We start from the raw sequence: 228,254 nt of genomic DNA, 5'->3' as shown, positions 1-228,254 counted from the left end.
ACAATCCATACTTCAATAACCTTTTAACCCACTTGATCGTCTGCTTACGCGAATTCCTGGACATTCAAACCTCCCGCTCTAACTGCGGAACGGTTGGTATGTCGCTATGCCCGGATATCGCGCTTGCAAAAATCTCAAAATACTGGCTCACGCCCGACTCCACACTGAACCGACCTGCCGTCAACTTCGCGGCGCTGGCAAGACCATCGAACTCACCTGCCGACTTCAAAACCTTGCTTACACTTCTGGCAATTCCTTGATGGTCGAAGAAATCCACCAATATGCCATTAGCCCCCTCGACAATGACTTCCCTGACCGGAGCCGTATCCGACGCAACAACCACACAACCGGACGCCATCGCCTCCAGTAACGACCACGACAAGACAAACGGATACGTCAAATAGACATGAACTTTCGAACACTGCAGAACCGCTCGATAAGTCTGGTAGGGAAGTTTCCCTGTGAAATGCACGCTGGAGTGATCGAAACTGACCTCCGCCTCCATCCTGCTGCGCCAATCCGGATACCCGACCGGCTTACTCCCATAACTGACACCATCACCGCCAACCACGATGATCTGCGCATCGGGGCACTCGGCCTGAATAAGCGGAATAGCTCGCATGAAACTGTGAAAGCCGCGATAAGGCTCAAGGTTTCTGGCGACATAGGTAACGATCGGCTGTCCGGCTTTGAGCTCGATTCCATTGGGCAATCTGACTGCCCCGACTTTCGCCACGTCAGAACTTTGAATCACACCTTCGTGAATGACCCGAATCGCCGACCGGTAAGCGGCCGGAAACAGGCTGCGCTGCCACTGGGTCGGCGCGATTGCGATATCGCAGTGTTCAAGATTCAACAGATGCAGCGAGTTGAGCACTCGCAGCCGTGACGACTCCCTTGCGGCTCGGCGGAATTCGGGGTCGAACCCGCAATCGGCGCCCTGCGCTCGATAGTAATACTCGCAATAGTGAATCAGCGGCGTATCGGCATAGACGTCCTTGGCAAACAGCGTCTCTCCCCATCCGGGATGGGCAAGAATCACGTTTGGCTGATAGCCCGAACGTTTCAGCCTGCCCAGAATTTCAAAAACCTTCTGCCCGTCGATCACCGCTTGTTCGTAGCGGATCAGATACGGGTGAATATTGCCGGGCGCTCGGCTGGTCGCTCGATATCGATGGGTGTTCACACCGGCGACGCCCGGTGCCGTGTCCCGGCCTATCGCCACAACCTCATCACCGCGCTCCAGCGCTGCCAGCACCACATGACGGAACTGACCGGGAAAATTTTGATGAATAACCAGAAGCTTCATAGCGCTAAACGTCCATTTTTCGCCGCTATCGAGCTGAGGATTGCTCGCCTCGTTCGGCATCCACGAACGCTAACAAACACCACGAAATGAAACTGTAGGACGCTTCCGGGATTGCCTTGGGAGATGGCCCACGGAACGCTTTTTCGCCGGGCAAAAAAAAGCGGCGCTTGATGCGCCGCTTGTTCATTGCAGTGATTTACCAGCGGTTGCCACGGCCGTTGTAGTCACGCCGACCGCTGTGGCGATCATAGTTGCCGCGACCCCGGTGGTCATTGTCCCAACCGCCGCGACGGTGGCCGTCCCAGCGTCCGCGATCGTTGCCGTGCCAGCGACGGCTTTCGTAATAACGCGGGGCCGGTTGATAGTGCCTGGGTGCCTGGTAATAACGCGGTTGCTGGTAGTACCGCGGCGCTGGCTGGTAGTAGCGCGGCTGAGTGTAATAAGTGCCGCCGCTGCGGTAATAGGAGCCGCCACCGCTGTAATAGGCCGGTGCGGGTGATGTGTAGACCTCTGACCTGTAGTAGCTGTCTCCATAGGAATAAGGAACGCATCCGCCAAGGGAAAAAAGCATCACGGCAAGCAGTACGATTCGGCGATACATGGCGGCCTCCTGGACCGCGGGTTGGCCACACCAGCGACGCTGGAGGGCGACCGTCAGCAATTGCGTGACTGTCGAAGAATCAGACAGCGGTTTCAGAATCTGGTGCGTTCCTGCAACAAGTTGAAACAAGTGATTATGAAATCTTGTTTATCCGCAAAATCAGCAACCCGTGAAGCGTAAACGCGCTGCATGACGGTGCAACCACGCACCACCACGATGCGCTATCGCTGGCCCCGCTCACCTCGGCAATCCAGCAGATCCCCGCCGCAGAGGCCTCGGCGCGACTTGGCACGCCTCTCGCTTTAGCAAACCCGTGCAGGAGTCATCACAGGTTCGCGGCACCACAATTTGCAATGGCTGACTAGGGTTCCGGCTCGCAAGCGCGAGTGGCTGGTCCGAGAGTTGGCGACCTCCAGTTGAGGTTACACGGCGGGACAAAAGCCCGGGAGACAAGCCACCGTTCGCGGTGCCGCGTTGCCTTCCTGTCCGCCCTCGATCAACTGGAGAACCCGCAATGATCCGACTACGTTTCCCCGCCCTGCTCGCCGCCGCTTTCGCCGCGCTCATCAGCACGCAATCTTCCGCCGCCCAGAAAGACCACTTCAGCGTGTGCTGGACGATCTACGCCGGCTGGATGCCATGGGAATACGCCGGCAGCCAGGGCATCGTCGACAAATGGGCGAAGAAATATGGGATCAAGATCGACGTCGTGCAGCTCAACGACTACGTCGAATCAATCAACCAGTACACCGCCGGCCAGTTCGACGGCTGCACCATGACCAACATGGATGCGCTGACCATTCCGGCTGCCGGCGGCGTTGACAGTACCGCGTTGATCGTCAGCGATTTCTCCAATGGCAACGACGGCATCGTGCTCAAAGGCGAAGGTAAAAAAGTCGCCGATCTGAAAGGCATGGACGTCAATCTGGTCGAGCTGTCGGTCTCCCATTACCTGCTGGCCCGCGCGCTGGACTCGGTGGACCTGACCGAGAAAGACCTGAAGGTGGTCAACACCTCCGACGCCGACATTGCCGCCGCGTTCAACACCGACGACGTCAACGCCGTGACCACCTGGAACCCGATGCTCTCGGATATCAAGGCCAAACCCGGCGTCACCGAAGTGTTCAATTCCAGCCAGATCCCCGGCGAGATCATGGACATGATGGTGGTCAACAGCGCCACCCTCAAAGACAACCCTGCCCTGGGCAAAGCGCTGACTGGCGCGTGGTTCGAAGTGGTCGCTTTGATGAACGCAAAAAATGCCGCGAGCAAAGCTGCGCTGGAACACATGGCCAAGGCCTCGGGTACCGATCTCGCCGGCTTCCAGGCGCAACTGGACACCACAAAACTGTTCGCCACGCCGAGCGAAGCGCTGAGTTTCGCCACCAGCAAACAACTGCCGGACACCATGCGCAAGGTCGCCGAATTCTCCTTTGAGCACGGCCTGCTCGGCGAAGGCGCGAAGGACCCGAGCGCGGTGGGCATGTCCTTCGCCAACGGCGTGACCAGCGGCGACACCGCCAATCTCAAGCTGCGTTTCGATCCGACCTACGTGCAGATGGCCGCCGACGCCAAGCTGTAAGCCACGGAGGATTTGGCCATGCGCCTGATCAATCGCCACCCCGATCGTCCGAGTCGCCTGTTGCTGGTGATCCTGCCGTTCGCGCTAGTGCTGTTCGCCTACTTCACAGGCTCGGCCGAGCGCCTGGCGGACAATCCCAACGACAAACTGCTGCCCAGCGCCGTGCAGATGAGTGACGCGGTAAAACGCCTGGCCTTCAACGCCGACAGCCGCACCGGTGAATACCTGTTGTGGCAAGACACTGCGTCGAGTCTGCGGCGCTTGGCCATCGGCCTCGGCATCGCGGCGCTGGCGGGTCTTTGCCTCGGTATTGCGGCGGGCACCCTGCCGCTGTTCGGCGCGCCGTTGTCGCCGTTGCTGACGGTGCTGTCGATGGTGCCACCGCTGGCGATCCTGCCGATTCTGTTCATCGTCTTCGGCCTGGGCGAGTTGTCGAAAGTCATGCTGATCGTGATTGGCATCACCCCGGCGCTGGCCCGGGATCTGGAACAGCGTGCCCGCGACATTCCGGTCGAACTGCTGATCAAGGCGCAGACCCTCGGCGCCTCGACCTGGACGCTGATGCTGCGCGTGGTCTTGCCGCAGCTGTTGCCGCGCTTGCTGATCTCGCTGCGCTTGATGCTAGGTTCGGCGTGGCTGTTCCTGATTGCCGCCGAAGCGATCGCCTCCACCGATGGCCTCGGCTATCGGATCTTTCTGGTGCGGCGCTACCTCGCCATGGACGTGATCCTGCCCTACGTGGTGTGGATCACCCTGCTCGCCTGGCTGATGGACTGGGGCTTGAAACAGCTGACCCAGCGCGCTTTCCCTTGGTACGAGGGGGCGGCGAAATGAGCTTCATCACAGTAAAAAACGTCTGGCAGCAGTACGCCGATCAAGTGGTTCTGGAAGGCTTGAACCTGAGCGTCAACGAAGGCGAGTTCTGCACCTTGGTCGGCGCCTCCGGTTGCGGCAAATCGACCTTCCTGCGCCTGCTGCTCGGCCAGGAAAGCGCCAGTCGCGGGGAGATTCTGCTCGACGGTCAAGCGCTCGCCAGCGAGCCGGATGCCAGCCGTGGCGTGGTCTTTCAACGCTACTCGGTGTTCCCGCACCTGAGCGTGCTCGACAACGTCGCCGTCGGTCTCGAACTGCCGCGCGCGCCCTTGCTTGGCCGGCTGTTCGGCAACGCCAAACGCGAGGCGCGCGAGCAGGCTGCAGCCCTGCTGACAAAAGTCGGCCTCGGCCATGCGCTGGACAAGTACCCGGCACAGCTGTCCGGCGGCATGCAGCAACGCTTGGCCATCGCTCAGGCGCTGATCATGAAGCCGCGCGTGTTGCTGCTCGACGAGCCCTTCGGCGCGCTTGATCCGGGCATTCGCAAAGACATGCACGCGCTGCTGCTGGAGCTGTGGCGCGAGACGCAACTGACGGTGTTCATGGTCACCCACGACCTGTCCGAGGGTTTCAGCCTCGGCACGCGCCTGCTGGTGTTCGACAAGGTGCGCCTCGACCCGCACGCCCCCGGCGCCTATGGCGCCCGCATCACTTACGACATTCCGTTGAACAGCGACCGCCGCGCCCAGCGCGCCGCCGTCGAGGCCCTGCCGCTGCCGCTGGCGGGCACCCTTCGCACTGCTTGAGAGGACTGCTCCAATGACTGATTCAATCCAACTCTTCCCACCCTTCGCTGAAGAACTGCTGCCGGGCGGCGGCCACCGTTCGTTCGTGCTCAAGCGCGGCCAATTGCTGCGCCTGACCGACCTGCGCGGCGGCGCCAATGTCAGCCTGACCTTGCTCAATGCCCATGAAAAAACCGAGCGATTGAACCTGCCCGACAGCCTCAAATGCCAACACACCGCCAAGCTCACTGCCGGCCACTGCCTGTACTCGGACATGGGCCGCGTACTCGCCGCGATCACCGCCGACACCTGCGGTTGGAGCGACAGCCTCGGCGGTGTGCTGTGCGCACAGGAAGTCGCCGAAAAATACGGCCAGGGCCGCTATCAGGAACTGCGCAACGGCTTCTTTCGCAATGGCACCGACAACCTGCTGGTGGAACTCGGCAAGTGGGGCCTGGGCCTGTCCGACCTGCTGATGACCCTCAATCTCTTCAGCCGCGTGAACGTCGATGAGGCCGGGCGTTTCCACTTCGTCGAGGGCAATTCGAAGGCCGGTGACTACATCGAGCTATACGCGCCGATGGACACCCTGGTGGTGCTCACCGCCCTGCAACATCCGATGGACCCGTCACCCGAATACGCTCCGAAACCCTTGAAGCTGAGCTGGATGAACGCCGACGCCAGCGTCGCCGAACACTGCCGTACTTCGCGCCCGGAAAACGAGCGCGGCTTTATCAACACCGACCGTTTGTTCGCCTGAGGATCGCAGCCATGTCACTCGCAATCGCCACTTCGCACAAGCAAGCCGACAGCGCGATCTACCGCGCGACCATTCCCGCCGGCGAGCCCTGGCTGATGGAAGTCAAGGCCGGGCAGACCCTGCGCATCCTCGATCTGGAAGGCAATCAGGCCGTCGACACTTTGTTTTACAGCCTCGCCAACCCCAAGGAACGCTACGACGTGCAACGCACCTTGCGCCGGCAGAACAGCGTCTACCTGAGCACCGGCAGCGTGCTGTATTCCAACCTCGGCCAGCCGATGCTGACCATCGTTGCCGACACCTGCGGGCGCCACGACACCCTCGGCGGCGCCTGTGCGCAAGAGAGCAACACCGTGCGCTACGCCCTGGAAAAACGCTACATGCACAGCTGCCGCGACAACTACCTGCGCGCCAGCGCCCACGACGGCCGATTGAGCAAGAGCGACATCGGGCCGAACATCAATTTCTTCATGAACGTGCCAGTGACGGCGGATGGCGGACTGACGTTCGAGGACGGTATTTCCGCGCCAGGCAAGTACGTTGATTTGCGCGCGGAGATGGACGTCATCGTGCTGATTTCCAACTGCCCGCAGCTGAACAATCCATGCAATGCCTACAACCCGACCCCGGCGGAGTTGCTGGTATGGAACTGACCATCAGCCGTTTACGCCGTTGGCTTTTTGCACTGTGCCAGGCGCGTTCCGGGCAGTGCCTGAAACGTTCAAGGCACTGATAGTCCTGTGGGAGCTGGCTTGCCAGCGATTGCGGTGTTTCAGTCACCAACAATGTTGGATGTGCCGACCTCATCGCTGGCAAGCCGGCTCCCACAGGAGTTTGCGGTGAGTTTGAGTGAAGTGTGTTTTTTCCATCCGGGACGGCCCGGATGTCTGCCGAAAAACAGCGGGACGGCCCGCTCCCCCTTCAGGGGTTATGCCATGTTCGAAAAAATCCTCATCGCCAACCGTGGCGCGATTGCCTGTCGCATCCTGCGCACGATCAACGTGCTGAAGGCCCAAGGCGTCGCCGTGTATTCAGAAGCCGATGCTGCCAGCCTGCACATCTCCCAAGCCGCCGAGGCGTACAGCCTCGGCGAAGGCGCGGCGTCGGCGACGTATCTGGCCGTCGATAAAATCCTCGCTATCGCCAAACAAAGCGGCGCCACGGCGATTCATCCCGGCTACGGATTTCTCTCGGAAAACGCAGCGTTCGCCGAAGCCTGCGAAGCGCAGGGCATCGCCTTCATCGGGCCGACGCCGGAGCAATTGCGGGTGTTTGGTCTCAAGCACACTGCTCGCGCGTTGGCCAGACAGCACGGCGTACCCATGCTCGAAGGCACCGACCTGCTCGACAGCCTCGATTGCGCGCTGAGTGCCGCCGAACAGGTCGGCTACCCGGTGATGCTAAAAAGCACCGCTGGCGGCGGTGGCATCGGCATGCGCGTATGCCGCAGCGCGAGCGAATTGAGCGAGTCGTTCGAAGCGGTGAAACGCCTCGGTCAGAACAACTTCAGCGACGCTGGGGTGTTCATCGAGAAGTACATCGAACGCGCGCGGCATCTGGAAGTGCAGGTGTTCGGCGACGGCTGCGGTGAAGTCATCGCTCTCGGCGTGCGCGACTGCTCGGTGCAGCGGCGCAACCAGAAAGTTCTCGAAGAAACCCCGGCGCCGAACCTGCCCGAAGGCATGGCCGATGAGCTGTGCGCGGCAGCGATCAAACTGGCGCAAGCGGTGAATTATCGCAGCGCTGGCACCGTCGAATTCGTCTTCGACAGCGAGGCCCAGCGCTTCTATTTTCTCGAAGTGAACACGCGCTTGCAGGTCGAGCACGGCGTCACCGAACAGGTGTGGGACGTGGATCTGGTGCGCTGGATGATCGAGCTGGCCGCCGGTGATCTGCCGCCGCTGAACGAGTTGTATCAAGGCCTGGAACCGCAGGGCCATGCGATTCAGGCACGTCTGTACGCGGAAGATCCGGGGCGTGATTTCCAGCCGAGCCCGGGCCTGCTGACCGCTGTGCAATTTCCGCCAGCCAACGGCGTTGAGTTGCGCATCGACACCTGGGTCGAAGCCGGTGTGGAAATCCCGCCGTATTTCGACCCGATGATTGCCAAGCTCATCGCTTGGGAGCCGAGCCGCGAACAGGCTCGCGCCGAACTCCATCAGGCACTGGGCGATAGCCTGCTGTATGGCGTGGAAACCAACCGCGATTACCTGCGCCAGATTCTGCTGGATGCTCCATTCGCCAGCGGCCAGCCGTGGACCCGTTGCCTGGAAAATATGCTCTATCACGCCAACACCTTCGAAGTGCTCAGCGCCGGCACGCAAACCAGCGTGCAGGACTATCCCGGCCGCCTCGGCTATTGGGCCGTCGGCGTGCCTCCGTCGGGGCCGATGGACAGCCGAGCGCTGCGCCTGGGCAATCGTCTGCTCGGCAATGAACAAGGCGCCGCCGCACTGGAAATCACCATGAGCGGGCCGATCCTGCGTTTCAATTGTGACGCGGTAGTCGCGGTGACCGGCGCGCCGATTACCTTGAGCCTTGACGCTGAACCGGTGCCGATGAACACCGCGCTGCTGATCCCGGCCGGCGCGACATTGCAGCTGGGCAGCATCAGCGGCGCCGGCGCGCGCAGCTATCTGTGCCTGCGCGGCGGCGTGCAAGTGCCGGATTATCTGGGCAGCAAAAGTACCTTCACTCTCGGCCAGTTCGGCGGGCATGGCGGTCGCGCGATGAGGGCCGGTGATGTGTTGCATGTGCCGGCATTGACCGAGCGCAGCGTCGGCCAGCAACTGGCCGAACAGCACATCACCGCGCTGCCGAGCGTGCGCCAGATCCGGGTGATCTACGGTCCGCACGGCGCACCGGAATACTTCAGCGAAAACTACATCGCCACGTTCTTCGCGACCCAGTGGGAAGTGCATTTCAACTCCAGCCGCACCGGCGTGCGCCTGATCGGACCGAAACCCGAGTGGGTGCGAGAGGATGGCGGTGAAGCGGGTCTGCACCCGTCGAACATCCATGACAATCCGTATGCGATTGGTGCGGTGGACTTCACTGGCGACATGCCGGTAATTCTCGGCCCGGATGGCCCGAGCCTGGGTGGGTTTGTCTGCCCGGTGACGGTGATCGAGGCGGATCTGTGGCAGCTGGGGCAGCTCAAGGCCGGCGATAAAATTCAGTTCATTCCCGTCTCTCTGGCTGACGCCCGCGATCTCGCCCTGAAATGGGATGCCCCCTGTGGGAGCGAGCCTGCTCGCGAAAGCGTCGCCCCAGACAAATCGATATTGACTGACACGGCCTCTTCGCGAGCAGGCTCGCTCCCACAGGGTTTGGTGTCGCCTGTGGTGTTGGCGTTGGGCCAAGACGATCAGCGACTTGTTGCACGGGTTTCTGGCGACACTCATTTACTGCTGGAAATCGGCGCGCCGGAGCTTGATCTGGTCCTGCGCTTTCGCGCCCACGCGCTGATGCAGGCGCTGGAAAGCCAAGCCCTGCATGGGGTGATCGACCTCACCCCGGGCATTCGCTCGCTGCAAGTGCACTACCAGCCCGAGCAACTGCCGCTGGCCGATCTGCTGGGCATCATCGCCGGCGAATGGGACGCGGTGTGCGCCGCCAAGGACTTGCAAGTGCCGTCGCGCATCGTGCACTTGCCGCTGTCGTGGGACGACCCGGCCTGTCAGTTGGCGATCGAGAAATACATGACCACCGTGCGCAAGGACGCACCGTGGTGCCCGAGCAATCTGGAGTTCATCCGGCGCATCAACGACCTGCCGAATCTCGACGAAGTGCAGCGCACGGTGTTCGATGCGAGCTATCTGGTGATGGGCCTTGGCGATGTTTACCTCGGCGCGCCGGTGGCCACGCCGCTCGACCCGCGTCATCGTCTGGTGACCACCAAGTACAACCCGGCACGCACCTGGACCGCCGAGAATTCGGTCGGCATCGGCGGCGCCTACATGTGCGTGTACGGCATGGAAGGCCCGGGCGGTTATCAGTTTGTCGGGCGCACCCTGCAGATGTGGAATCGCTATCGCGAAGTCGCCGCGTTCGACGGCAAACCGTGGCTGCTGCGCTTCTTCGATCAGATCCGCTTCTACCCGGTCAGCGCCGAAGAACTGCTGCGCATTCGCCGCGATTTCCCGTTGGGGCGCTTCGATCTGAACATCGAACACAGCCAGCTCAACCTCGCCGACTATCAGGCATTTCTCAGTCAGCAAGCCGAGGGCATCAGCGCTTTTCGTGCGCAGCAACAGGGCGCGTTCAAGGCTGAACGCGAGCGCTGGATCGCCAGTGGCCAAGCGCATTTCGACAGCGAAGAAGCCGTGCCTGACGCCAGCGAAGAAGCACCGCTGCAAAGCGGTGAACACAGCGTCGACAGCCACATCGCCGGCAATCTCTGGCAGGTGCAGGTCGAGACCGGCCAGCGCGTGGCGGCGGGCGATGTGCTGGTGATTCTCGAGTCGATGAAGATGGAAATCCCTGTGCTCGCGCCGCTGGCCGGTGTCGTGCGAGAGATCCGCGTGCAACCCGGTTCGGCGGTGCGCGCCGGACAACGGGTGGTGGTGCTGGAACTCGACTGAAGCCATTTTTTATAAGGATCAACCGATGAATCTGCAACTCGATGCACTGCGCCAGGCCTACCGCAATGGCGACACCACACCGCGCCAGCTGCTGCTGCAACTGCGCGAAAAAGCCGCTGCGCTGAATCCCGACTATCACCTGTTCATTCACTTGCTCAGCGTCGATGAACTGGAGCCGTACCTCGCCGCCCTCGACGGTCGTGACCTCGACAGTCTGCCGCTGTATGGCGTGCCATTCGCGATCAAGGACAACATCGATCTGGCCGGCATTCCCACCACAGCCGCATGCCCGGCGTTCGCCTATGTGCCGCAGCAGTCGGCGACCATCGTCGAGCAACTGTTGGCGCTGGGCGCGATCCCGCTGGGCAAGACCAATCTCGATCAGTTCGCCACCGGCCTCAATGGCAGCCGCTCGCCTTATGGTGCGTGCCCGAACAGCGTTTTGTCCGAATATCCGTCTGGCGGCTCCAGCGCCGGCTCGTCACTGGCGGTAGCGCTGGGCGTGGCCAGTTTTGCCTTGGGCACTGACACCGCCGGTTCCGGGCGAGTGCCGGCGGCGCTGAACAATCTGGTGGGATTGAAGGCGAGCAAAGGCCTGATTTCCACCGCTGGCGTGCTGCCGGCGTGCCGCACGCTGGACTGCGTAACCACCTTCACCGCGACCGCCCGTGAGGCCAGTCAGTTGCTGGCGTTGACGGCAAAATACGATCCTCGCGATGAGTACAGTCGAGGCAACCCGGCATGGAATGACGGCTCGGCATTTGGCGCGCCACGGCCGTTTCGCTTCGGCGTGCCACGGGCGCAGGACCTTGAATTTTTCGGCTGCAACGAGGGGCCACAGTTGTTCGCAGCGGCCATCGAACGGCTCAAGGCCTTGGGTGGCGAAGCCGTCGAGCTGGACCTGTCGCCATTTCTCGAAGCAGCGCGTCTGCTCTACGACGGGCCGTGGGTCGCCGAGCGTTACAGCGTCGCCGGTGAGCTGATGGAGCAGAATCCCGAAGCGGTGCTGCCAGTGATCCGAGCGGTGCTGGCCAAGGCTCCGGCAGTGACCGGCGTGCAGACCTTCCGCGCACAATATCGATTGCAGGCGCTGAAGGCCCTCTGCGACGAGGCCCTGGAAAATCTCGACTGCGTGCTGACGCCAACCATCGGTCGTCCAGTGACCCTGGCCGAGCTTGCGGCCGAGCCGGTGCTGCGCAATTCCGAACTCGGTTATTACACCAACTTCATGAACCTGCTCGACTACTCCGCCGTCGCCGTGCCGACCGCGTTCATGGGCAATGGTTTGCCGTGGGGCGTGACGTTGTTCGGGCGGGTATTTACCGATCAGTATCTGTTGAGCGTGGCCGATGCCTTGCAGCGCCAGCAGGACAGTGCCCTGCCAGCTCCGGTGAACGCTGCGCGCAACGACCGCGCTCGATTGGTGGTGTGTGGCGCGCATCTGCAAGGGCTGGCGTTGAACTGGCAACTGACTCAGCGTGGCGGGCGCTTGCTGGAAACCACGTTCAGTTCGCCGGACTATCGACTGCACGCCCTCGCCGGCGGCCCGCCATTTCGCCCGGGCATGGTACGGGTCAAGGACGGCGGCGTGGCGATTGCCGTGGAGGTCTGGGAGTTGCCGAGCAGCGAGCTGGGCTCGTTTCTCACCGGAATTCCGGCGCCGCTGGGACTGGGCAAGGTGCAACTGGCGGATGGGCGCTGGGAGAGCGGGTTTATCTGCGAGCCGTATGGCCTGGAGGGTGCGGTGGATATCAGTCATTTGGGGGGATGGCGGGCATACCTCAAAACCCTGGCCTGAATCTGTCGCCCTGCTCGCGAATGCGGTATGTCATTCAACATGGATGTGGCTGACCCACCGCTTTCGCGAGCAGGCTCGCTCCCACAGGTTCTGGCGCACCACCCCCGAATAAAGGAACGACCATTCACGCCGCACAGGGAGCAGTTATTTGCGCGCAGTGCCACTAGAATGCATCCCATCGGGCCACTGCCAACGGATCTGCCATGCCGCTTCGTTCTCCCTTGTACTCGCAACGTTCACTGGTGCTCACCCTCGTCGCCCTGCTCGGCGCCGGGTTTCTCGCCACCTCGCTGTTGAGCTATTTCGCGTCCCGCGAGTCGATCCGCGACAACATCGTCAACACTGAACTGCCACTGACCTCCGACACGGTCTATTCGGAAATCCAGAAAGATCTGGTCCGGCCGATCCTGATTTCCTCGATGATGTCCCGTGACACGTTCATGCGCGACTGGGTGGTCAACGGCGAGCAGAATCCCGAGCAGATGACCCGCTATCTCGACGAGGTCATGACCCATTACGGCGCCTACACGGCGTTCTTCGTTTCCAATGCCACGCTCACCTACTACCACGCCAAAGGCGTGCTCAAACAGGTCAAAGTCGATGAGCCGCGCGACACCTGGTACTTCCGCGTGCGCGACATGCAGGACCCGTACGAGATCAACGTCGACCCGGATCTGGCCAACAAGGACAACCTGACGTTCTTCATCAACTACAAGGTCTACGACTACCACAACCGCTTCATCGGTGCGGCGGGCGTGGGCCTGACCGTGGACGCGGTGATCAAGCTGATCGACAAGTATCAACAGCGCTATCAACGCAGCGTGTACTTCGTCGACACCTTCGGCCGCCTCGTATTGACCGGCGCAGAAGGTGGTCCGGAAGGCGCGCACATCGGCCAGAGTCTTGGCGAACTGGAGAGCATGAAAAGTCTGGTCAGCCAGTTGCCCAAGCCGCACAGCGGCAGCTACGAATACTCCACCCACGGCCAGGGGCATTTTCTCAACGTGCGGTTTATTCCCGAGTTGAACTGGTACCTGTTCGTCGATAAACGCGAAGACGGCGCGCTGAGCGAGATCCGCCAGTCGCTGTATCTCAATCTGCTGATCTGCCTGCTGGTGACGTTGATCGTGCTGGCGCTGCTCAATCGGGTCATCAAGCGCTTCCAGGCGAAGATCCAGGCGCACGCCACCCTCGACAGTCTCACCGAACTGCCGAATCGACGCGGCTTCGACATCCTCGCTGCGCAAGCGCTGCACGAGGCCCAACGGGAAACCAAGCCGCTGACCGCGTTGCTGCTCGACCTCGACCACTTCAAAGCCTTGAACGACACCTACGGGCACATGGCTGGCGACCAGGTATTGATCGGTTTCGCCCGCGACCTGCAAAGTTGCCTGCGCCACGCCGACATCGTCTGCCGCTGGGGCGGTGAAGAGTTCATCGTTCTGTTGAAAGACACCGACGGTGAGACCGGGCAGAAAATCGCAGAAAAAATCCGTCAACACGTCGAACAACACGAATATGCCTACGATGGCCACAGCCTGCATCTGACCGTGAGCATCGGCGCCACCACCGTGCAACGCGATGACACCTTGCACACTCTGCTGTCGCGGGCCGATCATGCGATGTACCGCGCCAAGCAAACCGGGCGCAACCGCACCTGCATGGAAATGCCGCACTCGACCTATGCCTGATAACGACGTCAAACCCGACCACTGCCCGGCCTGCGGTGCGCGCAACGATTGCAGCCTCGCCGACCCGCGCACCGCCGACCGCGAATGCTGGTGCTATGGCGTAACCATCGACCCGGCGGTGCTCGAAGCGCTGCCGGCCGCGCTGCGCAATCAAGCCTGCCTGTGCCCGCGCTGCGCCCAGGTCGAAGCGCAGTTGCAAGCAGGCCGGCTGCCGATCCCGTAAGATGCGCGGCCCTTTGTCCGTTGAATCCTGACCATGCGCGTCGACCGCTTCCTCAGCAATCTGCCCTGCTACAACCGTCAGCAGGTTCGCCTGTTGCTGGTGGAAAAGCGCGTGCGGATTGACGGAAAAGTCGTCAGCGACCCGCACAGTGACGTACTGGAATTCAGCCGGGTCGAAGTTGACGATGAGGTGCTGCAAAGCGGTAAACCGGCGCGCTATTTCATGCTGCACAAACCGCCGGGTTGCGTCAGCGCCACCCGCGATCCGCAGCATGCGACCGTGCTCGACCTGCTTGATGAACCGCACAAGGACGATCTGCACATCGCCGGGCGTCTGGATTTCAACACCACCGGGCTGATGCTGATCACCAATGACGGCACCTGGTCGCGACGCCTGACGCAGCCGCAAACCAAACTGGCGAAGGTCTATTACGTCGAAACCGAACAGGACATCGACCCGAGCTACGCGCTGAAATTTGCCGAGGGCATCTACTTCGCTTTCGAAGATCTGACTACGCAACCGGCGCAGCTTGAGCTGCTCGGCCCACGCTCGGCACGGCTGAGCATCGTTGAAGGCCGCTACCATCAGGTCAAGCGCATGTTTGGGTTCTTCAACAACAAAGTCCTGCGCCTGCACCGCGAATCCATGGGCAAACTGACCCTCGATCACGCGCTAAAACCGGGCGAGTACCGCGCTTTGCGCACCGAAGAGATTCATTTGTTCTAAGCCGGCGACCGCTCAGCCGAAGTTGTCGAACAATTCGCCGACGGCACTTGCGTGATCCTGAGTCCCCTGCTTGAATCAGGACGTCGGCCGAAATGTGACCGATGAGTCACCACATACTTCCAAGAAACTTTTTGTCGGTCGTCTGCCCTCAAGGGCTGCGCCTCAGCCGGCAATCTGCCCGCCAATAACAACACCCGTCGACCTGCCGTACCGGATCGACATGGGCCAGCAAATTTCAGGCGTATGCCTACCTGTCACAAAGCTCGTGCAATCTCGATTGCGCGCATACCCGCTTGCTTGCCAGGAGTCTTATGACATGAGGCCAGAAATCGCTGTGCTGGATATACAGGGTCAGTATCGGGTTTACACGGAGTTCTATCGCGCAGACGCCGCAGAAAAGACCATCATTCTGGTCAACGGCTCGATGGCCACGACTGCGTCGTTTGCACAGACCGTGAAAAACCTGCACCCGCAATTCAACGTGGTCTGCTACGACCAGCCCTACGCGGGTCGGTCAAAAGCCCACAACCGGCATGAGAAACATCTGACGAAGGAAGTCGAAGGGCAGATTCTGCTGGAGCTGATCGATCACTTCGCCGCCGAACACGTGCTGTCGTTCTCCTGGGGCGGCGCCGCCACTCTGGTCGCCCTCGCCCAGCAACCGCGGCGCATCGAAAAAGCCGTGATCAGCTCGTTCTCCCCGGTGATCAATGCGCACATGCTCGATTACCTCGAGCGCGGCGTCGACTACCTCGGCAGCCGCGACGGCGACCGGGTCGGCCATCTGGTCAACAACACGATTGGCAAACACCTGCCGTCGCTGTTCAAGCGCTTCAACTATCGCCACGTCAGCAGCCTCGCCGAGCATGAATACGGACAGATGCATTTTCATATCAACGACGTGCTGCACAGCGACCGGCAGTGCTATCTGAATGCGGCGAAAAAGATCAACGTGCCGGTGCTGTTCCTGAATGGCGAATGGGACGAATACACCGCCGCCGAGGATGCGCGACTGTTCGGCAACCACGTCGCCCACAGCAGCTTCACCACCCTGCAAGCCACCGGACACTTTCTCGACATGGAGCACAAGGCCGCCTGCCGCGACAGCCAGAACGCCCTGCTCGGCTTTCTGAAACCTGCGCCGCAAGCCAGCCGAACGCGCTACTCGTTTGTGCAGGATCACCATGCCCTGGCCATTTGAAACAGCGTCATCGCGGGCAAGGCTGCAAGCTTGAAGTGCCTGTTGCACCGGCGCAGCCCTTGCTCGCGATCGACCGATTTCTGCGCGGCAAAGCACTCGCAGAGAAAAGAAAACTTCAAATCCGTGGCCGAGTCTGGTACAAAGTCAGCCGCTCTGAGCGGGTATAGTTTAGTGGTAGAACGAAAGCTTCCCAAGCTTTAGATGAGGGTTCGATTCCCTCTACCCGCTCCACCGAATATTGATCTCGCGTTGTGTTGTCCGACGAGGGATGCAGGAATAGAAAAAACCGGCCTTGATGGCCGGTTTTTTTGTGTCTGGAAGTTGAAGCGTGTTGGCGGTGAAGACTTCCAGAAGATCGCTGAGCCCTTCCTCCCCGGATTACTTCTCGAAATCCAGATGCAGCCTCGCCAGTACATTGAAGATCGGCTCCCCGGCTTTGTGCGGGACATTCAATCGAGTGAATACTTTCCTCCAGTTGGCGAGCGCAGCGAGAGTCTGCTCGATATATTCCTCGGCCTTGAGGTATTTGTATTCCTTGCAGATCTCCATGATTCGCTTGCGAGTAGGCGTGCCGGGAGTGCGGCCACCGAAGTCAGCGGCCCGCGACTTTGATCAGCTCACCAACCTTGGCGCCCTCTTTCAAAACATTCAGCGCTTCTGTGTGTTTGAAAGGCTTGATCATCAGCGCATCCCTCTCTTGCGCCTGGCATTCTTCAGCTCATCCAGCGAGCTCGGCTGCTCTGGTTTGAACAGCTTGGTCACAGCGTTGAGTTCATCAAGCGCAGTGGCTATCAGGATCAAAGCCTCCAACGTCACGAGCCCGGTCGCTTCGAATCGCTTGATGGTGGATTCGGAAACCCCCGCCTTTTCTGCGAGCGTCTTGCGGGAAAGGTTTTTGGAGAGCCGCAGGATTTTGGCGTTTTCTCCGACATTTCTAGCGATCTCAGCCGGCGAGTGAAGCAAATACATGAATGACATGGCAAACCCTTCAAGGCTTAATTGGTCTTTATGGAGCCATTGTGGATCGTTATGCTGAATTACGGATCTTTTATGAACCATTGCAAGAAAATTCGTATGACCCATACATGCTTTGCAATTCAATGTTGAACGCCCGTTCACAAAGCACATTCAAGATTGCCCCTCCACTCAGTAACGACTAGTATCTCCCGTATCGGGAGGAGGCATGGATGCGGATAATTGCAAGAGCGACGCTAAGACAATTTTGGGAAAGCACACCAGCTCATGCTGATGCTCAGACACCTCTCGTTGAATGGTACCGCCATATCGAAAAGGCGATTTATCGAACTCCGCAAGAGGTTAAAGCTGAGCTGCGAACGGCTAGTGTCCTCAAGGGAGCCAGGGTGGTATTCAATATCGGCGGGAATAAATATCGAGTGATTCTGGCGATCGACTACCGACGGCAACTTGGTTTTATCCGCTTCGTTGGGACCCATGCTCAATACGACCAGATCAACGCGGAGACCGTTTAATGAACATCAAACCCATTCGTAGCCCGGAAGACCTGACCGCAGCATTGCTGCGCATGGAACAGCTGTGGGGTGCAGAAATCGACTCGCCAGAGGGCGATGAGTTGGAAATTCTCGCTCTGCTGATAGAAAAGTATGAGGAGCAGAATTTTCCGATGCCACCCTCTGATCCCATTGAAGCCATCAAATTTCGTATGGATCAGCAAGGCTTGACGCCGCGGGATCTCGAGCCCTTTATTGGCACCAGTGGGCGTGTTTCGGAAGTATTGAACCGCAAGCGCAAGCTGAGTCTGGCAATGATCAAACGTCTGCACGATGGCTTGCGTATTCCTTATGAATGCCTGCTCGCCAGTGTCTGAAGAAAACTATCGCATGCAAAACCGGTCGCAACGACCGGTTTTTTTTTGCCCGGAAATCAGCGCCGGCTAACCGACCGGCACCACATGATCCAGCACCTGATTCACCGCCAGCTCGCCCAGCATGACGACCTGGGCGATGCCGAGCAGGGTTTTGCGCTGGCTGCCGTCGAGCATGGCGGCAAAGCTGCCGAACATTGGCCCCTTCTTGACGAGCCAACAGCACGAATTCTGAACGAAGCTGCACAGTGGACACCTCTTGCCAAGACACAGGCCATCTCCTTCGCGATGAGCAATGTGTCTATTAAAATTCGTCCACCATGTCTCCGAACACCTGTCCACCATGTCTCCGGTACATACACTCCCGAGGGAGTGGGGACCGATCGGGTTGTTCTTGCGAGTTACGCTGACCTGAACCAATGCGTCGAACTCACGATAAAAAACGAGCTAGACGAATGAACATTTTCAGCGGGTTGCAACAATGAACAATCGTGGAAACGGCAACAGCACCGAGCCGTCAGCCAAGGCCGGATAAGCCTTGGCAACCTCCGCCAGATACCGCTGCAGATACTGCGCCCGCTCCTCCTCGGTCAATGGGCTCAGGAATGGAATCAACCCGCTACCCTTGAACCACTCCACCACCCCCGCCGCCCCGTCCCGAAGTTGGTGGTGATAGGTGGTGCGCCACACATCGACCCGCGCGCAGTGCGGCCGCAGCATTGAAAAATACTCACTGGCACTGGCCATGTCGGTACGCTGCCCGGCAGCGTCTGCGAGCTTGCTCGCCCACGGCCCGTTGGCGGCGACTTCACGCATCAAGCGGTGGGACGGTTCGTTGAGGTTGTCCGGCATCTGGATCGCCAGGCTGCCACCATCTGAAAGCTTGCTCGCCAGGGCTGGCAGCAACGAAGCGTGATCAGGCACCCATTGCAGCACCGCATTGGCGAAGATCACATCGAACGGACCCTCGTCAGCCCATTTGTCGACCTCGGCCACCTGAAACTGCACGTCAGGCAAGCGCTTGCGCGCGGCGGCAATCATGTCCGCCGAACTGTCGAGGCCACTTACGCTCGCCTCGGGAAAACGCTGCACCAGCAACTCGGTGGAATTGCCCGGTCCGCAACCAATGTCCACCACCGCCCGGGCCTGCGCCGTGGGTATCGCCGCCAACAGATCACGGGCCGGGCGGGTGCGTTCATCTTCGAAAGCGACGTATTGCTTGGCAGACCAACTCATTGCGTTCTCCTGTCGGGGCGTGGCTTGAAACCGGGAAGTGCAGCTGCGCATACCATACAGCGATAAGGCCGATGAGCTCGCCTCGCCTCCGGCGTCCCGCCCGGTTATTTGTAATTAGAATTTTCAGCACAACACCGATGTCTGAATTTCAAGCTTCCAAAACAAGGACTTCCATCATGAAATTCGCAAAGATTGCCCAGAAACTTGCCCTGTGGGCCGGTAGCCCGAAAACGTTCATGGGGGCGTTGATTCTGATTGGGTTGTGGGGGTTGAGCGGGCCGATTTTTGGTTACAACGACACGTGGCAGCTGATCATCAATACCTCGACGACGATCATCACGTTCCTGATGGTGTTCCTGATTCAGAACACGCAGAACCGCGATACCGACATTTTGCATTTGAAACTCGATGAGCTGCTGCGGGTGAACAAGGAAGCGCAAAACGCGATGCTCGGGCTGGAAGCGCTGGACTTGAAGCAACTTGAAGCGCTGCGCCGGCATTACCGCGCGTTGGGTGAAAATCAGGTGTTTGATCTTGAGGGGCTGGGCGACAAGAGCAAGCCAAAGCAGGATTTGAATGAGTGCTGAGTAAGTAAACACACACTGTGGGACCGAGCCTGCTCGCGAAGACGGGGGGTCAGTCAAAACATCATTGACTGACACACCGCTTTCGCGAGCAGGCTCGCTCCCACATGGGAAGCATCGCATTTCAACTGAAGGTTTCGCTCGCGCTGCAGCAATAAGGCGTCGTTAGCGACTGGCCTGCAACGCTCGAGCTTTCTCCAGATGGCTTTGCAGTTTCGGCAAGGTCTCATCGGCAAACGCTTTGATTTCCGGCACGTCGGTGGTCTGCGCCTGTTGCTCGATCTGGGTGATGGCCTCTTCGGTCGCCTTGACCTGACTGGCAGCGTAGGCCTGATCGAATGTGGTGCCGTCCTTCACTTCCGGCATCAGCTCTTTGGCCTTGTCGGCGAGTTCTTCGCGGGGGGCAACCGGCAGGTCGAGTTTCTTGGCGATCTTCGCCAGATGCTGGTTGGCTGTAGTGCGGTCGTTGATCACAACGATGGTGTAATCCTTGACCTCTTTCGATTCGGTCTTGCCGTGGGCCAGACGACTTGCTTCGATGTCGGCCATGCCTTTGGCAGAGGCATCGTTGATGAATTCGGCAGGCGACTGGGCGAACGCACTGCTGGCGCACAGGCCCAGCAGGGTTGCAAAACTGACGTTACGTAAACGGGTGGCCATCCGGCACATGGTCGCGCCCTCCTTTGTTGAAAATTCAAACGGGCCGTGATTCGCCCGCTGCTCAAATGTCGCGGCGGAGAATTGTCCGCCTCAGTTAGGAATGCTTTAGCGGTCAAAGGTTTAGAAAATCTGCCTGAACCGCGACGAACGGCGCGCTCGCTTCAGCTGCCCAAGGCCCGATGATTCAGGCGTTTGGCCGCATACATGGCTTGATCGGCATGCCGGAACAGTTGCTGTTCTTCTTCGCCGTGTTCAGGAAAGCGCGCCACGCCGATGCTCGATTCGATCCACAAGTCATGCCCGTCGAGGCGCATGGGCTGCGCCAGCACCTGCCGGATTTTTCCGGCGACATTGTCGGGATCGCCGGCGGCATGCACGCTGTGCAGCAGCACGACGAATTCATCGCCACCGATACGCGCCACCGTATCGGTTTCACGCACGCAGCCTTTCAGCCGGTTGGCCACGGTTTGCAGGAGCATGTCACCGACGGCATGGCCATGGGTGTCGTTGACCTGTTTGAAGCGATCCAGATCGACATACAGCAGCGCCATGCGTCCGTGCCCGGTTCGCGCATGGGCCAGCGCAGCCTTGAGCCGATCACGCAGCAGTTCGCGATTGGGCAGTTGCGTCAGTTGATCGTATTGCGCCATGCGCTTGAGCCGCGCGTGCAGTTGCTGGCGCTCGATGGCCGTGGCGACTTGTGCACAGACATATTGCAGCAGTTCCTTGTCCTGCTCGGTGTAGCGTTCGCCGCCAGCGAGGCTTTTGACGATCAAGGCGCCGATGGTGCCGTTTTTTGAGTTCAGTGGTACGCCGAGCCAGCAAGGCGCGTTTTGTTCCGCCACCAGCTCAGCAAAATCGGGCGTGGCATCGGCGCTGTCCGGGGTCAGCAACATTGGCTGGCCGCTGCGGATCACTTGCGCGCAGAGCCGTCCGATGACGGTGCCGGGCTGCTCGGGCTGCAATTCGTGATCGTCGACGTGATAGGGAAAATTCAGCTGCGCGCAGTGTTCGTCGTACAGCGCCACGGAAAAATTCAGCGCCGGCAGCCACTCGCCAATCAGCAGATGGATGCGTTTGAACAGCGCCAGCAAATCTTCCGCCGCGTGCGCCGCTTCGGAAATCGCGTACAACGCCGCTTGCCGCGACTCGGCCTGCTTGCGCTCGGTGATATCGCGGGCGACGGCGATGCGCAGTTGATCGACTTCCGACCAGCGCGCCGACCAGGAAATGTGCGCGACGCTGCCGTCCTTGCGCAGATAGCGGTTCTCGAAATTGTGCTTCGGGTCGCCGCCCATGATTTCGCCAGCGGCCGCAAGGGTGCGCTGGCGATCGGCCGGGTGCACCAGCTCGATCATCGAGCGGCCGATCAGTTCGTCAGGCGTGTAGCCGAAAATCCGCTCGCAGGCAGCGCTGACAAAAACGAAACGGCCCTGTTTGTCGACCGCGCAAACGGCGTCCAGCAACAGGTCAATGTAGCTCGCCAGCGGCGCAGGGTTTGGGCTTGCCATGGTTCTAACGATTGTCCGCACAGTGCAGCGATTTCAATCATCCATGATCGTGATTGCGCATCCCTGCCCATTCCATCAAGTCTTGTTCGGCAGCAGGCCCGGCAGCGCGTGCATCAACGCATTGATGGCGAAGCCGATAAACATCACGCCACATAAACGGGTGATGAGCAGTTCATGACGCTGATACACCGTGCGCACCCGCTGCGCGCCGACCACGCCGATGAGGATAGCGTAAGCCAGCGCACCGCCGATAAAGCTCAGGGTGATCAGCGCCGGCAGCATCGACCAGTTGAGCAGTTCGGCGCGGCTCGACAGCAGCGCCGTAAAGGTCGCCACCGCCACCGGGTAGGCCTTGGGATTGGTCAGGCCGAAGACGATGCCGTGCCAGAACGGCTGCCGCGCCGCCCCTTGCGCCTCGTCGCCGCTACGGCGTTGGGCACGCACCGCACGCCAGCCGAGCCAGAACAGGTACAACGCGCTGAGCACGCCGAGCACATCGAACGCAGTGCTGCCGATCTCGCGGGCGCCGACGATTGCCACCAGTGCGGTGCTGCACCAGATCACATCGCCGAGCAGATGCCCACACAGAAACCCCGCCCCGGCGCGCCGCCCATGGGCCGCGCCAATGCCGAACACCGCCAGCACGCCCGGCCCGGGCGTGATCCCGTAGATGAAACCCGAAGCCAGAACGGCCAACAGCAATGATGGAGTCATGAGAAACCTGCAAGCGCCAGAACACGTGGCGCAGAGTCTATATCACCGCGATTGAAGCGGATCAGGGTTCGTCGCAGAAACGCATGCCGGGGTACGGTTTATGCCGACACGTAGCCAGCCGCGATTGCAAATCGCCGACGTGGACTTCCAGCTTGTGCCCGTCGGGATCGAGGAAGTAGAACGACGCGCCTTCAATAGCCTCTCAGATTTTCGGGAACGAAATATTGCTGTCCGTCATAGCGCAACGTGGTCAGCACCGGTTTTTCGTGGGTGGTCTTCGATTCGCAGGTGTCGGGTGGTCCCTCACCGATCCGGCCCGTGGTGACTGAGCGGACAATGATATCGGCGTAACCATGGGAACTGGTTTTGCCCATCTCAAGCGTACGCACCGTCTCCGAGCGCTCTCCGGCGCAATTGCCATCCCATTCGCCACTGAAGCTGTAGACGACCAAGCGATCCAGCACCGGGCGCACCTCGTCGCCCTCTTTCACGTAGAGCGACAGCAGGGTTTCATCCAGCGGATTGACGCGCGACGAGCCTTTGAAATGGGCGCGGACGCCGAATGCACGAAGGTCGGGCGTGAGTTTATAGCGCGCCGTGTCGAGTTCCAGACTCTCCAGCGCGATGGCATCGGAGAGAAACACCGACGGCTGATGATAGGTCGCCAGCGGTTTGGGGCTGCCAGCGGTAGTGACGGCCAGGTCCAGATCGTACGAGCCCACGCTGCCGTCATGGCCATAGACCGGATCGGGCACGAACGTCGATAGCGCGGTGATGGTCATCTGCGGATAAGCCGGCCAGTCCTTGCACAGCGAGAAATCCGCTTCCGCGCTGACCGCCGGCGGCGTGCAATCGGCCCACGCCTGCCCAGCCATGAACCACCCGCAGAGCGCTACTGCGCTGATCCAAATGGACTTCATTGTCAATTTCCGCTCCTTGATGACATTTGCAGCCGTGCACTATCCCTTTCTGCATCGGAGATTCCACAAATCTGGCCAGCGAATCTTCTCATGTGTCTGAAGTCGGAATTCGCGAGCAGGCTCGCTCGCACAGGAAAGCGCATTCCAAAGTGGGAGCGAGCCTGCTCGCAAAGGCGTCATCACAGACGCCGCGAGTCTCAGAACCTATCCAGCGTGCGCAACTTCTGCGGCAAGCCGGGGTGCTGCTGCCCGTGAGGTACTTGATGCGCCCCGCCCAAAATCTGGCTGACGATCCCGCCGAACTGGACAGGGTTCATCCGAGCGGGCAGGCCAGCCCGGTTCCACCTCTGGCTGCTCAATGGCCGATGCGGTCTCGCCGTGTTGTGACAGGCGCAGTCAGCAAGCGAACCAGCTGCGCGCTGTCGTCCTTGCGACCCAACACCAGGATTGAAGAGCCTTGCAGGCAGGCATCAATGGCTGACCATGAAATGTCTCTCGCGCCCTCGACATCAAACGAATCATCCACTGCGCCATCGACCAGAAAGCCTGCCGTCAACAAGACTCGTTCGCTGCCCGAGGTCTGTCCGACCGCCACAATCCGTTTACCGGCGATATCATCCAGCGCAAACCCTGCTTGCCAACCTCTCAGATCCCGTTCCTGCGCCGTCGGGGTGAGGACAGGATTGTTGAACGCGTCATCCATTTGGCCGGTGTAGGTAATACCACTGATGAACCCGTGTTGCAGTTTCTTGCCTTGCGTTGACTCGACCGCCGAACCGAGCAGAAGCAGGCGCTGCGCCGTTTGCACCGCGATGTCCGTCACGCTGCTTTCGAGCGGCTGGCCATCGCGCTGAATGTTCAACAGCAGTACGCCCTTGTCGCCGAACGCTTGTGCAACTTTCCCGCTGTGGTCGAACGCCATGACCAATCCCTGATTGGTTACTTCCGTTTTGCCATGCAGCAGAATCATCCCGTCGTCGAGCTGGATGATCCCGGACAACGAAATGGCCACCCCTGGCAGCGACAGGGGCAGCCAACCGTTGCTGGCGAAGGATAAATCGTCCGAGCCATCGAGATGGAACCGCGTCAACAAGCCACTGCCCTTTTGCGCGGTCACGAACAGCAGCCGGTCCGGCTGCGCAAGCTGCGGATCGGATTTGGCCAGCAGCAGTTGCCCATGCGTGGCCCCAAAGAGTGCCGGAATCCGCATGGGCACAATCCGGTAGCCATTCCTGTCGCCGCCGAACTCGATGTCCGGCGATCCGTCGGGCAGAAACCGGGCGATGACTTGCTGGTATTCAAGAGTCTGGTCTTTGACGACGCCAATCACACCGCACATCCAGATCCGTCCGAGCGCATCAACGATCAATGGCCCGCCTTGCGTGAGCGAGCCTGTGCCGAACTGGCCGCTGATATATCCGCCGGTGCCGAAAGCCGGATCCGGATTGCCATCGGCATCCAGGCGCGCAAGGCCGTAGTACGAATGGCCCGATTGCTCGACGGTAGCGCTGACCATGATCTGTCCCGAAGGCGTGATCGCCACGCCTTTGGCAATGGTCTTGCCCGCTCCGGGGAATTTCAGCGCTCGCAGACCAAAGAGCGCATCCAGCTCCCCGGCTGACTGCGCGTTTGAGGACAATGGCGCGATAGATTCCGGCATGTTCGCATTCTCCTATGGGATCGACATCGATCCCCTCGTAGCGTGCATTCGACCCGAAGCCGCCACGCCGGACAACTGACAGAAATGACAGTTTTTTAGACGAAAACGAAATTACCTTGCCTGCAAAAAAGACTGAATGACTGGTAGTTCTTACAGGTTCCAATTCAGGCCAACCATGCCAACCTCAGCGTTCAGATCAGCTATGGACGAGAAGCATGATGAGCACTCGCGACGAGCACATGTCACAACCTGCCCCGGCGCCGACCATTACCTATCCCGAGGAGGCCAGCACGACGGGACCTGCGACATTGTTGCTCGGCAGCGGCATACCCAATGCTCTTGTGCAGGTCTGGAACATTGAAAACACCCATTCGCTTGGCGAAGGGCTGGTCAGCGCAAATGGACGATGGGCGTTCAGCATCACCGCCGTTCAGGCCCAGGGCCAGCAGAAGATTCACGCCCACCAGACGTATGCAGGCATCACGTCCGAATGGAGCGAGGAGCGCGGATATGAGGTGCGACTGCGGCCCGAGATCGACGTCCCGGTCGTTGTCGAACCGATTGAGGGCGCGCAGGTCGATACGCCTCTGATCTTTTCAGGAGATGTCACGCGAGCCGAGGGTTTCGTCAGTATTTTCGATCTGGACACTGGCCTGGAGATTGCCAGAGCAGCGGTCGAAAGCGACCGGAAATGGCAAACCCCGGCTGCACACTCATTGGCGGTCGGGCAGTACCGTATCTGCGCTGTCCACAACATCGCCGGTCAAGTTTCAGATTGGGGCCGTGTGCGGACTTTTGCCGTGGTCGCAGAAGCAAGCGAAGGACTGTTCGACTTCGCTCGCCTGCGCGCCTTCATTCAAAACGCATTGCGGAAAATCTCTTCGATCTGGCGCTGATCCGCCGCCCTCGGATTGGTCAGTCCACAGGCGTCCTTCAAGGCGTTGGTGGCGAGCACCGGGATGTCGCTGAGTTTCGCGCCCAGCTCACGCAGTCCGCCGGGAATCTCGACGTCCTTGGCAAGGTTGCGAATGGCATTGATCGCCGCCTGTGCGCCCTCCTCCGCGCTGAAACCACGAATATCCGCGCCCATGGCGTGGGCGACATCCCTGAGTCGGTCAGCACAGACCTGCGCATTGAAACTCTGCACATGCGGCAACAGCACGGCATTGCAGACGCCGTGGGGCAAGTCGTAGTAGCCGCCGAGCTGATGCGCCATGGCATGGACAAATCCGAGCGAGGCGTTGTTGAACGCCATGCCGGCGAGGAACTGCGCGTAAGCCATGTTCTCCCGCGCCGCCAGGTCGCTGCCGTCGCGCACGGCCAGACGCAGGTTGCTGCTGATCAGGCTCATGGCCTTCAAAGCGCAGGCGTCGGTGATCGGGTTGGCGGCAGTCGAGACGTAGGCTTCGATAGCGTGGGTCAGCGCGTCCATGCCGGTGGCGGCGGTGAGGCCTTTGGGCATCGCGACCATCAACTCCGGGTCGTTGACCGACAGCAGTGGCGTGACGTTGCGGTCGACGATGGCCATTTTCACGTGGCGCGATTCGTCGGTGATGATGCAGAAGCGGGTCATTTCGCTGGCAGTGCCGGCGGTGGTGTTGATGGCGATCAGCGGCAATTGCGGCTTGCTCGAGCGGTCGACGCCTTCGTAATCGCCGATCTGCCCGCCATTGGTTGCGCACAGGGCGATTCCCTTGGCGCAATCGTGTGGCGAGCCGCCACCCAGCGACACGACGAAATCGCAACGGCTTTCCTTCAGCAGCCCCAACCCGGATTCGACATTGGCCGTGGTCGGGTTCGGTCTGGCGCCATCGAAGATCACCGAATCGATGTCCTGCATCGCCAGTTTCTCGGCGATCATTGCGGGCACGCCAGCCTTGGCCAGCCCGGCGTCGGTGACAATCAGCGCCTTGCGAAAACCATAATTGCGAATCGCGACCATGGCTTCGTCGAGGCAGCCGCTGCCCATGATGTTGACCGCCGGAATGAAGAAGGTGCTGCTCATCGTGTGTCTCCTGACTGAAGCCGGATCGACTGCCTCGATTCGGCGGGTGCGCACAGAATCGACCGATCGGTCACGAGCGATGTTGATCTGGCTCAATGTCCGCTCGTGATAAAGTCGCCGTCCATCTGCCCTTTGTTTTGAGATCGCCCACGCAATGACCGATTTTCTCGATGTCGACGCCACCCTCGAAGACTGGAACGCCCTGCGCGCCTCGAACGATTTTCAGGGTTTGCTGGTGGGCAATGGCGCCAGCCGTGCGGTATGGGATGACTTCGGCTACGACTCGCTGTTCGAAAACGCCCGTACGGTCGAAGAGAAACCGCTGAGCCCATCGGAACTGGCGGTGTTCGACGCGCTGCAAACCCGCAGCTTCGAGCAAGTGCTGGGCGCCCTGAAAACCACCAGCCGGGTCAACAAGGCCCTGGCGGTCAGCTCGGCGGCGCCGCGCAATCGCTATTACGCAATCAAGGAAGCGCTGATCAACACCGTGCACGCGGTGCACATCCCGTGGCGGCTTGTGCAGCCTTCGACACTGACGGTGCTCAATGCAGAACTGGCGCGCTATCGCACGGTGTTCACCACCAACTACGACCTGCTCAATTACTGGGCGCTGCAACACCCTGGCGAGGCCATCGACGACCTGTTCAACGGCGCGGACGCGAGTTTCGATCTGAGCCAGAGCGCCACCGACAAACCGCGTCTGCTGTACCTGCACGGTGGTCTGCATCTGGTGCGCAATCAGGATGGCACCGCACGCAAACTGACCTCGACCGAGGGCACCCTGCTCGGCAGTTTCGCCATCAACAATACGATCAAGACGCTGGACGACGTGCCGCTGTTCGTCACCGAAGGGCCGAGCACTGACAAGCTCAAGACCATTCGCAGCTCGGATTATCTGTCGTTCTGCTACGAGCAGTTACTGGCTCATGGCGACAGCCTGTGTATCTTCGGCCACGCGCTGGGCGAGCCGGATGCGCATCTGGTGCGCGCGTTGCGCCTGGCCCGACCGAAATGCGTGGCGATCTCGATCTACCCGCGCAGTGCCGCGTTCATCCAGCATCAGAAGCGTCACTACGCCAAGGTGTTTGAAGGTACCGGGGTTGAGTTGCGGTTCTTTGATGCCAAGAGCCATGCGTTGGGTGATCCGAAATTGTCGGTACCGGTTGAGGTTTGATATTGGCCGGGCTGACGCCTTCGCGAGCAAGCTCACACAGAGTTTTATGGCGAACCAACAATCTTCTTTCAATCCCAAATCCCTGTGGGAGCTGGCTTGCCAGCGATAGCGGTGAATCAGTCGGCATTAATGTTGCAGATGCCGTCGCCATCGCTGGCAAGCCAGCTCCCACATTTGAATGCATTCCACCTGTGGAATGTATTGGCCTCAGAGCACCGGCAGGGTCTTGTCCTTGATGGTTTTCGTCGGGCCGTTGGCCTTCACGCTGGCGATGCCCTTGTCGCACGCGCCATCCGATGAATACGACTCGCTGCTGCCGATGATCTGGTGATTGGCCGCCTTCAGGTTGAAGTACGGGTGGCCGTCCTTGGTCGATTTTTTCTCGTAACGCTCGTCCAGCGGGCTGTTGGCCTGCACCGAGGCGATGCCGCCGTCGGCACCGGCGCGGGTGCTGTAGAGTTCGCTGGTCAGAATCGTTTCGGCGTTCGCCGCTTTCAACACGAACCTGAATTGGCCATTGCTGCTTTTGCTCACTTCGTACCATCCGGACATGTCTGTTTCTCCTGGGGGCGATTGAGAGATTTCGCGCTTCAGAGTAAAGACCAGCAGCCGCGGTCTGTCGCCTGCCTCGACTACAAGGTGATTTTCGTACCCAGCAGACCGAGGAAACCGGCCAGCCATTTAGGATGCGCCGGCCACGCCGGAGCGCTGGCCAGATTGCCCTGAACATGGCCATCGGTCACCGGAATGTCGATGTAGGTGCCACCGGCCAGACGTACTTCCGGGGCGCAGGCCGGATACGCGCTGCACTCACGCCCCTCGAGCACACCCGCCGCCGCGAGCAGTTGCGCGCCATGGCACACCGCTGCGATGGGCTTGCCGGCGTTGTCGAAGGCGCGCACCAGTTCGAGGACTTTTTCGTTCAGCCGCAGGTACTCCGGCGCACGACCGCCGGGAATCAGCAGCGCGTCGTAATCGGCTTCGCGGGCCTTGGCGAAATCGAAATTGAGGGCGAACAGGTGACCGGGTTTTTCGCTGTAGGTCTGATCACCTTCAAAATCATGAATCGCCGTGCGCACGGTGCTGCCGGCGGACTTGTCCGGGCACACGGCGTGGACCGTGTGGCCGACCATCTGCAGGGCCTGGAACGGCACCATCACTTCGTAATCTTCGACGTAATCGCCGACCAGCATCAGGATCTTTTTCGCGGCCATGGGAAAACTCCTCGGGGAAAGGTCTGGGAGTATTCAAGGTAGACCCAAATTGAGCTGCAAGCGGCAAGCGGCAAGCGGCAAGAAAAAGCAGGATCACCCAAATCAGGCACACCAGCGTCATGCTTCAACTTGCAGCTTGCAGCTTGCAGCTTGCCGCTTGAAGCTTGCAGCTGCCTGTTAAGGCATATAACCGTCAGCGCGCAGCAGTGTTTCCAGGCAGTGTTCGCTGATGTGGTAGAACGCCTTGAGCTCTGCGATCTTCGCCAACAACTGCGTCGGATCGACCGGTTCGGCGCGTTTCACCGCGAGAATCATCTTGTTCTTGTTGGTGTGTTCCAGCGAGATGAACTCGAACACCTTGGTCTCGTAACCACAGGCTTCGAGGAACAACGCGCGCAAGCTGTCGGTGACCATTTCCGCCTGCTGGCCGAGGTGCAAGCCGTATTGCAGCATCGGCTTGAGCAGCGCCGGGCTCTGGATCTGCAGGCGGATCTGTTTGTGGCAGCACGGCGAGCACATGATGATCGACGCACCCGAACGGATGCCGGTGTGGATCGCGTAATCGGTGGCGATGTCGCAGGCATGCAGGGCGATCATCACGTCCAGCTCACTCGGCGCCACCGTGCGCACGTCACCGCATTTGAACACCAGCCCCGGATGCTCGAGCTTGGCCGCTGCGGCGTTACACAGGTTGACCATTTCTTCGCGCAGCTCGACGCCGGTGACTTCGCCCTCGGCCTTCAGCGTGTTGCGCAGGTAGTCGTGAATGGCGAACGTCAGGTAGCCCTTGCCCGAACCGAAATCGGCGACCCGCACCGGTTTGTCCAGCGCCAGCGGCGACGAGGTCAGGGCATGGCTGAACACTTCGATGAACTTGTTGATCTGCTTCCACTTGCGCGACATCGCCGGGATCAGCTCGTGTTGCGCATTGGTCACGCCCAGGTCTTTAAGGAAGGGGCGGCTCAGTTCAAGGAAACGATTTTTCTCGCGGTTGTGCTCGGCCGAAGGCGCTTCACGCAATTGCTGAGGTTTGCTCTTGAACAGCGAACTCTTGCCCTTTTTGCTGTATTCCAGCTGCGCTTCGTCGGTCAGCGCCAGTAAATGCGCATTTTTGAACGAGGTCGGCAGCAGCCCGGCGATCAGCGCCACGCCTTCGCTCAGCGGCAGGTTCTTGGTGATGTCGCGGGTCTTGTAGCGATAAACGAAAGACAGACACGGCTGCGCCTTGACCGTTACCGGTTTGATGATGACCCGTTGCAGATCCGCCTCTTCACCGACGTATTTGGCCAACACCAATTTGATAAAACCGCTGTCGTCGAGGCTGGCTCGCAGCAGCTCGATGAACTGGGCGTGGTGATCGGCGGCCGGTTTGGCGGACGGCGCGGAAGAAGCGGAAACGGACATGGACAAGCGGCCTCGGACGGGCGGAATCGGGAATGGCGGGTATTTTAGGGGGGATGAGGGTTGGGGACACCCTCTTATTTACCCAACGGCAAAATCCATGACACCGACTTTTGTGGCGAGGGGATTTATCCCCGATGGCGCGCGAAGCGGCCCTCTGTGTTCGGCCTTTCAAATCATGTGCGCAGGTTTTGCGACTGCTACGCAGCCGATCGGGGATAAATCCCCTCGCCACAGAGGCCAAATATGCGGGACGGCTTCAGCCCAACACCACCAACCGATTCGGCAACTCGTTCCGCACCTGCGTCACCGGCACGTGCACCTTCAACAACTCGCCACACGCCTCCACGCACGTGACAAACCCTTCCAGCGTGCGGCCCTGGCGGACCTGTTCGGTGAACGCTGCGACAATCGCGTCCCAGTTGCTGTTATCCAGCCGTCTGGAAATCCCCTCGTCCACCAGAATCTCCACATAGCGCTCAGCCTCGCAGACAAAAATCAGCATGCCGGTGCTGCCCACGGTGTGGTGCAGGTTCTGTTCGAGAAACTGCCGGCGCGCCAGGTTGGAGGCGCGCCAGTGGCGCACGCGACGCGGCACCAGATGAGTGGTGATTTTCGGCAGACGGAACAACAGGCACAGGACGATGAACATGCCCCATTGCACCAGCAGCAGACTGCGCAGGGTCAGCCAGCCGGTGAGGTAGTGGACGATACCCGGCAACACCAGGGCCAGCAGACTGGCCCAGAGCAGCGGGATGTAAGCGTAATCGTCGGCACGGGCAGCGAGCACCGTGACCAGTTCGGCGTCGGTGTCGTGTTCGACCCGGGCGATGGCCTCGGCGACTTTACGTTGTTCGTGTTCAGTCAGTAATGCCATGTCGAAAAGTGCCTGCTCATTATTCTTTTGATCTCACCAGCCGCCGGACGAACCGCCGCCGCCGAAACTGCCCCCGCCACCGCTGAAGCCGCCACCGCCACCGCCGCCGAATCCGCCGCCACCGCCAAAGCCGCCCCCTCCTCCGGAGCCACCCCGGCCGGCAGGCAGGATACCGAGCATCTGGCAGACAAACACCGTCACGATGAACAACATCACCAGAAACATGAACAGCGCCGGGTGCCGCGAGATGAAATCATCCGCCGGGTCGCCGCTGGATTCGTACACGGTCGACGGTTCGTCCAGCGGATTGCCACCGAGCACCACCAGCATCGCCGCAACGCCATCGCTGATGCCTTTGCTGAAATTGCCGGCCTTGAACGCCGGCGTGATGACCTGATGAATGATCACCGACGACTGCGCATCGGTCAGGCGATCCTCCAGGCCATAGCCGACCTCGATGCGCAGTTTGCGCTCGTCACGCGCGACGATCAGCAAGGCACCGTTGTTCTTGTCCTTCTGACCGATGCCCCAGTGCCGACCGAGCTGAACGCCGAAATCCTCGATGGTGGTGCCCTGCAGATCCGGCAGCGTGACCACCACCAATTGCTCGCCGGTGGCCTGTTCGTGCGCCTGCAATTGCTGGCTCAGTTGAGCGCGAATCGATGGCTCGAGCATTTGCGCCTGATCGACCACGCGCCCGCTCAGCGGCGGAAACGTCAATTCGGCCCGGGCGCTGACGGCGAACAGCCACAGCATCAGCACCAGGCTTAGTTTCAACACACGCATGGACGACCTCGAATCAGAATTTCACTTCCGGGGCCTTCTCCGCGCCGGGCGTGGTGGCTTCGAAGGTTTCGCGCATCGGCAGATCGCTGTACATCACGCTGTGCCACAGGCGACCGGGAAAGGTGCGGATCTCGGTGTTGTACTTCTGCACCGCCAGGATGAAATCGCGACGCGCCACGGCAATGCGGTTTTCCGTGCCTTCGAGTTGCGATTGCAGGGCGAGGAAGTTCTGGTTGGCCTTCAGATCCGGATAGCGCTCGGAGACCACCATCAAACGGCTCAATGCGCCGGTCAGTTGATCCTGTGCCTGCTGGAACTGCTTGAGCTTCTCGGGATTGTCGAGGGTGCTGGCATCGACCTGAATCGAGGTGGCCTTGGCTCGCGCTTCAATCACTGCGGTCAGGGTTTCCTGTTCGTGGGCCGCGTAGCCCTTCACGGTTTCCACCAGATTGGGGATCAGGTCGGCACGGCGCTGGTACTGGTTCTGCACCTGGCCCCAGGCGGCTTTGGCCTGTTCGTCGAGCGTCGGGATATTGTTGATGCCGCACGCGGTCAACAGCGTGGCGAACACCAGCAACGTGGCGATCTGTAACCGTGAACGTGAGGTTGAGCTGATATTCATTGCAGTGATGCTCCATGACACATTTGATTTAAAAACCGAGCGCTGGGCATTCCCGGCCAGCGGTTGGGGCATAATCGGCGCCGCCACTGGCATGCGACGGGTTAATCGGCTAAAAAGTGCCCTTCGCGTTCACGTTGCCGCTGTCGGCTGCGGTTTTCCGGCTCAGGATTTTGCGCCGGCACCCGAACAACAATAGTCGCTCCCTACATTTTGGCTGGCCGGTGTTGCATCACCGTTTGGGCTCTAGAGAAAAAATTCATGAAGAAGCTGTGTTTGCTGGGTCTGTTCGTCAGCCTGGCCAGTCATCAGGTACTGGCCGCCACGACCCCGGTACCTTTGGAAAACAAGGACGCTTTCATCAGCAACCTGATGAAACAAATGACCCTCGACGAGAAGATCGGCCAGTTGCGCCTGATCAGCATCGGCCCGGAAATGCCCCGCGAGCTGATCCGCAAGGAAATTGCCGGCGGCAACATCGGCGGCACGTTCAACTCGATCACCCGCGCGGAAAACCGTCCGATGCAGGACGCGGCCATGCGCAGTCGCCTGAAGATTCCGATGTTTTTCGCGTACGACGTGATCCACGGTCACCGTACGATTTTCCCGATTCCGCTGGCCCTCGCGTCGAGCTGGGACATGGACGCCATCGGCCAGTCCGGTCGCGTTGCGGCTAAAGAAGCCGCCGCCGACAGCCTCGACATCACCTTCGCGCCGATGGTGGATATCTCCCGCGATCCACGCTGGGGCCGCAGCTCCGAAGGTTTCGGCGAAGACACCTACCTGACCTCGCGCATCGCCAAAGTCATGGTCAAGGCCTATCAGGGCGAGACCCCAAGCGCCGCCGACAGCATCATGGCCAGCGTCAAGCACTTCGCCCTGTACGGCGCGGTCGAGGGCGGCCGCGACTACAACACCGTCGACATGAGCCCGGTGAAGATGTACCAGGATTACCTGCCGCCGTACCGCGCCGCGATCGATGCCGGAGCCGGTGGTGTGATGGTGGCGTTGAACTCGATCAACGGCATTCCGGCCACGGCCAACACCTGGCTGATGAACGACCTGCTGCGCGAGGACTGGGGCTTCAAAGGCCTGGCGGTCAGCGATCATGGCGCGATCTTCGAACTGATCAAGCACGGCGTCGCTCGCGACGGTCGCGAAGCGGCGAAGCTGGCGATCAAGGCCGGCATCGACATGAGCATGAACGACACCCTCTACGGCAAAGAACTGCCGGGGCTGCTCAAGTCCGGCGAGATCGAACAGAAAGACATCGATAACGCCGTGCGCGAAGTGCTCGCGGCCAAGTACGACATGGGCCTGTTCAAGGACCCGTACCTGCGCATCGGCAAGGCCGAGGATGACCCGGCCGATACCTACGCCGAGAGTCGCCTGCACCGCGCCGAGGCCCGCGAAGTCGCGCGGCGCAGTCTGGTGCTGCTGAAGAACCAGAACGAAACCCTGCCGCTGAAGAAAGACGCGAAAATCGCGCTGGTCGGTCCATTGGCAAAAGCCCCGATCGACATGATGGGCAGCTGGGCCGCCGCCGGGCGCCCGGCGCAATCGGTTACTTTGTTCGATGGCATGAGTTCAGTGATCGGCGACAAAGCCAACCTGATCTACGCCCGTGGCGCCAACATCACGGGCGACAAGAAGGTCCTCGATTACCTGAACTTCCTCAACTTCGATGCCCCGGAAGTGGTCGATGACCCGCGCCCGGCCAACGTGCTGATCGACGAAGCGGTGAAAGCGGCGAAGGATGCTGACGTGATCGTCGCCGCTGTCGGCGAGTCCCGTGGCATGTCCCACGAATCCTCAAGCCGCACTGACCTGAACATCCCGGAAACCCAGCGCGAATTGATCCGTGCGCTGAAAGCCACCGGCAAGCCGTTGGTGCTGGTGTTGATGAACGGCCGCCCGCTGACGATTCTCGAAGAAAACCAGTCGGCCGATGCGATTCTGGAAACCTGGTTCAGCGGCACCGAGGGCGGCAACGCCATCGCCGACGTGCTGTTCGGCGACTACAACCCGTCGGGCAAACTGCCGGTGACCTTCCCGCGTTCCGTGGGCCAGATCCCGACCTACTACAACCACCTGAGCATCGGCCGGCCGTTCACGCCGGGCAAACCGGGCAACTACACCTCGCAGTATTTCGATGACACCACCGGCCCGCTGTTTCCGTTCGGTTATGGCTTGAGCTACACCACCTTCGCCCTGAGCGATATGGCGCTGTCATCGACCACCCTGAACGCCAGCGGCAAGCTCGACGCCAGCGTCATGGTCAAGAACACCGGCAAGCGTGACGGCGAAACCGTGGTGCAGTTGTACATCCAGGACGTCACCGGTTCGATGATCCGCCCGGTGAAAGAACTGAAGAACTTCCAGAAGATCATGCTTAAGGCCGGCGAACAGAAGGTCGTGCACTTCACCATCACCGAGGAAGACCTGAAATTCTACAACGCCCAGCTCAAATACGCAGCCGAGCCTGGCAAGTTCAACGTGCAGATCGGCCTGGATTCGCAGGCGGTGACGCAGCAGAGCTTTGAATTGCTGTAATTTTTTCAGGTAACACATAAACCTGTGGGAGCTGGCTTGCCAGCGATGGCGGCCTGACAGTCAACTGGTATGTTGAATGTGATGGCCTCATCGCTGGCAAGCCAGCTCCCACAGTGGTTTTGGGTGTCCCCGCTATCCGCGACGGTCGAGAATATTCACCACCAACCGATCCACCCAGCCCCACACCCGCTGCTTGACCCGCCGCCACAACGGTCGGCGCTGCCATTCCTCCAGGCTCACCAGCTGACTCAAGCCGAAGTCCTTCACAAAGCTCGCCTCCACTGCTGCCGTCAACGCCGGGTCCAGCGCTTCCAGATTCGCCTCCAGATTGAAACGCAGATTCCAGTGATCGAAGTTGCACGAACCGATGCTTACCCATTCGTCGACGAGAACCATTTTCAGGTGCAGGAAGCACGGCTGGTATTCGAAGATCTGCACGCCGGCCTTGAGCAGGCGCGGGTAATAGCGGTGCCCGGCGTAGCGCACTGAAGGGTGATCGGTGCGCGGCCCGGTCAGCAGCAAGCGCACATCGACGCCGCGCGCGGCAGCCTTGCGCAGGGAGCGGCGGATTTTCCAAGTCGGCAGGAAGTACGGCGTGGCCATCCAGATGCGTTTTTGCCCGCTGTTCAACGCACGGAACAACGACTGCAAAATGTCGCGATGTTGACGGGCATCGGCATACGCCACGCGGCCCATGCCTTCGCCCTTGTCCGGCACACGCGGCAGGCGCGGCAAGCCGAAATGCGCGGCCGGGCGCCAGGCGCGGCGGTAGCGGTTGGCGATCCACTGGCGATCAAACAGCAATTGCCAATCGATCACCAATGAGCCGCTGATCTCGACCATCACCTCGTGCCACTCGCTGACATCATGGCCCGGCGTCCAGAATTCATCGGTCACGCCGGTGCCGCCGACCACTGCCAGGCATTGGTCGACCAGCAGCAATTTACGGTGGTCGCGATAGAAGTTGCCGACCCAGCGCCGCCAGCTCAGGCGATTGTAAAAACGCAGTTCGACCCCGGCCTGGGTCAGGCGCTGACGCAGATGCAGCGTGAACGCGAGGCTGCCGTAATCATCGAACAAGCAACGCACGCGCACGCCGCGCTCGGCCGCCGCGACCAGCGCCTGGACGATGGCTTCGGCGCAGGCGCCGGCCTCGACCAGATACAGCTCCAGTTCGATCTGCTCTGTAGCTCCAGCGATATGCTCGAGCATGCGCGGAAAGAACTGCGGGCCGTCGATCAACAGTTCGAAACGGTTGCCGTCACGCCAGGGGAACACCGCACCGCGCATGTCAGCGCGCCGTGAAAATCAGCACCGCACCCACCGGCACCGACAGACTGATGGCCGACAGATCGGCGAGTTTGCGCAGGCTTTCCAGACCCGGCGCCAGATCGAAATCCTCAGCGTTGATCACCAGCGGCTCCAGCGTGACCACCTGAAAACGACGATCATCCAGACGCGTGGCGAGCAACTCGGCCGGGTATTCGTGCTGCTTGCCGTGCAGGCTGACGGTCAGCGGCAGGCGCAACTCCAGCTGCGCGCCGGAGGCCAGATCGTTGATCGGGCGCAGGTCGATCTGGGTAGTGATGGTGGCTGCGGGAAACTGCTCGATCTGGAACAGCTCCTTGCGCATGCGCTCATCGCGCAGCGGAATGCCGCTGTTGATCGATTCGAGCTCGACTTCGACCTCGGCTCGACCGTTGGGGTCGACCTTGCCGTGCAGCACCAGAAAACGCTGCACTTCCGACACGCTGGCATTTTTGGTGCTGACGAACGACAGCCGCGACGACTCGCCGTCCAGGTACCAATTGGCCTGGGCCGGCAGTGCAGCGGCGGTCAACAGCAGACTGGCGAAGGTTGTATAGAGGGAGCGGTTGAACATTGAACACTCGTGGGGGCGATAAACCTGCACGAACCTTAACCGCCCGCCAAGTTATTGCAAACTGAAGATCACCACAGATGCATGCACTGATGAGACCCATGTGGGAGCTGGCTTGCCAGCGATAGCGTCGTCACAGGCAAGATTTTCGCTGGCTGACCCACTGCAATCGCTGGCAAGCCAGCTCCCACATGATCTCCATTCACAACGGAATCGAGTGTAGTCAGGGATTCAGGCGGCAGCCCTGGCGTTCGCTCAGCCACTGCGCGCTGTTGCTGCGGCCCATGCCGCTGACGGTGATGGTTTTGCTCGAAGCGTCATCGGTAAAACGGCTGGTTGGCAGCCATTGCTTCACATAGCCACGGCAATACCCAGCATCGTTGTTCATCACATAACGACACGAGCAATATTCCTTGGCGGTGTAGGCGCTGATGATGTCCGGGAAAGCCCAGAAATTTTCCCGTTCATACCAACCCCAACCGAGCAGCACGACCAACAGCAACAATAGAAACCTCCTCATGGCCGCACCGCCTGCAACACGCGTTTGAGCAATTCGTTGTGCTGGTAGCTGCCATCGCGGTCATCGCCGTAACGCACGATCACCAGCTTCTGGCTGGGCATCACATACAGCGCCTGGCCCCAGTGGCCGAGGGCGGCGAAGGTGTCGGGTGGGGCGTCGGGCCATGGTGATTTGGCGCCGTCGACACGACGATTGAGCCACCAGTGGCCGCCGGGTACGGCTTCGTCCTGATGCGCCTTGTAGCCGGCAAACGGTGTGAGGTTGAACGCGAGCCAATCCTCGGGCAGCAACTGCCGATCGTTCCAGCGCCCGCCCCGCGCCATCAATAGACCGACCCGCGCCAGATCCCGCGCGGTGAGATAGGCGTAGGACGAGGCGACAAAGGTACCGCCGGCATCGCTTTCCCACACGGCGTGGCGAATGCCCAACGGCTCGAACAATGCTGTCCACGGATAATCGGCATAACGCTCTGGACCGACCATGGTTTTCAGGGCGGCGGCGAGCAGATTGCTGTCACCGCTGGAATAACGGAAAGCCTGACCCGGTGCGGCGTAGGCGTCGTGGCCCGCCGTGAACGCGGCCATGTCGCGATGGCCGCGGGTGTAGAGCATCGCCACCACCGAAGATTTCAGCGGCGCGTATTCGTAGTCTTCCTGCCAATCCAGACCGGAGGCCCAGTTCAGCAGATGGCCGAGGGTGATCGCCGGGTGTTTTTCCAGCGCTGGGTAGAACTTCAGCGCTGGATCGTCGAGCTTGAACCGGCCTTCGCCATAGGCCACGCCGAGGACAGCGGCCAGCAGGCTTTTGCTGATCGACCAGGTCAGATGCGGTGTTTGTGCAGTGGTCGGAGCGGCGTAGCGTTCGTAAATGATCTGGCCGTCGCGGATGATCAGCAAGGCGTCGGTGCGGATGCCTTCGCGGGTGGCGTCGTTGCGGGGCGAGAAGGCGTAGTTTTCCAGCGCCTCGACGGCCGGGCCGGTGATCTGCGGGGCGATGGGCCATTGCTCGCCGGGCCATTGTTCGGCGCGGACGGTGAGACTGATCAGCAGCAGGAACAGGGACAGGCCTTTGAACATGGTGGGCGCTCTGGGAATGAACCTGTCGAGACTAGTCGGGGTTTATGACAAATTTTAGATGTTGGTCGTCCATGAAATTGCCATCGCTGGCAAGCCAGCTCCCACAGGGGTCCCAAGTGAACACACATTTCATGAACACCTTTGAAACCTGTGGGAGCGGGCTTGCCCGCGATGAGGCCAGTCAGGCCAACGCAAGAGCCTTGGCCAAGCGCTTGGCCCGGGCCCCTGCAGCCAATTGCATCACGCCTTGATCACGCTGCCACATCGCCGCCCACGCAGGATCACCCTGCACCAACGCCTGATCTACCTCGGTCTTGAGTGATTCAAACTGCGCAAACAATCCGCCCAGCACTACATGCCCGGGCGGATTGTTCGGCGCTTGCCGGCTGGCCTCGGCGCACCCGGCCAGCAGCGCCAGCAAACGCAATTGCAGGGCCTGCGGCCAGTCGCTGTCTTGGCCGACGCCGTACAACCACGCGGTGATGGCGCTGAGCACGTAGACATCTTCAAGACTGCGAAACGGTTTGACGTAGGCGTCCCAGCCGTCGCCGGCCAGCAGTTCGCACAGGGCGCCGTCCAGATGCAGGCGGCCGTGGCTGATGTCCGGCATCAACGGCAACGCAGGCAGTTTTTCCACCTTCACGCCGGGCTCGCCGGGATACACCACCGCCAGACTCAGGCGCGGTGTTTCGCCCGGCTCCTCACTGCGCGCAGCCACCAATAACCAGTCGGCGGCGTCGCCGGCGGTGACGAAATCCTTGTGCCCGCTCAGGCGCAAATCTTTCAGCCGCGTTTGCATATCGGCCGGACGCAGGCTGCGTTGTTCGGTCGCGCACAAGGCGCCAAGGCTCAGCGGCGCGCTCGGCCACAACATGCGCAGCGCTGCCTGATAACCGACCAGAAACGCCAGCCCCGGCGTCGCCATTCGCCGCCCTCCGGCCACCGCCAATTCGAACGGCGTGACGTTGCCCAGCGCCTGCAACAACGTTGCAAAGCCCTCGGCCAGATCAGCAGCGGCGGGCAAGCGTTCACGGCGGTGCAACAGATCTGTCCAGGGCATGGGCGCCTCCTTGTGGGCTGTCATATAAGCATCACCGAACGTTCATGGCGATGACACCGGGGCTACATAGCCTGACTTTGCACAACACGGCTGCATAAAGAAAGTCGATCGGCTGCAACCCACGACGGGTTAAAGGCCCGTACGGAGATTCACATGACGCAAATCGCCCGCATCAGCGACACCGGCAATGAACGCCGCCTGCAAGCCGAACGCCTGATCGGCGCCGAAGCCTTGCAGCAAGCCCAGGCCCTGCGCTTCGCCGTCTTCAGTGGCGAATTCAACGCCAAACTGAAAGGCGCGGAACTGGGTCTGGACATGGATGATTATGATGTTCACTGCAGCCACATCGGCGTGCGTGATCTGAACACCGGGCGCCTGGTGGCGACCACGCGTCTGCTCGATCACACCGCCGCCAGCAGCCTCGGCAAGTTCTACAGTGAAGAGGAATTCAGCCTGCATGGCCTGGCGCATCTGCAAGGCCCGATCCTGGAAATCGGCCGCACCTGCGTCGATCCGGCGTACCGCAACGGCGGCACCATCGCCGTGCTCTGGGGCGAATTGGCCGAAGTGCTCAATCAGGGCGGCTACAGCTACCTGATGGGTTGCGCGAGCATTCCGATGCAGGACGGCGGCATTCAGGCCCACGCGATCATGCAACGTCTGCGCGAGCGTTATCTGTGCACCGAACACTTGCGCGCCGAGCCGAAAAATCCGCTGCCGACGCTGGATATTCCGTCCAACGTCATCGCCGAAATGCCGCCGCTGCTCAAGGCCTACATGCGCCTCGGGGCGAAGATCTGCGGCGAGCCGTGCTGGGACGAAGACTTCCAGGTGGCCGACGTGTTCATCCTGCTCAAGCGCGACGAACTTTGCCCGCGCTACGCCAAGCACTTCAAGGCGGCCGTGTAATGAGCCGGTTGCGGGTGTACGCGCGAATCGCGCGAGTGCTGCTGGTGGTGACGCTGGGGCTAACCATGGCCAGCGTCTTCGGCGTGTTCGAACGCATCGGTCTGGCCCACTCGATGGAGCGGCGCCAGCGCTGGTCGCGTTTTTTCATGGCGCGTTTGAGCAATGCCCTGCCCTTTCGCGTGAGCGTGCATGGTGAGCTGCCAAAACAGCCAATGCTGTGGGTCAGCAATCACGTGTCGTGGACCGACATTCCGCTGCTGGGCATGCTCACGCCGCTGTCGTTTCTGTCCAAGGCCGAAGTGCGCACCTGGCCGGTGGCCGGCTGGCTCGCGGCCAAGGCCGGCAGCCTGTTCATCCGCCGTGGGTCGGGCGACAGCCAGTTGATCCGCAGGCAAATGACCCGCCATCTGCAAACCGAACATGCACTGCTGATGTTCCCCGAAGGCACCACCACCGATGGCCGTTCGCTGCGCACCTTTCATGGTCGCCTGCTGTCGGCGGCGATCGATTCCGAGGTGATGCTGCAACCGGTGGCTATTCGTTATCTGCGTGACGGCGAAATCGATACGCTGGCGCCGTTCATTGGCGACGATGATTTGCTCTCGCACTTGATGCGCCTGTTCAGCCACGACTGCGGCGATGTCGAGGTGCATCTGCTCAAGCCAATAGAGTGTCAGGGCCGCGAGCGTGCGGCGCTGGCGTTCGAAGCGCAGCAGGCGGTGCAGAAGGTGTTGTTTGGATCGATTCCGGAAACCCGACAATCGCCAATGCGCCCGGCAATCGCTGCCTGAAACACAAATCCCCAAATCACCTTGGTCCCCTGTGGGAGCGGGCTTGCCCGCGAAAGCGGTTGATCAATCAACATCAAAGTTGAATGTGCCGACGCTATCGCTGGCAAGCCAGCTCCCACAGGGATTCAGGTTATATGTGATTGCACTGCAAAATCCTGCAATTGCGGATAGAACAGGCTGAAGTCTTCACTCAGCGGCTCATACAACCGCCGCAACTCCGCCATTGCCCCCGCCAATTCCTCAGGTCTGCTCAACCGTCGCGAGATCCCGCGCAACACTTGCTCCAGCACCTCAAATTCGCGATACGAGCCCAGCCAGTCGTTGGCGACCATGTGCGGGGCGATCTTCGCCAGCCGTTCCGGCAATTGCCGTTCGCGGGACAGCACGTGATAGACGTCTGCGGTGAACTGCTCCAGCGGTCGGTCGGCATACAGCGTCCAGTCCCGCGCCAGGCAATGGTCGAAAAACACATCGAGGACGATTCCGGCATAACGCCGCCGCGTTTCGTTGAAGCGGCCCAGAGCGATGTCGACCAGTGGATGCCGATCGGTGAACACGTCGATGCGCCGATGCAGCGCAATCGCCGCCTCCACTTCCGGGTCGAACTGGCCTTGCAGCCGACCTTTGACGAAGTCGCCATACAGGCTGCCAAGTAACTGACCGGGGCGCTGGCCGCCGAGATGCAAATGCGCGAGATAGTTCATGGGCGCAGCTTAGCACTGCGCTCGCTGCTCCAGCACCCTCGTATCGTTATAACCCGATATAGCGATTTATGCGTTCGTCAGACCGAATTCATATTGGTATATCGCGATCCAACGATTTAAAGTTCGCTCCATCGCGATATATCGCTACTGCCACCACGAGCCCAAGCCATGAACCTCGACCTCGACGAAATAATAAAAGCCCTGGCGCACCCAGTACGGCGAGACATCCTCAACTGGCTGAAAGACCCGAAAGGCGAATTCCCCGAGCAGTTGCACAACCACGAATACGGTATTTGCGCCGGGCAGATCGATCAGCGTTGCGGCCTGTCGCAATCGACCGTGTCGGCACACCTGGCAACGTTGCAACGGGCCGGGCTGATCAGCAGCCAGAAGGCCGGGCAGTGGCATTTTTTCAAACGTAACGAGGACGTCATCCAGGCGTTTCTCAGCACCCTCAGTAAAGAGCTCTGACCCTTAACGTCAGCCAGCCGACAAGGAAACCTGCATGCCCCTTTCGCTTCTCATCCTCGCCCTGAGCGCCTTCGCCATCGGCACCACCGAGTTCGTCATCATGGGCCTGCTGCCCGACGTGGCGGCGGACCTCGGTGTGTCGATTCCCGGCGCCGGCTGGCTGGTCACCGGTTACGCCCTGGGCGTGGCCATCGGTGCACCGTTCATGGCGCTGGCCACCGCCAGGCTGCCGCGCAAGGCAGCGCTGGTGGCGTTGATGGGCATCTTCATTGTCGGCAACCTGCTCTGCGCCATCGCCAGCGACTACAACGTGCTGATGTTTGCCCGGGTAGTCACCGCGCTTTGCCACGGTGCGTTCTTCGGCATCGGCTCGGTGGTGGCGGCCAATCTGGTCGCGCCCAACAAACGTGCCTCGGCAGTAGCCTTGATGTTCACCGGCCTGACCCTGGCCAACGTGCTCGGCGTACCACTGGGCACCGCATTGGGTCAGGAAGCCGGCTGGCGTTCGACCTTCTGGGCGGTGACCGTCATTGGTGTGATCGCGCTGATCGGCCTGATCCGCTTCCTGCCGGCCAAGCGTGACGAAGAAAAACTCGACATGCGCGCCGAACTGGCCGCCCTCAAAGGCGCCGGCATCTGGCTGTCGCTGAGCATGACCGCGCTGTTCGCCGCCTCGGTCTTCACCCTGTTCACCTACGTCGCCCCACTGCTCGGTGAAGTCACCGGTGTGTCGCCGCGTGGCGTGACCTGGACGCTGATGCTCATCGGTCTGGGCCTGACCGTCGGCAACATCATCGGCGGCAAACTCGCCGACAAAGGCATGGCCGCCACGCTGATCGGCGTGTTCATCGCCATGGCCGTGGTGTCCACGGTGCTGAGCTGGACCAGCGTTGCGCTGATCCCGACTGAAATCACCCTGTTCCTCTGGGCCACCGCGTGTTTCGCCGCTGTGCCGGCGCTGCAGGTCAACGTGGTGACCTTCGGCAAGGCTGCGCCGAACCTGGTTTCGACCCTGAACATCGGCGCCTTCAACGTCGGCAACGCCCTCGGCGCCTGGGTCGGCGGCAGCGTCATCGCCCACGGCTACGGCCTGACCAGCGTGCCACTGGCCGCCGCCGCGCTGGCCGTACTTGCTCTGCTGGTGACCCTGATTACCTTCCGCCAGAACGGCAATGCCGAGCTGGCGCCTGCTTCCAACTGATCAACTTCCTTATTAAAAGAGGCTTTTAGACATGGCGACTATTTTTGACCCGATCAAACTCGGCGACATCGAGCTGAACAACCGCATCATCATGGCCCCGCTGACCCGCTGCCGCGCCGACGAAGGTCGTGTGCCGAACGCGCTGATGGCCGAATACTACGTACAACGCGCCTCGGCCGGCCTGATCCTCAGCGAAGCCACTTCGGTAACGCCGATGGGCGTCGGCTATCCGGACACCCCGGGCATCTGGTCCAACGATCAAGTGCGTGGCTGGGCCAACGTGACCAAGGCGATTCACGGCGCCGGCGGCAAGATCTTCCTGCAACTGTGGCACGTTGGCCGCATTTCCCACCCTTCGTACCTGAACGGTGAAGCACCGGTCGCGCCAAGCGCCATCCAGCCAAAGGGTCACGTCAGCCTGGTTCGCCCGCTGGCCGACTACCCAACCCCGCGCGCTCTGGAAACCGCTGAAATCGCCGACATCGTCGACGCCTACCGCACTGGTGCCGAGAACGCCAAGGCCGCCGGTTTCGACGGCGTGGAAATCCACGGCGCCAACGGCTACCTGCTCGACCAGTTCCTGCAAAGCAGCACCAACCAGCGCACCGACCAGTACGGCGGCTCGCTGGAAAACCGTGCGCGCCTGCTCCTGGAAGTGACCGACGCCGCGATCGAAGTCTGGGGCGCTGGTCGCGTTGGTGTGCACCTGGCACCGCGTGCCGATTCCCATGACATGGGCGATGACAACCTTGCCGAGACCTTCACCTACGTCGCCCGTGAACTGGGCAAGCGTGGCATCGCGTTCATCTGCTCGCGCGAAAAAGAAGGCGCCGACAGCCTCGGCCCGCAACTGAAAGAAGCCTTCGGTGGCCCGTACATCGCCAACGAGAAATTCACCAAGGAAAGCGCCAACGAATGGCTGGCCAGCGGTAAGGCAGACGCCGTAGCGTTCGGCGTGCCGTTCATTGCCAACCCGGATCTGCCGGCACGTTTGCAGGCTGATGCGCCGCTGAACGAGCCACATCCGGAGACGTTCTACGGTAAGGGTCCGGTCGGCTACATCGACTATCCGACCTTGTAATCACGCTGTAGCGCAGAAATGAAAAAGCCCCTGACTTGTGAGAGTCAGGGGCTTTTTGCTATTGGCGCAGGACGAGCGCAAGCAAACACCGTTTAACAACAGCGACACAATTTCCCTACAAAATCTGCGACTCGCTACGATTAAACTCCCCGCCGCGATCATCAGCCATGGCGGCTGATTGACATCCTGCAGGGCCATTGCGCATTTTGTTTCATTTGCGCAGGCTCGGGCTCAGGCGCAGCATGTCCAGCCCGGTGTCGACCCAGCGTTCAGCCTCGGCGTGCAGTTCGAAGCTGTCCGGGGCCAGCAGCCAGCCGTACAGCAGGCCGTCGATGTAGGCATGAATGCTGATCGCCGCGCGGGCAGTGTCGAGATCTTCCGGCAACTGGCCGCGATTCACCGCATTACGCAGGGTCAGGCCGATGCGCAGATTGCAATCGAGACTGGCCGTCCGGCGCTGCTGGCGCAGATCGCACATTTCATCGGTGAACTCGCACTTATGAAACAGAATTTCGTTGATGCGCCGGGTTTTCGGGTCCAGTGCAACTTGATGAAACAAATGAATCAGCAACTGCCGCATGCAGCCCAGCGGGTCCGGTTCGTCTTCGCTTTCGCTGGCCTTGGCCAGTTCATCCAGCGGTTCGTGCAGGCTGTCAAGCATGGCCTGGACCAGGTCGGCCTTGTTGCTGAAATGCCAGTAGATGGCGCCACGCGTCACGCCGGCGAGGGTCGCGATGTCCGCCAGGGTGGTGCGGGCAACCCCCCTTTCATAGAAGGCTTTCTCGGCCGCTTCCAGGATCTGGCTGCGGGTTTCCTGAGCTTCCTCTTTGGTACGACGGACCATGGCAGTAAAACCTCAAACAGGATGTTTCAGGGATGGCTGAATATCCGCTGAATAAAGAGGGGGCGATCTCTCGTGAATCGACTCCCCGGCCTACAATTTCAAACCTTGCGACGACTTTTGTATCAGGGTGGGTACGCGGCGCAGGTGTTTACAAACAACCATGAACGTAAGTATATTACTTAGCAAGCTACTTATCCACCCGGTGCCCGATTTTTACTCTTTCACACTTCTTGTGCGCTTCTTGCGCGCCTGACCCGAGGATCTTCATGCAATTCAAGCCAGCTGTTACCGCTCTGGTCACTGCCGTCGCCCTGGCATCGCTGCTCAGCGGATGTAAAAAGGAAGAAGCGGCCCCTGCCGCTCCGCCCCCTCAGGTCGGCGTCGTCACCCTGCAACCACAAGCCTTTACCCTGACCTCGGAACTTCCGGGCCGCACCAGTGCGTTCCGCATCGCGGAAGTTCGCCCGCAGGTCAACGGCATCATTCTCAAGCGCCTGTTCAAGGAAGGCGCCGACGTCAAAGCCGGTCAGCAGCTTTATCAGATCGATCCGTCGGTCTATGAAGCTACGCTGAAAAGTGCCGAAGCCAACCTGCGTTCGACCAAGTCGATCTCCGACCGCTACAAGCAACTGGTCGATGAGCAAGCCGTAAGCCGTCAGGAATACGACACCGCATTGGCCAACCGCCTGCAATCGGAAGCGTCGCTTCAGACTGCGCAGATCAACGTGCGTTACACCAAGGTCTATGCGCCGATCTCCGGCCGTATCGGCCGTTCTTCGGTGACCGAAGGCGCACTGGTCAGCAATGGCCAGGCCGATGCAATGGCAGTGATTCAGCAGCTCGATCCGATCTACGTCGACGTCACCCAGTCGTCGGTGGAACTGCTGGAACTGCGCCGCGAACTGGAAAGCGGCCGTTTGCAGAAGGCTGGCGACAACGCCGCTGCGGTCAAGCTGACCCTGGAAGACGGCAGCCAGTACAAGCTCGACGGCAAGCTGGAATTCTCCGAAGTCTCGGTTGACCAGACCACCGGCTCGGTGACCCTGCGCGCGGTGTTCCCCAACCCCGATCACACCCTGCTGCCAGGCATGTTCGTTCACGCCCAGCTGCAAGCCGGCGTTAACAGCGCAGCGATCCTCGCGCCCCAACAAGGCGTGACCCGCGACCTCAAAGGCACCCCGACCGCACTGGTCGTCGGCGCCGACAACAAGGTCGAACTGCGTCAGCTCAAGGCCAGCCGCACCGTCGGCAGCCAGTGGTTGATCGAAGACGGCCTGAAAGCCGGCGATCGTCTGATCACCGAAGGGCTGCAGTACGTCAAACCGGGCGTCGAGGTCAAAGCGACCGAGGCGACTAACGTCGGCACCAAGAACCCGGCCCCCGCACAGGCAGCTGACAAAGCCGCCGGCGGCAAAGGGGAGTAACCCATGTCAAAATTCTTCATCGACCGTCCGATTTTCGCCTGGGTAATCGCCCTGGTGATCATGCTGGTCGGGGCACTTTCGATCCTGAAATTGCCGATCAACCAATACCCGAGCATCGCGCCACCGGCCATTGCGATCCAGGTGACCTACCCGGGTGCGTCCGCACAAACCGTGCAGGACACCGTGGTGCAGGTCATCGAGCAACAGCTCAACGGTATCGACAACCTGCGTTATGTGTCGTCGGAAAGTAACTCCGACGGCAGCATGACCATCACCGCGACCTTCGAGCAAGGCACCAACTCCGACACCGCGCAGGTCCAGGTCCAGAACAAGCTGAACCTGGCCACCCCGCTGCTGCCGCAGGAAGTGCAGCAACAGGGTATCCGCGTGACCAAGGCAGTGAAGAACTTCCTGCTGGTGATCGGCGTGGTGTCGCGTGACGGCAGCATGACCAAGGACGACCTGTCCAACTACATCGTGTCGAACATGCAGGACCCGATCTCGCGGACCGCCGGTGTCGGTGACTTCCAGGTCTTCGGTGCGCAGTACGCGATGCGTATCTGGCTCGACCCGGCCAAGTTGAACAACTTCAACCTGACCCCGGTCGACGTGAAGAATGCGATTGCCGCGCAGAACGTCCAGGTGTCGTCCGGTCAGCTCGGTGGCTTGCCTGCCGTGCAGGGCCAGCAACTGAACGCGACGATCATCGGCAAGACCCGTCTGCAGACTGCTGAGCAGTTCAAGGAAATCCTGCTCAAGGTCAACAAGGACGGTTCGCAGGTTCGCCTCAAAGACGTGGCTGAAGTCGGCCTCGGCGGTGAGAACTACGCGATCAGTGCCCAGTTCAACGGCAGCCCGGCTTCCGGTCTGGCGGTGAAACTGGCCAACGGCGCCAACGCCCTCGATACCGCCAAAGCGCTGCGCAACACCATCGACAGCCTCAAGCCGTTCTTCCCGCAAGGCATGGAAGTGGTGTTCCCGTATGACACCACCCCGGTGGTGACCGAGTCGATCAAAGGCGTGGTGCACACCCTGGTCGAAGCGATCGCGCTGGTGTTCCTGGTGATGTTCCTGTTCCTGCAGAACTTCCGCGCCACCGTCATCACCACGATGACCGTGCCAGTGGTACTGCTCGGTACGTTCGGCATCCTCGCCGCCGCCGGTTTCAGCATCAACACCCTGACCATGTTCGGCATGGTGCTGGCCATCGGTCTGCTGGTGGACGACGCCATCGTCGTGGTGGAAAACGTCGAGCGGGTGATGAGCGAAGAAGGCTTGTCACCGAAGGAAGCGACGAAGAAGTCCATGGGCCAGATCCAGGGCGCACTGGTCGGTATCGCCCTCGTGCTCTCGGCGGTACTGCTGCCGATGGCATTCTTCAGCGGCTCCACCGGTGTGATCTACAAGCAGTTCTCGATCACCATCGTGTCGGCGATGGCCCTGTCGGTACTGGTTGCCCTGATCTTCACCCCGGCGCTGTGCGCAACCATGCTCAAGCCGATTCCGAAAGGCGAGCACGGTACCCCGAAGAAAGGTTTCTTCGGCTGGTTCAACCGTAACTTCGACCGTGGCGTACGCAGCTACGAGCGTGGCGTCGGCAACATGCTGACCCGCAAGGCGCCGTATCTGCTGGCGTATCTGCTGATCGTCGTGGGCATGATCTGGCTGTTCACCCGCATCCCGACCGCGTTCCTCCCGGAAGAAGACCAGGGCGTTCTTTTCGCCCAGGTGCAGACCCCGGCCGGTTCCAGTGCCCAGCGCACGCAGGTGGTGGTGGATGAAATGCGTGAGTATCTGCTGCGTCCGAACAAGGACGGCGGTGAAGCGGACGCGGTTGCTTCGGTGTTTACCGTGACCGGCTTCAACTTCGCCGGCCGTGGCCAGAGCTCGGGTATGGCGTTCATCATGCTCAAGCCGTGGGGCGAACGTAACGCCGACAACAGCGTGTTCAACCTCGCTGCGCGTGCCCAGCAACACTTCTTCAGCTTCCGCGACGCGATGGTGTTTGCCTTCGCCCCGCCAGCGGTTCTGGAATTGGGTAACGCCACCGGTTTCGACGTATTCCTGCAAGACCGCGCCGGTATTGGTCACGAAAAACTGATGGAAGCGCGCAACCAGTTCCTCGGCATGGCGGCGCAAAGCAAGGTGCTGACCCAGGTGCGTCCGAACGGCCTGAACGATGAGCCGCAGTTCCAGCTGGAGATCGATGACGAGAAGGCCAGTGCCCTCGGCATCACCATCAGCGACATCAACAACACCCTGTCGATCGCGCTGGGCAGTAGCTACGTCAACGACTTCATCGACCGTGGTCGGGTGAAGAAAGTCTACGTGCAGGGCCAGCCGGACTCGCGCATGAGCCCCGAAGACCTGAAGAAGTGGTACGTGCGCAACGCCGAAGGCACCATGGTTCCGTTCTCGGCGTTCGCCAAGGGCGAGTGGGTCTACGGTTCGCCGAAACTGGCGCGCTACAACGGTGTGGAAGCGGTCGAAGTCCTCGGGGCTCCGGCGCCGGGCTACTCCACCGGTGAAGCGATGGCTGAAGTCGAAGCGATTGCCAAGAAGCTGCCGGCCGGTGTCGGTATCTCCTGGACCGGTCTGTCATACGAGGAGCGTCTGTCCGGCTCGCAAGCGCCAGCGCTGTACGCCCTGTCGCTGCTGATGGTGTTCCTGTGTCTGGCGGCGCTGTATGAAAGCTGGTCGATTCCGATCGCGGTCATGCTCGTGGTACCGCTGGGGATCATCGGCGCACTGATGGCCACCAGCCTGCGCGGTCTGTCCAACGACGTGTACTTCCAGGTGGGGTTGTTGACGACCATCGGTCTGGCGGCTAAAAACGCCATTCTGATCGTCGAATTCGCCAAGGAACTGCATGAACAGGGACGCAGCCTGCGTGAAGCGGCAATCGAAGCCTGCCGCATGCGTCTGCGCCCGATCATCATGACCTCGCTGGCCTTCGTTCTCGGTGTTGTGCCGCTGGCGATTTCCACCGGCGCCGGTTCAGGCAGTCAGCACGCGATCGGTACCGGCGTGATTGGCGGTATGCTCACGGCCACGATCCTGGCGATCTTCTGGGTCCCACTGTTCTTCGTTACTGTGTCGTCCATCGGTCAGCGCAAAAAGACCGACGTGGATGAGACTACTGAAACTCCTAAAGAGGCTGGCCAATGAGCAAGTCGCTACTCTCCATCGCAGTCGCCGCCTTCGTGCTGAGCGGTTGCTCGCTGATACCTGACTATCAGCAGCCTGAGGCTCCGGTCGCAGGCCAGTACCCGCAGGGGCCGGCATATTCGCCGGCCCAGGCTCCGGCGCAAGCCGCTGCCGAACAGGGCTGGAAGCAGTTTTTCCATGACCCTGCACTGCAACAGCTGATCCAGGTCGCCCTGGAAAACAACCGCGACCTGCGTGTCGCGGCGCTGAACATCGACGCTTACGCGGCGCAGTACCGCATCCAGCGCGCCGACCTGTTCCCGGCAGTGTCGGCCAATGCCGCCGGCAGCCGCCAGCGTCTGCCGGCCCGTGCCTCGCAGACCGGCGAGTCGATGATCAGCAGCTCCTACTCGGCTACCGTCGGCGTCAGCGCCTACGAACTCGACCTGTTCGGTCGGGTGCGCAGCCTGAGCGAGCAAGCGTTGCAACAGTACTTCGCCACAGAAGAAGCGCGCCGTAGCACCCAGATCAGTCTGGTCGCCAACGTCGCCAATGCCTACCTGACCTGGCAGGCGGACAAAGAACTGCTCAAGCTGACGCAGGACACCCTCGGTGCCTTCGAAGAAAGCTACAAGCTGACCAGCCGCAGCAACGAAGTCGGTGTGGCTTCGGCGCTGGATCTGGCGCAGTCGCGCACTTCCGTGGAAAACGCCCGGGCGCAACTGGCGCGTTATACCCGCCAGGTCGCGCAGGACGAAAACAGCCTGACCCTGCTGCTCGGCACCGGTATTCCGGCCAATCTGCAAGCCGCCAAACCGCTGTCTGATGATCTGCTCAGCGACGTACCGGCCGGTCTGCCTTCGGACCTGCTGCAACGTCGTCCGGACATCCTCCAGGCCGAGTACAACCTGAAGGCGGCCAACGCCAACATCGGCGCGGCGCGTGCAGCGTTCTTCCCGAGCATCAGTCTGACCGCCAACGCGGGCAGCCTGAGCCCGGATCTGTCCGGTCTGTTCAAGGGTGGTTCGGGGACGTGGCTGTTCCAGCCGCAGATCAACCTGCCGATCTTCAACGCCGGCAGCCTGCGCGCCAGCCTCGACTACGCCAAGATCCAGAAGGACATTGGCGTGGCGAACTACGAGAAGTCCATCCAGACCGCCTTCCAGGAAGTCGCCGACGGCCTCGCCGCCCGCCAGACCTACACCGAGCAGCTGCAAGCGCAGCGTGACTTCGTTCAGGCCAACCAGGATTACTACCGCCTGGCCGAACGTCGCTACCGCATCGGCGTCGACAGCAACCTGACCTTCCTCGATGCCCAGCGTCAGTTGTTCAGCGCGCAACAATCGTTGATCACCGACCGCCTCGCGCAGCTGACCAGTGCGGTCAACCTGTACAAGGCACTGGGCGGTGGCTGGAATGCGCAGACCGCGCAGAACGAAGCGCTGAAAGAAGAAGCGCCGAAGATGAAGCTGTTCTGATCATCATCGAGTGAAACGAGAAGCCCACCGACTGGTGGGCTTTTTGTTGCCTGCCATAAAACTGCGTTGTCTTGTCAGGCCTCATCGCTGGCAAGCCAGCTCCCACAATGTTCTGTGGTGTACCCAAATTTGTGAGCGATGCAAAAATCTGTGGGAGCTGGCTTGCCAGCGATGAGGCCCTCACATTCACCCAATAACCGGCTGAATCTTGCGTTCGATAACCGCCCAAAACCCGCTTTCAGCAATTGAACCCGAGCATACAGGCCCTTCACCATTCGCCTCAGAAAACCAATAACAACAAGGTTCGACACCATGCTCCAGCGCCCTGCCCCGCCTGGCTGACCGCCACCGCTGCATCTCAGACCTGCATCAAGTTGCCTGCGCCGCACCCGCCGCGACAGCGCCGCCGTTCGCCCTAAAAAAACAAGAGAGACCCAAGTCCATGACAGTTTTCCCTGTGCCCCACACATTGCCCGCTGTGATCGCCCTGGCCATCGCCGGTCTGGCCCTGCCAGCCAGCGCCGAAGAAGGCGGCTTCGTTGAAGGCGCCAAGGTCAACCTCAACCTGCGCAACTTCTACATCAACCGCAACTTCACCAACCCGACCAAGGCCCAAGGCAAAGCTGAAGAGTGGACGCAGAGTTTCATCCTCGACGCCAGATCCGGCTTTACCCAAGGCACCGTCGGTTTCGGCATGGACGTACTCGGGCTGTATTCGGTCAAGCTCGATGGCGGTAAAGGCACCGGCGGCACACAGTTGTTGCCGCTGGACCATGACGGGCGCCCGGCGGATAACTTCGGCCGCACCAACGTCGCGTTCAAGGCCAAGCTTTCGCAGACCGAAGTCAAGGTCGGCGAGTGGATGCCGGTGCTGCCGATCCTGCGTTCGGACGACGGTCGTTCGCTGCCGCAGACCTTCCGTGGCGGCCAGATCACCTCCAAGGAAATCGCCGGCCTGACCCTCTATGGCGGCCAGTTCCGCGCCAACAGCCCGCGCGACGACAGCAGCATGAGCGACATGTCGATGACCGGCAAAGCCGCGTTCACCTCTGATCGTTTCAACTTCCAAGGCGGCGAATACCTGTTCAACGACAAGCGCACGCAGATCGGCTTATGGAACGCGCAGCTCAAGGACATCTATAGCCAGCAGCACCTCAACGTGCTGCACAGCCAGCCGCTCGGCGACTGGACGCTGGGCGCCAACCTCGGCTTTTTCTATGGCAAGGAAGATGGCAGCGCGCGTGCCGGCGACCTGGACAACAAGACCTGGTACGGCATGTTTTCGGCCAAGTACGGCGGCAACACGTTCTACCTCGGCTTGCAGAAATTGACCGGCGACAGCGCGTGGATGCGGGTCAACGGCACCAGTGGCGGGACGCTGGCTAACGACAGCTACAACGCCAGTTATGACAACGCTCAGGAACGCTCCTGGCAGTTGCGCCACGACTACAACTTCGCCGCCATGGGCATCCCCGGCCTGACCCTGATGAACCGCTACATCAGCGGCGACAACGTGCACACCGGGACGATCACCGACGGCAAGGAATGGGGCCGCGAATCGGAACTGGGCTACACGGTGCAGAGCGGCACGTTGAAGGATTTGAACATCAGATGGCGCAACTCGACCATGCGCCGCGACTTCAGCAACAACGAGTTCGACGAGAACCGATTGATCGTCAGCTACCCGATCAGCCTGCTGTAACCAAGCATGCTCCCACAGGGAAATGCATTCCAATGTGGGAGCGAGCCTGCTCGCGAAGGCGTCAGTGGCAACAACCTCACTCGCGGGATTCAACCCCGAGTTCATCCCACACCGATTCGGCCAGATGAAACGTCGCGTTCGCCGCCGGGATGCCGCAGTAGATTGCGCTCTGCATGATCACTTCCTTGATCTCGCCACGGCTGACGCCGTTGTTGGCTGCCGCGCGCAGGTGCAGTTTCAGTTCGCCCTCGCGGTTCATGCCGATCAGCATGGCGATAGTGATCAGGCTGCGGGTATGGCGTGGCAGGCCCGGGCGGGTCCAGATGTCGCCCCAGGCGTGGCGGGTGATCATCTCCTGAAATTCGGAGTTGAACTCGGTCAGGGTGGTCAGGCTGCGATCAACGTGGGCATCGCCCAGCACCGCGCGGCGGACTTGCATGCCTTCGTCGTAACGTTGTTTCTCGTCCACAAATTCTTCCTCACTGAGCCTGCAAAAACGCCAGCACACGGTCGCTGAAATCGGCGCCGGCCTGCACGTTGGACAAATGCGCCGCATCAAACTCGGCGTACTCGGCACCGCGCACATGGTCGCGAATGAAATGCCCGCCGGACGGCGGCGTCACCGCATCTTCGCTGCCGGCAATCACCAGCAACGGCACGTTGATCGAAGCCAGTTGTTCACGGAAATCGGCGTCGCGCACGGCCGCGCAGTTGGCCGCATAACCTTGTGGATTGGTTGCGGCAAGCATGTCGGTAATCTTCTTCGCCGCCTCGGGATGCGCTGCGGAAAAGTCCGGGGTGAACCAGCGCGCAATCGAGGCATCACGCAGCGCGACCATCGCCGCCGGGCCGTCGCGCAGTACGGTTTCGATGCGCGGATTCCATACCGACGGATCGCCGATTTTCGCCGCCGTGTTGCACACGATCAGTTTGTGCAGACGATGGCCGGCATTGATCCCCAGCCACTGACCGATCAGCCCGCCCATCGACAACCCGCAGAAATGCGCGCGCTCGATATGCAGCGCATCGAGCAGACCGAGCACGTCGCGACCGAGTTGTTCGATGCTGTACGGCCCTTCGGTGACCAGCGATTGCCCATGGCCGCGCGTGTCGAAACGCAGCACGCGGAAATGCTCGGCGAACGCCGGCATCTGCGCGTCCCACATGTGCAGGTCGGTGCCCAGCGAGTTGGACAGCACCAGCACCGGCGCAGCGGCCGGGCCTTCTATTTGATAATGCAGTTCGCCATCGGCGAGTTGAACGAAAGCCACAGCCCTCTCCTTCAGACAGTCAAAGCGTTGTGTTCGGCCACCGCGCGCTCGACCCAGGCTTGCGCCTGGCCAAGGTAATGCGCGGGGTTCAGAAGATCATCGAGTTCAGCGCCACTGAGTTCGGCGGTGACTTGCGGCTCGTCAGCCAGCACCGCACGCAAATGGCGTTGCTCGGCCACGGCGCGTTTGCAGCATTGTTCGAGCAAGTGATGCGCGGTGTCGCGGCCGACGCGTTGGGCGAGGACGATGCTCACCGCTTCGGCCAGCACCAGGCCTTGGGTCAATTCGAGGTTGCGGGCCATGCGCGCCGCGTCGACTTCCAGACCGTCGGCCAGCAAGCGCGCCTGTTGCAGCGAACCGGACACCAGGCAGCAGATTTCCGGCAGGGTTTCCCATTCGGCATGCCACAAACCGAGGCTGCGTTCGTGCTCCTGCGGCATCGCGCTGAACAGCGTCGACACCAGCCCCGGCACTCGCGTGGCCGCGCCGATCAGCACCGCCGCGCCGACCGGATTGCGTTTGTGCGGCATGGTCGACGAACCGCCCTTGCCCGGTGCCGCAGGCTCAAAAACCTCCGCTGCTTCGGTCTGCATCAACAGGCTGATGTCGCGGCCGAATTTGCCGAGGCTGCCGGCGATCAGGCCAAGCACCGCGCCGAACTCGACGATGCGGTCACGCTGGGTGTGCCACGGTTGCTCGGGCAGCGTCAGTTGCAGCTCTTCGGCCAAGGCCTCAGCGATCGGCAACGCCTGTGCCCCCAGCGCCGCGAGCGTGCCGGAGGCGCCACCGAATTGCAGCACCAGCAGACGCGGTTTCAGTTGTTGCAGACGCTGACGGCTGCGCGTCACAGCGCCCAGCCATCCGGCGATTTTCATCCCGAGGGTCACTGGCGTCGCGTGTTGCAGCCAGGTGCGACCGGCCAGTGGCGTGGTGGCGAAACGTTGTGCCTGAACGGCGAGCGAGTCGGCCAGTTGTGCCAGTTGGTTTTCGATCAGCACCAGCGCCTGGCGTAATTGCAGGACTAGCCCGGAATCCATCACGTCCTGACTGGTCGCGCCCAGATGGACATAGCGCTCGGCTTCGGCATCGCTCGAAGCGATCTGCTTGCCCAAGGCCTTGACCAGTGGAATCGCCGAATTGCCGGCCGTGGCAATCGCCTCGCCCAGCGCCGCGAAGTCATACAGGCCCGAGTCGCACGCTGCGGCAATCGGTGCCACGGCCGATGAAGGAATCAGCCCGACCCGCGCCTCGGCCCGGGCCAGCGCCGCTTCGAAATCAAGCATCGCCTGCACCCGGCCCTGATCGCAGAACACTTCGCGCATATCGCGGGCGGTGAAGTAGGCATCGAACAATTGATTGCCCGGTCGCTGAGTCATAAACAGTCCTTGCCGGCGCGGGCCTCGCAGCCCGCGCACATGGGTTTACAGATCGTGGTGCAGATACTTCGCCTGTTTGGGCAAACGCAGGCTGAACAGGAAAGCCACCGCCATCATCGCCGTAACGTACCAGTAGAAGGCGTTTTCCATCCCGCCGGCCTTGAGGCTCAGGGCAACGAACTCTGCCGAACCACCGAAGATTGCATTGGCCACCGCGTAAGCCAGGCCGACACCGAGGGCGCGCACTTCCGGCGGGAACATCTCGGCTTTTACCAGACCGCTGATCGAGGTGTAGAAGCTCACAATCGCCAGCGCCAGGGTGATCAGTACGAAGGCGAGGAACGGGCTGCTGATGCTTTTCAGGCTGAGCAGAATCGGCACAGTGAACAGCGTGCCGAGGGCGCCGAACCAGAGCATCGAGTTCCGTCGGCCGATCTTGTCGGCGAGCATGCCGAACAACGGCTGCATGCACATATACAGGAACAGCGCGCCGGTCATGATGTAGCTGGCGGTCTTGGCGTGCATCCCGGCGGTGTTCACCAGGTATTTCTGCATGTAGGTGGTGAAGGTGTAGAAAATCAGCGAGCCGCCAGCGGTGTAGCCGAGCACGGTGATGAACGCCGCTTTGTGATCGCGAAACAGTGCAGTGATGCTGCCGGCGTCTTTGTGCGCACGGGTTTCCTTATTGGTGGTTTCCTTCAGCGAACGACGCAGGAACAGCGAAATCAGCGCCGCCACCGCACCGACCACGAACGGGATCCGCCAGCCGTAGGCACGCAGGTCTTCTTCAGTGAGGAACTGTTGCAGCACCACCACCAGCGACACCGCCAGCAGTTGTCCGCCGATCAGGGTCACGTACTGGAACGAGGCGAAGAATCCGCGCTGGCCCTTGAGCGCGACTTCGCTCATGTAAGTCGCGGTGGTGCCGTACTCGCCGCCGACCGACAGACCTTGCAGCAAACGCGCGAACAGCAACAGCACCGGTGCCCAGACGCCGATGTCCTTGTAGGTCGGCAAGCAGGCAATCAGCAGCGAGCCGAAGCACATCATCAGAATCGAGATGAGCATCGAGTTTTTGCGCCCGTGCTTGTCAGCGACCCGGCCGAAAATCCAGCCACCAATCGGCCGCATCAGGAAGCCGGCAGCGAACACGCCAGCGGTGTTGACCAGTTGCACGGTGGGGTTATCGGAGGGGAAAAACGCCGGGGCGAAATAGATCGCACAGAAGGCATAGACGTAGAAGTCAAACCATTCGACGAGGTTGCCGGAGGAAGCGCCGACAATGGCGAAGATGCGCTTGCTGCGCTCTTCGCCGGTGTAGTGGGAGGTGGTGGTTGTCATTGTTTTTGCACTCGATAGGGACAGTCAAAGTCTAGACACACTTTGCAACAGTCCCGTTCCACATCGGATCATCACCCACGTCTGGATCAGCCATTGTGGCGAGGGGATTTATCCCCGCTCGAGTGCGAAGCACTCGCAAATCAGATACACGCGGTTCATCTGAATACCGCGCCGACTGGTTTTTGGGGCTGCTTCGCAGCCCAGCGGGGATAAATCCCCTCACCACAGGGACTCTGTCCTGCAGAGGATTTGGGGTGTTCTCTCAATAATCGAAAAACACCGTCTCGGCATCGGTGCCCTGCAGAACCACATTCCACTGGTACACACCCGACGCATCGGCCTTGGCCAGCAACGTCTGGCGACGCTCCGCCGGCACACATTCGAGCAACGGGTCAGCCACGTTCGCCGGTTCACCTTCAAAATAAATCCGCGTCAGCAAGTGCTTGACCAGACCACGGGCAAACACCAGCACCACTAGATGCGGCGCCTGGGTCGAGCCTTTCAACCCCGGCACGGTGCCCGGTTTGATCGTGGTGAAACGGAAGCGCCCTTCGGCATCCACCGGTACCCGGCCAAAGCCTTCGAAATTCGGATCGAGCGGTTTGTCCTGCTGATCTTCCGGGTGGTCGTACTTGCCGGCGGCATTGGCCTGCCAGACTTCAAGCATGGCATCGTTGACGACATCGCCGTTGCCGTCGACCACCTGGCCGGTGATCGCCACGCGCTCGCCGAGGGTCAGCTCGTTGGCCAGGGTTTCGCGGTTCAGCCAGGTCAGGCCGATGTGGTAATACGGCCCGACGGTGTGGGACGTGGTCGCATAGAGCGTCATCTTATTTCTCCATCGGCGTGGCTTCACGGCCGCGCAGCACGATGTCCCAGCGGTAACCGAGGGCGTAGGACGGAATGGTTTTTTCCAGATCGAAAGCAGCGATCAGGCGTTCCTTGGCCGAAGTGTCCGGCACGCAGTTGTAGATCGGGTCATACGCCAGCAGCGGGTCGCCGGGGAAGTACATCTGCGTGACCAGACGCGTAAGGATGCTCGGCCCGAACAGGGAAAAGTGGATGTGCGCCGGGCGCCAGGCGTTGTGGTGGTTGCCCCACGGATAGGCGCCGGGCTTGATGGTCTGGAACTGGTACCAGCCATCGGCATCGGTGACGGTGCGGCCGGTGCCGGTGAAGTTCGGGTCCAGCGGCGCGTCGTGCAGGTCGCGGGCATGGTTGTAGCGGCCGGCGGCATTGGCCTGCCAGATCTCCACCAGAATCCCCGGCACCGGCAGGCCGTCTTCGTCGAGCACACGGCCGTGAATGATGATGCGCTCGCCCAGCGGCTCGCCGTCGTGCTGCGCGGTCAGGTCATTGTCCTTCTCGGCAACATGCTCGGCACCGATGGTCGGCCCGGTGATTTCCGACAGCGAGTGCGGCAGGTGCACCAACGGCTTGGACGGCGAGCGCAGGTTGGTGGATTGATACGTCGGGTGCAGGTAGTCAGGCTGTGTGCCTGCCTGTGGGCGACGGTAACCAGGCTTGTCAGTCATTTCGCTTTCCTCAGTTCTTGTAAGTGCCGCAGCGCGTCAGACACGTTCGATGGCCAGGGCCAGACCCTGGCCAACACCGACGCACATGGTCGCCAGACCTTTCTTGCCGCCAGTCTTTTCCAGATGATGCAGGGCGGTCAGCACCAGCCGCGCACCGCTCATGCCCAACGGGTGACCGAGGGCAATCGCGCCGCCATTCGGGTTGACCTGCGGCGCATCGTCGGCCAGACCCAACTCGCGCAATACCGCGAGGCCCTGGCTGGCAAACGCTTCGTTGAGCTCGATCACGTCGAAATCGCTGACCGCGACGCCGAGGCGCTCGGTCAGTTTGCGCACCGCCGGCACCGGGCCAATGCCCATCACCCGTGGTGCAACACCGGCGCTGGCCATGCCGAGCACTTTTGCGCGAGCAGTCAGGCCGTGTTTTTTCACCGCTTCGGCTGACGCCAGAATCAGCGCAGCAGCACCATCATTGACCCCGGAGGCATTGCCGGCGGTGACGGTTTTGTCCGCGCCGTTGACCGGTTTCAACTTGGTCAACGCTTCAATCGTGGTATCGGCGCGCGGATGTTCGTCCTCGCTGACCACGGTTTCGCCCTTTTTGTGGGCGATCCGTACTTCAACAATTTCTTCGGCGAAGTAACCGGCGGCCTGCGCGGCGGCGGTACGTTGCTGACTGCGCAAGGCAAAGGCGTCCTGATCTTCGCGCGAAACCTTGTAGTCGTCGGCGACGTTGTCAGCGGTTTGCGGCATGGCATCGACGCCGTACTGCGCCTTCATCAGCGGGTTGATGAAACGCCAGCCGATGGTGGTGTCTTCCAGTTTCATGTTGCGCGAGAACGCCGCGTCGGCCTTGCCCATCACGAACGGCGCGCGGGACATCGACTCGACGCCGCCGGCAATCGCCAGCTCCATTTCGCCGCTGGCGATCGCACGGAATGCAGTACCGATCGCGTCCATGCCCGAAGCGCAGAGACGATTGAGCGTAACGCCGGGCACGCTGTCCGGCAGACCGGCGAGCAGCAATGCCATGCGCGCAACGTTGCGGTTGTCCTCGCCGGCCTGGTTGGCGCAGCCGAGGAACACCTCATCGACGGCGTTCCAGTCCACCGATGGATTGCGCTCCATCAGGGCCTTGATCGGCACGGCGGCGAGGTCATCGGCGCGCACGGCGGACAATGCGCCACCGAAGCGGCCAATGGGGGTGCGAATCGCGTCGCAGATATACACGTCACGCATCATGCTTCTCCCGGCGCCTGACCGTGGGCGGCAGCGGTGCGCGCTTCAAGATCACGCAGTGCGGTCAACTCGACTTCGGTCGGCTCAGCGGTGGTTTCAACGGAGTCGGCAAAACGAATCGCCCAACCGGTGGCGGCGACCACTTGCTCGCGGCTCACGCCCGGATGCAGCGCGGTGACCACGAATTCGTGGGTGCCCTCCTCCGGTTCCATGATGCACAGGTCGGTGATGATGCCCACCGGCCCGGCGCCCGGCAGGCCCAGACGTTTACGCGAATCGCCACCTTCGCCGTGACCGACCGAGGTGATGAAGTCGAGCTTGTCGACAAACGACCGCGCCGACTGTTTGAGGATGATCAACACGCTTTTCGCCGAACCGGCAATCTCCGGCGCGCCACCGGCACCCGGCAGACGCACTTTTGGCGCGTGGTAGTCGCCGACCACGGTGGTGTTGATGTTGCCGAAACGGTCGACCTGCGCGGCGCCGAGAAAACCGACGTCGATGCGCCCGCCCTGCAGCCAGTAGCGAAAAATCTCACCGGTCGGCACCACGGTGTCGGCGGTCTCGGCCAGCTCACCGTCACCGATGGACAAAGGCAGTACGCTCGGCTTGGCGCCAATCGGGCCGGATTCGTAGATCAGCACCACGTCCGGCGATGAAGTCAAGCGCGCGAGGTTGGCGGCTTTCGATGGCAGGCCGATGCCGACGAAGCATACCGAGCCGTTCTTCAGGCGCCGGGCCGCCGCGACGGTCATCATTTCATTGGTGGTGTAAGTCATTACTTGGCCTCCGAAGCAGCGGCCAATTTGGCCTGGAATTCGCTGAAGTCAGCGCAGCCATGGATGTATTCGTTGATCCACGCGGTAAACGTCTCACGGTCACGAGCGATCGGGTCCCACGCCTGATAGAAACGATTGTCACGCTCGGTGTAACCGTGGGCGTAGGACGGATGCGCGCCACCCGGCACATGGCAGACCGCACTCAAGGCCCAGGTCGGCAGTACGCAAGCGTTCATCGGTGCGTTGAGGTCGTCGACGATTTCTTCCACGGTGACGATGCAACGCTTGGCCGCCAGCGCGGCTTCTTTCTGCACACCGAGAATGCCCCAGAGCAACACGTTGCCCTTGCGGTCGGCTTTTTGCGCATGAATCACGGTGACGTCCGGGCGTACCGATGGCACTGCCGCCAGCACTTCGCCGGTGAACGGGCAGGTCACGGTTTTGATCAGCGGATTGACCTTCGGCAGGTCGGAGCCGGCGTAGGCACGCAGGACCGCGAACGGCAGGCCGGACGCGCCGGCAACGTAGGCGTTGGCTAGGTCGGCGTGGCTGTGCTCTTCGATTTCCAGCGCGTGCGGCCACTGCTTTTCGACCGCGTCACGCAGGCGGTGCAGCGAGCCCACACCCGGGTTGCCGCCCCAGGAGAAAATCAGTTTGCGCGCGCAACCGGCGCCGATCAGTTGGTCGTAGATCAGGTCAGGCGTCATCCGCACCAGCGTCAGATCTTTCTTGCCTTGACGAATGATTTCATGACCCGCTGCCGTAGGGATCAGGTGAGTGAAGCCTTCGAGGGCGACGGTATCGCCGTCGTTGACGAATTGCTTCACCGCGTCGTGCAGCGAAAGGATCTCAGCCATGGAGCGGGCTCCTGTTCTTGTAAGGAATCGCCAGTGATAAAAAGGCGCGAGGTTCAGCGCCGGAGTCACTGAAGATTAAGCTCGGGAAATTCGCCAAACAATCCGATAATCGACTGAGTGTTCGTTTATCGAACGGATTGTTGTTCAGCTAACAATCAGATCAAAAGCTTCGCGAGCAGGCTCGCTCCCACCTTGGAATGCATTCCAGAATGTGGGAGCGAGCCTGCTCGCGAAGGGGCCAGCCTGTTCAATAACGATCTGCGCCCGACTCAGGTCGCATCCGCATGACTGACCATGCCTTTGATCAACACCGCCGCCGTCGCCAAACCGGCCGGAATCACCAGTGCGGTCAGCACTTGCTCGAAATTCCAGCCCAGGCCAAGCAAGGTTGCGCCCATCCACGCGCCGAGGATCGCGCCAAAGCGGCCGATGCCGAGCATCCACGACACCCCGGTCGCACGGCCCTGGGTCGGGTAGAAGCGCGCGGCCAATGACGGCATCGCCGATTGCGCGCCGTTAACGCACATGCCCGCCACCAGTACCAGCGTCGCCAGCAAGGTGATGTTGCCCAGGCTCTGCCCCACGGCGTAGGCAAACACCCCGGCCAGCAGGTAGAAAATGCCGATGACCTTGTGCGGATTGAAGCGGTCCATCGCCCAGCCCACCCCGACCGCGCTCAACACGCCGCCAAACTGGAACAACGCACCGATGAACGCAGCCTGTTCCATGCTCGCGCCGCTGTCGCGCATCAGCGTCGGCAGCCAACTGGTCAGCAGGTACACAATCACCAGGCCCATGAAATAGGTCAGCCACAACAGCAGCGTGCCGGTGCTGTAAGTACCGGAGAAAATCACCGCAAAGACATTGCGCGCCTTGACGGTTTTCTGTTCCGGCACGCTGAAGCTCGCAGCCTGGGCGACGGTAACCGGATCTATCGGTGCCAGGGTCTTGCGTACTTTGTCGGTGCCACGGTTGCGCACCACCAGGTAGCGCGCCGATTCCGGCAGCCAGAACACCAATACCACGGCGAGGATCAGCGGCAGGATCCCGCCGATCATCAGCAGCGCGTGCCAGCCGAATGCCGGGATCAGTTTTGCCGAGATGAAACCGCCGCCGGCCATGCCGAGGTTGAAGCCGCAGAACATGCTGGTCACCAGCAGAGACTTCTTGCGCTCCGGGGTGTATTCCGAGAGCAGGGTCGTCGCGTTGGGCATGCCCGCGCCGAGACCGAGGCCGGTGAGGAAGCGCAACACCAGCAGTTGCTCGACGTTAGTGCTGTAGGCCGAGGCCAGGCTGAAGCCGCCGAACAGAATCACCGCGCCGACGAGTACGACTTTGCGCCCGAAGCGGTCAGCCAGAGGGCCGGAGCCGAGTGCACCGAAGACCATGCCGATCAGCGCGGCACTCATCACCGGGCCGAGGCTCGCGCGGTCGATACCCCAGTCTTGCGACAGCGCCGGGGCGATGAAGCCCATGGCGGCGGTGTCGAGGCCGTCGAGAAATACGATCAGGAAACACAGGATTACCACTCGCCACTGATAGCGCGAGATCGGTTGGGCGTTGATGAAGGTCTGCACATCGAGGCAGTTACCCACAGCGGACTGAGGCTGGTTCATTATTTTTATTCCACGCAAAAAACGCAGTCGAACGGCGGCCGGCCAAAGGAAGGCACGGTCACAAGAATAGAAGGTTGTAATCAGGCGTTGCGGTGAACCCGGCAACAACGGGTGGGATACAGACAGTCGGGGAGCGAGCGCATGGTGAGTTGCCTCTTGTCATTATTATGGGGTCGACAGTCCGGCGAGCTCATTCACATCAGCGCCGGATGACGCTGCCGCGACATTAATGATCCGAGGGTTTTAGCGTCAATTCGATAAACGCAACACTGTGCGTTTATCGAACAGCTTCCTCAGGCGAACAACTGCGCACTGAGGTCGCGACTGGCGCTGAGCAGGCCGGGCAAGAAGCGCTGCTCCAGTTCCGCGCGGCTGACTCGCCCGGCGTGGGTGCTGACATTCAGCGCGGCGACCACTTGCCCCGAGGCGTCGTACACCGGCACGGCGATCGAGCGCAGGCCCTGTTCCAGTTCCTGATCGACAATGCACCAGCCCTGCTGCCGCACCTGCTGCAAACATTCGAGCAAAGCGTCGGAGGTATGGATGGTGCGGCTGGTCTTGGCCACCAGTTCGGCGTGGTCGAGGTATTCGCCCAGGGAAGTGTCATCCAGTGCCGCTAGCAGAATCCGCCCCATCGACGTGCAATACGCCGGCAACCGCCCACCGACGGAAAGGTCGACCGAGATCAATCGCTGAGTGGTCGCCGAACGAGCGATATAGAGAATGTCATCGCCCTCCAGTGTCGCCATGTTGCAGGCTTCGTGCAGTTGCTCGCTCATACGGTCGAGATACGGTTGGGCGGAGACGGCCAGGGGTGTCGAGGACAGATAGGCATGGCCGAGGGTCAGCACTTTCGGCAGCAGCGAATAGGTGCGCCCGTCGGTGGTGGCGTAGCCGAGCTTGATCAGCGTGTGCAGGCAACGGCGCACGGCGGCGCGGGGGATTTCCGTGCGGTGGCTGATCTGCGCGATGGTCAGGTGGCGTTTGCGTTCCTGAAACGCCTGCACCACGGCCAGACCACGGGCCAGGGACGTCATGAAATCCGGATCACCGGTCAGCGCCTGAATGCGCTTGGCCGGCGAGGCGACGATGGGCGGCGCCACCGACGTGAAGGAGTTGCGCATTTGATCGTTCATTTCTTGTCCTTGTCCGGCACGCATCGATGCCTAGTCAAACGGCTCACCGCGCGATGCACAAGCACCGGGGCGCCAACATTGGGCGATTATCGAACCGCAGACCGATAATCGCAATCCAGTGCCCCGCCCTCCTCTTCATCTTCGAGGCAGCATTAGCGATTCTGCTCGCAACTTAGTTGTTCCAGTTAATGGCGCCAAAAACAGAACGCCGGTTCTATAACGCTGTCTTTACACTTAACTAGCGGCAAAAGTTGCCAGCAACAAAACCATCACACATTCAGAACCGTTTTTAACTTGGCAAAGATAGTCATTCCCGAATCGGCCGCTATAATGCACCCTAGTCGCGGCGCTTTAATCAAAAGCCCGCGACTTGCTGAAACGAGGTCCTTCGTCTCAGCTCCGGCCAGCGCCCGGCGCCCATCACACATGCAACGCCAGCGCTCGCTGAAACAGGAAACTGATGCTGCGTCAGTTTTTATCTGGTGCCGTAGCCGCCTGTAACACGGAAGTCTTGATCGCCTCTGCAATGTCTCCGCGCCTGATCGGGCTGTGGATGACTGGCGGGCTCGCTCAATTGACTCGTTGCAGTGTGTTTCACCGGATATTCAATTCAACTCATACAGGTAGCACCGTGACGAAAGACGAACTGCGCGCGGAACTAGAGCGCCAGGAACAACGTTACAAGGAAGTTTACGGCGGGGAAGTCACCACCTACGCCGCTCAGCCGGAACCGGAACGCAAGGCATGGCGCAAGCGCCCTACTGTCCAGGATCAGGTGTTCAAGCAGGAAATCGAAAAGATCGAAAAGGAACTCAAAGCCGAAGAGCCATGAGCCATGGCGGTTGAGCATTCGAAAGTCGGCGTCCGCCTGAGCCACAGCGCGGTGGAAGACGACACCTCGCGCGCCCGCTATCTGCGGGCAGCGGCTGCATCGCTGTTCTGGGGCTTATGAACGAGCGTCCCACAGGTTTCAGAGATATTTCAGACAAGCGTTTGAGCCTTTGCGATGTCTGAAAAAACGGCTCGAAAATATAGTTTATTCAATAAAATCAAGTAGTTGAAAAACCCTGCGTGCTGCTTGGTTTTCACGCCCTGCAACAAATTAAATCGAAGAAGGGTGTGACCAGTGAGCAGACGGGGCATCGATTTCCTGTCTTTTCTGGCATAATCGCGCCCCCTTACGACCGGGTCAGAAAACCTTCATGATCGATTTATTCAGCGGACTGGATGCTTGGGTGCTTGTGAGCCTCTTGCTCGCCCTGACGTTTGTCCTCGCCTTCGAGTTCATCAATGGATTTCATGACACCGCTAACGCGGTAGCCACTGTTATCTACACCAAAGCCATGCCGCCACACCTGGCGGTGTTCTTTTCCGGTGTGTTCAATTTCCTCGGCGTGCTGCTGGGCGGCGTGGGTGTGGCGTATGCCATCGTCCACTTGCTGCCGGTTGAACTGCTGATCAATGTGAACACCGGCCATGGCCTGGCGATGGTGTTCTCGTTGCTCGCCGCGGCAATCGCCTGGAATTTGGGCACCTGGTACTTCGGTATCCCGGCTTCCAGCTCGCACACCCTGATCGGCTCGATCCTCGGCGTCGGCCTGGCCAACGCGCTGATCAACGACATTCCGTTGAGAGATGGCGTGAACTGGCAGAAAGCGATCGACATCGGCGCCTCGCTGGTGTTCTCGCCGATGGCCGGCTTCCTCATCGCCGCGCTGGTGCTGATCGGCCTGAAATGGTGGCGCCCGCTGTCGAAGATGCACAAGACGCCGGAACAGCGTCGCAAGATCGACGACAAAAAGCACCCGCCGTTCTGGAACCGTCTGGTCCTGGTGATCTCGGCCATGGCCGTGAGCTTCGTGCACGGTTCCAACGACGGCCAGAAAGGCATCGGCCTGATCATGCTGGTGCTGATCGGTATCGTCCCGGCGCAGTTCGTACTCGACCTGAACAGCACCACCTACCAGATCGAACGCACCCGCGACGCGACCCTGCACCTGAGCCAGTTCTACCAGCGCAACGCCGATTCGCTGGGTGAGTTCCTGGCCCTGGGCAAGAGCGTGGAAGGCGACCTGCCGGAGAAATTCCGCTGCAACCCGCAGCAGACCGAACCGACCATCACCGCCCTGCTGCATACCCTCAAAGGTGTAGCGGACTACCATTCGCTGTCGTCGGACAGCCGCATCGAAGTGCGTCGCTACCTGCTCTGCCTGGACGACACGGCGAAGAAAGTCGGCAAGCTGCCTGGCCTCGAAGCCCGTGAAAAGGCTGACCTCGACAAGCTGCGCAAAGACCTGACCACCACCACTGAATACGCGCCGTTCTGGGTGATTCTGGCGGTCGCCCTGGCACTGGGCCTGGGCACCATGGTCGGCTGGAAGCGCGTAGTGCTGACCATTGGCGAGAAGATCGGCAAGCAGGGCATGACCTATTCCCAGGGCATGTCGGCGCAGATCACCACCGCCAGTCTGATCGGCATGGCCAACATCTTCAGCCTGCCAGTGTCGACCACTCATGTGTTGTCTTCGGGTGTGGCCGGGACCATGGTTGCCAACAAGAGCGGCCTGCAGGGTGGCACGGTGAAGACTATTCTGCTGGCCTGGGTACTGACCTTGCCAGCGACCGTGGCGCTGTCGGCCGGGTTGTTCTGGTTGGCTTCGAAGGCTTTGGGTAGTTGATCTTTAGCTGCTTTTGAAGGAGGCGCGATTCTTTGGAATCGCGCCTTTTTTGTTTTTTGGATTGGGGGCATATCCGTTGCTGCGGGTGCTGCCGCTGGCGGTTTCGCTCTTACAGCGAGTCACCTTTTTCAGACGCCAAAAAGGTAACCCAAAAGGCTTTGCCCCGGCGTACGGCCCGCTCGCTGGGGCTCGGGGTACCTTCGTTACGGGACCGATCCGGGCGCAGCGGCTCCGGTTGGCTTCGCTGCACCTACACTCGCTGTGTACGACTGCGTCGTACGGTCGCTGCGCTCCCACCCCCGGATCGATCCCGTAACGAAGCCTGCCGAAGGGGCAAAAGATCAAACGCCAGAGCAAAAGCAGAAGCAGAAGCCAGATCAAAAGATCGCTGCCTTCGGCAGCTCCACAGTTGGATCACGTGAATTCGATAGGAATTGGTTGCCTCGCAGATCGCCATCGCGAGCAGGCTCGCTCCTACAATTGGATTGGGTACACCCTCAAAAAACAGGTCGGCTTTAAGGCCGCCTTCGCGAGCAGGCTCGCTCCCACATAAAAGCAAAGCAGCGCAGCTGCCCGCGGCGAAGCCGCCCCACTCAACAATGAGCGCAAGCTCGAGTGCTTTTGATCTTGATCCACCGGCGACGTCGGAAGGCTGAGCGGAGGGATTGATCCGGGCGTGGGAGCGCAGCGACCGTCTGGCGCAGCCAGACACAGCGGAAGGAGGTGCAGCGAAGCAAACCGGAGCCGCTGCGCCCGGATCAGTCCCGGAGCGAAGGAACCCGAGCCTGCGAGGGCCGAACGTAGGAGCAAGCCTTTTGGGTTACCTTTTTGGCGTTTGAAAAAGGTGACTCGCCGTAAGGGCGAAACCGCCAGCCGCCACACCCGAAGCAACGGATATTCACCCAAAACCCCAACAGCCTGGTCGGCCCAAAGGCCGCCAAGGCCGCCAAGGCACAAAAAAAAGGGGCAACCGAAGTCGCCCCAAAATGCCTTGCGTGCCCATCAAATCCAGAAGAACTCACTTGCGCCGCTTATGCGCATCCTTCCAGATAAATAATCCAAACCCTGCAAAAAACAGCACCATGAGCCCCACCGTGAGAACCCCGGCAAACACCACGTTATCGAAAAACATGACTGACCTCCCGGCCCTGCTTTGCTTTGCTTTGCTTTGCTTTGCTTTGCTGCGATGGACTCAAATTAACAAACACACAGGCGCACATATTGACCAGGATCAATATCCGCAACGAAGGGAAATAAAGGAGGGGAAATAACTGATCTGCATCAACCAATGCAGCGGGAGATCAACGCTTTTTCGGCTTGTTCTTCGACTTTTTCTTGGCTTTTCCCAACGGCATCGCCTGCTCGAAAGCCTGGCGCACTTCGTTCAGGCGCTTCTCGTTGAGGTCATGCACACGCTTGGCGCGTTCAGTGCTGAGGTCGATCAGTTTGTCGTCTTGGCTCATGGCGTCCGGCACATCGCAGAAGAGATCACAGCTGCCGTCACCGACAGGATTGCGCCAATCATGCCGCTTGGCGCAGGCGCTGACCAGTCACTGCTCAAATCTCGATATCGACCCACAAGCCCTGACGCGGCTGATCGTCTATCAACGGCACCACCGGCACAGTGTTGTCGGCGTTCAACTCGGTACCCGGCACGGCCAGATGCTCTTCAGGATCTTCATCCGCCTCGCGGCGTCGGCGGTCACGTTCCTGTTGACGACGCTGTTCTTCGCGCGCCAGCAGACGATCCTCTTCCGGATCACGCTTCTGCAGATCGATCGTGCTTTCGTTGGAGCTTTCCTGCACCGGCACCACCGGCGGGATGTCCGGCCGCTGGCGGATCGGATCCTGCTGGGAAGTGATCGGCACGGCGCTCAAGGGGAGCATCGGTGGCAACATATAAAGGTCTCCTGTCTGCAGGCTATCGGCTGGGGTGCAGGCGCCTTGAGCCGCCTGTCGCAAACTTGTGACCCGGTAGACATTGACTGGTGCCCTGCCGCTTGAAAAAAGCGACACATGACGCCTCGGCTTCAGCTTGCAGCTCGAAGCTAAAAGCTTGCCGCTGCTCCTATTCCTTTGGCCCTCAGGGTCGCATTCCGTTAAGATAGCCCGCTTTTTCAAGGTGGGAGTCAGGCAGCATGGCGCAGCAGTATCAACCGGGGCAACGCTGGATCAGTGACAGCGAAGCAGAGCTTGGTTTAGGCACCGTTCTGGCACAGGACGGCCGCTTGTTGACCGTGCTTTACCCGGCCACTGGCGAAACCCGCCAGTACGCGCTTCGGAATGCGCCCCTGACCCGCGTGCGGTTCTCGCCGGGCGACTCCATCACCCATTTCGAAGGCTGGAAGATGACCGTGCAGCAGGTCGACGACGTCGACGGGCTGATGGTCTATCACGGCCTCAACGGGCAGAACGAGGTCGTCACGCTGCCGGAAACCCAGCTGTCGAACTTCATTCAGTTCCGTCTGGCCAGCGACCGCCTGTTCGCCGGGCAGATCGACCCGCTGTCGTGGTTCTCACTGCGCTACAACACCCTTGAACACACCAGCCGTCAGTTGCAGTCCTCGCTGTGGGGTCTGGGCGGCGTGCGTGCGCAACCGATCGCGCACCAGTTGCACATCGCCCGCGAAGTCGCCGACCGCATCGCCCCGCGCGTACTGCTGGCGGACGAAGTAGGTCTGGGTAAAACCATCGAAGCCGGTCTGGTCATCCATCGCCAACTGCTTTCGGGCCGCGCCAACCGCGTGCTGATCCTGGTCCCGGAAAACCTCCAGCATCAGTGGCTGGTGGAGATGCGCCGCCGCTTCAATCTGCAGGTCGCGCTGTTCGACGAAGAACGCTTTATCGAAAGCGATGCCACCAACCCGTTCGAAGACACGCAACTGGCGCTGGTCGCGCTGGAGTGGCTGGTCGACGACGAGAAGGCGCAGGACGCCTTGTTCGCTGCCGGTTGGGACCTGATGGTGGTGGACGAAGCGCATCACCTGGTGTGGCATGAAGACAAGGCCAGCGCGGAATATTCGCTGGTCGAGCAACTGGCCGAAGTGATTCCCGGCGTGCTGCTGCTCACCGCCACCCCGGAACAACTCGGTCAGGACAGCCACTTCGCCCGTCTGCGCTTGCTCGACCCGAACCGTTTCCACGACCTGGCCGCGTTCCGCGCCGAGAGCGACAACTATCGCCCGGTCGCCGAAGCGGTGCAGGAACTGCTCGACAAGGGCCGTCTCTCCGCCGAAGCGCACAAGACCATTCACGGTTTCCTCGGCAACGAAGGTGAAGCCCTGCTCACCGCCGTCAACGATGGCGATACTGAAGCCAGCGCCCGCCTCGTCCGTGAGCTGCTCGATCGCCACGGCACCGGCCGCGTGCTGTTCCGTAATACCCGCGCCGCCGTGCAGGGTTTCCCGGAGCGCAAACTGCATCCGTATCCGCTGCCGTGCCCCGACGAATACCTCGAACTGCCGCTGGGCGAACACGCCGAGCTGTACCCGGAAGTCAGCTTCCAGGCGCAGCCGGAAGCCAGTGAAGAAGAGCGCTGGTGGAAATTCGACCCGCGCGTGGAGTGGCTGATCGATCAGCTGAAAATGCTCAAGCGCACCAAAGTGCTGGTGATCTGCGCCCACGCCGAAACCGCGATGGACCTGGAAGACGCGTTGCGCGTGCGTTCCGGCATCCCGGCCACGGTGTTCCACGAAGGCATGAACATCCTCGAGCGTGATCGCGCCGCCGCCTACTTCGCCGACGAAGAATTCGGCGCGCAGGTGCTGATCTGCTCGGAAATCGGCAGTGAAGGTCGTAACTTCCAGTTCGCTCACCATCTGGTGCTGTTCGATCTGCCGTCGCACCCGGACCTGCTCGAGCAGCGCATCGGCCGTCTCGACCGGATCGGCCAGAAGCACATCATCGAACTGCACGTGCCGTACCTGGAAACCAGCCCGCAAGAGCGCCTGTTCCAGTGGTACCACGAGGCGCTCAACGCCTTCCTCAACACCTGCCCGACCGGCAACGCCTTGCAGCATCAGTTCGGCCCACGCCTGCTGCCGCTGCTCGAAGAAGCCGATGACGGCGAGTGGCAAGCGCTGATCGACGAAGCACGCGCCGAGCGTGAACGTCTCGAAGCCGAGCTGCACACCGGCCGCGACCGTCTGCTGGAACTCAACTCCGGTGGCGCTGGCGAAGGTGAAGCGCTGGTCGAGGCGATTCTCGAGCAGGACGATCAGTTCGCCCTGCCGATCTACATGGAAACCCTGTTCGACGCCTTCGGCATCGACAGCGAAGACCACTCGGAAAACGCCCTGATCCTCAAGCCGAGCGAGAAGATGCTCGACGCCAGTTTCCCGCTGGGCGACGACGAAGGCGTGACCATCACTTACGACCGCAACCAGGCGCTGTCGCGCGAAGACATGCAGTTCATCACCTGGGAACACCCAATGGTGCAGGGCGGCATGGATCTGGTGCTGTCCGGTTCGATGGGCAACACCGCCGTCGCGCTGATCAAGAACAAGGCGCTGAAGCCGGGCACCGTGTTGCTCGAATTGCTGTACGTCAGCGAAGTGGTCGCACCGCGCTCGCTGCAACTGGGTCGCTACCTGCCACCGGCGGCGCTGCGTTGCCTGCTCGATGCCAATGGCAATGACCTGTCGCCACGGGTGTCGTTCGAAACCCTCAACGATCAGCTGGAAAGCGTGCCCCGCGCCAGTGCCAACAAGTTCATCCAGGCTCAACGCGATCAGTTGACACCACGGATCAATGCCGGCGAAGAAAAGATCGCCCCGCGTCACGCCGAGCGTGTGGCTGAAGCGCGCCGTCGTCTGGCCGCCGACACTGACGAAGAACTGGCGCGCCTGACCGCGTTGCAAGCGGTCAACCCGACCGTGCGTGACAGCGAACTGGAGGCGTTGCGCACTCAGCGTGAGCAAGGTCTGGCGATGCTCGACAAAGCGGCGTTGCGCCTGGAAGCGATTCGGGTGCTGGTAGCGGGTTAATCGCCCCGCTCCACCGCTGAAAACCAAGAGGCCCGCAGTGATGCGGGCCGATCGTTCCCACGCTCTGCGTGGGAATGCAGCCCGGGACGCTCCGCGTCCCTACCAAAGCTGGAACGCAGAGCGTCCCTTGAGGCATTCCCACGCAGAGCGTGGGAACGATCATGTGGGAGCGAGCCTGCTCGCGAAAACGGTCAGGCAGTCGCCGGAGAAATTTCAGGCTCAACTACCGCCACCAACCCCTCCTTCATCCGCTGCGCATCGCGGACAAAACACCGCGATGCCAGAAACAGAAAGACCATGGTCAGGAACAGCGCCACCGGGATCAGGTACATCGCGTCATGCAGGCCGACAGCCTTGAACGCTTCGGTCATCTGCTCAGCCCCCGCCGCCAGCATTGCCGTATGCGCGAAGTGATCCGACAGACCACCCACGACCACTGGCCCCAACCCGCCGCCGAGCAGATACAGACCGGCAAAGAACAATGCCATCGCCGTGGCCCGCAGGCGCGGTTCGACGACGTCCTGAATCGCCGTGTACACGCAGGTATAGAAGTTGTAAGCGAACAGCCAGCCGACGCTGAACACCGCGACGAAGACGCCAATCTCGATGCGCCCGGCATGCAGCGCCCAGGCTGTGCACAACGTTGAAATGATCAGGCTGAACGCGGCAAACAGCAGCCGCCCACTGGCGAAGCGCTGGTGGATCTTGTCGGCGATCCAGCCGCCGAGGGTCAGCCCGACCAATCCCGTCACGCCAACGATGACACCGGTGGCCACCGCCGCCTCCTGCAACGGCATGAGGAAATAGCGTTGCAGCATCGGCACCAGAAACGAGTTGCAGGCATAGGTCGCGAAGTTGAAGCACAGCCCGGCCATCACCAGCCACAGGAAGGTCGGCACGGCGAGGACGCGGCGGATCGGTTTGTCGACTTTCTCTTGCGAGACCTGCACGGTTTCAGCCGCGCCGCGTTTTGGCTCTTTGATGAAGAACATGAACACCGCGAGGATCAGCCCCGGCACGGCAGCGATGAAGAACGGCGCGCGCCAGCTGTCGAAGGCCTTGACCATCGCGCCGATGGTGAAGAACGCCAGCAGCAGCCCCAGCGGCAGGCCAAGCATGAAAATACCCATCGCCCGCGCGCGACGGTGCGCCGGAAACAGATCGCCGATCAGCGAGTTGGCCGCTGGTGCGTAACTGGCTTCGCCGATGCCGATGCCCATGCGCACGATCAAAAAGCTCCAGAAACTGCCGACCATACCGTTGACCGCAGTCAGCGCACTCCAGGTCGCCAGGCCCCAGCCCATCAGTTTGCTGCGTGAACCGGTGTCGGCCATGCGCCCGAGTGGCAGGCCGGCAATGGCGTAAACGATGGTGAACGCGGTGCCGATGATGCCCAGCTGAAAGTCGCTGAGGTGCCATTCCATGCGGATCGGTTCGATGATGATCGCCGGGATGGTGCGATCGAAGAAATTGAACAGGTTGGCGAGGAACAGCAGGAACAGAATGCGCCAGGCATTCGCCGCTTGGGTCGAGTTCTGCATGGGTCCGTCTCTTTATTGTTATGAGGGCTTCACTGCCAGCGCGTCGAGCCCGGAACCTGCAATCTAGTCAGCCGCACGGGGGCTGTCTGTCATCATTCGTCAGCCTGATATCGACCCATCGCACTGTAACGAAACGTAAGCCCTTGATAAGTCTGGGATCCCCCGCCATACGGGGCTTTCGCGGCAAAATCCGGCGACAAAAAAATAGTTTCGCGCCCCCCTTCCCAACGCCATGGCAAAGTCTAGAATGGCCGCCGGATCCGTCCGGATCTTCCGATCAATCCCTTTGATACCCCCGCCCATGTCCGAAGCCAGTCCGTGTCTGAATTGCGGTGCCTGCTGTTCCCATTTTCGCGTGTCTTTTTTCTGGGGTGAGTGCTCATCCTCTGGCGGGACGGTGCCCGATGAACTGGTCGCGCAGATCACCCCGAGCCGGGTGGCAATGATCGGCACCGATCGCAAACCGGCGCGTTGCATGTCCCTGGCGGGTGAGGTCGGCAGTGCCGTGGCCTGCACGATCTATGACAAGCGCTCGAGTACGTGTCGTGAGTTCGAGGCGTCGTGGGAGAACGGCGAACACAACCCGGACTGCGACAAGGCCCGCGCTGCCCACGGCCTGCCCCCCTTGCCGCCACACTGGAATGATCTGCCGCTGGAGCGCATTGCCTGAGCCTTAGCGCAAATCGCTATGAGGCTAATGGCAAAATCATTACCACCAATATGCCACTACGGCTTGCAGCCGGAAAACCGCCTCTATACTGCTTTCATTCGCCTGCGTTGATTGACGCAAGGGCCAGATGAATCCGAGACGGGGCATGCTATGGAGTGGCTTGGTTTGCAGTTTGTTGCCGAGCTGCCGGCGAGCGGGCAGATTCTCCTCGATTGCAGCCACAACCCTTTGTTGGTGATGGTGGCCTATCTGGTCGCCTGCGCGGCGAGCTTCGCCACCCTGGACATGGCAGAGCGCCTGGTGCATGCCGAAGATCCGGGGTCGCGGCGAATCTGGCGCTGGATCGGCGCGACCTGCCTGGCCGGCGGCATCTGGGCCATGCACTTCATCGGCATGCTGGCCTTCCAGACCCCCATCGATATTCAGTACGACCTCGGCATCACCCTCTTGTCGTTGCTGATCGCCCTGCTCGCCTCGTGGCTGGCCATGCATACCCTCAGTGAGGTGCAGCCGAGCGCGTTGCATTGCCTCAAGACCGCATGTGTCATCGGTTTGGGCATCGCGGGCATGCATTACGTCGGCATGGCAGCGATGAAGTCGAGCGCCACCGCCTACTATCAGCCAGGGCTGTTCGCGCTGTCGGTGCTGATTGCCATCGGCGCCAGTTTCACTGCGCTGTGGGTAGCCCGCTATTTGAGCGAAGGCAGCGGCGTCGCGCATCAATTGCTCAAGTACAGCGCGGCGCTGATTCTCGGCGCCGGCATCATCAGCATGCACTTCACCGGCATGGCTGCGCTGGATCTGGTGCTTCCCGAAGGTGCCCTGGCAGCGAGCGGCAGTGAAACCGGGCATTTGCAACTGGGCCTGACCGTGGCGCTGATCATCCTGTTGATCCTCGGCAGTGCGATCAGCGCCGCCCTCGCCGACAAAAAGCTGCAGAACAAGGAAAACGACCTGCGCCGGGTCAACGCCTTGCTCAGCCAACTCGATCAGGCGCGCATGTCTTTGCAGCAAGCGGCCAATTACGACGCGCTGACCAACCTGATCAACCGCCGTGGTTTCAACCAGATGTTCGCCGAAAAACTCAGCCAGAAAACCAGCGAGGGCGGCATGCTCGCGGTGATGTTTCTCGACATCGACCACTTCAAGCGCATCAACGACAGCCTCGGCCATGACGCCGGTGACGCGCTGCTCAAAGTCATCGCCCAGCACATCAAGAGCTCGGTGCGCAGCCACGAAGACGTGGTCGCGCGATTCGGCGGCGACGAGTTCTGCATCCTCATCAGCCTGCGTGACCGCGAAGAGGCGCGTGGTATGGCGCAGCGCATCATGCACAAGATGAAAGAGCCGGTCGAACTGGCCGGCCGGCGCATGGTGATGACCACCAGCATCGGCATCAGCCTGTTCCCAGAAGACGGCACCACTTGCGAAGAGCTGCTCAAGCACGCCGACCTGGCCTTGTACCAATCCAAGGGCGCCGGGCGCAACGGTCTGCACTTCTTCAATTCCAGCCTGAAGACCCGCGCCAGTTTCGAGCTGCAACTGGAAGAGGAACTGCGCAGTGCGCTACGGCAAGACAACGCGCTGATGCTCTACTACCAGCCGATCTTCGAACTGAAAACCGGACGCGTGACCAAGCTCGAAGCGCTGATTCGCTGGCAGCATCCGGTTCACGGTTTGCTCACGCCGGATCGCTTCATCGGTATCGCCGAGAACAACGGTTTGATTGCCGAACTGGACAACTGGGTGCTGCGCCGCGCCTGCAAGGATCTTGGCGAGCTGTCGCGGCACGGGTGTGCGGAATTGAAAATCGCCTGGAACTGCTCGCCGCTGAATCTGGCGCGCGAAGAGCTTGCCGAGGAGATTGAGCACGCCTTGCACACGGCGGGCGTTGCCCCGGAACGCCTGGAACTGGAGGTCACCGAAAACGCCTTGATGGGCAATATCGCCGACACTCTGGTGCTCCTGCGGCAGATCCGCGCCCTCGGTGTGTCGCTGTCGATCGATGATTTCGGCACCGGCTATTCGTCGCTGGCCTACCTCAAGCGCCTGCCGCTGAACACCCTGAAGATCGACCGCTCGTTCATCCTCGACATCCCCACCGCCACGGCGGACATGGAGATCGTCCAGGCGATCATCGTCATGGCTCACACCCTGCATCTGCAGGTGGTCACCGAGGGCGTCGAGAGCCTGGAGCAATACGAGTTTCTCGAGCGTTCGGGCTGCGACTTCATTCAGGGTTATCTGCTCAGCCGCCCGGTGCCGCTGGACGAATTACGCGCGGTGCTCGATGAAATCAACCAGCGCAAACCCGTGCTCGGGGTCAATCCGTTGAGTCTGGCGCGCGATACATTTGCACCAGCGTCGCTGGATCCTTCGCTAAAAAGCCTTGCGCCCCATGCAGGCGCATCAATTGTGCGGCCAATCCGCTGATTGGCGTTGCCGAGCCCTGCTCGCGGGAAAATTTCACCGCTGTGTCGAGATCCTTGAGCAGCGTGCGCACGTGCCACTTGATCGGTTCGAAACGGCTCTCGGCCATTTGCGGGGCAAGGATCTGCAACGGCTTGGAATCTGCAAAACCACCGGCCAACGCCTCGGCGATCAGACTGGCATCGACCCCGGCCTGCTCGGCCAATGCCACCACTTCGGCAATCACCAGCGCATTGCAGGCGACGATCATCTGGTTGCAGGCCTTGGTCACCTGGCCGGCACCGATGCCGCCCATGTGCGTGACGCGCTGACCGAGGCTGAGCAGCACCGGGCGCACGCGCTCAAGATCTGCCGCTGCACCACCGACCATGATCGCCAGACTGCCGGCTTCGGCGCCGGCCACACCGCCGGACACCGGGGAGTCAAGCCAACCCATGCCGCTTTTCTCGGCCAGCGCTGCGGCCATCTCGCGAGTCGCGGTCGGTTCAAGACTGGAGAAATCCACCAAAAGCTGGCCGTTTTTCGCACCTTCGGCAACGCCGCCAGCGCCAAACACCACCTCACGCACCACGGCAGTGTCGGCCAGGCACAGCATGACGATGTCGGCGTGTGCGCACAGGTTAGCCGGGCTCGATACCTGTCGGGCGCCGGCCGCAACCAGCGGTGCACACTTGTCCGGGTTGCGGTTCCACACCGTCAGCGGGTAACCCGCGGCCAGCAGACGCCGGCACATCGGCAGGCCCATCAGGCCGATTCCGGCAAACCCCAACGAAGGTAGCGTTGACATCATTTCGCCTCTTTTCGATTAAAGATCACCGAATCATGGCCGATTCATCAACGATCAGGAAAGGATTCCGCCCGGCGATCAGACCAGCCAGCACTACGACGCCCGGGCCGTATTCGCGCACACAAGACGCGAGATCTTATTCCGTGAGGTTCGCCGGCACTGTTCGGCGGGCCAACCCAGTCCAGGTAAATGGCGCACCATGACCTCTAAAAACAACCCCGCCAGTGCAACAGCCGATCTGACCCTGAGTCCCGCCGCGAACAGCGCGTCATTATCCAGGCCGACGCCGCCTTCGCGCCCGCTGTCGACCCAGCAATACCTGTACTTCACCGAAACCAACACCGACCGCATCCTCGATAACCTCGACGGCCTGCGCGATTCGGTGTTCCCGCGCCCGGCGCATCAGGAAGGCGACAACGAGCAGCACAACGACCAGGAATTCCCCTCGGTGTGCCTGATCGGCCTCGGTCGCTGCGGCTCCAACATCGCCCTCGACGTGGCGGAGCTGGTGTACAACGCGCGCAAGTTCTACCTCAACGAATTCAACAACGAAGACCGCCCGACCGACCGGCGTCTGGCCGACAAGGGCTACAGCCCGGCGCAGTGGATCAAGAACAATCTGCGCATCGGCACCAGCAAATCGACCAAACCGGTGTTTCTGGTCGAACCGCTGGTGATGCTTGGCGACCTCGACAAGGACATCGCCGGGCGCATCCGTTTCTCACGCAAGGGCGAGAAAAGCGGCTTCCTGCGCGACTACAGCAAAATGAAGATCATGGACTTGTCCGAAGTCCACGCCGGTGGCGCCGGTAACGCGCCGATCCTCGGCCAGTACCTGGCGAAGATCATCCTCAACAAGGACACCCAGCGCTTCTCCAGCCCCGACTGGAAAATGATCCACTCGTACCTGATCGACAGCTGCGGGATCAAGGCCAACCAGTCGCGCCTGTATTTCTCGATCTTCAGTGCCGGCGGCGGTACCGGTTCGGGCATGGCCTCGGAGTTCGGTCTGGCGCAGCAGCACTCGTACATGAACAAGACCTTCGACACCAAGCCGATGGACGAGCATGACGGCAAGAGCGGTCATTCGTTTGTCTTCGAGCCGATCTTTACCAGCGGCATCTGCGTGCTGCCGAACATTTCCGACCACCGCAGCGAAATGTCCGAAGCGCTGCACATCAACGCCGGGCGCTTGCTGTGCAAATACCTGTCGGAGGAGTGGGATTTCTCCTACAACTTCGCCAACGAAGACAGCAGCGAAGCCAGCGTCATGGGGCGTATCCGCCCATGGAACGCGATGATGCTGATCTCCAACGACATCATGCGTTACGCCGAAGAGAGCGATGACGGCAATATCCAGAACATTGATGTCAATGCCATGGAGAAGCACGCCAACCAGTACATCTCGCAACAGATCTTCAACATTCTGACGGCGCAGGCAGTCACCACCGACTACGACCAGAACTACTTCCGCCGCGCCGGCATCGACATCGGCGAAACCATCCGCCTGGACGCCAACGACCTGTTCATGAGTCTGGCCGGGCCGGTGGCGATTGCCTACGCCGAATCGGTAGTCCCGGAAACCCCACCGCCGAGCAGCGACAAGTTCAAGGTCTTCGATAAAGAGCCGCAGCGCCTGAACATCGACGACCTGTTCTTCCGTTCGATCGACCTGCCGCACTTCAACAAGGTCACTCAGGCCATCGAAGGCATCAGCCTGCTGCCGATCGAATCCAAGCGTTATCGCGCTTCGCTTGAGCAGTACAAGAATTCCGGCTACGACGCCGCCGCGCTGCACGACCTGCACTTCTTCAAGAATTGCTCGTCGGTGGTCTCGATCGTCTCGCTGCCGAAAGATTACAAGCTGTCGTACATGGACCTGAACCGGTTGAAGACCCACCTCAACAGCCTGTTCCCCAACACCACACTCAAGCGCTACGCGCTGGTGATCGGCGCTTCGGCCAACCTGTCGCTGACCACCCTGATCGCCAAGAGCCCGTGCCTGTCGGACGACTTCCTCACGCTGATCGTGGCGTTCATCAAGCGCTGCTTCGCGAAGAATCCGTACCGTTTCGACGAGACGCTGGATAACTCGATTCTCGACTTCATCATTCAGGAAGACTTCGACGAAGAGCGGATCGACGACCTGCTCAACGAATTCGAAAACCCGGCGAAGATCCTTGATACCAACTGGTACGCGATCAAACCGATGTACGAGAAAAAGTATCGCGAGCTGATCAACGATAAAGACAAGTTCGTCTCGATCAATGACATCCGCCTGTCGCGTGATTGCGTGAAGAAGTCGATCAAGTACCTGCGCGAGATCTACCGCCACCGGATTGGCAAGACCAAGGTGATTTCGCTGAATAACCATACCGGGAAGACTTACTCGGTCTGATCAAAACCGAGTCGCCGCCATCGCTGGCAAGCCAGCTCCCACAGATTTGTGGTGCGCACAATATTTGTGTTCACCCGGACACTGTGGGAGCTGGCTTGCCAGCGATGGGCCTTCAAATTCACTAAAGATTTCAACCTTTCCAATATCCAGAAACAATTAAGCGACCCTCAGGCCGCTCAATAAACTGTTCCCGTTACGTTTACGTCACCGTGAGGCGTGGCATTTCTCCACGGCAAGGTGCCATCACGCTACTCCGCTACACACTTGCGGTGCGGCAATCGAGGCACCAAAGGGGTGCAGGCAATTAAACGGCCGCCCTTTCCTGGATCAGAATCCACGGCGAAACCACTACGGCCCAAAGCTGCGGATCACGTTCGAAAATATCCAGTGCCCGCGTTTCAGACAGCTTGGCGACCTTGTCGTCGGCCAGCCAGGCCGCGACTTTCTCGCCCTCATCCGAGGCCACGGCCTCGGCGGCGGCGATCAAATCCAGGTCAGGGTCGACCCACAATAGGGCACCCTTGGCGAAGAACGGCTCCAGCTCTTTCCAGGTAATAGATGCCGTTTCACCAAGCAGCTTGGCATAGAGGGTGCTAGGTTCTTGATTCATGGGAGCTGTCCGGAAAAGAAATCGACGCGAATGATAACGTCGGTGGTCCGTCAGAAAAACCCGGTTGCAAATCGCTGCACCGAACGAAAAGAGCAGGAACGCCAGGGAATGCTGCCTTTTGGGATATATGCCCCCGATTGCCCCGCCGCAATTCTGTCTCTTTCATTCAAAAATGCGACACCCCCAAGTTTTGCCCCGTGGCGCCCGCTTCCCAGTTGATCAAGCGGCGCTCTACACTGTACCGGTACAGTTGCCGGGGCATTTTCCGGAGGGTATCGCAAAGATATCTGACCCGGTTCTGCTGCTACGGCGCCAGAACTCTAAAAAATACAACAGTAAGAGTGGAGCACTATGACTAAGGCTACTAAGCAGATTTCCAAACTGTTTGCCGCTATGGTTCTGGCCGGGGTTGCCAGCCATTCGTTCGCAGCTGACACCATCAAAATCGGTATCGCCGGTCCTAAAACCGGTCCAGTAGCCCAGTACGGCGACATGCAGTTCAGTGGCGCGAAAATGGCCATCGAGCAGATCAACGCCAAGGGCGGCGTCGACGGCAAGAAACTCGAAGCCGTTGAATACGACGATGCCTGCGATCCGAAACAAGCGGTAGCGGTAGCGAACAAGGTCGTCAACGACGGCGTCAAGTTCGTGGTCGGTCACCTGTGCTCCAGCTCCACTCAGCCAGCTTCGGACATCTACGAAGACGAAGGCGTGATCATGATCACCCCGGCTGCCACCAGCCCGGACATCACCGCCCGTGGCTACAAAATGATCTTCCGCACCATCGGTCTCGACAGCGCCCAAGGCCCTGCCGCCGGCAACTACATCGCCGATCACGTGAAACCGAAAGTGGTTGGCGTGCTGCACGACAAACAGCAGTACGGCGAAGGCATCGCCACCGCGGTGAAATCGACCCTTGAGAAGAAAGGCACCAAGGTTGCCGTCTTCGAAGGCGTCAACGCTGGCGACAAGGACTTCTCCGCAATCATCGCCAAGCTCAAGCAAGCCGGCGTCGACTTCGTCTACTACGGCGGCTACCACCCGGAGCTGGGCCTGATTCTGCGTCAGGCTCAGGAAAAAGGCCTGAAAGCCCGCTTCATGGGTCCGGAAGGCGTGGGTAACGACTCGATCACCCAGATCGCCAAGGACGCGTCCGAAGGCCTGCTGGTGACCCTGCCGAAATCCTTCGACCAGGATCCGGCCAACGTTGCTCTGGCTGACGCGTTCAAGGCCAAGAAGGAAGATCCGAGCGGTCCGTTCGTGTTCCCGTCCTACTCGGCGGTGACCGTGATTGCCGAAGGCATCAAGGCGGCCAAGTCCGAAGACGCGACCAAAGTGGCTGAAGCCATCCACGCCGGTTCGTTCAAGACCCCGACCGGCGACCTGAGCTTCGACGACAAGGGCGACCTGAAGGACTTCAAATTTGTCGTGTACGAGTGGCACAACGGCAAACCTAAAACCGAAGTTTCGCCTCAGTAAGGCCTTGCCCGACTGACTGCCAATAAAGCCCACGGCGTGCCGTGGGCTTTGTTTTGCGAATGTATGGGCCGCGCTGGCGTGATCCGCCAGTCGACCCACCTGAAAATCTCAAAACCGTCATCAGCGGTTCGCTGGCAAAACCCGGATTCGAAGTGGATAGAGATCCACGGGGCCGGGCGGGAAAATGACTCCACCAGTGAAATGCGTACAGGTTTTTAGGAGCGCTGTAATGCCTGACCTCTATCACTTCTTCCAACAGCTGGTTAACGGCCTCAACGTTGGCAGCATGTATGCCTTGATCGCCATCGGCTACACGATGGTCTACGGCATCATTGGAATGATCAACTTCGCCCACGGCGAGGTATACATGATCGGTTCCTACGTGGCCTTCATCGCCATCGCCGGGCTGACCATGATGGGACTCGACAGTGTCCCGCTGTTGATGACTGCGGCGTTCATCGCCAGCATCGTCGTCACCAGTTCCTACGGTTACAGCATCGAACGGATCGCCTACCGCCCCCTGCGCGGCAGCAACCGTCTGATCCCGCTGATTTCTGCCATCGGTATGTCGATCTTCCTGCAGAACACCGTTCTGCTGGCGCAAGACTCCAAGGACAAAGCTATCCCCAACCTGATCCCGGGCAACTTCGCCTTCGGTCCGGGTGGCGCACAAGAAGTGCTGATTTCCTACATGCAGATCGTGGTGTTCGTGGTGACCCTGATCGCCATGCTCGGCCTGACCCTGTTCATCTCCCGTTCCCGCTTGGGCCGCGCCTGCCGCGCCTGTGCCGAGGACATCAAGATGGCCAACCTGCTCGGCATCAACACCAACAACATCATCGCCCTGACCTTCGTCATCGGTGCTGCGCTGGCGGCGGTCGCTGCGGTGCTGCTGAGCATGCAATACGGCGTGATCAACCCCAACGCCGGTTTCCTCGTCGGCCTCAAGGCCTTCACCGCTGCGGTACTGGGCGGCATCGGCAGCATCCCCGGGGCCATGCTCGGCGGCTTGGTGCTCGGTGTAGCGGAAGCGTTCGGTGCCGATATCTTCGGCGACCAGTACAAGGACGTCGTTGCGTTCGGCCTGCTGGTTCTGGTGCTGTTGTTCCGTCCGACCGGCATTCTGGGCCGTCCGGAGGTTGAGAAAGTATGACTAGGAATCTTAAACAGGCACTGTTCAGTGCCTTGCTGGTGTGGGCGGTGGCCTACCCGGTACTGGGTCTGAAACTGACCATCGTCGGCATCAATCTGGAAGTGCACAACACCAGCCCTGCGGTACTCGCAACCATCGCGATCTGCTCGGTGCTGATGTTCCTGCGCGTGCTGTTCAACCAGCAGATCAGCAAGGCCTGGCGCTCCTCGCCGGGCATGCCACTGATCCCGGCCAAGGCCAGCAACTTCCTGACCCTGCCAACCACCCAGCGCTATTTCATCATTGCGCTGATTCTGATCGCCCTGGTCTGGCCGTTCTTCGGCTCCCGTGGCGCGGTGGATATCGCAACGCTGATCCTGATCTACGTGATGCTCGGCCTGGGCCTGAACATCGTCGTCGGTCTGGCCGGTCTGCTTGACCTGGGCTACGTCGGTTTCTACGCCGTCGGCGCCTACAGCTACGCGCTGCTGTCGCATTACTACGGCTTGAGCTTCTGGATCTGCCTGCCGATTGCCGGCCTGATGGCGGCGACGTTCGGCTTCCTGCTGGGCTTCCCGGTGTTGCGTCTGCGCGGCGACTATCTGGCGATCGTGACCTTGGGTTTCGGCGAGATCATCCGTCTGTTCCTGCGTAACCTGACCGACATCACCGGTGGCCCGAACGGCATCAGCAACATCGAAAAACCGACGTTCTTCGGCCTGACCTTCGAGCGCAAAGCCGCCGAAGGCCTGCAGACGTTCCACGAGTATTTCGGCCTGCAATACAACTCGATCAACAAGGTGATCTTCCTTTACCTGGTTGCGCTGTTGCTCGCACTGGCTGCGCTGTTCGTGATCAACCGTCTGCTGCGCATGCCGATCGGCCGTGCGTGGGAAGCGCTGCGTGAAGACGAAATCGCCTGCCGCGCGTTGGGCCTGAACCCGACCGTGATCAAGCTCTCCGCGTTCACCCTAGGTGCTGCGTTCGCCGGTTTCGCCGGCAGCTTCTTCGCTGCGCGTCAGGGTCTGGTGACGCCCGAGTCGTTCACCTTCATCGAGTCGGCGATCATCCTCGCCATCGTCGTATTGGGCGGCATGGGCTCGCAACTGGGCGTGATTCTGGCGGCGATCGTGATGATCCTGTTGCCGGAAATGATGCGTGAGTTCAGCGAGTACCGCATGTTGATGTTCGGTGCGCTGATGGTGCTGATGATGATCTGGCGTCCACAAGGTCTGCTGCCGATGCAACGCCCACACATGGAGTTGCGCAAATGAGCCGCGAGATCCTTAAAGTCGAAAATCTGAGCATGCGCTTCGGCGGCTTGCTCGCGGTCAACGGCGTGGCGCTGACCGTCAAGGAAAAGCAGGTGGTTGCACTGATCGGCCCGAACGGCGCCGGCAAGACCACCGTGTTCAACTGCCTGACCGGCTTCTATCAGCCTACCGGCGGCAGCATCCTGCTCGACGGCGAGCCGATCCAAGGCCTGCCGGGCCACAAAATCGCCCTCAAAGGCGTGGTGCGGACCTTCCAGAACGTGCGTTTGTTCAAGGACATGACTGCGGTCGAAAACCTGTTGATCGCCCAGCACCGTCATCTGAACACCAACTTCCTGTCCGGCCTGTTCAAGACCCCGGCGTTCCGCAAAAGCGAGCGCGAGGCGATGGAATTTGCCGAATACTGGCTGGAAAAGGTCAACCTCAAAGAGTTCGCCAACCGCACCGCCGGCACCCTCGCCTACGGCCAGCAACGGCGTCTGGAAATCGCCCGCTGCATGATGACCCGCCCGCGGATCCTTATGCTCGACGAACCGGCCGCCGGCCTGAACCCGAAGGAAACCGAAGACCTCAAGGCGCTGATCGGTGTGTTGCGCGAAGAGCACAACGTCACCGTGCTGCTGATCGAACACGACATGAAACTGGTCATGAGCATTTCCGACCACATCGTCGTGATCAACCAGGGCACGCCGCTGGCCGACGGCACGCCGGAACAGATCCGCGACAATCCTGAAGTGATCAAAGCCTACCTGGGGGAAGCGTAAATGCTGCAGTTCGAAAACGTTTCCACCTTCTACGGCAAGATCCAGGCCCTGCACAGCGTCAACGTCGAAGTCCGTCAGGGCGAGATCGTGACGCTGATCGGCGCCAACGGTGCCGGCAAATCCACGCTGCTGATGACGCTGTGCGGTTCGCCGCAGGCGCACAGCGGCAGCATCCGTTACATGGGTGAGGAACTGGTCGGCCAGGACTCGTCGCAGATCATGCGCAAGAGCATCGCCGTGGTCCCGGAAGGGCGTCGGGTGTTTGCCCGTCTGACCGTGGAAGAAAACCTGTCGATGGGCGGATTTTTCACCGACAAGGGCGACTATGAGGAACAGATGGACAAGGTTCTCGGACTTTTCCCTCGCCTGAAAGAACGCTTCAACCAGCGCGGCGGCACCATGTCCGGCGGCGAACAGCAAATGCTCGCCATCGGCCGTGCGCTGATGAGCAAGCCCAAGCTGCTGCTGCTCGACGAGCCATCGCTGGGTCTGGCGCCGATCATCATCCAGCAGATCTTCGACATCATCGAACAGCTGCGCAAGGACGGTGTGACGGTGTTCCTGGTCGAGCAGAACGCCAACCAGGCGCTGAAAATCGCTGACCGCGCCTACGTTCTGGAGAACGGCCGCGTGGTCATGCAAGGCACCGGTGAAGCGCTGCTGACCGATCCGAAAGTACGCGAGGCGTACCTCGGCGGTTGAGTGTTATCGCTGCACAAAAAAACGGCCTTCGGGCCGTTTTTTCATGCCCACCAAAAATCCCCTGTAGGAGTGAGCCTGCTCGCGATAGCGGTGTATCAGTTAGAACAGTAGTGACTGACAAACCGCTATCGCGAGCAGGCTCACTCCTACAGGGGGACGAGGCAGTTCGAAGATTTTCATAAAAAATTCAGTCTCGCCTGTAACGCATCCCCCCACCCGTTCTCTAGAGGGACAAGCAAGCGCAAACCGCTTGCAGAAACCCTGATAAAAAACTGGAGAAACATCATGACTGCGACTACCCGTACCCTGTCCGCTACCGCCCTGGTACTGGCCCTCGGTTCCGCTCTGAGCATCGCCACTGTCTCCACCGCCCAGGCCGCCGATGCCAACATGGAAAAATGCTTCGGCGTGGCCATGAAGGGCAAGAACGATTGCGCCGCAGGTGCCGGGACTACCTGCGCCGGCACGGCGAAAATGGACTATCAGGCCAACGCCTGGAAGCTCGTTCCGAAAGGCACCTGCGCCACCACCGAAAGCAAAACCTCGCCGACCGGTTTCGGTCAGCTCGAAGCCTTCAAAGCCAAGTCCTGATCCACGGCCTGCCTGAGTGACGCCCATGTTCAGTCATCACGAACCGTCCCTGCCGCGCACTCAGGCAGCTCGCACCGAGCTCCCTGCCCGCGCCGGGCTGGGGCTCAAGACCGGGCACTTCCTTGATGTGCTCGGCTCCGTACCGGACCTCGGTTTCTTCGAGGTCCACGCCGAAAACTACATGGTGGCCGGCGGCCCGTTTCATCATTTTCTCGGTCTGATTCGCGAACAGTACCCGCTGTCATTGCACGGCGTGGGGCTGTCGATCGGTGGCGAAGGCGCGCTGGACAGCCAGCACCTCAAACGCCTCGCCGAGCTGATCGAGCGCTATCAACCGCAAGCCTTTTCCGAACATCTGGCGTGGTCGAGCCACGGCCCGGTGTTCCTCAATGACCTGCTGCCACTGGCTTACGACACGCCGACGCTGAACCGCGTCTGTGCGCACATCGACCAGGTGCAGAACACTCTGAAACGACCGATGCTGTTGGAGAACCCGGCGACCTATCTGGGATTTGAGCACTCGACGATCGATGAGGCCGAGTTCATCGCCGAAGTAATCCGCCGCAGCGGCTGCGGCTTGTTGCTCGACGTCAACAATGTCTACGTGTCGTGCATCAATCATCAGCGCGATCCTTTGGCCTATCTCGATGCGTTACCGCTGCACGCGGTCGGCGAGATTCATCTGGCCGGCTTCGCTGAAGATTGCGACAACCTTGGCGACCGCTTGCTGATCGACGACCATGGCGCACCAATCGATCAGGCAGTCTGGGATCTGTACCGACGCGTGCTGCAACGGACTGGCCCGATTGCGACGCTGATCGAACGCGATAATCAGGTGCCGGCCTTCGACGTCTTGCTCGCCGAAGCGCAGCAAGCCGAGACGCTGTTGCGCCGCGCGGAGCGTGCGGCATGAGCACGCAAGCGGATTTCGCCGCCGCCCTGCTCAATGCGCAACTGCCGTATCCCAAGGGCCTGTGCAGCCGCAACGGCGCCGATCCGTCGCGGCGTTTCGCGGTCTATCGCAACAACGTGCAAAGCTCGCTGATCAATGCCCTGGCCGACAGCTATCCGGTGGTGCTGCAATTGGTCGGCGAGGAATTCTTCCGCGCCATGGCGGCGATTTTCGTCCAGAGTCAGCCGCCACACAGTCCGTTGATGAGCCGCTATGGCGAGCACTTCGCCGACTTCATCGCAGAGTTTGAACCCATCGCCGGCGTGCCTTATGTGGCTGATGTCGCGCGACTCGAGCATTTGCGCACTGTTGCCTACCACGCCGCCGATGCGCAGCCGATCCGGCCTGAACAAGTCAGTGCCGCGCTGGCCGATCCGCAGTCGCTGAGTGAACTGTGTTTCGAACTGCATCCCTCGCTGCACCTGCTCGACTCAGCCTACGCGGTTGTCGCGATCTGGGCCGCGCACCAGCAGGAGCCAAGTCTCGCGGGCATTGGCCTCCATCAAGGCCAGCATGCCCTGGTGCTGCGCAATGGTCTCGACGTTGAGGTGTTTGCGCTTGAACCAGGTGCGAGCGTGTTCATTGGTCATCTGCTTCAGGGCTCGCCGTTGCTCGCGGCGGCAGAAAACAGCCCGCCGTTCGATCTCGCGCAAACCCTCGCCTTACTGATTGCGCATAACGCGATCACCCAGCTGAATTACAAGGAGTTGCCATGAACGCTTTGGTCTTGCGCGTCATTGCGCTGTTGGAAAAAATTCCGCACAGCCTGATTGCCTTCATCGCGCGTTTTTCCATTGCCGCGGTGTTTTGGAAATCCGGGCAAACCAAGGTCGAAGGACTGGCCGTCGATTTGATTGACGGCACTTTTGAACTGGGCTGGCCACGTTTGGCCGACTCGACGATTCCGCTGTTTCAAAGCGAGTACAACCTGCCGCTGCTGTCGCCGGAAATTGCCGCGCATCTGGCAGCGTTTGCCGAGCATGTGTTTCCGCTGCTGATCCTGCTCGGCTTCGCCACACGGTTTTCGGCGCTGGCATTGCTCGGCATGACGTTGACTATCCAACTGTTTGTCTACCCGGATGCCTACCCCACCCACGGCACCTGGGCGGCGGTGTTGCTGTACCTCATGGCGACCGGGCCGGGCAAATTGTCGATCGATCAGCTGATTGCCCGCCGTTTCGCAAAGTAAGATCCCCCCTGTAGGAGCGAGCCTGCTCGCGAAAGCGGTGTGTCATTCAACATCGGTATCGACTGAACTGACGCATTCGCGAGCAGGCTCGCTCCCACAGGGAAATCACATCAGCGCTGGAGTCGATCCAGCGCCTCGCCACTGCGTTTGAACCAGCCCATCAGATAATCCGCCAACACCTGCGTGCGCTTGGGCAATCCACCCTGATACGGGTGCACCAGATACATCGGCATGCGTCGCGTCTGGTAATCGCGCAGCAACCAGCGCAAGCGGCCGTCCGCCAGTTCCGTTTGCAGCAAATACGACGGCAAACGGGCGATGCCGGCGCCGGACAGCGCTGCTTTCTTCAACAGGCTGTAGTGATTGCTGGCAAACGGACCCGAAACCCGCACCCGCAACAACTCGTGCTGCTGGTGATACAGCCATTCTTCGCGCCCGCTGTAATGGCTGTTGAGCAGGCAACGATGCTCGGCCAAGGTATGCGGCGTCGCCGGCTCGCCAAAGCGCTCGAGGTAGGCCGGGCTGGCGCAGGTCATTTCGTGCCACGCCAACAGCGGCCTGGCCACCAGCCGATCGTCATTGGCCACTTCGGCGCGAATCGCCAGATCAAAGCCATCGCGCGACAGATCGCGATAACTGTTGTTCAGCTCCAGCTCGATCTGCACCTCCGGGTATTGCCCGGAAAACTCCAGCAGCAAGCCATCGAAGAAAGTCTCGCCGAGCGACACCGGAACCGTCATGCGCACGGGGCCGGCCATGTCGTCCTTCAACCGCGCCAAAGCCTGCCGTGCGCGTTCGACCTGGACCACCAGCGCCTGGGCCTGCGGCAGCAGCGCCGCCCCCGCCGCCGTCAGACTCAAGCGCCGGGTGGTGCGTTGCAGCAATACCACACCGAACTGCGCTTCGAGCTGGCTGATGCGCTTGGACAACTGGCCTTTGCTGCAGCCCAACTGCTGCGCCGCAAGGGTGAAACTGCCGGCCTCGATCAGCACAGCGAACGCGGCGAGATCATCCATTTCGCTCATGGATTGTTTCCAATTGAAAACCAAAGGTTGCCTATTAGTGCGCTTATCCGCTGAAAAAACCACCCTAGACTGAAACCTCATTCACACACATGGGGTACAGCGATGAAAATTCTGTTGATAGGCGCCGGGGGCACCATCGGTTCGGCGGTGGACAAAGAATTGTCGCAACGCCACGAGGTCATTCGTATCGGCCGCAACAGCGGTGACTTGCAAGTGGATATCAGCGACAGCGCCTCGATCCGCAAGCTGTTCGAACAGACCGGCAAGTTCGATGCGCTGATCTGCGCGGCGGGCAACGTGACGTTTGCAGCGCTGGACGACATGACTGAGGACAGCTTCGCCCTCGGCCTGAAAGACAAGCTGATGGGCCAGGTCAACCTGCTGCTGATCGGCCGCGAGTTCGCCAATGATGGCGCTTCGTTCACGTTTACCACCGGCGTGCTCAGCCACGACCCGATTCGCAGCGGTGCCTCGGCAGCGCTGGTCAACGGCGCCATCGACAGCTTCGTCCGCGCCGCCGCCATCGAACTGCCGCGTGGCCTGCGGGTGAACTCGGTGAGCCCGACCGTACTGACCGAAGCCCTGGGCAAATACGCGCCCTACTTCCGTGGCTTCAAGCCGGTTCCTGCCGCGGAAGTGGCATTGGCCTACGCGAAAAGTGTCGAAGGCCTGCAAACCGGTCAGACGTTTCACGTGGGTTAAGGCCCTTGTGATGAGCGGTCAGGCTGCGTAACGTGGCAGCACTTGTCTGGAGAGCCAAAGATGCGTGTTGCCCGTTCGTTCGTCCTCGTTGCCCTGCTGCCGATGTTTGCCGCCTGCCAGTTGTTCGACGGCCAGCGTGAAAGTGTGTCCCATGCCGGACACACGCGCATGCAGGGGCAACTGACCGCCGCCGACGGCAAACTGGTATTCCAGCCGTGCCAGGATCAGCGGCAACTGGTGGTCAACGACATCGGCGGCACCAGCGTCCTGCAAGAGGCCGCTACACTCGCCGACGAACAGGGCAAGCTGTTTGCCGATGTGCGCGGCAAGGTCTCCGGCGACCGTCTCGACCTCGGCCAGTTGTATCGCGTCGAGCGCTCGGGCACGGCCTGCGACGATCCGAATTTCAAACTGCTGATCCTGCGCGCCGCCGGCCATGGCCCGGAGTGGAACGTCAAGGTCAGCGGCAAAGGCATGGTCATCGAGCGCGACGGCCAGGCTCCACTGGCGGTGCCGTATGTGGAAGAGCAACTGGGCGACGGCCGCTTCAATCTCAGCAGCGAAGCCAACAACCAGCGCATCGAATTGTGGGTCGCGCCACAGCGCTGCGTCGACAGCAGCACCGGCAGCGTGCAGCACATGAGCGCCGAGTTGCGCATCGACGGTCAGGTGCAGCGCGGCTGCGGCTATTTCGGCGGCGCACGCAACGACTGATCGTTTTTCCCCCACGGATCCGCTCGCGGCGGCTTATAATCGCCGCCTTCAAACGCCCTGGCGCAGTTGTGCGCCCCGCGAATCCGGATCCCCGCCATGTTACGAATCACTGAACTCAAGCTGCCAATCGACCATCCCGAAGAAGACCTGCGCGCCGCCATCGTGCAGCGTCTGGGCATCGCCAGCGATGATCTGCTCGATTTCACCTTGTTCAAGCGCAGCTATGACGCGCGCAAAAAGTCCTCCGAACTGTGCTTCATCTACACCATCGACCTCAACGTACGCGACGAGGCCAGAGTGTTGGGCAAGTTCGCCGACGACCGTAACGTCAACGTGGCGCCGGATGTCAGCTACAAATTTGTCGGCCAGGCACCGAGCGATCTCGGCCAGCGGCCGATCGTCGTCGGTTTCGGCCCGTGCGGCATCTTCGCCGGCCTGCTGCTGGCGCAGATGGGCTTCAAACCGATCATTCTCGAACGCGGCACCGAAGTCCGTCAGCGCACCAAGGACACCTGGGGCCTGTGGCGCAAAAGCGTGCTCAATCCCGAGTCCAACGTACAGTTTGGCGAAGGCGGCGCGGGCACGTTCTCCGACGGCAAGCTGTACAGCCAGATCAAGGACCCGAAATTCCTCGGCCGCAAAGTCCTGCACGAGTTCGTCAAGGCCGGCGCACCGGAAGAAATCCTCTACGTCAGCAAGCCGCACATCGGTACGTTCCGCCTGACCGGTATGGTCGAAAACATGCGCGAGCAGATCCGCGAACTGGGCGGTGAAGTGCGCTTCCAGGAACGCGTCAGCGACGTGCTGATCGAAGACGGCCAACTGGTCGGCGTGCAACTGGCCAGCGGCGAAACCCTGCATTCGAAACATGTGGTTCTGGCCCTCGGTCACAGCGCCCGCGACACCTTCCGCATGCTCCACAGTCGTGGTGTGTTCATGGAAGCCAAGCCATTCTCGGTGGGTTTCCGCATCGAACATCCGCAGTCGCTGATCGACCGCGCGCGCCTGGGCAAATACGCCGGCCACCCGAAACTTGGCGCGGCCGATTACAAACTGGTGCACCACGCCAAGAACGGGCGTTCGGTCTACAGCTTCTGCATGTGCCCGGGCGGCACAGTGGTCGCTGCGACGTCCGAGCCCAATCGCGTGGTCACCAATGGCATGAGCCAGTACTCGCGTAACGAGCGCAATGCCAACTCCGGCATCGTTGTTGGCATCACCCCGGAAGTCGATTATCCGGGCGGCCCGCTCGCCGGTATCGAGTTGCAGGAGCGCCTGGAATCCCACGCGTTCATTCTGGGCGGCAGCGACTACAAGGCCCCGGCGCAACTGGTTGGCGACTTTATCAACGACATTCCATCGACCGAGCTGGGCGAAGTCGAGCCGTCGTACAAGCCGGGGGTGGCCTTGGGCGATCTGGCGCTGGCGCTGCCGGACTTTGCCATTGAGGCGATCCGTGAAGCCTTGCCGGCGTTCGAGAAGCAGATTCGCGGTTATTCGCTGCACGACGCCGTGCTGACCGGCATCGAGACCCGCACTTCATCGCCGCTGCGCATCACCCGCAACGAGTCGCTGCAGAGCATGAACGTCAAAGGCCTGTTCCCGGCCGGTGAAGGCGCGGGCTATGCCGGCGGAATTCTCTCGGCGGGTGTTGACGGGATTCGCATTGCCGAGGCAGTGGCTCGCGATATCCTCGGTCTGGAAGCCTGATCAGCATCAGCTGACCCAACACAAAACCCTGTGGGAGCGAGCCTGCTCGCGAAAGCTGTATTTCAATCGACGATGATGTTGAATGAAAAATGCCTTCGCGAGCAGGCTCGCTCCCACATTGGTTTTTGCGTTTCTTCAGATGTTGGCGCGCAGCACCGAGGTCGGCAGCGCCTCTCCGCGCTCGGCACTTGCCGCCACCGCTGCAATCAAATCACCCAGTTCATAACCCTGCGCATTCAGCCATTGCTGATCGTAATACGTATCGGCATAACGCTCGCCGCCATCGCACAGGATCGCCACGATCGACCCCGACTGCCCCGCCGCTTTCATCTGCTGCGCCGCCATCAGCGCACCGATCAGATTGGTCCCGCTCGATCCACCGACATGCCGCCCCAAACGCTGCGCCAGGTAATGCATGGCCGCCAGCGACAGGGCGTCCGGCACCTTGACCATCGCATCGATCACCTTGGGCAGGAACGACGCTTCCACCCTAGGTCGACCAATGCCTTCTATGCGCGAGCCGCAGTCCAGGCGCAGGCTGGCATCTCCGGTCTGGTAAAAATCGAAGAACACCGAACGCTCGGCATCGGCACACAACACGCGGGTGCAGTGCTGGCGATAGCGCACGTAGCGACCGAGGGTCGCGGTGGTGCCGCCGGTGCCGGGGCTGGAAATCAGCCACGTCGGTTCAGGGTGTTTTTCGTAGCGCATCTGCTGGAAGATCGACTCGGCGATGTTGTTGTTCGCTCGCCAGTCGGTGGCGCGTTCGGCGTAGGTGAACTGATCGATGAAGTGACCGCCATGCTCGCGGGCCAGGCGCTCGGATTCGGCGTAGATCTGCGTCGGATCCTGCACCAGATGACTCTGCCCGCCGTAAAAAGCAATCTGAGCAATCTTCTCTTTCGAGGTGGTCGCCGGCATTACTGCGATAAACGGCAAACCGAGCATGCGCGCGAAATACGCTTCGGAGATCGCCGTCGAGCCGCTGGATGCTTCGATCACCGGCGCGCCGGGTTTCAGCCAGCCGTTACACAGCGCGTAAAGGAACAGCGAACGGGCCAGGCGATGCTTGAGGCTGCCGGTGGGGTGGCTGGATTCGTCCTTGAAATACAAATCGATGCCGGCAAAACCGGGCAGCGGCAAAGGAATCAGGTGGGTGTCGGCGCTGCGCTGGAAGTCCGCCTCGATGATGCGGATGGCTTCGCGTGCCCACTGTCGGTTGTCGCTCATGGTCTCGGTTCTCATTGAATCAGCGAGGAGATCGGTCTCCTGGAAAAGGTCTGCCGCAAGCTTAGGAAAAATCCCGCAGACGGCAAAGATACAGCTGAGTCTCAATGTGTCGGGCAACTGCTAGGCTCAGTGCTGCCCGAGCGAGACAGTCTGTAACGACATATAACAAAAAAGAATATAACTTTTGTTTTAACAACTAACGGTACGGGTTAGGGTGTTTCACCTTTTTCTTGATTCGATGGAGAGCGACCTTGCCTCTGCGTAGCACTTTCACGCGTTTCTTTCAGTTGGAAGCCGCCAGCGGTCTGCTATTGATCGCCGCAGCCGTTCTCGCGCTGATCATCAACAACTCACCGCTGTCGTGGCTGTACACCGGCCTGCTCGACACCCCGGTGGTGGCGCAGATCGGCGCGTTGAAAATCGCCAAACCCCTGCTGCTGTGGATCAACGACGGCCTGATGGCGATGTTCTTCCTGCTGATCGGTCTGGAAGTGAAACGCGAAGTGCTCGACGGCCAATTGTCCAAGCCTTCGCAGATCGTCCTGCCCGGCGCAGCGGCGATCGGCGGCATGCTGGTGCCGGCGCTGATCTACTGGTTCCTCAACCGCGACAACCCCGCGGCCCTGAGTGGCTGGGCCATTCCTACCGCCACCGATATCGCCTTCGCCCTCGGCGTACTGGCCCTGCTCGGCAAACGCGTGCCGGTGTCGCTGAAACTGTTCCTGATGACCCTGGCGATCATCGATGACCTCGGCGCTATCGTCATCATCGCAATCTTCTATTCCGGCGAACTCTCGACCCTGTCCCTCGGCCTGGCGGCTGCGTGCATTGCCGCGCTGGTGGCGATGAACCGACTCGGCGTGGTCAAGCTCGGGCCGTACATGATCATCGGCCTGATCCTCTGGGTCTGCGTGCTCAAGAGCGGTGTCCACGCGACACTTGCCGGTGTGACTCTGGCGTTCTGCATTCCCCTGCGCACGAAAAACGCCGAGTCGTCGCCGCTACTGACTCTCGAACACGCGCTGCACCCCTGGGTCGCCTACGGCATCCTGCCGCTGTTCGCCTTCGCCAACGCTGGCCTGTCACTGAGCGGCGTCACCGTCGAAAGCTTCACCCACGACGTACCGATGGGCATCGCCATCGGCCTGCTGCTGGGCAAGACCATCGGCGTGTTCGGCCTGACCTGGCTGGCGGTCAAGATCGGCATCGCCGCCCTGCCCCAAGGCGCCAACTGGGGCCAAGTCCTCGGCGTGGCAATCCTCTGCGGCATCGGCTTCACCATGAGCCTGTTCGTCGGCTCGCTGGCCTTCGAACCCGGCGTGAGTGATTACGCCGGTATGGATCGCATGGGCATCCTCACCGGCTCGATTCTCGCGGCGGTGATTGGCTATGCGGTGACGGCGGCGGCGAGTCGCAGGGGTACGATACAAGCTTCCTGAAGTTTGTTCCGGCGAATGGCACAGCCCTTCAACAGACGAGGGGCTTGGCTGTAAACCTTGCAAATGTGCTATATCTTGCGCAAGAAACAGCCATCTACTCTTTACACCCTTTTGGAGTCATTCATGTCGCGCAAAGCCGAAAAACGCCCAATGACTGATGATCAGATTGCTGTTCAGGAGTCACGAATTCCTGACATCGCTTTAAAGGCCTTCAGCAATGCCTACAAAATGGCGCTCGCAAACGGCGCAGCGGTGCTTGTCGCTAAAGATGGTCAACTGCTTGAAGTGACCGAGAAGACTTCCATCGTTTTGCGGTCGATTGGCGCCTACGGCAATCTGAAAAGCGGAACGCGTCTGCACATCAATAAATCTTCAAAACAGGTTACTTCTTGAGCACACCGAGAATACGGATATTTGCGGGACCGAACGGATCCGGGAAAAGCACATTCAATCGACTTGTCCCTGCGCACCTGCTGGGCAACTACATAAATCCTGACGACATCGAACGCTCAATCAAAGATACCGGTTACTTTGATTTCGGTTCTTATCGCATCGAAGCACATAAGGCGGAGCTTTTCGACTTTCTCCGTGCTCACCCCTGCTGAAAAAATCGCCTTGTTCGCAGGCAAAGCTTGATGACCTCGCAATTGATGGAATCCGGCTCAACTTTTCGAATACTGAAATCGACTCGTACGTTGCGTCGGCACTCTGCGACTTCATCCGTAGATCGTTGATAAAAGAGCGCATCAGCTTTACGTTCGAAACCGTCATGTCCTCCGCGGACAAAGTCAGCCTCCTCGCTGAAGCGAGTAAATCCGGCTATAGGGTCTACGTCTATTACGTGGCGACAGCGGATCCGCAGATAAATATTGCGAGAGTTGCATACCGCGTTTCCCGAGGCGGGCATAACGTTCCTGCTGAAAAAATTGAAGCTCGATACTGGCGATCTCTGGAGCTTTTATCCGAAGCTATTCTGGCCTCCAATCGGGCGTATATTTTCGATAACTCTGATGAAGGCAGTGAAGACCTGACGCAGATAGCTGAAATTACGGATGGAGAACTGATCGAAATCAAATCAGACACTCAACCGCCGTGGTCCAAGCAGTTCGTGCTGGATAAATTGTTTAGATTCATTTCGAAATTCACATTGCCAATTGGTAACGATGAGTTTGCGTAGCAGACTGCTCCACGTCTCTGCGGCAGACCTCGTTCAAGTCGAACAATCCCCACGTCATTAGCGACCCGTCCTACAGCCACACTTTCCCCGCCTCGATAACGTCGTGCAGCCCCTTATCGAGGGGCTGTCGATGATGAACGAAGGGACGATCAGTGGCGCGGAACAAGGACATTCCCCGGGTGCAAAACCTACCGGAGGGCGACGGACATCACGTTACCTGGCGGTATATGACGGCCGCAGAACTGGCCGAGCGCGAAGCCGGGCAAAACACTTACGACGCGATGCTGGCGCGGCAGGAGGCGTTCGAGCGCAGCCGTGAAGTGGCTGCGAAAAAACCTGAAGCCGTGCGTGCTGGCTGTGTATTCGCCAAGTCCTGCAAGTTGCCGGATGCGATTATCGATTACAGCAATCCTTCCGGCATGGTGCCGACCGACAGCCTGAAGGATTACGGCGAGCTGATCCTGCTCGGCGCTCGCGAAGCCGACGCAAGCGGCGGCATTCCTCTCAAGAAAATCAGCGCCAACACCATCCCGGTCGGGTTCGGCAGTCTGGCCCTGGCAGGCTCGGCTTTTGAAGTGCTACCGGCGCTCGCCTCCCCTGCGGCGGCGGCGTCTTTGGTGGGGCTGGTTGCGCTTTTGATGCCAACCAGCCTGGGCGACAGCGCGCTCTACACCGATGAGCAACTGAGCACACTCAAACAAGCCCGAACCCGCGCGCGCCTGCGCGTCGAGCAACAGGCCGATGGCAGCCTCAAGGGATACGGCTTTTACACCGGCAAGAACCGCGATTGGGAAATGGTCAATGTCGTACAGTTCATTGCACGGGGCGACCGGTTCGTTGCCGATCTGGGTGAAGGCATCGAACTGCTCTGGACCCCGGCGGTGGATGGCTCGGACATCCTAGGCATTCCAGCACTGGAGGCCGCCCCGCAGGCACCGCATATCTGGGTGTATCCACCGACGAAAGCGGCGGACGGAATTCTGGTGAATCCGGTTTATCCGCCGGAGTACAAAGACTTTATTTTGGTGTATCCGGCAGATTCGGGCGTCAGGCCGGCCTATGTTGTGCTCAGCCGTGCTCGCGACCAAGCTTATTACGGCCATCCGAAAACGCTGCCCGCATTCCCTGATGCAGTCAAAGTGAAATCGAAGTCGTCAGTGCAAGGTGGTGGAAAGCAGCGAGCACGTTGGGTAGACCGCAAAGGTCGAATTTACGAGTGGGATTACAAAAGCAACGCCGTCGAAAAATACGACAAATTAGGAACGACTCATTTAGGCGAGTTCAATCACTTGACGGGTGAACAAACGGGACCAGCGGATCCAAAACGAAAAACTTCTAGAAATTAAGGATTGAAACATGCGCTTTCTTTCGATTACCGGATTCTTCCCTGACGAAGTCCAAGATGACTCCTTGCAATTCGAGCTGGATATCACAGGCAGCGAGATGAATGAAAAAGTGGCCCAGCTCATTGAATCCAAGCCCTTGGATGAGGTGGAACCCGGCGAGCTGTTGTTGACTCAGGATCAGGTAACCGCATTGGAAACCCTGCTCAACGTCAGTTTTCCAAAGGGCCTCGAATACTTCATGGGCACCTGCGCCACATACTGAATGAGCAATTCACAAACAAAGAAAAACCCCGACCAGTCACCTGATCGGGGTTTTCTTTTACCCAGCTTCCCGCTTAGTGCGAAACGCGGCTGGTTCCGCCAACGGTGGAGATCCGTACCCGCTCGCCAACGCGGAATACTTCATTCTCCTGAACCTGCTGCACATAGGCGCGCATGCTGCCGTCGTCTTCGCGGACAGTGATTTCCACGCCTTGGGTGCGGGTCAGGCCTTCTTCGGTGGCCGAGCCAAGCAGGCCGCCGGCCACTGCGCCGATGACCGCAGCAACGATGCTGCCCTTGCCGCCGCCGATAGCACTGCCGCCGACGCCGCCGACCACTGCGCCTGCTGCGCCGCCGATCGGGGTCTTGGTGCCTTCGATTTTTACCGGGCGCAGGGATTCGATGGTGCCCATGCGAATCGTCTGCACACGACGCGCTTCGTCGCGGGAGTAGGAGTCGCCGGTGAGGCTCGATTGGCAGCCGGTCAGCAACATCGCCATCGTCGAAAAGGAAGCAACCAGCAGAACAGACTTACGCATAGCATCAACTCCAAAAGAACATGTGTTCATTAAACCCCGTGGCCTGGCGCCTGTCACGACACCATCCGGATAAAATTGGCTTCCATTCAGGCCTGGTACAGATGCCCGCGAGCGTCCACTCAAGGTAGCGTCAAATCAGCGATCCTGCGCCATCCGCGTTTATCTCGCTCGGTAGACTGCTCAGGGTGCCAGTCGTTCCAGAATCCACTCGGTGCCCTGGAGGCGGTAGTTGAGGCGATCGTGCAGGCGGCTCGGCCTGCCCTGCCAGAACTCGATGCGCTCGGGCAACAAGCGGTAACCGCCCCAGTGTTCCGGGCAATGCGGCTGGCTGTCGCTGAAGCGTTGCTCGGTGGCCTTGAGCAAATCCTCCAGTTCGCCACGACCGTTGATGACCCGGCTCTGCGGCGAGGCCCAGGCGCCGAGGCGGCTACCCAGCGGACGCACCTGATAATACGCGTCGGACTCTTGCGGCGTGACCTTGACCACCCGCCCTTCGATGCGCACCTGGCGCTCCAGGGTTGGCCAGAAGAAGGTCATGGCGGCAAACGGGTTGGCCGCCAGATGCTGGCCCTTGGCGCTGTCGTAGTTGGTGAAGAAGGTGAAGCCCTGCTCGTCCAGGCCCTTGAGCAACAGAATGCGGCAATGCGGACGACCGTCGGCATCGACCGTGGCCAGGGTCATGGCATTGGCTTCCACCGGCGCCTGCTCGGTTTTCACCGCATCGGCGAACCACTGGTGAAACAGCGCAAACGGCTCGGCCGGGGCTTGCGCCTCGGTCAAACCGTCACGGGTGTAGTCGCGACGCATATCGGCCAGAGCCTGGGTCATGGCGGATTCCTTTTCGTTAGCGGATCACTTCTTGGCGGCGTCGGCTGCGGCGACTTTCTTGTCGGTCGCGGCGGCTTTGGCTGGTGCAGTTTTTTTCGCTGGAGCCTTGGCCGGGGCCTTCTTCGCAGGAGCCTTGGCGGCGGTTTTCTTGGCTGGCGCCTTTTTCGCCGCCGGCACAGCGGCTTTTTTCGCGGCAGGCGCCGGGGTAACCGGTTTGGCCACTGGCTTGACGTCTTGCGCAGCAACCATCGTCACCGGCTTCGGCGCAGGCATGTTGTATTTGCTCAGCAGCGCAACCATGGTGTTTTGCGGAGTCACCAGCAGCTCGACACGACGGTTCAAGGCGCGGCCTTCAACGCTGTCGTTGGCCGCACGCGGCGCTTCGGAACCCATGCCGCGCAGCATCAGGCGATCACGTTGCAAGCCGCTGAGGCGGAAGATCGCCGCCACCGATTGCGCGCGTTCCTGGCTCAGCTTGACGTTGGCCGGCGCGGCACCGCTGGTGTCACTGTGACCGAGCACCAGCACTGCGGTTTTCGGATCGGCTTCAAGGATTTTCGCCACGCGAGTGAACGGGCCAAGCGTGACCGGCAGCAGCATCGCCGGGCGGTCCGGGTTGAACGAGCCTTCGACCGGCGCCGTCACCACCAGTACGTTGTCGCGACGCTCGAGTTGCAGATTGCTGTCCTTCACCGCTTCACGCAGACGCGGCTCGTAGTCGTCGAGCCAGGCCTGAGTCACCTTCGGATCCGGCATCGGCACGGCTTTGGCGGTTGGCTGGTCCTTGCCGCCGAACGGCCACCACCATTTGCCATTGGACTGCGCCTCGGCTTTGGCCACCTCGACCGGTTTGGCTTCAGGTTTGACCTCGGCTTTCAGATCAGCCTTAACCGCTTCATCGCTGGAACCGAACGGCCAGTACCACGGGTTGCTGCTTTCGGCCTTGGCCACTGGCGCAGTCGCCGCAGGTTTCAAAGGAGCCGGAGCCGGGGCCGAATCTTTGGCCGCGACTTTGTCGGAAGAACCGAATGGCCACCAACTGCCGCCATCTGCATCGTTTTTCGGAGTCTGTGCGCAACCGGTGATCGCTACACACAGGGCCAGGGCGAGGGTCTTTTTAGATGACATTGAAAATCCACAAAATGAAGTAATGAAAAATCAGAGCACTTTCGCCCGGATAAACAGCCGTTTTGAAACGAAAATCCCTTCGAGGTTCCGACCCTGGAACCTCTGTTGAAGCTTTACAGACAAGTGGCAAGCACCCGCGCCAGCTTTTGTGCACGCGGATCCATCAAAACGTAAGGCCCCAAGGTATTTGTCACGAAACCGAAAGCCACATCGTGCTCCGGATCAGCAAAACCGATCGAGCCGCCTGCTCCCGGATGGCCGAACGCGCGTGGGCCGAGGCCGTAGGTAGCGTTGGGCACGTCCGGTTGATCGAGCATGCAGCCGAGGCCGAAACGGGTGCGCGTGAGCAAGGTCTTGTCATCGCCAAGGCTGTGCTCGCGGGTCAGCTCTTCGAGCATCTCGCTCTCGAGCAGGCTGCCGTCGAGCAGGCCGGCATAGAACCCGGCGAGGCTGCGCGCATTGCCGTGGCCGTTGGCCGCAGGCTGCTGCATGCGGCGCCATTCCGGCTTGTTGGTGCTGGTCAGCACTGACGGCGGATTGGTGAAGGCGCGGGTGGTCATGGCAGTCGGTTCGCGCATGGTCACTTGCAGCAGGCGCTGCGCCGCAGCGTCGCCGGCGTTGCCCTTGCCACGGGCGATGTGCGCCACGCGATGAAACTCTTCGTCGGCCAGGCCCACATGGAAATCCAGGCCCAACGGTTTTGCGACCCGAGCGACGATCGACTCGCCCGGCCCACGCCCGTCAGCGCGGCGCAGCAATTCGCCGACCAGCCAACCGTAGGTAATCGCGGCGTAACCGTGACCGGTGCCCGGAGTCCACCATGGCGCTTCGGCGGCGAGGGCGTCGACCATGGTTTGCCAGTCGTAAAGGGCTTCAGGCGCGAGTAGTTCGCGCAGCGCCGGCAAGCCGGCCTGATGGCAGAGCAATTGGCGCAGGGTGACGGATTCTTTGCCGGCGGCGGCGAATTCCGGCCAGTAGCGTGCAACCGGGGCGTCGAGTTGCAACTTGCCTTCAGCCACCAGTTGCAGCGCGGTAACGGCGGTGAAGGTCTTGGTGCAGGAGAACAGGTTGGCGATGGTGTCGCTGTGCCAAGCCTCGGCGCCGTCCTTGTCGGCGGTACCGGACCAGAGGTCGAGGACGGTTTCTCCACCGACCTTGATGCACAGGGCTGCGCCGCGTTCCTGGGGATCGTCGAACAGTGCGGCGAAAGCCTCGCGCACCGCTTCGAATTGAAGCTCGTAATGTCCCTGAATCTGCACCCGCAACTCCCCCGCGAAAACGCTCTACAAAGTGGCCCGCATTGTTCCAGCCCTTGAGGGATTTGGGAACAGGCGCGGGCCAGACGGTTGATCCGCAATTTGTGGCGATCCCTTCGCGAGCAGGCTCGCTCCCACAGGGGATCTCCTCTGCTGTTGATATCCAGTGTGGGAGCGAGCCTGCTCGCGAAGAACGATAACGCGGTCTGAAACCTAGTGACCATTCCCCGAATGCCCACCCGCCTGTGCAGCCCCCGGCGCTTTGCCAGCCTCGGCCTTGCGCCCGCCTTCCACTTCCGCCGCCGGGGTTTTCTGCGCCTCCTTGCCCAACTGCTCCAGCGCCTGCAGATTGCTTTTACGCACCGCCTCGACAAAACCCTGATACGGCAGATCGGTCACCCCGACCAGACCGAAATGGCCGTTCTCGCCGTCGAGCAAGCGCCCGGTCACCGGTTGGTCGAGATACTGGAACCAGTGCACGCCGACAATCGACGGTTCGCTCAGTGCCTGTTTGAGGAAGTTGGCATAGGCCGGGCCGCGATCTTCCTCCTTGACCAGCTGCGTCACGCCGCCCCAGAACGGGCCTCGGTCAGCCGAGCCGAAGTTGAATTCAGTGATCAGCACCGGTTTGTCCAGCGCTGCCAGCGCGGCGAAGTCGTAACCGTCCTGCGGCTTGAGCGTGTACATGTTGAAACTCAACACATCGCAGTACTGCGCGCAGGAGGCCACGGCTTCAGGCGTACTGGTGGCGAAACGACCGCCCAGGAGCATCTGGTTCGGCGCGTGCCACTTCAGCGAATCGGAAATGGTCTTGAAATAGGTATCGGCGAAGACCTTCTGGAAGTATTTGAAATCCGCTTCGATCTCCGGATGCTCCGGGTTCGGCAGAGGCGGCACGAAGCCAGGGTCTTCCATCAATTCCCACGCCGGCAACTCGATGCCCCAGGCCTTGGACAGTCCGGCCTGATTGCGGTACTTGTCGCGCAATTGCTTGAGAAAGGCGCGTTTGGCCGGCACGTCGGTGGTCATTTTCAACGTGCCGTAGGCCAGCGCGTAGCGAGCCTTCGGATCGTCGCCAGGGCCAGCCCAAGCCAGTTCGTTGTCGGCGTAATAACCGATCAGCCACGGATCGTCACGGTGATCGCGCGCGGCAATCGCCACGGCGCGCTCGGTGGCCATGGCGAAACGCGGATCGAACGGATCCGGCATGCCGCCCCACCAATCGCTGCCCGTGCTGATGCTGGTGTAATCGCCGACGATCGACAGCGGCAAGGTGTACGGCACGCGCTCAGCATCCGCCAGCGATGGCGCGCTCCAGTTGCCCACCGTGTTGAAGCCCCAGGCTTGCAGCCGATCGAGGGTATGCCGGGTCCAGCGTTCTTCATCGATTGTCGATGTGCACGGAGTGGTTTCCTCGCTGGACGCTTGCACCGCGTCAGTCTGCGCCGCTTCGGCAATACCCGATTTTGGCTCGGCAGGCACCGCTGCAGTCTCAGCAGCCTGCACCGAGTTGGCCTCAGCCGCGCCCGCCTTTGCCGCTTCGGCAATCCCGGCCTTGTTGTCGCTGTCGGCCTTGCACGGTTCACCGTACAGGCGTTGCAGGTTGGCGCCATAGAAGTCGTACCAGCGGCCGTTGCCGTAGCCACGGCCCTGATCGGCACCGTTGCCGCCACGGTTGTCGCCCTCGCCGAAATGCGCGGCCAGCGGGTCGTCGTTCTTCGGCAACGATTCAAACATGGATTCACGGCCGGCGACGTAGGTCTGGTTGACCTGCGCGCTGACGGTGTTGACGCCCAACGAATAGAACGGGTGGCCTTCGGGGGTCACCAGATACCAGCGGCCATCACGTTTTTCCGTGCGGAAGAAGCCGCTGGCCTTGAACGCCGGGCCTTTGTTCCAGCCGCCGAACTTGTCCAGCGAAGCCTTTTCACGCTCGGCCAGCCACGTATTCAGCTGTTGCTGCTCTTTGCTGGCGGCGCTTTTCAGTTGTTCGTCGCTGCTGACTTTTTCCGGCCACTTGCTGCGGGTCGACTGCCCGTAAGCATCGACCAGATTGCCGTACACCGCGCGCGTCACCGATTCGCCGTCCTGCACGCCGAAACGCTCGAGCAACAGGCTCTGCGCAACTTTCGGCTGATCCAGCGACAGACTCACTGAAACCACCTGACTGCGATCGATCTCGCCGGTGCTGCTGGCCAGCAGAATGCGTTGGCCATCGACGGTCATCGGCATCGGTGGCCCGGCTTTCATGCCCTGGCTCAGTGGCGTCGAAGCCACCAGCGGCACCAGCAAGGTCTGCGCGGGGCCGGCCGGCAGATCGACGCGGCTGACCAGAGTGCGGCCATCGTTGCTCTGGATCTGCACATAGACTGTGACCGCCCAATTCATCGCACTTTGCAGACGCAGGGTCATCATGTCGGACTGCGACCAGTCCCAGGCACCGGTTTGGGGTGTCAGGCGCAAGGTCGGGCGGGCGACCGGGTTGAACGTCACCCGGCGCAGCACTTCACCTTCCGCGGTCTGTTCGGCATTGGCCTGTGGCAGGTCGGCGTTTTCCGTGGCGACCTTGACCACGTCGGCCGGGCGCACGAAGTTGAACAGCGTCTGCTGACCGGCAGGGGCCGCCAGCAACGGCGCGGCAAAGATCAAGGCGAAAACAGCGGGCAACGAACGGCGGATCATAAGAACGGAGTTCTCCCTAACGACCAGTCAAGGCCAGTGGAAAAGCGGTGGCAGAGAGATAGACAACGCGGCGGGCCAATCGGCCCACCCGTGTCTCAGGATATTTCACGACGGAAAGGAGGCAACGCATTGAGGATCGCCTTGCCGTAGCGCTGGGTGACCAGACGCCGGTCGAGCAAGGTGATGGTGCCGCGGTCTTCTTCGGTGCGCAGCAGACGCCCGCAGGCCTGAACCAGTTTCAGCGAGGCATCGGGCACTGAGATTTCCATGAACGGATTGCCGCCACGCGCCTCGATCCACTCCGACAACGCGGCTTCGACCGGATCATCGGGCACCGAGAATGGAATCTTGGCGATCACCACGTGCTCGCAGTAGGCACCCGGCAAATCGACACCCTCGGCGAAACTGGCCAGCCCGAACAGAACGCTGGAATCACCGCCATCGACCCGCGCCTTGTGCTTGTTCAGGGTTTCCTGTTTCGACAGGTTGCCCTGAATGAACACTTGCTTGCGCCAGTCGCGGTCGAGACCGTCGAATACGTCCTGCATTTGCTTGCGCGAGGAGAACAGCACCAGCGTGCCGCGCGAACCTTCGACCAGATCCGGCAGTTCGCGAATGATCGCCGCCGTGTGGGCAGCAGCATCGCGCGGGTCGGCCTTCAGATCCGGCACGCGCAGCACGCCGGCATCGGCGTGATGGAACGGGCTCGGCACCACCGCTGTGACAGCTTTTTTCGGCAGACCGGCGCGCATGCGGAAACGGTCGAAAGTGCCCAGCGCCGTCAGCGTCGCCGACGTCACCAGGCAACCGTAAGCGACGTTCCACAAACTGCGACGCAAGGTTTCTGCTGCCAGAATCGGGCTGGCGTTGACCTCGATATCGAACAGCGACCCGCTTTCGGCCAGGGTCAGCCAGCGCGCCATGGGCGGGCTGTCTTCCGGGTCTTCGGCGGTGAACGCGGTCCACAATTCCCAGTTGCCGGAAGCGCGGGACAACAGGCTGCCGAACAGCGGATACCACTCTTCGGCCTGATTGCTGGCGATGCCGATATTGACCTCGCCATCCATGCCTTCCTTGAGCAGGTCGGTCAGGCGTTGAAACAGGTCGTTAAGTCGCGAATAGCCTTTTTTCAGCTCGATGCCCATCTCGCGCATGTCCTCGGGAATCACCCCGCCGACAAAGCGATGACGCGGGCGCTCGCGGCCTTCGACGTCTTCGCCGGGTTTGAAATCGGCGATCTGCTCGCAGGCGGTGAACATGAACTGCTGCTGGGTCTTGATCTCCCGCGCCAGCTCGGGCACCTGCTCGATCAGCTTGCCGAGATCACCCGGCAGCGGATGCTGCGCGAGCAGTTTGGTCAGGTTCTTCGCGGTGGTCTCCAGCCAGTCGGCAGTGGAGCGCAAGCGCGTGTAATGGGCGAAGTGGCCGATGGCCTTGTCCGGCAGGTGGTGACCTTCGTCGAACACGTAAATGGTGTCGCGCGGATCCGGCAGCACGGCGCCGCCGCCCAGCGCCAGGTCAGCCAGGACCATGTCGTGGTTGGTAACGATCACGTCAACCTTGCCCATGCCTTCGCGGGCCTTGTAGAAGGCACACTGGCCGAAGTTCGGGCAATGACGGTTGGTGCACTGGCTGTGATCGGTGGTCAGGCGCGCCCAGTCGGCGTCTTCCAGCGCGTTAGGCCAACTGTCGCGGTCGCCGTCCCATTTATTGCCGGCGAGCTTTTCGATCATGCTGGTGAACAGCTTCTGACTGGCCTCGTCGACTTCGATCTTGAAGCCTTCTTCTTCGAACAGCTGCGCGGTGGCGGTTTGTGCGTGGCCTTCCTGCAGCAGCATGTCGAGTTTGGACAGGCACATGTAGCGACCACGGCCCTTGGCCAGGGCAAAACTGAAATTCAACCCGCTGTTGCGCATCAGGTCGGGCAAATCCTTGTAGACGATCTGCTCTTGCAGGGCGACGGTCGCGGTGGCAATGACCAGACGCTTGCCGGCCAGTTTCGCCGTGGGGATCGCCGCCAGGCTGTAGGCCACGGTCTTGCCGGTACCGGTGCCGGCTTCCACCGCGACAATCGCGGGGTCGCCACTGCGCCGGCCCTCGTCGTCGGTGTCGATATCTCCGAGGACTTTGGCGATTTCAGCGATCATCAGGCGCTGGCCGTAACGCGGCTTGAGGCTCTTGGCCTCTAGAAAACGCGAATAGGCGCCCTGGATCGTGGTTTTGAGTTCAGTGCTGATCATTGAGTGTCGGGCGCTGGAAACGCTGGATAAATTTTCAGTAGTTTGGTTCGGCGGCTATCATACCTGCCTAATCGATCCTGCGCAGAACGGAGTGCCCGAATGACACCTTTTAGCCTCGTTTACCCCCTGCATGTCCTCGCCGCTCTGGTGTGGGTCGGCGGTATGTTTTTCGCCTGGATGGTCTTGCGCCCTGCGGCTGTGAAGGCTCTGGACGGCCCCGCTCGCCTGACACTGTGGGTGGAAGTGTTTCAAGGTTTTTTCCGTTGGGTCTGGGTCGCGGTGATCCTGTTGCCGATCAGCGGCGTGGGCATGTTGCATCTACAGCAGGTCGGCTTCGAGACCGCGCCGAAGTATGTGCAGGTGATGATCGGCTTGTACGTGGTGATGACGGCGCTGTTCATCCGCATTCAAGGGCTGATGCTGCCGGAGTTGCGCAAGGCGGTTGAGGCGAAGGATTGGCCGGCGGGTGCGGCGGTGCTGGGGCGGATTCGCCGGGTGGTGGGGCTCAATCTGCTTGTCGGGTTGGTGCTGGTGGCTGTGGCAGCGGCTCGGCCGTGATCGTTCCCACGCTCTGCGTGGGAATGCCGCAAGGGACGCTCTGCGTCCAGTGACGCGGAGCGTCACGGGCTGTATTCCCACGCAGAGCGTGGGAACAATCAGCGGGTTGGCCGTTAGAGGCGTTGCACGGTAACCGAACCCGCCGCCCCCACCGACCCAGGCTGGCCATCCGCGCCGGCCTTGCCGTTCTTGCCGCCGTCAGCGCGGTACACCAGGCAGCCCTTGGACTTGCCACCCTTGCCCGCCTTGCCGCCAACACCCGCCGGGCCACCGGCACCGCCAGTCACGTTGACCTTGATCAGCTCGGCCGGGAAATCCCGTGGTACGGCGAGTCGCACCAGCGCACCCGGCGCGCCTGGCTGGCCATCGCTGCCGTCACTGCCATCGGCGCCGTGGCCGGCCGATCCATAGGTGCAGCCCGGATCTTCACCGTTGCCGCCGTCGAGGCCGACGAAACCCGGCGCGCCCCTGCCGCCACGGGCATCGACCGTCAGTTGCGGCGCGCTCAGGGCCTGGAATTGCAGATTCAGATTGCGCCCGGCCCGGGCCGCTTTTTCATAAGTGCCGGGGGCGCCGCGCGCGGTGATCTGGCTGCCCTCGCTCAACTCAGCGCGCTTGACCTTCACTTCCAGCGCTTGTTCAGCCGGAACGATAGCAATACGTGCTTCGTGGCCCAGACGCAGTTCATCAATGTTCAATTCAGTCACGTTGGACGGGATCAGCAAGGTGCCGTAATCGGCGACTTCCAGTTTCTCCAGTTGCAGCGTGCTGGTGGTGTTGGGCAAGCGCATCAAAGAATTGCTTTGCACGTTGACCACTTGGGCGCAGGCCAGTGGACTGATGAATGCAGCGAGCAGGCAGAGTTTACGCATGGGAAGAAGCCTCCGGAGCGGCCGGGGCCGGGATGGTTTGCAGGTGGAAAACGCCGAACAACAGGATGCGGCCACGGTCACGCCAAGGGTGCGGACGGCCCTTGAGGCTGCGGTTGCACAGCAGCACTTCGAGTAGATGAATCAGCAACAACAGAGCGCCGGCCAGATTGACCAGCAGATGCAGCGGATGAACAAACGGCACCAGTTGATTGGCCAGTACCACGCAGCAGAACAGCAGGGTCAGCAAACGCCCCAGCCCCCAGAACACCTTCATACGCTCCCCCGTGTTGCGAATTATTCTTTGCACGCACAGTACCGGCTTCTGCGGGGGATAAGCCAGAGGGAAAAATGAAATTTGTGCAAACGCTGATGAAATGGCTGCCGGGGCGACGATCTCGACCCGGCAGCTCTAGCCTGCGCACTACAGACGCTTTCTATCGATTGATGTGCAACTCGACCCGGCGATTGTCCGCGCGGCCTTCATCGGTGGCGTTATCGGCGACCGGCTCACTCTCGCCACGGCCCTCGCTGGTGAGCTTGTTCGGCGCCAGGCCCTGACTGAGCAAGTACGCTGCAACACTGCTCGCGCGCCGTTCCGACAAGGCCTGGTTATAGGCATCGGAGCCTTTGCTGTCGGTGTGCCCGATGACCTTGATGCTGACCACATCGGCATTGCGCAGCTTGTCCATCAAGGTATCGAGCTGGGCTTTGGCCGCCGGGGTCAGATCGGACTTGTCGAAATCGAACAGCACGTTGCCGGCATCGCTCAAGGTGATCACTTCGGTTTGCGGCGCCGGTTCGACCGGTTTGACTGCCACCGGATATTGCGGCAACGGGCAGCCACGGTGATCGACTTCGGTATTTTCCGGTGTGTCCGGGCAGCGGTCGCGGCGGTCAAAGACGCCGTCGCTGTCTTCGTCGCCATCCTGGGCGTAACAGATCAGCCCGCCGGTGACGATACCCAATGCCGCGCCGCCGCCGGCCCAGCCGGCGCTTTCAATGGCGCCAAGACCGCCGCCGACCAGACCGCCAAGCAGGCTGCAGATCGGCCACGTACGTTGATTGAGGGGGGCGGTGCCATCGCTGTGAGTGGCACAACCGGTGAGCAAGCTGCCTAGCAGCAGCACCGGCAAGACGGACCTTGAGAAAAGACGCATTTGTGAACGCTCCTGTGTACCGGCCCATACCGGTTACACAGGAGTAAAGACCCGCATCCGCGACTGCACAAGCCGCGGATGCGAGAGGGGCTAGCGGACGATTTTGATTTCGGTGCGACGGTTCTGTGCACGACCATCAGCCGACTTGTTGTCAGCCACAGGCTGGCTTTCACCAAGGCCCGACACCGAAACGAAGCTGGCACGTGGCACGCCCTGCTGGATCAGGTATTCCACCACCGAGTGCGCACGACGATCCGACAGTTTCTTGTTGTAGGCATCGCTGCCGACACTGTCGGTGTGACCGGTCACGGTCAGTTGCGCGGTAGAGGATTCCTGTTTCAGGCGATCGGCGACCTTGTCCAGCACTTGCTTGTCAGGGCCGGTCAGCGTGGCTTTGTCGAACTCGAAATGCACATCACGAATGACGATGGTTTCTTCCTTGACCACAACCGCTTCTTCAACCACTGGCGCAGGCGTCGGTGGCGGGCAACCGTCAGCATCGACCTGCACGCCTTTTGGCGTGCCCGGGCACTTGTCGCGACTGTCCGGCACGCCATCGCCGTCTTCATCGCCATCACCATGCACCCAGCAGTAAGCCGCTGCCGTACCGCCGACCAGCAGCGCACCGTAGCCAGCCCACGATGCGCTTTCCGTCGCACCGAGCCCGGCGCCGACCACACCACCGACCGCCGCACAGGTCGGCCAGTCGGTTTTCTGCAAACCTGCACAACCAGTCAACACACTGGTTAGCAGAACCAAGGGTAATGCTGTCCGAACTATGCTCATCTAGTTTTCTCCTGAGGGATCGGCTTAAAACCGATTCAGGGAGTAAAGACCGGAGTTTTAATCTCCGCCAGCAATAGGCCACCGCTGTTTGCGACCGTGTTCACAGGGGTTTGCCACTTTCAGCGGAAACCGCCGCTACCGGGTGCTTTGCCGACGCAGTCTGGCAGGCTAGTCTTGGCGGTCTGACTGAGGAGCTTCGATGAACGCCGCCATTTCTTCGCGCACGCCACAACAGGCGCTGGCCGCTTTGCTGGATCGCTACGCCCCGGCCCGTCTGCTGCTGATCGGCGCCAGCGAGTTTCCCGCCTTGAGCGCATTCAAGGACGCGCACCCCGACACCGTGGTCGCCCATGCCGCACCCGGCGCACTGCCGGCTGAGCTGGCCGCGCAACGCTTCGATCTGGCGCTGGTAGTCGATTGCCTGGAACATTTGCCCAAGCGCGACGGCCTGAATCTGTTGGGCGGCATCCGCAATCTCAACGCCAGTCGCATCGCGGTGCTGGCGGATCTGGCGGCCAGTGGCTGGCAGGAAACCGATTTCTATTCGCTGGCCCTGCAGGCCAGCGAGCGTTTCCAGCGCGACGAGCAGGTGCTGACCCTGTTCACCTACGATCTGCTTGACTACAAACAAGTCCCCGACTGGCTCAATTCACGCTTCTGGGCCAATCCGGAAAACTTCGGGAAATACTGGTGGTAATGCAATGAGTACAGCCATTTGCCCTTGCGGCAGCGGCAATCTGCTGGATGCCTGCTGCGGCCCTTATCATGACGGCCACCCGGCGCCGTGTGCCGAAGCCTTGATGCGTTCGCGCTACAGCGCTTATGTGCTGGGGCTGATCGACTATCTGGTGGCGACCACCCTGCCCGCGCAACAGACGGGGCTGAACCGACAATCGATCAGCGACTGGAGTGCGCAAAGCACCTGGCTCGGCCTTGAGGTGGAAAGCTCGGAGGTGTTCGGCGGCCAGCCGGAACACGCTTTTGTGACCTTCACCGCGCGCTGGCATGACAGCCAGGGCGAGCACAGCCATCGCGAGCGCTCATCCTTTGTACAAAACGCCGGGCGCTGGTACTTCATCGATCCCACGGTGCAGATGAAGCTGGGGCGCAATGACGGCTGCCCGTGTGGCAGCGGCCAGAAGTTCAAGAAGTGTTGTTCGGGTTATTTCGGCGCTTGAGCTGAAGATCAAAAGATCGTCCGATCGCGGCCCGAGCCTTCGGCCGCTCCTACACGGGATTAGCCGAAGGCTGAAATCTTTTAAGGTCTAGACTGGGCACAAAGGGAGTCAATTTCATGCTCGGTCGTCGGCGCACATTACATTTCCTGCTGTTGATGCTGATCGTAAACCTCGGCGGCTGTGCCTCGTGGTTCAGCAATGACAGCGTCGAGCCTGCCGTGCATCTGGTGAAAGTCGAGGTGGTGCGGGCCAAGCTGCTTGAGCAGAAATTCATCCTGCACTTTCGCGTCGACAATCCCAACGACAGCGATCTGACCGTGCGCGGCCTCGAATACCAGATTCACCTGGCGGACATGCTGCTCACCGAGGGCGAGCATGAGCACTGGTTTACCGTCGGGCCAAAGCGCAGCGCTTACTTCAAAGTGCCGATCCGCACCAACCTGTGGCCGAAGGTCAAACACGTGGTGAAACTGCTGAAAAATCCGAACCAGCAGATTCCCTATCGATTGCAGGGGGAAATGGAAACCGGTTTATTCATCGCCCACTACGTGCACCTTGAGCGCAATGGCGTGATAATCCCCGCCGATCTAACTCCGGAGTGACCTCGATGACCCAGCAACCCCATGTCCATGGCCCTGACTGCAACCACGATCATGACCACCATCACGATCACGACCATGGCCATGTCCACGGCCCGAACTGCGGCCACGCCCACCAGGAACCGGTGCGCAACGCCCTGAAAGACGTCGGCCGCAACGACCCTTGCCCATGCGGCAACGGCAAGAAATTCAAGAAGTGCCACGGCGCTTGATGGTTCGGGCGGACATCGTCTTCGCCTGACACACCGCTTTCGCGAGCAGGCTCGCTCCCACAGTTGATCTGCACTCAACACATTTTTGTGAACCTGCGCAGCCCTGTGGGAGCTGGCTTGCCAGCGATAGGGCGGCACATCCCTGCATTGATGTCGCCTGATTCACCGCAATCGCTGGCAAGCCAGCTCCCACAGGTCTATCAGTTGACTGTCAGAATCAGGGCAGCACTGACCACCGTCGCATACTCCCCATGCAGATTGCCCAGCGACATCCCGTGCACCTCTTCAGCGGTACGCGGTGTGCCGAAATAATCGGCCTTGTCGAAGGTAAAACATGCATCCTCTGCCACCCATGTGTCGAAACCCAGATTACCCGCCGTGCGCGCCGTTGATTCCACCGAGTTGTTTGTTGCCACGCCGACAATGAGCACCTGACCAATCCCCGCCTCGCGCAACTGCCGTTCCAGCCCCGTCGCACAGAACGCATCGGGCACCTGTTTCTGGATCAGCCATTCCCCGCCCTGAGGGACAAAACGCTCTTGAAACTCGACTCCGTCCTGCTCCGGCCAGAACACCGAATCAGGTGAGCGCGACAAGTGCTGCACGTGGATCACCGGGCGCCCGCGCAGGCGCCACAGCGCCAGTAGCTCAAGCATTCTTTCCTCGGCCTGAGGATTATTCCGCCGCCCCAGACGCGGATGCAGAATGCCTTTCTGCTGGTCGATGATGATCAGCGCAGCGTTACTCTGAAGCTCCATAGCGATCTTTCTCCTGACAGGTCTGGGGACTCATTCCGTAGTTCAACATCAGCGCTTTCCCACAAGCAACTGTCACGCCTCTGACCGATCAGCCGACAACTGCATAAATAACCACTCGCCCCGCTTGCGCGGCCCTCGCGCCGTCACTAACGTAGCGGCTTTATTGCGCCCCCAGCCTTATACCCCCGCAGGAGCTTCGTCATGGCCTCGCCAGCCCTTTCACATTTTCTTCCCCGGTTCGGCGTTGCCGCAGCAGTGGCCGGTGTCCTCGGCCTGTCCGGTTGCCAGACCTGGAACGCCCAGGACAGCCTGCCACCGACCTCCGGCGTGCAACCGCTCAAGGGCCTGGCGCAGAACGTTTCGGTGCGGCGCAATGCGATGGGCATGCCGCTGATCGAAAGCAACAGCTTCCATGACGCGCTGTTCAGTCTCGGTTACGTCCACGCCAGCGACCGCATCAACCAGATGGTCACCCTGCGCCTGTTGGCTCAGGGCCGGTTGGCGGAAATGTCCGGCGCGTCGATGCTCGATGCCGACCGCTACATGCGCGCGGTCAATCTGAAGAAGAGCGCCGGCGAGCTGTACAAGGCCTCGTCGCCACGGCTCAAGCGCTTCTTCGAGGTGTATGCACGGGGCGTCAACGCCTACCTGTTCCGCTACGCCGACAAGTTGCCGGGCGACCTCGCCGCCAGCGGTTACAAGCCCGAATACTGGAAACCGGAAGATTCGGCGCTGATTTTTGCCCTGCTGAATTTCAGCCAGTCGGCCAACCTGCCGGAGGAAATCCAGTCGCTGGTGCTCGCGCAAACCGTGACCACTGACAAACTCGCCTGGCTGAGCCCGTCGGCGCCTGATGAAAACCTGCCAGTGGCTGAAGCCGACAAACTGCAAGGCCTCAAGCTCAACGGGCAGATTCCGGGGCTGACGGAACTGAGCAGCGCCAGCCAGCAACTCTCGGCGCTGAACCTGCTCGCCACGCCGACTGCGAACAATTGGGCGATTGCCCCGCAACGCAGCCGCAGCGGCAAGAGCCTGCTGGCCAGCGATGCGCACGGGCCGATGGCCGCGCCGTCGCTGTGGAGTTTCGTGCAGATCCGTGCGCCGAAATATCAGGCCGCCGGCGTCACGGTTGCCGGTCTGCCGATGGTGCTCGGTGGGTTCAACGGCAAAGTGGCGTGGAGCATGACCAGCGTGCTCGGCGATAACCAGGATCTGTTCCTCGAGAAAATCCGCCGTCAGGGCAGCAGCCTCACTTATGAAGTCAACGGCAAATGGCAGCCGCTGGGCGTGCGCAACGAAACCTACTTCGTCAAAGGCCAGCGGCCGATTCGCGAAGCCGTCTACGAAACCCGCCACGGCGCGCTGCTCAACAGTGCCCAGGCAGCGGCGCAGGGCAGCGGTTTCGGTCTCGCCTTGCAGACGCCAAGCTTCACCGACGACAAAACCCTGGATGCCTTCTTCGACCTGACCCGCGCGCAAAACGTCGAGCGCGCCTCGGACGCCAGCCGCGAAATCCGCGCCATCACCCTGAATCTGGTCTTTGCCGACGCAAGCAATATCGGCTGGCAAGTCACCGGGCGCTTCCCCAACCGTCGCGAAGGTGAAGGCCTGCTGCCCTCGCCGGGTTGGGACGGTCGCTACGACTGGGACGGTTACGCCGACCCGATGCTGCACCCCTATGATCAGGACCCGGCACAAGGCTGGCTCGGCACCGCCAACCAGCGCGTCATCCCCGACGGCTACGGCATGCAGTTGTCGAAATCCTGGGCGGCACCGGAGCGCGGCGAACGCCTGGCGGAAATGGCCGGCAGCGGCAAGCACGACAGCCGCAGCGTGATCGCCATGCAGTACGACCAGACCACCACCTTCGCCGCCAAGCTGAAAAAAGTCTTCGAAGCGCCGGGCATGAAGCAACCGCTGAAACAGGCGATCGACGCCCTGCCGGACGCCGAACGCAGCAAGGCGCGCGAAGCCTTCACGCGCTTGATGGCGTTCGATGGCAAGCTGAGCCCGACCTCGGCGGATGCCGCGATTTATGAACTGTTTCTGCAGGAAAGCATGAAGCAGATCTTCCTCGACGAACTGGGTCCTGAATCGAGCCCGGCGTGGAAGGCCTTTGTCGACAATGGCGATCTGTCCTACGCGGCTCAGGCCGATCATCTCTTGGGGCGTGAGGACAGTCCGTTCTGGGATGACCTGCGCACGTCGCAGAAGGAAGACAAAGCCGTGATTCTCGCCCGTAGCCTCGCTGCGGCGATTACTGCCGGTGACAGCCAGTTGGGCGGCGATCATCGCGCCTGGCAGTGGGGCAAACTGCACAGCTACGCGTGGAAAAACAGCAACGGCCAGACCGTGCGCGGACCACTGGCAGCCGGTGGCGATCACACCACGCTGAACAACTCGGCGTTTGCCTGGGGCCAAGACTTCGTCACCGCGCGTGCGCCGTCGATGCGTTTTATCGTCGACTTCGGCCAGAGCGAGCCGCTGATGGCGCAGAACGGTACGGGGCAGTCGGGCAATCCACTGAGTCCGAATTACCTGAACGGGATCGATGCGTGGCTGAAAGGTCAGTACATCGGCCTGTCGATGCAGCCGCAGAACTTTGATCGGGTGTATGGCAAGGCGCGCTTGACCCTCACCCCCGGCAAGTAAACGCAGTTCCCTCTGTGGGAGCGAGCCTGCTCGCGAAGACGGAGGCACAGTCAGAATTGATGTGCCTGGTAACCGCTTTCGCGAGCAGGCTCGCTCGCACATTGGCTTTGCATCGCCCTTAAAAGCCGATCGAACTTCCAGCCTCACGCCTGCCTCATAGCTAACAAGCCCCCCATTCCGGTCACGACATGGATCTTGTTATTGCCCGACCTGAAGGTCTCTACTGCCCCGCCGGAGATTTCTATATCGATCCGTGGCGGCCGGTCGAGCGTTCGGTGATCACCCATGCCCATGGCGATCACGCGCGCACCGGTAATCAGCACTACCTGTCGAGCAGCGCCAGCGCCGGGATTCTGCGCGCGCGTCTGGGTCAGGATATCCAGTTGCAAACCCTTGATTACGGCCAACGCCTGACCCACCACGGCGTGACCTTGAGTTTTCACCCCGCCGGGCATGTCCTCGGTTCAGCGCAAGTGCGCCTGGAATACGGCGGCGAAGTCTGGGTCGCGTCGGGCGATTACAAGGTCGAGCCGGATGGGACGTGCGCCCCATTCGAACCGGTGCGCTGCCACACCTTCATCACCGAATCGACCTTCGGCCTGCCGATCTACCGCTGGCAGCCGCAGGTGCAGATCTTCGCCGAGATCAATCAGTGGTGGGCGGCCAATATCGCCGCCGGCAAGGCCAGCGTGCTGTTCTGCTACTCCTTCGGCAAGGCCCAACGCATCCTCCACGGTATCGACGAAACCCTCGGGCCGATCCTCAGCCACGGCGCGGTCGAACCGTTGAACCGTGTGTACCGCGATGCCGGCGTGTACCTGCCGCCGACGATCTATGCGGGCGACGTGAAAAAAAGCGACCCGATCATGCGCCAGGCGTTGGTCATTGCCCCGCCGTCGGCGGGCGGCAGCACGTGGATGCGCCGTTTTGGCGACTTCAGCGATGCCTTCGCCAGCGGCTGGATGCGCCTGCGCGGGACCCGGCGGCGGCGCGGCGTCGATCGCGGTTTCGTCCTTTCCGATCACGCCGACTGGCCAGGTCTGTTGTGGGCGATCAACCAGACCGGCGCGGAACGGGTGATGGTCACCCACGGCTCGATCGGCGTGCTCGTGCGCCATTTGCGCGAACAGGGCCTGGATGCACAAGGCTTCACCACCGAATACGGCGATGACGAAGACGACAACATCGCCACCGAACCCACCGTTGCCGAGACGTCCCCATGAAAGCCTTCGCCGAGTTATATGCCGAACTCGACGCCACCACGTCGAGCAACGCCAAGCTGGCGGCGATGCAGGTGTACTTCGCACAGGCCGCGCCAGCAGATGCCGCATGGGCGGTGTATTTCCTTTCCGGCGGGCGGCCGCGACAACTGGTACCGGTGCGCATCCTCCGAGAGCTCGCGGTGGAAGTTTCGGGGCTGGAGCCATGGCTGTTCGAAGAAAGCTACCAAGCCGTCGGCGATCTGGCCGAGACCATTTCTCTGGTGCTGCCGGAAAATTCCCACAGCTCCGAGGCCGGTCTAGCCGAATGGATTGAACACAGACTCCTGCCACTGCGCGGCGAAACGCCGGAGTATCTGGCGCGGCAACTGCCGATGTTGTGGGCACAACTGGATCGGCCGAGCCTGATGCTGTGCATCAAGCTGATCACCGGCAGTTTCCGCGTTGGCGTGTCGAAGCTGCTGGTCACCCGCGCCCTCGCCTCGATGGCGGGACTGGACAGCAAACGCGTGGCCCAGCGTCTGGTCGGGTACACCGATCTGTCGCACCGGCCCAACGCCGCGAGTTATTTGAAACTCATCGCCCCGGAATCCGCCGACGAACACGCCCAGCGCGGCGGTCAGCCCTACCCGTTCTTTCTTGCCCACGCCTTGTCGCAACCGGTCGAGGAATTCGAAGCCCTGCTCGGCCCCGCCAGCGACTGGCAGGTGGAATGGAAGTGGGATGGTATTCGCGCGCAAGTGGTCAAGCGCGACGGCAAGCTGTGGGTGTGGTCGCGCGGCGAGGAACTGGTGACCGAGCGCTTCCCGGAATTCGATGTGCTCGTGCACGGCTTGCCCGACGGCACGGTGATCGACGGCGAAATCGTCGTGTGGAAGAGCACCCATCCGACCACCGAAGATGCCTTCGATCCGCAATCCGATGAGCCGCCGGCCGTGCAACCGTTCGCCCTGCTGCAGCAACGCATCGGTCGCAAGACGCTCGACAAGAAAATTCTCGAAGAAGTGCCGGTGGTAGTGCTGGCCTACGACCTGCTGGAGTGGCAGGGCGAAGACTGGCGCAACCAGCCGCAGGTCAAGCGCCGTGCGCAACTCGAGGAAGTCATCGCGCGCTGCAACAGCCCGGTACTGCTGCCCTCCCCTGTATTGACCGGCGAGGACTGGTTCGACCTTGGCCGCCAGCGCGAAGCGTCACGCAAACTCGGCGTCGAAGGCATGATGCTCAAGGCCCGCGATTCGCTGTATGGCGTCGGCCGGACCAAGGACATGGGCGTGTGGTGGAAGTGGAAGGTCGACCCGTTCAGCGTCGACGCGGTACTGATTTATGCCCAGCGTGGACACGGCCGTCGCGCCAGTCTGTACAGCGATTACACCTTCGCCGTGTGGGACGGTCCGCCGGAATCCAGCCAGCGCTCGCTGGTGCCGTTTGCCAAGGCGTATTCGGGGCTGACCGATGAAGAGATGCGTCAGGTCGACAACATCGTGCGCAAGACTACCGTGGAGAAATTCGGCCCGGTCAGCAGCGTGAAACCGAGTCTGGTGTTCGAACTCGGCTTCGAAGGCATCGCCCTGTCGCGCCGGCACAAGAGCGGCATCGCCGTACGCTTCCCGCGAATGCTGCGCTGGCGCAAGGACAAGACCGTCGAAGAAGCCGACAGCCTCGCGACTCTGCAAGACTTGTTGGCCTGATTCATTCTCGACACATCGCAGACCCTGTGGCGAGGGGATTTATCCCCGATCGGCTGCGCAGCGGCCCCCAGCAATTTCCCCCTGAAATCGTGCACTCAGTTTTTTGCGCCTGCTGCGCAGCCGATCGGGGATAAATCCCCTCGCCACAGTTTCAACTGCTCTGAGCTACGCGCTTGAACCGAAACAGTGCATGCAAACAGCAATGCCCGTTTCCGGGCATTCAACTACCCTTGCCTCTCTGCACTCGACCTTTTAAAACACCTGTTCGGCACTCTGGTTCGGAAATTGCTACTTTCTATAGGTCGTAAGCGTTGCAGTAACAATAATTCTGCGCCACAAGCGCTCATATTGGTTCTTAGGGATTGAATAATGAAAAAAGCATTGCTGACCCTTTCTGCACTGGCGTTGTGCATGGCCGCCGGCTCCGCGCTGGCCAAGGAATACAAAGAGCTGCGCTTTGGCGTTGACCCTTCGTACGCACCGTTCGAGTCGAAAGCGGCCGATGGCAGCCTGGTCGGGTTCGATATCGATCTGGGCAACGCGATCTGCGCCGAACTGAAGGTCAAGTGCAAATGGGTCGAAAGCGATTTCGACGGCATGATTCCGGGCCTCAAGGCCAACAAGTTCGATGGCGTGATCTCGTCGATGACCGTGACTCCGGCGCGCGAGAAGGTCATCGACTTCTCCAGCGAACTGTTTTCCGGCCCGACCGCTTACGTGTTCAAGAAGGGCTCCGGTCTGAGCGCAGACGTCGCGTCGCTGAAGGGCAAGACTGTTGGCTATGAGCAGGGCACCATTCAGGAAGCCTATGCCAAAGCCGTGCTGGACAAGGCCGGTGTGAAAACCCAGGCCTATCAGAACCAGGATCAGGTGTATTCCGACCTGACCTCCGGCCGCCTCGACGCAGCCATCCAGGACATGCTGCAAGCCGAACTGGGCTTCCTCAAGTCGCCGAAAGGCGAAGGTTACGAAGTCAGCCAGCCGGTCGACAGCGAATTGCTGCCGTCGAAAACCGCTATCGGTATCAAGAAAGGTAACACTGAGCTGAAAGCACTTTTGGATAAAGGTATCAAAGCGTTACACGACGATGGCAAATACGCCGAGATTCAAAAGAAACACTTTGGCGACCTGAATCTGTACAGCGGCAAATAATGCTCCGGCGCCCATCCCCGATGGGCGCCTTTTCCATCCGCTCAGGTTGCTGATTTATGTTTGAAACCCTCCTGCAAAATCTGGGGCTTGCCTCGTTCAGTCTGCAGGGCTTCGGCCCGTTGCTGCTGCAAGGCACCTGGATGACCATCAAATTATCGGCAATGTCGCTGCTGGTGGCCGTGTTGCTCGGCCTGCTCGGCGCCAGTGCCAAACTGTCGAAAGTCAAACTGGTGCGCCTGCCCGCGCAGCTCTACACCACGCTGATTCGCGGCGTGCCGGATCTGGTGCTGATGCTGTTGATCTTCTACAGCCTGCAAACCTGGTTGACGTCGCTGACCGACTACATGGAATGGGAATACATCGAAATCGACCCGTTCAGCGCCGGCGTACTGACGCTGGGCTTCATTTATGGCGCGTATTTCACCGAGACCTTCCGTGGCGCCATCCTCGCGGTGCCGCGTGGTCAGGTCGAAGCCGCCACCGCGTATGGCCTCAAACGTGGCCAGCGTTTTCGCTTCGTGGTGTTTCCGCAAATGATGCGCTTCGCCCTCCCAGGCATCGGCAACAACTGGATGGTCATGCTCAAGGCCACCGCCCTGGTGTCGATCATTGGCCTCGCCGATCTGGTCAAGGCAGCGCAGGACGCCGGTAAAAGCACCTATCAACTGTTCTACTTTCTGGTCCTCGCCGCCTTGATTTATCTGCTGATCACCAGTGCTTCGAACTTCATCCTGCGCTGGCTCGAACGCCGCTACGCCGCCGGTGCCCGGGAGGCCGTACGATGATCGAACTTCTCCAGGAATATTGGCGCGCCTTCCTTTATACCGACGGCCAGAACATCACCGGGCTGGCGATGACGATGTGGCTGCTGACCGCGTCGATCTGCATCGGCTTCGTCGTCTCGATTCCGCTGTCGATTGCCCGCGTTTCGCCGCATTTCTATATTCGCTGGCCGGTGCAGTTCTACACCTACCTGTTCCGTGGCACGCCGCTGTATATCCAGCTGCTGATCTGCTACACCGGCATCTACAGCCTCGCCGCCGTGCGCGAACAGCCGATCCTCGACAGTTTCTTTCGCGACGCGATGAACTGCACGATCCTCGCTTTCGCTCTCAATACCTGCGCGTACACCACGGAGATTTTCGCCGGGGCGATTCGCAGCATGAATCATGGCGAAATCGAAGCGGCCAAGGCTTATGGCCTGACCGGCTGGAAGTTGTACGCCTACGTGATCATGCCGTCGGCACTGCGCCGCTCGTTGCCTTACTACAGCAACGAAGTGATCCTGATGCTGCACTCGACCACCGTGGCGTTCACCGCGACCATTCCCGATATTCTGAAAGTCGCGCGGGATGCCAACTCGGCGACCTTCCTGACCTTCCAGTCATTCGGCATCGCCGCGCTGATCTACCTGACCATTACTTTTGCGCTGGTCGGCCTGTTCCGCCTCGCCGAACGCCGCTGGCTGGCCTTCCTCGGGCCGACTCACTAGCACCGGTTTGAAAATAAAGAGATAACAATGCGCCACCAGATTCATGACTTGCTGGCCCCGCTGCCGGGGACCGCACGGCAGATTCACAGTTTCCACTTCGGCCCACCGCAGGCCAAGGGCAAGGTTTACATCCAGGCGTCGCTGCACGCTGACGAACTGCCGGGCATGCTGGTCGCCTGGCACCTGAAACAGCGTCTGGCCGAACTGGAAGCTGCCGGCCGCCTGCGCAGCGAAATCGTCCTGGTGCCGGTGGCCAACCCGGTCGGCCTCGAACAAGTGCTGATGGACGTGCCGCTGGGCCGTTACGACCTCGAGAGTGGGCAGAACTTCAACCGCTGGTTCGTCGACCTCAGCGAAGAAATCGGCAACGCCATCGAAGGCCAGTTGAACGACGATGCGCAGCACAACCTCGAACTGATCCGTGCCAGCCTGCGCAACGCCCTCGACCGTCAGAAGCCGACCACACAACTGCAATCCCAGCGTCTGACCCTGCAACGCCTGGCCTGCGATGCCGACATGGTGCTGGACTTGCACTGCGACTTCGAATCGGTGGTGCACCTGTACACCACGCCCGAGGCGTGGCCACAGGTCGAGCCCTTGGCGCGCTACATGGAAGCGCAGGCCAGCCTGCTCGCTACCGATTCCGGCGGGCAGTCGTTCGACGAGTGCTTCACCCTGCTCTGGTGGCAGCTGCGCGAGCGCTTCGGCGAACAGTTCGAGATTCCGCTGGGCAGCTTCTCGGTGACCGTCGAATTGCGCGGCCAGGGCGACGTCAATCACCCACTGGCCAGCCGCGATTGTCAGGCGCTGATCGATTATCTGATCCAGTTCGACGCCATCGTCGGCGAGACCAAGCCGCAACCGCCACTGCCGCACCCGGCCACGCCGCTGGCCGGGGTCGAACCGGTGACCACGCCAGTCGGCGGCCTGCTGGTGTACTGCGCGACACCCGGCCAATACCTGGAAGCCGGCCAGCAGATCGCCGAAATCATTGACCCGGTCCACGACAAGGTCACCCCCATTCATTGCACCGCCGCCGGCCTGCTGTATGCGCGCTCGCTGCGGCGCATGGCCACTGCCGGCATGGTCATCGCCCACGTCGCGGGCGCCCAGGCCTATCGCAGCGGCTACCTACTTTCGCCTTGAGGATGCTCGTCCATGTACAAACTGACCGTTGAAGGCCTGCACAAAAGCTATGGCGATCATCAGGTGCTCAAAGGCGTTTCGCTCAAGGCCAAAACCGGCGACGTGATCAGCCTGATCGGCGCCAGCGGCTCGGGCAAAAGCACCTTTTTGCGCTGCATCAATTTCCTTGAACAACCCAATGACGGCGCCATGAGCCTTGATGGCCAGGCGATCCGCATGGTCACCGACCGCCACGGCATGCACGTCGCCGACGCCGATGAACTGCAACGCCTGCGCACGCGGCTGGCGATGGTGTTTCAGCATTTCAACCTGTGGAGCCACATGACCGTGCTGGAAAACATCACCATGGCCCCGCGCCGGGTGCTGGGTTGCAGCAAACAGGAAGCCGAGGATCGCGCCCGACGTTATCTGGACAAAGTCGGCTTGCCGGCGCGGGTCGCCGATCAATACCCGGCGTTTCTGTCCGGCGGCCAGCAACAACGCGTGGCGATCGCCCGGGCACTGGCGATGGAACCGGAAGTGATGCTGTTCGACGAACCGACCTCGGCGCTCGACCCGGAACTGGTCGGCGAAGTGCTGAAAGTGATTCAGGGCCTGGCCGAGGAAGGCCGGACGATGATCATGGTTACCCATGAAATGAGTTTTGCGCGCAAGGTTTCGAATCAGGTGCTGTTTCTGCATCAGGGTCTGGTGGAAGAAGAAGGTGCGCCCGAAGAAGTGCTGGGCAATCCCAAGAGTGAACGCCTGAAGCAGTTCCTCAGCGGCAATCTTAAATAAGGTTGGCAACCCACCCCTGTGTGGCAGCGAGCCTGCTCGCGAAAGCGGTTTATCAGTCAACATCAATGTTGAATGTGCAATCGCATTCGCGAGCAGGCTCGCTCCCACAGGGGGAATCCATCGACCGACAAAGTTAAACTTGTCGCCCCGCTTCGCTGTCTCTGAAACAACACCTCCAGAGCGCACGCAGCCGGCATGGCGAAATCCCCCGACTTTGCAAAAATCTGGTTCAGCGCCCGCGACTGGAAGCCGTTCGCCTTTCAGAAACAGGTGTGGGCGGCGGTGAAAAACGGCGAGTCCGGCTTGCTCCACGCCAGCACCGGCGCTGGTAAAACCTACGCGGTGTGGTTTGCTGCACTCAACCGCTTCGCCCGCTTGCAACCTCCCGTGGCCACGCCGCGCAAACGCAAACCGCCGGCCGAACCGCTGACGGTGCTGTGGATCACGCCGATGCGCGCCCTCGCCGCCGATACCGCCCGCGCGTTGCAGATTCCGGTGGATGATTTACAGATTCCGTGGTCGATCGGCCTGCGCACCGGCGACACCAGCAGCAGCGAACGCGCCCGCCAGGGCCGACGTCTGCCGACCACGCTGATCACCACCCCGGAAAGCCTGACTCTGCTACTAGCCCGCGCCGATGCGCGCACGGCGTTGTCGACCCTGCGCATGATCGTCGTCGATGAATGGCACGAATTACTCGGCAACAAACGCGGCGTGCAACTGCAACTGGCGCTCGCCCGCCTCCGTCATTGGCAGCCGGAACTGATTGTCTGGGGGGTATCCGCCACCCTCGGTAATCAATCCCACGCGGAGCAAGTGCTGATCCCACAGGGCGGCGGCGTCAGTGTTCAGGGCAAAAGCGAAAAAACCCTGCAAGTCGACACCCTGCTGCCACCGGCCATCGAGCGTTTTCCCTGGGCCGGCCACATCGGTCTGAAGATGCTGCCGCAAGTGGTGGCCGAGCTCGACGCCTGTGCCAGCAGCCTGGTGTTCACCAACACCCGCGCGCAATCGGAGATCTGGTATCAGGCGCTGCTGGAAGCGCGGCCGGACTGGGCCGGGTTGATCGCGCTGCACCACAGCTCACTGTCACGCGATACCCGCGACTGGGTCGAACAGGCGCTGAAGAATGGCCAATTGAAAGCGGTGGTGTGCACCTCGAGCCTGGACTTGGGTGTGGATTTCCTCCCGGTCGAGCGCGTGCTGCAGATCGGCTCGGCGAAAGGCGTTGCGCGGTTGATGCAACGTGCCGGGCGCTCCGGCCACGCACCGGGGCGCACCTCGCGGGTGACGCTGGTGCCGACCCACAGCCTGGAACTGATCGAAGCGGTCGCCGCACGGGATGCCGTCGAGCAACGGCGCATCGAGCCGCGCCTGTCACCGCACAAGCCGCTGGATGTGCTGGTCCAGCATTTGGTCAGCATGGCCCTTGGCGGTGGCTTTATTCCTGAAGACTTGTACGAAGAAGTCCGTGGTGCCTGGGCTTATCGTGACCTGACAGCGGCAGACTGGGCCTGGGCGCTGGCGTTCGTACGCCATGGCGGGATGTCTCTTACAGCGTATCCGGATTACCGCCGGGTCGAGCCGGACGAACACGGCGTCTGGCGTGTGCCGGATGCGCGTCTGGCGCGGCGCCATCGCATGAGCATCGGCACCATCGTCAGCGACGCGAGCATCAACCTGAAATTCTGGAGCAAGGGCGGCGGCGGCAAACAGCTGGGCAGCGTCGAGGAAGGCTTTATCGCCCGACTGAAACCCGGCGATGGTTTCCTCTTCGCCGGCCGCCTGCTGGAACTGGTGCGGGTGGAAAACATGACCGCCTACGTCAAACGCAGCACCGCAAAAAAAGCCGCCGTGCCGCGCTGGAATGGCGGACGCATGCCGTTATCCAACGAACTGGCCGAAGCAGTGGTGACGCGCTTCAGCGCCGCTGCTCAAGGTCTGTTCAAAGGCCCGGAAATGCACGCGCTGCGGCCGCTGCTTGAAACGCAAATACGCTGGTCCGGCTTGCCCACCACGGAAAATCTGCTCGCCGAGGTACTGAAATCCCGCGAAGGCTGGCATCTTTTCCTCTATCCGTTCGCCGGGCGCCAAGTGCATCTGGGACTGGCGAGCCTGCTGGCGTGGCGCGTCAGTCAGCGGCAACCGGTGACCTTCTCGATTGCCGTGAATGATTACGGCCTGGAACTGCTCAGCGCCACGCCGGTGGATTGGGCCACGCATCTCGACGCTCACCTGTTCAACGCCGATGACTTGTTGCTGGATGTGCTGGCCAGCCTCAATGCCGGTGAACTGGCGTTGCGCCGCTTCCGCGAAATCGCGCGGATCGCCGGGCTGGTGTTCGCCGGGTATCCGGGCGCACCAAAGAGTACCCGCCAGGTGCAGGCGTCGAGTGGCTTGTTTTTCCAGGTGTTCAAACAATACGACGCCGACAATCTGCTCTTGGCCCAGGCCGGGGAAGAAGTCCTACGCGAGGAACTGGATATTCGTCGTCTGGAACAGACACTGGAGCGGATCAATCAGATGAAACTCGACGTGCATCAGGTTAAACGTCCTACACCACTGGGTTTTCCGCTGCTGGTGGAGCGGATGCGCGAGAGCATGAGTTCGGAAAAACTGGCTGACAGGATCAGAAGAATGGTCGGTGACCTGGAAAAAACCGCTGATAACGGAAAATCGTCGTGAGTGCGTACCCAGTGCGTTTGGCCGGTGAGGAGTTGTGGCTGCTGCCGGAGAAAGCCCTGTACTGGCCAGCGCAGGAAGCATTGCTGATCGCCGATGTGCACTTTGGTAAGGCGGCGGCCTATCGCAGCCTCGGCCAGCCGGTGCCGCATGGCACGACAGCGAGCAACATCGAGGTGATCGACGCATTGCTGGCGCGGCTGCCGTGTCGCCAGTTGATTTTTCTCGGGGATTTCCTGCATGGGCCTGGCTCACATGTCCCGACCACACTGAATGCGCTGGCAGAGTGGCGAGCGCGCCACGCTGACCTGCCGATGACGCTGATTCGCGGCAACCACGACAAACGCGCGGGCGACCCACCGGCATCGCTGAATATCCGCGTGGTGCCAGAGCCGCTGTTATTGGGGCCGTTTGCCTTGCAGCATGAGCCCGATGCGCATCCGGAACGGCACGTGCTCGCCGGCCACGTGCACCCGGTCTATCGGCTGCATGGCAAAGGTCGGCAGAGTCTGCGCCTGGCTTGTTTCAGACTCGGTGAGCGCATCAGCCTGATGCCGGCATTCGGTGCGTTTACCGGCGGCTATCAGGTCGAGCGCGACGACAGTTGCAAAGTCTTCGTGATCGGCGACAACGAAATATGGCCCGTCAGCTAGATCGCAAATCGATCAGACTGACGGGCCATATTCAGGACAGTGGGTCAGGCGACAGGTGCCGGAGGCGGCTCGTCCGGCAGCGTCGGTTCGCCTGGTTCGGTCGGTTGTTCGTTGGGAGTATCGGGATCGGGCTGGCCGGGCACGCCGCCGGACAGGCTCAAAGACGGATTCGCCAGTAACGACCAGGCCAGAACGCCTATCTGATTGGGCTCAAGCCTTGCCAGTTCAGCGCTGATTCGCGGGTCGATCTTCATAGGGCACTCCTCAGTGAAGGCCCGAATTTGTGTGTAACAAAAACGGGCAGTACACCCCATAGAGTGTCTGCCCGCCAAAGAATTCCCGACATCCGTCGGATGGTCGATCAGGTACGCGGCAAGGTTACGCCACGCTGGCCCTGATATTTGCCGCCACGATCCTTGTAGGAAACTTCACATTCTTCATCGGATTCGAGGAAGAGCATCTGCGCCACGCCTTCGTTGGCGTAGATTTTCGCCGGCAGGTTGGTGGTGTTGGAAAATTCCAGCGTCACATGACCTTCCCACTCAGGCTCGAGCGGAGTGACGTTGACGATGATGCCGCAGCGCGCGTAGGTGCTTTTACCCAGGCAGATGGTCAGCACGTTGCGCGGAATGCGGAAGTACTCGACGGTGCTGGCCAGGGCGAAGGAGTTCGGCGGAATGATGCAGACGTCGCTGTGGATGTCGACGAAGCTGCCGGCGTCGAAGTTCTTCGGGTCGACAATGGCCGAGTTGATGTTGGTGAACACCTTGAAGTGGTTGGTGCAACGCACGTCGTAGCCGTAGCTCGACACGCCGTAGGAAATCACCCGGCTGTCGTCGCTGCCGCGCATCTGGCGCTCGACGAACGGTTCGATCATGCCGTGTTCCTGCGCCATGCGGCGAATCCACTTGTCCGATTTGATGCTCATGGCGGGTTTGTCCTGAATAGCGAGGTGGAAAAATTCTGTCCGGCATCTTACCGGGCGCATCGCCGCGATCAAAGTGCGCAACGCAATTCTCGGCGAACACCCCGTATTTACGCGATGTGGCGACGAACCGTCGCACCGCCGATCCCTAAAACACAGAATCCTTTGCAAGAAACATTGGCACGTTCCGGAAAAAGGGTTAAGGTGGCGTCACTGTGTTGCTTGTGTCACTGAGAATCTCTACACGATATGTTGAATTTCGATCCAACCATCTACAAGAATTTTTCCTGCTCTTTGCACTCAGTCTCGGCCAGGGTTCTTCCTGAGTCGCAGTTATCTTTGTTCAAGGAGTTACACCATGTCTAATCGCCAAACCGGTACCGTTAAGTGGTTCAACGATGAAAAAGGCTTCGGCTTCATCACTCCACAATCCGGTGACGACCTGTTCGTTCACTTCAAAGCTATCCAATCCGACGGCTTCAAAAGCCTGAAAGAAGGCCAACAGGTTTCTTTCATCGCTACCCGCGGTCAGAAAGGCATGCAAGCTGAAGAAGTACAAGTTATCTAACTTGTAGCTTCTTTAGAAAAGAGCCCCGCCCTTAAAAGCGGGGCTTTTTTGTGGGCGCCTGTTTTGCGCTGGCAAAAAAAATCGCGACCCTTGGGGCCGCGATTTTTCGTTTGTGCTTTTACCAGGCCACACCAAACCCTGCGGTATATCGGGTCTTGTTCAGATCCGCATCGTTGGTGCCGCTGATGATGTCGCGCTCGGCCTTGAGGTTGAGCGACGCCCAGTCGGTGACCTTGTAGCGCAGGCCCAGCTCGGCATCCAGTGCGTAATCGGCAACGCCCGACAGCGGCTTGCCGACTTCGCCATTGGTGAAGAACTCGACCTTCTTGCCGATGAGGTAGCGGTTGTAGTCCCACTTCATCGCGACGGAATAGAAGTTGTCCTTGCTGCCATCGCGATATTCGTAATCGGTACGGTTGAGCAACGAGCCCAGCGAGAACGCACCCAGTTCATCGTCCCAGAACTGGTAACCCGGACCGGTACCGACCACACGCTGACGCGCCAGCTCTTCGATGTGATCACGCTTGTAGTTGATGCGCCCCTGCCAGAACCACTGATCGGTGAGGAAGCGGTCGAGGGAATATTCGGCGCGCCAGTTGTTGGTGGTGGTTTCCGCATCCTGCACTTCGCGGTTGTACTCGCCCTCGCCGGTATGGCGCCAGCGACCATGGCGAGCCGAGGTCTTGAAGGCGACGTCGTAATCGTCGGTGTCCTTTTCGGCGCGCTGATAGTCCAGCGCCAGATCGACGTTGCCCTTCCACACCAGGTCGGTGACGATCGGCTTGGGCTTGAGGATCTGCTGAATGCTCGCCAATTCGACAGTCTTCGGCGCTTCGCCGTTGGCCAGGGTGACCTTGCCATCGTCGGCCGCCGTCAGCGACTTCGATACTTCACCGGCATAGGCGTCCTGCTTCACCAGCAGGTGCTGATCGCTGTCGAGGGTCTTGACCTCTTTCCAGTCAATCGCCACTGCGCCGGCGTATTTGGTCTGGATCAACAGCTTGCCGCCGTCGAAAACCGTGATAGTGCCACTCAGCTTGTCGCCGTTTTTCAACCAGACGGTGTCGGCAAGCAGGGGCGTGGACGCGCTGAAAACAGCGAGGCACAACAGGGTTCTGGGGAACATAAGCAGATCGGAGGCTCAGAGTTGGCGAAAAGGGTCGGCATTATCCGTAGGATTTTGCCCATGACAAGGACTGACCGGACTATTTCAATTGAGTTCATTTCTCAACTGCACCACGAGCGATTACCCTTGTCGCCATCATCACGCCAATGCTCAGGAGCCGCGTACGTGAAAGACCCGCTCGACAGCGTCGAAAACGATGCGCAAATCCGACGCACGGCACTCTACTCGACGCTCGCGCAAGTGCCCGAAGGCAAAGTCGTCAGTTATGGCCAGTTGGCCGAACTTGCCGGGCTGGGCCGCGCCGCGCGCTGGGTCGGGCGGACTTTGAGCCAGTTGCCCGGCGACACCAAGCTGCCCTGGCACCGCGTACTCGGCGCCGGCGGGCGCATCAGTCTGCCGGTCGGCAGCCCTTCCGGTGACGAGCAGCGCGCGCGATTGCGCATGGAAGGCATCACCGTCCAGAACAATCGTGTGGATATTCGGCGCCATGGCTGGCGTCCGGTAGAGCACAGCGGTTAGAGTGCGCGCTTTGTTTTCGCAATTTTGAGGCAGACTTCAGCCCATGCCCCGTAAAACCTGGCGCGCCGCGCTCGCCGCCTATGCCAGTCCTTCGACGCTCGTGCTGTTGTTGCTCGGTTTTGCCGCCGGCCTGCCGTACATGCTGGTGTTCTCGACGCTCTCCGTATGGCTGCGTGAAGCAGGCGTGGCCCGTGAAACCATTGGCTATGCCAGCCTGATCGGCCTGGCGTACGCGTTCAAATGGGTCTGGTCGCCCCTGCTCGACCAATGGCGCCTGCCCTTGCTGGGCAAACTCGGCCGTCGCCGCTCCTGGCTGGTGCTCTCCCAGGCACTGGTGATTCTCGGCCTGATCGGCATGGGTTTCTGTGATCCGCAGAAGCATTTGTCCTGGCTGATCGCCATTGCCGTCGTGGTTGCCTTCGCCTCCGCCACGCAAGATATCGCGGTCGACGCCTATCGCCTGGAAATCGCCGATGACAGCCGCCAGGCCGCTCTCGCCGCCAGCTACATGTCCGGTTACCGCGTTGCCGCCCTGCTCGCCACCGCCGGCGCGCTGTTCTTCGCCGAAGGTTTCGGCTCCACCGGCTTCAACTATAAGCACGCGGCATGGACCGGCACCTATGTACTGTTTGGCGCATTGATGGTGCCCGCGCTGCTGACCACGCTGTTCATGCGCGAACCACCGGTGCCGCTGCGCACGCAGTTGCAGGCCGGGCGCTACACGTTCATGCATCAATTGATGTCGGTGTTCGTGCTGATCGTTTTGCTGGTCTCCGTACCGGCGATGTTCACCCAGCTATACAACACCGATTTCGCCGGCGTGCTGTTCGGTGACATGAGCCCGCTGGACCTGCTGCTTGAAGACCGCGCCTTTCTGCGCGCCATCCTCTACATATTGCTCACCGGTTTGTGTCTGTCGGCCATGGGGCGGCGCGGACTGGCTCCGGTACTGACGCCGATCAATGACTTCATCCTGCGTTATCGCTGGCAGGCGCTGTTGCTGCTGGGCCTGATCGCCACTTACCGGATGTCCGACACGGTAATGGGCGTGATGGCCAACGTGTTCTACATCGACCAGGGTTTCACCAAGGATCAGATCGCCAGTGTCAGCAAGATTTTCGGCCTGATCATGACCCTCGTCGGCGCCGGCATGGGCGGCCTGTTGATCGTGCGTTTCGGCATTCTGCCGATCCTGTTTATCGGTGGTGTGTCTTCGGCAGCGACCAACCTGCTGTTCGTCATGCTCGCGGACATGGGCCCGAACCTCCAGATGCTGGTGGTGACCATTTCCCTCGACAACTTCAGCTCGGGCCTGGCGACATCGGCGTTCGTTGCCTACCTGTCGAGCCTGACCAACCTGAAGTTTTCCGCTACGCAATATGCCCTGCTCAGCTCGATCATGTTGCTGCTGCCGCGCCTGATGGGCGGCTATTCCGGCGTGCTGGTCGAGAAGTTCGGTTATCACAGCTTCTTCCTCATTACCGCCCTGCTCGGCGTACCGACGCTGCTACTGATCGCGCTGCACTGGTTCCAGGAGCGCCGCCGCGAAGGACAAACACCGACGCCCGAGCCCGCACCGACGCCCGTCACCGAAGAATCGTAGGACGCTTCGCCAATGGCGGGAGGAATCCCGCCGCTGGCGCCGCCGGCCACACTTCTGTACGTCAGCAAAACTCGCCGGTACACTGCTCCGTCATTTCCAGTCATAGCAACCGACAACGGCCAACCATGCGCACCAGTCAATTTTTGCTCGCCACACAGAAAGAAACGCCTTCCGACGCGGTCGTGATCAGCCACCAGCTGATGCTGCGCGCCGGCATGATCCGCAAGCTTGCCTCGGGCCTGTACACCTGGCTGCCGATGGGCCTGCGAGTCATGCGCAAGGTCGAAGCCATCGTTCGCGAAGAGATGAACGCTGCCGGTTCTCTGGAAGTGTTGATGCCGAGCACCCAACCGGCCGAGCTGTGGCAGGAATCGGGGCGCTGGGAAGAATACGGCCCTGAGCTGCTGCGCATCAAAGACCGCCACGGTCGTGATTTCTGCGCGGGCCCGACCCACGAAGAAGTGATCACCGATCTGATGCGCAACGAGTTGAGCAGCTACAAACAGCTGCCAATCAACCTGTACCAGATCCAGACCAAATTCCGTGACGAAATCCGCCCGCGCTTCGGTTTGATGCGCGGCCGCGAATTCATCATGAAGGACGCCTACTCCTTCCACGCCGATCAGGCGTCGCTGCAGATCACCTACGACCGCATGCATGAAGCCTACTGCAACATCTTCACGCGTCTGGGTCTGAAATTCCGTCCGGTAGAAGCCGACAACGGCTCGATCGGCGGCGCCGGTTCCCACGAATTCCACGTGCTGGCCGAGTCCGGCGAAGACGATATCGTCTTCAGCAACGGTTCCGACTACGCGGCGAACATCGAAAAAGCCGAAGCGGTGCCACGGGAAACCTCGCGCCCTGCGCCAACCGAAGAACTGCGTCTGGTCGACACGCCGGACACCAAAACCATCGCCGCCCTGGTGGAAAAATTCAATCTGCCGATTGAAAAGACCATCAAGACCCTGATCGTGCACGCCGAAGAAGAAGGCAAGCTGATCGCGCTGGTGATTCGTGGCGACCACGAACTGAACGAAATCAAGGCTGCCAACCAGCCTGGCGTGGCCAGTCCACTGGTGATGGCCTCCGATGCCGAACTGCGTGACGCGATCGGCGCCGGCGCCGGCTCGCTCGGCCCGCTGAACCTGCCGCTGCCGATCATCATCGACCGCTCGGTGGCGATGATGAGCGACTTCGGTATTGGCGCGAACATCGACGACAAGCACTACTTCGGCGTGAACTGGGAGCGCGATCTGCCGGTTCCGACCGTTGCCGACCTGCGCAACGTCGTCGCTGGCGACCCAAGCCCGGACGGCAAAGGCACGCTGGAAATCAAGCGCGGCATCGAAGTCGGACACATCTTCCAGCTGGGCAACAAGTACAGCAAGGCGATGAAGTGCGAAGTGCTGGGCGAAAACGGCAAGCCGGTGACCCTGGAAATGGGTTGCTACGGCATTGGCGTTTCCCGCGTGGTCGCCGCAGCGATTGAGCAGAACAACGACGCCAACGGCATTATCTGGAGCGACACCCTGGCGCCGTTCCAGATCGCTCTGGTACCGCTGCGCTATGAAACCGAGCAGGTGCGCGAAGCCACCGACAAGCTGTACGCCGAACTGACGGCGGCCGGCTTCGAAGTGCTGCTGGACGATCGCGACAAGAAAACCAGCCCGGGCATCAAGTTTGCGGACATGGAGCTGATCGGCATTCCACACCGGATCGTGGTCAGCGACCGCGGCCTCGCCGAAGGCAACCTGGAATACAAGAGTCGTTCCGAAGCAGAGGCGCAAGCACTGCCGGTGGCCGATGTTGTGTCCTTCCTTCAGGCCCGTATCCGCCGCTGAAACCAGATAGAGACGTCATGTTCAAGCGAAACACCTTAGGCCTCGGTGGCGCCGCCCTGTGCGGCGCCCTGCTGATCAGCGGCTGCGCCAATCACATGTCGCAACGCAGCGAGCACGAAGAGCGGGTCGAGCGAAAGTTGCTCGATCACAGCCTGCAGATCGATGTCGGCGAGCCCAAGGTGCTCGAGCTGCCGCAGCGACGCGTGAAGATCAACGAGCAGAAGACTTTCGAGGTCACCGAGTTCGAGGTCACCCGTCGTTACGACCGCTACACGCCTTACCAACCCTGGCGCGAAGTCTACGAGATTCCGCTGGGGGCGGTGGCCGTGGTCGGTGGTGTCGGTGCGAACGTGGTCAACGTGTTCGCTCTCGGTAACCTGCCGGACAGCGTCACCAAGGATTGGCTGAGCTACGGTTTTGCCGGGCTCAACCCGTTCATGAACGTGCAGTCCAATGGTCGCGCGCAGCAGAACCTCGCGGGCATCGACGAAGTCCAGCGCGACAAGCGCACGGAGTATTCGAGCCTGCCGTGGAGCGAACGACCGGTGCAGGTCAAGGCCGGCAAGCAGACATTCGACATGACCACCGACCGCAACGGCGTGCTGCGCTTGAATCTGCTCGACAGCCCTTTCGCCGAACATGACCTCAACCATGTTGGCCGCTTGCAGATCAGTGTCGAAGACGCCAAGGACGATGTGCACTCCGACTCGACCCTGATGCTCAGCCGCCACCTGCGCGGCAAGTTGATTGAGGCGCACGGGCTGATTTATGACGATCTGGAAGATGACGAGCTTAGCCAGTGGGTACACCGGGTCAAACGCCTGTCGGAGCTGGGTCTGGAAGAAGAAGCCAGCGAACTGGAACAGAGCCTGATCGAACTGACCCGCAATGATCCTGAGTTGCAGACTGAGTTTCTCAAGTCTCTGGCCAAGGATGCCGGGCGCCTGGTGGCTGATCCGGGACCGAATTAAAGCTTAGAAGCTTCGCGAGCAGGCTCGCTCCCACAAGGGATTTGTGAACGACAAAGATCCAATGTGGGAGCGAGCCTGCTCGCGAAGAGGCCCTGCCAGGCACCGCGAATCTACCGCTCAAACAACTCCATCTGCTCAAACCCGCCGCGCAAATCCTCCAGTCTCACTCCCACCCCCAACAGCCGCACCGGCTTGCCGCCGCGGTTGAACGCCTGCGTCAGCATCAACTGATAACTGCCCAGGTCGCGCCCTGCCCCAGCCTGCTCCAGCGTGGTCTGGGTGAAATCATGAAATTTGACTTTGACGAACGGCTTGCCCGGTCGATAACTGCTGTCGATCCGCGCCATGCGGGTTTTCAGGGTATCGAGCAGCTCGGGCAATTTGTCCAGGCAGCTGCGCAAGTCCGGCAGATCAACGTCGTAGGTGTTTTCCACGCTGATCGACTGACGGCGGCTGTCGTTGTGCACCAGACGGTCATCGATCCCACGAGCCAGATTCCACAAGCGCTCGCCGAAACTGCCGAATTCGCGCACCAGCGCCAGCCTGCCCCACTCGCGCAGATGCTGGCAGTCAACGATGCCGAGCTTGCCGAGCTTGTCGGCGGTGACCTTGCCGACGCCGTGCAGCTTGCTCACCGGCAGACCACTGACGAACTCCTCGACCTGATCCGGGGTGATCACGAACAAGCCGTTGGGTTTTTTCCAGTCGCTGGCGATCTTCGCCAGAAACTTGTTTGGCGCAACGCCTGCGGAAACGGTGATGTGCAATTGGTTGGAGACCCGGCGGCGAATGTCCTGGGCGATGCGCGTGGCGCTGCCGCCGAAATGCGCGCTGTCGGACACATCCAGATAGGCCTCGTCCAGCGAAAGCGGCTCGATCAGGTCGGTGTAGTCGGCAAAGATCGTATGAATTTCTTTCGAAGCTTCGCGATAAGCCTCCATGCGCGGCTTGACGATGGTCAGGTCCGGGCACAATTTCAACGCGTGACCGGACGCCATGGCCGAGCGCACACCATAGGCGCGCGCTTCATAGTTGCAGGTGGCGATCACCCCGCGCCGATCCGCCGAACCACCCACCGCCAACGGCTTGCCGGCCAGACGCGGATCATCGCGCATCTCGATGGCGGCGTAGAAACAGTCACAGTCGATGTGGATGATTTTTCGCTGGGTCATGTCGGAAAAAGACAACGTGGCAAGCCGGAGCGGCAGTATCTCATTGGTACCTGTATATAGCACCAGTGGTTGAATGTTCTTTTCCGACCGTAGGAGATTTCCGATGAATTTATTTTTTCAATCACAGATCAGCGCGCAATAGAGCTGAAAGCCTTGCGCCGCTTGCCCTGCGCACCGGTCGCCCGCCCGGAAAAGACGCTAAGCGCTTGAACCTCAACAGATTTATCCAGATCGGCGGTTGACACACTCGCGAACCTCTGTAGAATGCCGCCACACAGACGCGGGATGGAGCAGTCTGGTAGCTCGTCGGGCTCATAACCCGAAGGTCGTCGGTTCAAATCCGGCTCCCGCAACCAAACATCAGAAAAGGCTACTCGAAAGAGTGGCCTTTTTTGTGCGCGTCTGTTTTGCAAACGGGCGCCCTGCTCAATCGCTGGCGAAACGGCAATTTTTTGCATTTCCGAAACTTACGCATCACCTGCGACCGTTTGCCGCGATTTCGCAGTTATTTGGCCCATTCCGGGATTAGCGGTTGACACCTCGTCGTTCGCCTGTAGAATGCCGCCACACAGACGCGGGATGGAGCAGTCTGGTAGCTCGTCGGGCTCATAACCCGAAGGTCGTCGGTTCAAATCCGGCTCCCGCAACCAAACATCAAAAAAGGCTACTCGAAAGAGTGGCCTTTTTTGTATCTGTTGAAAAAGTCCTTTCGCAACAATGATCTGTCACTGTGCAGTGAACCGCTGGGGATCATCAGAACCACTGACTTGCGACTATGCTTGAGTCGCAGACAGGGTTTCTGCAATCCAGGAACTGCCCTCGCCGATGCCCGACGAGAGGCGTAGTATTTTGTGATTATTTTTTTCTACAGGGATTGGTAACTTGGCTGGATACCTCCATCCTGTCGCGCACAATCCAAGAGGTGATTGATGCGCGCCAACTCGTCTGATCCACAAGACACCGTTACAGCAGAACAACCGATCAAACCCGAGCGTTTGCGCTGGCTGGATCGATTAAGCAAATACCGTCAGCCGATCGGTCTGGCCGTCACGTTGCTGCTGTTTGCCATTGCCCTGATTGCCTGCCGCCATCTGCTCGCCGAACTCGATCTCGACGCGCTGCATGACTCGATTCTGGACGTGCCCAAACCTGCCCTGCTCGGCGCCATCGGTGCGACCGTGGTCGGGTTCATCATTCTGCTCGGCTATGAATGGTCGGCCAGCCGCTACGCTGGTGTGAAACTGCCGCCGCGCACCCTCGCGCTCGGCGGTTTCACCGCATTTGCGATTGGCAATGCGATCGGCCTGTCGCTGCTGTCCGGCGGCTCGGTTCGTTATCGTTTATATGCGCGACTGGGCGTCGGTGCGTCGGAAGTCGCGCACATGACCTTGTTCGCCAGCCTCTCGCTGGGCTGCGCCTTGCCGCCACTGGCAGCGCTGGCCACCCTGAGCAACCTGCCCGCCGCCTCGCAAGCGCTGGGGCTGTCCGAATTCTTGCTGGGCTCGGTCGCCGCTGCCGTATTGATCCTCGGTGCTGTGCTGGCAATCGGCATCTATCGCCGTCGTCTGCCGGAACAACCCTACCCCGACAATCTGCTGGTCCGTGCCGGGCGGCGGACATTGCGCCTGCCGGGTCGACGCCTGACCTTCCTGCAACTGGTGATCACCGCCCTCGATGTCGCGGCTGCCGCCACCGTTCTGTATCTGCTGCTGCCGGAAGCGCCGCCGTTTGCGCCGTTCCTGCTGGTGTATCTGCTGGCACTGGCTGCGGGCGTGCTCAGTCACGTTCCGGGCGGCGTTGGTGTGTTCGAGGCGATTCTGCTCGCCGCGTTTGCCGACAAGCTTGGCGCCGCACCGCTGGCCGCTGCCCTGCTGCTGTATCGCCTGATCTACGTGGTGCTGCCGCTGCTGGTCGCTTGCGTACTACTGCTGATCAACGAAGGCCAGCGCCTGTTTCAATCCCAGACCATGCGCGCGGCGTCCGGTCTGGCTGCGCCGGTGCTGGCGGTGCTGGTGTTTCTGTCTGGCGTGGTGCTGCTGTTTTCCGGCGCGACCCCGGAAATCGACACGCGCCTGGAGCACATCGGTTTTCTGATCCCGCATCGTCTGGTCGATGCCTCGCACTTCGGCGCCAGCCTGATTGGCGTTTTGTGTCTGTTGCTCGCCCAAGGTCTGCGCCGACGCCTGTCGGCGGCGTGGATGCTGACCACCATTCTGCTGCTGGTCGGCGCCCTGCTCTCGCTACTCAAAGGCTTCGACTGGGAAGAAGCCACGCTGATGACGTTTACGGCCGCGCTGCTCGGCGTGTTCCGCCGCTCCTTCTACCGCCCGAGCCGTTTGACCGAACTGCCGTTTTCGCCGCTGTATCTGGTCGCCAGTCTCTGCGTGCTGGGCGCTTCGGCCTGGTTGCTGCTGTTTGCCTATCAGGACGTACCCTACAGCCATCAGCTGTGGTGGCAGTTCACCCTCGATGCTGACGCGCCGCGCGGTCTGCGCTCGCTGCTCGGTGCGGCGGTGTTGCTGGTGATCATCTCGCTGACCTGGCTGCTGCGCACCGCGCGCCCGGTGATTCATTTGCCGACGCCGGACGAACTGGATCGCGCGGCGAAAATCCTCATGGCCTCGTCGCAACCCGACGGCGGCCTCGCGCTGACCGGTGACAAGGCGTTGCTGTTTCATCCCAACGACGAGGCGTTCCTGATGTACGCCCGCCGTGGCCGCAGTCTGGTGGCGCTGTACGACCCGATCGGGCCGGGCCAGCAACGTGCGGAAATGATCTGGCAGTTCCGCGATCTCTGCGACATCCACCATACGCGCCCGGTTTTCTATCAGGTACGTGCGGAGAACCTGCCGTACTACATGGACATCGGCCTGACTGCGATCAAGCTCGGCGAAGAAGCCCGGGTCGATCTGCAACGCTTCGATCTGGAAGCCAAGGGCAAGGAGATGAAGGACCTGCGCTACACCTGGAACCGTGGCACCCGCGATGGACTGTCGCTGGAAATCCATGAGCCGGGGCAGGCGCCGATGGACGAGCTGAAAGTGATTTCCGATGCCTGGCTGACCGGCAAGAACGTGCGCGAGAAAGGCTTCTCCCTTGGCCGTTTCAGCGACGATTACCTGAAGCATTTCCGCATTGCGGTGATTCGCTTCGAAGGCCGCCCGGTAGCGTTCGCCAATCTGCTCGAGACCTACAGCCACGACCTGGCCAGTCTCGACCTGATGCGCGCGCACCCGGAAGCGCCGAAGCTGACCATGGAATTCATGATGGTCGGCCTGATTCAACACTATAAGAGTCACGGATACGCGCGCTTCAGCCTGGGCATGGTGCCGTTGTCGGGGCTGCAACCCCGGCGCGGCGCACCGCTGACCCAGCGCCTGGGCTCGATGGTCTTCCGCCGTGGTGAGCAGCTGTACAACTTCCAAGGTTTGCGCCGCTTCAAAGACAAGTTCCAGCCCGACTGGGAACCCCGTTATATGGCCGTGCCCGCCGGACTCGATCCGCTCGTGGCGCTGGCCGACACTGCTGCCCTGATCGCGGGCGGCTTGACTGGATTGGTGAAACGCTGATGATTCAACGCTCCCTGAAGTACATCCTGGCCGCCCTGCTGGTATTGGCCGTGATTGCCGGCGGCGGTTACTGGTACCTCAAACGTCCGGCACCGGAACCGACCGTCGAACAACTGAAACCCGCCGATGGCACGGCCATGACCCGCGTGATCCCCGGCAACAAGCCGAAGGCTCAGGTACTGGTGGCCGTCACCGACGAACAGAAGCTTTCCGAGAAACAACTGACCACCCTCAGCCGCAGCGCCTCGGCGCAGATCGTTCAGGTGATTCTGCCCAAGGACTGCCTGCTGCAAAGCCGCGCCCTGCAATCAGGCCTGCGCGAACTGAATGGCCCGGCCACCCTGGTCAGCGGCATCGGCCCAGGCGCTGTGCTGGCATGGCGCTGGCTGGCGGAACAGAAAGACGATAAGGCCCAGGCCATCTCCGTCGACTTGGCTCTGGAAAAACCCGGCTGCACCCACCTGTTGCCGAAATCTGCCGCCCACGGCCACTGGCTGGTGGCGTGGAACGACAACCCGGACGACGCCAGCGCGGGCTTCGTGCGCGATCAGCCGAACGCCGAGACAAGCATCAGCGACTACGACATCAACCTGCCGCAAGTGCTGAACAACGAACTGCGCAAAATCCTCGTCGGCGGCGACAAGGCCAACGGCGGCCTGGCGATCCCGGTCGTGGAAGTGCCGGCCGGTCAGGCCAACGACACCGTGACCCTGTTCCTCTCCGGCGATGGCGGCTGGCGCGACCTCGACCGCGACGTGGCGGGCGAAATGGCCAAGATCGGTTTCCCGGTGGTCGGCATCGATACCTTGCGCTACTACTGGCAGCACAAAAGCCCGGAACAAAGCGCGCTCGACCTCACCGAACTGATGCAGCACTACCGGCAGAAATGGGGCACCAAACGCTTCATCCTCACCGGCTATTCGTTCGGCGCTGACGTACTCCCGGCGATCTACAACCGCCTGCCAGAGAACGAACAGCAGCGCGTCGACGCGATCATCCTGCTCGCCTTCGCCCGCACCGGCAGCTTCGAAATCGAAGTCGAAGGCTGGCTCGGCAACGCCGGCAAAGAAGCCGCCACCGGCCCGGAAATGGCCAAGCTGCCGGCGGCCAAGGTTGTGTGCATTTATGGTGAAGAAGAGACGGATGAGAGTGGCTGCACCGACAAGACTGCTGTTGGTGAAGCGGTGAAACTGCCTGGCGGGCATCACTTTGATGAAAACTACCCGGCGCTGGCCAAGCGCTTGGTGGATTTGATCCAGAAGCGTCAGAGCAAGGATTCGGTCGCCGAAGAGTGATCTGAAGCGCATCCACAAAAAGCCCCCGCAACTTCGCAGTTACGGGGGCTTTTTACATCCCAACAGCCACCAAAATCCCTGTGGGAGCGAGCCTGCTCGCGAAAGCGGTGGGTCAGTTTACAGATTCGTCGACTGACACTACGCATTCGCGAGCAGGCTCGCTCCTACAAGGGATGGCGCTGGATTCAGACAGCTCATCAGCCTTGCGGGCCAAGCTGAACATCTATCCACGTGACATCATCGTCGCCAACGCTAAAGTCGCTATCCGGCGCCGCCAACAAAATGCTTTGCTGGGCTTGCGTCAAGTCCGCCCAGAAGCCATCAGTGACAAATACCAAGCGCTCAACAGCCTCCAGTGCACAACAAACAAAGTCAGGGTTCGGAACCCGATTGATCTTTAGGCATCGCGTTACTGAATTTCGAGCTGGATCTTGCGCCAACTCACAGTGCGAACGGTCGCGCCGCCAATTGGCCTTGCAATGAGGTGGCGTAATCCACTCGATGGCTCCCGCCAGTGTTGCAATCCCGCATGAACAGTCACCTTCGTATGCAACGGTGAGTCGGTCATGAGCGACCAAGCCAATCAGGTAACAGATGGCTCCCGTCTGATCAGCAGGCAACGACGCATGAAAATCCGCCAGTATTGAAGCCAATAGACGCTCAACAGTTCCGGGGTCTGCAGGATAGTCCCCCAGCTCCATCCGTGTGGAATGAGCCGCCAACATGCCGCTTACGAAGCTTTCAGCCAGCTGTCCACTGCCGCGCCTGGAAGTGCCATCCGCGACAACAAAAAAACCACCGTCCCCCTCACAGGTCGCTCCGGCATAGTCATTATTTGCCCTGCTGGCTTGCCCAGTGATTGATCGGGAGTGGTATCTCATGCGTTGGCCAGCGCTTTCATACGCCTGTGAATAATCTGTCCTCTACCCGGATTCGCCTGCACCGAGCCTGAACTTTCGATCACGTAGCCAACCCCATCGAGCGCCATCAGCTTGTGGATTCCCTCTGTGATGAACGCCTTGAGGTCCTTGTCAGTCTGGCGCACCTCCTCCAACAGCTCAGGCCGACCATCGATCAAGATGATCATGTCCTCGACATCCTTGTGATAAGGATCACCATTTCCCCGACCGGCGAAAGCTTCCAGTTTCGTCGCGAGAAAATACGTGGGCTGGAATATCTGGATGACAGTGCCGCTGGGCAAGGTGAATTTATCCGCACTCGCCAGCCCCTCGACGAACCAGCGGTTGGCATAGCCGAGTACTGCAGGGTCGGAAGGCATGACATCCACAACAACGTCATTGAAGCGAAAACGACAATTGACCTCGTCCTCACCGGTGATCTTGAATCCCTTGGCAGCCAGCCGTTCAGTGAGTTGGTTCCAGGCGCTGATACCGGCCAACTCGATCACTAAATCAACGTCATCAGTGAAACGAATGTCGTCCAGCACGGCTGTATCTGTAACCAGCATGGCAGTTGTGCAACCGCCAACAAAAGCAACTTCGGCGAGAAACGCCTCGCCCAAGCCTTCAGCCACGAACTCAATAAGTTCGTAGTTGTGATCCGCGTTTGACGACATGTTATTTAAGCCCCATCCCTGCCTTCAGAATACTGATTGCCACACCACACTCACGCGGACCACCCAGACGGATTGCATCAGCGAGCGCCAGATAGTGGTAAAGGATCCGGTCTTTTTTCACCGCTTCCGGCACTGTTTTGTAAAGCGGCTCTATCGCTTGGCCTCGCTCGGTTCCCTGCGCATCCGGCCAGACCGGAATCAAACCACCCGCACTCTTGATGCTTTTGGACAGCGCAGGCGCCGCAAAGCCTGTGGGTATGCCACGAACCATCGCGCCAGGCTTGACCGGGAAGAAGTACTTCAGCGCGTACTCGGTAATTTTCAGCAGTTCCCGGCGGTGCACTTTGGCAAGCCCGGTGTCGTAGTCATGGATGAGCAATCCGGATTCCCGGCATCGGGCGAGAGCATTTGAGACTTCGCTTTTGCTCAGTCCGAGAGAGGCAGACAGCGCACGCAGAGAGTACCGATCGCTCCAACTTGTCAGCGGTGGATCAGATGCTGGTTCCGCCCATCCCTCCCAGCCTGGCCCATCAGCGAAAGGCGAATCGAGTTCGCTGCGATGGAAGATTGTGTCTTCCCCATCAGTGGAGTAGGTGACCAATGGCTTCCCCACACTCTCCCCTGCGGTCATTGGGCTGACGACATAAGGCCTGAGCAGCTCTTCGACCCTGTCCGAATTCGATTCGGCCTCCATCTCCCCCAAGAGGTTCTCTTCCTGAGCGTGGAGACTGGCCATCTTGAACAAAAGTAAAATGTCTTGACTCTTCATTTAGCTCAAAACCTCAAGTGTCCACATTCCATAAAACGTGGACACTTGTCTCACTGCCGATGCCGGGTCGTCAAGCCCTTGGGTCGATCACTAATCGCTGCATACCTTGCCCGCATATCGTCATGGCTGATTGCGCGGACCAAATCAAAGATGAGCAATCGTTCACTGGTCTTCTTCTCGATCCGAAGCTCCTCTGGTTCATCCTGTACTTCTTGTTCCGCTGATGCCGTCATACGAACCTGAATGCTGTGCACACGTCGGTTCGTACGTGACGTTTAGTATCGTTTACTTCCAGTCTCGCAATATCAGATGACGCCCACAGACCTTGTAGGCAAACTCCGAAACTCGTGTTCGGGCGCTTTGCCGCTCTATTGCGCTGTTTTTCGACGGGATACTCTCCGGACGTCGCTGACCCATTCAGCGATCGGGTGTGGTAACCCGGTTAGGCAAAGTGCAACAGTGCCTCCATCACGACATCAGGCGTTCTTTTACGCCTGTAATTTACTGTCATGGCAGCTGTACGTGGGAGACCTTCGGGTCTGCCGGTTTCTTTGCTCTCCCGGTTTACCACCCTGCGTACAGCTGCCACCCATTCGTGTGGTAACGAATGCGGCAGCTCCTCGTTTTAGGGAGCAAAACAATGAGCAAAGAAACTCCGTCAACGCCTTCAGACCTTACAACCATCGGCTTCACCCCTTTCCTCTATAACGCGGATCAAGCGTTCTTCAACGTCCGCGCCGGCATCCCGATCATCGATGCCTTGTCCCAATCCTCCGACCTGCTATCCCTCGCCAAATCCTTCGCCGAGGATGCTGCTTTCATCAGAGACACCGATCGCCATGCCTGGGCCGCGCATTACCTGACGGTGATGGGCAAAGCCTTGATTGATGATGTGATCCAAGCGCTGATCCCACGACCTGCGCGGACGAAGACTGAATCTGAAAAAGAATTACCTGATAGCCCCTAACACCGCAGACCCTTGAGGGAGCGAGCCTGCTCGCGAATGCGGTGGTTCAGCCACCACATGCTTCGACTGGCACTAAGCCTTCGCGAGCAGGCTCGCTCCCACAGGGGATATACGATGGATTGAAAGTTTATGTGCAGGCACAAAAAAGCCCCCGCAAACCACAAGGCTGACGGGGGCTCTTTCTATAACGCGAAGTTACATCTCCACCTGCGTCCCCAACTCGATCACTCGGTTCAACGGCAGATTGAAGAACCGCAAATTGCCATTGGCATTCTTCAACATGAACGCAAACAACGCCTCACGCCAACGCGCCATCCCCTCGAGTTTCGAGGCAATCACCGTTTCCCGGCTAAGGAAGTAGGTGGTGCGCATCGGGCTGAAGTCCAGATCATCCAGATGACACAGCTTCAACGCCTGCGGCACGTCGGGCTCGTCGGTGAAGCCGAAGTGCAGGATCACCCGGAAGAAGCCCTCTCCGTGCGCTTCGACCTCGAAGCGCCGCGATGGCGGCACACGGGGGATGTCTTCGTAGACCACCGTCAGCAACACCACTTGCTCATGCAGCACCTGGTTATGCAGCAGGTTGTGCAAAAGCGCATGCGGCACGGCGTCGGAGCGGGCGGTGAGGAACACCGCTGTGCCCTGTACGCGATGCGGCGGTTGCACGCGGATGCTGCTGATGAAGATCGGCAGCGGCAGCGCGCCTTCGTCGAGGCGTTCGACCAGCAGCTGTTTGCCCCGCTTCCAGGTGGTCATCAGCACGAACAGGGCGATACCGGCGATCACCGGGAAAGCGCCGCCCTGAACGATCTTCGGTACGTTGGCGGCGAAATACAGACCATCCACCAACAGGAAGCCGATCAACACCGGCACCGCAAGGATCGGTGGCCATTTCCACAGCAGCAACATCACGGCGGACACCAGAATGGTAGTCATCAGCATGGTGCCGGTCACCGCCACGCCGTAGGCCGAAGCCAGTGCGCCTGAGGATTCGAAGCCCAGCACCAGCAGGACCACGCCGACCATCAGCGCCCAGTTCACCGCGCCGATGTAGATCTGGCCTTGCTCATCGCTGGAGGTGTGCTGGATGTACATGCGCGGTATGTAACCGAGCTGGATCGCCTGACGGGTCAGGGAGAACGCACCGGAAATCACCGCTTGCGAAGCGATCACCGTGGCTAGGGTCGAAAGGCCGACCAGCGGAATCAGCGCCCAGCTCGGCGCCAGCAGATAAAACGGGTTACGCGCGGCGTCCGGGTTTTCCAGCAGCAGTGCGCCCTGGCCGAAGTAATTCAGCACCAGCGCCGGCAGCACCAGCAGAAACCAGGCGCGGGCGATCGGCTTGCGGCCGAAGTGGCCCATGTCAGCGTACAGCGCTTCCGCGCCGGTCAGCGCCAGCACTACCGCGCCGAGGATCGCTACGCCCATGCCTGGGTGCACGACGAAAAAATTCACCGCCCACATCGGGTTCAGCGCGTGCAGCACTTCCGGGGTGTGGCTGATGCCGTACACACCGAGGGCGCCGAGGACGAGGAACCAGGTGACCATGATCGGCCCGAACAGAATGCCGATCCGCGCGGTGCCGTGGCGCTGGATCAGAAACAGCGCGACCAGCACCACCAGCGACAGCGGCACAACCCAGTGATCGATGCCTTCAAACGCCAGGCCGAGACCTTCGATCGCCGACAGCACCGAAATGGCCGGGGTGATCATGCTGTCGCCATAGAACAGCGCCGCGCCGATCAGCCCGCACACCACCAACAGCGTGCGCAGGCGCTTGCGCCCCGCCGCTGCCCGCCGTGCCAGCGCCGTCAGGGCCATGATGCCGCCCTCGCCCTGGTTGTCGGCGCGCAGGACGAACATCATGTACTTGATCGAGACCACCCAGATCAGCGACCAGAAGATCAACGACAGAATGCCCAGCACACCGTCGTGATTGACCGGCACACCGTAACCGCCGGAAAACACTTCCTTGAGGGTGTACAACGGGCTCGTGCCGATGTCGCCATAAACCACCCCGACTGCCGCGACCAGCATGCTCAGCGGTCTGCTTGCCGAACCCTCGGCGCCCGCCGCATGACTACTTGCCTGACCCATCCAACACTCCTGATCTCGATACCGGCTTCTTTGAAGGAAGCACTATGCTTTGAGTTGCAGCATGCGCTGTTTTACCTGTTGTTACAGACCAATGATTGACTGCACGAAATCGGTAAAGCTCAACGGCGCGAAGCATAGCGCAGCACTCGTCGTATTTCCCCGTATAAAGCTGGTCAAGTGCGTTGCCCGCCGCTAGAATTGCGCACTTTTTGATCAGAGGCGCATCTCAAGCGCCCATCCGTCAGCTGCCGCGCGTGGCCAGCGACGTCACAAAACACCGAGGTTAGACATGTCCACCACTCCTGCGCCGGCCAATCCAAAGGTTGGCTTTGTATCTCTGGGTTGCCCGAAAGCACTGGTCGACTCCGAGCGCATCCTGACCCAGCTGCGCATGGAAGGCTATGACGTGGTGTCCACCTATCAGGACGCCGACGTCGTGGTGGTCAACACCTGCGGCTTCATCGATTCGGCCAAGGCCGAGTCGCTGGAAGTGATCGGTGAAGCGATCAAGGAAAATGGCAAGGTCATCGTCACCGGTTGCATGGGCGTGGAAGAAGGCAACATCCGCGACGTACACCCGAGCGTGCTGGCCGTGACCGGTCCGCAGCAGTACGAGCAAGTGGTCAACGCCGTGCACGAAGTGGTGCCGCCGCGTCAGGATCACAACCCGCTGATCGACCTGGTGCCGCCGCAAGGCATCAAGCTGACCCCACGCCACTACGCCTACCTGAAGATTTCCGAAGGCTGCAACCACAGCTGCTCGTTCTGCATCATCCCGTCGATGCGCGGCAAACTGGTCAGCCGTCCGGTTGGCGATGTGCTTGACGAGGCGCAGCGCCTGGTCAAATCCGGCGTTAAAGAGCTGTTGGTGATCTCGCAAGACACCAGCGCTTACGGCGTTGATGTGAAATATCGCACCGGTTTCTGGAACGGCGCGCCGGTGAAAACCCGCATGACCGAGCTTTGCGAAGCGTTGAGCACCTTGGGCGTCTGGGTCCGTCTGCACTATGTTTACCCGTACCCGCACGTCGACGAGCTGATCCCGCTGATGGCCGCCGGCAAGATCCTGCCGTACCTGGATATCCCGTTCCAGCACGCCAGCCCGAAAGTCCTGAAGTCGATGAAACGCCCGGCGTTCGAAGACAAGACCCTGGCGCGCATCAAGAACTGGCGCGAAATCTGCCCGGACCTGATCATCCGTTCGACCTTCATCGTCGGCTTCCCGGGCGAGACCGAAGAGGATTTCCAGTACTTGCTCAACTGGCTGACCGAAGCCCAGCTCGACCGCGTCGGCTGCTTCCAGTACTCGCCGGTCGATGGCGCTCCGGCCAACGATCTGGATCTGGAAGTGGTACCGGACGACGTCAAGCAGGATCGTTGGGAGCGCTTCATGGCGCACCAGCAGGCGATCAGCTCGGCACGCCTGCAAATGCGCATCGGTCGTGAGATTGAAGTGCTGGTGGACGAGGTTGACGAACAAGGCGCGGTTGGCCGTTGCTTCTTCGACGCCCCGGAAATCGATGGCAACGTGTTTATCGACAATGGCAGCAACCTGAAGCCGGGCGACAAGGTCTGGTGCAAGGTGACTGACGCCGACGAATACGACCTGTGGGCTGAGCAGATCTAAGCACCGCAAAATACCTGTGGGAGCGAGCCTGCTCGCGAATGCGCTGGGTCAGTCGCTGTAAATATTGCCTGACACAATGCCTTCGCGAGCAGGCTCGCTCCCACAGGGGGATAGCGCTGTATTCAAAAGCCCCGCTCTTTTACGAGATGCGGGGCTTTTTTGCGGCTATCGTTTAGCGGGGGACGGACTCCCTTGAACCGCACAAGAGGCACACGCACATGCGTCAGCATTCGGTCATCCACACACCGAAAATCAGCGATTACGAAGAACTGACCCGGGTCTGGGAGGCCTCGGTCCGTGCGACTCACCAGTTCTTGCCGGACAGTTACATCGAGCTGCTGCGCAATCTGGTGCTCACCCGCTATCTCGATGCGGTGATGTTGATCTGCACCAAGGACTGCCAGCAGCGCATCACCGGTTTTGCCGGTGTGGCGGCGGGCAAGATTGAAATGCTGTTCATCGATCCTGATCATCGTGGTCAAGGCTTGGGCAAGCAGTTGCTGCGCTATGCGATCGAACGGCTCAACGCCGATGAACTCGACGTCAATGAGCAGAACCCGCAAGCCTTGGGTTTTTATGAAAAGCAGGGATTTGAAGTGATCGGCCGCTCCGAGGTCGATGGCATGGGCCAGCCGTATCCGCTGCTGCATATGCGCTTGCGGCAAAACCAGCAGCGCGCGAATCATGCCTGACACCACATAGAACCCTGTGGGAGCTGGCTTGCCAGCGATGCAGACGCCGCGGTGACCAACAAATGCCAAGGCGATGCCATCGCTGGCAAGCCAGCTCCCACAGGCAAAGCGACCATCCAGTAAATGGAACCGGGCTTAACCGCTTCCACACAGGTACAATGCCCACCCCTTTTTTGTTACGGCCCCGTCATGACTGACCCGATTCGCCTCTCCAAACGCCTCATCGAACTGGTCGGTTGCTCCCGCCGGGAGGCCGAGCTGTTCATCGAGGGCGGCTGGGTCACCGTGGACGGCGAAGTCATCGATGAGCCGCAATTCAAGGTCGGCGAGCAAAAGGTCGAGCTCGACAAGGACGCCAAGGCCACTGCGCCGGAGCCGGTGACCATCCTGCTCAACGCGCCCGCCGGCATGGATGTCGACAGCGCCATGCAAACGCTCAGCGCCGAAACTCTCAGCGAAGAGCATCGCTACGGCAAGCGTCCGTTGCGCGGGCATTTCCTGCGCCTGACCGCCAGCGCCGACCTGCAGCCCAAGGCCAGCGGCCTGCTGGTGTTCACCCAGGACTGGAAAATCCTGCGCAAGCTCACCGCCGACGCAGCGAAGATCGAGCAGGAATACATCGTTGAAGTCGAAGGTGAGATGGCTGCCCACGGCCTCAACCGTTTGCAGCATGGCCTGACCCACAAGGGCAAAGAGCTGCCGCCGGTCAAGGCCAGTTGGCAGAACGAAAACCGCCTGCGCTTCGCCATGAAAAACCCGCAGCCGGGAATCATCGCGCAGTTCTGCGAAGCGGTCGGCCTGAAGGTCATCGGCATCCGTCGTATCCGCATCGGCGGCGTGTCGATCGGCAAAGTCCCGCTCGGCCAGTGGCGCTACCTGTCCGGCAAAGAGAAGTTCTAGAACTTCCACTGCCACCACACATTTCGGCAGTGCTTACGAGCGCTGCCCACAACGCATCAGGAATACCGAGATGGTTCATAACGACGTACTGCGCAGCGTGCGCTACATGCTCGACATCAGCGACAAGAAAGTTGTCGAGATCATCAAACTGGGCGGCATGGACGTCACGCTCGCCGATGTCATCACCTGGCTCGACAAGAAAGAAGAAGACGAAGAAGGCTTCGTACGCTGCCCGGACGAAGTCATCGCGCACTTCCTCGACGGCCTGGTGATCTTCAAGCGCGGCAAGGACGAAAGCCGTCCGCCGCAACCGATCGAAGTGCCGGTGACCAACAACATCATCCTGAAAAAACTGCGCGTGGCCTTCGAACTGAAAGAAGACGACATGCACGCGATTCTTAAAGCAGCCGAGTTTCCGGTATCCAAGCCTGAACTGAGCGCGCTGTTCCGCAAGGTCGGCCACACCAACTACCGTCCGTGTGGTGACCAGTTGCTGCGTAACTTCCTCAAAGGGCTCACGCTGCGCGTGAGAGCCTGAAAACAGCTGCAAGCTGCAAGCTACAAGCGGCAAGGCGGAGCACGGTGTTTGACTTGCCGCTTGTAGCTTGCAGCTCGAAGCTGGCCGCATGGCCTAGAGTGTACTGATCCCCTAATCTTCAGGACTCGCCATGCATCCCTACTTCTCCCTGCAAGGCCGCACCGCTCTGGTGACTGGCGGCACCCGTGGTATCGGCAAGATGATCGCCAAGGCCTTCGTCGAGGCCGGCGCCCATGTCTACGTGTGCTCGCGCGACGTTGAAGCCTGCCATCAAACCGCCGAAGAACTCGGCGCCATGGGCATTTGCCACGGCGTGGCGGCAAATCTGGCGACCGAGGAAGGCGTGAGGGAACTGGCCGCGCGTCTGGGTGAGCAGATCACTCATCTGGACATTCTGGTGAACAATGCCGGCACCACGTGGGGCGCGCCGCTGGAGAGTTATCCGGTCAAGGGCTGGGAAAAGGTCATGCAGCTCAACGTGACGTCGGTGTTCAGTTGCATCCAGCAGTTTCTGCCGTTGCTGCGCAAGGCCGGTTCGGCGGCGAATCCGGCGCGGATCATCAATATCGGTTCGGTGGCGGGAATTTCTTCGTTTGGCGAGCAGGCTTACGCCTATGGGCCGAGCAAGGCCGCTCTGCATCAGTTGTCGCGCATTCTGGCGCGAGAACTGGTGAGCCAGCACATCAACGTCAACGTGATTGCGCCGGGTCGCTTTCCGAGCAAGATGACCCAGCATATTGGTAATGATGAACAGGCGTTGGCTGAGGATACGGCGCTGATTCCGATGAAGCGCTGGGGGCGTGAGGAAGAGATGGCGGCGCTGGCGATCAGCCTGGCGAGTACGGCGGGGGCTTATATGACCGGGAATATCATTCCGCTGGATGGTGGCTTCAGCCTCTGACATCGGCGGTGTGACTATCGCTGGCAAGCCAGCTCCCACAGGGTTCTTTGGTGTTTGAACAATCCAGGTTCACTCAAAAACCTGTGGGAGCTGGCTTGCCAGCGATGGCGTCCGCCCTGTCACCACCAGACTTGAAGCGGGCCGGGTTATCATGCCCGCCCTACCCGCTTCGATCCCAAACCATGACTTACAGCGTTTCCCCCATCGGCTTCGTGCGCTCCTGCTTCAAGGAGAAGTTCGCCATCCCCCGCCAGCCACAACTGGCCCCGGCCGCCCGTGGCGTGCTGGAACTGGTCGCGCCGTTCGACCAGGGTGACGCCGTGCAGGGGCTGGAACAGGTCAGCCATGTGTGGCTGTTGTTTCTGTTCCACCAAGCCCTGGAAGACAAACCGCGCCTGAAAGTGCGCCCGCCCCGGCTGGGCGGCAACAAGTCGATGGGCGTGTTCGCCACCCGCGCCACGCACCGGCCGAACGGCATTGGCCAGTCGGTGGTGAAGCTTGACAGGGTCGAAGGTAATCGGCTTTTTATCTCCGGGATCGATCTGCTCGACGGCACGCCGGTGCTGGATATCAAACCGTACGTGCCGTACGCCGACATCATTCCCGGGGCAACCAATGACATCGCCAGCGCCGCGCCGCAGCTGATCGACGTGCAGTGGGCGGATTCAGCCTTGAAACAAGCGCACACCCACGCTCAGCGGCTTGAAGAGCCATTGGTTGAGCTGATTGAACAATGTCTGGCTCAGGATCCGCGCCCGGCGTATCAGACACCGGCACCGGAACGTGAATATGGCGCGCAGTTCTGGGATCTGGACGTGCGCTGGCATTACCCGACGCCCGAACAGATCCGCGTGCTGGAAGTCATCCCGGCCGGGGCATAAAGCCCGCAAACGAAAAAGCCCGCGCTGCCTTCTCAGGCAACGCGGGCTTTTACATTCAATACAAAATCACTGTGGGAGCGAGCCTGCTCGCGAAGGCGTCGTGTCATGCAACATCAAAGTAGATGACAGACCGCATTCGCGAGCAGGCTCACTCCTAAGGATATCGCAGGTTATTTTTCGACGAACGCACGCTCGATCAGGTAATCACCCGGCTCGCGCATCCGCGCCGAGATCTTCAGGCCGAAGCTGTCGAGCACTTCGCTGGTCTCGTCGAGCATGCTCGGGCTGCCGCAGATCATTGCGCGGTCGTCCTGCGGGTTGATCGGTGGCAGGCCGATGTCGCTGAACAGCTTGCCGCTGCGCATCAGGTCAGTCAGGCGGCCCTGATTCTCGAACGGCTCGCGGGTCACGGTCGGGTAGTAGATCAACTTGTCACGCAGCGCTTCGCCGAAGAATTCGTTCTGTGGCAAATGCTCGGTGATGAATTCGCGGTAAGCGACTTCGTTGACGTAGCGCACACCGTGAACCAGGATCACTTTCTCAAAGCGCTCGTAGGTTTCCGGGTCCTGAATCACGCTCATGAACGGCGCCAGACCGGTGCCGGTGCTCAGCAGGTACAGGTGCTTGCCCGGATTTAGGTCATCAAGAACCAGCGTGCCGGTAGGCTTCTTCGAGATGATGATCTCGTCGCCTTCCTTCAAGTGCTGCAGCTGGGAGGTCAGCGGACCGTCCTGCACTTTGATGCTGAAGAACTCGAGATGCTCTTCCCAGTTCGGGCTGGCGATCGAGTAAGCGCGCATAAGCGGGCGGCCATTGGGCTGTTGCAGGCCGATCATCACGAACTGACCGTTCTCGAAGCGCAGGCCCGGATCGCGGGTGCACTTGAAGCTGAACAGAGTGTCGTTCCAGTGATGAACACTGAGGACACGCTCGTGGTTCATGTTGCTCATGTACGTTTGACTCCTGGAGATTGGTCTGCGCGGCTCAATGAGGCTCAACGTGCGCAATTGCATCGCATTCTAATAGCGACGACAATATCTGTTAACTGGATTATTAAGATAAGGGTTATCGGTTATATCGATATGCGATTTACTCTCCGTCAACTGCAAGTCTTCGTCGCCGTCGCCCAGCAGGAAAGCGTATCCCGTGCTGCGGGTCTGCTCAACCTCTCGCAATCGGCGGCCAGCACTTCGATCACCGAGCTCGAGCGCCAGTCCAGCTGCCAACTGTTCGACCGCGCCGGCAAACGCCTGAGCCTCAACGCCCTCGGCAAACAACTGTTGCCGCAAGCGGTGGCCCTGCTCGACCAGGCCAAGGAAATCGAAGACCTGCTCAATGGCAAATCCGGGTTCGGCTCTCTATCAGTGGGGGCGACGCTGACTATTGGCAACTATCTGGCCACCCTGCTGATCGGCAGCTTCATGCAGCGCCACCCCGAAAGTCAGGTCAAGCTGCACGTGCAGAACACTGCCAATATCGTGCAGCAGGTCGCCCACTACGAAATTGATCTGGGTCTAATCGAAGGCGATTGCAGCCACCCGGACATCGAAGTGCAGAGTTGGGTCGAGGATGAGCTGGTGGTGTTTTGCGCGCCGCAGCATCCGTTGGCCAAACGTGGCAGTGCGACGATGGAAGAGCTGACTCATGAGGCATGGATTCTGCGGGAACAGGGTTCCGGCACGCGGCTAACCTTCGACCAAGCCATGCGTCACCATCGCAGCGCGCTGAATATTCGTCTCGAGCTGGAACACACCGAAGCGATCAAGCGCGCAGTGGAATCTGGCTTGGGGATTGGCTGCATTTCGCGGCTGGCGCTGCGCGATGCCTTCCGGCGCGGCAGTCTGGTGCCGGTGGAGACGCCGGATCTGGATCTGGCCCGGCAGTTCTATTTCATCTGGCACAAACAGAAGTACCAGACTTCAGCAATGCGCGAGTTTCTCGAGCTGTGCCGCGCTTTCACCGCCGGGGTGCAGCGCAGCGACGAGATCGTCTTGCCGACCATTGCTTAAAGCAGAATCACCGCCCACACCAGCCCGATCATGCTCAGCGCCACGAACTGCGCGGCGCTGCCCATGTCCTTGGCGTTCTTCGACAGCGGGTGCAATTCCAGCGAGATGCGGTCAATGGCCGCTTCCACCGCCGAATTGAGCAGCTCGACAATCAGCGCCAGCAAGCAAACCGCGATCAACACCGCCTGCTCGACCCGGCTGACATTGAGGAAGAACGTCAGCGGAATCAGCACCACGTTGAGCAGCACCAATTGACGGAACGCCGCTTCGCCGGTGAAGGCAGCGCGCAGGCCATCGAGCGAATAGCCGGACGCGTTGAGGATGCGTTTCAGGCCGGTCTGGCCCTTGAAAGGTGACATAAGAAAAAAACCAGCCAAAAAGGTGTGGGGAAGCTAGATCAACGAAAGTCAAAAAAGCGTGAAACCGCCAGCCATCACTGGCTGGGAATTGACTCAAGTTGTTGCAGCAGTAAAGCCGCTTGCGTGCGAGTGCGCACGTTCAATTTGCGAAAGATCGCCGTGACGTGGGCCTTGATGGTCGCTTCCGACACGCTCAGCTCATAAGCGATCTGCTTGTTCAGCAGACCTTCGCAGACCATGGTCAGCACGCGGAACTGTTGCGGCGTCAGGCTGGCGAGGCCATCACTGGCAGCTTTCGCCTCATCCGACACGCTGACTGCTTCGAACGCTTGCGGCGGCCAGAACACGTCGCCATCGAGCACCTTGCGCACCGCTTCCTGAATCACGCTCAGATCGCTGGACTTGGGAATGAAACCACTGGCGCCGAACTCGCGGGACTTGACCATCACCGAAGCTTCTTCCTGGGCAGACACCATCACCACCGGAATCTGCGGATACTGCCCGCGCAGCAGCACCAGTCCGGAAAAACCATAGGCGCCGGGCATGTTCAGATCCAGCAGGACCAGATCCCAGTCAGCCTTCTCGGTCAGGCGGGCTTCCAGTTCGGCGATGCTCGCCACTTCCACCAGTCGCACGTCCGGGCCAAGGCCCAGCGTGACCGCTTGGTGCAGGGCGCTGCGAAACAGGGGGTGATCATCGGCAATCAGGATGTCGTATGTGGCCATTTTTCAAATGATCCTGTTTTTGATGGCAGACGCGGTAGATTCCGGTCTGGCCAAAGCAACTCGAGACAGCGCTTGGAAGCGATATCCACAGGGGCACGTTCGACGCCAATCAACAGCAAACACGGCGTCTCAAACCTTGGCCGCACCCTAATCGGCGCCAAGCATGCCCAGCGCAGCCGGGGTGGTCAAGCAAGATGGCCAGCGCTGCCGACAGTATGGGCCACTATCGGGCCAACTCCGGCTGCGGCTTTCGTATATAGGGCAGCAGCTCGGCGTGAGCGGGGGTTGATTCATTCATGTCCAGTTGCTGCTTGGCACCGAGGTAATGCTGGCTGAACACATCGAAATAGGCGTCCAGCGCCGAAGCGGCAGCGCTGTCACCGGCCAGCTCCAGGCACAACGCCGCAACTTCAGCGGTGCACAGGTGCTCGCTGCGGGTCGAACGGCGCAAGCGATAGCGCGAGAGTTTGTCGGGCAGCAGGCTGAGGATTGGCAAGCGGTCGAAATACGGACTCTTGCGAAAGATCTTGCGCGCCTCGGTCCAGGTCGCATCGAGCAAAATGAACAGCGGGCGCTTGCTGCTATCGACTGTCACCGTGTTGGTCACCCGCGACGGTTCGACATACTCACCCGGAAACACCAGGTACGGCTGCCACTGCGGATCGTTGAGCAGTGCAAGCATCTGCGGGTCGGGCTCGGTGCGTGACCAGATGAACGCATGGTTGTCGCGCACCACATCGGCAATCAGCCAACCGGTGTTGCTTGGCTTGAACACTTCCTTGCCGGTCATGATCAGGCACACGCCGGAACGGGTGTCGACGCTTGGCCGCCACGCGCACAGGCAATGACTGATGATGACCCGGCAATCGCGGCAACGCTCGGAGCGAAAGCCGCGCGCCTGAATCGGCTTGATACCTTCGTCCTCACGCTGATCGCGCAGGCGGGCCACGGCGTTGGGGGCATGGTTCATCGCAGGCAACACCGGCAGACAGGGAAACTCGACACGAACGACACTCGGCAGGGCAATAAAGGCCGGCAGTTTACCAGAGCGACGGCCACAAGCCTGTACCGTCCAGACCGGCTCCCCTATAATTCGCCGCCACTGAACGCACCGCCCCGTGACGGGTCGAAGCACCAGTCACCGAATCAGGAGAGTTTCATGCTGCGCCTTATCGTTCCCACCGCTGCCATTCTGCTGGCGTCGTCCTTTACCGCTCAGGCTGCGTCCCTGAGTGAGCAGAATCTGAACAGAGAGCTGCGCAACGTCGCCGCCCAAAGCAGCGTCGGCACGCCACGGGCGATCAATGAAGACATTCTTGATCAAGGCTACACCGTCGAAGGCACGCAGCTGATCAACCATCTGAGCGTGCAAAAGAGCCACGCCGACAAGATGCGCGCCGATCCCAAGGCTGTGTATTTCCAGTTGGGCGCGTCGGTGTGCAACAACCCGTCGTACCGCAAGCTGATGGCCAAGGGCGCGATCATGCGTTACGACTTCACCGAAGTGAAAACCAACAAAGCGATCGGCTCGGCCAGTTACCAGGAATCCGATTGCCCGAAAGCCGCGCCAGCGAAGAAGAAGTAATCAGCGCGAAGCCTTGGCGCGCCGCTGCTCATCCTCGGCGCGCAATTCCGCCACTAGCGCCTGCAGATAGCGCGACCGACGCTCGCCGCCGGCCAATCGTCGGCAGCACTCTTCTTCGAGACTCAATTGATGCGTCTCGGCCGACTCCTGCAACATTCGATACAGCTGCGTATCGATCTCCAGAACCACTCTGACCATGCATCCCGCCTCCTTGCCACCCACGAATCCTTGAATTGCCTGGCCTTGCGCAAACGCAAGGTTGTCTTGCGACGTCTGTATTTGAGTAAATCAGAGTGATGGCCCTTTGCGATACGTTCAGACGAGCGGCGATGGTTTGGCGCAAATCAGTAAGCGGTTGCCAGGCAAAACGTTACAGCGCACTGTTCAAGTCAGCGCGAATGCGTGCGAGGGTCTAGATTGAGAGTATTCCCGATCATTCGTTAACGGCAGAAATGGAACTGCCGGCCCTGTGTGTTTTTGCAGTGCGACCCGGACGCTGGTTGTCCGGGCTACCCGCTCTGTACAGAAGGAGACGTTGAATGCCTTATCAACCGAATGACCTCTTGAGCCGTCATTTTCAGGAAAGCGGCGACCTCATCAGCCAGGTCGAAGCCCAACTCAACCGTGTTTCCACCGACAGCCCGAACATCCCCATCTACCGCGACATGATCCTCACCGTGCTGCGCATGGCTCAGGAAGACCACAACCGCTGGAACGCCAAGATCACCCTGCAAGCCCTGCGTGAACTGGAGCAGGCGTTCCGCGTGCTCGAACAATTCAAGGGCCGGCGCAAAGTCACCGTGTTCGGCTCGGCACGTACGCCAGTGGAACATCCGCTATACGCGATGGCCCGCGAACTCGGCGCAGCGCTGACGCGTGCAGAGATGATGGTCATCACCGGCGCCGGCGGCGGCATCATGGCCGCCGCCCACGAAGGAGCCGGTCGAGATCACAGCTTGGGTTTCAACATCACCCTGCCCTTCGAACAACATGCCAACCCCACGGTCGACGGCACCGATAATCTGTTGCCATTCCACTTTTTCTTCACCCGAAAACTGTTCTTCGTCAAAGAGGCAGACGCGCTGGTACTGTGCCCGGGCGGTTTCGGCACCCTTGATGAAGCGCTGGAAGTGCTGACGCTGATTCAGACCGGCAAAAGCCCTTTGGTGCCGGTGGTGTTGCTGGATGTTCCGGGCGGGACGTTCTGGCAAGGCGCGCTGGACTTCATCCGCAATCAGCTGGAAGAAAACCGCTACATCCTGCCGACCGATATGAAGTTGATGCGACTGGTTTACAGCGTTGAAGACGCGGTGGACGAGATCAATCAGTTCTACAGCAACTTCCACTCCAGCCGCTGGCTCAAGCGGCAATTTGTAATTCGCATGAACCACAAGCTCAGCGACCAGGCACTGACGCAGATGCAGGAAGAGTTCACCGACCTGTGCCTGAGCGACGAGTTTCATCAACATGCCTACAGCGGCGAAGAACACGACGATGCGCAGTTCAGCCATCTGGTGCGGCTGGCGTTTGCCTTCAATGGCCGCACCCATGGTCGTCTGAGGGAGTTGGTGGACTTTATCAATCTGCCGGAAAACTGGGCCGATTCAAAACCGCCCACTGCACAACGCTCACGCGAGCCTTTCAACGTAATTTGAAGGCAAAAAAAAGGCCCGCTATTTTCTAAAAAATAGCGGGCCTTTTTTGTTGAATCGGTCTAATCGTCCATCCCTCGACCGCTGAACAAGCGGTTGATCATCTCCATCGAGAAGCCCCGATACGCCAGAAACCGGCCTTGCCTGGCCCGTTCTTTCGCATCAATCGGTAAATGTCCGGAGAACTTGCGTTGCCACGTATCCTGAAGCTGCGCCTGCCAGTTGATACCGCTTTCGCGCAGGGCGATTTCGATGTCGGTACGTTGCAAACCCCGCTGGCTGAGCTCCTCGCGAATTCGCAGAGGGCCATAGCCGGAACGGGCGCGGTAGGAGACAAAACTTTCAAGGTAACGGGCTTCGGAAAGCAGACCCTCTTCCGTCAAACGGTCGAGGGCTGTTTCGATCAGCTCCGCCTCGGCGCCGCGCTGACGCAGCTTACGCGTCAACTCGACTCGACCATGCTCGCGACGTGCGAGCAGGTCCATGGCGGTTCGCCGCACCGCGACGAGGGTATCCAGTACGGCGGTGGTCATCGCTGGTATCAGAGGTCAGCGTCGGCCAGGTCGTCTTCGGTCTCTTTGACCGCCGAGGCCTTGGAATCCGCGATCACCGCTGGCGACAGCAGCTTGTCACGCAGCTGCTTCTCGAGCTTCGCGGCGATTTCCGGGTTGTCCGCCAGGAACTTGGCCGAGTTGGCCTTGCCCTGACCGATCTTGGTGCCTTCGTAGGCGTACCAGGCGCCGGACTTCTCGACAAAACCGTGCAGCACACCCAGGTCGATCATCTCGCCGTTGAGGTAAATGCCTTTGCCGTAAAGAATCTGGAACTCGGCCTGACGGAACGGCGAAGCCACCTTGTTCTTCACAACCTTGACGCGGGTTTCGCTGCCGACCACTTCGTCGCCTTCCTTCACCGCGCCGGTACGGCGGATGTCGAGACGAACCGAGGCGTAGAACTTCAGCGCGTTACCACCGGTGGTGGTTTCCGGGCTGCCGAACATCACGCCGATCTTCATACGGATCTGGTTGATGAAGATGACCAGGCAGTTGGCGTTCTTGATGTTACCGGTGATTTTACGCAGCGCCTGAGACATAAGACGTGCTTGCAGGCCGACGTGCATGTCGCCCATTTCACCTTCGATTTCAGCCTTCGGTACCAGTGCCGCCACGGAGTCGACGATGATCACGTCAACGGCGTTGGAGCGCACCAGCATGTCGGTGATTTCCAGGGCCTGTTCGCCGGTGTCCGGCTGGGAAACCAGCAGGTCGTCAACGTTGACGCCCAGCTTGCCGGCGTACTCTGGATCGAGTGCGTGTTCGGCGTCGACGAATGCGCAGGTCGCGCCGGCTTTCTGCGCCTGGGCGATCACGGACAAGGTCAGTGTGGTTTTACCGGAGGATTCAGGACCGTAGATTTCAACAATACGGCCTTTTGGCAGACCGCCGATGCCGAGTGCAATGTCCAGACCCAGAGAGCCAGTAGAGATGGCCGGGATCGCCTGACGGTCCTGATCGCCCATACGCATTACGGCACCCTTGCCGAATTGACGTTCGATCTGACCCAGGGCCGCAGCCAAGGCTTTCTTCTTGTTGTCGTCCATTAAAGTCCTCACGTAATCAATAAGGCCTGACGGCCAACACCTGTATAAGTAGCCAGTATTATTCCACAGCGTTCGAAGATCGCCTACCCCTGATTTTCGATTTCTCGTGCCGCTAGTCGCACAAGCCCCTCTAGCGCGGCCTTCACCGTTTGTCGGCGGACTTCATCACGACCACCGGGGAAGTGCTGAACCTCGCTATAAACCTCATCGCCCACACCCCAGGCCAGCCACACCGTGCCCACCGGTTTGTTCGGCGTGCCGCCGTCGGGACCGGCGACACCGCTGACCGCCACGGCAAAATGCGCCAGGCTGTGCCGCTGCGCACCGCGCACCATGGCCTCGACCACTTCACGACTGACCGCCCCTACCGTCTCGAACAAATCGCCTGGCACATCCAGCTGCCGGGTTTTCTGCCGATTGGAGTACGTCACGTAACCCGCTTCAAACCAGGCCGAACTGCCCGGAATCCGCGTAATCGCTTCGGCGATACCGCCACCGGTACAGGACTCGGCGGTAGTGACATGAGCATTGAGCACTTGCAGACGTCGGCCCAGTTCTGCGGCCAGTTGGGTGGTCTCTTTCACGGCGAGCTCCGGATCGTGTGGAATGCCTCCACCGTACACGAGCCGGACGCGCTTTCAATACACAGAATCATTCAAGATGTTCGGGCGCCAGCGCTCTGACATAGGCCTGACAGGCCTGCAACGCAATCAATCCACGGTCGCCGGTGTCGGTGATGGCGATAATTCGTTGAGCATGCGCCGGGTCAAGTCGGGCGCGTACGGTTGCAGAATCCACGCCGCTGGTGCCGGCGGCGGCTGGCACCGCACAGCCGTGGGCAACGTCGCCGGCGTCGAGAAGGACTGACAGCCGCACATCGGCAGTAGCAAGGCGATCGCGCAAGCGATCCTGATCACGTTGGGCATCGCTCAGCGCTCGATAATGGGTTTGCTCACTGGCCGCGAGCCGCTGCTCCAGTGCCAGGCGTCTATCCTGCTCGGCCTGTTGCGCGGTGGCGGCGGTCTGCGTCAGTTGATTGAGGGTTTCGGCGTTTAACCACGCCTGCTCGGCCAATTGCCGCCCGTAGCGCCAGTCCTGAAACTGCCATGCCGCTGCAAACGCCCCGGTCACCAGCAGCAACAGACCCATCACGCGCCAGGAGCCGGACATAGCACCGCCCTCGCCCGCGCCCAGATTTGCAGACGATCCTGCAAGCCGTTCAACCCGCCGTTGATCCGCCGGGTGATGGTGTTGAACTGGTCCGCGTCGGCCAGTTCATTCAGGCCCTTCTGCGCCCAGAACCACGCCGCCGATTCGGCCGCCCATTGCGGTTGCTCGAGCAATTCGGGCAATGCCAACAGACGCTCATCGCCAAACAAGCCGAGGCTGCATTGGCGATAGTTGGCGCGACCGGTGATTTGTATGAGCCCACGCCCTCGGTACTTTTGCCCGTCGCCATCCGCCTCGGGCGTATTGCCCAGTCGCAGCGCCAGCGTGCCAGTGTCGTATTTGCTCAGGTACTGGTTGTTGCCCAGTTCGCGCACGTAACGCAATTGGCCGGACTCGTGACCGACCTGTGCCAGAAACGCCGCGATGCGCTTGGGCGTATCGATGCGCTGCCTGGCCATCGCAGCGTTGAGTGCAGAAACAAAAACGCCCGCTTGGGAGCGGGCGTTGGGCATGATGTCGATAAGGTGTTTTTCAGTTAATTGCATGATGCTTGATCCTCCCTGGATGTTGTCCCGATTGAATCACGGCTGGCGGCTGATGCTTGCCAGCCATTTATTTGCCAGAGTTTTCAGGGGGCTGTTCAGGGCTGTTTCAAACGAATCGTTTGCCGGCATTACCTCGCCGCCAGATAAAAGCCAGTCTTGATAATCAAGCCAGTCGCGATTGGTTGGATCTTGCGGGATATAAGCTGCATCGGTCAGCCTCAGTACGCCGCATGTAGTCAATTGATAACTCATTGTTTACTCCTAGAGCTCGGCATCCGCAGTCCATTCAATCTGCAGTATCTGTCCCGGAATACTGTCGACCGGTGTCATTGTGCCAAACGCAAAGCTTCGCTCGGTCACACTTTGCACGAATGATCCGTTACATGCCTTCACAAGTGAAAAATTCCAGATTTCACCGCTGGCCTCGCCGGGACAATACATCTTGATCGTAGGCTGAACACGCTTCTGAACCAGCATGGTTACTGCCATCCCGGATTGGGGTGACTTCGCCGCGGCGGCTTGGGTGAACGTGGCGATACAGGTACTTGGGCCGTTGTTTGCCCGGATAGGCAAGCGGTCTGCGAAAGACTTTTCAAAATAGCGCTGACACAGCATCAGTTCTTCCGCAGCTGGTCGATTTTCGAACGGGGTGGAAACTGGTCCTTCTTCCAATTGGATTCTCGCCAGGTCAACCGTTTGCACTAAGTTCAGCGGAAGATCAAAAGCCAGCCTCAGACAATCATTTGTACCGAGCATTTTCCCGGCAATCACTGGTACCTGAAAGGTGGCCGTGTACCTGGCCCAAGCCGTGGTCAACTGAAAGACCTCGACCGCTTTCATCACCGGCTCCGAGCCACCAGTTCCGAAGTACTGGGTGATGAATACCTTCAGCGGCCGCGCAGCATCGGAGCGCGCCCAAAAGGTCAGGCTGGCGGTTTTGCCGGCCAGGGTTCTGACCGACTCGATATATTGGGAAATTTTGTGTTCAGTGGAACCGACGCCGGCTGTTGTCTGCTGCCAGCGCAAAAAACAAGCGGGCTCGCCCGACACTTCGGATTGGCCTGGGGCGAAATCCTGGCGAGAAATATTCACCGCAGCATTGCCGTTCCAGTCACAACGGAAACGATCAGCCACGTAGCCGCCGACATTCGGTGCCTGATTGGTCGTACCGCGTTGCCAGATATCGAATCCGCCGTTGATCAGCAGATTCCTGCGGTAAACCTGCACCGGAAACTGTTGCATTGGATCTGGTTTGGACAATTGCCGGATCGCTTGAGCCAACTGATCAGTTTGCTGTTCGTCCGGGCTCAGCCCCGCTGCGGTAATCGCGCTGAGTATTTCCTGCGTGACACTGTTGCCCCAGCTCGCTGGAATCAGCGAGCCGGGTGTACCGGCGATCGCGTCCTCGTCAACGAACTTGCCGTTGACCAGGCCAGCGCCGGGAATGCTTTTTGGGTAATCCACGTGAGTATTCCTTTAAGGTTCTTTATGCGCTGCGCTTACTGAGCCAGACAACTTAGCTATGAGCTCGCATTGCTTTTTCAAGCCAATCGGGTTCCAGCGGACGCGAGCGACTCTGTGGAAAATCCGGATCATCAGGCCAGTCGCGCAGCGCCTGTCGATAAACCAAAAGTTGTCTGTATTCCTCGGTACGCAGTGTCGTGCCCCCGCCCGTTTCCAATTCTTCAATATCGCGAATCACCAACCATTGAGTCAGCTGCAACTGGTTATCCCGCCACACACGCTCAAGAGAGGCAGCAGTCTGTTCGGCCATCAGGATTCTTTCCGGCAGTCCATCTTTATCAAGAGAAAGAACAGTTCCTTTGGGGGCGTTTGATACCAACGCGCAATACTCGCCTTCGCTTAATTCATACGCGTCCGCCGGTATATTCAGGCCATGCAGTTGCGAATGATAAAAGCCGCTGGTTTGCGGAGAAAAATAATACATATTTAATACCCCACGCCGATGATACGCGCGGAAATCGAAACATTAGGGTAATCAGGGCATCGCACATTGATGCCTACTTGTCGACTTACCGAGGACACCGAATTCCAAGTCAGAAATGTTGCCGTCGAAGTTCCCTCATGGGTGGCAACTGCGAGAAATAATGCATTGGGAAATGCTAACGGCCACAAGTTCAGCTCACCGTTGTTATTGTTAGCGGCCTGACTGGCACTACCGTTGATCCATTGGATGATCAGACCGCCCATCCAGGACGGAAACACTAAGTACCCAGAGGGGCCGAGTCTCACCATGAACCCGAGTCGGAGTTTCTTGGGAGTGACCATGACCGAATCACTGACGCCAGAATTGACCTCTGCTTGAGAAGCGACTTTTGCAGTACCGGTTATCGTCTCGGTTGCTTGCAAGACTTTCTTGCCAATGGCCTGAAAGACTCGCAATGGAGTCATCAGTTTGGTCGAATTTGTACCCGTTTCCGCGTCTTCCTGAGTCGCCAGGCTTTCGCTTTGTTTCCTAGAAATCAGGGCATTTACAGCAGTCTTGAGCTGAGTGTTATCACTTTCGTCGGCGGTCGCCCCGGTGCTTGTTATGACTTCCAGGATTTCTTGCGTAACGCCATTGCCCCAACTTGCCGGGATTAATGAACCCGGAACTCCGGTGAGTGGGTTTTCATCCGCAAACTTTCCATTTACCAAGCCCGCACCGGGCACACTTTTTGGATAATCCATTGCACATCTCTTTGTGAAAAATCATACGGTCAGGCGGGCGAAACCGGCCAATTGATCGCGTCAGGAAAACTGGGCTGTCTGTCGATGCGGTTCAGCTCCACGCTGTAAAGTTTCCATTCGAGCAGTTGCAACTGTTCTTCATGACTCGCATCTCCAATGTCTTCGGCGTATTGCAAGGGGGCTATGCGCAGTACGGCTTCGCCAAGCAGGGCATCGCGTTGCGCAAAAACAACACGCTTCAAATCCGCAAGTCGCGCGACTTCGTCGAGCCGCCAGGCACTATCGGTCCAGGCGTGAAAACCACCTGGCCAAGGCGATTGAGTGAGGCCTACAGGCAGTTCTCCCAGCGCAGTCCAACTTTCCCTTAACCCGGTATCGGTGTGATAAACATCGCCGCGACAATCAACTTGCTGTTGCAACGAACCATTGTCATAAGCCCAGGCATATCCCTGTGAAGCGGGTGCCAGTTCAACGCTCAGCGTCACAGCATTACTCGGTAATTGGACACCGATACCCGGCACCAACGGAAACTCGACAGGTCCAGACAACGCGCCGCTGTCGTCGATCAGATAATTGAACATGTGCACCTCAGATGAGCTTGATACGCGCGGGAAAGGCAATATTTCGAGGACGGGTTTCGCCGGCAAAATTGCCGATATTGCCGATATAGGTATCGGAATCGAACGCAGGATTGGGATAGGTCGTTGCCACGGTTGAGGTCGTCGGAGAAAAATTTACATCAGTGGCTACATTCCATACCGGATCGGGAATTGCAGGTGCAGGGCGGAAAGAAGAACCGGTTCCGGTAGGAAGAAAATGGTTATGGGTTTGCAAGGCATGACCCTGGAGGCTGCCGATTGCCCGCCCGCTGTCCACGTTCCTGCTTTCACTCAGCACTCGCAAAAACTCACCGCGAATTTCTGGAATACGAAAGTTCGAAGCGCCATCGCCAGTGGTCCAGCCTCCCTCTCTGCCTGCGCGTGAAGCATCGGTTGTTAACGCGCCAGACGCTTGGGCGAAATCCCACAGCCATGGCCACTCGGTACGCTTGAACAGTTCCCCGTTGGGTATACCGTAGCCACCCGGGTTGAGCAGCATGGTCGTTTCGAAAAACGGCCGACCCAAGGCACTGGTATCAAGTCGCCCCAGCGGCCACCAATTCCCTGCCCCATCACTGCGCAAATGCCACCAATCGCCACTCCCCATCAATACGAAAAACGCATAACCATTCGGCGAGAGGTGGGTATGAAAATGGATCCGGTCAGTACCGGCCGCCTGGATCACCATGCGACTGCCACTGTTGTCCACCCGGCGAACGATCACATCGCGCACACCTAGCGCGGCATTGGCCGGCGGCAGCGTCAACGTGACGGCACCGGGACTGCCGTCGATCAGCACGAGCCCGAGTTCTTGTTCGCTGAGCGTTTTCGTGGCCGCCAGCCGGGTAATCAGCGAACGCATCGGACTGGCGCCGCCGACAATCGCCTGAATCGCCTTGAACAACTGACCGTTGTCCGCTTCGGCAGCCTCCAGCCCCCCGCCGGTAATCACACTCAGGATTTCCTGAGTCACGCTGTTACCCCACACCGCCGGAATCAACGAGCCCGGCGTCCCCGCCACCGGGTTTTCATCAACAAACCGCCCATCGACCAGGCCGACGCTCGGCACACTCTTCGGATAATCCATCTCTCATCCCTCCCTAGTCATAATTGATGTGCACCTTGGTATGCGCCGGCGCGCTGCGGTGGATCAGGCATTCCAGCGCCGAGCCCGGGTTGACGCCGAAGCGCTCGCCCCAGTAGCTCGCGCCGTAACGGCGGCCGAGCAGCAGGCGGCCGCCGGTGTTGAGCGTCCACATGAACTGCGCTTCCCAAGTGCCCCAATGCGCCGAGCCGAAACGTGCACGGCCCATACGTGGGGCTTCGTGTTCGGTAATGCTGGCGTTGGGGTAGCCTTGGCTTTTGGCGATGTCGAGGTAGTAACCGACCGCCTGGCTGCCGACCGCGAGCAAGCGGCGGCGTACGGCGAGGCGGCGGTCGTCGAACAGCGGCGTGGCGCCCAGGCATGGGTCGGGCAGGTTCATCACCCGCTCCCAGTCCGGCACCAGTTCGCTGACGCCGGCCGGGTCCATCTCGTTGAGCAGGTCGGCGGCGCGGGCGTCGAGGCGGGCCAGTTCGACGGCGACGCCTTGCAACACTTCTTCGAGTTCCGGCACGCGTTCCGGATCCCATGCGGGGCCGCTAGGCAGCAAGGCGCGCAGTTGCGCCTGATATTGCGCGGCGGTTCTTATGCCCCCCATACGCAACCTCCGAAGGTCAGCAGTTCACTTTGCCCGGCCGGCACGTCAGCGGCTGGAGCAGTGAGCGTGTGATCGTATTCGCCGCCGGCGCTGCTGATCGCTTCGCGGATATGGCTGATCAGCAGCGGCACACCGAGATCGGCCTCGCGGTTGTGCAGATCGCGCAACTGCGCTTCAACGGCGGCGCGCACGGCGGTAGTGTCCGGATTGACGCTCTTGAAGCGATACACCACCGGCACTTGCACCGGTCGCTGCACGTGCACTTCCGCGGTCACCGGACGCAGCGGTTCGATGTACTCCTGAACCTCCGCCAACTGCTCATCGTTCGGCACCGGTTGCGGGTCTTCATCACGCATGATGAACACCGTCACCGTGCCCAGCCCGAGCAGCCCACCACGGCACCACGCACGGGTCACACCCGGCACTTCCAGTGCCCAGGTTTCGTAGTCGCTGGTCGCGCCACCGTGGGGAATCACGCGGTAGGAACGGATGACCCGCGAGCGCAGCGATTCGAGGCTTTCCCGCGCCACACCGCCGCTGAGGCCCGGCGCCAGCACCACGAAGCTGTTGCCGACAATCCCGGCAATCGGCTGCACCGGGGTCAGCGTCAGACCCGCATCAGCGTTGCCCAGACTGCCGGCCTCCAGCGCAGCAATCGTGGTGCTGTTGCTGCCATTGACCGTGGTGCGCGCCGTGGTGACTTTGTAGGTGCGGCCATCGTTCGCTTGCAGCAGCGTGTCAACATCAAGCACGGCGCCGGGAGTGGCGGTAAAACTGACGCTGCCGGTAGCCACCTGCGCAGCTTTACGCGGCTGATTCAGGCGCAGCGCGGCGATGCGTTCCAGGGTCGACTCGTCCGCCTTGTCCGGCAGGATCTGCTCGGCGATCCAGTCGAGATAACCGTACAGACCATAAGCGGCGCCGCCGAGAGTGCGGGCGAGCACTTGCGCATCGGACTGGCGCAGCGAATCGCCGGCCAGGTCGCTTTGGGTGCGCTTGATCAGCACCGGCAGCGAAGGGGTTTCAAACGGCATAGATCACCTGCCAACTGTTATCGGGGTTGATGTCCAGACGTTCGCCGTCGGCCAGCGTGAGGACCGTGCGCAGGTTCAGGCGCTGGGCATCGAGGCGTTCGCTGATGATGTCGATGGCGCTGCAGTGGCCGTCGTCGAGCAGCCATTGCAGGGCTTCGCGGGCATAGAACTCGGCGTCCATTTGCGTCTGCCGGGTCAGCTTGACCCGGCGTAACAGCCACAGCCGCGAGCCGATGCGATCGTCGGCAACCGTAGGGAAACTGTCGCCCCACCAGCCGAAGCGCTCCTCGTCATCGAGGGCGTCGTCATCAGCGGCGCGACGCCAGGTGAACAGGCTGATCAGTACGGCGCGGGTCAGCGCGGCGTGGAGGTTCTGGCTGATGAACATCACTGGCCTCCTGCCGGCGCGCCGGTCTGAGCGTTACCGGCCTGCACGCCAACATGTACGTGTTTGATCTGGCTGATGCCGCCAGCCAGTTGATCACCGGTGGAGACGATCTTGCCGGTCTGGTTTATCACCGGCGTATCGAAATTCACCGCGCTGCTGGCGCGGATGTTCAGCGTGGCGGTTTCGATGTCGATGATCCGTCCGCGCTTGAAATGAATTTTGTCGCCCTCGTCGGTGTAGATCGCCACTTCACCGGCAGCGAGCGCTTGCAGGCGATAGCGACGGTCGGCGATGACCAGGGCGATGGCGTGGGAGCGGTCGCCGCCGATGAAGGTGACGACCCCTTCGGCGCCAGCCAGCGGATGGCTGGTGAAACCGTAGGGTTCGAAGTGTTCGAGGTCGTCGTTGACTTCACCGGCGGTGAGGCGCATTTGCAGCGATTGCAGCTTGGTTGCCGAATTGGCGAGCACGACAGTGCCGCGCGCCAGCAGGCGTGTCAGTAGGCTCATGGGTTTCCTTAGACTTTGTCGACACAAACCCTGTGGGAGCGGGCTTGCCCGCGATGGCGGTGTGTCAGGGAAAAAATGTATTTGTTGTCACGACCGCTATCGCGGGCAAGCCCGCTCCCACAGGGGCCATTGTCGCCAGCAGGATCCTGCGTCAGGCCTGGGTTTGCTTCGGGGGCGTCGGATCAGGATCAAAGGTATGCGGCGGGGCAACTTGCAGCGTGGTCACCGAACCCTGCGCTGACAACGAATAAGTGACCTTGGAAATCAGCATGTCGCCATCGAAATCCAGCACCGGGTCCTTGACCTTCACCAGCGTGTTATGGCGCCACAAATCGCCATTGCTCTGCCGCCAGCCCTGCACCTGATAGGTGGAGGTCTGCGCGCGGCCCATGCGAGTCGCGCTTTCCCATAGAGCACGCTGCTGCGCCAACTCAAAGGTCAGTTGCGTGCCTTCGTTGATCACCGTGGTGCGCCGCCGCTTGAAACTCAGATCAGCCGCCGTCGACTCGACTTCGCTGACCGCCGCGCCGCTTTTTGCATCCGAGCCTTTCTGCTGGCCGATCACCCGGTACTCGGAGAACACCTGGCTGAAATCCATCGGCGCACTGGCCGACAGGATGTTCTTGCCCAGCTCCAGCGCATCGCTGGCGCGGCCGCCGCTGCCGGGTTTGGCCAGCACCAACTGGCCCAGCTCGTTGTCGGTGGAAAACACCCGCAGCAGCGAGAGCAATCGGTCGATCGACTGGAATGCCGTTTCACCCGGCACGATGGTGTGTTTGGTCAGGCGTGTGGTTTCGCTGATCTCGTTGACCACTGACAGCCCATATTCGCTCGCCAGATCGCGGACGATAGTCAGCAAGGGTTGTTGCTGCCATTGGCTGGGCAGGTTGCGAGCGGCGCAATCGACCAGATCCTGGGTCTTGGAACTGCCTTCGATGGTCAGGCTGATCTGCCGCCCGTCATAGCGGATCGGCGCCTTGAACACGTAGCCGGTGAGCACCAAGTCCTTGCCGATTTTCACCTCGCAGGGGTCGCCGGGTTTGATCCTTTGATCCACGGTCTGCCCCGGCCATTGCCAGGTGATGTCGAGCTTGAAGGTGCGGAACTGACGCTCGAGATCGGCGGTGATTTCGACGCTTTTCCAGCCGCCGTATTCCATGTTGTTGACCGTCAGCGTGACGTGATTGTCCATCTCGTTCATGGCGTCACTCCCGCGAGACTTTCACATCGTTGGGCGAGAAACCGGGATGGGTAATCGCGTTGAGCTGAGTCACTTCTTCGACTCGCGTGGCGTCGCCGAACTGCTTGTAGGCCACGACCACTGCCGGAAAGCTTTCCTGAAACGATTTGCTGACTTGCCGCACGCCAGAAGACGCCACCGCTTTGAGATGAGCCACCAGCGCTTCCTTTACATCGTTGATGGCCTGGAAGTGCGCAGGTCCGGCTTTCGCCAGCATCGGGTCGATGGCTGCAGTTACCGCCGTGCGCAGCGCTTGCATGTCATCGCTGACGGGGACTTCCTGACGACTCACCGGCGACGTCGACTGTTGAGCCAGCGACGGTGTCGACGCCAGTTTCACCGGCGTGGTCGCCACTGGCATCGACGCGACCCACTGCGCGACTTTGACCAGCATCGTGTCCTGCACCAGATCAGCCATCGCCTGCGCTGCGGCATTGGTGTCCTTGCCGGTGGTGATCTTCGGCGCATCAGCCTTGCGAATCGCTTCGAGCTGCTGCGACACGTCGGCAATCACGCCACGGTAGCCTTCCTTGGCGAACGCTTTCAGCTCCTGGATATCGCCGAGCAAACCCTTGAATTCTGCTGCCACTTCCTTGGGCAGTTCCTTCACGGCTTTGACCAGTTCAGTGATCTGCCGGTACTGCTCGATCAAAGGTTTCAATTGCTCCTTGATCACGTCATAGACGCCGGTAAGGCTGTTGCGCAGGTTGGTGATGCCGATCCGCGCAGCCTTGATCAAAGTCATCGCCTGTTCGAAACGCGCCACCGCTGAACCCAGCAGACCGTCGGCCTTGGCCAGGAGCACTTTCTGCGTGCTGACCGTAGCGGTCGGAAACGGCAGGGGTTGGTCGGGATAGAACTTCAATGCGAACGTCACCAACCCACCGTCCTGGCGGGTGTGGGTCATGTCGCATTCACCGACCTTGACCTGCAGGCGTCCGAGCCACGGATGCACCAGTTCGCCACGGCCCTGCTCCAGCGCCTTGAGCAACTTGTCGCGCTGCTCCAGGCAATCAGGGCCGACGATGAACGCGGTCAGATCGTGAGTCTTGGCCTGCTGGCCGAGGTCCTCGAAAAACGGCAGGTCGCGTTGCGGGTATTCATGCAACTGCCCTTTGCGACCGACCGGGGTTTTCGCCTGGTCGATCCAGAAACCGACACCGCGAAAGGATGCCGGCAATAAACGATCACGCCAGTTCATTGGGAACCTCCCATCGACAATGAGCGATAGCCGATGCGTGAAGACACGGCCAGGCCAGGTTGATTGGTTTGCGGTTGTTCGGTGCGCAGGCCTGCCGGCGCATTTTCGAAGCGCACGGTCAGCCCGCCTTGGAGCTGCGTACGGTTGTTGGCGGCGCTCTGCTGGATCAGCGCGCTGGAGGTTTGTGGCAACGAACCGCTTTGCAGTGCGCCGTTGCCAGCAGGCGCCGGACTGGCAGCGAAGAACGCCGGTGCCAGTTCGCCTTTACCTTCGGCATTGGTCTGGCGTTGTGCTTCAGTGAGAGTTTCAACTTTGCCGGTGACCTTGGCGATCAGTCCGGCGAAGCCACCGTCGAACAACTCCTTGATCGGCGCAATGACGGTTTGCAGCTTTTGCCACAACTCGCCGAACCACTCAGTGATCGGCCCCCAACTCTCGATGATCTGATCTAGCGGTTTCCATTCGAACAGACTGTGCAGAAAGTCCACGACCGGCGCGGACAGCGCCAACACAACGCCCCAGAGCGCCGAAAAGACCTCACCGATCGGCTGCCAATACTGGGCAATCTGCTCCAGCGGTGACCACTCGAACAGGCTGGTGAAAAAGCCCCTGACTCGCTGCACAGACGTTTGCAGCGCCATCCAGATCGGTTCGAAGAAACCGACAACTCCACCCCAGGCGCTGGTGAGCATTTCCATCGGGAAAAAATCGAACATTGCCCGCAAAGTATCCCGGGTGTTTTGCACAGCCGATTGCAGCGTCGTCAATATCGGCTGGAAATACGCAACAATGCCTCCCCAGGCGCTGGTGATCATCTGCATGGGCGAGAAGTCGAACAGCGACACGAGGAATTCTTTGGCCGGTAGCGCGACTTCTCGCAGGCCGCTGAACATCGGTTCGAAGAACGCGACAACACCACCCCACGCATCGGTAATCATCTGCATCGGCGAGAAATCGAACAGGTTTCTGAGAAACGCCATCACCGGCACACTCAAGGCCTTGAGCAATTCCCAGATCGCCGAGAACAAACCGGTCAGCGGCCCCCAGTTTTCAATGATCATCCCCGCAGGCGACCACGAGAAAACCGACTTGAAGAAGTCGATCACTGGCGCCGTCACGGCCATCACCTTGTCCCAGATAGCCGAGAAAAATCCCGTGACCGGTTCCCACAACGCCGCAAGTGCCGCCAGCGGTCGCCAGTCAAGTACCGAGCGCAACGTCGCCATCGCACTCGCCCCGGCGTTTTTCACGCCCTCCCACATCCCGGTGAAGAACGCGCTGATCGGCGTCCAGTTGGCCACGATCAAACCGGCCGCCAAGGCAATGCCCATGGCGATCAGCATGATCGGGTTGGTCTTGAGCACCATGCTCATGACGTCCATCACCTGGGTCATACCGGTGACCGCGGTTTGCATGACGGAGAAGGCAATCGCCCCCGCCGCCAGGCCCTCGACCAGTTTCGGATTGTCGGCGAGCAGGCTGCCGACCTGCGTCAGCATCGGCTCCAGTCCGACCACCAAGGCCCCCACCGCCGGCACCAGCGCAGCGTCCACCGCCGCCGAAACCTTCTGCATCGACGCACTGAACACGTTCATGTTCTGCGTGGCAGCAGTCGGCGCGGCGGGCAGATCGACGGTTTTCGCCGTGTCGCTGACTTCGCTCAATTTGCCCTGGAACGCTGCGGCCGATTTGATGCCGTCTACAAACGGCGTGATCACGCTGCCGCCGTTGAACAGACCACTGATGTCCAGTTTGCCGAGGCCGGTCTGCTCGAGATTGTTTTTAAAACTCTCAACCTTCATGCGCAGGGCGCCCAGTTTGGGCGAGAGTTCATCGATGCCGGTGATCAGCACCGGTTTCGGGGTTGTCTTCTCTTCGTCTGCCATCACTGCACCTGCTGCATCGCATTGATCCGTTGCGCGTGCTCCAGCGATTCGCGGAGCACATCCAGTGGCCTGGCCATCATCTGTTCGGGGTCAACCTTCCAGAACCAGGCCAGGTCATAGGCGACGGCGATCAGGTCGGTGATGGCGCCGACGCCGCACTCATGAAAAAACTCGCAACAGCCCAGCTCAGCGCATTGAGGTCAGCCAGATCCAACTGGTTGACCGACGACGGCGGGATGCCGGCGCACACGGCGATGTATTTGGCCGCCACGTCCATGTCGAGGCTGACTTCTTCGCTCTTGTCGATCTTGTACGGCAGCGCCTTGATCGCTCGCACTTCCTGCACCGTCGGACGGCGCAGAACGAGTTCGGTCAGTGGCTCGCCGTGTGCTTCGATTGCTACTTGAAGCTTCACGGCGCCGCTCATTGCCAGGTCCCCTTGATGCCTTCGAATTTCAGTTCGATGGTGGCGTCGTCGCCCTTGGAAACTGGCTCCTCGACCAGATAGGCGCCGGCCAGCACGTAGACTTTGCCGTTGCTGAACTCGCAGGTGACCGTGATATCGGTGCCTTCGATCAGCTTCTTCAGCGGGAAGTCGGCGGTGTGCAGCGCGGTCACTTTGAACGACGGTGCGATGTCGGTTTCCTTGTAGAAACCGGGCACGACGGTTTCACGTTTGACGGCCATCAGCGGGGCTTCGCAGCCGCCATTGATGGTCAGTTGTGCGCCGTCGACCTTGACGTAGCAGGTGCCTGCAATCAGTTGACCCATGGTGTTTCTCCCTTCAAATAAAAAGCCCACGCGAGGTGGGCTGAATGCTTAGCGCCGACTGCGCGGATCAGGCCGCGTCGTCGTACTGCAGACGGAACTGGTTGAGCAGTGCGAACACGCGCAGGCCGTTGATGTAATCCGGCGGGAACAGCACGTTCACACGGCTCGGGTCCTGCACGTCGCGCTCGACAATCAGGTGCTCGGCGAACAGCTCGGCGTTCTCCACGTGGCCTTCGAGTTCGAGTTTGGCGTACTGCGCGATCAGCTCGCCGCGAATGGTCGCCGGGGTGACGATAGGCTGGCCTGCACCGAAACGGGTACCGTCGGAGGCCAGTTTGTGGCGGCCGTATTTGCTGGTGATCACGCTTTGCAGACGACGCACGATGAACGCCGACTGGTGCATGGTTTCGCTGTCCAGATAGGAGTTGTCGGCCTGGCCGTAGGCGTTCTTCTGGTAGGTGGTGATCGAACGCTGGATGCGCACGTAACCGCCTTCGTAGTACGCAGTAGCGATGCCGTAGTTGAGCAGCGACTGACGCTCGGTCAGGGTGAAACGCTCGCTCGCCGGCGCCGGGTCGACGCCCGGCAGGCTGCCGCTTTGGGTCGGACGGCTGGCATCGGCGGAGATGAACACCGCCGTGCGTGCAGCCAGCGCGGCGGCCTGTACCCAAAACGGTTGCGGTACGCCCGGTTCCAGCGCCTGGATGGTCATGTGCTGATCGTTGCGCGCCTGGCCTGCGGCAACCAGCGTACCGACGGTGCCGCGCTTGGCGCTGTAGACGTGACCAAACAATTGCTTGGCCCACGACCAGCGCCCGGTGCTGTCGTCCATGACCGCTTGCCAGGTGTTGAGAGTGGCCAGATCGGACCACGGCAAGGCGATGAATTCGAAAGGCTCATCGCCCAATGCTGCGACGGCAGCGATCTGATCCGGTACACCGGCGCCGCCGGTCATGGCGGTGATTGCGCTGGTCAGGCCGGCCGGAGTTTCTTCGCCGTTGCTCTTGCCCAGGCGATTGAATTGCAGACTGATGTCGTTGCCGCTGTCGCCGGTCCATTTGGCGGTGAGGGTGACCACGCCTTCGGCAGTGGCTGCGCTGACTGGCAGGTCGGCAGTGGCGTTGATTTTCTGCGCCAGTGCGGTTGCCGCTTGAGCGGCGGTGGCGCCGTTGACCACGGTGGCTTGCACACGCACGCCGCCGACATACAGGTTGAGCATGCCCGCCTGAGTTGCGGTGCCGGTCAGGGTCAACACACCTTTGGCGATAGCGCCTTCAGTGTTGTGCAGCGGCAGGCACCAGATCTCGCCGATCGGGTCGGCCTTGCGGAAGGTTTCGTACATCGAGGCGAGCATCGAGCCCTGGCCGCCGATGCTTTTCGCCAGCGCCACGCTGGAAACCAGCACCAGTTTGCCGACCTCAGTCGGGGCAACATTGTCGTTGACCTGGGCGACGATCAAACGACGCATGGCCGAAGTCGCGCTGTTGGCGGCCGAGTTGTCCATTTCGGCATAGAACAGCGGCACACGAATGTCCGCCGGGATGTTGCTGAATCCGATCGCCATTATTTGGCTCCCTGTGGTTTAGCCGCTTTTGCGGTTTTGAGTGTGATATCGCCGTCGGCCAGACGCCGGCGCCACCAGGCGCTGTCTAGCACGTCACGGCCTGCAGCCGGCAACAGGTCGCCCGCCTCCGGGTCAGGTACGACACGGCCAGCGGCCGGCACTACGGTGATGCGGTTGCTCATGGGGTTACGTCTCCAGAGAAAGTCATTTCCACCCGGCCATCCGGACCCGGGCGTTGCAGATTGGGATCGGCCGGATCAATCGCATCGACCCGCACCGTCATCCCGGTAAAAGACGACAAAGCGTCCAGTTCGCGCTCGTGCCAACTCTCCGCAGGCTGACTTGGCAGATTGCGGCCGAGCTGGAACTCGGCATAAAAACGCAGCCGATAGAAGGCGCGGCTGCTGTTGATCGAGACCATCTCGCCGCCGTCGTAAACGATGGCGCTGTAGTCGGCATCGGGCTTGAACCCCACCAGCGCGCGCCACAGTTCGGCGCGTAGGTCGTGCAACAGATCCAGCGCTTTTGTCGCGTCGGTAGCGTCAAGGGCCAGGACGATTTCAAAGCGGTCGCGGATTGGTTGGGTGGTGAGGTTTTGTGTGGTGCTGTTGCTGGCCAGATCGGCGATTACCAGCACGTGGGCCGAAGGTGTTGGCAGATCCGGGTTGCCTTGCAGCAACGCCAGATCGAGGCCCACCGAAATATGATTGGCAAGCCCAGGGCATTGCCCACGCAGTTGCGTGAGGATCGGGGTGATCTTCATGGGGGTGTTCCGAAGTAAGAGAAATTACAGTGAACGCCGCAGTCCCTGTGGGAGCGAGCCTGCTCGCGAAAGCGGTCGATCAGTCACATCGATGCTGAAGCTGACGTCCCTTTCGCGAGCAGGCTCGCTCGCATAGGGCTATGCGTGGAGAATTAAGGATGGTCGCGCGGCGGCACTTCACAGACGCCGATGCGCTTGGCCGCCCAGCGTTCGTAAAGGCCTATGGCGACATCGGCGCCGGCCATCGCCGTCAGGCAGCCAAAAGCGCCAGCGGCCCAGATCGACATGCCGGCGGCATACAGCAGCATGATCGCCGACACGCCGCAGATCATGCAGGCGCCGGAACGCAGAGCCAGACGCCGCACAAGTGACCAGCCGCGGGCGCCCTCCTTGTCGGCGCGCCACATTTCGCCGGACACCCCGCCGACGACAGCGAGTAGGATGACCAGCCAGATCGGCATGTCCGCCAACGCTTGTTGCTCGTTTGTCATGTCACGCCTCCGTGGGTGATTGATGAGTGATGGGTTGGGTTCAACGCTTTCTCTTGAGGCAGGCATTCCAAAAAGCCCGGCGCTTGCACGCCAGGCTTTTCAGTAATGCGCTCCTTCGCCTCCCTTCAAATCCTGTAGTCATGAAGGGAGCTGACTTTTCGGCGCTACTGGCGCGGTACGAGTCCATTCAAATTGTTTTTCCGACCGCGGTCCCTGCCCGCCGGATAACTGCTTCTGGTGTTTTACGCTGCACACCCGGGTCAGTTGCCAACCCTCTGAACCGTTGAGGCCGGTTCATCGCTGCCTGTTCTTGTGGAACTAAAGAGCTTGTCTTGCCAGCCGCTTTGTCGAGCGGCTTGGTGGCAAGAATATGCATGGATGCATATACAGTCAATGCGTAAATGCATTTATTTATGCATTAAATTTGCGCATATGCATGAAACCCAAGCGGGCCAAGGGGTGGGGAGATTTCTGCAGGCGAAAAAAACCTGCCGAGGGGCAGGTTTCAGTTGAATCGAAAGGGGCTAGCGGGCGTACATGCCCCACCAGAAGACGTGACCGAGGATAACGATCTGCTCTTCCTGGATTTCCTGGAAGCTGTAGTCCTCGTCCGGATGCTCGTCGCGATTGAAGCTGCGCAGACGGATACCGGTGGGCAGGCGATAGAGTTGCTTCACACGCAGCTGACCGTTGTGATTGATCGCATACAGATCGCCATCGATGATGTCGCCGATGCCGCACTTGCCGGCGTTGACGCCGACGGTGGCGCCATCGCGCAGAACCGGCAACATGCTGTTGCCGCGTACTGTCACACACTTGGCCTGGTCGAACTGCACACCGTTGTGGCGCAGGCTGCGCTTGCCGAAGCGCAGGCTAGAGCGCTCGCTCTCTTCGATGACGAATCTTCCTGATCCAGCAGCCAATTCAACCTCACGTAGAAAGGGCACCGACACCTCGTCGTCATCGACGGGCGTGTCGTCGTCCCACAGGCTTATGTCCTTGAGTTCCGCATGCACGTCAGCGCGAGTGCTGCCGGTCGTTGGCGCGACGTCCGCGCGCCCGCGCAACTGATCGGTGCTGACGTTGAAATACTCGGCGATCTTCGAGATGTGTTTATCCGAAGGATCGACAATCTTCCCGCTGAGAATCCGCGAGAGCGTTGATTGAGGCACGCCGGTGCGACGGTGGAGCTCCGTGGGGGAGATCCCGTGCTGGTCGAGCAGTGCTCTTAAGACGGAGGAAACGTTGCGTTTTTGCATAACGCGCATAGTGCTTGAAGTTTTTCGCGAAGACAAATGCTTATTTGCATAAATCGTGCATAGATCAACTTTTCTCTACAAGTCAACGCTCACCCGACCGCAGTGCCTGCGTCGGGCTGACTGCCCATGGTAACCTTGCGCCCATCGCGGAAAAGCCCGGCCACCGCCCGCGCTTTGCCCTACATCTTTTAACGAGTTGCCCGACAATCCGATGAATAAAGCCGTCTCCGACCTCTCCTCCCACACTCCGATGATGCAGCAATACTGGCGCCTGAAGAATCAGCACCCGGATCAGCTGATGTTCTATCGCATGGGCGATTTCTACGAGATCTTCTACGAAGACGCGAAGAGAGCCGCCAAGTTGCTGGACATCACCCTGACCGCGCGCGGGCAGTCGGCGGGCCAGGCGATTCCGATGTGTGGGATTCCTTACCACGCGGCGGAAGGTTACCTGGCGAAACTGGTCAAGCTCGGCGAGTCGGTGGTGATTTGCGAGCAAGTCGGCGACCCGGCCACCAGCAAAGGCCCGGTGGAGCGCCAGGTCGTACGGATCATCACGCCGGGGACGGTCAGTGACGAAGCGCTGCTGGACGAACGCCGCGATAACCTGATCGCAGCGGTATTGGGCGATGAGCGTCTATTCGGTCTGGCGGTGCTGGACATCACCAGCGGCAACTTCACCGTGCTCGAGATCAAAGGCTGGGAAAACCTGCTCGCCGAACTGGAGCGGGTCAACCCGGTTGAGCTGCTGATTCCGGATGACTGGCCGAAAGACCTGCCGGCGGAGAAACGCCGTGGCGTACGTCGTCGTGCGCCGTGGGATTTCGAGCGTGATTCGGCGTTGAAAAGTCTCTGCCAGCAGTTTTCCACCCAAGACCTGAAAGGCTTCGGCTGCGAAAACCTGACCCTGGCCATCGGCGCTGCCGGCTGCCTGCTGGCCTACGCCAAGGAAACCCAGCGCACCGCCCTGCCCCACTTGCGCAGCCTGCGTCATGAACGTCTCGATGACACCGTGGTGCTCGACGGCGCCAGCCGGCGCAATCTGGAGCTGGACACTAACCTGGCCGGCGGCCGCGATAACACCCTGCAATCGGTGGTCGATCGCTGCCAGACCGCCATGGGCAGCCGCTTGCTCACTCGTTGGCTGAACCGGCCGTTGCGCGACCTCACCGTGCTGCTCGCACGCCAGACGTCGATCCGCTGCCTGCTCGACGGTTATCGCTTTGAAAAGCTGCAACCGCAGCTCAAGGAAATCGGCGACATCGAGCGGATTCTGGCGCGGATCGGTTTGCGCAATGCGCGGCCGCGTGACCTTGCGCGTCTGCGTGACGCTCTCGGCGCACTGCCCGAACTGCAAGTGGCGATGACCGATCTGGAAGCGCCGCATCTGCAGCATCTGGCGGCCACCACCAGCACTTACCCGGAACTGGCGGCGCTGCTGGCAAAAGCCATTATCGACAACCCGCCCGCGGTGATCCGCGACGGCGGCGTGCTAAAAACTGGTTACGACAGTGAGCTCGACGAACTGCAATCGCTGAGCGAAAACGCCGGCCAGTTCCTCATCGATCTCGAAGCCCGAGAGAAAGCCCGTACTGGTCTGGCCAATCTGAAAGTCGGCTACAACCGTATCCACGGCTACTTCATCGAACTGCCGAGCAAGCAGGCTGAATCGGCGCCGGCCGACTATATCCGCCGGCAGACGCTCAAAGGCGCCGAGCGCTTCATTACACCTGAGCTGAAAGAATTCGAAGACAAGGCATTGTCGGCCAAGAGTCGTGCGCTGGCCCGGGAAAAAATGCTTTACGAAGCGCTGCTCGAAGACTTGATCAGCCAGTTGCCGCCGTTGCAGGACACCGCCGGCGCATTGGCCGAGCTGGATGTGCTGAGCAACCTCGCCGAGCGTGCGCTGAATCTTGACCTGAATTGCCCGCAGTTCGTCAGCGAGCCGTGCATGCGCATCACCCAGGGTCGTCACCCGGTGGTCGAGCAAGTGCTGACCACACCGTTCGTGGCCAACGATCTGAGCCTCGACGACAACACGCGCATGCTGGTGATCACCGGCCCGAACATGGGTGGTAAGTCCACTTACATGCGGCAAACCGCGTTGATCGTGTTGCTGGCGCATATTGGCAGTTTCGTACCAGCCGCCAGTTGCGAGCTGTCGCTGGTGGACCGCATCTTCACCCGCATCGGCTCAAGCGATGATCTGGCCGGCGGTCGCTCGACCTTCATGGTCGAGATGAGCGAAACCGCCAACATCCTGCATAACGCCACCGAGCGCAGTCTGGTGCTGATGGACGAAGTCGGGCGCGGTACCAGCACCTTTGACGGTCTTTCGCTGGCGTGGGCAGCGGCCGAGCGCTTGGCTCATCTGCGCGCCTACACCCTGTTCGCCACGCACTATTTTGAACTGACCGTGCTGCCGGAAGCCGAACCTCTTGTAGCTAACGTACATCTCAACGCCACCGAGCACAACGAACGGATCGTGTTCCTGCACCATGTTCTGCCTGGGCCTGCCAGTCAGAGCTATGGCTTGGCAGTCGCACAACTGGCCGGCGTGCCGAGCGAGGTGATTCTGCGAGCGCGGGAGCATCTGAGTCGCCTGGAAGACACTGCCCTGCCCCACGAGGCGCCGAAACCGGCGGCCAAGGGCAAGCCGTCGACACCGCAGCAAAGCGACATGTTCGCCTCACTGCCACATCCGGTGCTGGACGAATTGGCGAAAGTGGATCTGGACGACATGACGCCACGCCGTGCGCTGGAAATGCTCTATGCACTGAAGAACCGGATATAAGCACTGAAGAAGCGGATATAACGCAATTCGCTTCAAGCTGTTAGAATCTCGCGCGGTTCGGGATGCTGCTGGCTCATAGCCTGGTCAGCAGGTATCGCTCCCGAACCTGGCGACCCCAACCGTGAAGGGGCAACGCTGCCGCCGCCTGAGGAGAAAATTAGAAATGACCTTCGTCGTCACCGACAACTGCATCAAGTGCAAGTACACCGACTGCGTAGAAGTCTGTCCGGTGGACTGCTTTTACGAAGGCCCGAACTTCCTGGTGATTCACCCGGACGAGTGCATCGACTGCGCGCTGTGTGAACCAGAATGCCCGGCTGTGGCGATCTTCTCGGAAGACGAGATCCCAAGCGGCATGGAAAACTTCATCGAGCTCAATGCCGAGCTGGCGGATATCTGGCCGAACATCACCGAAAAGAAAGAATCGCTGCCTGATGCTGAAGAGTGGGATGGCAAGCCGAACAAGATCGAACAACTCGAACGCTGATCTGCCCCGCGCTCGACTGAAAGGCCCCTTGCGGGCCTTTTTGCTTTTGCAGGTTTTACTTTCTGCAGACGAAAAAAGGGGCGGTATGACCCGCCCACATTTTTTCCCTATTCCCTGTATTCCTTTTCATCGTCCTGATGAATCGCCTCCTGCGATGTCCGTTCCCCTCTTCCGTGAAGGGCGTGTCTGTCCGTCGACACAGTTGAGATATTAGAGAGTTTCTGGAGACGAGCAATTGGCCCTCGGCGTACGCGCACTCTGTCATAAGGGCATAACAATTAAGAAATAATCAACAAAATCAAAAGGTTGCTCAGTGGAAGTGAACGCGATCGCCATCTACCGAAGTGTAAAAATAACGAACACTTACGACACAGTAAGCAAAGGCTTACAGCGCGAGACTACAAATTCAGAAATTGACGACCGCTTGTCTGGTGGCTGCCGAAAGCCCGATTTGCTGCACGCGAAAAACAAAAAAGCCCCGACTGATCGAATCAGCCGGGGCTTTTGCGGGCGGAGGATAAGGCGCTTATTGAAACAGCGACTCGCTCGACAGGCCGTTCTTTTCAAGGATCTCGCGAAGGCGCTTGAGCCCTTCCACCTGAATCTGCCGTACCCGCTCGCGGGTCAGGCCGATCTCCAGACCGACATCTTCCAGCGTGCTGCTTTCGTGACCACGCAGGCCGAAGCGGCGAATCACCACCTCGCGCTGCTTGTCGGTCAGCTCCGACAGCCATTGATCGATGCTCTGCGACAGATCATCGTCCTGCAACAGTTCGCACGGATCGGTCGGACGATCGTCAGTGAGTGTGTCCAGCAGGGTTTTATCCGAATCCGGACCCAGCGAGACGTCGACCGAAGAAACCCGTTCGTTCAGGCCCAGCATGCGCTTGACCTCGCCCACCGGTTTTTCCAGCAGGTTGGCAATTTCTTCGGGTGAAGGTTCGTGGTCGAGTTTTTGCGTCAGCTCCCGCGCGGCCCGCAGGTACACGTTGAGCTCCTTGACCACGTGAATCGGCAACCGGATGGTCCGGGTCTGATTCATGATCGCGCGCTCGATGGTCTGACGGATCCACCAGGTCGCGTAGGTCGAGAAACGGAAGCCGCGCTCGGGATCGAACTTTTCCACCGCGCGGATCAGGCCGAGGTTGCCCTCTTCGATCAGATCCAGCAGCGACAGCCCCCGATTGACGTAACGCCGGGCGATCTTGACGACCAGCCGCAGGTTACTTTCGATCATGCGCTTGCGCCCGGCAGGATCGCCACTTTGCGACAAGCGCGCAAAATGAACTTCTTCTTCCGGGGAGAGCAGAGGGGGAAAAGCCGATTTCGTTGAGATACAGCTGCGTGGCATCAAGTGCCCGAGTGTAGTCGATGTATTTATGTTGTTTGAGTGTGGCGGAGTGTCTGGATTTGGAACGAACGGAAGGTGGAGCAGCCCCTTCATCATTCAACATCGAATCCGAATCGATGCCGGTCTCCATAAGGAGAACCTCATCGTCGATGTCAAACTCCGGCACTTCTTTACTGAGAGCCATTGTTATAGTCCTTTGGTGAGTTCGACCCCAAGCTCAAGCGACGCCTTTATCCTTGGCAACGCTGGAGCCTGTCCCCTCTACGCGACGGAACAGGCTGGCCTACAAATCAACGTCTTGGCAGGAACTGCAGCGGATCCACTGGTTTACCTTGGCGGCGAATCTCAAAATGCAGTTTCACCCGGTCTGTACCCGTTGACCCCATTTCGGCAATTGTCTGTCCGACCTTGACCTGCTGCCCCTCCCGAACCAACAGCCTGCGGTTATGTCCGTAAGCACTGACGTAGGTTTCGCTGTGTTTGATGATGACCAATTCGCCGTAGCCCCTTAAGCCACTCCCGGCGTATACGACCGTCCCATCAGACGCAGCTAAAACAGGCTGTCCCAAATCTCCGGCGATATCAATTCCTTTATTCAAACTACCGTTTGAAGAGAATTTTCCAATCAGAACGCCATTAGATGGCCATCCCCAGCCGGTCGGGGCCGGGCCTGCCGGAGGCAATGGAGCGGGTGCAGGTTTGCTCGCGACGGACGGTACAACCCCTTTGGAACCGGTGGTTGTAGTGGTTGTGGTGCCATTCGCCTGGCGCCGGATTACCGTGGTTTTACTCGACGAAGAAGGTGAAGAACTGGAGTTGCTCACCACCGCTGTCGGCGTTGAACCGCTGCGCCCGTCGAAGCGAATTGTCTGACCCGGATGGATCGTATACGGCGTAGGAATATTGTTCCGGGCGGCGAGGGTTTTGTAGTCCCAGCCGTAACGAAAGGCGATCGAAAACAAAGTATCGCCGGGACGGACTACATACTGCCCGGTAGTAACGGTAGGACGTTGCGCCACCGCATTGTTGCGATCAACAACGCGCACGTTGCTCGATTTGGTGCTGGAGCAACCGACCAGCAAGGTGCTCAAGACAAGGCCAGTCACCAGGCGCTGAAAGCTCGTGTTACCCATACGCTGCGCAATGACTGTGAGACTCACCCGCCGCTCCCTTTGTGGTGGCTGAAAAATTCTGAATGCCGCATTGCGGCATGAGGTGTCGCAAGTATAACGGGCCGAACCGGCTTTACCTTTAATGAAGCGAAATCACCGGACGCACACGTTTGCCAAGGGCAAGTACGCTGCGTTTAAACTCTGACTGCCGGTGTAAGACCGGCGCCGTTGAAAGGAATTCAGCGCCTGCTCGCAAATGCTCAGGCCAGTGGCCCGTTGAGCAAAGGCACGAAACGCACAGCGCCCAAAACGTGTCGGGAAAAGCCATGTTCTTCGCGCACGATCAGCATCAGTTGTTGCACTTCACCGGAGCCGACCGGAATCACCATGCGCCCACCGGGGGCCAGTTGATCCAGCAAAGCTTGCGGTACATCGGTGGCAACGGCGGTGACGATGATGCCGTTGTATGGTGCCAGCGCCGGCCAGCCTTCCCAGCCATCGCCCCAGCGAAACACCACGTTGCGCAGGTTCAGCTCGACCAGACGCTCCTTGGCGCGGTCCTGCAGCACCTTGATGCGTTCGACCGAAAACACCCGTTCGACCAGTTGCGACAACACCGCCGTCTGGTAGCCGGAACCGGTGCCGATCTCCAACACTTTATCCAGCGGGCCGGCCTCCAGCAGCAGCTCGCTCATGCGCGCCACCATATAAGGCTGGGAAATGGTCTGGTTGTTGCCGATCGGCAGCGCGGTGTCTTCATAAGCGCGATGTGCCAGCGCCTCATCGACAAACAGATGACGCGGCGTGCGGCGGATCACTTCCAGCACTTTGGCGTTCGACACGCCTTCTTCATACAGCCGCTGGATCAGTCGCTCACGTGTACGTTGGGAGGTCATGCCAATTCCGCTACGCAGGCGGTCGTCATGTTCACGCATCAGCTCAGCCCCCCCAGCCAGCCATCCAGACTTCTGAAGGCATCATTGAAGGTGCGATCGAGCTGCAACGGTGTGATGGACACATAACCCTGCATCACGGCATGAAAATCGGTACCCGGGCCGCCGTCCTCAGCATCGCCGGCAGCGGCGATCCAGTAACCGGCCTTGCCGCGCGGATCGACCACTTTCATCGGCGCCGCCGCGCGGGCGCGATGACCGAGGCGGGTCAACTGAATGCCACGGATGTGATCGATGGGCAGATTGGGAATGTTCACGTTGAGCACCGTGCGCGGCGGCAGATCCAGCCCGGCGTGGGCCTCGACCAGTTTGCGCGCAAAGTAGGCCGCAGTCGGCAGATTGTCCACCTGACGCGAGACCAGGGAGAAGGCAAACGATGGGCGCTCGAGAAATCGTCCTTCCAGCGCTGCCGCCACGGTTCCGGAATACAGCACGTCGTCGCCAAGATTGGCGCCCAGATTAATGCCGGATACCACCATGTCCGCTTCGCGCTCAAGCAAGCCGTTAAGGCCCAGGTGAATGCAATCGGTCGGTGTGCCGTTGAGGCTGATAAAGCCGTTGGCCAGGTATTGCGGGTGCAGCGGACGGTCGAGCGTCAGCGAACTGCTGGCGCCGCTTTTGTCCTGCTCCGGGGCGATAACCACGCATTCGGTGTAATCCGCCAGCGCAGCATAAAGCGCGGCGAGACCGGGCGCGGTTACCCCATCGTCGTTTGAAATCAGAATACGCATGGGCTGTCCGTCTGCCCCACCGGCACCAGATCAACGAGCTCGCGCACCAATACGGTGGCAAAGCATCCGGCCGGGAGGACGAATTCCAGTTGCAGAATGTCAGGTTGGGGATAATGCCACGTCAACCCGCCAATGGGCAGCCGCAGGATGCGACGTTCATGGCTCATGCCGGCGTGGATCAACCAGTCACGCAGATCCGCTTCGCGGGCGGCGATCTCCTGCTCCAGTTCATGGACTGCGCCAGCGGTGGGCGAGTCACCTTCGCCCCACTGCGGACCGGTCGGGTGCAGGTCGAGAATCGCCAGACGCGGGTCGCTGCATTCGGCTTCGCCGGCCGGGAAAAAGCTGCGGCTGTCAGTAAAGGCCAACAGATCGCCCACCAGTGCGGTATTCCAAGTGCCATCGGCGACGCGCGCCGCCAGCACCTGGTTGAACAGAAAGCTGCGCGCCGTCGACAGTAACCGCGATCGCACATTGCGCTGTTCCGGCAAAGCCTTGCGCGCCGCCCACGCCCGCGCATCGACAACGTTGCCGCCGTCATGGCCGAAGCGCTGGGCGCCGAAATAATTGGGGATGCCTTGTTTGGCGATCAGTTGCAGGCGCTGTTCAATCGCATCTTTGTCGCCATTGAATTGCGTCAGGCGCAGGGTGAAACCGTTGGCCGAATGCGCACCGCGTTGCAGCTTGCGCTTGTGGCGCGTGGTCTTGAGGATCTTCAGCGTGTCGTTTTCCGCTGCCGACAGATCCGGATCGGCCTTGCCCGGCAATTGCACGCTGAACCACTGACGGGTCAGGGCCTGACGATCTTTGAGGCCGGCATAGCTGACGGTGCGCAACGGCACGCCCGCCGCTTTGGCGATCCGCCGTGCCGCTTCTTCGGTATTGAGGCCGCGCTTTTCCACCCAGATCCACAGGTGTTCGCCGTCACCGCTGAACGGGATATCCAGCACTTCATCGACCTGAAAATCTTCGGCGATGGCTTTCAGTACCGCTGTGCCGAGCGGTGCGCCATAGGCCCGCGGGCCGAGCAATTGCAGTTCATTCATGCGCGCAGCAACAAGGCAACGGAATGCACGGCGATGCCTTCTTCGCGACCGACAAAGCCAAGCTTTTCGGTGGTGGTAGCTTTGACGTTCACTTGATCCAACTCAACTTGAAGATCCGCCGCGATCAGCGCGCGCATCGATTCGATATGCGGCGCCATTTTTGGCGCCTGGGCAACGATGGTGTTGTCGACGTTGCCGATTTTCCAGCCCTTGGCGTGGATCAGACTGACCACATGACGCAACAGCACACGGCTGTCGGCGCCCTTGAATTGCGGATCGGTGTCCGGGAAGTGTTTGCCGATATCACCCAGCGCCGCCGCGCCGAGCAAGGCATCGCTCAAGGCGTGCAGCAGGACGTCACCGTCGGAATGAGCGAGCAGCCCGAAGCTGTGTGCAATCTGCACGCCGCCCAGAGTAATGAAATCGCCTTCAGCGAAACGGTGCACATCGTAGCCGTGGCCAATACGCATAAAAAAACGCCCCGATTTTTGTCAGGGCGTGATTCTACCTGCATTAACCGCGCAGAGCGCGTGCGTGATGCTGCAAGTGGTCGTCAATGAAGCTTGAGATGAAGAAATAGCTGTGGTCGTAGCCCGGTTGCAGGCGCAGCTCCAGCGGATGCCCCGCTTGTTTTGCTGCGTGTTGCAAGGCCTCGGGTTTCAATTGCGTGGCGAGGAAATCGTCACGATCACCTTGATCGACCAACAACGGCAACTTCTCCGTCGCCTCCGCGATAAGCACACAGGCGTCCCACTCCTTCCACTTCGAACGGTCTTCGCCCAAATAGTTGGAAAAGGCCTTCTGACCCCACGGGCAATCGATCGGATGGGTGATCGGCGAGAACGCCGACACTGACTGATAACGCCCGGGATTGCGCAGCGCGCAGACCAACGCGCCGTGGCCGCCCATGGAGTGACCGCTGATGCTGCGTTTGTCGGAAGCGGGGAAATGCGCCTCGACCAGAGCGGGCAACTCCTGCACGACATAGTCATGCATCTGATAGTGCCGCGCCCACGGTTCCTGCGTGGCGTTTAGATAAAACCCAGCGCCGAGGCCGAAATCCCAAGCTTTGTCGGCATCGTCCGGGACATCCGGGCCACGTGGGCTGGTATCCGGCGCGACGATGATCAGACCAAGTTCGGCAGCCATGCGCATCGCGCCGGCCTTCTGCATGAAATTCTCATCGGTGCAGGTCAGCCCGGACAACCAGTACAGCACCGGCAGCTTGCCGCCCTGCTCCGCTTGCGGCGGCAGGTACACGGCGAAGACCATGTCGCAATCAAGCACTTCGGAGCGATGGCGATAACGCTTGTGCCAGCCACCGAAACTCTTCTGACAGGAAATGTTTTCCAGATTCAAGGGATTCTCCCTAGCTGTAAGCTGCAAGCCGCAAGCTTCAAGAAAAAGCACGAGCGCCTTTACTTGCAGCTTGAAGCTTGCAGCTCGGGGCTGCTGTTAGAAATGAATGACTGTGCGGATGCTCTTGCCTTCGTGCATCAGGTCGAACGCCTTGTTGATATCTTCCAGGCCCATGGTGTGGGTGATGAAGGTATCCAGCGGGATTTCGCCGCTCTGGGCCATGTCGACGTAGCTCGGCAATTCAGTACGGCCACGCACGCCGCCGAACGCCGAACCGCGCCAGACGCGACCAGTGACCAACTGGAACGGACGGGTAGCGATTTCCTGGCCGGCACCGGCGACACCGATGATGACCGACTCGCCCCAGCCTTTGTGGCAGCACTCAAGCGCGGCGCGCATCAGTTGCACATTGCCGATGCACTCGAAGGAGAAGTCAACGCCGCCATCGGTCATGTCGACGATTACTTCCTGGATCGGACGATCAAAGTCTTTCGGGTTCACGCAATCGGTGGCACCGAGTTGTTTGGCGATTTCGAACTTGGCTGGATTGATGTCGATGGCGATGATCCGCGCAGCCTTGGCTTTCACCGCGCCGATCACGGCCGACAAGCCGATACCGCCGAGACCGAAGATGGCCACGGTGTCACCCGGTTTGACCTTGGCGGTGTTGAGCACGGCGCCGATACCGGTGGTGACGCCGCAACCGAGCAGGCAGACCTTTTCCAGCGGCGCGTCTTTGGAGATCTTCGCTACGGAAATTTCCGGCAGTACGGTGTACTCCGAAAACGTCGATGTGCCCATGTAGTGGAAAATCGTTTCGCCCTTGTAGGAAAAGCGCGAAGTGCCGTCCGGCATCAGGCCCTTGCCTTGGGTGGCGCGAATCGCCTGGCAGAGGTTGGTCTTGCCCGACTTGCAGAATTTGCACTGGCCGCATTCCGGGGTGTAGAGCGGAATGACGTGATCGCCGACGGCAACCGATGTCACGCCCTCGCCGATCGCTTCAACGATGGCGCCACCTTCGTGGCCAAGGATCGACGGGAAGATGCCTTCCGGATCCGCGCCGGACAAGGTATAGGCGTCCGTGTGGCAAACGCCGGAAGCGACGACGCGCAGCAATACTTCACCGGCCTTGGGCATGGCGACATCGACTTCTACGATTTCCAGCGGCTTCTTGGCCTCGAAGGCAACGGCGGCGCGCGACTTGATCATGCTGACTCTCCAATGAATCCAGTAAATATAAAAGCAGACAGACAGTGTAGTTCAGCGTGCCCTGAGGAATAATCCGGACGAAAGCAAAACATTATTGCCATACAGGGATAATCCAAGTGTCGGAAAACCGCTGGGAAGGCATCGACGAGTTCGTTGCCGTCGCCGAATGCAACCAATTCACCGCCGCTGCCGAGCGTCTTGGGGTTTCTTCCTCCCACGTCAGTCGACAAATCGTACGGCTTGAAGAGCGTTTGCAGACGCGCCTGCTCTACCGCAGTACCCGTCGCGTAACGCTGACCGAAGCCGGGCAGACTTTCCTGCAACATTGCCAGCGCCTGCAGGACGGTCGCGAAGAAGCCTTGCGCGCGGTAGGCGATCTGACCAGCGAACCGAAAGGCATGCTGCGCATGACCTGCGCGGTGGCCTACGGCGAACGTTTTATCGTGCCGCTGGTGACTCGCTTCATGGGGCTGTACCCGCAGCTACGCATCGATATAGAGCTGAGCAATCGCCAACTGGATCTGGTGCATGAAGGGCTGGACCTGGCGATCCGTCTGGGTCGGCTACAGGATTCGCGCCTGGTCGCGACACGTCTGGCGCCACGAAGAATGTACCTGTGCGCGTCGCCTTCCTACCTGGAACGGTATGGGCGCCCACACAGCTTGTCGGAATTGAGTCGGCACAATTGCCTGATTGGCAGTTCGGATATCTGGCAACTGGAACAGAACGGGCGGGAATTTTCCCAACGGGTGCAGGGCAACTGGCGTTGCAACAGTGGGCAAGCGGTATTGGATGCAGCCCTGCAGGGTGTCGGGTTGTGTCAGTTGCCGGACTATTACGTGCTCGAGCATTTGCACAGTGGCGCGCTGATTTCCTTGCTGGAGGCGCATCAACCGCCGAATACCGCGGTGTGGGCGCTGTATCCGCAGCAGCGGCATTTGTCGCCGAAGGTGCGCAAGTTGGTGGATTTTTTGAAGGTGGGACTGGCTGAAAGGCCGGAGTACAAGCTTTGAGTTATTGGTTGCCTGTGCGACCGCTTTCGCGAGCAGGCACGCTCCCACAATTGACCGAGTTCGACAGCTGAATGCATTCCCTCTGTGGGAGCGAGCCTGCTCGCGAAGGCAATGGCACAGCGACCCCAAATCTCAGCGGCGGTTAGCCCACCGCTGGCGCAACCACTCCAGATCTTCCGGCCGGGTCACCTTGAGGTTATCCGCGCGCCCTTCGATCAGACGCGGTGCCAGACCGGCCCATTCCATCGCCGAAGCTTCATCGGTGATCACCGCATCCGCAACCAGGCTGTCGGCCAACGCCCGATGCAACGCGCCGAGGCGGAACATCTGCGGTGTATACGCCTGCCAGATCACGCTGCGATCCACGGTTTCAACCACACGACCGTTTTTATCAACGCGTTTGAGCGTGTCGCGAGCGGGCACCGCCAACAGACCACCGACCGGGTCATCCGCGAGTTCGGCAAGCAACTTGTCGAGATCATCGCGACTCAGATTTGGCCGGGCCGCATCGTGCACCAGCACCCAATCGTCATCCTCGGCACCTTGCGCATGCAGATGCAACAAGGCGTTGAGCACCGAAGCGGAACGCTCCGCCCCGCCGTCCACCCGCTGAATGCGTGGATCGCTGACGCAAGCCAGATTCGGCCAATAGGGATCATCGACAGCAAGACTGACCACCAGGCCCTTGAGGCTCGGGTGATCGAGGAAACAGCCGAGGCTGTGTTCGAGAATTGTGCGCCCGCCCAGTTGCAGATACTGCTTGGGACGGTCCGCGGCCATTCGGGCACCGACGCCCGCGGCAGGAATCACGGCCCAGAAGGCCGGCAGGGAATCGATCATTGGGCCAACTGGTAAAGGGTTTCGCCGTCCTTGACCATGCCCAGTTCGTGACGAGCCCGCTCTTCGACGGTCTCCATGCCTTTCTTCAGCTCGCTGACTTCAGCGTCCATCACCCGGTTGCGCTCCAGCAGGCCTTCGTTTTCGGCATGTTGCTCGGCGATCTGCTGTTTCAGCTCGGCGACCTGCGCCAGACTGCCATTGCCCACCCACAGGCGGTACTGCAGACCGGCCAGGAGCAAGAGCAAAACAAGAAACAACCAGTAAGGACTGCGCATCGAATATCAGGTATCCAGTGAAAAAAGACAGCCACGCATAATGTTGCAGCATCTGATAGCACGAAGCCTGGAAAGATCCAGGCTTGTGCTTAAGGCATCAGATTAGTGGCAAATCCATCGCTGTCACGACTTTTCCGACACAATCCGGTGTCCTTTGATCAGGTTGCGCTTAACCGCGGAACTCGGCACGGCCGTTGTACTTGGCCTTGCCGTTCAACTGCTCTTCGATACGCAGCAGTTGGTTGTACTTGGAAACGCGGTCGGAGCGGCACAGCGAACCGGTCTTGATCTGGCCAGCCGAGGTGCCCACAGCCAGGTCGGCAATCGTCGAATCTTCGGTTTCGCCGGAGCGGTGCGAGATCACGGCGGTGTAGCCGGCAGCCTTGGCCATCTGGATGGCTTCCAGGGTTTCGGTCAGGGTGCCGATCTGGTTGAACTTGATCAGGATCGAGTTGGCGATCTTTTTATCGATGCCTTCTTTGAGGATCTTGGTGTTGGTCACGAACAGGTCGTCGCCCACCAGCTGGGTCTTCTCGCCGATCTTGTCGGTGAGGATTTTCCAGCCTGCCCAGTCAGACTCGTCCAGACCGTCTTCGATGGAGATGATCGGGTAACGCTCGGTCAGACCTTTGAGGTAGTCGGCGAAACCTTCAGCAGTGAACACCTGGCCTTCACCGGACAGGTTGTACTTGCCGTCTTCGTAGAACTCGCTCGCGGCGCAGTCCAGCGCCAGGGTCACGTCGGTGCCCAGCTTGTAACCGGCGTTGGCCACGGCTTCGGAGATCACTTTCAGCGCGTCTTCGTTGGACGCCAGGTTCGGCGCGAAACCGCCTTCGTCACCAACGGCGGTGCTCAGGCCACGGGCCTTCAGCACAGCTTTCAGGTGATGGAAAATCTCGGTGCCCATGCGCAGACCTTCCGAGAAAGACTTGGCGCCGACTGGCTGGACCATGAATTCCTGGATGTCGACGTTGTTATCAGCGTGCTCGCCACCGTTGATGATGTTCATCATCGGGACCGGCATCGAGTACACACCCGGGGTGCCGTTGAGGTTGGCGATGTGTGCGTACAGCGGCAGATCCTGATCCTGCGCAGCTGCCTTGGCCGCAGCCAGCGACACGGCGAGGATGGCGTTGGCGCCCAGGGTCGCCTTGTTTTCGGTACCGTCGAGCTTGATCATCGCTTGGTCGAGGGCTTTCTGGTCGCTCGGGTCGGTGCCCAGCAGCAGATCGCGGATCGGACCGTTGATGTTGGCTACCGCCTTGAGCACGCCCTTGCCCAGGTAACGGCTCTTGTCGCCATCACGCAGCTCGAGCGCTTCACGCGAGCCAGTGGATGCACCGGACGGCGCGCAGGCGCTACCGATGATGCCGTTGTCGAGAAGCACGTCCGCTTCCACGGTGGGATTGCCACGGGAGTCGAGAACTTCACGACCTTTGATGTCGACGATTTTTGCCATTGTTGTAAACACTCCAAAGTTGACGAAAACGACGCAGCTAGAGGAAATCTTTATCGTCGGCAAGCGAAGTACAGCGGGCAGACTTGCAGACGACAACGCTCACGCCCGAGGGCATGAGCGACAAATCGTGCGGTACTTTACCGGAGAATCGAGCGTTACGCGGTTTCTACCGTCGGAAAACTCTTCACCAGTTCGTCCAGAGCTTTGAGCTGGGCCAGGAATGGCTCCAGTTTGTCCAGACGCAAGGCGCAAGGGCCGTCGCATTTGGCGTTGTCCGGATCCGGATGCGCTTCGAGGAACAGACCCGCCAGCGACTGGCTCATGCCGGCCTTGGCCAGATCGGTGACCTGCGCACGGCGACCGCCAGCGGAGTCGGAACGACCGCCAGGCATTTGCAGCGAGTGGGTCACGTCGAAGAACACCGGGTATTCGAACTGCTTCATGATGCCGAAGCCGAGCATGTCGACCACGAGGTTGTTGTAGCCGAAGCTCGAACCACGCTCGCAGAGGATCAACTGATCGTTACCGGCTTCCACGCACTTGTTCAGGATGTGTTTCATTTCCTGAGGCGCGAGGAACTGGGCTTTCTTGATATTGATCACGGCATTGGTCTTTGCCATCGCGACAACCAGATCGGTCTGGCGCGACAGGAAGGCCGGCAACTGAATGATGTCGCAGACTTCAGCGACGACCGCAGCCTGGTCCGGCTCGTGGACGTCGGTGATGATCGGCACGCCGAACGCTTGCTTGATGTCCTGGAAGATGCGCATGCCCTCTTCCAGGCCAGGACCGCGATACGAGGTCACAGAAGACCGGTTGGCCTTGTCGAAGCTGGCCTTGAACACGTAAGGGATACCGAGTTTTTCGGTGACCTTTACGTACTCTTCGCAAACCTGCATGGCCATGTCACGGCTTTCCAGCACGTTCATGCCGCCGAACAGCACCATGGGTTTGTCGTTGGCAATCTCGATGTCGCCGACGCGGATGATCTTCTGTGCCATCGGGTTACGCCTTCTTCTGGTGTTGAGCCAACGCGGCTTTGACGAAACCGCTGAACAGCGGATGGCCGTCGCGTGGGGTCGAGGTGAACTCAGGGTGGAACTGGCAGGCGACGAACCATGGATGATCCGGCGCTTCAACCACTTCGACCAGCGCAGCATCGGCGGAGCGACCGGAGATTTTCAGGCCGGCTTCGATGATCTGCGGCAGCAGGTTGTTGTTCACTTCGTAACGGTGACGGTGACGCTCGACAATCACATCCTTGCCGTAGCAATCGTGCACTTTGGAGCCCGGCTCGAGCAGGCATTCCTGAGCGCCGAGGCGCATGGTGCCGCCCAGATCGGACGCTTCGGTACGCACTTCGACAGCACCGGTGGCGTCTTCCCACTCGGTGATCAGACCGACAACCGGATGGCCGCTGGCACGATCGAACTCGGTGGAGTTGGCGTCTTTCCAGCCCAGTACGTTACGGGCGAATTCGATGACCGCCACTTGCATGCCCAGGCAGATGCCGAGGTACGGAACCTTGTTTTCGCGAGCGTACTGAACGGCAGTGATCTTGCCTTCAACGCCACGCAGACCGAAGCCGCCCGGCACCAGAATCGCATCAACACCTTCGAGCAGCGCAGTGCCCTGGTTCTCGATGTCTTCGGAATCGATGTAGCGCAGGTTGACCTTGGTGCGGTTGCTGATGCCGGCATGGCTCATCGCTTCGATCAGCGACTTGTAGGCGTCGAGCAGTTCCATGTACTTGCCGACCATGGCGATGGTCACTTCGTGTTCCGGGTTCAGCTTGGCATCGACCACTGCGTCCCACTCGGACAGATCGGCGCTGCCGCATTGCAGACCGAAACGCTCGACGACGAAATCGTCCAGGCCCTGCGAGTGCAGGATGCCCGGGATCTTGTAGATGGTATCGGCGTCTTCCAGCGCGATTACCGCACGCTCTTCAACGTTGGTGAATTGCGCGATCTTGCGACGCGAGGACACATCGATCGGGTGATCGGAGCGGCACACCAGCACGTCTGGCTGCAGACCGATCGAACGCAGTTCCTTGACGGAGTGCTGGGTCGGTTTGGTCTTGGTTTCGCCAGCAGTGGCGATGTACGGCACCAGCGTCAGGTGCATCAGCATCGCGCGCTTGGCGCCGACTTCGAAACGCAACTGGCGGATGGCTTCGAGGAATGGTTGCGACTCGATGTCACCGACGGTGCCACCGATTTCAACCATCGCCACGTCAGCGTCACCGGCACCTTTGATGATGCGACGCTTGATTTCGTCGGTGATGTGCGGGATCACCTGGATGGTTGCACCCAGGTAGTCGCCACGGCGCTCTTTGCGCAGCACGTGCTCGTAGACACGGCCGGTGGTGAAGTTGTTGTTCTGGGTCATGGTCGTGCGGATGAACCGCTCGTAGTGCCCCAGATCCAGGTCGGTCTCGGCGCCGTCGTGGGTGACGAACACTTCACCGTGCTGGAACGGACTCATGGTGCCTGGATCGACGTTGATGTACGGATCCAGCTTCAGCATGGTGACCTTAAGCCCCCGCGCCTCCAGGATAGCCGCCAATGAAGCCGAGGCAATGCCTTTCCCCAATGAAGAAACAACACCGCCCGTGACGAATATGTAGCGCGTCATGAAAAACCCTAGAAGTCTGCGTTAAAGCGGAACGAGCCGCCGGGGAAAGCGAAGGAAGGCCGAAGCCCCCGATCACCTGCATTAATCACAGTGCACCTTTCGAAAAAACCGCCGCGTTGTGACAGACCGGCAGATGAAACACCGGTACGTTGCTCGCTACACATTTTTTGGAATCGCCCAGCAAAGACTGCTTGGTAATCGGCAACTCCTGCAATTCAGGCGAATCCACAGAAGTTGTATCAAGAAGGGAGCGTAGTCTACCGGAATGCTCCTTTCAGCTCAAACCTTGATCTTCGTCTGTTGGCTGCCAGTGCAATGTCCAGCCTTCGTCCATCTGACCAGCAAGACCCGGCAGGTTCGCCACGGCGAGCAACTCTTCGCCACGAAACAGCAGCGGCAATCTGCCACGCACGAAGGCCGGGACCGCGCGCTCGTTGAGCAGACGCTTGAGATCACGGCTGCCGCGCTCAGCCAATTGCATGACCTCACCGCCCTGCCGATAGGCAATACGCAAAGGCCCGGATGGAGCATGCCCGTGGAGCATGACGCGTCCGTTATCCGGCAAGCGTAGCGCTGAAGTCGGGGTCTGCCAGTCGGCGCCGATCACTGGCGTGCGCAACCAACTGTCGCTCAGCCACCAGACGCGACCGGCGCTGCGGTGCAGCTCTCCGTCGGCCAGACGCCAGATCGGTGAAGCGTCGGCGCCGGCATTGCACAGCGTTGTCCAACCCGACCAATGGTCAGCGTCTGGCAGCCGGGTCAACGGTTCGAGCCAGTAGCTGAGGGCATTTCGCTGGCGCGCGTCAGACAACGCCATCAATGGTGTCAGCTCCAGCGATGGCACACCCAGCCAAGCGAATTCATGGGGCGTTTCGGCTTGGGCGAGATCGATCTGCGCCAGCTCATCAAGCAAGCCCTGCGCCTCACGCAGATGCGCAGCCGTGCGCGCCATGCTGGCCTGCGCTTGCGGCCAGCGTTCGGTGAGGACCGGCATGACTTGATGGCGCAGATAGTTGCGCGAAAACTGCCGGTCCTGGTTCGACGGGTCTTCGATCCAGCGCAACTGATGCGCTTGTGCATAACCTTCCAGCTCAGCACGGCTGACATCCAGCAACGGTCGAACCAGCATGCCCTGCCCCACTGGGCGCTGCTGCGGCATGGCCCCGAGCCCGCGTACACCGGCACCGCGCAACAGCCGAAACAGCAGCGTTTCCGCTTGGTCATCGCGGTGCTGGCCAGTCAGCAACACGTCATTGGTCTGCGTCAGCGAACTGAACGCGGCATAACGCGCATCCCGCGCCGCCCGCTCCAGGCTCGCCCCGCCCTTTACGGTCACCCGCTCCACTTGCAAAGGAATGTCCAGCGCATCGCAAACGGCCTGGCAATGTTGCGGCCACGCATCGGCTGCAGCCTGAAGGCCGTGGTGGATATGAATGGCGCTGAGCGCAGGGAGGGATTCGGTGTTCGCCAGAGTGGCGAGCAGATGCAGGAGGACGGTGGAATCGAGGCCGCCGGAGAAGGCGACGCGCCAGTGAGCGACGTTGCGCCAGGGCTCAAGGTTCAGCAGAAGACGGGATGGCAAATCAATCGGGGACTGGCCCATAACTTTCTCTTTGCCCCAATCAAATGTAGGAGTGAGCCTGCTCGCGTTAGCGGTGTAACAACCAACACATGGGTTGAATGTTACACCGCTATCGCGAGCAGGCTCACTCCTACACGGGATAGCGCTCGACTTAGAGACCGTAGCTCATCAGGCGATCGTAACGGCGCTTGAGCAGCGCTTCGTTATCGAACTGCTTGAGCATCGCCAGTTGCGAGCTCAGTTCGGCGCGGATCGAAGCGGCGGCAGCAGCCGGGTCACGATGGGCGCCGCCCAGTGGCTCGCTGATCACTTTGTCGACGATACCCAGGCCTTTCAAACGCTCAGCGGTGATGCCCATTGCCTCAGCGGCATCCGGTGCTTTCTCGGCGGTCTTCCACAGGATCGATGCGCAACCTTCCGGCGAGATCACCGCGTAGGTCGAATATTGCAGCATGTTCAGTTGATCGCAGACGCCGATGGCCAGTGCGCCGCCGGAACCACCTTCACCAATTACAGTGGCGATGATCGGAGTCTTCAGACGCGCCATCACACGCAGGTTCCAGGCAATCGCTTCGCTCTGGTTGCGCTCTTCAGCGTCGATGCCAGGGTAAGCACCCGGTGTGTCGATGAAAGTCAGGATCGGCATCTTGAAGCGCTCGGCCATCTCCATCAGACGGCAGGCCTTGCGGTAGCCTTCCGGACGCGGCATGCCGAAGTTGCGGCGAACTTTCTCACGCACTTCACGGCCCTTCTGGTGGCCGATGATCATCACCGGCTGGTCTTCCAGACGGGCGATACCGCCAACGATGGCAGCGTCGTCGGAGAAGTGACGGTCGCCGTGCAGTTCGTCGAACTCGGTGAAGATGTGCTCGATGTAATCGAGGGTGTAAGGGCGTTTCGGGTGACGCGCCAGGCGTGCGATCTGCCAGCTGGTCAGCTTGCCGAAGATGTCTTCGGTCAGCGTCTTGCTCTTGTCCTGCAGGCGGGAGATCTCATCGCCGATATTCAGCGAATTGTCATTACCGACCAAGCGCAACTCTTCGATCTTGGCTTGCAGGTCGGCGATCGGCTGTTCGAAATCTAGAAAATTCGGGTTCATAGGCGTCCGTCTTGGGTCGTGTCCCAAGTGAGCTTGGGCCGGCCGGTTGTCTATTCGCGCCCTACCTTAAGGGAGAGGCGCGCTGAGGTCGAGATTAAAAATTCAGGTTGCGGGCAAGCGCCATGATGGCACTTGCCGGTCAACGGTATTGGAGGAAGACGTTGTCTCGCCCGAACTGGTCACGCAGGGCTTGAATCAAGGTATCCGCCGGGTCGATCCGCCAAGTCTCGCCGAACTGCAGCAAGGTCTTCGCATCCGGGCTGGTGTACTCCATGGTCACCGGGCACGCGCCGCGATGACGCTTGAGCAGTTCGCCCAACCAGCGTAGCTGATCGCCTTTGAGATCCTGGGTGTGCAGCTTCAGGCGCAGGCTCTCGGCCAGATTGGTCCGCGCATCTTCCATGCTCATCACCCGCTTGACCCGCAGGCGCAGGCCGCCGGAGAAGTCGTCATTGCTGACCTCGCCTTCGACCACCACCATCGCGTCGGTCTGCAGCAGCGATTGCGCCGAATGGAACGCATCGGCAAACAGCGACGCTTCGATCCGCCCGGAGCGGTCGTCGAGGGTGATGAAACCCATCTTGTCGCCCTTCTTGTTCTTCATCACCCGCAGGGCAATGATCATCCCTGCCACGGTCTGTGTGTCGCGTGCCGGTTTCAGGTCGATGATGCGCTGGCGGGCGAAACGGCGGATCTCGCCTTCGTATTCGTCGATCGGGTGACCGGTCAGGTACAGGCCCAGGGTGTCTTTTTCACCCTTGAGGCGTTCCTTGAGGGTCAGTTCCTTGGCCTTGCGATGGGACGCGTAGACGTCGGCATCCTCTTCGACGAACAAGCCGCCAAACAGATCGGCGTGGCCACTGTCGTGGGTCCGCGCAGTCTGCTCGGCCGCCTTGATCGCCTCTTCCATCGCCGCGAGCAATACCGCGCGGTTACGGTCGATGTTGGCCTGATAGGCCTTTTGTTCGTCGTGGAAATACGGGCCGAGGCGATCCAGCGCGCCGCTGCGAATCAAGCCATCAAGAGTTCGTTTGTTGATGCGCTTGAGGTCGACCCGCGCGCAGAAATCGAACAGATCCTTGAACGGACCGGCCTGACGCGCTTCGGTGATCGCTTCCACCGGGCCTTCACCGACGCCTTTGATCGCGCCGAGGCCGTAAACGATGCGGCCGTCGTCGTTCACCGTGAACTTGAACTCCGAAGTGTTCACGTCCGGCGCGTCGAGGCGCAGCTTCATCGTCCGCACTTCCTCGATCAAGGTCACGACCTTGTCGGTGTTGTGCATATCCGCCGAAAGTACCGCGGCCATGAACGGCGCCGGGTAGTGAGCTTTCAGCCAAGCTGTCTGGTAGGACACCAGGCCGTAAGCGGCGGAGTGGGATTTGTTGAAGCCGTAACCGGCGAATTTCTCCACCAGGTCGAAAATGTTACCGGCCAGATCCGCGTCGATGCCGTTGGTCGCGCAACCCTCGATGAAGCCGCCGCGCTGCTTGGCCATTTCTTCGGGCTTTTTCTTACCCATCGCCCGACGCAGCATGTCCGCACCGCCGAGGGTGTAACCGGCCATGACCTGGGCAATCTGCATCACCTGTTCCTGATACAGGATGATGCCGTAAGTCGGAGCCAGTACCGGTTTGAGGCCGTCGTACTGGTAGTCCGAGTGCGGATAGGCCAGTTCGGCGCGACCGTGCTTACGGTTGATGAAGTCGTCCACCATGCCCGATTGCAGCGGACCGGGACGGAACAGTGCAACGAGTGCGATCAAGTCTTCCAGGCAGTCGGGCTTGAGCTTTTTGATCAGCTCTTTCATGCCCCGGGATTCAAGCTGGAACACCGCCGTGGTTTCGGCTTTTTGCAGCAACTGATAGGTCGGCTTGTCGTCGAGCGGGATAAAGGCGATATCCAGCGGTGGCTCGTTGACCTTGGCGCGGTCGCGGTTGATGGTTTTCAGCGCCCAGTCGATGATCGTCAGGGTACGCAGGCCGAGGAAGTCGAACTTCACCAGACCGGCGGCCTCAACGTCATCCTTGTCGAACTGGGTCACCAGACCGTCGCCGGCCTCGTCGCAATAGATCGGCGAGAAATCGGTCAATTTGGTCGGCGCGATCACCACACCACCGGCGTGCTTGCCGACGTTACGCACCACACCCTCGAGTTTGCGCGCCATCTCCCAGATTTCCGCCGCTTCTTCATCGACCTTGATGAAGTCACGCAGGATCTCTTCCTGCTCGTAGGCTTTTTCCAGGGTCATGCCGACTTCGAACGGAATCATCTTCGACAGACGATCCGCCAGGCCATAGGACTTGCCCTGCACCCGCGCCACGTCGCGGACCACAGCCTTGGCGGCCATGGAACCGAAGGTGATGATCTGGCTCACCGCGTTACGGCCGTACTTCTCGGCCACGTAATCGATCACCCGGTCACGACCGTCCATGCAGAAGTCGACGTCGAAGTCGGGCATGGAAACCCGTTCCGGGTTAAGGAAACGTTCGAACAGCAGGTCATATTCCAGCGGATCGAGGTCGGTGATCTTCTGAACGTAAGCCACCAGCGATCCGGCACCCGACCCACGGCCCGGACCTACCGGCACGCCGTTGTTCTTGGCCCACTGGATAAAGTCCATCACGATCAGGAAGTAACCGGGGAAGCCCATCTGGATGATGATATCCAGCTCGAAATTCAAGCGGTCGACATAGACCTGACGCTTGGCTTCGTAGTCTTCGGTAGTGTCTTTGGGCAGTAGCACAGCCAAGCGTTCTTCGAGACCTTCGAAGGAGACCTTGCGGAAATATTCGTCGATGGTCATGCCATCGGGGATCGGGAAGTTGGGCAGGAAGTGCGTGCCCAGCTTCACTTCGATGTTGCAGCGCTTGGCGATCTCGACGGTGTTTTCGATGGCGTCAGGGATATCGCTGAACAGCTCGAGCATTTCCTCGGCGCTTTTCAGGTATTGCTGATCGCTGTAATTCTTCGAACGACGCGGGTCATCGAGGGCGCGGCCTTCACCGATGCACACACGGGTTTCGTGGGCGGCGAAGTCTTCCTGCTTGATGAAGCGCACATCGTTGGTCGCCACCAGCGGCGCGCCAAGCTTGTCGGCCAGGGCCACGGCGCCGTGCAGTTGTTCTTCGTCGTTAGGACGGTTGGTGCGCTGGATTTCCAGATAAAAACGATCCGGGAACACCGCCATCCACTCGCGCGCCAGCGCTTCGGCTTCCGCCGGGTTGCCGCCGATCATGGCCATGCCGATCTCGCCTTCTTTGGCGGCGGACAGCATGATCAGGCCTTCGCTGGCCTCAGCCACCCACTCGCGCTCGACGATGACCATGCCGTTGCGCTGGCCTTCGATAAAGCCGCGCGAGATCAATTCGGTGAGATTGCGATAACCCTGAGCGTTCATCACCAGCAGGCTGAGGCGGCTCAGCGGTGCATCCGGGTCCTTGTTCGCCAGCCACAGGTCGGCGCCGCAGATCGGTTTGATGCCGGCGCCCATGGCGTTTTTATAGAACTTGACCAGGGAACACATGTTGTTCTGGTCGGTGACCGCGACCGCCGGCATGTTCATGGCGGTCAGCGCTTTGACCAGCGGCTTGATCCGCACCAGCCCGTCGACCAGGGAGTATTCAGTGTGCAGGCGTAGATGAACGAATGAAGCCGGCATAGTGATCCTGTCCAGTTACATAGAGACAACGAGGCCCGGATTGTACCGGGCCTCGAATAAAACATCAGCCTTGCGCCTAAACCTGCGTCAGGCTTTCCCGCGCCTCGTAAGCCAGGCGTACCGGGGCGAACGAGCGGCGGTGAATCGGCGTCGGGCCGAGCCGCGCCAGTGCTTCCAGATGAACGGGCGTCGGGTAGCCTTTATGGCCGCCGATGCCGTAGCCCGGGTAGATCAATTCGAACGCCGCCATTTCGCGATCACGACTGACCTTGGCAAGAATCGACGCTGCCGCGATCGCCGGCACCTTGCCGTCGCCCTGAATCACCGCCTCGGCACGCATCGGCAGATGCGGGCAGCGGTTACCGTCGATCATCGCCAGTTTCGGCTGAATGTGCAGACCGGCAACCGCGCGCTGCATGGCCAGCATGGTCGCGTGGAGGATATTCAGATCGTCGATTTCTTCGACTTCGGCGCGGGCGATGCACCAGCTCAGGGCCTTTTCGCAGATCTCGTCATAGAGCTTTTCGCGCTTGGCTTCGGTGAGTTTTTTCGAATCGTCGAGGCCGAGGATCGGCTGGTTCGGATCGAGAATCACTGCCGCCGTCACCACCGCACCGCACAACGGACCACGACCGACTTCATCAACACCGGCGACCAGTTCTTCGACTTCGGCGACCAGGGTGAAATCCAGGCCCATTTGCATGCTTGTCTTGCTCATTGTGGTTTGCCGATCAGGTCAAGGACGGCTTGCGCCGCCTGATTGGAAGCATCGCGCCGCAGCGTGCGGTGGATCTCGTCGAAGCCGCGGGTCTGTTCCTCGCCGCCATCGATCAATGGCGACAGCGTCTGCGCCAACGCCTCGACAGTCGCATCATCCTGCAACAACTCCGGCACCAGCAAGCGCTGGGCGAGCAAGTTGGGCAGCGACACGTACGGGCTCTTGACCATGCGTTTGAGAATCCAGAACGTCAACGGCGCCAACCGATAGGCCACCACCATCGGTCGCTTGTACAGCAGCGCTTCAAGGGTAGCAGTGCCGGAGGCGATCAACACGGCGTTGCAGGCGGCCAGGGCCAGATGGGATTTACCGTCGAGCAATGTCACCGGCAAATCCCGGCCAGCAAGCAAGGCCTCGAGTTGCACCCGGCGTTCCGGGTTTGCACAAGGCATGACAAAGCGCACGCCCGGACGCATGGCGCGCAGACGTTCGGCGGTGTCGAGGAACAGCGCACCGAGGCGACTGACTTCACCGCCACGGCTGCCCGGCATCAACGCCACCAGCGGACCGTCGGGCAAACCCAGCTCGGCGCGTGCAGCGGCGCGGTCAGCTTGCAGCGGAATGGTATCGGCCAGGGTGTGACCGACGAAACGCACCGGCACGCCTTTCTCTTCGTAGAATTTCGCCTCGAACGGCAACAGGGTCAGCATCAGATCGCAGCCTTCGCGGATCTTCAGCACCCGCTTCTGCCGCCACGCCCATACCGACGGGCTGACGTAATGCACGGTCTTGATCCCGGCCTGACGCAGCTTGAGTTCGATATTGAGGTTGAAATCCGGCGCATCTATGCCGATGAACACGTCCGGCTTCGCGGCGATCAGTGTGGCAATCAGCTCTTTGCGGCGCTTGAGCAATTCACGCAGCCGACCGAGGACCTCCACCAGTCCCATGACCGACAAGCGCTCCATGGGAAAGTACGAGGTCAGGCCTTCGGCCTGCATCAACGGACCGCCGACGCCGATGAACTCGACTGCCGGGTGCTGTGCCTTGAGCGCGCGCATGAGGCCGGCGCCGAGAATGTCACCGGAAGCCTCACCCGCCACCAGCGCAATACGCAGACTGGCCATGATCAGCGGGTGATGCCGCGAGTCGATGCCTGGATCGAATCGCGGAACACGGCGACTTCAGGGAACTGCGCAGACGGCTCTGCCAGCTCGGCCAGCGCCTGCTCGACCGTCAGGCCCTGCCGATAGACCGTCTTGTAAGCACGACGCAAGGCGTGGATCGCGTCTTCGCTGAAACCGCGACGGCGCATGCCTTCGAAGTTCATGCTGCGCGCTTCGGCGGGGTTGCCGAATACGGTGACGAACGCCGGAACATCCTTGCCGATCGCTGTGCCCATGCCGGAAAAGCTGTGGGCGCCGATGTGGCAGTACTGATGCACCAGGGTGAAACCGGAGAGGATCGCCCAGTCGTCAACGTGCACATGCCCGGCCAACGCAGTGTTGTTGACCAGAATGCAGTGATTGCCGATGACGCTGTCATGGCCGATGTGGGCATAGGCCATGATCAGGTTGTGATCACCCAGGGTGGTTTCCGAACGGTCCTGCACGGTGCCACGGTGAATGGTCACGCCTTCACGAATAACGTTGTGGTCGCCGATCACCAGGCGGGTTTCCTCGCCTTTGTACTTCAGATCCGGGGTGTCTTCGCCTACCGAAGAAAACTGGTAGATGCGATTGTGCTTACCAATGCGGGTCGGCCCCTTGAGGATCACATGCGGCCCGATCACGGTACCCTCGCCGATTTCCACACCTGCGCCGATGATCGACCACGGGCCGACCTCGACGCCGTCAGCCAGAACGGCGGACGGATCGATGATTGCGCGAGGGTCAATCAAACTCATACTTTCTGTTCCGCGCAGATGATTTCTGCCGAGCAGACCGGCTTGCCGTCCACCGAAGCCTGGCATTCGAACTTCCAGATCTTGCGCTTGCAGCTGATGAAGGTCGCTTCAAGGATCAGCTGGTCGCCCGGCTTGACTGGCTGGCGGAAGCGCAGCTTGTCGGAACCGACGAAGTAATACAGGGTGCCGTCGGCCGGTTTGACGTCGAGCATCTTGAAACCGAGGATCCCGGCAGCCTGAGCCATCGCTTCGATGATCAGCACGCCCGGCATGATTGGATGCGCAGGGAAGTGACCATTGAAGAACGGTTCATTGATGCTGACATTCTTGTAGGCGCGAATTCGCTTGCCTTCAGTGTCCAGTTCCACCACCCGGTCCACCAGCAGGAACGGGTAACGGTGAGGCAGGTATTCGCGAATCTCGTTGATGTCCATCATTTCAGGGGAAAGCCTATGTAAAGATTGGGAGCGCGACTGACGCGCACTCCTCTAGCAAATCAAGGAGGCAGTCCAGAGGCTGTGCACACTTGATATGGAAATGGTATCAGCCATCAGATGAAGCATTGCCGTCAGGGGTCACTTCCCCAACGCGCTTTTCCAGCTGTTTCAACCGTCGTGCGATGTCATCGAGCTGACGGATGCGGGCCGCGCTTTTGCGCCATTCGGCCGCCGGTTGCATGGCTGTGCCGGAAGAATAGGCGCCTGGCTCGGTAATCGAGTGAGTCACCATAGTCATCCCGGTCAGGAAAACGTTGTCGCAAATATCAATGTGGCCGACCAGACCTACACCGCCAGCGAGCATGCAGTGCTTGCCGATCTTGGTGCTGCCGGAAATGCCGACGCACGCAGCCATGGCGGTGTGATCACCGACCTGGACGTTGTGCGCGATCTGAATCTGGTTGTCGAGCTTCACGCCATTGCCAATCACGGTATCGGCCAGAGCGCCGCGGTCGATGGCGGTGTTCACGCCGATCTCGACATCGTCGCCGATGGTCACGCCACCGATCTGGGCGATTTTCTGCCAGACACCTTTTTCGTTGGCGAAGCCGAAGCCCTCACCGCCGATCACTGCGCCGGACTGAATAACCACACGCTTGCCGATGCGCACATCGTGATAGAGCGTGACGCGCGGAGCCAGCCAGCCGCCTTCACCGATTTCGCTGCGCGCGCCGACTACGCAATGCGCGCCCAGCGTGACCTGTGCAGCGATGCGTGCACCGGCTTCGATCACCACGAACGGACCGATGCTGGCACTTGGATCAACCACTGCGTCCGCCGCGATCACCGCTGTCGGATGAATCCCGCCAGCCGCTTTTGGCTTTGGATCGAACAGATGCGAGATGCGTGCATAGGCCAGGTAAGGGTCCGGCACCACCAGGGCATTACCGGCAAAACCCTCAGCGTCGGCTTCCTTGAGCAGCAGTGCAGCTGCCTGAGAACCGGCCAGGTATTTGCGGTATTGGGGATTTGCCAGAAAGCTCAACTGAGCTGGGCCAGCCTCTTGCAAAGTGGCTAGCCCAGTAATTTGCGTCTCGGGGTCGCCACGCAGGGTGGCGCCGAGGTGCTCGGCCAACTGGCCGAGCCTGATAGTCACGGTCATGGGTTACTTCAGCTGATTCATGCGCTCGATAACCTGGCGCGTGATGTCGTACTGAGGCTTGACATCGATGACTGCGCCACGCTCGAACACCAGGTCAAAACCACCCTTCTTGATGACTTCTTCCACAGCGCTGTCCAGCTTCGGCTTCAGCTGCTTGAGCATTTCACGGTCAGCAACGGCCTTGGCTTCGTTCAGCTCCTTGGACTGGAACTGGAAATCGCGGGCCTTTTGCTTGAATTCCAGCTCCAGACGCTCACGCTCGCCCTGCTGCATTTTGTCGCCACCGGCCATCAGACGGTCCTGAATGCCTTTGGCGCTGCTTTCCAAGGTTTTCAGCTTGGTCAGTTGCGGACCGAACTTCTTCTCGGCATCCACCGCGTACTTCTTCGCCGCGTCGGATTCCAGCAGAGCCATCTGATAGTTCAGCACGGCAATTTTCATGTCGGCGAACGCCGGGCCTGCCACCAGTACGGAGGCCAGGAGAACCAATTGAGTCAACTTACGCACGATGCACTCCTACAAAATCCATTGTCGTTATCTTGGGTCAGACGCTTAGAACGTCTGGCCGAGGGAGAATTGGAACACTTGAGTTTCAGCGTCATCCGGTTTCTTGACCGGCATCGCCAGCGCGAAGCTCAACGGTCCCAGTGCGGTGACCCAGGTCACGCCGACACCTACGGAACTGGCCATGTTGCTCAGGCTGATGTCGTTGCACTGAGTGCTGGACGTCGAACCCGCGCTCGCGTTGGTGGTCTTGTCGCACTTGGAATCAAATACGTTACCCACGTCCCAGAACACCGAGGTCCGCAGAGAACGCTGATCTTTCACGAACGGCAGCGGGAACAAGACTTCAACGCCACCTTGAATCAACACGTTACCACCGAATGGCAGCGGATCCTGATCCGGATCGGCAAGCGTACCGGAGTTACCCGTTACAGCTGCACCGCGGCTCGGTGTACTGCGTGGACCCAGCGTGCTGTCCTTGAAGCCACGTACGGAGTTAAAGCCACCCGCATAGTAGTTTTCATAGAACGGCAAGCCGTCAGTCGAACCGTAACCGTCGCCATAACCCAGTTCGGTGTGCAGGCGCATGGTGTAGTTTTCAGTAATCGGCTGGAACAGCTGACCACGGTAATCAAGCTTGAAGAAGGACAGGTCGCTACCCGGGATGGTGGTTTCCAGAGTCAGGCTCTGGGACCGGCCACGGGTCGGCAGTACGCCTTTGTTCAAGGTGGATTCGGACCAGCCGGCAGACGCCTTGAAGTTCAGGTACTTGTCGCCTTCCTTGTTAACGAAGTCGAAAATCTCGTCAACGGTGTAGCTACCGGTACTGATTTCGTCCTGCTGAACGGAAGCACCGAATGTCAGACGCGAAGTCTCGCTGATCGGGTAGCCGATGTTCACACCAGCGCCCAGGCTGTCTACCGCGTAGCTCGAAAGGTCGGTGTCGAGCTCGTCGTAGTCAGTGGTGCGATAGAACGCGTTGTAACCCAGGCTCACGCCGTCGGCGGTCCAGTAGGGGTCAACGTAGCCGAAGTTGTAGCGGCTCTGGTATTCGCTGCGGGTCAGGCCGATGCTGACGCGGTTACCGGTACCGAGAAAGTTGTTCTGGGTGATCGAACCACCGAGGATCAGACCGGCGCTCTGCGCGAAACCAACGCTGGCGGTGATCGAACCGGAAGCCTGTTCTTCAACGGCGTAGTTCACATCAACCTGGTCGTCTACACCCGGCACGGCCGGGGTTTCAACGTTGACTTCCTTGAAGAAGCCCAGACGCTCCAGACGGGTCTTGGACTGGTCGATCAGGTAGGTCGAAGCCCAGCCGCCTTCCATCTGACGCATTTCACGACGCAGCACTTCGTCTTCGGACTTGGTGTTGCCACGGAAGTTGATGCGGTTGACGTAGGCGCGCTTGCCCGGATCGACAGCGAAGAGGACGTCCACGGTGTGGTCGTCATCATGCGGCTGAGGAATACCGTTGACGTTGGCGAAGGTGTAGCCCTCGTTACCCAGACGACGGGTGATCAGCTCGGAGGTGGTGGTCATCAGCTTGCGCGAGAACACCTGACCCTTCTGCACGAGCAACAGCGACTTTACCTGGTCTTCAGGGACTTTCAGGTCGCCGCTGAGCTTGACGTCACGAACGGTGTACTTCTCGCCTTCGGTGACGTTGACAGTAATGTAGACGTGCTTCTTGTCCGGGGTAATCGATACCTGGGTCGAAGCGATGTCCATGTTGATATAGCCGCGGTCCAGATAGTAGGAACGCAGACGCTCCAGGTCACCGGAAAGTTTTTCGCGGGCATATTTGTCATCGTTCTTGAAGAACGACAGCCAGTTGGTGGTTTTCAGTTCGAACAGGTCGGTCAGGTCTTCCTCAGGGAAAACCGTATTGCCTACCACGTTGATGTGCTGAATGGCGGCAACGGTACCTTCGTTGATCTTCACCTTCAGACCCACGCGGTTACGCGGCTGCGAGACCACTTCGGTGTCGACGGTAGCCGAGTAACGACCCTGGGCGACGTACTGACGTTGCAGTTCGTTACGCACACCCTCGAGGGTGGCGCGCTGGAAGATTTCGCCTTCGGCCAGACCGGATTGCTTGAGGCCTTTCATCAGGTCTTCAGTGGAAATCGCCTTGTTGCCTTCGATTTCGATACTGGCGACCGAAGGACGCTCGACGACGGTGATGACCAGAACGTTGCCTTCGCGGCCCAGCTGGATATCTTGAAAGAAACCGGTTTTGAACAACGCACGAGTGGATTCCACCAGGCGACGATCATCCGCCTGCTCGCCGACGTTCAACGGCAAGGCACCAAAAACGCTACCCGCGGAGACCCGCTGGAGGCCATTGACGCGAATATCAGAGATAGTGAAGGACTCGGCGTGAACTTCGGCGATCATCAATACGGTGAGAACCGCAGTTAGCAGCAGACGTTTCATGAAGTCCTTTCTTATTCCAACTGGCAATAAACAAACTGCCGCAAAATGCGGCAGATTCGCAATTCAGCGAAGCGTTACAGTCGACCCAGATCGTTGACCAGAGCAAGCAACATCACCCCGACCACCAAACTGATACCGATCTGTATCCCCCAACCTTGCACCCGATCCGACAAGGGGCGACCACGCACCCACTCGATCAGATAAAACAACAAATGCCCCCCATCCAGTACAGGAATGGGCAGCAAATTCAGAACGCCCAGGCTAATACTCAGATAAGCAAGGAAATTCAGGAAATCAGCGACGCCCGACTGGGCAGAAGCGCCCGCCACTTTAGCAATGGTTATCGGTCCACTCAAGTTTTTTACCGAGAGCTCGCCGAACAGCATTTTCTTCAGTGAATCCAGCGTCAGAATGCTCATGGTCCAAGTGCGACGGGCACCCTCGCCAATCGCGGCCAGCGGGCCATAACTGACCTCGCGGATCATTTCTGGCGGCCAGTCGATGGCTTTGACGCCCGCGCCCAGATAACCGCTTGGCGATTTGCTTTCACCGCGCGCCGCCAAGGTCACAGGGACGTCGATTTGAGCACCGTCGCGCTCGATGCGCAGCATGATTTTGGTATCAGGACGCGTACGAACGGTATCAACCACCTGCTGCCAGTCACTCAGCGACTGACCATCAAGCGCCAGCAAGCGATCGCCGGTTTTCAGCCCGGCGGCCTGGGCCGGGCCTTTCGGGTCAAGTTCGGCAAGCACCGGTGGCAACGCCGGACGCCATGGACGAATGCCCAGCGAGCGGATCGGATCCGGCTCGTCGGCGCCTTTTAGCCAGTTATCCAGTGCCAGCGTGCGCGGCGATTCTGCCGTCGAACCCTGCTCGCGCACCAGCAATTGAATCGCACCGCTTTCACCGAGACGACGCACCAGTTGCAGATTGACCGCAGCCCAACCGGACGTAGGCTCACCATCAATCGAGACGATCTCCTGACCCGCGTTCAGACCTGCCTTGGCGGCAATGCTGCCGGACTCGACTGCGCCGATGACCGGACGCACCTGCTCGCTGCCGAGCATCGCCAGCACCCAGAAAAACACCAGCGCCAGCAGGAAGTTGGCAATCGGGCCGGCAGCAACAATGGCGATACGCTGACGTACCGATTTGCGATTGAACGACTGATCGAGTTGATCGACCGGCACTTCGCCTTCGCGCTCGTCGAGCATCTTGACGTAGCCGCCCAGCGGAATCGCGGCGACCACGAACTCGGTGCCTTGCTTGTCATGCCAGCGCAGCAACGGCATGCCAAAGCCCACGGAAAAACGCAGAACCTTAACGCCACAGCGACGCGCGACCCAGAAGTGGCCGAATTCGTGGAAGGTGACCAGCACACCCAGGGCGATCAGGGTGCCGGCAATCATATAGAGCGCGCTCATCTACTTTCTCCGCAATCCTGTTCAGTGTCGCGTGTCGCCGTCGTGTTGCAAAAACTATCGGCCGTGCCGACTCAACCATTGCTCGGCCAGCAATCGCGCTTTCGCGTCCGCCGTAAATACGGCATCCAGATCGTTCAGCGCCACCACCGGCTCCAGATTCAAGACTTCCTCGATGATACTCGCGATTTCCAGGTAGCGAACCCGTCCGTCGAGAAACGCTGCAACTGCCACTTCATTGGCCGCGTTAAGCATCGCCGGCGCGCTGTCGCCAGCTTCGGCCGCCTGACGGGCCAAACGCAGACAGGGGAAACGGCTTTCATCGGGCGCTTCGAAATCCAGTCGTGCAATGGCGAACAGATCCAGTGGCGGTACGCCGGAATCGATACGCTCCGGCCAGGCCAGGGCATTGGCGATCGGGGTGCGCATATCGGGGTTGCCCAATTGCGCCAGCACCGAGCCATCGACGTAATCCACCAGAGAATGGATCACGCTCTGCGGATGGATCACCACTTCGACCTGAGCCGGCTTGGCGTCGAACAACCAGCAGGCTTCGATCAGTTCCAGGCCCTTGTTCATCATGCTCGCTGAATCCACGGAGATCTTGCGCCCCATGGACCAGTTAGGATGCGCACACGCCTGTTCCGGCGAAACATGCGCCAGCTCGGACATCGGTGTCTGCCGGAAAGGCCCGCCAGAGGCCGTCAGCAAAATCCGCCGCACACCCACCGAGCTCAAGCCGCGGGCGAAATCCGCTGGCATGCACTGAAAAATCGCGTTGTGCTCACTGTCGATCGGCAGCAGTACCGAGCCGCTTTTACGCACAGCCTGCATGAACAGAGCGCCGGACATCACCAGCGCTTCTTTATTGGCCAGCAGAATCTTCTTGCCCGCCTCGACCGCCGCCAGTGTCGGACGCAGCCCGGCCGCACCGACGATGGCCGCCATTACTGCATCGACTTCGGGCGCGGAGGCAACCTGACACAGCCCCTCCTCGCCTACCAGGACGCGAGTCGGCAAGCCGGCTGCACGCAAGTCATCCTGCAAACCGCGCGCTGCGGCCACTTCAGGCACCACGGCAAATTGCGGTACATGACGCACGCACAGCGCGAGCAGCTCAGTGAGGCGTGTGAAACCACTCAATGCAAAAACCTGATAACGCTCAGGATGACGCGCAATCACATCCAGGGTGCTCAGACCGATCGAACCGGTCGCACCCAACACCGTAATCTGCTGGGGACGACTCACGGTGCGGCCATCCAGAGCAATACGGCGAACACCGGAATGGCTGCGGTCAGGCTGTCGATGCGATCCAGCACGCCACCATGCCCGGGCAGCAGATTACTGCTGTCCTTGATGCCGGATTGGCGCTTGAACATGCTTTCGGTAAGGTCACCGACCACGGAAATGAAGACGATCACTGCCGCGCCGATCAGGCCTTTGAGCAGCTCGGCCACGGTCCAGTCGCGCACCAGCCCGACAATTGCGGTAATCACCAGACTCAGCGCCAGACCACCGTAGACGCCTTCCCAGCTCTTGCCCGGGCTGACCTGCGGCGCAAGTTTGCGCTTGCCGAACTTGCGTCCGGAAAAGTAAGCACCGATGTCCGCACCCCAGACCAGCACCATCACCGCCATGATCAACCAGTTACCCAGCGGGTATTGCTTGATCTGCACCAGACCCTGCCACGCAGGCAGCAGGATCAGCAGGCCAATCAGCAGTTTGGTTGCCGCAGTGGACCAGTGCGCGCTGGAGCGTGGATACGTCAGCACCAGATAAGTCGCAATCGCCCACCAGATCACCGATGCACCGAGCACCCAAGGCACAAGGCCTGGCAGCACGTACATGACAAACAGAATCAAGGCGACCACAGCGGCAAAGCCGACGCGGAACGACTGTGCGGTGAAGCCGGCCAGACGCGCCCATTCCCAGGCACCGAGGCTCACCACCAGGCCGATGAAGAGCGCGAAGCCGGCACCCTTGAGCAGGAAAAACCCGCACAAGGCAATCGGCAACAGGATCAGTGCAGTGATGATTCGTTGTTTAAGCATTAAACCCGGGCTCCAGCTTCGACCTGTTCGCTCGTTTTACCGAAGCGACGCTGGCGTGAAGCGAAATCGGCCAGCGCGGTGCGCATGGCGTCGTGTTTGAAGTCCGGCCAGAACAGGTCGGAGAAGTACAGCTCGGCGTAGGCCAGCTGCCACAGCAGGAAGTTGCTGATGCGATGCTCACCACCGGTGCGGATGCACAGGTCGGGCAACGGCAGATCGCCGGTGGCCAGACAGGTCTGCAGCAGATCCGGGGTAATGTCCTCCGGGCGCAAGTGCCCGGCCTGGACTTCACGCGCCAGACGCTGCGCGGCCTGAGCGATATCCCACTGGCCGCCATAGTTGGCGGCGATCTGCAGGACAAAGCGGTTGGCACCGACCGTCATGGTCTCGGCCTCGCGCATCGCCGCCTGAAGCTCAGGGTGGAAGCGCGAGCGATCGCCAATGATGCGCAGGCTGATGTTGTTGTCGTTGAGACGCTTGGCCTCACGACGCAAGGCCTTGAAGAACAGATCCATCAAGGCGCTGACTTCATCAGCCGGGCGCTGCCAGTTTTCACTGGAGAAGGCGAACAGGGTCAGGACTTCGACCTTGGCCTCAGCGCACACCTCGATCACCGCCCGCACAGCATCCACGCCCGCTTTATGCCCGGCGACACCCGGCATAAAGCGTTTTTTCGCCCAGCGATTATTGCCATCCATGATGATCGCGACATGGCGCGGCACCGCGGACGGCGCAGTCTGCTTGGTCTTGTCCATTTAAAGCTCGACCCTTATACGGCCATCAGGTCTTTTTCTTTCTCGTCCGTGGCCTTGGTGATCTGGGCCTCGGATTCTTTGGTCAGCTTGTCGATATCGGCGATGGCACGACGCTCTTCGTCTTCGCTGATTTCCTTGTCCTTGACCAGTTTTTTCAGCTCACCCAAGGCATCGCGACGGATGTTGCGCACGGCTACGCGCGCATCTTCGGCTGCACTGCGGGCCTGCTTGGTGAAACCTTTGCGCGTTTCCTCGGTGAGGGCCGGCATCGGGATCAGCAGCAACTCGCCCAGGTTGGTCGGGTTGAGGTTAAGACCGGCGCTCTGGATTGCCTTGTCGACAGCCGCGAGCATGTTGCGCTCGAAGGCCACGACCTGCAGGGTGCGCGAATCTTTCACGGTGACGTTGGCAACGCCGCTCAGCGGAGTGTCAGTGCCGTAGTAAGGCACCATGACGCTGCCGAGGATGCTCGGGTGAGCCTTGCCGGTACGAATCTGGCCGAACGCGTGGTTCAGAGATTCCAGGGATTTCTGCATACGCGCTTGGGCGTCTTTCTTGATTTCGTTGATCATTGTTGGCCTTCCTCGATCAAAGTCCCTTCAGCGCCGCCGTGCACGATGTTCAGCAGGGCGCCGGGCTTGTTCATGTTGAATACGCGCAGCGGCATCTTGTGATCGCGGCACAGGCAGATGGCAGTCAGATCCATTACACCCAGCTTGCGATCCAGTACTTCATCATAAGTCAGATGATCGAACTTCTCGGCATGCGGGTCTTTGAACGGGTCTGCGGTGTACACGCCATCAACCTTGGTGGCCTTGAGCACAACGTCAGCGTCGATTTCGATTGCACGCAGGCAGGCTGCCGAATCCGTGGTGAAGAACGGATTGCCGGTACCGGCCGCGAAGATCACGACGTCTTTGGAGTTCAGGTGACGCATGGCTTTGCGGCGATCGTAGTGATCGGTGACACCGACCATGGAAATGGCCGACATGACGATGGCCGAGATATTGGCACGTTCCAGCGCATCGCGCATGGCCAGGGCGTTCATCACAGTGGCCAGCATGCCCATGTGGTCGCCCGTGACCCGATCCATACCGGCTTTGCTCAGGGCTTCGCCACGGAACAGGTTGCCACCGCCGATCACCAGACCGACCTGCACGCCGATGCCGACCAGTTGACCGACTTCCAGCGCCATGCGATCCAGAACCTTCGGATCGATCCCGAACTCTTCCGAGCCCATCAGGGCCTCGCCGCTAAGCTTGAGTAGAATGCGTTTATAGCGAGCCTGATAACCACTGCCCTGCTGAGCCATTGCGAATCTCTCCTGCGGCGTATTTAAAATTCTTTGCGAGCTGTTTACAGCTGGCGTTCACTCTAGCTTGGCGCTGCTGCAGCGCCATCGGAACATGGCTTTGTAAGTCAGTTCCGGGTGGAAACCAAATAAAAAATTGGTACCCCATCTGAAAAGAGGCTGCGCGCGTTAGCGGGCAGCCTCTTTCGGGCGACAGTTGAAAAACCGTCTTATTGCTTGGCGGCAGCCAGCTGGGCAGCAACTTCTTCAGCGAAGTTGTCGACCGGCTTCTCGATGCCTTCGCCTACTTTGAAGTAAGTGAAGGAAACGATTTCAGCACCGGCTTTCTTGGCCAGCTCGCCAACCTTGACTTCAGGGTTCTTGACGAACGCCTGCTCGACCAGGCTCGCTTCTGCCAGGAACTTGCTGATACGGCCTTTGACCATGTTCTCAACAATGTTTTCTGGCTTGCCTTTGATCTTTTCTTCGTTCAGCTGCAGGAACACAGCTTTCTCACGCTCGATCGCTTCGGCGGAGACTTGCGAAGGCAGCAGGAACTCAGGGTTGCTTGCAGCAACGTGCATAGCGATGTCTTTGGCCAGCTCGACGTCACCGCCTTTCAGGACAACAGCAACACCGATCTTGTTACCGTGCAGGTAGGTGCCGACAACGTCACCTTCTACGCGTACCAGACGACGGATGTTGACGTTCTCGCCGACTTTGGCAACCAGCGCTTCACGAGCCGATTCCTGAGCGGCGATCAGCGGAGCTGCGTCGGTCAGTTTTTCGTCGAAAGCTTTTTCTACGCTGGCAGCAACGAAGTTTTTGAAATCGTCTTGCAGGGCCAGGAAGTCGGTCTGCGAGTTGACTTCCAGCAGCACGGCTGCCTTGTCATTCGATTTGATGGCGATTGCGCCTTCAGCGGCAACGTTGCCAGCTTTTTTCGCAGCCTTGATGGCGCCCGAAGCACGCATGTCATCAATGGCTTTTTCGATGTCGCCGTCAGCCTTTTCCAGGGCTTTCTTGCAATCCATCATGCCTTCGCCGGTACGCTCGCGCAGTTCTTTGACCAACGCTGCAGTAATTGCTGCCATTTTCAAATTCCTCTTGGATAGGTTTTCAACCATTCCACCCGATCGAACGGGCGTTCAATTCTTCCCGAACCACCCATGTTGGCTGCCGCACATGACAAATACAGACGTGGGCGCCGACAAATGGTTTTCGAGGTGGCAAAAAGGGGGCCAAGCCCCCTTTTTGCTTACTGAGTCAACGCCAGGGGCGTCGATTACTCAGCTGCAGCCTGAGTTTCTTCAGCTGCGAATTCAACAGTGCCGCCAGCAACGTTGTTGCGACCACGGATAACTGCGTCAGCCATCGAACCCATGTACAGCTGGATAGCGCGGATGGCGTCATCGTTGCCTGGGATGATGTAGTCAACGCCTTCCGGGCTGCTGTTGGTATCGACAACGCCGATGACCGGAATGCCCAGCTTGTTGGCTTCGGTGATCGCGATGCGCTCGTGGTCAACGTCGATCACGAACAGTGCGTCTGGCAGACCGCCCATGTCCTTGATGCCGCCCAGCGAACGATCCAGCTTCTCAAGATCACGGGAGCGCATCAGCGCTTCTTTCTTGGTCAGCTTGGCGAAAGTACCGTCTTCGGCTTGAACTTCAAGGTCACGCAGACGCTTGATGGAAGCACGAATGGTCTTGAAGTTGGTCAGCATGCCGCCCAACCAGCGGTGATCGACGTACGGCGAACCGCAACGTGCTGCTTCTTCAGCAACGATCTTGCCAGCGGAACGCTTGGTGCCGACGAACAGAATCTTGTTTTTGCCCTGGGCCAGACGCTCTACGAAAGTCAGAGCTTCGTTGAACATTGGCAGGGTTTTTTCAAGGTTGATGATGTGAATCTTGTTACGCGCGCCGAAAATGTACTTGCCCATTTTCGGATTCCAGTAACGGGTTTGGTGACCGAAGTGCACACCGGCCTTCAGCATATCGCGCATGTTGACTTGGGACATGATAGTTCCTTGATAAGTCGGGTTTGGCCTCCACGTATCCCAATGACCAACCAGAGGCATAAAGCCCAAGGCACCCAGGTCATCGTGTCGACACGTGTGTGGATTTAAGCTTTTCGGGGCATCCCCGGAAAGCGGCGCATTTTATACCACAGGGTGCGCAGAAACGGAACCCGGAATCTGTATTCGCACCAAGGACATGGGCGCAGCCCCCTTGGAATCGGCTCGATGGGCACCATTGTATAGACACAAGCCAGACATGCAGGCGCGGATTTGCGCCTCTCGTCTGGTAGAATCGCGTTTTTCAGGGTCGCAAAATGTACGCTTGCCACCCAATTCGTATCCGTAAGCGCCGCCGAGCGCAGAGAGAGCCTGTATGACCGTCAACCTCAAAACCCCCGAGGACATCGCTGGCATGCGTGTCGCCGGCAAACTGGCCGCCGATGTGCTGGAAATGATTGCCGAACATGTCAAACCGGGCGTGACCACTGATCAGCTCAACCAGATCTGCCACGACTACATCGTCAACGTGCAGCAGGCCATCCCCGCGCCGCTCAACTACAAGGGCTACCCGAAGTCGATCTGCACTTCGATCAACCATGTGGTCTGCCACGGGATCCCTACCGACAAACCGCTGAAAAACGGCGACACCCTGAACATCGACGTCACGGTGATCAAGGACGGCTACCACGGTGATACCAGCCGCATGTTCCACGTCGGCGAAGTGCCGGTCTGGGCCGAGCGCCTGTCGCAGGTCACCCAGGAATGCATGTACAAGGCGATCGAGATCGTCAAACCCGGCTGCCGCCTCGGCGACATCGGCGAAGTAATCCAGAAGCACGCAGAAAAGAACGGTTTCTCGGTGGTGCGCGAGTTCTGCGGTCACGGCATCGGCAAGGTCTTCCACGAAGAACCGCAGATCCTGCACTACGGTCGCGCCGGCACCGGCATGGAACTGAAGGCAGGCATGACCTTCACCATCGAGCCGATGATCAACCAGGGCAAGGCCGACACCAAGGTTCTCGGCGACGGCTGGACCGCGATCACCAAAGACCGCAAGCTCTCGGCCCAGTGGGAACACACCCTGCTGGTCACCGACACCGGCTACGAGATCTTCACTTTGCGCAGCGATGACACCATCCCGCGTATCTCGGCCTGACACCCAGAACGCTCCCAGCCTATAGAAGGAAAGCCAATCGATGCCGCAGGTGGATCCCGAACTCTTCGACCGCGGCCAGTTCCAGGCTGAACTGGCCCTCAAAGCGAGTCCCATCGCGGCGTTCAAGAAGGCGATCCGCCAGGCCCGCGAGGTTCTCGACACGCGTTTTCGCAAGGGCCGCGACATCCGCCGCCTGATCGAGGACCGCGCCTGGTTTGTCGACAATATCCTGCAAAAGGCCTGGGAGCAGTTCAACTGGAGCGAAGACGCCGATATCGCCCTGGTGGCGGTAGGCGGCTACGGTCGCGGCGAGCTGCATCCCTATTCCGACATTGATTTGCTGATCCTGCTCGACAGCGCTGACCACGAAGTTTTCCGCGACTCCATCGAGCGTTTTCTGACGCTGTTGTGGGACATCGGTCTGGAAGTTGGCCAGAGTGTGCGCTCGGTCGATGAGTGTGCCGAAGAGGCCCGTGCCGACCTGACCGTAGTCACCAACCTGATGGAAAGCCGCACCATCTGCGGCCCCGAGCGTCTGCGCCAGCGCATGCTCGACGTCACCAGCACCGCGCACATGTGGCCGGCCAAGGAGTTCTTCCTGGCCAAGCGTGCCGAGCAGAAGGCCCGTCACCACAAATACAACGACACCGAATACAACCTTGAACCGAACGTCAAAGGCTCGCCCGGCGGCCTGCGCGATATTCAGACGATCCTCTGGGTGGCCCGGCGTCAGTACGGCACGCTGAACCTGCGCGCCCTCGCCGGCGAAGGCTTTCTGGTCGAAAGCGAAAACGCCCTGCTCGCCTCCTCCCAGGAATTCCTCTGGAAAGTGCGCTACGCCCTGCACATGCTCGCCGGCCGCTCCGAAGACCGCTTGCTGTTCGATCATCAGCGCACCATTGCCGGCCTGCTCGGCTTTGAAGGAGACGACGCCAAACAGGCGGTCGAAAACTTCATGCAGCAGTACTTCCGCACCGTGATGAGCATCGCCCAACTGAGCGATCTGATCATCCAGCACTTCGAGGAAGTCATCCTCGCTCCGGAAGACGAAGCGCCGCCGCAACCGATCAATTCACGCTTCCAGCTGCATGATGGCTACATCGAAGCGCGCAATGACAACGTGTTCCGCCGCACCCCGTTCGCCATGCTGGAAATTTTCGTGCTGATGGCCCAACAGCCGGAAATCAAAGGTGTGCGCGCCGACACCATTCGTCTGCTGCGTGAACATCGGCACCTGATCGATGACAACTTCCGCAACGATATCCGCAACACCAGCCTGTTCATCGAGCTGTTCAAGTGCAAGATCGGCATCCACCGCAATCTGCGGCGGATGAACCGTTACGGCATTCTCGGCCGTTATTTGCCAGAGTTCGGCTTTATTGTCGGGCAGATGCAGCACGACCTGTTCCACATCTATACGGTCGATGCGCACACGCTGAATCTGATCAAACACCTGCGCAAACTGCAGTACACCCAGGTTTCGGAGAAATTTCCGCTGGCCGCCAAACTCATGGCCAAGCTGCCCAAGCCTGAGCTGATCTACATGGCCGGTCTGTATCACGATATCGGCAAAGGCCGGCATGGCGATCACTCGGAGATCGGCGCGGTCGATGCCGAGGCGTTCTGCCAGCGTCACCAGTTGCCGGTGTGGGACAGCCGCCTGATCGTCTGGCTGGTACAGAACCATTTGGTGATGTCCACCACCGCGCAGCGCAAGGATCTGTCCGACCCGCAGGTGATCCACGATTTCGCCCAGACGGTCGGTGACGAAACCCGCCTAGACTACCTCTACGTGCTGACCGTGGCCGACATCAACGCTACCAACCCGACGCTGTGGAATTCATGGCGCGCCAGTCTGCTGCGCCAGCTCTATACCGAAACCAAGCGCGCCCTGCGCCGGGGCTTGGAAAACCCGGTGGATCGCGAAGAACAGATTCGCCAGACGCAAAGCGCGGCGCTGGACATTCTGGTGCGCGGCGGCACCGACCCGGATGACGTCGAGCAACTGTGGGCGCAATTGGGCGATGACTATTTCCTGCGCCACACCGCCGGCGATGTAGCCTGGCACAGCGACGCGATCTTGCAGCAACCGGTGGATGGCGGGCCGCTGGTGCTGATCAAGGAAACCACCCAGCGCGAGTTCGAGGGCGGCACGCAGATCTTCATTTATGCACCGGACCAGCATGACTTCTTCGCCGTGACCGTGGCCGCGATGGACCAGCTCAACCTGAACATTCACGACGCCCGGGTCATCACCTCGAGCAGCCAGTTCACTCTCGACACCTACATCGTGCTCGACAACGAAGGCGAATCGATCGGCGACAACCCGGCGCGGATCAAGCAGATCCGCGAAGGCCTGACCGAAGCGCTGCGCAACCCGGACGACTACCCGACGATCATCCAGCGCAGGGTGCCTCGCCAGCTCAAGCATTTCGCCTTTGCGCCGCAGGTCACCATTCACAACGACGCCCAGCGTCCAGTGACTGTGCTGGAACTGACGGCGCCTGACCGGCCGGGCCTGCTGGCGCGGGTCGGGGGGATTTTCCTCGAGTTCGACCTGTCGTTGCAGAACGCCAAGATTGCGACCCTGGGCGAGCGCGTGGAAGACGTGTTCTTCATCACCGACGCGCACAACCAGCCGCTGTCCGATCCGCTGCTGTGCAGCCGTTTGCAGGATGCGATCGTCGAACAGCTGAGCGTCAATCAGGAACCGGATATCAAACTTTCGCGGATCCGTATCTGAATCACCCGTTTATCCCTGTGAATGCAGCCCATGCTTTCCTCCGGTACATACAATCCCCTGTGGCGAGGGGATTTATCCCCGTTCGGCTGCGAAGCAGTCGTAAAACCTGTGTATGCGGACATTCAGTTGAACCGCAGTGAATGGTTTTGCGGCCGCTGCGCAGCCCAACGTGGATAAATCCCCTCGCCACAGAAAGCTCTTGAGCATTTAAAAGAGGCCCCCATGAACAACGCTCTGAACCAGCTCCAGCCGTACCCGTTCGAAAAGCTCCGCGCCCTGCTCGGCAGCGTTACGCCGAACCCGGACAAACGTCCGATCGCCCTGTCGATCGGCGAGCCGAAACACCGTTCGCCGAGTTTTGTCGCCGAAGCGCTGGCGAACAATCTGGATCAGATGGCGGTGTACCCGACCACCCTCGGCATCCCGGCCCTGCGCGAAGCCATCGCCGGCTGGTGCGAGCGTCGTTTTGGTGTGCCGAACGGCTGGATCGATCCGGCGCGCAATGTGCTGCCGGTCAACGGCACCCGTGAAGCGCTGTTCGCCTTCACCCAGACCGTGGTCAATCGTGGCGACGATGCGCTGGTGGTCAGCCCGAACCCGTTCTATCAGATCTACGAAGGCGCGGCGTTTCTCGCCGGGGCCAAGCCGCATTACCTGCCGTGCCTGGATGAAAACGGCTTCAACCCGGACTTCGACGCGGTAGCACCGGAAATCTGGCAGCGTTGCCAGATTCTGTTCCTGTGCTCGCCGGGCAACCCGACCGGCGCGCTGATTCCGGTTGAGACCCTGAAGAAGCTGATCGCCCTGGCTGATCAGTACGACTTCGTCATTGCCGCCGACGAGTGCTACAGCGAACTGTACTTCGACGAGCAAACTCCACCGCCGGGCCTGCTCAGCGCCTGCGTCGAACTGGGCCGCAATGACTTCAAGCGCTGCGTGGTCTTTCACAGCCTGTCCAAGCGCTCCAACCTTCCGGGCTTGCGCTCAGGCTTTGTTACCGGCGATGCCGACATCCTCAAGGGCTTCCTGCTCTATCGCACTTACCATGGCTGCGCGATGCCGGTACAGACTCAACTGGCCAGCGTTGCCGCGTGGAATGACGAAATGCATGTGCGCGCCAATCGCGCGCTTTACCGCGAGAAATTCGATGCGGTGCTGAACATCCTCAGCCCGGTGCTGGACGTACAGCGCCCGGATGGCAGCTTCTATCTGTGGCCGAATGTGCAGGGCGATGATGCGGCATTCTGCCGCGATCTGTTCGAGCAGGAACACGTGACCGTGGTGCCGGGCTCGTATCTGTCTCGCGATGTCGATGGCGTCAATCCTGGCGCCAGCCGTGTGCGTATGGCACTGGTTGCGCCGCTGGCGGAATGCGTCGAAGCCGCCGAACGGATTCGTGACTTCATCACCCGCCAGAAGTGATCACGGAGCGCTTGCGGCAGCCCCCTGCTGCAAGCGCTCAACCGGCTATTTGACCTGCCCCAGATTGGCCTCGCTCAAATCCAGTTCCCCGAGCACTTCTCGCAACACGTCATCACCGATCTGGTGCTGACGACTGAGGCTGTAGAGTTCCAGGCGTTGCGCGCGCAGCGCTTTCAAACGCAGGCGACGCTCAAGCAGATCCATCTGGAATGCCAGCGCCTGGGCTTCGGCGGAATCGTTGAACACATCAAGTTGATGGCGATATTCGGACATGATCCGCGCCTTGAGCTCCGCCGCCAGCGCTGCTTGAGCGGCATCCTGTGGGACGACTTCTTCGGTTTCCAGCGAGTGAATCGCCGCTTCCGCCGTCTTGCGCCAGGCATCGCGCACTTCCTGACGACGCTTGTCGTCGGGACTTTTGTCGATGCCGCGCAGCAGCAAGGGCAGCGCGATACAGGCCGAGACCAGCGACAGCAGAATCACCCCGGCAGCAATGAAAATCAGCAAGTCGCGTTCAGGAAAAGCCTCGGCGCCGATCAGCATCGGCACCGACATCACGCCCGCCAGCGTCACCGCCCCGCGCACACCGCCCACCGTCAGCAACCAGCATGAACGCGCCGTCGGCACTTGCGTCAGCTCGCCCTTGCCGCGCAGTCGGCGCAGCAACACCGACAAGCGCCAGATGCTCTGCACCCAGATGAACCGCAGCAGCACCAGCGCGACGAAGATCGCCAACACATCGAGGCAGCGATAGAACAGCGTCGGCCACAGCGTCGGCTCATGGCTGACCACCGCTTTGATGATGTCTGGCAATTGCAGGCCAAGCAGCAGGAAGATCAAGCCATTGAACGCAAATTCGAGCAGCGCCCAAACGCTGCGGTTGAGCAGCCGCGTGCTGGTCTGGCGCGGCAGCAGGTCGAGCCAGCTTTGCATCATCCCCGCCGCCACCGCCGAAAGAATGCCCGAAGCGCCCAGACGTTCAGCCAGTACGTAAGCGGCGAACGGCAGCAGCAACATGAACACCACATGAGTCGCCGGATCGTCCCAGCCACGGGCGATCATCCACGCGCGCAGGCGCCCGACTAGCCAGCTCAACGCCACGCCGACCGCCAGACCACCGAGCGCCACCGCGACGAAGGTCAGACTGGCATTGGTCAACGAGAACACGCCCGTGACCGCTGCAGCGAGGGCGAATTTGAAGGTTACCAGGCCTGAGGCGTCATTCATCAGCGCCTCGCCCTGAAGGATGTGCATCAGCGGCGTCGGGAGACGGTTCTGCGAAATCGCTGAAACTGCGACGGCGTCGGTCGGTGACAAAACCGCGGCAAGGGCGAAGGCCACTGGCAGCGGAATCGTTGGCAATAGCCAATGAATGAAATAACCGGCGCCGACCACGGTAAACAGAACAAGGCCGACGGCCAGGGTCAGGATCGGTCCGCGCAATTGCCAGAAGGCGCGCTTGGGCATGCGCCAGCCATCGGAAAACAGCAGCGGCGGCAGGAACAGAAACAGGAACAGTTCAGGATCGAGGGCGACGTGCAGGCCAAGCGTCGGCCAGGCGAGCAAGGCACCGGCGGCGATTTGCACCAGCGGCAATGGCAGCGGGATAACCCGCCCGACCAGGCGCGAGACGCTGACCAGCATCAGCAGGATGAGGACGGTGTAAGCAGTTTGCATAAAACCAAAATCTCAGGCGATCGACAGCGTTGAACTGCCATATTAGCGCCTTAGGCTGTGGCTGACCGTTGCACCTATGTCGCACGGCCGCAAGCGACACCCTTGTGGGAGCGAGCCTGCTCGCGAAAGCGGTCGTTCAGCACACAGAGATATTGATTGATGTGGCCTCTTCGCGAGCAGGCTCGCTCCCACAGGTTTTACAGCGTTACGACAACCGTGGCCGACGAAACCGTCCGGTCATGGCATAATCCGTCACCATTTTTTTCCAGCACCTGTAAAGGGGGCGATTCCTTGGCCGTTTCAAGTAAAACGTTGCACCTTTTCGGCATCAAAGCCTGCGACACCATGAAAAAGGCGCGCACTTGGCTCGATGAACACGCTGTCAGTTATGACTTTCACGATTACAAGACCGCCGGCATTGACCGTGAGCACCTGACCCAATGGTGCGACGAGCACGGCTGGCAAACCGTGCTGAACCGCGCCGGCACGACCTTTCGCAAACTCGATGACGAACGCAAAGCCGATCTCGACCAGGCGAAAGCCATCGAACTGATGCTCGCGCAACCCTCGATGATCAAGCGCCCGGTGCTCGATCTCGGTGACCGAACCCTGATTGGCTTCAAGCCAGATATCTACGCGGCCGCTCTGAAGTAAGCAGCCCGTCACTCTTTGTAGAGGTATTCACATGTCCAATTCCCTGTTCAGCATCGCCTTTGGTGTCGGCACCCAGAACCGTCAAGGCGCATGGCTGGAAGTGTTCTACGCACAGCCACTGCTCAACCCTTCGACCGAACTGGTCGCGGCTGTTGCGCCGATCCTCGGTTACACCGAAGGCAACCAGGCCATCACCTTCACCACCGCCCAGGCTGCGCAACTGGCTGAAGCCGTGAAAGGCATCGACGCCGTGCAAGGCAAGCTGCTGACCCGCCTGGCTGAAAGCCACAAGCCGCTGGTCGCCACGCTGCTGGCCGAAGACGCGCAACTGACCTCCACGCCTGAGGCCTACCTCAAGCTGCATCTGCTCTCGCACCGTCTGGTCAAGCCGCACGGCGTGAGCCTGGCCGGTATCTTCCCGCTGCTGCCGAACGTGGCGTGGACCAGCCAGGGCGCGATCGACCTGAGCGAACTGGCGGAAATGCAACTCGAAGCGCGCCTGCGCGGCGAACTGCTGGAAGTGTTCTCCGTGGACAAGTTCCCGAAGATGACCGACTACGTGGTACCGGCCGGCGTGCGTATCGCTGATGCCGCGCGTCTGCGTCTGGGCGCCTATGTCGGCGAAGGCACCACCGTCATGCACGAAGGTTTCATCAACTTCAACGCCGGTACCGAAGGCCCTGGCATGATCGAAGGCCGCGTTTCCGCTGGCGTATTCGTCGGCAAGGGTTCGGACCTGGGCGGCGGTTGCTCGACCATGGGTACCCTGTCGGGCGGCGGCAACATCGTGATCAAGGTCGGCGAAGGCTGCCTGATCGGCGCCAACGCCGGTATCGGTATTCCGCTGGGCGACCGCAACACTGTGGAATCGGGCCTGTACGTGACCGCCGGCACCAAGGTTGCGCTGCTGGACGAGCACAACAATCTGGTCAAGGTTGTGAAGGCGCGTGAGCTGGCTGGTCAGACTGATCTGCTGTTCCGTCGCAATTCGGAAACCGGTGCAGTGGAATGCAAGACCCACAAATCGGCGATCGAACTGAACGAAGCGCTGCACGCTCACAACTAAGCGCTGTAGGCCTGTGGGAGCGAGTCTGCTCGCGAAACTTCTGGCGTCCTCAATGACGCTTTCGCGAGCAGGCTCACTCCTACAGGTTTGGCGTACATCCCGCCCAATTTCACAGGGCTGAACCCATGATGATCCCCTCCCCCTGGCGCGCCGATTTCCCGGCTATCGCCGCCCTGCAACGGCAAGACCAGACCTATCTGGACAACGCCGCCACCACGCAAAAACCCCAGGCCCTGCTCGACGCACTGACGCATTACTACGCCAACGGCGCGGCCAATGTGCATCGTGCGCAACACCTGCCGGGTGCTCACGCGACACAAGCGTTCGAAGACAGCCGGCGCAAGGTTGGCCAGTGGCTGAATGCCGGTGACAGCGGGCAGATAATTTTCACGCACGGCGCCACCAGTGCCTTGAATCTGCTGGCTTACGGTCTTGAACATTTGTTCGAGCCGGGCGATGAGATTGTCATCAGCGCTCTGGAGCATCACGCCAACCTGCTGCCGTGGCAGCAACTGGCGCAACGCCGTCAGCTGAAACTGGTGATCCTGCCGCTGGATGCCGACGGCCTGATCGACCTCGGCGCTGCCGTGCATCTGATCGGCCCGCGCACGCGGTTGCTGGCGGTCAGTCAGTTGTCCAACGTGCTCGGCGCCTGGCAGCCGTTGCCGGCATTACTCGGCATGGCCAAGGCGCAGAACGCGCTGACCGTGGTCGATGGCGCGCAAGGCGTGGTGCATGGCCGGCATGACGTGCAGGCGCTGGGTTGCGACTTTTATGTGTTTTCCAGCCACAAGCTCTACGGCCCGGATGGTCTGGGCGTGCTGTTGGGGCGCAACGCTGCGCTGGAGCAATTGCAGCATTGGCAGTTCGGCGGCGAGATGGTGCTCGACGCCAACTATCAGGATTCGCGCTTCCGCCCGGCGCCGTTGGGGTTCGAGGCAGGCACACCGCCGATCGCCAGTGTCATCGGCCTCGGAGCGACCCTCGACTACTTGGCCGGTTTGGATCAGGACGCCGTATCTGCCCATGAAGCGGCGCTGCACGACTACCTGTTGCGCGGCCTCGCCGCCCGCAACGGCATTCGCCTGCTCGGTAAGCCGCAACTGGCGCTGGCCAGTTTTGTCGTCGAAGGCGTGCACAACGCCGATCTGGCGCATCTGCTCACCGAACAAGGCATTGCCGTACGCGCGGGGCATCACTGCGCCATGCCGCTGATGAAAAGCTTCGAACTGGCCGGCGCGATTCGCGTGTCGCTGGCGCTGTATAACGACTCGGAAGATCTGGAGCGCTTTTTCGAGGCGCTGGATCAGGCGCTGGAGATGTTGCGATGAGCCTGCCGGTGGAGGCGACCGAAGCGCTGCAGACGTTTCAGACTGCGGCGGGCTGGGAACAGCGGGCGCGGCTGCTGATGCAGTTTGGCGATCGCTTGCCGGTGCTGGATGACGCGCAAAAGTGCGAGGCCAACCGGGTGCATGGCTGTGAGAGTCAGGTGTGGCTGGTCGGGGATTTGCGCGACGGGCACTGGCAGTTCAAGGCAAGCAGCGATGCGCGGATGATTCGCGGGTTGGTGGCGTTGCTGCTGTTGCGGGTCAACGGCTTGTCGGCAGTGGAGTTGCAGCAGGTGGATCTGCCGGAGTGGTTCAATCAGCTGGGGTTGTCGCGGCAGTTGTCGCCTTCGCGCAGTAATGGTTTGAATGCGGTGCTCCAGCGGATGAATGAGTTGGCCGGTTAATCGCCATCGCTGGCAAGCCAGCTCCCACAGGGTTCGGTGGTGTTCATAGATGCACTGAACTTACCCAATACCTGTGGGAGCTGGCTTGCCAGCGATGAGGTCATCAGCCTCACCGTTCAAACCTGAGGTTTTACTCGGTCCGAAGGGCGCCGCCCCCCCGCCACAATCTTGTCCACAGCCTTGGTCGCCGCGACCATACCAAATGTCGCCGTGACCATCATCACCGCGCCAAACCCGCCGGCGCAGTCGAGCTTCACGCCGTCGCCGACAAAACTCTTCTGCAGACAAATGCTGCCATCCGGTTTCGGGTAGCGCAGCTGTTCGGTGGAAAACACACACGGCACGCTGTAGTGGCGGGTCACGGTGCGGGAAAAGCCGTAGTCACGACGCAAGGTCGAGCGCACTTTCGAAGCCAGCGGATCGTTGAAGGTGCGGTTCAGGTCGCAGACCTGAATCAGCGTCGGGTCGATCTGCCCGCCCGCGCCGCCGGTGGTGATGATCTGGATCTTGCGGCGTTTGCACCAGGCGATCAGCGCCGCTTTGGCATTGACCGCATCGATGCAGTCGATCACGCAGTCGATGTTCGGCGTGATGTATTCGGCCATGGTGTCGCGGGTGACGAAATCGGCCACGGCGTGCACCGTGCAATCAGGGTTGATTCCGCGCAGACGCTCGGCCATCACCTCGACCTTGGGTTTGCCAACGGTGCTGTCCAGCGCATGCAACTGGCGATTAGCGTTGCTGACGCAGACGTCGTCGAGGTCGAACAGCGAGATCTCCCCAACTCCGCAACGGGCCATGGCTTCCGCCGCCCAGGAACCGACGCCACCGACGCCGACGATCGCCACATGGGCGGCGCGCAAGCGTTCCAGGCCCTCGATGCCATACAAACGGGCGATGCCTGCAAACCGCGGATCTTCTGTACTCATGACCATTACCCCAAAAACCGGCGCGCATTATAGGGCTACGCAGCGACAAGTTTTAAGCTGCAAGCGACAAGTGTAAGAACTTAAGTCAGAGACGGCTGCCCAATGTCAGGCATTTTCCCGTCAGTTGTACGACTGGTTAACCGCCGGTGTAGGATGCGCGCCCCTCGGGCGTCTATCCGACCGATCCTTCGTTCCACAGCCTTTGGAACCCGAAACAGCTATGTCATCGCGTAAATTTGGACTCAACCTGGTGGTGGTGCTGGCCATCGCTGCCTTGTTCACCGGTTTCTGGGCGCTGGTCAATCGCCCGGTCACGGCGCCGAACTGGCCGCAGCAAATCTCCGGTTTCTCGTATTCGCCATTCCAGCAAGGCCAATTCCCACAGAAGGATCAGTATCCGTCTGACGATGAAATGCGCCGTGACCTGGAAATCATGAGCAAGCTGACCGACAACATTCGTATCTATTCGGTCGACGGTTCGTTGGGAGACATCCCGAAACTGGCTGAAGAATTCGGCCTGCGTGTCACCCTCGGTATCTGGATCAGCCCGGACCAGGAACGCAACGAACGGGAAATCACCAAAGCCATCGAACTGGCCAACACCTCGCGCAGCGTCGTGCGCGTGGTGGTCGGCAACGAGGCGCTGTTTCGTGAAGAAATCACCCCGGAAGCGCTGATCGTTCTGCTGGATCGGGTGCGCGCTGCGGTCAAAGTACCGGTGACCACCTCCGAGCAATGGCACATCTGGGAGAAATACCCGCAACTGGCCAAGCACGTTGACCTGATCGCCGCTCACGTCCTGCCCTACTGGGAATTCATTCCGGTGGACAAGGCCGGCCAGTTCGTCTTCGACCGCGCCCGCGATCTGAAAAAACTCTTTCCGAAAAAACCGCTGCTGCTGTCCGAGGTCGGCTGGCCGAGCAACGGTCGCATGCGCGGTGGCGCCGATGCCTCACCGGCAGATCAGGCGAT

At 60.3% G+C, this 228,254-nt stretch carries 217 protein-coding genes, 3 tRNA genes, 3 pseudogenes and 1 riboswitch (2 of these 224 only partly in view); of the genes and pseudogenes, 95 read left to right on the top strand and 128 right to left on the bottom strand.

Going from position 1 to position 228,254, the window contains the following annotated elements:
* The 3 genes from BXA01_RS22740 to BXA01_RS22730 all read right to left on the bottom strand — a co-directional run.
* Positions 1-64 carry the start of a hypothetical protein gene (locus tag BXA01_RS22740; protein WP_076566381.1) on the bottom strand. The gene continues 791 nt to the left of window position 1, outside the view, so the window shows 64 of its 855 coding nt (coding positions 1-64); it begins with the start codon at positions 62-64; its stop codon lies beyond the left edge, outside the window.
* Complete coding sequence (locus BXA01_RS22735) at positions 65-1,309, bottom strand: glycosyltransferase family 4 protein (RefSeq protein WP_076566379.1); 1,245 nt, start codon at positions 1,307-1,309, stop codon at positions 65-67.
* 196 nt (positions 1,310-1,505) lie between these two features.
* Positions 1,506-1,910, bottom strand: coding sequence for a hypothetical protein (locus tag BXA01_RS22730; protein ID WP_039760873.1), 405 nt, complete (start codon positions 1,908-1,910; stop codon positions 1,506-1,508).
* Between the two features lie 350 nt (positions 1,911-2,260).
* Positions 2,261-2,361: riboswitch (guanidine-I (ykkC/yxkD leader) on the top strand.
* Between the two features lie 63 nt (positions 2,362-2,424).
* On the opposite strand from BXA01_RS22730, the gene BXA01_RS22725 reads away from it, so the two are divergent.
* The 12 genes from BXA01_RS22725 to BXA01_RS22670 all read left to right on the top strand — a co-directional run bounded on the left by BXA01_RS22725 (position 2,425) and on the right by BXA01_RS22670 (position 16,303).
* Complete coding sequence (locus tag BXA01_RS22725; protein ID WP_076566377.1) at positions 2,425-3,492, top strand: putative urea ABC transporter substrate-binding protein; 1,068 nt, start codon at positions 2,425-2,427, stop codon at positions 3,490-3,492.
* A gap of 18 nt (positions 3,493-3,510) precedes the next feature.
* The gene (locus tag BXA01_RS22720) at positions 3,511-4,326 is read left to right on the top strand and encodes an ABC transporter permease (protein ID WP_024011982.1); all 816 of its coding nucleotides are present in this window, start codon (positions 3,511-3,513) and stop codon (positions 4,324-4,326) included.
* Positions 4,323-5,111 (top strand): ABC transporter ATP-binding protein, encoded by a 789-nt coding sequence (locus BXA01_RS22715; RefSeq protein ID WP_076566375.1) that lies wholly within the window; start codon positions 4,323-4,325, stop codon positions 5,109-5,111. Before BXA01_RS22720 ends, BXA01_RS22715 begins: the two co-directional genes overlap by 4 nt.
* A gap of 13 nt (positions 5,112-5,124) precedes the next feature.
* Positions 5,125-5,850 (top strand): urea amidolyase associated protein UAAP1, encoded by a 726-nt coding sequence (locus BXA01_RS22710; protein ID WP_056783496.1) that lies wholly within the window; start codon positions 5,125-5,127, stop codon positions 5,848-5,850.
* Positions 5,851-5,861: 11 nt separating this feature from the next.
* A complete protein-coding gene (locus BXA01_RS22705) occupies positions 5,862-6,503 on the top strand; it encodes an urea amidolyase associated protein UAAP2 (RefSeq protein WP_076566373.1) in 642 nt (213 codons plus the stop codon).
* Between the two features lie 282 nt (positions 6,504-6,785).
* A complete protein-coding gene (gene uca, locus BXA01_RS22700) occupies positions 6,786-10,433 on the top strand; it encodes an urea carboxylase (protein ID WP_076566371.1) in 3,648 nt (1,215 codons plus the stop codon).
* A 25-nt stretch (positions 10,434-10,458) separates the two neighbouring features.
* Entirely contained in the window at positions 10,459-12,231 is a 1,773-nt protein-coding gene (atzF, locus tag BXA01_RS22695) for an allophanate hydrolase (protein WP_076566369.1), read from the top strand.
* 203 nt (positions 12,232-12,434) lie between these two features.
* Entirely contained in the window at positions 12,435-13,922 is a 1,488-nt protein-coding gene (locus BXA01_RS22690; RefSeq protein ID WP_041478881.1) for a sensor domain-containing diguanylate cyclase, read from the top strand.
* Positions 13,915-14,145: a cysteine-rich CWC family protein gene (locus tag BXA01_RS22685; protein WP_076566367.1), complete on the top strand. Its 231-nt coding sequence runs from the start codon at positions 13,915-13,917 to the stop codon at positions 14,143-14,145. The genes BXA01_RS22690 and BXA01_RS22685 overlap by 8 nt, the downstream gene beginning before the upstream one ends.
* Before the next feature lie 33 nt (positions 14,146-14,178).
* Entirely contained in the window at positions 14,179-14,871 is a 693-nt protein-coding gene (locus BXA01_RS22680; RefSeq protein ID WP_076566365.1) for a pseudouridine synthase, read from the top strand.
* A gap of 316 nt (positions 14,872-15,187) precedes the next feature.
* Positions 15,188-16,072 (top strand): alpha/beta fold hydrolase, encoded by an 885-nt coding sequence (locus BXA01_RS22675; RefSeq protein ID WP_076566363.1) that lies wholly within the window; start codon positions 15,188-15,190, stop codon positions 16,070-16,072.
* Positions 16,073-16,229: 157 nt separating this feature from the next.
* A tRNA-Gly gene (locus tag BXA01_RS22670) sits at positions 16,230-16,303 on the top strand.
* 147 nt (positions 16,304-16,450) lie between these two features.
* Here the strand turns inward: BXA01_RS22670 and BXA01_RS22665 are convergent.
* Complete coding sequence (locus BXA01_RS22665; protein WP_177345030.1) at positions 16,451-16,621, bottom strand: hypothetical protein; 171 nt, start codon at positions 16,619-16,621, stop codon at positions 16,451-16,453.
* A gap of 132 nt (positions 16,622-16,753) precedes the next feature.
* Positions 16,754-17,050 carry a helix-turn-helix domain-containing protein gene (locus BXA01_RS22660; RefSeq protein ID WP_076566361.1) on the bottom strand — a complete coding sequence of 99 codons (297 nt, stop codon included), beginning with the start codon at positions 17,048-17,050 and terminating at the stop codon, positions 16,754-16,756.
* A gap of 209 nt (positions 17,051-17,259) precedes the next feature.
* On the opposite strand from BXA01_RS22660, the gene BXA01_RS22655 reads away from it, so the two are divergent.
* Positions 17,260-17,562 carry a type II toxin-antitoxin system HigB family toxin gene (locus tag BXA01_RS22655; protein ID WP_076566359.1) on the top strand — a complete coding sequence of 101 codons (303 nt, stop codon included), beginning with the start codon at positions 17,260-17,262 and terminating at the stop codon, positions 17,560-17,562.
* Positions 17,562-17,918 carry a helix-turn-helix domain-containing protein gene (locus BXA01_RS22650; protein WP_076566357.1) on the top strand — a complete coding sequence of 119 codons (357 nt, stop codon included), beginning with the start codon at positions 17,562-17,564 and terminating at the stop codon, positions 17,916-17,918. The genes BXA01_RS22655 and BXA01_RS22650 overlap by 1 nt, the downstream gene beginning before the upstream one ends.
* A 66-nt stretch (positions 17,919-17,984) precedes the next feature.
* On the opposite strand, the pseudogene BXA01_RS27430 reads toward BXA01_RS22650, so the two are convergent.
* Both BXA01_RS27430 and tam read right to left on the bottom strand, forming a co-directional pair.
* Positions 17,985-18,113, bottom strand: a pseudogene (locus BXA01_RS27430) (DUF6124 family protein); the annotation flags it as partial.
* A 267-nt stretch (positions 18,114-18,380) separates the two neighbouring features.
* Positions 18,381-19,151 (bottom strand): trans-aconitate 2-methyltransferase, encoded by a 771-nt coding sequence (gene tam, locus BXA01_RS22645; RefSeq protein WP_056783474.1) that lies wholly within the window; start codon positions 19,149-19,151, stop codon positions 18,381-18,383.
* 176 nt (positions 19,152-19,327) lie between these two features.
* Between tam and BXA01_RS22640 the strand changes: the two genes are divergently transcribed.
* The gene (locus BXA01_RS22640) at positions 19,328-19,738 is read left to right on the top strand and encodes a low affinity iron permease family protein (protein ID WP_016771301.1); all 411 of its coding nucleotides are present in this window, start codon (positions 19,328-19,330) and stop codon (positions 19,736-19,738) included.
* 162 nt (positions 19,739-19,900) lie between these two features.
* Here the strand turns inward: BXA01_RS22640 and BXA01_RS22635 are convergent, their stop codons facing one another.
* The 6 genes and pseudogenes from BXA01_RS22635 to BXA01_RS22610 form a co-directional block, all read right to left on the bottom strand.
* Complete coding sequence (locus BXA01_RS22635) at positions 19,901-20,404, bottom strand: DUF4142 domain-containing protein (RefSeq protein ID WP_076566355.1); 504 nt, start codon at positions 20,402-20,404, stop codon at positions 19,901-19,903.
* Between the two features lie 152 nt (positions 20,405-20,556).
* A complete protein-coding gene (locus tag BXA01_RS22630) occupies positions 20,557-21,906 on the bottom strand; it encodes a sensor domain-containing protein (protein ID WP_076566353.1) in 1,350 nt (449 codons plus the stop codon).
* A gap of 75 nt (positions 21,907-21,981) precedes the next feature.
* A complete protein-coding gene (locus tag BXA01_RS22625) occupies positions 21,982-22,620 on the bottom strand; it encodes a LysE family translocator (RefSeq protein WP_076566351.1) in 639 nt (212 codons plus the stop codon).
* Positions 22,621-22,681: 61 nt separating this feature from the next.
* A pseudogene (locus tag BXA01_RS22620) lies at positions 22,682-22,813 on the bottom strand (glutathione transferase); the annotation flags it as partial.
* Positions 22,812-23,546 carry a hypothetical protein gene (locus tag BXA01_RS22615; protein WP_076566349.1) on the bottom strand — a complete coding sequence of 245 codons (735 nt, stop codon included), beginning with the start codon at positions 23,544-23,546 and terminating at the stop codon, positions 22,812-22,814. The gene BXA01_RS22615 and the pseudogene BXA01_RS22620, both read right to left, overlap by 2 nt.
* 349 nt (positions 23,547-23,895) lie before the next feature.
* Positions 23,896-25,200, bottom strand: coding sequence for a delta-60 repeat domain-containing protein (locus BXA01_RS22610; protein ID WP_076566347.1), 1,305 nt, complete (start codon positions 25,198-25,200; stop codon positions 23,896-23,898).
* 218 nt (positions 25,201-25,418) lie between these two features.
* Here BXA01_RS22610 and BXA01_RS22605 point away from each other — a divergent pair, with 218 nt between their 5' ends.
* Positions 25,419-26,096, top strand: coding sequence for a hypothetical protein (locus BXA01_RS22605; RefSeq protein ID WP_172834018.1), 678 nt, complete (start codon positions 25,419-25,421; stop codon positions 26,094-26,096).
* Here BXA01_RS22605 and yiaY read toward each other — a convergent pair.
* Positions 26,057-27,205: an L-threonine dehydrogenase gene (yiaY, locus tag BXA01_RS22600; RefSeq protein ID WP_076566343.1), complete on the bottom strand. Its 1,149-nt coding sequence runs from the start codon at positions 27,203-27,205 to the stop codon at positions 26,057-26,059. The genes BXA01_RS22605 and yiaY overlap by 40 nt on opposite strands.
* Positions 27,206-27,359: 154 nt before the next feature.
* Here yiaY and BXA01_RS22595 point away from each other — a divergent pair, with 154 nt between their 5' ends.
* Positions 27,360-28,379 (top strand): DUF4917 family protein, encoded by a 1,020-nt coding sequence (locus BXA01_RS22595; RefSeq protein ID WP_076566341.1) that lies wholly within the window; start codon positions 27,360-27,362, stop codon positions 28,377-28,379.
* 207 nt (positions 28,380-28,586) lie between these two features.
* Here the strand turns inward: BXA01_RS22595 and BXA01_RS22590 are convergent, their stop codons facing one another.
* The 6 genes from BXA01_RS22590 to BXA01_RS22565 form a co-directional block, all read right to left on the bottom strand.
* Entirely contained in the window at positions 28,587-28,931 is a 345-nt protein-coding gene (locus tag BXA01_RS22590; protein WP_076566339.1) for a YegP family protein, read from the bottom strand.
* Positions 28,932-29,011: 80 nt separating this feature from the next.
* The gene (locus BXA01_RS22585) at positions 29,012-29,593 is read right to left on the bottom strand and encodes a DJ-1/PfpI family protein (protein ID WP_076566336.1); all 582 of its coding nucleotides are present in this window, start codon (positions 29,591-29,593) and stop codon (positions 29,012-29,014) included.
* Between the two features lie 177 nt (positions 29,594-29,770).
* Positions 29,771-30,997, bottom strand: a complete 1,227-nt coding sequence (locus BXA01_RS22580; RefSeq protein WP_076566334.1) for a class I SAM-dependent methyltransferase — start codon at positions 30,995-30,997, stop codon at positions 29,771-29,773.
* A 256-nt stretch (positions 30,998-31,253) separates the two neighbouring features.
* On the bottom strand, positions 31,254-31,871 hold the full coding sequence (locus BXA01_RS22575; protein WP_076566332.1) for a TPM domain-containing protein: 618 nt from the start codon (positions 31,869-31,871) through the stop codon (positions 31,254-31,256).
* Between the two features lie 33 nt (positions 31,872-31,904).
* Complete coding sequence (locus BXA01_RS22570) at positions 31,905-32,657, bottom strand: TPM domain-containing protein (RefSeq protein ID WP_076566330.1); 753 nt, start codon at positions 32,655-32,657, stop codon at positions 31,905-31,907.
* Positions 32,658-32,670: 13 nt separating this feature from the next.
* Positions 32,671-33,279, bottom strand: a complete 609-nt coding sequence (locus BXA01_RS22565; protein ID WP_024011957.1) for a LemA family protein — start codon at positions 33,277-33,279, stop codon at positions 32,671-32,673.
* A gap of 258 nt (positions 33,280-33,537) precedes the next feature.
* On the opposite strand from BXA01_RS22565, the gene bglX reads away from it, so the two are divergent.
* Entirely contained in the window at positions 33,538-35,829 is a 2,292-nt protein-coding gene (gene bglX / locus BXA01_RS22560; protein WP_076566328.1) for a beta-glucosidase BglX, read from the top strand.
* Positions 35,830-35,961: 132 nt separating this feature from the next.
* On the opposite strand, the gene BXA01_RS22555 is transcribed toward bglX, so the two are convergent.
* From BXA01_RS22555 to BXA01_RS22535, 5 genes are all read right to left on the bottom strand, one after another.
* Entirely contained in the window at positions 35,962-37,119 is a 1,158-nt protein-coding gene (locus BXA01_RS22555) for a phospholipase D-like domain-containing protein (protein WP_076566326.1), read from the bottom strand.
* Position 37,120: 1 nt separating this feature from the next.
* Entirely contained in the window at positions 37,121-37,711 is a 591-nt protein-coding gene (locus BXA01_RS22550) for a YceI family protein (RefSeq protein ID WP_076566324.1), read from the bottom strand.
* 220 nt (positions 37,712-37,931) lie between these two features.
* On the bottom strand, positions 37,932-38,228 hold the full coding sequence (locus BXA01_RS22545) for an amidase (RefSeq protein WP_076566322.1): 297 nt from the start codon (positions 38,226-38,228) through the stop codon (positions 37,932-37,934).
* On the bottom strand, positions 38,225-39,304 hold the full coding sequence (locus tag BXA01_RS22540; protein ID WP_076566320.1) for a serine hydrolase domain-containing protein: 1,080 nt from the start codon (positions 39,302-39,304) through the stop codon (positions 38,225-38,227). Before BXA01_RS22540 ends, BXA01_RS22545 begins: the two co-directional genes overlap by 4 nt.
* Before the next feature lie 181 nt (positions 39,305-39,485).
* Positions 39,486-40,364: an acyl-CoA dehydrogenase family protein gene (locus BXA01_RS22535; protein ID WP_076566318.1), complete on the bottom strand. Its 879-nt coding sequence runs from the start codon at positions 40,362-40,364 to the stop codon at positions 39,486-39,488.
* 153 nt (positions 40,365-40,517) lie between these two features.
* Between BXA01_RS22535 and olsB the strand changes: the two genes are divergently transcribed.
* Both olsB and BXA01_RS22525 read left to right on the top strand, forming a co-directional pair.
* Positions 40,518-41,273 (top strand): L-ornithine N(alpha)-acyltransferase, encoded by a 756-nt coding sequence (gene olsB / locus BXA01_RS22530; RefSeq protein WP_016771324.1) that lies wholly within the window; start codon positions 40,518-40,520, stop codon positions 41,271-41,273.
* Positions 41,273-42,064, top strand: a complete 792-nt coding sequence (locus BXA01_RS22525; protein ID WP_076566316.1) for a lysophospholipid acyltransferase family protein — start codon at positions 41,273-41,275, stop codon at positions 42,062-42,064. Before olsB ends, BXA01_RS22525 begins: the two co-directional genes overlap by 1 nt.
* A gap of 125 nt (positions 42,065-42,189) precedes the next feature.
* Here the strand turns inward: BXA01_RS22525 and BXA01_RS22520 are convergent, their stop codons facing one another.
* Positions 42,190-42,768, bottom strand: coding sequence for an acyl carrier protein phosphodiesterase (locus BXA01_RS22520; protein ID WP_076566314.1), 579 nt, complete (start codon positions 42,766-42,768; stop codon positions 42,190-42,192).
* A 168-nt stretch (positions 42,769-42,936) separates the two neighbouring features.
* On the opposite strand from BXA01_RS22520, the gene BXA01_RS22515 reads away from it, so the two are divergent.
* From BXA01_RS22515 to BXA01_RS22505, 3 genes are read left to right on the top strand one after another with little or no spacing between them, the layout of a single operon-like run.
* A complete protein-coding gene (locus BXA01_RS22515) occupies positions 42,937-43,239 on the top strand; it encodes an ArsR/SmtB family transcription factor (RefSeq protein ID WP_016771327.1) in 303 nt (100 codons plus the stop codon).
* A 34-nt stretch (positions 43,240-43,273) separates the two neighbouring features.
* On the top strand, positions 43,274-44,440 hold the full coding sequence (locus BXA01_RS22510) for an MFS transporter (RefSeq protein ID WP_056783415.1): 1,167 nt from the start codon (positions 43,274-43,276) through the stop codon (positions 44,438-44,440).
* Between the two features lie 31 nt (positions 44,441-44,471).
* The gene (locus BXA01_RS22505; protein ID WP_016771329.1) at positions 44,472-45,521 is read left to right on the top strand and encodes an alkene reductase; all 1,050 of its coding nucleotides are present in this window, start codon (positions 44,472-44,474) and stop codon (positions 45,519-45,521) included.
* 211 nt (positions 45,522-45,732) lie between these two features.
* On the opposite strand, the gene emhR is transcribed toward BXA01_RS22505, so the two are convergent.
* The gene (gene emhR, locus BXA01_RS22500) at positions 45,733-46,365 is read right to left on the bottom strand and encodes an efflux system transcriptional repressor EmhR (RefSeq protein WP_016771330.1); all 633 of its coding nucleotides are present in this window, start codon (positions 46,363-46,365) and stop codon (positions 45,733-45,735) included.
* 266 nt (positions 46,366-46,631) lie between these two features.
* Between emhR and emhA the strand changes: the two genes are divergently transcribed.
* The 4 genes from emhA (at position 46,632) to BXA01_RS22480 (ending at position 54,116) form a co-directional block, all read left to right on the top strand.
* On the top strand, positions 46,632-47,789 hold the full coding sequence (emhA, locus tag BXA01_RS22495) for an efflux RND transporter periplasmic adaptor subunit EmhA (RefSeq protein WP_039762673.1): 1,158 nt from the start codon (positions 46,632-46,634) through the stop codon (positions 47,787-47,789).
* A 3-nt stretch (positions 47,790-47,792) separates the two neighbouring features.
* A complete protein-coding gene (emhB, locus tag BXA01_RS22490; RefSeq protein WP_076566312.1) occupies positions 47,793-50,957 on the top strand; it encodes an efflux RND transporter permease subunit EmhB in 3,165 nt (1,054 codons plus the stop codon).
* Complete coding sequence (emhC, locus tag BXA01_RS22485) at positions 50,954-52,414, top strand: efflux RND transporter outer membrane subunit EmhC (RefSeq protein ID WP_076566310.1); 1,461 nt, start codon at positions 50,954-50,956, stop codon at positions 52,412-52,414. The genes emhB and emhC overlap by 4 nt, the downstream gene beginning before the upstream one ends.
* A gap of 442 nt (positions 52,415-52,856) precedes the next feature.
* Entirely contained in the window at positions 52,857-54,116 is a 1,260-nt protein-coding gene (locus BXA01_RS22480; RefSeq protein ID WP_076566308.1) for an OprD family porin, read from the top strand.
* Between the two features lie 76 nt (positions 54,117-54,192).
* Here the strand turns inward: BXA01_RS22480 and pcaC are convergent, their stop codons facing one another.
* The 11 genes from pcaC to pcaR all read right to left on the bottom strand — a co-directional run bounded on the left by pcaC (position 54,193) and on the right by pcaR (position 65,266).
* Entirely contained in the window at positions 54,193-54,585 is a 393-nt protein-coding gene (pcaC, locus tag BXA01_RS22475; RefSeq protein ID WP_007917093.1) for a 4-carboxymuconolactone decarboxylase, read from the bottom strand.
* A 10-nt stretch (positions 54,586-54,595) separates the two neighbouring features.
* Positions 54,596-55,387: a 3-oxoadipate enol-lactonase gene (gene pcaD / locus BXA01_RS22470; protein WP_076566306.1), complete on the bottom strand. Its 792-nt coding sequence runs from the start codon at positions 55,385-55,387 to the stop codon at positions 54,596-54,598.
* Positions 55,388-55,398: 11 nt separating this feature from the next.
* Positions 55,399-56,763 carry a 3-carboxy-cis,cis-muconate cycloisomerase gene (locus tag BXA01_RS22465; protein ID WP_076566304.1) on the bottom strand — a complete coding sequence of 455 codons (1,365 nt, stop codon included), beginning with the start codon at positions 56,761-56,763 and terminating at the stop codon, positions 55,399-55,401.
* Positions 56,764-56,808: 45 nt separating this feature from the next.
* Positions 56,809-58,104 (bottom strand): MFS family transporter, encoded by a 1,296-nt coding sequence (locus tag BXA01_RS22460; protein ID WP_041478914.1) that lies wholly within the window; start codon positions 58,102-58,104, stop codon positions 56,809-56,811.
* A 262-nt stretch (positions 58,105-58,366) separates the two neighbouring features.
* On the bottom strand, positions 58,367-58,933 hold the full coding sequence (gene pcaG, locus BXA01_RS22455) for a protocatechuate 3,4-dioxygenase subunit alpha (RefSeq protein WP_076566302.1): 567 nt from the start codon (positions 58,931-58,933) through the stop codon (positions 58,367-58,369).
* Between the two features lies 1 nt (position 58,934).
* Positions 58,935-59,639, bottom strand: coding sequence for a protocatechuate 3,4-dioxygenase subunit beta (gene pcaH, locus BXA01_RS22450; RefSeq protein WP_076566301.1), 705 nt, complete (start codon positions 59,637-59,639; stop codon positions 58,935-58,937).
* 36 nt (positions 59,640-59,675) lie between these two features.
* Entirely contained in the window at positions 59,676-60,881 is a 1,206-nt protein-coding gene (pcaF, locus tag BXA01_RS22445) for a 3-oxoadipyl-CoA thiolase (protein WP_172834017.1), read from the bottom strand.
* Positions 60,878-61,657, bottom strand: coding sequence for a CoA-transferase subunit beta (locus BXA01_RS22440; RefSeq protein ID WP_071174622.1), 780 nt, complete (start codon positions 61,655-61,657; stop codon positions 60,878-60,880). Before BXA01_RS22440 ends, pcaF begins: the two co-directional genes overlap by 4 nt.
* A complete protein-coding gene (locus tag BXA01_RS22435; protein ID WP_024011937.1) occupies positions 61,657-62,514 on the bottom strand; it encodes a CoA transferase subunit A in 858 nt (285 codons plus the stop codon). Before BXA01_RS22435 ends, BXA01_RS22440 begins: the two co-directional genes overlap by 1 nt.
* A gap of 269 nt (positions 62,515-62,783) precedes the next feature.
* Positions 62,784-64,130 (bottom strand): MFS transporter, encoded by a 1,347-nt coding sequence (locus tag BXA01_RS22430; RefSeq protein ID WP_073475852.1) that lies wholly within the window; start codon positions 64,128-64,130, stop codon positions 62,784-62,786.
* Between the two features lie 293 nt (positions 64,131-64,423).
* Positions 64,424-65,266 (bottom strand): pca regulon transcriptional regulator PcaR, encoded by an 843-nt coding sequence (gene pcaR, locus BXA01_RS22425; RefSeq protein ID WP_041478920.1) that lies wholly within the window; start codon positions 65,264-65,266, stop codon positions 64,424-64,426.
* 631 nt (positions 65,267-65,897) lie between these two features.
* Here pcaR and BXA01_RS22420 point away from each other — a divergent pair.
* The gene (locus tag BXA01_RS22420) at positions 65,898-66,098 is read left to right on the top strand and encodes a hypothetical protein (protein WP_008080067.1); all 201 of its coding nucleotides are present in this window, start codon (positions 65,898-65,900) and stop codon (positions 66,096-66,098) included.
* Positions 66,099-66,468: 370 nt separating this feature from the next.
* Positions 66,469-67,944 (top strand): inorganic phosphate transporter, encoded by a 1,476-nt coding sequence (locus BXA01_RS22415; protein ID WP_016771345.1) that lies wholly within the window; start codon positions 66,469-66,471, stop codon positions 67,942-67,944.
* A 1,018-nt stretch (positions 67,945-68,962) separates the two neighbouring features.
* On the opposite strand, the gene ccoM is transcribed toward BXA01_RS22415, so the two are convergent.
* The 3 genes from ccoM to BXA01_RS22410 all read right to left on the bottom strand — a co-directional run bounded on the left by ccoM (position 68,963) and on the right by BXA01_RS22410 (position 69,843).
* On the bottom strand, positions 68,963-69,076 hold the full coding sequence (gene ccoM / locus BXA01_RS27500; RefSeq protein WP_331717082.1) for a cytochrome c oxidase subunit CcoM: 114 nt from the start codon (positions 69,074-69,076) through the stop codon (positions 68,963-68,965).
* 169 nt (positions 69,077-69,245) lie between these two features.
* Positions 69,246-69,407, bottom strand: a complete 162-nt coding sequence (locus BXA01_RS27145; protein ID WP_016771347.1) for a hypothetical protein — start codon at positions 69,405-69,407, stop codon at positions 69,246-69,248.
* A 94-nt stretch (positions 69,408-69,501) separates the two neighbouring features.
* Positions 69,502-69,843, bottom strand: a complete 342-nt coding sequence (locus tag BXA01_RS22410) for a hypothetical protein (RefSeq protein WP_024011931.1) — start codon at positions 69,841-69,843, stop codon at positions 69,502-69,504.
* Positions 69,844-70,082: 239 nt separating this feature from the next.
* On the opposite strand from BXA01_RS22410, the gene rapA reads away from it, so the two are divergent.
* Positions 70,083-72,929 carry an RNA polymerase-associated protein RapA gene (gene rapA / locus BXA01_RS22405; RefSeq protein ID WP_076566298.1) on the top strand — a complete coding sequence of 949 codons (2,847 nt, stop codon included), beginning with the start codon at positions 70,083-70,085 and terminating at the stop codon, positions 72,927-72,929.
* Positions 72,930-73,120: 191 nt separating this feature from the next.
* Here the strand turns inward: rapA and BXA01_RS22400 are convergent, their stop codons facing one another.
* Positions 73,121-74,470, bottom strand: a complete 1,350-nt coding sequence (locus tag BXA01_RS22400) for a spinster family MFS transporter (RefSeq protein ID WP_076566296.1) — start codon at positions 74,468-74,470, stop codon at positions 73,121-73,123.
* A gap of 301 nt (positions 74,471-74,771) precedes the next feature.
* Here BXA01_RS22400 and BXA01_RS22395 point away from each other — a divergent pair, with 301 nt between their 5' ends.
* Together BXA01_RS22395 and BXA01_RS22390 are read left to right on the top strand one after the other, a co-directional pair.
* Positions 74,772-75,140, top strand: coding sequence for a YkgJ family cysteine cluster protein (locus tag BXA01_RS22395; RefSeq protein ID WP_024011928.1), 369 nt, complete (start codon positions 74,772-74,774; stop codon positions 75,138-75,140).
* A 150-nt stretch (positions 75,141-75,290) separates the two neighbouring features.
* On the top strand, positions 75,291-77,573 hold the full coding sequence (locus BXA01_RS22390) for a putative bifunctional diguanylate cyclase/phosphodiesterase (protein ID WP_076566293.1): 2,283 nt from the start codon (positions 75,291-75,293) through the stop codon (positions 77,571-77,573).
* On the opposite strand, the gene BXA01_RS22385 is transcribed toward BXA01_RS22390, so the two are convergent.
* Positions 77,464-78,360 (bottom strand): NAD(P)-dependent oxidoreductase, encoded by an 897-nt coding sequence (locus BXA01_RS22385; RefSeq protein WP_172834016.1) that lies wholly within the window; start codon positions 78,358-78,360, stop codon positions 77,464-77,466. The genes BXA01_RS22390 and BXA01_RS22385 overlap by 110 nt on opposite strands.
* Positions 78,361-78,556: 196 nt before the next feature.
* On the opposite strand from BXA01_RS22385, the gene BXA01_RS22380 reads away from it, so the two are divergent.
* Positions 78,557-80,755 carry a hypothetical protein gene (locus tag BXA01_RS22380; protein ID WP_076566290.1) on the top strand — a complete coding sequence of 733 codons (2,199 nt, stop codon included), beginning with the start codon at positions 78,557-78,559 and terminating at the stop codon, positions 80,753-80,755.
* A gap of 304 nt (positions 80,756-81,059) precedes the next feature.
* Here the strand turns inward: BXA01_RS22380 and BXA01_RS22375 are convergent, their stop codons facing one another.
* A complete protein-coding gene (locus BXA01_RS22375) occupies positions 81,060-81,365 on the bottom strand; it encodes a DUF2288 domain-containing protein (protein ID WP_016771353.1) in 306 nt (101 codons plus the stop codon).
* A gap of 351 nt (positions 81,366-81,716) precedes the next feature.
* Between BXA01_RS22375 and BXA01_RS22370 the strand changes: the two genes are divergently transcribed.
* The 9 genes from BXA01_RS22370 to BXA01_RS22330 all read left to right on the top strand — a co-directional run bounded on the left by BXA01_RS22370 (position 81,717) and on the right by BXA01_RS22330 (position 89,448).
* Positions 81,717-82,844, top strand: a complete 1,128-nt coding sequence (locus BXA01_RS22370; protein ID WP_016771354.1) for a branched-chain amino acid ABC transporter substrate-binding protein — start codon at positions 81,717-81,719, stop codon at positions 82,842-82,844.
* Between the two features lie 229 nt (positions 82,845-83,073).
* The gene (gene livH / locus BXA01_RS22365; protein WP_016771355.1) at positions 83,074-83,997 is read left to right on the top strand and encodes a high-affinity branched-chain amino acid ABC transporter permease LivH; all 924 of its coding nucleotides are present in this window, start codon (positions 83,074-83,076) and stop codon (positions 83,995-83,997) included.
* Positions 83,994-85,250, top strand: a complete 1,257-nt coding sequence (locus tag BXA01_RS22360) for a high-affinity branched-chain amino acid ABC transporter permease LivM (RefSeq protein ID WP_016771356.1) — start codon at positions 83,994-83,996, stop codon at positions 85,248-85,250. Before livH ends, BXA01_RS22360 begins: the two co-directional genes overlap by 4 nt.
* The gene (gene livG / locus BXA01_RS22355) at positions 85,247-86,014 is read left to right on the top strand and encodes a high-affinity branched-chain amino acid ABC transporter ATP-binding protein LivG (RefSeq protein ID WP_016771357.1); all 768 of its coding nucleotides are present in this window, start codon (positions 85,247-85,249) and stop codon (positions 86,012-86,014) included. The genes BXA01_RS22360 and livG overlap by 4 nt, the downstream gene beginning before the upstream one ends.
* Positions 86,015-86,716: an ABC transporter ATP-binding protein gene (locus BXA01_RS22350; protein ID WP_076566287.1), complete on the top strand. Its 702-nt coding sequence runs from the start codon at positions 86,015-86,017 to the stop codon at positions 86,714-86,716. It begins immediately after the preceding gene.
* Between the two features lie 285 nt (positions 86,717-87,001).
* Positions 87,002-87,307, top strand: a complete 306-nt coding sequence (locus tag BXA01_RS22345) for a BufA1 family periplasmic bufferin-type metallophore (RefSeq protein ID WP_016771358.1) — start codon at positions 87,002-87,004, stop codon at positions 87,305-87,307.
* A 25-nt stretch (positions 87,308-87,332) separates the two neighbouring features.
* Positions 87,333-88,220, top strand: coding sequence for an MNIO family bufferin maturase (gene bufB, locus BXA01_RS22340; protein ID WP_076566285.1), 888 nt, complete (start codon positions 87,333-87,335; stop codon positions 88,218-88,220).
* Positions 88,217-88,975, top strand: a complete 759-nt coding sequence (locus BXA01_RS22335; RefSeq protein ID WP_076566283.1) for an HvfC/BufC N-terminal domain-containing protein — start codon at positions 88,217-88,219, stop codon at positions 88,973-88,975. Before bufB ends, BXA01_RS22335 begins: the two co-directional genes overlap by 4 nt.
* Positions 88,972-89,448, top strand: coding sequence for a DoxX family protein (locus BXA01_RS22330; protein ID WP_076566280.1), 477 nt, complete (start codon positions 88,972-88,974; stop codon positions 89,446-89,448). The genes BXA01_RS22335 and BXA01_RS22330 overlap by 4 nt, the downstream gene beginning before the upstream one ends.
* Before the next feature lie 110 nt (positions 89,449-89,558).
* On the opposite strand, the gene BXA01_RS22325 is transcribed toward BXA01_RS22330, so the two are convergent.
* Positions 89,559-90,473: a LysR family transcriptional regulator gene (locus BXA01_RS22325; RefSeq protein WP_076566278.1), complete on the bottom strand. Its 915-nt coding sequence runs from the start codon at positions 90,471-90,473 to the stop codon at positions 89,559-89,561.
* Between the two features lie 102 nt (positions 90,474-90,575).
* On the opposite strand from BXA01_RS22325, the gene BXA01_RS22320 reads away from it, so the two are divergent.
* The 3 genes from BXA01_RS22320 to BXA01_RS22310 all read left to right on the top strand — a co-directional run bounded on the left by BXA01_RS22320 (position 90,576) and on the right by BXA01_RS22310 (position 93,599).
* The gene (locus tag BXA01_RS22320; protein WP_076566275.1) at positions 90,576-91,175 is read left to right on the top strand and encodes a short chain dehydrogenase; all 600 of its coding nucleotides are present in this window, start codon (positions 90,576-90,578) and stop codon (positions 91,173-91,175) included.
* 60 nt (positions 91,176-91,235) lie between these two features.
* The gene (locus tag BXA01_RS22315) at positions 91,236-91,889 is read left to right on the top strand and encodes a COG3650 family protein (protein ID WP_076566272.1); all 654 of its coding nucleotides are present in this window, start codon (positions 91,236-91,238) and stop codon (positions 91,887-91,889) included.
* 96 nt (positions 91,890-91,985) lie between these two features.
* Positions 91,986-93,599, top strand: a complete 1,614-nt coding sequence (locus tag BXA01_RS22310) for an NAD(P)/FAD-dependent oxidoreductase (RefSeq protein WP_041478036.1) — start codon at positions 91,986-91,988, stop codon at positions 93,597-93,599.
* Between the two features lie 135 nt (positions 93,600-93,734).
* Here the strand turns inward: BXA01_RS22310 and BXA01_RS22305 are convergent, their stop codons facing one another.
* Entirely contained in the window at positions 93,735-94,829 is a 1,095-nt protein-coding gene (locus BXA01_RS22305; protein ID WP_076566269.1) for a PLP-dependent cysteine synthase family protein, read from the bottom strand.
* Positions 94,830-95,080: 251 nt separating this feature from the next.
* On the opposite strand from BXA01_RS22305, the gene nhaA reads away from it, so the two are divergent.
* From nhaA to BXA01_RS22280, 5 genes are all read left to right on the top strand, one after another.
* On the top strand, positions 95,081-96,268 hold the full coding sequence (nhaA, locus tag BXA01_RS22300) for a Na+/H+ antiporter NhaA (RefSeq protein WP_076566267.1): 1,188 nt from the start codon (positions 95,081-95,083) through the stop codon (positions 96,266-96,268).
* Between the two features lie 123 nt (positions 96,269-96,391).
* Entirely contained in the window at positions 96,392-96,661 is a 270-nt protein-coding gene (locus BXA01_RS22295) for a hypothetical protein (RefSeq protein ID WP_076566264.1), read from the top strand.
* Between the two features lie 337 nt (positions 96,662-96,998).
* Positions 96,999-97,445 carry a zeta toxin family protein gene (locus BXA01_RS27365; RefSeq protein WP_231990994.1) on the top strand — a complete coding sequence of 149 codons (447 nt, stop codon included), beginning with the start codon at positions 96,999-97,001 and terminating at the stop codon, positions 97,443-97,445.
* 152 nt (positions 97,446-97,597) lie between these two features.
* The gene (locus BXA01_RS22285) at positions 97,598-98,791 is read left to right on the top strand and encodes an S-type pyocin domain-containing protein (RefSeq protein WP_076566262.1); all 1,194 of its coding nucleotides are present in this window, start codon (positions 97,598-97,600) and stop codon (positions 98,789-98,791) included.
* Between the two features lie 10 nt (positions 98,792-98,801).
* Positions 98,802-99,053, top strand: a complete 252-nt coding sequence (locus BXA01_RS22280; RefSeq protein ID WP_076566260.1) for a pyocin S6 family toxin immunity protein — start codon at positions 98,802-98,804, stop codon at positions 99,051-99,053.
* A 73-nt stretch (positions 99,054-99,126) separates the two neighbouring features.
* Here BXA01_RS22280 and BXA01_RS22275 read toward each other — a convergent pair whose 3' ends face one another.
* The 6 genes from BXA01_RS22275 to dinG all read right to left on the bottom strand — a co-directional run bounded on the left by BXA01_RS22275 (position 99,127) and on the right by dinG (position 107,725).
* Positions 99,127-99,591, bottom strand: coding sequence for a glycine zipper 2TM domain-containing protein (locus BXA01_RS22275; protein ID WP_016771369.1), 465 nt, complete (start codon positions 99,589-99,591; stop codon positions 99,127-99,129).
* A gap of 180 nt (positions 99,592-99,771) precedes the next feature.
* Positions 99,772-100,419 carry a pyridoxamine 5'-phosphate oxidase gene (gene pdxH, locus BXA01_RS22270; protein WP_076566258.1) on the bottom strand — a complete coding sequence of 216 codons (648 nt, stop codon included), beginning with the start codon at positions 100,417-100,419 and terminating at the stop codon, positions 99,772-99,774.
* A 24-nt stretch (positions 100,420-100,443) separates the two neighbouring features.
* Complete coding sequence (locus tag BXA01_RS22265) at positions 100,444-101,547, bottom strand: OmpA family protein (RefSeq protein ID WP_041478044.1); 1,104 nt, start codon at positions 101,545-101,547, stop codon at positions 100,444-100,446.
* Positions 101,548-101,660: 113 nt separating this feature from the next.
* A complete protein-coding gene (locus BXA01_RS22260; RefSeq protein ID WP_056783360.1) occupies positions 101,661-102,806 on the bottom strand; it encodes a serine hydrolase domain-containing protein in 1,146 nt (381 codons plus the stop codon).
* Positions 102,807-103,016: 210 nt separating this feature from the next.
* Positions 103,017-105,485, bottom strand: a complete 2,469-nt coding sequence (locus tag BXA01_RS22255; protein WP_076566256.1) for a beta-galactosidase — start codon at positions 105,483-105,485, stop codon at positions 103,017-103,019.
* 95 nt (positions 105,486-105,580) lie between these two features.
* Positions 105,581-107,725, bottom strand: coding sequence for an ATP-dependent DNA helicase DinG (gene dinG / locus BXA01_RS22250; RefSeq protein WP_024011911.1), 2,145 nt, complete (start codon positions 107,723-107,725; stop codon positions 105,581-105,583).
* Positions 107,726-107,824: 99 nt separating this feature from the next.
* Here dinG and BXA01_RS22245 point away from each other — a divergent pair, with 99 nt between their 5' ends.
* Positions 107,825-108,283: a CopD family protein gene (locus tag BXA01_RS22245; RefSeq protein ID WP_076566254.1), complete on the top strand. Its 459-nt coding sequence runs from the start codon at positions 107,825-107,827 to the stop codon at positions 108,281-108,283.
* Between the two features lie 113 nt (positions 108,284-108,396).
* Here the strand turns inward: BXA01_RS22245 and BXA01_RS22240 are convergent, their stop codons facing one another.
* From BXA01_RS22240 to BXA01_RS22225, 4 genes are all read right to left on the bottom strand, one after another.
* Positions 108,397-109,155, bottom strand: a complete 759-nt coding sequence (locus BXA01_RS22240) for a collagen-like triple helix repeat-containing protein (RefSeq protein WP_076566252.1) — start codon at positions 109,153-109,155, stop codon at positions 108,397-108,399.
* Entirely contained in the window at positions 109,148-109,429 is a 282-nt protein-coding gene (locus BXA01_RS22235) for a DUF1145 domain-containing protein (RefSeq protein ID WP_016771375.1), read from the bottom strand. Before BXA01_RS22235 ends, BXA01_RS22240 begins: the two co-directional genes overlap by 8 nt.
* Positions 109,430-109,589: 160 nt before the next feature.
* Positions 109,590-110,312, bottom strand: a complete 723-nt coding sequence (locus tag BXA01_RS22230; RefSeq protein WP_076566250.1) for an OmpA family protein — start codon at positions 110,310-110,312, stop codon at positions 109,590-109,592.
* Between the two features lie 90 nt (positions 110,313-110,402).
* Entirely contained in the window at positions 110,403-111,098 is a 696-nt protein-coding gene (locus BXA01_RS22225) for an OmpA family protein (protein ID WP_024011908.1), read from the bottom strand.
* A 199-nt stretch (positions 111,099-111,297) separates the two neighbouring features.
* Between BXA01_RS22225 and BXA01_RS22220 the strand changes: the two genes are divergently transcribed.
* The 4 genes from BXA01_RS22220 to BXA01_RS22205 all read left to right on the top strand — a co-directional run bounded on the left by BXA01_RS22220 (position 111,298) and on the right by BXA01_RS22205 (position 113,087).
* The gene (locus BXA01_RS22220) at positions 111,298-111,795 is read left to right on the top strand and encodes a DUF6231 family protein (RefSeq protein WP_039762620.1); all 498 of its coding nucleotides are present in this window, start codon (positions 111,298-111,300) and stop codon (positions 111,793-111,795) included.
* Positions 111,796-111,799: 4 nt separating this feature from the next.
* Positions 111,800-112,276, top strand: a complete 477-nt coding sequence (locus BXA01_RS22215) for a YchJ family protein (RefSeq protein WP_076566248.1) — start codon at positions 111,800-111,802, stop codon at positions 112,274-112,276.
* 116 nt (positions 112,277-112,392) lie between these two features.
* Entirely contained in the window at positions 112,393-112,878 is a 486-nt protein-coding gene (locus tag BXA01_RS22210; protein ID WP_076566246.1) for an LEA type 2 family protein, read from the top strand.
* Positions 112,879-112,883: 5 nt separating this feature from the next.
* Positions 112,884-113,087, top strand: a complete 204-nt coding sequence (locus tag BXA01_RS22205) for an SEC-C metal-binding domain-containing protein (protein ID WP_003198420.1) — start codon at positions 112,884-112,886, stop codon at positions 113,085-113,087.
* A 200-nt stretch (positions 113,088-113,287) separates the two neighbouring features.
* Here BXA01_RS22205 and BXA01_RS22200 read toward each other — a convergent pair whose 3' ends face one another.
* Positions 113,288-113,845: a cysteine hydrolase family protein gene (locus tag BXA01_RS22200; protein ID WP_076566244.1), complete on the bottom strand. Its 558-nt coding sequence runs from the start codon at positions 113,843-113,845 to the stop codon at positions 113,288-113,290.
* A 201-nt stretch (positions 113,846-114,046) separates the two neighbouring features.
* Between BXA01_RS22200 and BXA01_RS22195 the strand changes: the two genes are divergently transcribed.
* From BXA01_RS22195 to pdeM, 10 genes are all read left to right on the top strand, one after another.
* Positions 114,047-116,497, top strand: a complete 2,451-nt coding sequence (locus tag BXA01_RS22195; protein WP_076566242.1) for a penicillin acylase family protein — start codon at positions 114,047-114,049, stop codon at positions 116,495-116,497.
* Between the two features lie 188 nt (positions 116,498-116,685).
* Complete coding sequence (locus BXA01_RS22190) at positions 116,686-117,720, top strand: ligase-associated DNA damage response exonuclease (RefSeq protein WP_076566240.1); 1,035 nt, start codon at positions 116,686-116,688, stop codon at positions 117,718-117,720.
* On the top strand, positions 117,717-119,405 hold the full coding sequence (locus BXA01_RS22185; RefSeq protein WP_076566238.1) for an ATP-dependent DNA ligase: 1,689 nt from the start codon (positions 117,717-117,719) through the stop codon (positions 119,403-119,405). Before BXA01_RS22190 ends, BXA01_RS22185 begins: the two co-directional genes overlap by 4 nt.
* 369 nt (positions 119,406-119,774) lie before the next feature.
* Positions 119,775-120,557, top strand: a complete 783-nt coding sequence (locus BXA01_RS22180) for a transporter substrate-binding domain-containing protein (RefSeq protein ID WP_024011901.1) — start codon at positions 119,775-119,777, stop codon at positions 120,555-120,557.
* 56 nt (positions 120,558-120,613) lie between these two features.
* Positions 120,614-121,342 carry an ABC transporter permease gene (locus BXA01_RS22175; protein WP_016771383.1) on the top strand — a complete coding sequence of 243 codons (729 nt, stop codon included), beginning with the start codon at positions 120,614-120,616 and terminating at the stop codon, positions 121,340-121,342.
* Positions 121,339-122,049: an ABC transporter permease gene (locus tag BXA01_RS22170; protein ID WP_076566236.1), complete on the top strand. Its 711-nt coding sequence runs from the start codon at positions 121,339-121,341 to the stop codon at positions 122,047-122,049. Before BXA01_RS22175 ends, BXA01_RS22170 begins: the two co-directional genes overlap by 4 nt.
* Positions 122,050-122,076: 27 nt before the next feature.
* Positions 122,077-123,195, top strand: a complete 1,119-nt coding sequence (locus BXA01_RS22165) for a succinylglutamate desuccinylase/aspartoacylase family protein (RefSeq protein WP_076566234.1) — start codon at positions 122,077-122,079, stop codon at positions 123,193-123,195.
* 12 nt (positions 123,196-123,207) lie between these two features.
* Positions 123,208-123,972: an ABC transporter ATP-binding protein gene (locus BXA01_RS22160; RefSeq protein WP_056783337.1), complete on the top strand. Its 765-nt coding sequence runs from the start codon at positions 123,208-123,210 to the stop codon at positions 123,970-123,972.
* A gap of 195 nt (positions 123,973-124,167) precedes the next feature.
* Entirely contained in the window at positions 124,168-126,657 is a 2,490-nt protein-coding gene (locus BXA01_RS22155; protein WP_076566232.1) for a ligase-associated DNA damage response DEXH box helicase, read from the top strand.
* A complete protein-coding gene (pdeM, locus tag BXA01_RS22150) occupies positions 126,654-127,307 on the top strand; it encodes a ligase-associated DNA damage response endonuclease PdeM (protein ID WP_016771388.1) in 654 nt (217 codons plus the stop codon). The genes BXA01_RS22155 and pdeM overlap by 4 nt, the downstream gene beginning before the upstream one ends.
* Positions 127,308-127,351: 44 nt before the next feature.
* Here the strand turns inward: pdeM and BXA01_RS22145 are convergent, their stop codons facing one another.
* Both BXA01_RS22145 and dcd read right to left on the bottom strand, forming a co-directional pair.
* Positions 127,352-127,561, bottom strand: coding sequence for a hypothetical protein (locus tag BXA01_RS22145; protein ID WP_016771389.1), 210 nt, complete (start codon positions 127,559-127,561; stop codon positions 127,352-127,354).
* Positions 127,562-127,668: 107 nt separating this feature from the next.
* The gene (gene dcd / locus BXA01_RS22140) at positions 127,669-128,235 is read right to left on the bottom strand and encodes a dCTP deaminase (RefSeq protein ID WP_007940589.1); all 567 of its coding nucleotides are present in this window, start codon (positions 128,233-128,235) and stop codon (positions 127,669-127,671) included.
* A gap of 355 nt (positions 128,236-128,590) precedes the next feature.
* Here dcd and BXA01_RS22135 point away from each other — a divergent pair, with 355 nt between their 5' ends.
* Entirely contained in the window at positions 128,591-128,800 is a 210-nt protein-coding gene (locus tag BXA01_RS22135) for a cold-shock protein (RefSeq protein WP_002554837.1), read from the top strand.
* 118 nt (positions 128,801-128,918) lie between these two features.
* On the opposite strand, the gene BXA01_RS22130 is transcribed toward BXA01_RS22135, so the two are convergent.
* Positions 128,919-129,926, bottom strand: coding sequence for a DUF481 domain-containing protein (locus BXA01_RS22130; protein WP_024011896.1), 1,008 nt, complete (start codon positions 129,924-129,926; stop codon positions 128,919-128,921).
* Positions 129,927-130,091: 165 nt separating this feature from the next.
* On the opposite strand from BXA01_RS22130, the gene BXA01_RS22125 reads away from it, so the two are divergent.
* The 4 genes from BXA01_RS22125 to BXA01_RS22110 all read left to right on the top strand — a co-directional run bounded on the left by BXA01_RS22125 (position 130,092) and on the right by BXA01_RS22110 (position 134,860).
* Positions 130,092-130,445 (top strand): MGMT family protein, encoded by a 354-nt coding sequence (locus BXA01_RS22125; protein WP_016771391.1) that lies wholly within the window; start codon positions 130,092-130,094, stop codon positions 130,443-130,445.
* A gap of 43 nt (positions 130,446-130,488) precedes the next feature.
* Entirely contained in the window at positions 130,489-132,048 is a 1,560-nt protein-coding gene (locus BXA01_RS22120; RefSeq protein WP_076566230.1) for an AmpG family muropeptide MFS transporter, read from the top strand.
* Positions 132,049-132,173: 125 nt separating this feature from the next.
* Entirely contained in the window at positions 132,174-133,889 is a 1,716-nt protein-coding gene (locus BXA01_RS22115; RefSeq protein WP_024011894.1) for a proline--tRNA ligase, read from the top strand.
* A 17-nt stretch (positions 133,890-133,906) separates the two neighbouring features.
* Positions 133,907-134,860, top strand: coding sequence for a hypothetical protein (locus BXA01_RS22110; RefSeq protein WP_076566227.1), 954 nt, complete (start codon positions 133,907-133,909; stop codon positions 134,858-134,860).
* 110 nt (positions 134,861-134,970) lie between these two features.
* On the opposite strand, the gene dinB is transcribed toward BXA01_RS22110, so the two are convergent.
* On the bottom strand, positions 134,971-136,032 hold the full coding sequence (dinB, locus tag BXA01_RS22105; RefSeq protein WP_076567795.1) for a DNA polymerase IV: 1,062 nt from the start codon (positions 136,030-136,032) through the stop codon (positions 134,971-134,973).
* 279 nt (positions 136,033-136,311) lie between these two features.
* On the opposite strand from dinB, the gene BXA01_RS22100 reads away from it, so the two are divergent.
* The 4 genes from BXA01_RS22100 (at position 136,312) to BXA01_RS22085 (ending at position 140,896) form a co-directional block, all read left to right on the top strand.
* Positions 136,312-136,388, top strand: a tRNA-Met gene (locus BXA01_RS22100).
* A gap of 217 nt (positions 136,389-136,605) precedes the next feature.
* Positions 136,606-136,682 (top strand) — tRNA-Met (locus BXA01_RS22095).
* A gap of 279 nt (positions 136,683-136,961) precedes the next feature.
* Positions 136,962-139,601: a bifunctional lysylphosphatidylglycerol flippase/synthetase MprF gene (gene mprF / locus BXA01_RS22090; RefSeq protein ID WP_076566225.1), complete on the top strand. Its 2,640-nt coding sequence runs from the start codon at positions 136,962-136,964 to the stop codon at positions 139,599-139,601.
* A complete protein-coding gene (locus tag BXA01_RS22085; protein ID WP_076566222.1) occupies positions 139,601-140,896 on the top strand; it encodes a virulence factor family protein in 1,296 nt (431 codons plus the stop codon). Before mprF ends, BXA01_RS22085 begins: the two co-directional genes overlap by 1 nt.
* Positions 140,897-141,093: 197 nt before the next feature.
* Here the strand turns inward: BXA01_RS22085 and BXA01_RS22080 are convergent, their stop codons facing one another.
* Genes BXA01_RS22080 through BXA01_RS22070 form a run of 3 tightly spaced genes read right to left on the bottom strand, consistent with a single transcriptional unit; the run spans position 141,094 to position 143,241 of the window.
* Positions 141,094-141,777: a serine/threonine protein phosphatase gene (locus BXA01_RS22080; RefSeq protein WP_076566219.1), complete on the bottom strand. Its 684-nt coding sequence runs from the start codon at positions 141,775-141,777 to the stop codon at positions 141,094-141,096.
* Entirely contained in the window at positions 141,774-142,472 is a 699-nt protein-coding gene (locus tag BXA01_RS22075) for a hypothetical protein (RefSeq protein WP_076566216.1), read from the bottom strand. The genes BXA01_RS22080 and BXA01_RS22075 overlap by 4 nt, the downstream gene beginning before the upstream one ends.
* A gap of 1 nt (position 142,473) precedes the next feature.
* Complete coding sequence (locus BXA01_RS22070) at positions 142,474-143,241, bottom strand: MarR family transcriptional regulator (RefSeq protein WP_076566213.1); 768 nt, start codon at positions 143,239-143,241, stop codon at positions 142,474-142,476.
* Between the two features lie 640 nt (positions 143,242-143,881).
* Between BXA01_RS22070 and BXA01_RS22060 the strand changes: the two genes are divergently transcribed.
* Entirely contained in the window at positions 143,882-144,208 is a 327-nt protein-coding gene (locus BXA01_RS22060; RefSeq protein WP_076566209.1) for a DUF3077 domain-containing protein, read from the top strand.
* 195 nt (positions 144,209-144,403) lie between these two features.
* On the opposite strand, the gene BXA01_RS22055 is transcribed toward BXA01_RS22060, so the two are convergent.
* Positions 144,404-146,245, bottom strand: a complete 1,842-nt coding sequence (locus tag BXA01_RS22055) for a potassium transporter Kup (RefSeq protein ID WP_373877939.1) — start codon at positions 146,243-146,245, stop codon at positions 144,404-144,406.
* A gap of 349 nt (positions 146,246-146,594) precedes the next feature.
* On the opposite strand from BXA01_RS22055, the gene rimO reads away from it, so the two are divergent.
* From rimO to tsaA, 6 genes are all read left to right on the top strand, one after another.
* The gene (gene rimO / locus BXA01_RS22050; RefSeq protein ID WP_024011887.1) at positions 146,595-147,932 is read left to right on the top strand and encodes a 30S ribosomal protein S12 methylthiotransferase RimO; all 1,338 of its coding nucleotides are present in this window, start codon (positions 146,595-146,597) and stop codon (positions 147,930-147,932) included.
* 218 nt (positions 147,933-148,150) lie between these two features.
* Positions 148,151-148,624 (top strand): GNAT family N-acetyltransferase, encoded by a 474-nt coding sequence (locus BXA01_RS22045; RefSeq protein WP_076566203.1) that lies wholly within the window; start codon positions 148,151-148,153, stop codon positions 148,622-148,624.
* A gap of 189 nt (positions 148,625-148,813) precedes the next feature.
* Positions 148,814-149,524, top strand: a complete 711-nt coding sequence (locus BXA01_RS22040) for an rRNA pseudouridine synthase (RefSeq protein WP_076566200.1) — start codon at positions 148,814-148,816, stop codon at positions 149,522-149,524.
* A gap of 70 nt (positions 149,525-149,594) precedes the next feature.
* Positions 149,595-150,062, top strand: coding sequence for a DUF1456 family protein (locus BXA01_RS22035; RefSeq protein WP_016771408.1), 468 nt, complete (start codon positions 149,595-149,597; stop codon positions 150,060-150,062).
* A gap of 130 nt (positions 150,063-150,192) precedes the next feature.
* Positions 150,193-150,963: an SDR family oxidoreductase gene (locus BXA01_RS22030; RefSeq protein WP_076566197.1), complete on the top strand. Its 771-nt coding sequence runs from the start codon at positions 150,193-150,195 to the stop codon at positions 150,961-150,963.
* Positions 150,964-151,145: 182 nt separating this feature from the next.
* Complete coding sequence (tsaA, locus tag BXA01_RS22025; protein WP_076566194.1) at positions 151,146-151,844, top strand: tRNA (N6-threonylcarbamoyladenosine(37)-N6)-methyltransferase TrmO; 699 nt, start codon at positions 151,146-151,148, stop codon at positions 151,842-151,844.
* A gap of 170 nt (positions 151,845-152,014) precedes the next feature.
* On the opposite strand, the gene fpr is transcribed toward tsaA, so the two are convergent.
* Complete coding sequence (gene fpr, locus BXA01_RS22020; protein ID WP_007908723.1) at positions 152,015-152,794, bottom strand: ferredoxin-NADP reductase; 780 nt, start codon at positions 152,792-152,794, stop codon at positions 152,015-152,017.
* A 132-nt stretch (positions 152,795-152,926) separates the two neighbouring features.
* On the opposite strand from fpr, the gene BXA01_RS22015 reads away from it, so the two are divergent.
* A complete protein-coding gene (locus BXA01_RS22015; protein ID WP_024011881.1) occupies positions 152,927-153,853 on the top strand; it encodes a LysR family transcriptional regulator in 927 nt (308 codons plus the stop codon).
* Here BXA01_RS22015 and BXA01_RS22010 read toward each other — a convergent pair.
* The 3 genes from BXA01_RS22010 to BXA01_RS22000 form a co-directional block, all read right to left on the bottom strand.
* The gene (locus BXA01_RS22010; RefSeq protein ID WP_016771411.1) at positions 153,850-154,212 is read right to left on the bottom strand and encodes a diacylglycerol kinase; all 363 of its coding nucleotides are present in this window, start codon (positions 154,210-154,212) and stop codon (positions 153,850-153,852) included. The genes BXA01_RS22015 and BXA01_RS22010 overlap by 4 nt on opposite strands.
* 74 nt (positions 154,213-154,286) lie before the next feature.
* Complete coding sequence (gene erdR, locus BXA01_RS22005; protein WP_016771412.1) at positions 154,287-154,937, bottom strand: response regulator transcription factor ErdR; 651 nt, start codon at positions 154,935-154,937, stop codon at positions 154,287-154,289.
* 223 nt (positions 154,938-155,160) lie between these two features.
* The gene (locus tag BXA01_RS22000) at positions 155,161-155,907 is read right to left on the bottom strand and encodes a tRNA-uridine aminocarboxypropyltransferase (protein WP_076566191.1); all 747 of its coding nucleotides are present in this window, start codon (positions 155,905-155,907) and stop codon (positions 155,161-155,163) included.
* Between the two features lie 189 nt (positions 155,908-156,096).
* Between BXA01_RS22000 and BXA01_RS21995 the strand changes: the two genes are divergently transcribed.
* Positions 156,097-156,522 (top strand): PA3611 family quorum-sensing-regulated virulence factor, encoded by a 426-nt coding sequence (locus BXA01_RS21995; protein WP_007908738.1) that lies wholly within the window; start codon positions 156,097-156,099, stop codon positions 156,520-156,522.
* On the opposite strand, the gene BXA01_RS21990 is transcribed toward BXA01_RS21995, so the two are convergent.
* Positions 156,523-156,720: a hypothetical protein gene (locus BXA01_RS21990; RefSeq protein ID WP_016770569.1), complete on the bottom strand. Its 198-nt coding sequence runs from the start codon at positions 156,718-156,720 to the stop codon at positions 156,523-156,525. It lies immediately after the preceding gene.
* Positions 156,721-157,061: 341 nt separating this feature from the next.
* Here BXA01_RS21990 and BXA01_RS21985 point away from each other — a divergent pair, with 341 nt between their 5' ends.
* Complete coding sequence (locus BXA01_RS21985; RefSeq protein WP_076566188.1) at positions 157,062-158,177, top strand: TIGR00730 family Rossman fold protein; 1,116 nt, start codon at positions 157,062-157,064, stop codon at positions 158,175-158,177.
* 59 nt (positions 158,178-158,236) lie between these two features.
* Here the strand turns inward: BXA01_RS21985 and recX are convergent, their stop codons facing one another.
* The 25 genes from recX to BXA01_RS21860 form a co-directional block, all read right to left on the bottom strand.
* Positions 158,237-158,707, bottom strand: a complete 471-nt coding sequence (gene recX, locus BXA01_RS21980; protein WP_041478085.1) for a recombination regulator RecX — start codon at positions 158,705-158,707, stop codon at positions 158,237-158,239.
* 8 nt (positions 158,708-158,715) lie between these two features.
* Positions 158,716-159,774 (bottom strand): recombinase RecA, encoded by a 1,059-nt coding sequence (gene recA / locus BXA01_RS21975; RefSeq protein WP_024011876.1) that lies wholly within the window; start codon positions 159,772-159,774, stop codon positions 158,716-158,718.
* 83 nt (positions 159,775-159,857) lie between these two features.
* A complete protein-coding gene (locus BXA01_RS21970; protein WP_076566185.1) occupies positions 159,858-160,358 on the bottom strand; it encodes a CinA family protein in 501 nt (166 codons plus the stop codon).
* A gap of 67 nt (positions 160,359-160,425) precedes the next feature.
* Positions 160,426-160,944: a lysis system i-spanin subunit Rz gene (locus BXA01_RS21965; RefSeq protein WP_076566182.1), complete on the bottom strand. Its 519-nt coding sequence runs from the start codon at positions 160,942-160,944 to the stop codon at positions 160,426-160,428.
* Entirely contained in the window at positions 160,923-161,489 is a 567-nt protein-coding gene (locus BXA01_RS21960; RefSeq protein WP_076566179.1) for a glycoside hydrolase family 19 protein, read from the bottom strand. Before BXA01_RS21960 ends, BXA01_RS21965 begins: the two co-directional genes overlap by 22 nt.
* Before the next feature lie 36 nt (positions 161,490-161,525).
* Complete coding sequence (locus tag BXA01_RS21955) at positions 161,526-161,741, bottom strand: hypothetical protein (protein ID WP_076566177.1); 216 nt, start codon at positions 161,739-161,741, stop codon at positions 161,526-161,528.
* Between the two features lie 9 nt (positions 161,742-161,750).
* The gene (locus BXA01_RS21950) at positions 161,751-162,953 is read right to left on the bottom strand and encodes a carbohydrate-binding protein CenC (protein WP_076566174.1); all 1,203 of its coding nucleotides are present in this window, start codon (positions 162,951-162,953) and stop codon (positions 161,751-161,753) included.
* A gap of 52 nt (positions 162,954-163,005) precedes the next feature.
* Positions 163,006-163,437: a phage tail assembly chaperone gene (locus BXA01_RS21945; RefSeq protein WP_076566172.1), complete on the bottom strand. Its 432-nt coding sequence runs from the start codon at positions 163,435-163,437 to the stop codon at positions 163,006-163,008.
* Positions 163,438-163,439: 2 nt separating this feature from the next.
* Positions 163,440-164,180 (bottom strand): gp53-like domain-containing protein, encoded by a 741-nt coding sequence (locus BXA01_RS21940; RefSeq protein ID WP_076566170.1) that lies wholly within the window; start codon positions 164,178-164,180, stop codon positions 163,440-163,442.
* A 29-nt stretch (positions 164,181-164,209) separates the two neighbouring features.
* Positions 164,210-164,761 carry a tail fiber assembly protein gene (locus BXA01_RS21935; RefSeq protein ID WP_076566168.1) on the bottom strand — a complete coding sequence of 184 codons (552 nt, stop codon included), beginning with the start codon at positions 164,759-164,761 and terminating at the stop codon, positions 164,210-164,212.
* 7 nt (positions 164,762-164,768) lie between these two features.
* Entirely contained in the window at positions 164,769-165,866 is a 1,098-nt protein-coding gene (locus BXA01_RS21930) for a phage tail protein (protein ID WP_076566165.1), read from the bottom strand.
* Positions 165,867-165,879: 13 nt separating this feature from the next.
* The gene (locus BXA01_RS21925; protein ID WP_041478090.1) at positions 165,880-166,479 is read right to left on the bottom strand and encodes a YmfQ family protein; all 600 of its coding nucleotides are present in this window, start codon (positions 166,477-166,479) and stop codon (positions 165,880-165,882) included.
* Positions 166,467-167,513 (bottom strand): baseplate J/gp47 family protein, encoded by a 1,047-nt coding sequence (locus BXA01_RS21920; protein ID WP_076566162.1) that lies wholly within the window; start codon positions 167,511-167,513, stop codon positions 166,467-166,469. The genes BXA01_RS21925 and BXA01_RS21920 overlap by 13 nt, the downstream gene beginning before the upstream one ends.
* Positions 167,503-167,901: a phage GP46 family protein gene (locus BXA01_RS21915; RefSeq protein WP_016771422.1), complete on the bottom strand. Its 399-nt coding sequence runs from the start codon at positions 167,899-167,901 to the stop codon at positions 167,503-167,505. The genes BXA01_RS21920 and BXA01_RS21915 overlap by 11 nt, the downstream gene beginning before the upstream one ends.
* Positions 167,901-168,410: a phage baseplate assembly protein V gene (locus BXA01_RS21910; protein WP_076566159.1), complete on the bottom strand. Its 510-nt coding sequence runs from the start codon at positions 168,408-168,410 to the stop codon at positions 167,901-167,903. The genes BXA01_RS21915 and BXA01_RS21910 overlap by 1 nt, the downstream gene beginning before the upstream one ends.
* 151 nt (positions 168,411-168,561) lie before the next feature.
* Complete coding sequence (locus BXA01_RS21905; RefSeq protein WP_076566157.1) at positions 168,562-169,611, bottom strand: phage baseplate assembly protein; 1,050 nt, start codon at positions 169,609-169,611, stop codon at positions 168,562-168,564.
* Positions 169,612-169,615: 4 nt separating this feature from the next.
* Positions 169,616-170,851 carry a DNA circularization protein gene (locus tag BXA01_RS21900; RefSeq protein ID WP_076566156.1) on the bottom strand — a complete coding sequence of 412 codons (1,236 nt, stop codon included), beginning with the start codon at positions 170,849-170,851 and terminating at the stop codon, positions 169,616-169,618.
* Positions 170,848-172,737, bottom strand: coding sequence for a phage tail protein (locus BXA01_RS21895; protein ID WP_076566154.1), 1,890 nt, complete (start codon positions 172,735-172,737; stop codon positions 170,848-170,850). Before BXA01_RS21895 ends, BXA01_RS21900 begins: the two co-directional genes overlap by 4 nt.
* Positions 172,738-172,867: 130 nt before the next feature.
* Complete coding sequence (locus BXA01_RS21890) at positions 172,868-173,164, bottom strand: phage tail assembly protein (protein ID WP_007908778.1); 297 nt, start codon at positions 173,162-173,164, stop codon at positions 172,868-172,870.
* Positions 173,161-173,508 carry a phage tail tube protein gene (locus BXA01_RS21885; RefSeq protein ID WP_007908779.1) on the bottom strand — a complete coding sequence of 116 codons (348 nt, stop codon included), beginning with the start codon at positions 173,506-173,508 and terminating at the stop codon, positions 173,161-173,163. The genes BXA01_RS21890 and BXA01_RS21885 overlap by 4 nt, the downstream gene beginning before the upstream one ends.
* A 67-nt stretch (positions 173,509-173,575) precedes the next feature.
* Entirely contained in the window at positions 173,576-175,072 is a 1,497-nt protein-coding gene (locus BXA01_RS21880) for a phage tail sheath subtilisin-like domain-containing protein (protein WP_076566152.1), read from the bottom strand.
* The gene (locus BXA01_RS21875; protein WP_016771429.1) at positions 175,072-175,254 is read right to left on the bottom strand and encodes a DUF2635 domain-containing protein; all 183 of its coding nucleotides are present in this window, start codon (positions 175,252-175,254) and stop codon (positions 175,072-175,074) included. The genes BXA01_RS21880 and BXA01_RS21875 overlap by 1 nt, the downstream gene beginning before the upstream one ends.
* Complete coding sequence (locus BXA01_RS21870; RefSeq protein WP_076566150.1) at positions 175,251-175,835, bottom strand: phage tail terminator protein; 585 nt, start codon at positions 175,833-175,835, stop codon at positions 175,251-175,253. Before BXA01_RS21870 ends, BXA01_RS21875 begins: the two co-directional genes overlap by 4 nt.
* A 152-nt stretch (positions 175,836-175,987) precedes the next feature.
* On the bottom strand, positions 175,988-176,326 hold the full coding sequence (locus tag BXA01_RS21865) for a phage holin family protein (protein ID WP_056783240.1): 339 nt from the start codon (positions 176,324-176,326) through the stop codon (positions 175,988-175,990).
* A gap of 524 nt (positions 176,327-176,850) precedes the next feature.
* Entirely contained in the window at positions 176,851-177,594 is a 744-nt protein-coding gene (locus BXA01_RS21860) for a LexA family transcriptional regulator (RefSeq protein WP_076566148.1), read from the bottom strand.
* Between the two features lie 202 nt (positions 177,595-177,796).
* Between BXA01_RS21860 and mutS the strand changes: the two genes are divergently transcribed.
* The gene (gene mutS, locus BXA01_RS21855) at positions 177,797-180,379 is read left to right on the top strand and encodes a DNA mismatch repair protein MutS (protein WP_076566146.1); all 2,583 of its coding nucleotides are present in this window, start codon (positions 177,797-177,799) and stop codon (positions 180,377-180,379) included.
* Positions 180,380-180,542: 163 nt separating this feature from the next.
* Positions 180,543-180,866, top strand: a complete 324-nt coding sequence (gene fdxA / locus BXA01_RS21850; protein ID WP_041478114.1) for a ferredoxin FdxA — start codon at positions 180,543-180,545, stop codon at positions 180,864-180,866.
* Positions 180,867-181,392: 526 nt separating this feature from the next.
* On the opposite strand, the pseudogene rpoS reads toward fdxA, so the two are convergent.
* The 8 genes and pseudogenes from rpoS to BXA01_RS21805 form a co-directional block, all read right to left on the bottom strand.
* A pseudogene (gene rpoS / locus BXA01_RS21840) lies at positions 181,393-182,320 on the bottom strand (RNA polymerase sigma factor RpoS).
* Positions 182,321-182,507: 187 nt separating this feature from the next.
* A complete protein-coding gene (locus BXA01_RS21835; RefSeq protein ID WP_041478115.1) occupies positions 182,508-183,377 on the bottom strand; it encodes a peptidoglycan DD-metalloendopeptidase family protein in 870 nt (289 codons plus the stop codon).
* Between the two features lie 212 nt (positions 183,378-183,589).
* Positions 183,590-184,225 carry a protein-L-isoaspartate(D-aspartate) O-methyltransferase gene (locus BXA01_RS21830; RefSeq protein ID WP_160768345.1) on the bottom strand — a complete coding sequence of 212 codons (636 nt, stop codon included), beginning with the start codon at positions 184,223-184,225 and terminating at the stop codon, positions 183,590-183,592.
* A gap of 38 nt (positions 184,226-184,263) precedes the next feature.
* Entirely contained in the window at positions 184,264-185,013 is a 750-nt protein-coding gene (gene surE, locus BXA01_RS21825; protein WP_024011837.1) for a 5'/3'-nucleotidase SurE, read from the bottom strand.
* Positions 185,001-186,059 (bottom strand): tRNA pseudouridine(13) synthase TruD, encoded by a 1,059-nt coding sequence (gene truD / locus BXA01_RS21820; RefSeq protein WP_076566143.1) that lies wholly within the window; start codon positions 186,057-186,059, stop codon positions 185,001-185,003. Before truD ends, surE begins: the two co-directional genes overlap by 13 nt.
* Complete coding sequence (ispF, locus tag BXA01_RS21815) at positions 186,056-186,529, bottom strand: 2-C-methyl-D-erythritol 2,4-cyclodiphosphate synthase (protein ID WP_076566141.1); 474 nt, start codon at positions 186,527-186,529, stop codon at positions 186,056-186,058. The genes truD and ispF overlap by 4 nt, the downstream gene beginning before the upstream one ends.
* Before the next feature lie 43 nt (positions 186,530-186,572).
* Positions 186,573-187,418, bottom strand: coding sequence for an S-formylglutathione hydrolase (fghA, locus tag BXA01_RS21810; protein ID WP_039762487.1), 846 nt, complete (start codon positions 187,416-187,418; stop codon positions 186,573-186,575).
* A 96-nt stretch (positions 187,419-187,514) separates the two neighbouring features.
* On the bottom strand, positions 187,515-188,627 hold the full coding sequence (locus BXA01_RS21805; RefSeq protein WP_007908835.1) for an S-(hydroxymethyl)glutathione dehydrogenase/class III alcohol dehydrogenase: 1,113 nt from the start codon (positions 188,625-188,627) through the stop codon (positions 187,515-187,517).
* Between the two features lie 116 nt (positions 188,628-188,743).
* Between BXA01_RS21805 and BXA01_RS21800 the strand changes: the two genes are divergently transcribed.
* Complete coding sequence (locus BXA01_RS21800; RefSeq protein ID WP_076566139.1) at positions 188,744-189,640, top strand: LysR substrate-binding domain-containing protein; 897 nt, start codon at positions 188,744-188,746, stop codon at positions 189,638-189,640.
* A 132-nt stretch (positions 189,641-189,772) separates the two neighbouring features.
* On the opposite strand, the gene ispD is transcribed toward BXA01_RS21800, so the two are convergent.
* From ispD to rpsB, 23 genes are all read right to left on the bottom strand, one after another.
* Positions 189,773-190,480: a 2-C-methyl-D-erythritol 4-phosphate cytidylyltransferase gene (ispD, locus tag BXA01_RS21795; RefSeq protein WP_076566137.1), complete on the bottom strand. Its 708-nt coding sequence runs from the start codon at positions 190,478-190,480 to the stop codon at positions 189,773-189,775.
* Positions 190,477-190,755: a cell division protein FtsB gene (gene ftsB, locus BXA01_RS21790; protein WP_016771460.1), complete on the bottom strand. Its 279-nt coding sequence runs from the start codon at positions 190,753-190,755 to the stop codon at positions 190,477-190,479. The genes ispD and ftsB overlap by 4 nt, the downstream gene beginning before the upstream one ends.
* 169 nt (positions 190,756-190,924) lie before the next feature.
* Complete coding sequence (gene eno / locus BXA01_RS21785) at positions 190,925-192,214, bottom strand: phosphopyruvate hydratase (protein ID WP_041478121.1); 1,290 nt, start codon at positions 192,212-192,214, stop codon at positions 190,925-190,927.
* 155 nt (positions 192,215-192,369) lie between these two features.
* On the bottom strand, positions 192,370-193,215 hold the full coding sequence (gene kdsA, locus BXA01_RS21780) for a 3-deoxy-8-phosphooctulonate synthase (RefSeq protein WP_007954807.1): 846 nt from the start codon (positions 193,213-193,215) through the stop codon (positions 192,370-192,372).
* Positions 193,216-193,219: 4 nt separating this feature from the next.
* A complete protein-coding gene (locus BXA01_RS21775) occupies positions 193,220-194,851 on the bottom strand; it encodes a CTP synthase (protein ID WP_076566135.1) in 1,632 nt (543 codons plus the stop codon).
* A gap of 274 nt (positions 194,852-195,125) precedes the next feature.
* Entirely contained in the window at positions 195,126-196,454 is a 1,329-nt protein-coding gene (gene tilS / locus BXA01_RS21770; RefSeq protein ID WP_076566133.1) for a tRNA lysidine(34) synthetase TilS, read from the bottom strand.
* Between the two features lie 130 nt (positions 196,455-196,584).
* Positions 196,585-197,532, bottom strand: a complete 948-nt coding sequence (locus tag BXA01_RS21765) for an acetyl-CoA carboxylase carboxyltransferase subunit alpha (RefSeq protein WP_016771465.1) — start codon at positions 197,530-197,532, stop codon at positions 196,585-196,587.
* Between the two features lie 139 nt (positions 197,533-197,671).
* Positions 197,672-201,193 carry a DNA polymerase III subunit alpha gene (gene dnaE, locus BXA01_RS21760; protein WP_076566131.1) on the bottom strand — a complete coding sequence of 1,174 codons (3,522 nt, stop codon included), beginning with the start codon at positions 201,191-201,193 and terminating at the stop codon, positions 197,672-197,674.
* A 76-nt stretch (positions 201,194-201,269) separates the two neighbouring features.
* Positions 201,270-201,896, bottom strand: coding sequence for a ribonuclease HII (gene rnhB, locus BXA01_RS21755; protein WP_076566129.1), 627 nt, complete (start codon positions 201,894-201,896; stop codon positions 201,270-201,272).
* Between the two features lie 11 nt (positions 201,897-201,907).
* Positions 201,908-203,038, bottom strand: a complete 1,131-nt coding sequence (gene lpxB, locus BXA01_RS21750) for a lipid-A-disaccharide synthase (protein WP_076566127.1) — start codon at positions 203,036-203,038, stop codon at positions 201,908-201,910.
* Positions 203,039-203,040: 2 nt separating this feature from the next.
* Positions 203,041-203,817 (bottom strand): acyl-ACP--UDP-N-acetylglucosamine O-acyltransferase, encoded by a 777-nt coding sequence (lpxA, locus tag BXA01_RS21745; protein ID WP_016771468.1) that lies wholly within the window; start codon positions 203,815-203,817, stop codon positions 203,041-203,043.
* Positions 203,814-204,254 (bottom strand): 3-hydroxyacyl-ACP dehydratase FabZ, encoded by a 441-nt coding sequence (gene fabZ, locus BXA01_RS21740; RefSeq protein WP_016771469.1) that lies wholly within the window; start codon positions 204,252-204,254, stop codon positions 203,814-203,816. Before fabZ ends, lpxA begins: the two co-directional genes overlap by 4 nt.
* Before the next feature lie 106 nt (positions 204,255-204,360).
* Complete coding sequence (gene lpxD, locus BXA01_RS21735; protein ID WP_056783213.1) at positions 204,361-205,416, bottom strand: UDP-3-O-(3-hydroxymyristoyl)glucosamine N-acyltransferase; 1,056 nt, start codon at positions 205,414-205,416, stop codon at positions 204,361-204,363.
* A 3-nt stretch (positions 205,417-205,419) separates the two neighbouring features.
* Positions 205,420-205,923 (bottom strand): OmpH family outer membrane protein, encoded by a 504-nt coding sequence (locus BXA01_RS21730; protein ID WP_003222140.1) that lies wholly within the window; start codon positions 205,921-205,923, stop codon positions 205,420-205,422.
* Between the two features lie 45 nt (positions 205,924-205,968).
* Entirely contained in the window at positions 205,969-208,359 is a 2,391-nt protein-coding gene (bamA, locus tag BXA01_RS21725; RefSeq protein WP_076566125.1) for an outer membrane protein assembly factor BamA, read from the bottom strand.
* 74 nt (positions 208,360-208,433) lie between these two features.
* Entirely contained in the window at positions 208,434-209,786 is a 1,353-nt protein-coding gene (gene rseP / locus BXA01_RS21720) for a sigma E protease regulator RseP (protein ID WP_076566123.1), read from the bottom strand.
* A gap of 54 nt (positions 209,787-209,840) precedes the next feature.
* A complete protein-coding gene (gene ispC, locus BXA01_RS21715; RefSeq protein ID WP_076566121.1) occupies positions 209,841-211,031 on the bottom strand; it encodes a 1-deoxy-D-xylulose-5-phosphate reductoisomerase in 1,191 nt (396 codons plus the stop codon).
* Positions 211,028-211,834 (bottom strand): phosphatidate cytidylyltransferase, encoded by an 807-nt coding sequence (locus tag BXA01_RS21710; RefSeq protein WP_076566119.1) that lies wholly within the window; start codon positions 211,832-211,834, stop codon positions 211,028-211,030. Before BXA01_RS21710 ends, ispC begins: the two co-directional genes overlap by 4 nt.
* Positions 211,834-212,589, bottom strand: coding sequence for a polyprenyl diphosphate synthase (gene uppS / locus BXA01_RS21705; RefSeq protein ID WP_076566117.1), 756 nt, complete (start codon positions 212,587-212,589; stop codon positions 211,834-211,836). The genes BXA01_RS21710 and uppS overlap by 1 nt, the downstream gene beginning before the upstream one ends.
* Positions 212,590-212,603: 14 nt before the next feature.
* Positions 212,604-213,161: a ribosome recycling factor gene (gene frr, locus BXA01_RS21700; RefSeq protein ID WP_007954771.1), complete on the bottom strand. Its 558-nt coding sequence runs from the start codon at positions 213,159-213,161 to the stop codon at positions 212,604-212,606.
* Entirely contained in the window at positions 213,158-213,901 is a 744-nt protein-coding gene (pyrH, locus tag BXA01_RS21695) for a UMP kinase (protein WP_003222124.1), read from the bottom strand. The genes frr and pyrH overlap by 4 nt, the downstream gene beginning before the upstream one ends.
* Positions 213,902-214,110: 209 nt before the next feature.
* A complete protein-coding gene (tsf, locus tag BXA01_RS21690) occupies positions 214,111-214,974 on the bottom strand; it encodes a translation elongation factor Ts (protein WP_076566115.1) in 864 nt (287 codons plus the stop codon).
* Positions 214,975-215,165: 191 nt separating this feature from the next.
* On the bottom strand, positions 215,166-215,903 hold the full coding sequence (gene rpsB / locus BXA01_RS21685) for a 30S ribosomal protein S2 (RefSeq protein ID WP_003222119.1): 738 nt from the start codon (positions 215,901-215,903) through the stop codon (positions 215,166-215,168).
* Between the two features lie 373 nt (positions 215,904-216,276).
* Here rpsB and map point away from each other — a divergent pair, with 373 nt between their 5' ends.
* The 3 genes from map (at position 216,277) to dapC (ending at position 221,224) form a co-directional block, all read left to right on the top strand.
* Complete coding sequence (gene map, locus BXA01_RS21680) at positions 216,277-217,059, top strand: type I methionyl aminopeptidase (protein ID WP_076566113.1); 783 nt, start codon at positions 216,277-216,279, stop codon at positions 217,057-217,059.
* A 40-nt stretch (positions 217,060-217,099) separates the two neighbouring features.
* Entirely contained in the window at positions 217,100-219,802 is a 2,703-nt protein-coding gene (locus tag BXA01_RS21675) for a [protein-PII] uridylyltransferase (protein WP_076566111.1), read from the top strand.
* Positions 219,803-220,024: 222 nt separating this feature from the next.
* Positions 220,025-221,224, top strand: coding sequence for a succinyldiaminopimelate transaminase (gene dapC, locus BXA01_RS21670; protein ID WP_076566109.1), 1,200 nt, complete (start codon positions 220,025-220,027; stop codon positions 221,222-221,224).
* Positions 221,225-221,269: 45 nt separating this feature from the next.
* Here the strand turns inward: dapC and BXA01_RS21665 are convergent, their stop codons facing one another.
* The gene (locus BXA01_RS21665; protein WP_041478133.1) at positions 221,270-222,901 is read right to left on the bottom strand and encodes a Na+/H+ antiporter; all 1,632 of its coding nucleotides are present in this window, start codon (positions 222,899-222,901) and stop codon (positions 221,270-221,272) included.
* 345 nt (positions 222,902-223,246) lie between these two features.
* On the opposite strand from BXA01_RS21665, the gene BXA01_RS21660 reads away from it, so the two are divergent.
* The 4 genes from BXA01_RS21660 to BXA01_RS21645 all read left to right on the top strand — a co-directional run bounded on the left by BXA01_RS21660 (position 223,247) and on the right by BXA01_RS21645 (position 226,353).
* On the top strand, positions 223,247-223,555 hold the full coding sequence (locus BXA01_RS21660; protein ID WP_050977860.1) for an arsenate reductase: 309 nt from the start codon (positions 223,247-223,249) through the stop codon (positions 223,553-223,555).
* Positions 223,556-223,586: 31 nt separating this feature from the next.
* Positions 223,587-224,621: a 2,3,4,5-tetrahydropyridine-2,6-dicarboxylate N-succinyltransferase gene (dapD, locus tag BXA01_RS21655; RefSeq protein ID WP_076566107.1), complete on the top strand. Its 1,035-nt coding sequence runs from the start codon at positions 223,587-223,589 to the stop codon at positions 224,619-224,621.
* Positions 224,622-224,746: 125 nt separating this feature from the next.
* Positions 224,747-225,952: an aminotransferase class V-fold PLP-dependent enzyme gene (locus tag BXA01_RS21650; RefSeq protein WP_076566105.1), complete on the top strand. Its 1,206-nt coding sequence runs from the start codon at positions 224,747-224,749 to the stop codon at positions 225,950-225,952.
* Complete coding sequence (locus tag BXA01_RS21645) at positions 225,949-226,353, top strand: SufE family protein (RefSeq protein ID WP_076566103.1); 405 nt, start codon at positions 225,949-225,951, stop codon at positions 226,351-226,353. Before BXA01_RS21650 ends, BXA01_RS21645 begins: the two co-directional genes overlap by 4 nt.
* Before the next feature lie 116 nt (positions 226,354-226,469).
* Here the strand turns inward: BXA01_RS21645 and tcdA are convergent, their stop codons facing one another.
* Positions 226,470-227,288, bottom strand: coding sequence for a tRNA cyclic N6-threonylcarbamoyladenosine(37) synthase TcdA (tcdA, locus tag BXA01_RS21640; RefSeq protein WP_076566101.1), 819 nt, complete (start codon positions 227,286-227,288; stop codon positions 226,470-226,472).
* Between the two features lie 214 nt (positions 227,289-227,502).
* Here tcdA and BXA01_RS21635 point away from each other — a divergent pair, with 214 nt between their 5' ends.
* Positions 227,503-228,254, top strand: the start of a protein-coding gene (locus BXA01_RS21635; RefSeq protein WP_056783195.1) for a glycosyltransferase. Its footprint extends 1,840 nt past the window's final position; only the first 752 of its 2,592 coding nucleotides appear in the window; it begins with the start codon at positions 227,503-227,505; the stop codon falls past the right edge of the window.

Origin of the sequence: Pseudomonas sp. B10, assembly GCF_900156235.1 — a bacterium.
Lineage (GTDB): Bacteria > Pseudomonadota > Gammaproteobacteria > Pseudomonadales > Pseudomonadaceae > Aquipseudomonas > Aquipseudomonas siliginis.
This window is presented reverse-complemented; position numbering and strand designations above follow the sequence as displayed.

Bases quoted from the DNA above. Each gene is read 5' to 3' on its own strand.
- BXA01_RS22735 (WP_076566379.1), bottom strand. From the start codon at position 1,309: ATGAAGCTTCTGGTTATTCATCAAAATTTTCCCGGTCAGTTCCGTCAT.
- BXA01_RS22730 (WP_039760873.1), bottom strand. From the start codon at position 1,910: ATGTATCGCCGAATCGTACTGCTTGCCGTGATGCTTTTTTCCCTTGGC.
- BXA01_RS22725 (WP_076566377.1), top strand. From the start codon at position 2,425: ATGATCCGACTACGTTTCCCCGCCCTGCTCGCCGCCGCTTTCGCCGCG.
- BXA01_RS22720 (WP_024011982.1), top strand. From the start codon at position 3,511: ATGCGCCTGATCAATCGCCACCCCGATCGTCCGAGTCGCCTGTTGCTG.
- BXA01_RS22715 (WP_076566375.1), top strand. From the start codon at position 4,323: ATGAGCTTCATCACAGTAAAAAACGTCTGGCAGCAGTACGCCGATCAA.
- BXA01_RS22710 (WP_056783496.1), top strand. From the start codon at position 5,125: ATGACTGATTCAATCCAACTCTTCCCACCCTTCGCTGAAGAACTGCTG.
- BXA01_RS22705 (WP_076566373.1), top strand. From the start codon at position 5,862: ATGTCACTCGCAATCGCCACTTCGCACAAGCAAGCCGACAGCGCGATC.
- uca (WP_076566371.1), top strand. From the start codon at position 6,786: ATGTTCGAAAAAATCCTCATCGCCAACCGTGGCGCGATTGCCTGTCGC.
- atzF (WP_076566369.1), top strand. From the start codon at position 10,459: ATGAATCTGCAACTCGATGCACTGCGCCAGGCCTACCGCAATGGCGAC.
- BXA01_RS22690 (WP_041478881.1), top strand. From the start codon at position 12,435: ATGCCGCTTCGTTCTCCCTTGTACTCGCAACGTTCACTGGTGCTCACC.
- BXA01_RS22685 (WP_076566367.1), top strand. From the start codon at position 13,915: ATGCCTGATAACGACGTCAAACCCGACCACTGCCCGGCCTGCGGTGCG.
- BXA01_RS22680 (WP_076566365.1), top strand. From the start codon at position 14,179: ATGCGCGTCGACCGCTTCCTCAGCAATCTGCCCTGCTACAACCGTCAG.
- BXA01_RS22675 (WP_076566363.1), top strand. From the start codon at position 15,188: ATGAGGCCAGAAATCGCTGTGCTGGATATACAGGGTCAGTATCGGGTT.
- BXA01_RS22665 (WP_177345030.1), bottom strand. From the start codon at position 16,621: ATGGAGATCTGCAAGGAATACAAATACCTCAAGGCCGAGGAATATATC.
- BXA01_RS22660 (WP_076566361.1), bottom strand. From the start codon at position 17,050: ATGTCATTCATGTATTTGCTTCACTCGCCGGCTGAGATCGCTAGAAAT.
- BXA01_RS22655 (WP_076566359.1), top strand. From the start codon at position 17,260: ATGCGGATAATTGCAAGAGCGACGCTAAGACAATTTTGGGAAAGCACA.
- BXA01_RS22650 (WP_076566357.1), top strand. From the start codon at position 17,562: ATGAACATCAAACCCATTCGTAGCCCGGAAGACCTGACCGCAGCATTG.
- tam (WP_056783474.1), bottom strand. From the start codon at position 19,151: ATGAGTTGGTCTGCCAAGCAATACGTCGCTTTCGAAGATGAACGCACC.
- BXA01_RS22640 (WP_016771301.1), top strand. From the start codon at position 19,328: ATGAAATTCGCAAAGATTGCCCAGAAACTTGCCCTGTGGGCCGGTAGC.
- BXA01_RS22635 (WP_076566355.1), bottom strand. From the start codon at position 20,404: ATGTGCCGGATGGCCACCCGTTTACGTAACGTCAGTTTTGCAACCCTG.
- BXA01_RS22630 (WP_076566353.1), bottom strand. From the start codon at position 21,906: ATGGCAAGCCCAAACCCTGCGCCGCTGGCGAGCTACATTGACCTGTTG.
- BXA01_RS22625 (WP_076566351.1), bottom strand. From the start codon at position 22,620: ATGACTCCATCATTGCTGTTGGCCGTTCTGGCTTCGGGTTTCATCTAC.
- BXA01_RS22610 (WP_076566347.1), bottom strand. From the start codon at position 25,200: ATGCCGGAATCTATCGCGCCATTGTCCTCAAACGCGCAGTCAGCCGGG.
- BXA01_RS22605 (WP_172834018.1), top strand. From the start codon at position 25,419: ATGAGCACTCGCGACGAGCACATGTCACAACCTGCCCCGGCGCCGACC.
- yiaY (WP_076566343.1), bottom strand. From the start codon at position 27,205: ATGAGCAGCACCTTCTTCATTCCGGCGGTCAACATCATGGGCAGCGGC.
- BXA01_RS22595 (WP_076566341.1), top strand. From the start codon at position 27,360: ATGACCGATTTTCTCGATGTCGACGCCACCCTCGAAGACTGGAACGCC.
- BXA01_RS22590 (WP_076566339.1), bottom strand. From the start codon at position 28,931: ATGTCCGGATGGTACGAAGTGAGCAAAAGCAGCAATGGCCAATTCAGG.
- BXA01_RS22585 (WP_076566336.1), bottom strand. From the start codon at position 29,593: ATGGCCGCGAAAAAGATCCTGATGCTGGTCGGCGATTACGTCGAAGAT.
- BXA01_RS22580 (WP_076566334.1), bottom strand. From the start codon at position 30,997: ATGTCCGTTTCCGCTTCTTCCGCGCCGTCCGCCAAACCGGCCGCCGAT.
- BXA01_RS22575 (WP_076566332.1), bottom strand. From the start codon at position 31,871: ATGGCATTACTGACTGAACACGAACAACGTAAAGTCGCCGAGGCCATC.
- BXA01_RS22570 (WP_076566330.1), bottom strand. From the start codon at position 32,657: ATGCGTGTGTTGAAACTAAGCCTGGTGCTGATGCTGTGGCTGTTCGCC.
- BXA01_RS22565 (WP_024011957.1), bottom strand. From the start codon at position 33,279: ATGAATATCAGCTCAACCTCACGTTCACGGTTACAGATCGCCACGTTG.
- bglX (WP_076566328.1), top strand. From the start codon at position 33,538: ATGAAGAAGCTGTGTTTGCTGGGTCTGTTCGTCAGCCTGGCCAGTCAT.
- BXA01_RS22555 (WP_076566326.1), bottom strand. From the start codon at position 37,119: ATGCGCGGTGCGGTGTTCCCCTGGCGTGACGGCAACCGTTTCGAACTG.
- BXA01_RS22550 (WP_076566324.1), bottom strand. From the start codon at position 37,711: ATGTTCAACCGCTCCCTCTATACAACCTTCGCCAGTCTGCTGTTGACC.
- BXA01_RS22545 (WP_076566322.1), bottom strand. From the start codon at position 38,228: ATGAGGAGGTTTCTATTGTTGCTGTTGGTCGTGCTGCTCGGTTGGGGT.
- BXA01_RS22540 (WP_076566320.1), bottom strand. From the start codon at position 39,304: ATGTTCAAAGGCCTGTCCCTGTTCCTGCTGCTGATCAGTCTCACCGTC.
- BXA01_RS22535 (WP_076566318.1), bottom strand. From the start codon at position 40,364: ATGCCCTGGACAGATCTGTTGCACCGCCGTGAACGCTTGCCCGCCGCT.
- olsB (WP_016771324.1), top strand. From the start codon at position 40,518: ATGACGCAAATCGCCCGCATCAGCGACACCGGCAATGAACGCCGCCTG.
- BXA01_RS22525 (WP_076566316.1), top strand. From the start codon at position 41,273: ATGAGCCGGTTGCGGGTGTACGCGCGAATCGCGCGAGTGCTGCTGGTG.
- BXA01_RS22520 (WP_076566314.1), bottom strand. From the start codon at position 42,768: ATGAACTATCTCGCGCATTTGCATCTCGGCGGCCAGCGCCCCGGTCAG.
- BXA01_RS22515 (WP_016771327.1), top strand. From the start codon at position 42,937: ATGAACCTCGACCTCGACGAAATAATAAAAGCCCTGGCGCACCCAGTA.
- BXA01_RS22510 (WP_056783415.1), top strand. From the start codon at position 43,274: ATGCCCCTTTCGCTTCTCATCCTCGCCCTGAGCGCCTTCGCCATCGGC.
- BXA01_RS22505 (WP_016771329.1), top strand. From the start codon at position 44,472: ATGGCGACTATTTTTGACCCGATCAAACTCGGCGACATCGAGCTGAAC.
- emhR (WP_016771330.1), bottom strand. From the start codon at position 46,365: ATGGTCCGTCGTACCAAAGAGGAAGCTCAGGAAACCCGCAGCCAGATC.
- emhA (WP_039762673.1), top strand. From the start codon at position 46,632: ATGCAATTCAAGCCAGCTGTTACCGCTCTGGTCACTGCCGTCGCCCTG.
- emhB (WP_076566312.1), top strand. From the start codon at position 47,793: ATGTCAAAATTCTTCATCGACCGTCCGATTTTCGCCTGGGTAATCGCC.
- emhC (WP_076566310.1), top strand. From the start codon at position 50,954: ATGAGCAAGTCGCTACTCTCCATCGCAGTCGCCGCCTTCGTGCTGAGC.
- BXA01_RS22480 (WP_076566308.1), top strand. From the start codon at position 52,857: ATGACAGTTTTCCCTGTGCCCCACACATTGCCCGCTGTGATCGCCCTG.
- BXA01_RS22465 (WP_076566304.1), bottom strand. From the start codon at position 56,763: ATGACTCAGCGACCGGGCAATCAATTGTTCGATGCCTACTTCACCGCC.
- BXA01_RS22460 (WP_041478914.1), bottom strand. From the start codon at position 58,104: ATGACAACCACCACCTCCCACTACACCGGCGAAGAGCGCAGCAAGCGC.
- pcaG (WP_076566302.1), bottom strand. From the start codon at position 58,933: ATGACGCTCTATGCGACCACGTCCCACACCGTCGGGCCGTATTACCAC.
- pcaH (WP_076566301.1), bottom strand. From the start codon at position 59,639: ATGACTGACAAGCCTGGTTACCGTCGCCCACAGGCAGGCACACAGCCT.
- pcaF (WP_172834017.1), bottom strand. From the start codon at position 60,881: ATGATGCGTGACGTGTATATCTGCGACGCGATTCGCACCCCCATTGGC.
- BXA01_RS22440 (WP_071174622.1), bottom strand. From the start codon at position 61,657: ATGACTTACACCACCAATGAAATGATGACCGTCGCGGCGGCCCGGCGC.
- BXA01_RS22435 (WP_024011937.1), bottom strand. From the start codon at position 62,514: ATGGCTGAGATCCTTTCGCTGCACGACGCGGTGAAGCAATTCGTCAAC.
- BXA01_RS22430 (WP_073475852.1), bottom strand. From the start codon at position 64,130: ATGAACCAGCCTCAGTCCGCTGTGGGTAACTGCCTCGATGTGCAGACC.
- pcaR (WP_041478920.1), bottom strand. From the start codon at position 65,266: ATGAACGATCAAATGCGCAACTCCTTCACGTCGGTGGCGCCGCCCATC.
- BXA01_RS22415 (WP_016771345.1), top strand. From the start codon at position 66,469: ATGATCGATTTATTCAGCGGACTGGATGCTTGGGTGCTTGTGAGCCTC.
- ccoM (WP_331717082.1), bottom strand. From the start codon at position 69,076: ATGTTTTTCGATAACGTGGTGTTTGCCGGGGTTCTCACGGTGGGGCTC.
- BXA01_RS27145 (WP_016771347.1), bottom strand. From the start codon at position 69,407: ATGAGCCAAGACGACAAACTGATCGACCTCAGCACTGAACGCGCCAAG.
- BXA01_RS22410 (WP_024011931.1), bottom strand. From the start codon at position 69,843: ATGTTGCCACCGATGCTCCCCTTGAGCGCCGTGCCGATCACTTCCCAG.
- rapA (WP_076566298.1), top strand. From the start codon at position 70,083: ATGGCGCAGCAGTATCAACCGGGGCAACGCTGGATCAGTGACAGCGAA.
- BXA01_RS22400 (WP_076566296.1), bottom strand. From the start codon at position 74,470: ATGCAGAACTCGACCCAAGCGGCGAATGCCTGGCGCATTCTGTTCCTG.
- BXA01_RS22395 (WP_024011928.1), top strand. From the start codon at position 74,772: ATGTCCGAAGCCAGTCCGTGTCTGAATTGCGGTGCCTGCTGTTCCCAT.
- BXA01_RS22390 (WP_076566293.1), top strand. From the start codon at position 75,291: ATGGAGTGGCTTGGTTTGCAGTTTGTTGCCGAGCTGCCGGCGAGCGGG.
- BXA01_RS22385 (WP_172834016.1), bottom strand. From the start codon at position 78,360: ATGATGTCAACGCTACCTTCGTTGGGGTTTGCCGGAATCGGCCTGATG.
- BXA01_RS22380 (WP_076566290.1), top strand. From the start codon at position 78,557: ATGACCTCTAAAAACAACCCCGCCAGTGCAACAGCCGATCTGACCCTG.
- BXA01_RS22375 (WP_016771353.1), bottom strand. From the start codon at position 81,365: ATGAATCAAGAACCTAGCACCCTCTATGCCAAGCTGCTTGGTGAAACG.
- BXA01_RS22370 (WP_016771354.1), top strand. From the start codon at position 81,717: ATGACTAAGGCTACTAAGCAGATTTCCAAACTGTTTGCCGCTATGGTT.
- livH (WP_016771355.1), top strand. From the start codon at position 83,074: ATGCCTGACCTCTATCACTTCTTCCAACAGCTGGTTAACGGCCTCAAC.
- BXA01_RS22360 (WP_016771356.1), top strand. From the start codon at position 83,994: ATGACTAGGAATCTTAAACAGGCACTGTTCAGTGCCTTGCTGGTGTGG.
- livG (WP_016771357.1), top strand. From the start codon at position 85,247: ATGAGCCGCGAGATCCTTAAAGTCGAAAATCTGAGCATGCGCTTCGGC.
- BXA01_RS22350 (WP_076566287.1), top strand. From the start codon at position 86,015: ATGCTGCAGTTCGAAAACGTTTCCACCTTCTACGGCAAGATCCAGGCC.
- BXA01_RS22345 (WP_016771358.1), top strand. From the start codon at position 87,002: ATGACTGCGACTACCCGTACCCTGTCCGCTACCGCCCTGGTACTGGCC.
- bufB (WP_076566285.1), top strand. From the start codon at position 87,333: ATGTTCAGTCATCACGAACCGTCCCTGCCGCGCACTCAGGCAGCTCGC.
- BXA01_RS22335 (WP_076566283.1), top strand. From the start codon at position 88,217: ATGAGCACGCAAGCGGATTTCGCCGCCGCCCTGCTCAATGCGCAACTG.
- BXA01_RS22330 (WP_076566280.1), top strand. From the start codon at position 88,972: ATGAACGCTTTGGTCTTGCGCGTCATTGCGCTGTTGGAAAAAATTCCG.
- BXA01_RS22325 (WP_076566278.1), bottom strand. From the start codon at position 90,473: ATGAGCGAAATGGATGATCTCGCCGCGTTCGCTGTGCTGATCGAGGCC.
- BXA01_RS22320 (WP_076566275.1), top strand. From the start codon at position 90,576: ATGAAAATTCTGTTGATAGGCGCCGGGGGCACCATCGGTTCGGCGGTG.
- BXA01_RS22315 (WP_076566272.1), top strand. From the start codon at position 91,236: ATGCGTGTTGCCCGTTCGTTCGTCCTCGTTGCCCTGCTGCCGATGTTT.
- BXA01_RS22310 (WP_041478036.1), top strand. From the start codon at position 91,986: ATGTTACGAATCACTGAACTCAAGCTGCCAATCGACCATCCCGAAGAA.
- BXA01_RS22305 (WP_076566269.1), bottom strand. From the start codon at position 94,829: ATGAGCGACAACCGACAGTGGGCACGCGAAGCCATCCGCATCATCGAG.
- BXA01_RS22295 (WP_076566264.1), top strand. From the start codon at position 96,392: ATGTCGCGCAAAGCCGAAAAACGCCCAATGACTGATGATCAGATTGCT.
- BXA01_RS22280 (WP_076566260.1), top strand. From the start codon at position 98,802: ATGCGCTTTCTTTCGATTACCGGATTCTTCCCTGACGAAGTCCAAGAT.
- BXA01_RS22275 (WP_016771369.1), bottom strand. From the start codon at position 99,591: ATGCGTAAGTCTGTTCTGCTGGTTGCTTCCTTTTCGACGATGGCGATG.
- pdxH (WP_076566258.1), bottom strand. From the start codon at position 100,419: ATGACCCAGGCTCTGGCCGATATGCGTCGCGACTACACCCGTGACGGT.
- BXA01_RS22265 (WP_041478044.1), bottom strand. From the start codon at position 101,547: ATGTCATCTAAAAAGACCCTCGCCCTGGCCCTGTGTGTAGCGATCACC.
- BXA01_RS22255 (WP_076566256.1), bottom strand. From the start codon at position 105,485: ATGATCCGCCGTTCGTTGCCCGCTGTTTTCGCCTTGATCTTTGCCGCG.
- dinG (WP_024011911.1), bottom strand. From the start codon at position 107,725: ATGATCAGCACTGAACTCAAAACCACGATCCAGGGCGCCTATTCGCGT.
- BXA01_RS22245 (WP_076566254.1), top strand. From the start codon at position 107,825: ATGACACCTTTTAGCCTCGTTTACCCCCTGCATGTCCTCGCCGCTCTG.
- BXA01_RS22240 (WP_076566252.1), bottom strand. From the start codon at position 109,155: ATGCGTAAACTCTGCCTGCTCGCTGCATTCATCAGTCCACTGGCCTGC.
- BXA01_RS22235 (WP_016771375.1), bottom strand. From the start codon at position 109,429: ATGAAGGTGTTCTGGGGGCTGGGGCGTTTGCTGACCCTGCTGTTCTGC.
- BXA01_RS22230 (WP_076566250.1), bottom strand. From the start codon at position 110,312: ATGCGTCTTTTCTCAAGGTCCGTCTTGCCGGTGCTGCTGCTAGGCAGC.
- BXA01_RS22225 (WP_024011908.1), bottom strand. From the start codon at position 111,098: ATGAGCATAGTTCGGACAGCATTACCCTTGGTTCTGCTAACCAGTGTG.
- BXA01_RS22220 (WP_039762620.1), top strand. From the start codon at position 111,298: ATGAACGCCGCCATTTCTTCGCGCACGCCACAACAGGCGCTGGCCGCT.
- BXA01_RS22215 (WP_076566248.1), top strand. From the start codon at position 111,800: ATGAGTACAGCCATTTGCCCTTGCGGCAGCGGCAATCTGCTGGATGCC.
- BXA01_RS22210 (WP_076566246.1), top strand. From the start codon at position 112,393: ATGCTCGGTCGTCGGCGCACATTACATTTCCTGCTGTTGATGCTGATC.
- BXA01_RS22205 (WP_003198420.1), top strand. From the start codon at position 112,884: ATGACCCAGCAACCCCATGTCCATGGCCCTGACTGCAACCACGATCAT.
- BXA01_RS22200 (WP_076566244.1), bottom strand. From the start codon at position 113,845: ATGGAGCTTCAGAGTAACGCTGCGCTGATCATCATCGACCAGCAGAAA.
- BXA01_RS22195 (WP_076566242.1), top strand. From the start codon at position 114,047: ATGGCCTCGCCAGCCCTTTCACATTTTCTTCCCCGGTTCGGCGTTGCC.
- BXA01_RS22190 (WP_076566240.1), top strand. From the start codon at position 116,686: ATGGATCTTGTTATTGCCCGACCTGAAGGTCTCTACTGCCCCGCCGGA.
- BXA01_RS22185 (WP_076566238.1), top strand. From the start codon at position 117,717: ATGAAAGCCTTCGCCGAGTTATATGCCGAACTCGACGCCACCACGTCG.
- BXA01_RS22180 (WP_024011901.1), top strand. From the start codon at position 119,775: ATGAAAAAAGCATTGCTGACCCTTTCTGCACTGGCGTTGTGCATGGCC.
- BXA01_RS22175 (WP_016771383.1), top strand. From the start codon at position 120,614: ATGTTTGAAACCCTCCTGCAAAATCTGGGGCTTGCCTCGTTCAGTCTG.
- BXA01_RS22170 (WP_076566236.1), top strand. From the start codon at position 121,339: ATGATCGAACTTCTCCAGGAATATTGGCGCGCCTTCCTTTATACCGAC.
- BXA01_RS22165 (WP_076566234.1), top strand. From the start codon at position 122,077: ATGCGCCACCAGATTCATGACTTGCTGGCCCCGCTGCCGGGGACCGCA.
- BXA01_RS22160 (WP_056783337.1), top strand. From the start codon at position 123,208: ATGTACAAACTGACCGTTGAAGGCCTGCACAAAAGCTATGGCGATCAT.
- BXA01_RS22155 (WP_076566232.1), top strand. From the start codon at position 124,168: ATGGCGAAATCCCCCGACTTTGCAAAAATCTGGTTCAGCGCCCGCGAC.
- BXA01_RS22145 (WP_016771389.1), bottom strand. From the start codon at position 127,561: ATGAAGATCGACCCGCGAATCAGCGCTGAACTGGCAAGGCTTGAGCCC.
- dcd (WP_007940589.1), bottom strand. From the start codon at position 128,235: ATGAGCATCAAATCGGACAAGTGGATTCGCCGCATGGCGCAGGAACAC.
- BXA01_RS22135 (WP_002554837.1), top strand. From the start codon at position 128,591: ATGTCTAATCGCCAAACCGGTACCGTTAAGTGGTTCAACGATGAAAAA.
- BXA01_RS22130 (WP_024011896.1), bottom strand. From the start codon at position 129,926: ATGTTCCCCAGAACCCTGTTGTGCCTCGCTGTTTTCAGCGCGTCCACG.
- BXA01_RS22120 (WP_076566230.1), top strand. From the start codon at position 130,489: ATGCCCCGTAAAACCTGGCGCGCCGCGCTCGCCGCCTATGCCAGTCCT.
- BXA01_RS22115 (WP_024011894.1), top strand. From the start codon at position 132,174: ATGCGCACCAGTCAATTTTTGCTCGCCACACAGAAAGAAACGCCTTCC.
- BXA01_RS22110 (WP_076566227.1), top strand. From the start codon at position 133,907: ATGTTCAAGCGAAACACCTTAGGCCTCGGTGGCGCCGCCCTGTGCGGC.
- dinB (WP_076567795.1), bottom strand. From the start codon at position 136,032: ATGACCCAGCGAAAAATCATCCACATCGACTGTGACTGTTTCTACGCC.
- mprF (WP_076566225.1), top strand. From the start codon at position 136,962: ATGCGCGCCAACTCGTCTGATCCACAAGACACCGTTACAGCAGAACAA.
- BXA01_RS22085 (WP_076566222.1), top strand. From the start codon at position 139,601: ATGATTCAACGCTCCCTGAAGTACATCCTGGCCGCCCTGCTGGTATTG.
- BXA01_RS22080 (WP_076566219.1), bottom strand. From the start codon at position 141,777: ATGAGATACCACTCCCGATCAATCACTGGGCAAGCCAGCAGGGCAAAT.
- BXA01_RS22075 (WP_076566216.1), bottom strand. From the start codon at position 142,472: ATGTCGTCAAACGCGGATCACAACTACGAACTTATTGAGTTCGTGGCT.
- BXA01_RS22070 (WP_076566213.1), bottom strand. From the start codon at position 143,241: ATGAAGAGTCAAGACATTTTACTTTTGTTCAAGATGGCCAGTCTCCAC.
- BXA01_RS22060 (WP_076566209.1), top strand. From the start codon at position 143,882: ATGAGCAAAGAAACTCCGTCAACGCCTTCAGACCTTACAACCATCGGC.
- BXA01_RS22055 (WP_373877939.1), bottom strand. From the start codon at position 146,245: ATGCTGGTCGCGGCAGTCGGGGTGGTTTATGGCGACATCGGCACGAGC.
- rimO (WP_024011887.1), top strand. From the start codon at position 146,595: ATGTCCACCACTCCTGCGCCGGCCAATCCAAAGGTTGGCTTTGTATCT.
- BXA01_RS22045 (WP_076566203.1), top strand. From the start codon at position 148,151: ATGCGTCAGCATTCGGTCATCCACACACCGAAAATCAGCGATTACGAA.
- BXA01_RS22040 (WP_076566200.1), top strand. From the start codon at position 148,814: ATGACTGACCCGATTCGCCTCTCCAAACGCCTCATCGAACTGGTCGGT.
- BXA01_RS22035 (WP_016771408.1), top strand. From the start codon at position 149,595: ATGGTTCATAACGACGTACTGCGCAGCGTGCGCTACATGCTCGACATC.
- BXA01_RS22030 (WP_076566197.1), top strand. From the start codon at position 150,193: ATGCATCCCTACTTCTCCCTGCAAGGCCGCACCGCTCTGGTGACTGGC.
- tsaA (WP_076566194.1), top strand. From the start codon at position 151,146: ATGACTTACAGCGTTTCCCCCATCGGCTTCGTGCGCTCCTGCTTCAAG.
- fpr (WP_007908723.1), bottom strand. From the start codon at position 152,794: ATGAGCAACATGAACCACGAGCGTGTCCTCAGTGTTCATCACTGGAAC.
- BXA01_RS22015 (WP_024011881.1), top strand. From the start codon at position 152,927: ATGCGATTTACTCTCCGTCAACTGCAAGTCTTCGTCGCCGTCGCCCAG.
- BXA01_RS22010 (WP_016771411.1), bottom strand. From the start codon at position 154,212: ATGTCACCTTTCAAGGGCCAGACCGGCCTGAAACGCATCCTCAACGCG.
- erdR (WP_016771412.1), bottom strand. From the start codon at position 154,937: ATGGCCACATACGACATCCTGATTGCCGATGATCACCCCCTGTTTCGC.
- BXA01_RS22000 (WP_076566191.1), bottom strand. From the start codon at position 155,907: ATGAACCATGCCCCCAACGCCGTGGCCCGCCTGCGCGATCAGCGTGAG.
- BXA01_RS21995 (WP_007908738.1), top strand. From the start codon at position 156,097: ATGCTGCGCCTTATCGTTCCCACCGCTGCCATTCTGCTGGCGTCGTCC.
- BXA01_RS21990 (WP_016770569.1), bottom strand. From the start codon at position 156,720: ATGGTCAGAGTGGTTCTGGAGATCGATACGCAGCTGTATCGAATGTTG.
- BXA01_RS21985 (WP_076566188.1), top strand. From the start codon at position 157,062: ATGCCTTATCAACCGAATGACCTCTTGAGCCGTCATTTTCAGGAAAGC.
- recX (WP_041478085.1), bottom strand. From the start codon at position 158,707: ATGACCACCGCCGTACTGGATACCCTCGTCGCGGTGCGGCGAACCGCC.
- recA (WP_024011876.1), bottom strand. From the start codon at position 159,774: ATGGACGACAACAAGAAGAAAGCCTTGGCTGCGGCCCTGGGTCAGATC.
- BXA01_RS21965 (WP_076566182.1), bottom strand. From the start codon at position 160,944: ATGTCCGGCTCCTGGCGCGTGATGGGTCTGTTGCTGCTGGTGACCGGG.
- BXA01_RS21960 (WP_076566179.1), bottom strand. From the start codon at position 161,489: ATGCAATTAACTGAAAAACACCTTATCGACATCATGCCCAACGCCCGC.
- BXA01_RS21955 (WP_076566177.1), bottom strand. From the start codon at position 161,741: ATGAGTTATCAATTGACTACATGCGGCGTACTGAGGCTGACCGATGCA.
- BXA01_RS21945 (WP_076566172.1), bottom strand. From the start codon at position 163,437: ATGTATTATTTTTCTCCGCAAACCAGCGGCTTTTATCATTCGCAACTG.
- BXA01_RS21940 (WP_076566170.1), bottom strand. From the start codon at position 164,180: ATGGATTATCCAAAAAGTGTGCCCGGTGCGGGCTTGGTAAATGGAAAG.
- BXA01_RS21935 (WP_076566168.1), bottom strand. From the start codon at position 164,761: ATGTTCAATTATCTGATCGACGACAGCGGCGCGTTGTCTGGACCTGTC.
- BXA01_RS21930 (WP_076566165.1), bottom strand. From the start codon at position 165,866: ATGGATTATCCGAAGAGTGTGCCGAGCGTCGGCCTGGTCGATGGGCGG.
- BXA01_RS21925 (WP_041478090.1), bottom strand. From the start codon at position 166,479: ATGGGGGGCATAAGAACCGCCGCGCAATATCAGGCGCAACTGCGCGCC.
- BXA01_RS21920 (WP_076566162.1), bottom strand. From the start codon at position 167,513: ATGCCGTTTGAAACCCCTTCGCTGCCGGTGCTGATCAAGCGCACCCAA.
- BXA01_RS21915 (WP_016771422.1), bottom strand. From the start codon at position 167,901: ATGTTCATCAGCCAGAACCTCCACGCCGCGCTGACCCGCGCCGTACTG.
- BXA01_RS21910 (WP_076566159.1), bottom strand. From the start codon at position 168,410: ATGAGCCTACTGACACGCCTGCTGGCGCGCGGCACTGTCGTGCTCGCC.
- BXA01_RS21905 (WP_076566157.1), bottom strand. From the start codon at position 169,611: ATGAACGAGATGGACAATCACGTCACGCTGACGGTCAACAACATGGAA.
- BXA01_RS21900 (WP_076566156.1), bottom strand. From the start codon at position 170,851: ATGAACTGGCGTGATCGTTTATTGCCGGCATCCTTTCGCGGTGTCGGT.
- BXA01_RS21895 (WP_076566154.1), bottom strand. From the start codon at position 172,737: ATGGCAGACGAAGAGAAGACAACCCCGAAACCGGTGCTGATCACCGGC.
- BXA01_RS21890 (WP_007908778.1), bottom strand. From the start codon at position 173,164: ATGAGCGGCGCCGTGAAGCTTCAAGTAGCAATCGAAGCACACGGCGAG.
- BXA01_RS21885 (WP_007908779.1), bottom strand. From the start codon at position 173,508: ATGGGTCAACTGATTGCAGGCACCTGCTACGTCAAGGTCGACGGCGCA.
- BXA01_RS21880 (WP_076566152.1), bottom strand. From the start codon at position 175,072: ATGGCGATCGGATTCAGCAACATCCCGGCGGACATTCGTGTGCCGCTG.
- BXA01_RS21875 (WP_016771429.1), bottom strand. From the start codon at position 175,254: ATGAGCAACCGCATCACCGTAGTGCCGGCCGCTGGCCGTGTCGTACCT.
- BXA01_RS21870 (WP_076566150.1), bottom strand. From the start codon at position 175,835: ATGAAGATCACCCCGATCCTCACGCAACTGCGTGGGCAATGCCCTGGG.
- BXA01_RS21865 (WP_056783240.1), bottom strand. From the start codon at position 176,326: ATGACAAACGAGCAACAAGCGTTGGCGGACATGCCGATCTGGCTGGTC.
- BXA01_RS21860 (WP_076566148.1), bottom strand. From the start codon at position 177,594: ATGCGCGTTATGCAAAAACGCAACGTTTCCTCCGTCTTAAGAGCACTG.
- mutS (WP_076566146.1), top strand. From the start codon at position 177,797: ATGAATAAAGCCGTCTCCGACCTCTCCTCCCACACTCCGATGATGCAG.
- fdxA (WP_041478114.1), top strand. From the start codon at position 180,543: ATGACCTTCGTCGTCACCGACAACTGCATCAAGTGCAAGTACACCGAC.
- BXA01_RS21830 (WP_160768345.1), bottom strand. From the start codon at position 184,225: ATGACCTCCCAACGTACACGTGAGCGACTGATCCAGCGGCTGTATGAA.
- surE (WP_024011837.1), bottom strand. From the start codon at position 185,013: ATGCGTATTCTGATTTCAAACGACGATGGGGTAACCGCGCCCGGTCTC.
- truD (WP_076566143.1), bottom strand. From the start codon at position 186,059: ATGAATGAACTGCAATTGCTCGGCCCGCGGGCCTATGGCGCACCGCTC.
- ispF (WP_076566141.1), bottom strand. From the start codon at position 186,529: ATGCGTATTGGCCACGGCTACGATGTGCACCGTTTCGCTGAAGGCGAT.
- BXA01_RS21805 (WP_007908835.1), bottom strand. From the start codon at position 188,627: ATGATCAAGTCGCGCGCCGCCGTTGCCTTCGAGGCCAAGAAGCCGCTG.
- ispD (WP_076566137.1), bottom strand. From the start codon at position 190,480: ATGATCGATTCCCTGCCGGCCTTCTGGGCCGTGATTCCTGCCGCGGGC.
- ftsB (WP_016771460.1), bottom strand. From the start codon at position 190,755: ATGCGCAGTCCTTACTGGTTGTTTCTTGTTTTGCTCTTGCTCCTGGCC.
- eno (WP_041478121.1), bottom strand. From the start codon at position 192,214: ATGGCAAAAATCGTCGACATCAAAGGTCGTGAAGTTCTCGACTCCCGT.
- kdsA (WP_007954807.1), bottom strand. From the start codon at position 193,215: ATGGCACAGAAGATCATCCGCGTCGGCGACATCGAGATTGCCAACGAC.
- BXA01_RS21775 (WP_076566135.1), bottom strand. From the start codon at position 194,851: ATGACGCGCTACATATTCGTCACGGGCGGTGTTGTTTCTTCATTGGGG.
- tilS (WP_076566133.1), bottom strand. From the start codon at position 196,454: ATGGGCCAGTCCCCGATTGATTTGCCATCCCGTCTTCTGCTGAACCTT.
- BXA01_RS21765 (WP_016771465.1), bottom strand. From the start codon at position 197,532: ATGAACCCGAATTTTCTAGATTTCGAACAGCCGATCGCCGACCTGCAA.
- dnaE (WP_076566131.1), bottom strand. From the start codon at position 201,193: ATGCCGGCTTCATTCGTTCATCTACGCCTGCACACTGAATACTCCCTG.
- rnhB (WP_076566129.1), bottom strand. From the start codon at position 201,896: ATGCAAATGGGCCTGGATTTCACCCTGGTCGCCGAAGTCGAAGAACTG.
- lpxB (WP_076566127.1), bottom strand. From the start codon at position 203,038: ATGGCCAGTCTGCGTATTGCGCTGGTGGCGGGTGAGGCTTCCGGTGAC.
- lpxA (WP_016771468.1), bottom strand. From the start codon at position 203,817: ATGAGTTTGATTGACCCTCGCGCAATCATCGATCCGTCCGCCGTTCTG.
- fabZ (WP_016771469.1), bottom strand. From the start codon at position 204,254: ATGATGGACATCAACGAGATTCGCGAATACCTGCCTCACCGTTACCCG.
- lpxD (WP_056783213.1), bottom strand. From the start codon at position 205,416: ATGACCGTGACTATCAGGCTCGGCCAGTTGGCCGAGCACCTCGGCGCC.
- bamA (WP_076566125.1), bottom strand. From the start codon at position 208,359: ATGAAACGTCTGCTGCTAACTGCGGTTCTCACCGTATTGATGATCGCC.
- rseP (WP_076566123.1), bottom strand. From the start codon at position 209,786: ATGAGCGCGCTCTATATGATTGCCGGCACCCTGATCGCCCTGGGTGTG.
- BXA01_RS21710 (WP_076566119.1), bottom strand. From the start codon at position 211,834: ATGCTTAAACAACGAATCATCACTGCACTGATCCTGTTGCCGATTGCC.
- uppS (WP_076566117.1), bottom strand. From the start codon at position 212,589: ATGGACAAGACCAAGCAGACTGCGCCGTCCGCGGTGCCGCGCCATGTC.
- frr (WP_007954771.1), bottom strand. From the start codon at position 213,161: ATGATCAACGAAATCAAGAAAGACGCCCAAGCGCGTATGCAGAAATCC.
- pyrH (WP_003222124.1), bottom strand. From the start codon at position 213,901: ATGGCTCAGCAGGGCAGTGGTTATCAGGCTCGCTATAAACGCATTCTA.
- tsf (WP_076566115.1), bottom strand. From the start codon at position 214,974: ATGGCAGCAATTACTGCAGCGTTGGTCAAAGAACTGCGCGAGCGTACC.
- rpsB (WP_003222119.1), bottom strand. From the start codon at position 215,903: ATGTCCCAAGTCAACATGCGCGATATGCTGAAGGCCGGTGTGCACTTC.
- map (WP_076566113.1), top strand. From the start codon at position 216,277: ATGACCGTCAACCTCAAAACCCCCGAGGACATCGCTGGCATGCGTGTC.
- BXA01_RS21675 (WP_076566111.1), top strand. From the start codon at position 217,100: ATGCCGCAGGTGGATCCCGAACTCTTCGACCGCGGCCAGTTCCAGGCT.
- dapC (WP_076566109.1), top strand. From the start codon at position 220,025: ATGAACAACGCTCTGAACCAGCTCCAGCCGTACCCGTTCGAAAAGCTC.
- BXA01_RS21665 (WP_041478133.1), bottom strand. From the start codon at position 222,901: ATGCAAACTGCTTACACCGTCCTCATCCTGCTGATGCTGGTCAGCGTC.
- BXA01_RS21660 (WP_050977860.1), top strand. From the start codon at position 223,247: ATGAAAAAGGCGCGCACTTGGCTCGATGAACACGCTGTCAGTTATGAC.
- dapD (WP_076566107.1), top strand. From the start codon at position 223,587: ATGTCCAATTCCCTGTTCAGCATCGCCTTTGGTGTCGGCACCCAGAAC.
- BXA01_RS21650 (WP_076566105.1), top strand. From the start codon at position 224,747: ATGATGATCCCCTCCCCCTGGCGCGCCGATTTCCCGGCTATCGCCGCC.
- BXA01_RS21645 (WP_076566103.1), top strand. From the start codon at position 225,949: ATGAGCCTGCCGGTGGAGGCGACCGAAGCGCTGCAGACGTTTCAGACT.
- tcdA (WP_076566101.1), bottom strand. From the start codon at position 227,288: ATGGTCATGAGTACAGAAGATCCGCGGTTTGCAGGCATCGCCCGTTTG.